The sequence below is a fragment of the Dysgonomonas sp. PF1-14 genome (genome assembly GCF_029892965.1).
Taxonomy (GTDB): Bacteria; Bacteroidota; Bacteroidia; order Bacteroidales; family Dysgonomonadaceae; genus Dysgonomonas.
The window spans coordinates 1-198,718 of the sequence record NZ_JARXWN010000008.1 but is presented as its reverse complement, the minus strand read 5'-3'; the positions used below and the strand labels follow the sequence as shown (position 1 = coordinate 198,718).

Here is a 198,718-nt window from a genome sequence, read left to right as displayed (position 1 = left end):
GACTATCCCAAAGACATATTGGGTTGTTGGAAAATGGTTGATATACGATACGAGGTAAAATCAAATTATCCTTATATAGATGCTTTAGCAGATAGTCTGAATGTGATAGACAGTAAGGAAAGTTTAGAAACAGGTGGATGGATTAAGTTTTTAGAAGGAAACATACTACAAAGTTTTAACAATAATGGTAGACAGCGTGGGCTTGATAATTATTATAGAATAGATGGAGACTCTTTTTTTGCTCAAAACTCTATTCGCGATGATGATAAGCAAACATCAAAAATGATAATCAGAAACGATACTTTATTTTTAGAAGCTAGTATTCCTGAGGCATTTGATGATTTTTTATTAGATCTAAGATTTGATATAAAGCAAGAGGCTCCAGATGATATAAAACTTGAAAAATGGATACGTTATACTACCTTTATTCGTGTACCTGATTGTGATTAATATGAAGCAGAAAATTATTATCCTATTACTATTAATTGGTTCTACATCCTGTAGTAGTCAAACAAAAGACTATCCCAAAGAAATATTGGGTTGTTGGAAAGTGATTGATACACAATATGAGATAAAATCAAATTATCCCCATATAGATGCCATTGCAGATAGTATCTATGCAATAAAAAGTAAAGAGCGATTAGAAAGAGGCGGTTGGTCTAAATTCTTAGAGGGAAATGTACAACAAAGCTTTGGAAAGGATGATAAGCAACTGGGGTTTGATAATTATTATAGAGTAGACGGAGAGACTCTCTTTGCTCAAAGCTCTATTCGCGATGATGATAAGCAAACATCAAAAATGATAATCAGAAACGATACTTTATTTTTAGAAGCTAGTATTCCAGAGGCATTTGATGATTTTTTATTAGATCTAAGATTTGATATAAAGCAAGAGGCTCCAGATGATATAAAACTTGAAAAATGGATACGTTATACTACCTTTATTCGTGTACCTGATTGTGATTAATATGAAGCAGAAAATTATTATCCTATTACTATTAATTGGTTCTACATCCTGTAGTAGTCAAACAAAAGACTATCCCAAAGACATATTGGGTTGTTGGAAAGTGATTGATACACAATATGATATAAAATCAAATTATCCCCATATAGATGCCATTGCAGATAGTATCTATGCAATAAAAAGTAAAGAGCGATTAGAAAGAGGCGGTTGGTCTAAATTCTTAGAGGGAAATGTACAACAAAGCTTTGGAAAGGATGATAAGCAACTGGGGTTTGATAATTATTATAGAGTAGACGGAGAGACTCTCTTTGCTCAAAGCTCTGTTCGCGATGATGATAAGCAAATATCAAAAATGATAATCAGAAACGATACTTTATTTTTAGAAGCTAGTATTCCAGAGGCATTTGATGATTTTTTATTAGATCTAAGATTTGATATAAAGCAAGAGGCTCCAGATGATATAAAACTTGAAAAATGGATACGTTATACTACCTTTATTCGTGTACCTGATTGTGATTAATATGAAGCAGAAAATTATTATCCTATTACTATTAATTGGTTCTACATCCTGTAGTAGTCAAACAAAAGATTATCCCAAAGACATATTGGGTTGTTGGAAAATGATTGATATACGATATGAGGTAAAATCAAATTATCCTTATATAGATGCTTTAGCAGATAGTTTGAATGCGATAGAAAGTAAGGAAAGCTTAGAGAGAGGAGGATGGTCTAAGTTTTTAGAAGGAAATATCGTACAAAGTCTTGAAGAGAACGGTAAACAACAAGGGTTTGATAATTATTACAGAATAGCTGGAGACTCTCTCTTTTTTCAAAGTTCTATCCGTGATGATGACAAACTGACATCAAAAATGATAATAAGGAATGACACCTTATTTCTAGAAGCAAGTCTTCCAAGAAAATTTAGAAGTAGAATATATGATATAAAATGGAATTTGGAAAAGGTTATTCCAGATGATATAAAACTTGAAAAAATGATCCGCTATACTACCTTTATTCGTGTACCTGATTGTGATTAATATGAAGCAGAAAATTATTATCCTATTACTATTAATTGGTTCTACATCCTGCAGTAGTCAAACAAAAGACTATCCCAAAGACATATTGGGTTGTTGGAAAATGATTGATATACGATACGAGGTAAAATCAAATTATCCTTATATAGATGCTTTAGCAGATAGTCTGAATGCGATAGACAGTAAGGAAAGTTTAGAAACAGGTGGATGGATTAAGTTTTTAGAAGGAAACATACTACAAAGTTTTAACAATAATGGTAGACAGCGTGGGCTTGATAATTATTATAAGATAGATAGAGATTCTCTTTTTGCTCAAAATTCGATACGTGATGATGATAAGAAAACATCGAAGATGGTTATAAAGGATGATACATTATATTTAGAAGCAAATGTTCCAAGAGTATTCACTAATGTCTTAGATTATTTGAAATGGGATATGCGACAAGAGATTCCATATGATGTAAATATTAAAGAATCAATGCGTTACACCATTTTCGCACGTATACCCGATTGTGATTAATATGAAGCAGAAAATTATTATCCTATTACTATTAATTGGTTCTACATCCTGCAGTAGTCAAACGAAAGATTATTCTAAAGAAATATTAGGTTGTTGGAAGATAATTGATACACAATATGAGATAAAATCAAATTATCCTCATATAGATGCCATTGCAGATAGTATCTATATGAGAATAAGAAAAGAAAATTTAGAAAGAGGAGGATGGATTAAGTTTTTAGAAGGGAATATATTACAAAGCTTTGAAGAGAACGGCAAACAAGAAGGTTTTGATAATTATTATAGAGTAGATGGAGGCTCTCTTTTTGTTCAAAACTCTATTCGAGACGATGATAAATTAATGTTAAAACTGATAATAAGAAACGACACCTTATTTATGGAAGCGAATCTTCCAGTATTATTTACAAAAACAATATATGACATAGAGTGGATTTTAGAACAAGATTTACCAGATGATATAAAACCTGAAAAAATGATACGCTATACTACCTTTATTCGCGTACCTGATTGTGATTAATATACAGAGTGAGAAGATATACAAAGCGACATGCATTTTGACCAAGTTAGTACATATATTAAAACGGTTGTAAAAAAAGGGAAAGAGGATCGGCAAAGATTTACTTATTCTCGTGGCATAGGTCTATATCCGTTAAGTAGCCAGTCAAAAAATAAGGTGTATTATAACAAGGATTTGAAAATAAACATTGAATCTATGGAGTCATACAATACTTATGAGATTGAAGTAATAGAGCCGGTCATGGAATTTGGATCAGAAATAAGAAAAGCTGAAGACTTTCATCGAAGATTGAATTATAAATACGATTGGATACACGTTGAACGAAGTAGTAATGGAAAAATAACGGATGTTGGGAATTTAAAGGAGCTTCGCACAAACTGGAATTTATTGAAGGAAAGAGTTGAGCGAGATTATGAAGGTGTTGCAGTTGATAAATATCTGAATGGAATATCAGATAGGTTCGTCCGGGATGAACATTTTAAAAGCATCTTCAGTCAATATAACGAATATGGACTATTATTCCCGGTCGTTCCGAAAAAACACAGAAATGATTGGAACATGCAACGAATAATCACTTTAGATGACAATGAGAAATCAGAGTTAGTTGAAACAATCACTTTTGTGAATGAAGACGAAGAATTTAGGATATATGATCTTAAGTTAGATCGAAATGAAACGTCATCGATAAACATAATAGAGTCGGCTGGTGAAATAGTGTTGAGTAAAAAAGATAATTTAATAGAATCTGTTGATGTTTCTGTAAAATATTTTTACGATGAAATTATAAATAATGAGTGGGTTTTTATGCTGAAAAGAGTTTAACCGAAAAAAATAGATATATGAGTTTATTTGCAGTAATAGCAGTCGTAGTGGCTCTTGTTCTGGTTGTAGTATTAATTTCTACATTGTCTGGCAATACAGATAAATCTCTCGATTCGGCTTCATCTTCGGAGCAAATGAGCGATAAAGAAAAAGAAGCACACAAAAAGGAAAAGCAGGAAAGAGAATGGGCAGCCTTAAATGAGAATGCCAAATACGTTTGTCAGGGAGGAAAGGTACAATGTCCTTTTGCCTCTCCTGATACAGCAGATATCATAGTGACATCTACAACAATAAAACTACAGGATAAACCTTGGGCAACAGTTGGAGATAAAGACGGGAAAGTAAATTTCAACTTTACAGGCCTTTGCAAACATCCCTCACATGGATCGAACAAACCACCCTGTAAGGCGGTAATCAGCTTAGGAGAATGGAAAGACTATTCGGAGACATTAATTGATAATAAGAATGCTTTGGTAGTTCGGTCAACGATCCCCTGTATGGTAAGTAGTCAGGATTTGAGAATAATAGATAGCGGGCAAACGGCGGAATTGGAAAAACTGGAGCCTACTCAAAAAAGGATCCCTAAAGTCACTGATGTATATTGGAAAGAAGATGGAAGTGATGAGAAACTGTATATTGAATATCCTGATTATCCGGTCACGATGTATATAGAAACCGAAGATTATAATCCAGATGAAATAGTAAAAGTTCGCTTTGTAAATGAAGAAGGTAGACTTTTTGCAGGCAATAAAAAAGAACTTATTGTTTCAGGAAAAGTAGGGAGTAATGGTATTGCTGTAATAAAGAATTTCGAAATTAATTATGAGGAACAACAGTTATGACTCTAAGAACAGAAGATGTAAAAAATAATAGCACTCCAGTATCTACATGGACAGGTGCACCGTTTGTCGTGGAGTTTAGGAAAGATAAGAAAAATCTAAAACCATATTTTGGATTTGATTGGGTAGATGTCGACGAAAATGAAGATATCACTGAGACTGTAAATGGCGTTTCTGTGACAAAAAAAAATCCTCATTTTGGAAAAATAATAAAACATCATGGTATAAATATATTAGATAACGGATGGAGTTCGAATTCCAGCTTCTGCGAATATAAATTGAATCCGGCTTCAAATGATTACGATGAAATAAAAGGAGATGGAAATATTGCTATTCGTCGGGCAATTTATAGTGGGGATTTCAAAATATATTCTCATAATAATGATAAATTACATACCTCTACAGGATGGGTATCTTTACCGGATGTAAATACAGATGTAAATCTATTAATGAAAATTAAAACAAAAGGTAAGATAGATAATAATAATCCTTCCCATATGTTTTTCAAAATATCACAAGGGTTAAAACTTACCATTGACGGAAAAGTATTTGATCAAAGCACAACAGCAGATGCTTTTGAGATAAAGAAGAAGGACGATGTGAAGATTAAACTAAAGTATGATGGGAACTTAGCTAAGGATGCTCTTTTGGATATAAAAATATATAATCGCCCACCTGATAATAGTAAAGAAAATCCTGTAATTATTGGAGAATTGAAAGTATATGCACAAAATAAGATAGATTATGAAGTAGTTATTTGGCCCACCTTAGATATTTCGAAATATATAAATAAAGATAAGACAAAAGAACAGGAAAGTATAGATGAGACTATAGCTGGCCTGAAATTGGATAACGGCAAATTGACTGAATTAAATGAGACCTTACAGAAAATATTTATGCAAGCCGGAATAAATATGACTGCCCAGTATGCAAACGACTACCTGCTCTATGATATTAAAAATAGTAATTATGCAAAATACAGAGATGGTAACAACGGGATAAAACATAGTGAGGGAGGTAATTTTTTTACATCTGTTTATTATGATTTTCTTAAATATGTCCAGAATATCAAAGATAGTACTGACCCTTTTAATGTCCCAAGTGTAAATGGTGTGAAAGTGAAAGATCCGTTAAACTTCCCTCATAATTTCAAAGGAACTCATCTTTTTATTGTGGACAGGAGTTGTGTACAGATGATTTACTCCGACAATAAGAACCCATTGGTAACTCAACTTCCCGGCAGTAATACAAATCAAGGATATGCTATAGTAGGGCAAACCGTTTGCTTACTTTTTAAAAATACAAAAGACGAATTTGGTATTTATGCTCACGAAATAGGGCATACATTGGGTTGCCGGCATACATTTAAAGATAGTGGATCTGACGGTGCGGAGAAGGATCTTGTCAATAAAGATAAGCAAATTGCAACTTTGAAATATTATGCAGTAGAAAACGATATAAATGAGAAGGCGAATTTTACTATCTTTTTAAGTAATAATTCGGCGGAAAAGAAAAAATATGATGATGCTATTAAAAACGAACAAAGTACTGATAGAGATGTAAGATCAAAAGCAGATAGTGATAAAAACAATGTGTATGCTACTTATTATGATAGTAAACATCTGAATGATCCGGATGTAAACAGGTATATAAGAGAAAAAAAAGAATTGTTTCAATCATTGGAAATAGTACTTTATACACAAAGTATGACTTATTCCCGTGATTATTCTACAGCAAACGTGATGGATTACGCCACATCTCAAGATGATTTTTTCAAATGGCAATGGTTAATGTTGCGAAAAATAGTACAAGACAGAAAATAAATACCATAATGAAAACAATAACATTATTATTCATATTTGCCTTTATATCTATCAGTATTTCATCCCAGACCAATATTGATTCACTGTGTAATACATATAATAAAAGGAATGAAGATCGACGTTATGCAATCAAATATGCACACTATAATTTTGATTACCGTGTTGAATATGATGAAAATACCAAAAAGAACATAAAACGTTATGGCTATCACAATGATATTTATAATGGTTGGTATTATATTGATAAGCCCGCAGCAGTAAACGAATATATAGTACCTGCAAGTATGATCGGAGTACATAATACGTCATATCAGACCGGATGGTATCAGGTACATATATACGCGATAGGGTGTTTTGATCATGGGGTTCCCTGTTGTACGTGGGAATATACTTTAAAGTGGAATAAAAAAGAAACGGACGAAGAGAAGAAAAAGCAGGCTGTAAATAAAACAGAAAGTTATACTGATGGTATAATTGATGGGCAGCAGTTATACGAACGGTTATACAATGGAAAAATAGTGGATATACTTTATATGACTACCTTCAAGATGGGAACAGGTTATTACAAGGACTTTTATCCTGATGGTAGTTTGCGAATAGAAGGCAAGCTGGTAGACGGATACAGGGAAGGAGAATGGAGGGAGTATGACAGAGAAAATGGAAAACTAAACAAGATAATTGTCACAGAGTATGAAAAAGCCCTTTTTAAAAGAGACAGAGAGTACTACTATCCATCTTCTTATACGGATGAAGAGATAAGAAAAGCTGTAGAATGGGAACGACAGCCTGCTAACTTAAAAAAGGAAAAAGAAAATCCCTATCTTGAATATGAATAAGATAAAATATATGAATCAAATATGAAGTATTACAATTAGATGTTTATGTAATTCGCCTGATATATAAAATTTAAATCTTTATGCGCCCTCAAAACCACAAAGAAATCCTTCGCGGCTACTGGAAATTCTCCGGTTATCTGGCCGCCTGCGTACTTGTCGGAGTACTTACCTATTTCTTCTACACCAAGACATCGGTAGTAGAAGTACAACGGATAGTAGAGAAAACCGAAGAGTACGACAAAATTTATGTACAGCAGATCGACCTTGCCGGCCGTATTGATACACTGTACCAGTATACTTCCATGTTCAACACCAACAAGAACGATGTCTTGTTGCAGAACTCGGTCAGCCGCCGTAAACAGGAGATCATCTCCTCGATGGAAAGCATGAATGGCAGGGATATCAGGCTCTACCAGAAGCTGATGAGTCAGGTAAATTCCTTCCTGAGCATAAAAGATTCCATCCGCACAGCAAAGATCGATGAAGAACTCGTACGCAGCGACCTGATGAAGTGCGTCGAAGACAACAAACAGACAACCCGCAAGGTGACGTTGGGAGGTATAACAGTAAGAAAATAAAGAGAATATGGAAAATATAGAGAGAAAAAAACAGACCAAGAACCAGCGCGAACGCGTTATCGGATTCGTTTATGTCAGCCTGCTGTTTGCTGTCACAACAGCCCTGTGCTGTTTCTGTCTGTTCTATTACAGTTCGGACGACAAAACTATGGCGCAGAAAGAATTTGCCATAGCCAAGATGGATCGTATCAGAGGCTTTCAGGATATGCAAAGCAACGAGATGGTCATTATCGACTCCATCTACAATAAGATAAGAGCCTTCAATCCGGGTATCAATGCCAGCTACGAAGAAAACGACATTAAGTTCTATCTGAATGACATCAAAAGCATTTACGACAAGAACAGCTATGACGGCAGATATAAAATATTCAATCAGGTATCCAGCTTCTACAGCATGTGGTTCGACGACAAAAAAGAGCTGTGGAGCAAACAGCAGAACATCGTCACTTTCAAGAAAAACCTTGAAGACTGTGAAATAGGCCTGCAAAAGAAAAAAGAAGAACTGAAAAGCACTAAATAAATTAAACTGCATATAGAAGAGAGTATGGGAAGTAAAATATTTAATCGCCGAATCTACATTGTCATAGGAGTTATTGCCGCTTGTATCGGGCTGACCTTTTTTGTCCGGTCGTGCCTCACTACAAGGGAAGTCAAAGCACTGGTTACACCTTTAGATATTGAGGCTGGAACACCCATCACATTTACCGACAGTACGAAAGGGGCAAACCATTGGCTCTGGGAATTTGGCAATGGAGACTCTTCCCCGCTGCAACAAGGAACATACACCTATCCCGAAACAGGTAAATACCAGATACGTTTGACAGTAAACGAACGCTACGAAAAGAAATTCATCGTCAATGTACGTACAAAACGTAGTGATGACACACAGAACGAGCTTATCAAAATTATTGCACCCAAATCGGGCATGCAAGAAGAATATATTGTATTTAAAGGAGAAGGCCCATCGAAAGAATGGCGTTGGGAGTTCGGCGAAACAGGAGTTGTCGATGCCCGCGAGCAGACCGCCATTTATAAATACGAGTTTCCCGGAACATACGAAGTCCTGTTATCTACAGAAGATACCAAGTACCCGATAAGGCATACCATTGTTATCGCCCCTCAATATATGGAGAACGATACCACCGATGTAGCGACACTCATAGGGAATGACATCAAGGAGAAGTTGCAGGCTATAATCAACCAGAAGCCCTTCAATACCAACTATAACTACATATTGAATAACTATCTCTGCAAAAATCCGAATGCAGTAGTTATTATAAACAATACCAAGAAAAATGACTTCTATTCCTATTGTCAGGGATTAAGACTGATCGGAAGGCGAAGAACCACGATAGAAAATGTACTCATCGATATTGATCCCGAAACCGAAGAGTGTATCCAGAAACTCATTGTTATACAGTCTGACAACGATTAACTACCACAAGAATGGATAAAATTACAACTATATATACAAAACTTCTTATAGCAGCATCTACCATAATACTTGTGTTTAGTGCCTGTGGCCCTGTAAACCGTTTTACTAAGGCTAAAAAGATACCCAGAGAGTATTCCCTCAACTATTGTGGAGGAGAGGGGATAAAAGCCCCGAAAACCGACCTGAATAAAGAGCCTTGGATTGTCTATTCCGACAGGGAAAAGAATACAACCTACAATAATCCCGGAGGCAAGGTCAAAGCCAAAGATGTAGATTATCTCGATCCATTTTTGGTCATCGGTACAAAAGGCGATCACCTGAGACTGATAAAATACACCCCTGATATACTCAAAAACGGAAAACTGGAATACAAAAGAGCCGAATATTACGGCTGGATGCACAAATCGAGGCTCCTGCTCGATCATCAGTCTGTAACAGACATTGCCAGCGGACGAAAAAATAAGATGATGGTTATCTTTACCGATACTATCCCCATCAATAATGCCGAAAAATACTTTGAGTCAGACTCTGTAAAGTTATACAAAGACCTGCGTATGGAATCTGTTGCAGGTAACGTCGAGCCATACAGCATTGTTTATCAGATGAAACAGTCCGAAAAGAAGGATATGGCTCTGATAGCAAAGAAAACAATGATCAAACCCGAAGAGGCGAAACAGGATATACTGGGCTGGATACACAGCTCCCTTTTGCAGGATATCGGTCAGGTCTTACACGTAAACATGTCCACAGTACCGGCATCGGATAAAATACTTATCAAGCAGGGAAAAGATGACTATATATACCTGTCGGAAGACATGCAGGATATGAGTGCCTTTCTGTCAGAACAATACCAGACAGCTAAATATACACCCGTCACTTCATATAGTATCAGAGACACACTTATCGCATACAGGGCACATCTGCCTATGCCCGTTTTTGACAATAGTAATAACTATATATTCAACGTCAATGGCGGACATATATCGCACAAAGGGTTCAGAGATATAGCCAGAAATCTGAAACGCATCAATATAGCCTTTGTCTTTGAAGGAAAAGAACATACCATTGCACAGTTTCCGCAGATAGTCAATGCTATTCAGAACCTGCAACAACTGTTTGAGCAGGATGAAGATCTGTATACATACCGCTTTGGTTGCGTAATGACAATAGACGATTCCAATAAACAACTATTACACCCTGTAACTATGCCATTCACGCCCGACTATTCTGAATTGGTAAATTTCCTTACCGAAAAGGCAAATAACAGGGATAAGCTTAAACAAATAAAACTTAGCCGTACATGGGCGGGGGTTTATAAGGCTGTAGATATGCTGAATAAATACAAGGATGAATCGAACCTGATTGTTGTAGTAGGAGAAACAGGTTATGCCAATGAAGATGTAGACTCTACCCTGACTAACAGGCTCGCAACAAACAATTGCCGCTTACTCGGATTTCAGGTATATGCCTCAGATGACAACGCATCAAACAACTTTGTGTTAGACATAGAAACGATGATAGACTCCTATGCCGAAACTATGAAAAAAACCAAAGGAGACGTTCTGGTATCACCCGAACAGATCAAGCATACCAGTTATTATACTGAAATAGGTGAAACGAAAAACGGGTATCGTCTCGATTTTCCGGATAACAGCATCACTCAGGGAGCTATCCTTTTTCCTCAAAAAGGTGATTATTTATCTCTGGATGTCCTTACCAATAATGTCGATACTATTGTCGGGCAGATCAAAGAAGACAATACCAGTGTTATCCGTTATATGTCGCGGGCTTTTAATACAGTGGGTAATAATCGTACACGATTTGATGAACAATTTACCCGGAAATTCGAACTGGATACAACAAGGACGCCATCCAAAAAACTGGTGGCTGGCTTTAAGAATCAGTTTCCGGCATGGAGTATGGCCTCTGAGCCTGTAATACTTTCCGATTCGGTAAACAGGCATGTAGGCTATCGCCTAATGGCATCCGAAAGTGAATTGGATGAACTGAAAGACTTCGTAGATGCTTTATCTAAAATGGAAGTGGAATATATCTATCAAGCAAGAGACGCACAACAGAAAGACAAAAAACCATGTAACTGTGAAGATGATCTGTTTGATCTGATGGCTAAATCAAAAGAAGAAATTCCCGATTACGCAAATGATACTATTCCAAAGGAAACACTCTATACCATACCAAAACCTCCGGGAGCATATGCAGACACTTATGCAGTCAGAACTTATCTGAGAGACCTGTATATGAATACGATCAAATACTGTAAACTATGTAAGCAAAAAGGAAATATACTGAATTCTATGTCGCTTGCCGAAGCGCAAAGACGAATAACAGGGAGTCCATCTGCCACCGATATGCTGAACGACATAAAAATAAAAGATCTGACCGATTACAAATTGGTTACAGATAAGATGCTGGATGACCTCATTATCTACTTCAAAAGCAAGAAGGAAGAACTTAACAAAGCCGAAAAGTTTGAATCGAACGGACAGACTTATTACTGGGTGGACAGAAAACTGTTGCCGTAAAGGACAATTAAGCAGGAAACAGATAAAAGTATGAAATGAAGAGCAAAGAAGCCATACGCAACAAGATAATCCACTATGCCAACATGGTGTGGGGGACAAAGAAATCAGGTAATTTCAATCCGCTTTTTCAGCTGATGGTAGAAGAGGTGTGCAATGAACTGTATCTGTTAGATAATAAACTTAACGATATAGATGTCACTATTCTCGAAAAGCTAGTTAAGACACTTTCTCCTTCCATGTTTGGTTATGTGCGTCCTGCACATGGTATCTTGCAGGTCAGGCCCGACACACCAGTGTACCGGTTGAGCAAGAACGCTGAGTTCAGTCTGAAAGAGTTGTCCGATAACTTGAAAAATACCGCTTTTAAGCCACCTGTATTCAGCCCCCTGACAGATACTGTTCTCCATGACGCATGTATCAGATATATGTTCTACAACCAATCGTTATGGACTGTCGATGAGCAGGGGAATAAATCACTAACAACCACAACAGAGAAAAAAGCAGTATATAATACCATTTGGTTACAACTGGAAATAGATACTGAAATAAAACAATTGGAAAACCTGTTTTTTTATATTGATTTTCCTCATCTGAACGACAACCACAATTATTATGATTTGTTATCAACGATTCGTTGGTCTTCAACAGAGCACCAGTTAAATGCAAGAAAAGGGTTTCCGGTTATAGCAGAAACTGCAAATAGTAATGCAGAAAAAGACATCCTTCATTTTTATGAGTCTCATTTTCAAACACTGACTGATATTCTTTATCCGGATGATATTGCAATAGATACTTTTCCTGCCGGATTACAGGCTGTTATACCGGAAGATATTATCATGTCTTTGCCTCATAAAAACTGGTTATCCATTACTTTTCCTCCTCACTTTGAAGAATCTGATCTGGAAAAAATGATCATAGTGTTAAATGCTTTTCCGGCTCTTAACAGGAGATACAATGAAGACAGGCAACCCCGGCAAAATCTCTCCAATATAATCTCATTACCCTCTGAAATCGGGGAGGAGTTCCTTGAAATCGAATCCGTTACCGATACAGATACCATTTTTCATCATTACGATACAGCTAAAAAGAAAGAGGGTTCTTATACTGTTACTCCCATTCATAAGAAAAGGATAGATGATATACGCATATACGACCACTTGGAACGCTTTATTGATGTTATTCAAAGTGAAAAAACAGCCTTTCCAAAAATTAATGAAGAAAAAATACTGGATGTTTTGAATCTTCTGTCTGATATACAAGATAAAGAAAATCAGCGCTTCGATCTCAACAGGATGAATGAGTATGCGGATGTTGCAAGATTGACAGTGCATCCATATGACACAACAACAACTGTTGTTACATCATACTGGACTACCTTAGCCGGACAGGTCAACGGATTGGAAAAAGGAACAGCTCTGATGGCAACTACGATTCCTGCATTAAATAAAAATAAGGCTGTTTTCCTGAGTCCGGTTACCGGAGGCCACACTTTTTATGATATAGAAAGTCTGAAAGCGATTAACCGCTTCTTCCTGACATCAAAGGGAAGAATACTGACAAAGCATGATATTGTCAGTTACTGTCAGTTGGAAATAGGTAAATATGCAGAGGATATAAATGTAAAAAAAGCAGTTAAGATCAGTCCCAAATTCAAAGAAGGGCTGATTAATGTAATGGAAATCCGGATAAGACCAAAAGAAAGATATGCAGATTATCTTAATAAAAAAGAGGTTGTTAGAGACCTCCATACAAGGCTTATCAAACGGTCTCCGAATAATTATAACTACGAAATTATTGTCACAACACCTTAAAAAAGATAACATAAACATAATGGACTTCATTAACCTAAACGAATCGGTAAAAACAGCGGTAAGGATATCCCAATCCATAGCCCGCGAGTATTATAACGCGCAGTATTCGGCTGCACACCTTCTCAAAGCGCTTATGCACAAGGAGATCGGACTGCAAGGCTTTATTCAGAGCATGGATAAGGACATCGAATACTTCGAAGAATGGGCAGAAATGCGCATCGACGAATTTCCCAAAGCAGGTGTTGTTGCCGATATACAACCCGATGATAAGATACCGTTGATATTTGAAGAAGCCGATAATGTAAGGCTGAAACTCGGGTTACTCGAAATAAATCCGATTTGCGTACTGGCTGCATTGGCAAAACCGAATGTTGGATTCTCTACTGATCAACTGAAATCCTTTCCATTACGTGAAAATGAAATATTCGACCTGTATGTAAGCGGTAAAGAAACCCGTTCGTCTATCGGTATGGCGGGTAATGCTTTTGTAACATCGGAAGAAGACGGAGCAATGCCACTGGTAAACCTACTGAAATACTGTGTTGACAAAACGGCTCTTGCTTTGGACTTTAAAATACATAACATCGTCAGCCGCGATAAGGAAACCCGCATGATGATGGAGATACTCGGTCGCCATAGTAAACCCAATGTAATGATAATTGGGGATTCCGGTGTAGGAAAAACAGCATTGGTAGATGGATTGGCATACGACATTGTAAATAAGAATGTGCCTTCATACCTCGAAGGGGCGAATATATACGAACTCGATACAGGTGCCCTGATTGCCGGAGCAACCTATAAAGGCGAGATAGAAGACCGTCTGAAAAACATTATCAAAGAGATACGCAATATCGACAATGCTATTCTTTTTATAGATGAGATACATACCCTGCTCGATCCCAAACAGGGAAATTCGGGTGCAGCCAATATACTGAAACCCGAACTATCGAAAGGTGACCTGACCGTTATCGGGGCAACAACAATCGATGAATACCGAAAATTGATAGAGCCCGATCATGCTTTTAACCGTAGGTTTGAAGTATTACAGATCAACGAGCCGGATATTGCTTCGGCAATACTTATGATGCACTCTGTACTACCTCGCTATAAAGACTTCCACAACTTAGACATATCTAAAGATGCTGTTGAAGAATGTGTACGCCTTGCTAAACGATACGATAAAGACAGGCGGCTGCCCGATTCGGCCATCGATTTGATGGACAGGACAATGTCTGCTACAAAGATGGTAAACGAAACAGCCGAGAAGGACATACACTATTTTACGACTGAACTGGCAACTATTGAAGGGGCTTTTGAGAAAACCCGCGAAGAAAAGTTAGAAGACTTGCGTTTCCTCTTTTTCTCGATGCAGAACAGGCTGAGTCCGGTACTATTGGGTATAATCACCGACGAAACGGATGTAAAAGAAATAGAAGACGATGCAAAGCTATTCGCCTATATCGACAAGGCGCTGGATACACTACGCGAGTTTGTAAAAGAGAAAATAACGACTATAGAAGTACACGAGGTCGCTGCTATTATTTCGAGTAAAACAGGCATCCCTATCGGAAAAGTACAGGCGCAGGAAAAAGAACGCCTGCTGAATATGGAAGACCTCTTGCGTCGGCGCGTAGTTGGGCAGGACGGTGCTTTAAAATCACTTGTAGATGCTATTCTCGAATCGCGCAGCGGACTGAACAAGGTAGGGCAGCCTATCGGTTCATTCTTCCTATTGGGGCCTACAGGTACAGGAAAAACAGAACTGGCAAAATCGTTAGCCGAAGTGCTGTTCAATGATGAAAAAGCTATGATACGCTTCGATATGTCGGAGTTCAAGGAAGAACATTCTGCCGCCTTACTTTACGGAGCACCTCCGGGATATGTAGGATATGAAGAGGGTGGTCTGTTGGTAAATAAAATACGACAACAACCGTATGCAGTAGTGTTATTCGATGAGATAGAAAAAGCCCACTCTTCTGTTTATGATATCTTCCTGCAAATAATGGATGAAGGAAAGCTCCACGATCGCTTAGGCAAGGAAGGTGATTTCTCCAATGCCATTGTATTGTTTACCTCCAACGTGGGTAGCGAATGGCTTACCAAGCAGTTGAATGAAGGCAAAACACCTACTACTACACAGCTGATGGAAGTGATGGGGCAGTATTTCCGTCCCGAATTTCTGGCACGTTTGTCCGAGATTGTTCCATTTTCACCTATTAATGAGACTATGTTGCTAAAAATATTCAATATACAACTTAAAGGGCTGACAGAAGCATTGAATAAACAAGGAATAGAATTGGTGATAGACGATGATACACGTAAAATGCTTGCTGAAAAAGGTTTTACCCCTAAATACGGGGCACGTCAGGTGGCAGGAACAATACGTACTTATCTGCGCCGTCCTATCTCGCGCCTTATTGTAGGCAACAAACTCAATCATGGACAGAAACTTATAGTAGGTAAAGATGAAAAGGATGAATTAACTTGGGATATTATAAAGGAGGGTAAACAATGAGAATCAGCGAACTCATAGAACAATTGCAACAGCAACAGAAATTATACGGAGATCGTGAAATAAAAGTCCGTTCCCATAAAACAGGGCAGGTATATCCGATTGATTATGTTACGCTGTGGACTAAGACCAATGAGTATTATATAGGAATAGATAATAAACTATCAAAAAAGGAATAAAAAATAATACTATTACTTAAAGTGATCATTACCCGTAAAATACAAATAAATCCGGTAGGTACCCCTGAGGAAAAGAAAGGATATTGGGATACTCTTTTTTCATGGCAGCGGAATACATTTCAACTGGCTAACCTGATCAGTTCGCACCGTTTTATCCAAGATAACCTGATAAGGATGATCTATCTGGAAGAAGGTGTCAAAAGGAAGCTGGGCGACCATGCAAAAGATGAGCTGGGTATATTCAACTGCTCTAATTTACACTCAACCGGTAAGATGTCCCAGTCTTTTACAGATTTGCCGGGTGATATAAGAGGATCGGTTAACCAGTATGTGAGCGGATATTATAATAAAGAGAAGGAGGCATATTATACAGGGGACAGGAGTTTGAGAAACTATAAGAAAACACTACCGGTACCTTTTTCTGCCAGATGTATCCGCAAACTCAGGTGGAACCCGGAAGCAAAGAATTTTGAATTTACTCTTTTCGGTATTCCTTTCAAGACCTATCTGGGAACCGATAGATCCAATAACCGCATCATGTTGGAGCGTTGCCTTGATGGAGAATATAAGATTTGCGGAAGCTCTATCCAGTTGGGAGAAAATAAAACCATGCTCCTTTTGAAGATGGAAATTCCGGCAAAGAAAATACAGCTTGATCCCGGTAATGTTACCTATGCTCTTTTAGGCATCGATAATCCGATTATTGCTATAAATGGAGGTAATAAAGAGCAAGCAGTGAAAATTATATCCTCGATAGAAAAGAAAGGCTATTATATCGGAACAAAAGAAGAATTCCTCTATCAGAAGATGCGTATTCAGGAAACCTTAAAAAAAATGTTGCAAGCAGCAAAATACAATAAAGGAGGCAGAGGCTATAAACGAAAAGTTCAGAGTATAGACCGTTTAAAGGGTAAGGAAGCGAACTATGTCAATACAAAGCTACATACTTATGCCCGGCTTCTGGTGGAGTATGCAAAAAGAAACCGATCGCATAAACTTATATTGATAAAGCAGGAAATAAGGGACTCAAATATAAATGAAGAAGAACTTGCCGTTTTAGGAAATTGGTCCCATTATGGTCTGGAAGAAAAGGTTCGGTACAAAGCAGCTTTTTATGGCATTGACATTGAAATAATTCAATAATATAAATGATGGGGTAGCTGTTTACCCTGAGCGTGAGGTATGAATGCACTCATGAAGTATCTTTAAACAGATATATACAGCAACTGGCCATCTAATTAAGTGAGATAGAGAAGAATATAACAATTATAAAAATTATACGCTATGGCAACTTCGGATTTATTAAACGAAAGACATATCACCAATGCACGGGTCTATATTGAAGGTGATGAAATCGACTTTGTATCATTAAGTTTGGAACAGTCCTTTTCGGAACACCATTCATTTAGAGTAGTCATGGATTATGATACCCTGAAACAGGATTTCATGAAGAACCCGCTGGAACAGATGAAGCTGATCGGACAGTTTCTGGATATCGATCTGATGCAGGGCGATGACAGCGGCAATGCCTATGAGTTCAGGGGAGTCATCCGCGATGTATACCACGAAGGACAGGAAGGCAAACACGGCTACCTGATACTCGAAGGCCTTAGCCCCACTATCCTTTTGGAAAGAGGCAAGCGTCTGGACATCTTCTGCAATATGAATTTGGGACAAGTCTTCGATCAGGTTACCGATAATATTATCAATAAGAAAGACCGTCTTCCCTGTGTCAATAAACCTCATTATACCGGTCAGGTAAATTTCCTGATGCAATATAAGGAAAGCGACTGGGAGTTCCTGCGCAGGCTTTCAGCCATATCCGGAGAGACATTGCTATATACAGGTATGGACTTGGTATTCGGCGAATACAAAGACTGGAGTCCGGTAGAAGTTACTTATGATAAAGAAATAACCAGCTTCCAGTTCGGCACACGCCTGCTCGCCAATAACTTTACCCGTTACCAATATTTAGCGGAACAGGATGATACCATTACACAGGATGCCCCTGCGACGATTGACAATGCCAACGAATATGTCAATACGGCAGCCGATAGCAGTAAAGAACTGACCGAGAAGCGTCCAGTCCGTACCCCGTCTTCCCTTCCTATCGGAGATATCGGGTCATTAAATGAACTGGTTGCAAGGGAGAAGTCCGTTACAGCCTCAGAGACAGTGTATGTGCGAGGCACCGCCAAGACCTGCGCTCCGAGAATAGGACGTCAACTGACAATCAATATGCCTGCCAATATGGGAGGTGCCAGTGATCTGGGTACTTACCGTATTGTAAAAGTAAAACACACCATCGACCAGAACCACAGATATAAATGCGAGTTTGAAGCAGTGCCCGCCGCTTTGAAAACAGTCCCCGCACCCGAAGTATGTCTACCTGTTGCCGATTCGATAAGAGCTACCGTTATCAGTAATGAAGACCCGCAGGGACAGGGACGTATCAGGGTAGATTTCCCGTTTGCACAGGACAGGGTGAGTGATGTCTGGCTCAGAGTAATGACTCCGAATGCAGGATCAAGCGATGTAGTACAGAAGAACAGAGGACTGGTTTTCGTTCCGGAGAAAGGCGATCAGGTGATGGTCGGCTTTGAGTTCGGCGATCCGAATCAGCCATATGTAATGGGGAGTATGTTTCATGGAAAGAATGCCGAAGGAGGCAAAGAAGACAATCATATCAAGAGTATTATTACCCGGCAAGGGCATACTATCGAGTTCGACGATGCGGAAGACACATTGGGTATCACTATCAAAGACAAGAACGGCAATTTTGTCCATATAGATACCAAAGGCAATAATATAGAGATTACAGCTCTAGAAACGATGACGCTGAATGCTAAAAATATAAATATGTATGCACGTGAGAATATCTCTGGATATGCTGGAGAGAATATAAATATGCATGCTGATCGAAATATGGGATATATTGCCGGAGAAGATTGCCAAACTTCTGCGAATAATATTTATACACAAGCTATATCGGATTCGATGCATACAGCCAAAAAGTATGATGTGATTGCTGATAAGGCACGTATCGATAGTACACAGGAAAATTTGGAGCTGGCTTCAAACAAGGAAGTGGATGTGCAGAGTGCAAAAAAAGTAAGGTTGTTTTAAATAATTAAATTATTTCTATATATACTTAAAATCATGAAAATATTGTTCCGTCCTATTGCTGAGAATAAAGATGTATGTTATAAGGTTTCGATAAAAAACAGTTCGGAAAGTTTGAAGCAAAAGGAAAGTTTATTGACTTATGAATGTATAGTTACATTAAAAAAAGAAACTTGGAATGGATATGTTGTTAATTTTCATCGTCAGAATGTATTGCTAAACAAATCTAAAAGCCAAGAAGCTATCCATGAAATACTTCTTATATCTGGTCAGGTATTATATGATTTAGATTTAGAAATTACATCAGAAGGAAAGATTTTACACATCAAGAATTGGGAGCAGTTACAAGAAAAATGGAAAGAAATTAAATTTAAGATTAGAGCTACGTATAAGGGAGAAATAGTAGAGAAAATTATTTCTCCTATGGATCAGACATTGAAAAATCAAGAAACAACAATCTCTTCGTTGAGTAAAGATCCTTTTTTCAATAGCTACCTGATAGGGATATATGGCGAATATAAAAATGGGGAAATAGTATTTGAAGGTATTCATCAATGGTTCCTACCTAAGTATAGATTATCTATAATGCAAAAAAATGAAGTGTTTGAATCCGAACTTAACGAATTTCATATAACTTCTGTTTCGAAGGTTGCCCAGAATAATATCGATATTCTTGAGAAGCAATGGAAAAAAGAAGGAGAAGATAGTAATGTTGAGGTCGATCTCAGTATCCGATATACTTTAACTCAAAATAAAACTATTAAAAAAATTTTAGTAAATAATGCATTATTCTACAATAATCACATGATAAGAAATATTGAAGTAAACATTCAACAACAAACAGCAGCAGCATATGAATGATAATACAATTACTTTAAATCAGCAGCCTAGAGCTAGGCAGATAGACAGTAACGTTAATATTCAACCACAAAATCAGAATAAAGAGAATAGTGTTGAAGAGGCTACTTCTATAGAAACTAGTAATATGTCTGGAAAATCTACACCAGAATCAGGTGCATACTTAGTCTGTAAAGGAGCTACCTGTAAATGTGAGTTTGGAAGTGCTATGTTAAAGATAGAGGTAATAAGCCAATCTAAAGCATATATAAATGATGCTTCTGCAAGGCAGAAACTTATAGCTACTATTAAAGATAATGTATTTCCTCCGCCATTTTTTGGTCAATGTACAAAAAATCCGGCAACAGGAAAGCCTTGTATGTATTCCCCGCAAGATTGGGAACTTACACCTAGTACAGAACATCCGGAAGTCAATACTCTGCTTGTATTAACAGAAAATGCATATATACAATGTCCTAAATTTCAAGGAAAAATAACAATTGTAACACATGGACAGGAAATCACGGTTGATTCTGATAGCATAGAAGAATTGGACGAATTAGAAGCTTTAGCTATAAACTGTTTATTTGAGCCTCTAGAACCCGCTGACGATATAAAGAAAGCAATAGTTGACAATATCGAATATAACGGACAAAAATCAGGGAATTCCGATTTAATGAAAGTCCGAATGAATAAGGAAATTATATTTAAGGCCAATTATCGCGGAGATAAAAGAAATATTAGTTGGCAATTATGGGAAAAAACAGAAAATCTTGATATCAATGATAAAACCTCTTTTATATATAAACAACAAGGAGAAGAATTGAAGTTGTTATTTCCAAAAGAAGGAAAATTCAGTTTGGAAGGTTTTGGGGCTTTCTTAGATGCTAGAAGTAAGGAGGATACAAGTTGTATTCTTAAATTTGAGGTAACAGATAAGAATGAAATTACACACTTGAGTAGGAGTAATGGTCAAGTATATGAGCCTGATACTCTTATTCCTTTAGTAAGAAAAAAAACATATACATTTACTATTGAGTCGTTATTTCCATTTGAAGAGGAAGAAATAGAAACATTAATTGTAACAATAAAAGATGGTAGAGGCAGTATCTTATCGAAAGGGTATTCACATACTAAAGATACAATAATTTTCACACCTGATAATGTAGCAAAATATAATATATTTATATCTCTTGGAGCAGAAGGTATTTCTAAAACATTTCAAATAGATGCACAGAATAATGAAATTACCAGTGTAAATACTCAGCCTAATGATATACGCGTTGTCAGACCTAATGAAAAGATAACATTTATTCTTAGACTTAAAGAAGATATAAATGCTGATAAAGATAATATTGCCTGGATGATAAAAAATCCTTTTGGGCTTATTACTAAATCTCCGAAAAAAGGGGTATCTATTCAGGAAAGTTTTTCAGTATTGGGAAATTACCAGATTGGGGCTGTTTTGGATGAAAATCCTGTCCAGACTTTTTTTACATGGCTACTTCCTTCGGCTTTCAAAATGCCGAATAATGCACATAATATAACTGTAAAAAACAATGCTATAACCAATTTTTCATTTGATAGGCAATATGAAAATATTACAAAATATCCTGCAAACAAAATTGAGTTGAATATTGAAACGGAAATGCCTTATAATCTGACATCAGATGGAGGATTTATAATCTTTATAAAAGATATTACACCGAAGAATGCAGATAGAAGGATGTTAATTAACAGTAAGCAAATTGTTAAACTAGAATTTGAAGATAAAAATAGTTCGAATCCGGGATTGCAGGACGCCAATGAGTGGTATGAATTTCTATCTGATCCGGCCTGGACGGGAAAAGTATTTACAAATAAGCTAAATCTCATATTTAATAAGACCGGAAAATATGAAATTTCAATCGCCTTATCGAAAAGTCCAATTGAGATTACTAAGAAAGAGATTACAATAGATGAATCGGAAATAGTTAGGTGGTGTTTCTCCGATGATGCAGGTAACAGATATAAAGAAATAGGCTGGTATCAGGATGTATATGTAGATATTGAAGCCAAAGGTTGGGAAAATAAAGAAGGGATAGTAACCCTATATTGGGAGAAGAATTATGCGATCGATCCTATAATTGATAGTGTAGATTTTGCCGGAACTACCCAGTTTAATAATGAAGGTGTTGCTAAAATACCTGTTCTGACTTCGACATGGAATGCGCTTTCCGAATTAGTCAAAACAAATACCCCAAAAGAAATAAAGTTATACTTTACTGTAAGTAAAATAGATACAATATGTAAAAACTGGAAAAAAGACTGGAAAAGAGATTTGCCGGATGGAAGCAAAACAGATACATATATTGTTGATGAAAATATCATAAAAAGTGAATTTCTGCATAAGCATGTCACAATTGTAGAAAACTCAAAAATAAAAGCTTATTTTGCAGACGGGGAGGGGGTGCTTCTAAAAAAAATCCTTAAATACGGAGACCCTATGCAAATAGTAGTGCAGCTATTGTTGAGTAAAAAAGCCGCTATGCAAAGTACCGAATACGATAACAGATATCGGATGCACATTATAGAAAATACCAAGGCTACGGCTAAAAACAAAAAGGACAGGACTCCGGATAGCTATGTTGATCATAAGCAGAAAATAAGGATGAATGTGGCATTGATCAACACATTTAACGGAGAAGGAAAATACATTCATCTAACAGATACAAATTACAGTTTATTAAGCCCTGCACTGCATAAAGGGATTCCTGGTCATCAGCCAAGATGCTTTTATTTGGTATTATATGATAGTAAACAGGTTAAGAATGGAAAGATAGAATGCGTATGCCAGTATCCGAAAAATTATAACTCAGATAAGCATAACGATATATATCTGATCGATACATTGCTGGATATAGAAGATGAAAATTCCTCCAATCAATATTATGAAGTATGGAAACAAGAAAATCCGAAAAAAACAAAATCCGATTGGAATAACTATGTTTTGGAAATTCAGAACAGAAGGTTAAACTATTTTTTACAGTTAAAACTTGCAAAGGATGCCAAGATGAATTACTCTTTCCCTGAAACAAAACCTGTGATTATTGGGGAGGGAATAGATGTAGAGAAAGAGCATAAATCAGGTCATTGTCCGAGGTGTACAGCTGCAATAAGAGGTTCTAAAAGTGAATGGAATAAAAGTAAAAATAAAGAGAATGAAGTTTGCTTGAAAGATATATTTCCTAATGCAACTGATGATATATTAAATAAAGTTGGTGATACATACACAAAATATATGAAGGATTTTGGTATGGCTACCTGTTGGCAAAAAGCCCATTTTTTTGCGCAAGCGCGGATTGAGGTCGGAACATCATTAAAACTCAAAGAGCCGGAATCAATAAATTACAGTACCCGTGAGTTGTTGGTTGGCCGCTATATTGAAGGAGTAAAAAACTGGAAAGAAGGGAATAAAGCAACAAAGGAAGGAGGTTATTATCAAGAAGGTACAAAATATAGAGACCCATTATTTTCATCTTTGCTCAAACCTGAAAATAAACACATAGCTGAAGATTATGGACGTAAAGATTTAAATAAACATTTAGATGCAGGAATACAGAAATGTAATCAGGAAAAATTAGCGAACTTTATATATGCAGATGAAAATCGCTCTAAGAATCATGGATTAGGAAACACACAGAGTGGTGATGGCTGGAGATTTAGGGGACGCGGATTGATTCAGATGACAGGTCGGGAATTATATGATAAAACATGGAAAAAAATAAAAGATAAAGAAGACGCTACAATAGATATTACAACAGATAGTGGAGTAAAGGCGCTAACAAATGAGGAGAATATGAGGTTAATTATATTAGCTTCTATGGGCGCATGGATAGTGAAGAGTGCAAACACTAAGTGTAATGGTTCTAAGGATGTAGATCAAGTAAGTAAGATAATAGGTTCAAGTGTTGACTGGGAAGGTAAAAAGAAAGCATTTGATGAAATTACCTCAAAATTGTTTAAGGTAGATGAGTGTCAATGGGGGAAAGAAGAGTATATAAGTAATGGTATATGGCATGATCCTGTAATTAATCCACAAATAAATAAATATAATTTTTCAGGAGCTGTTAGTCCCAGAAGTGCTTCTTTTGGTAATGTTAGAGTTCGAACTAATGGTACAAGAAGATTCCACACAGGAATTGATCTTTTCGCTATCCCGGAAACAACTAAAGTATATGCATGTCTGGATTGTAAATTTATTGCTTTTGGAAATTCAACAATTACACTTGAAATAATAAATACAAAAGAACTCATTGCTCAAATGAATACAGTCAAATATAAACTTCAGTTTACAGAAGAGAATGAATATACAGCAGGGATATCAACTGGAAACTTTAATGGAAAAAAAGCAGAATTTATTTTGAAAGAAACAGACAAAATATATGTTAGTTATATGCACCTATTTAAAAAGTTGTCCCAGAAAGAAATAGAAAATAAAGATGGTATAGTTAAAGCAGGTACAGTAATCGGCTATGCAGGAGTTGAAGGAAACGCAGACAAGACAAAGGCACCTCATCTTCATTTCGAGATAAAAAATATAACCAAAGATAAAAATAGGAAATATTACTTAAATCCAGCATTATTTATAAAATTACAATCATATGATAATAAAGAACAAGATGCAGCAAAAAAAATATGGAGAGATAAAGCTAATAAAAAATAACAAGAGGTATTTATTTATTTTAGTACTACTTACAGTTATTAATTTATTATTTGCTTGTAATAAAAAAACATCAAAACTAAATCAAGATTCAAATATTATGTATAGAGATTCTTTAAATGTAAAAAATATATTATTGATCCAATTAGATAATGGAACAGATTCAGACTATGGAGGTATTCAGGCTTTAGAAACATTATTTAATATAGAAGATACTTTACTCCTAAATAGTGGCTATAAAAGATCTACTGAGATAAATATGAAACAAATAATAAAAAATATATTTGGAGTATATCCTGTAGAGACAAATACAGATTATTCATATTTTCGATTATGCAATAAGTCTTTAATTGCTGAAACAGGAACTGCCGTAGATCTCATGCATACAATAGAACCATATCAATCAAGTTTTTTCTCGACATTTTATGTTAGTTACAAGCATGGTCTAATCACTTACGCCTACTTTCTCCCTGAAATGATCAATTATAAAAAGCAATTTCCTGATCTATTGGAATTAGAAAAAGAACCAATCTATTTTGAAGATGAATACGAAAAGGGAGTTATACATAAAGGAATCCATTGGAAGGACGAGTTAGATCTGGAAATACGACAAAATAATAATCGATTATTTTTGATTCACCTCAATAAATTTATATTCAATAATAGCAATGCAAGCCTGACATGGTTGATTAATAATAATATTGAATTTTTAACGTTATTGGTAACTTACTTTGGCTATGATAAAAATGGGAAATTAAATAAAGCAGTACTAAGAAATATTTTCAAGGACTATAAAATGTTTGATGGTACCACCGATTATTCTCAATTCGATGACATTTTTTTCAAAAAAGACTGCAATGAAAAACTTTCTATAAGAAATGGGCTGTTGAAAACAATTGAGGAAGAAACAAATAGTGATAACACGATGTATATATATGCTCTTACTGATTATATTTCTTATTTCTTTGGAAATCCTGAACAAAAAGGAAAATATTCTTTAGAGGAATTATCCCAAATATTTGTGAATATTGCAATAGTTGAGCAACAAATACGTACTTCTTATTTTAAACCGGCAGCACCTGAGTGGAACAATCGCTCTCACTCCTATTATATTTCACAAAAATATCCGGCTCTACTCGAAACAGCAGAAAAGTATAATTATTTCAATATTCCATTTGATGACGTGCTTGAAATGTTCCGGGGGGATAATGAACCACTTTAATATAAACGAGGTTTTCCTTATATCTAACTTTATTCCTAATTAAAAGATTGAAACGCCTATTTAATACATTAGGTGTTATAATGATTCTTGAAAAATGATCTGTCTTAATATATAAATACCTATGCGGCCTCAAAACCACAAAGAAATCCTTCGCGGCTACTGGAAGTTCTCCGGTTACTTGGGCGCCTGTGTACTCGTAGGGGTACTCACCAATTTTTTCTATACCAAAACATCGGTAGTAGAGGTACAACGGATAGTAGACAAGATCGAAGAATACGACAAAATCTATGTACAGCAGATCGACCTTGCCGGTCGTATTTATACAAAGGTCGGGGTATGATATAACTAACAGGCTCAAAGGATAATCAAGGAAATGATTTGCCAGTAGTCTATAAGACATATAAAACGAAATGCGTTATACAAGAAGATATTGTTAAAGAGCCTGAATTGATTGGAAAGAACTTACATTTGGCTATTGACTCTGGTTGCTGGTATTTTATCTTTAAATCATGTCCACCTTGGTTTCATCCCACTAAAAAAGGAAAAAACAATCAAGATGTTGAAGAAACAGATGAGGAGTTTAAAAAGAGGCAAGATGCTTTTAAATGGAAAAGAGAATATTTTGGTGAAGCTGTATCTAAAAAAATGAGCCTAAATGAAATCGCTCAATTAATGGCTGATGATGAAGAAAAATACTTCTTTCTTATTAGTAGGCTTTGCCATGGCTACGATCGTTATCAGACTGATGAGAAGCCAGTTTCACTAAATTATTCTGAACGGGTTGCAAATCTACAAAAATTGAAGGCTTGGTTCAAATATGATAAAAATATATGTGATATTTTGATTGTAAAAGAAAATGAATACTGTCCTGTATGTAATCAACAACATATGGATATCTCTAATATTGGCAATTGGATAATTAACAATTAAGATGAATAAAAAATACAACCTATTTATTTGGGGCTTATTCTTTTCCTTTATTTTTAGTTGTACTACTAAAAATTGGTATGATATAAAAGACTCTCAAGGAAATACATTTATAGGAACTTGGTTTAAATTAACAGAAATAGATGGCGAAAATGTTATATATATACCTTGTGATGCATACAACATGGAAATAAAGGTAACAAAGGACAAAAAAGAAATTTTTGTCAGATATGGAATAGAAGATATCTCATATGAAATAGACACAATACAAATTATAAATGATGAATTCATTTTTATATTAAAAAATTCGAAAGATAAGATTACTTGCCATGTACTTCAAGATAGTGCAATATGGGTTATTCCAAACAATATTAAAATACTTTGTACAAATACCCCAAATAAATATCAACATGTAAAAGAAGAAAATATGAGTGAAGTAGAAAGAATAAAGGAAGATATAGAAAAATATGCATTAGCCAACTTATATGAAAACATAGATAACTTAGGATTCAGTGGCATTACTTTAAACAAATTTAATCAGGGAATTAATCGTGTTTTTGCTATTTCAGATACTATCAATAATGTAAAAATCTCTAATCATAAATCTTATTTTGTCTATTTAATAGAGAAAGGTTGCAATCATCATGAACTTTTAAAGTCAGAGTTTGATTATACTATACCTAATATTATTTTTTCAACGACATTCTTGTTTGTATCTGATATAGAGACATTATTAATGTATATAAATGAAGATGAAAATAAAGATTTTTTATTAAAACGGTGTTTCCATAGGAATATGTATATTTTTAATGAAAGCCAGGCTAGTCTAACATGGTTAATCAATAATGATAAGGAGTTTCTAATTTCTTTATTAAAAACTTTTGGTTATGACAAAGAACCTAGGATAAATAAATTTGTTCTTCAAATTGCATATCAGAAATGTCAAGATAAAAATAATAATGTTCATTACAATTATGAAGATTGTAATGACATACTTTTTTCAAGAGATTGTAGTAATAACCTAAGAATAAATCATGGACTATTAGCTACAGTAAAAGATTTAACAACAGCAGAGGATGGTCTGTATTTGGAAATGTTATATAAATACTTAATTCACGTTGATTCAAATTCATTAAACTTAAACTTATCCGATGAAGAGAAAATCGAGATATATTGTTCTTTCGGAAGTGTAGAAATAGAACTGATAAAAAAATATCTTCATTCCCGAAATGGAGATGGTGCTCAATGGAATGCAAGAATGAATTCTTTCATATCAAGTTTATTAAATAACTATAGAGACGAATATCAGGAAATAGCAAGGAAGCATAATTATTGGAATATAACTAATTTTGATGAAATTGTACAAGTTGGAGAATGGGAATTTCCTGTAGTAAATGGTGATGAAGAATTTAAAGAACCTTTTGATTATATCAAACTAAAGTAAATGGTAGCTAGCATGCTCTTAGTGGATATATATACTGATAGAATTTAAAAAGTAGAATTATGAATAGAGGGATGAGTTTTACTTGTTATTATTATGTGTATGTGGATAGTTGTGAAGAGAATATTACCTGTATAGCTAGACACGAAAAGCGAATCGAAAAACAGTTAATTTTAAATATTATATTATGAAAAAATTATCCATCCTTTTTATTGTATTTTGTATTGTGTCCTGTTCTACAAACGAAAGCAAGTACGAGAAACTTATCAGTGATTATGTGCAGACAGACAAGCACGGTACATGGACTGATCTTGATTTCAAAATTGTAAACCTGAAAGAATTGCCGCCAATAAAAGTGTCGGACAGCATTGCCATTCTTCAGCAGGAATTTGAAGAAAATAAAGCTAAATGTCTGGAACTACAGGAATCCCATCTAAAACGATCACAGGAGAATTTGGAAAAAGAGGGAAAAGCAAAATACGGGTCGAAGGTAATAACCGATATGTATAACAAACATATCTCGGATGCCACCCGTAGGATTGATTCCGTAAAAAATCTACAATTTGTCAATAAATACGAAGGCATTTCTTCTGAGAAGGTACTCTTGCAACCCGTAGAGTGCCGGTATTCCTATGTGTTTCCTCCTTCCAATCCAAGACAGGAGAGGACGGATATATTCTATTTCCTACCCGATAATAGTAAGATACTTCGCCAAAAGCAAATAAAAAACAAATGAGGTATCTGCTCAATAATATTATACAATTATGATGTCCAATCAACTCCAGAATGTTTCTTATCCCGATAAACAGGACGAAGTCCAACTCCATCCGGCAGTAGCCGAAATGCTACCCGATTTGTTTTCGGCAAGGGACATAATCGGATTATATGTCAGGCAGCATTTCTCTGGTTGTTCAAACACCAGAGAGCAGCAAATCCATTATCTGCAATTAGGCATTGACTATATTCATTTTCTGCTGGAAACTACAGATATGGACAAAAATTATTTTGTAAACAATCCGGATTCAGTCATAAACAGGCTTCAGAATGAGATTTGTAAGATACAATCGGATCATCTTGATTTGTTGCTTCTTGACAAGCCTCTTGATTTAGAATGGATAAGTACCCGTAAGAGTTTGAAGACCCATTTGAAAAATTTCGGGATATTTACATATGGAGAACTACTTTATTTTTTATTGAATGGGGGAAGAAACAGACTTCTTCGAATGGAAGGTATAGGAATCAAAAGTATAGAAAAAATAGAAGCGCATTTATCAGAACATGGATTAATTGAGAAAAAAGAAGAAAATAATACAGTTGTATATGCCTCTGTGTACAAGCCTTTTATTGTTTATAATGATCGCTATAGTGATTAACAAACAGCAACCGATATCCCATCGGTTGCTGTCTAAAAACATGAACTAAAAAACAAACCCATTCCCCGGAGGGAATGATTCCACTACTGATTATTTTTCTTTTTACGGTCCGGATACACAAAATGCGAATTCCCGTTCTTATCGAAAACGATATGAGCATCAAAAGATTCCCCCTCTTTGTTTTTAAAGCCCTTAATAAGAGGCGACTTCCCTGTTTTGAACAACTCCGTCAATTGGTTATCCGTCAGTTTCTTTCCGCAAATCTCCCTGAAGAAAGTAAGGTTACATTTTGAATAATTGCATTTGACCACCCTGTTGTAGAAAGTAATCTTGCCGAGCCTGCACCGGGGGCATATATAGGGTGTTTCTGCCGATGTGTTTTCCGCCCTGACCACACTGATGATCTCATCGACCACCTGCCGGGTATAAACCCTTATGCCATTCATAAACGAATCCGTAAAATCCGGGCTGTTTTCGATCTTCGAGAGGGCATTTTCCCATCCCCCTGTCATTTCCACATCGGCAATCCGCATATTTTTTATCAGGTTATAAAGGCTCAGACCTTTTGAAGTCGGGACAATATTCTTTTTATCCCTTTCGATATAGCCCCGATCCGATAAGGTCTCTATGATTGCCGCCCTTGTCGCCGGAGTGCCTATTCCCGAATCCTTCATCGCCTTTTTTGATTCTTGGTCTTCCACCTCCTTTCTGCAGCTTTCCATCGCCGAGAGCAGTCCTGCATCCGTAAACAAGGCTTTCGGCTTTGTTTTCTTTTGCACAAGGTTGCAGCTTACTATCCGCAAGAAATCACCTTCAGCCAGTTCAGGCAGGACTGCTTTTTCATCCTGTGCTTCATCTTCATCAGCAAGGGCGAACAGCCCTGTCCATCCCTGCTGCGTTACCAGGCTTTGAGTTGCCCTGAATTTTATATCATCGCAGGCTATATCCACGCTCGTCACTGCTTTTCGGCAAACTCCGGCGAAAGCCTCCAGCATCCGTTTGGCAATCAGCTCATATACCTTTTTCTCATCCGCAGACAGCTTCTCCGGCTTATTTTCCGTAATGATTAGCGCATGGTGGTCTGTTATTTTTTTGTCATCTACCGAGTTCCCGCTTGTCTTTATCACAGAGTACAGGCTTGCCTGCACTTTAAATTCCGGATATTCTTTCAGGGAATCTATCAGGAAAGGTATCTTTTCAAATACATCATAGGGAATATAGCGGCTTGCAGTACGCGGATAAGATATTAATTTCGCTTCATACAGTTTCTGGGCTATAGAAAGCGTTTGCTCGGCAGTCAGTCCGTATTTTTTATTCGCTTCTTTTTGCAGGTCGGTCAAATCATGTAATAAAGGAGGCTGTACAAGCGTTTCTTTCTTTTCGACATGCTCAACTTTAGCCACAGGATAGCTTACTAAGCGTTTGTATATTTCGCTTGCCTTTTCTTCCTCGTAAAATTCTTCAACTGTACTCAAATGAAGGGTAATCCCGTCTTTTTCCAGATTGATAGCCGGCTGCCAGAAAGGTTGCGGCTTAAAATTTTTCACTTCCAGATAGCGTTTGCAGATCATAGCCAGAGTCGGAGTCTGCACCCTTCCCAACGAATTATTCCCGTCTCCCGAAGCGATACAAAGTGCCCTGCTGGCATTAATCCCCAATAACCAGTCCGCCTTGCTTCTGGCATCGGCTGCAAGGTAGAGGTTGTCATAAGCACTACCATCGCGGAGGTTTTCAAAACCTTCCTTTATGGCACTGTCTGTTAATGAACTGATCCACAGACGGGAAAACGGTTTCTTACAATTCAGGTAAGAATAAATAAAGCGGAATATGAGTTCCCCTTCGCGTCCGGCGTCCGTCGCCACGATAATACTGTCACACTTTGAAAACACATAAGCAATTGTTTCCAGTTGTTTTTTCGCAGTTCCGTCTGTCTGATACCCTTTTTTTGTTTTTGTTTTCCGGGGTATCAATTTAAAAGGATCAGGAAGGACAGGTAACTTTTCCGCATCAAAGCTTTTTATCCCGTAATCTTCTGGGTATGCCAGACTAACCAGATGCCCGTAGGCCCATGTAACCATATAACCGTTCCCTTCGATATATCCGTTTTTTTTCTTTGTAATATTCAACACCCGTGCAATATCCTGTCCTACGCTCGGTTTCTCCGTAATAATCGCAATCATAAAGGCAAAAGTTTTAGAGGTTCCCCATATATTATAAGTAACAGATAGTATTTAATATCATATTTCTCAGTTATAACAAACAGTGAATGTTATACTTAGATGGACAATAAATAGGTCTGAGACCTTAATATGGAGAACCGGATTAAAAAATCAATACAATAGAAGATTAGTTCAAAGGATCAGGAGTTATCCCGTTGATTTCCACAATGTAGGTTTCCCCCTGAAGAATAAGACGGAGAGTAGCATCCATGTCTATATCGATGCCCAACATCATCAAATGCAAGTTTACCGGATTGGTTCTTTGTCCGTTTAATAACAGCTCCAGTTCGCCGTTTGTCTCCAGCTCATCCCTATAAATACCGATTGCCTCCAGTTCATCCCAGTTAACGGCCTCCTGCGGGAACACATTTTTTTTATTTTCGTCCATAATGAGAATTATTTTTAAAGTTTACCGTTTAACCGATTTTTCTGGATTTGGATTTCTTATCTTCGGCAGGAGCCTGTTTATTGCTTGTATCGTCTGCTCCCTGCTTTATCGTAGCTTTCTTCGCCTGGTCGGGGTTCTCGCGGTAAAAACTCAATAAGTTTGTATCCTTATTCATTTTCACGAAAGTAGGCACTAAAGTACCGTCGGGAGCTTTTGCTCCTTTGATCTCCACGGCTTTACCATCCTGAATATCCGCCCTCATTTTAGCCGTTACCTTCACCCCTGATATTTCTTTGGGGATATCTACTTTCACCTCTTCGGTAAAGCCTTCAGGGGTGCGGCTGCGCTGAATATCTCCCGTTGCCGGATGCAGGCGCACAAAGCTATCGTAGGTCTCTCCGCTGGCCCTGACCTGGTCTTTGAGGAATATCGGTTTTCCTTCGGAGAGTTCCCTGCGGTCTTCGTTTGTCAAAAGAACCTGCCCGATGTAGCGCGGTATGATAATCTCCCGTTTTTCCTCCGGCGAATCCGGATTGAAGTTTGTAAACTGAAGCTTTCCGGTAGCTAAGTCCGCCGCTTTCACATAGGAATCCCTTAACTCTCCGGTTTGCTTATTAACCATGCCTTCGACAAGGATAGCCTTGCCTTCAGTCAGGTCATTCCTTTGCTGTTCATTGAGTTCTACGCCCCCGATCTTACGGATGTTCGCCAATCCTTCTTCAAAACGGTAGGATACCCTCCGTTCATTGGCATCCACCCGCAGGTAAGCATCGAATTCCTTTCCCGACCTGGCAGTCATTCCTTCTACAAAAATCTCCTTTCCGTTTCTGAGAGCTTCTTTCTCATGATCCATGAGTTTGACACCGCTCACATCATCCGGTATATAGACGCCTTTGGCCCTGATCGATGTAATCTCTTTGGTCAGCGGGTCGATACTTATAAAAGAAGGATGTTGTGCGTTACTTCTGTCGTAAAGGTCTACAACCCGTCCCAGATGTCCTGTTTCCCGCAAGTTCTTCTTATCCTCTTCACTAAATACATGCCCGAAGTAGGGTCTGTCCAGTTCCGGCTCTTTCTTAACCCCGTGTATCCTCAGGGATACAGAGCCGTCCTGTTCCTGCCGCAAGGACAATTTGGCATCGGTCGTCACATGAGCTCCTCCCTGCTGTACGGAGATCGGTATTAGCTGGTTTGTCTTACGCCCTTGTAACATCTGGTCTAACAAGCCCTTCTGTTCCAAGTATTCCCGTGTGATACCCAAATTTTTCAGTTGGTCCCAATTTATCTGGGAAGGCATAAAGCGGTTCTTCCTGTCGGTGTTGTTTTCAGGAACAGTCTCCTGGTTTTTTGAATCTTTTTCCATCAGTTCTTTTTTTATGTTACTATTAATTTGATTATTAAGCCATTTCAGGCTGTTTAAGAATGTATCGAAAGTTTTAAAAGGTATTTTATATATTCCGAAGCGTGTAGGGTCGCGTGCCTGACTGTAAAAGTTTTTCACAAAAGTGATCAGCACGTCTGAAGGGTCTGAATTATGTCCGATCTTTAAAAACTCGTTCTGCCTTTCTTTTTCGGGTGGTACGGTTTCCACTCCGTCCTTTCCGGCTTTTTTCACGACTTCTATTTTTTTCTCTTTCTTATCGCTGACAACAATCACATCATTATCTGCTGCGTCCATATTATTAGCTTTTTTACCCATTGGAATAATCAATTATTTATTTCAGACATATCGTATTTGCTTCAAATATATAAATGAAATATATTTAAACTGTTGATATTTAAACTGTTGTCGCGTTTTGTCGTAATTTGTCGTAGTGGAGGCAGTTGCGCAGGTACTGCCATTTAATTTCATCCAGCAAATTTTTGCCGTCTACCGGATGAATCTTTAAGGTCATGCCCTGTCGGGTTTTTGAGGAAATCTCCACCCTTCGGGTTGTATTTCCTTCAAAAAACCTTGATTATCCGTTATCCGGCAAGTGCCGGCTGTCTGAAATTTAAATGACAGCGTTATGGCGTATAATAAGAAAAAGCATTTGCAGGATAATATCCTTGCTATACAAACAGTTTTCAGAATAAGAGAAGAAAATCGGAAAGCATCCGAAGCAGAACGTATACTATTGAAAAAATATTCGGGATTCGGCGGCTTGAAGTGCGTACTCCGGCAGTGCGAAAGCCCCGAAGATAAGAACAGCTGGCCGCTATCGGAACAGGAACTCTATGAAGACACAAAACTGCTCTTCAGTATCCTGCGCCAATATTCTCGGACAGAAGAAGAATATAAAAAATACAGGGATAGCCTGCAAGCTTCCATCTTATCAGCATTTTATACCCCGCCCGAAGTAGCCGAAGCAATTGCAAAAGCATTAACCGGTACCGGGATAAAAGCGAATACTATCATTGAGCCCAGTGCCGGAGCCGGAGCGTTTACCGAAGCTTTTTCCGTTTTTGGGCGGCCTGTAAGTTGTTATGAAAAAGACTTGTTGACAGCCGGCATCCTCTCAGCACTACATCCCGAAGATATTGTTGTAGCGGGAGGCTTCGAGACGATAGACGAACGCTCATTGAACCATTTTGATATTGCCTGTTCCAATATTCCGTTTGGGGACTACCGGGTTTATGATCCCCTGTATGTTTCCGAAAAAGATGAAACAAAGAAACGCTGCTGTAAGGATATCCACAGCTACTTCTTTGTCAAAGCAGTCGATGCGGTACGGGAAGGAGGCCTTATCGCCTTTATCACATCGCAGGGTGTAATGGATTCACCTAAGAACGAATATCTAAGGAAATGGCTGATGGACAAGTGCCGGCTTGTATCGGCTATACGCCTTCCCGATAATCTGTTTATGGATAATGCCAACACTCAGGTACCAAGTGATTTGGTTATTCTGCAAAAAGACAGCCATAAAACAGAACGATCCACAAGGGAATACAATTTCACCGGAATCCGCCGGTTAGGGGGAGTTAATATAAATAACTACTATATGGATTTCAGCCGTGTTGTCTATACAAGCGTCAAGCAAGGCAAAGACCAATATGGGCAGCCCGCCATTAATTTTCGGTATGAAAACGGGATGAAAGCCCTTAGCGAAAAGCTATATGAGAAAATCAGGGAAGACCTTGCCCTGTATTTAGATACGGATTTGTATAATAAACACTTTGGAAACAGTATACTACCTGTAGTTCAAGCAGACAAAATACCCTTACCCGAACCGGAGAAAGAGCTTAGCTTATTCGATATTTTCGGCATATCCGAAGAAGAGCGGGGACAGATACGGCAAAAGCAACAAACCAAAGCTAAAAGCCGGGCTTTGCCTGTCAAATCAGAGGGCCCGTCCCCGGAAGGCTTACCCGCTAAGACAGTTGTTATCTGTGGTGATAGCTTTGAATCCCGCCTATACGAAGGTGTCCTGATGGACTATTATAAAAACGGGGTGCTGGTGGAAAATCGGGGACAGGTCGGAACTCTCTCCATCAAAACACAATGGAATGCCCAAAAACAGCGTGAAGATACAGTCTATACTTTTATTCCGTTAAGGCTTAACCAAGCTCAGGTAGATAAATTCAAATCTTATATCCATCTGCGTGAAACCTATTTTTTTCTGCATACAACAGAAACCATCCAGAAAAAAGAAAATCCGGAGGCCCGGCAAATGTTGAACGACAGGTACACTGAATTTACCGGAAAATACGGCGATCTGACCTGTCGGGAGAACCGCAAACTGTTGCAGCAGGATATATTCGGAGATGAGATGCAAACCCTTGAATTTTATGAGAACGGTAATAAGAAACTGGCAGGTATTTTCTACCATCCCGTATCATTCGGGGCAGACAAGACCCTTCGGGTTGATAATGCGCAGGAGGCTTTGGCCGCATCCCTGAATAAGTTCGACCGGGTCGATCCGGAATATATGTCTGCCATTTCAGGCAAAGATGAAAAAGACCTGATCCGGGAACTTGAAGGTGTCATCTATTATAATCCCTTATCCGGTGATTACGAAGTTGCCGCCCGTTTTATCGCAGGCGATGTGATTGTTAAATCGGAGCAGATAGAAGAATATATAGCTGTCCATCCCGGAGATGAGAACCTTCAGGAGTGTCATAAATCGCTGGAAGCCTTGAAAACAGCTATTCCTGAGGCTATCCCTTTTTCCGATTTGGACTTCAATTTCGGGGAAAGGTGGATTCCCGCCGCATATTACAGTGAATATGCAGGTAAACTGTTCAATACGACGGTTACGATAGAGTATATAGCCGATATAGACAATTTCCATATAGCGGCTGAAAGCGAACATACTGTCGAGATCAGGGAAAAGTACGCTGTCAAACCGGATTACAGCAATGATATAAGCGGGCTTACCATACTCAGCCATGCACTGGTCAATACCTTTCCCAAGATAACAAAGCCATCGGGACGGTATACCGCTGAAGGGAAGGAAATACGTGTTCCTGATTTGGAAGCCATACAGCAGGCCAATACCAAGATTGACGAGATACGCAGCGGATTTGCCGTCTACCTGAACGGTTTACCGGGCGAAATCAGGGACAAGCTTTCGGATTTGTATAACCGCAAGTTCAACGCACGGGTAAAACCCCGGTATGACGGCAAGTTCCAGACCTTTCCCGATTTGCAACTTACATCGTTGGGGATCGACCGTCTTTACGACAGCCAGTACGATGCTATCTGGATGCTCAAATCCAATAACGGCGGGATCATTGACCATGAGGTGGGTACAGGCAAGACTCTGACTATCTGTATTGCATCCCATGAGATGAAACGCCTGAAAATGGCGCACAAACCAATGATTATAGGATTAAAAACCAATATTTTCGCCATTGCCGAAACCTACCGGAAGGCATATCCAAACGACAAAATCCTGTATCCTACGGAGAAAGACTTTGAGCCTAAGAACCGGATGAAACTGTTTCACCGGATCAAGAACGATGACTGGGACGTTATCATCCTGACCCATGAACAATTCTTTAAGATACCCCAGTCTATGGAAATCCAGCGCGATACCCTCCAGAGGGAATTAGATTCGGTAGAAGAAAACCTGAAAGTCTATGAACGCTTAAACAAGATATCGTCATCGGCAGGTATGCTCAAGGGTTTGCAAAAGCGTCAGCAGAATCTCAAAGCCATGCTCAGTGAACTGTTTCAGAAGATGGAAGAAAGGCGGGATGACAGCATTGACTTCCGCACGATGGGTATAGATCATTTGTTTATAGATGAGAGCCATGAATTTAAAAATCTCCGCTTTGATACCCGTTATCGCTATGTGTCGGGATTAGGAGATCCGCAGGGCAGCCAGCGCGCACTGAATCTGCTGTATGCGATTAGAACCATGCAATACTTAAAAGGCAAGGATTTATGTGCTACTTTTCTGAGCGGTACTACCATCAGTAATTCACTTGTCGAATTATACCTGTTATTCAAGTACTTGCGCCCGGCAGCTATGGAAGGGCAAGGTATCCGCACATTCGATGCCTGGGCGGCGGTATATGCTAAAAAAACTTCCGATTTTGAATTTACTGTGACCAATGAGATCAAGTCCAAAGAACGTTTCCGTTATTTCAAGAACGTACCGGAGCTTGCCAATTTCTACAACGAGATAACGGACTATCGTACAGGAAAAGATATAAATCTGGAGCGCCCCGAAAATAACGTCATGTTTTACACGACCCGTTCCACTCCACAGCAGGACGAATTTCAGAAAAAATTGATTGAATTTGCAAAAACAGGAGATGGAGAGCTGATCGGCCGTCCCGGTATGACATATGATAAAAAAGATTCAGGCCGTATGCTGATTGTAACCGACCTGGCACGCAAAGCATCTTTAGACCTACGGCTGATCGATCTTAAAAAATACCACGACCATCCGGATAATAAGCTATCCCGTGCGGCAAAAAAGATAGCGGACTATTATTACCGCTTTGATAATCAGCGGGGGACACAGTTTGTCTTTTGCGACATAGGCACATACAAGCCCGATAAGCCTGATGAGTGGAGCATCTATGGAGAACTCAAGCGGAAACTGGTAGAAGATTACAAGTTGCATGCTTACGAAGTTCGCTTTATCCAGGAAGCTAAGAACATCAGACAGCGGGAAGCTATGATTGCCGCCTTTAAACAAGGTATTATCCGGGTGCTGGTAGGCCATACCAAGAGTCTGGGTACGGGAGTGGATGCTCCGGACTATGCGGTGGCCACCCATCATATCGACATCCCCTGGACTCCCAAAGACATGGAGCAACGAGGCGGACGTGGAGCCCGTAAAGGCAATAAGGTCGCCCGGCTCTACGCCGGTAATAAAGTCGATAATATCATCTATGCCTCAGAAAACAGCTTGGACACCTACAAATTCAACCTGTTGCAGAACAAGCAAACCTTTATCACACAGCTCAAGACCAATTCATTAGGCAAGCGTACCATTGACGAGGGAGCTATGGACGAAGACGGTAATATGAATTATTCAGAATATGTAGCCATCCTTTCGGGGAATACCGACCTGCTGGATAAAGTGAAGCTGGAGCGTAGGATCAGCCTCATGGAAAGTGAGCAAAAGAACTATAACAAACAATTGGAGCAGACAGGTTGGTCGTTGAAAAACAGCCGGCTGAAACTTGAACAAAAGAAAAACCGTCTGGAAGGTATTATCCGGGACTGGCAGAGAGTTGAAACGCAGCTTATAAAAGATGAAAATGGTATCAGACCGAATCCGATCCGGTTGAATAAATTTGAAGGCAATGATTCGATAGAAAAAATCGGAGAAAGACTGGTAGTCATCGCCAATGGTATGGATACTGGCGGTCAGTTCATAGAAATAGGAGCCTTGCTTGATTTTAAGATTTTAGTAATAACAGAAAGGCCGGCATTTGGAACACAGTATAACCGCTTCTGTATCGAAGGAGCCTGTAAATATACTTACAACAATGGTGATTTAGCCCGGGACCCGTTACTGGCAGCAGCCAACTTCATAAAGGCATTAGATAAAATACCGTCCCTGATACCTAAATTCGAGTCGGAGATTGCACAAATAGAAAAAGACATTCCTGTTTTGCAGGAAATAATCGACACGCCATGGAAAAGAGCTTCGGAACTAATCCGCCTGAGAACAGAACTGTCGGCCTTGGAGCGTAAAATACAGGACACACTGGCAAATATAGACAAAGAAGTAGAAGAAGAGAAACCGGAACTGATGGAGATAGAAAATGAATAAAATCCGCTTATTGGCAGGCAAGCTATTGCAGGGACTTTACGCCGTCGGCAAGGTATGCCTTGCGGCGTTTATGCGGAAATCTCCACCCTTAAGGGTCGTATTTCCACATAAAACCTTGCCGAGAGCGAATCCCTGCAAGTTTTAGAGCCTTACCAATAAACGGATTCTTACTCTGTCTGTGTGCAGGGTAAACATCCATGTATTCATTAAAAAAAGAAAACATATGAACACTATTGTAAAGCCAAAACAGCGCAGCAGGCAGAGAACGGAAATCAGGAATATATTGAATACCTGTTTCCCGAAGACAGATTTTACGATAAGTACAGAAGAAAGGGGGAATTATGAAACCCTGACAATTCATTGGACGGACGGGGCTTCATCGCAACATGTATGGAACTCTGTGAAGCATCTCAAACGTTATTCGCAGCCGGATATCCATATCTGTGGTATCACGATTGAAACAGACCGCAGGATGAGTGAAAGAGTAAAGTCGCTGATCCTTAGTGAGATGAAAATAGTCTTCAATCTGGATAAAACACCTGCCATGCCGGACTATTTTAAACCTATACATGGAACAGCCGGTGATTATGTCCGGCTTATATTCAGCATGAGAGATTTCTAACTAATAAAAATATAAGAAAGATGAAACAGGAATATTACAGGCTTAAACTAAAAAATGAAGCCATCTGCGAAAAGACAAAATATCTGATAATTAGAACTTTGAAAGACAATAACGGACGCATTATCCTTGAAAGGACAAAGGAAGAAGAGGCTGATGACGATTATCCGTTGATAGCGATCCTTCCGGGACGCAAAGACGTGTATAGTATCTGTGTAACCGATGTATATATAGATGAAAACGAAACTATCTATGCAGACGGTATCGACGATGATACCGGTTATCGTAAAGAAGGCTTTATAATCGAAGAAAATCAGTATTCCGATATCCTGTATTTTATCGGCTATGTTCTGGATTGGTTTGACGATATGGATGAAAAAAATGTACTGAATTCACTGAACTCTTCCATTATGGAATTGGCATGTAATCTGGCGGAAAAAGAAATGGTCGATACTTACGGCAAGCTGCCGGAAGATTTTGCCGATTCTAAAGAAGAATGTTACACCGAGGAATATCAGAATATATTCAATCCGCTTTACGATAAATACTACAATAAGCTTTCAGAATTGGCTGATTTTAAACTCAGAGCCTTATGAAAAAAGAAGAAATAGAATTAGGGATGGTTTTTACCTTCGTAGATCATCCGGAAATAGAATATGTTGTTATCGGAATATACCCGGATAATGTTTCATTAGAAAGAATTACCCAGAGAAGCGAGGGAAGTAACCGTCATGGCTGCGGGTACGGATGGTTTACATACGAATCGACTAGCTACATCCGTAAAATGGGTAGTAAGGAATTAAACAGATATCAGACCCGTGATCCTTTATGCAGTCTTGAAAAAGGTATTTACAGGACAAAAAAGGATATAGTAAATATCGATTTCAAAACACTGGCGGAAGATGGGGAAGTTATCAGCATTTCCGGAGTAGAATGCGAGAAGTCGTCCTGTGACAATAACTATTGTCTGGAAATTACTTTCAGGCGTTTTGGCTTTGCAGAAGATTTTACAGCAACATTCTACCAGAAAAGCAAGATGGGATGTATCCATCTCTTCTGGAATATTTTTAAAAAAGTAAATATAAATGCATAAAATACAATTGAACTATGGTAATAAAATGTGAAGAAAGATATCAAGAGGCAATGGCTTATGCCAAGAAGACAACCGATAAGACTTTGCAAAACTGTCTTGACAGGTTGAAACAATATGAAATGAATGCCGATTGTGAGGTATATCTGTATAAGGACTTTGCGCCACTATCTTTTTATTTTGAGTTGAAGGATAATGCAGGAAAACGCATCATGAACGGAGGGCTGTTGTTTCATGGCAACCCGGATGAATCTTTCGCTGTTCAAATGATACAGGAAATAGGCTGGCAGATACATACCTGATTGATAATTGTTTAATTTGGATAAATGGTATTTTATGAGAAAAATAAGGATCAATTATATCGGCAGGATCAAAGAAGTCCCGCTCATCTCTTCCAAAAGAGATGGTCGGGAAAGAATTATTGTGATAAAAGGCTTATTTGAAGGTAAACCGGAGCATAAGACAAGCAGTACTCTGCCGGTTAAGGAGAACGAAAAATTTGAAAACGGGGAATTTGCCCGGGTAAAAGGTGGGTTATTCAAGGTGCAGAAAATAGTCAGTGTAAAAATGAAAAAAATCACAATTCCCTTATGGAAAGCCAATTTATTCATATCCCTATTCAATGGAGATGGAGGAGACGGTTTTGAGAAAGATGAGATAGAAGAAGCTATCCTGTTTATTGAAGAAAATAAGCTGTGTTCATTAACGGAAATCTCAGAACCCGCTGATAATGAAATAACCTGTAAATTCAGAATAAGATGAATAAAGAACAGAACCATGCCTTAGAAAAAGAAGTCCAGGCTATCCGCGATTTTACCAAAGAGTACCTGCAATGGATACAGCAATGGCAGGAAGACCATCCGTTCAATCCGGCGGATACAAGCGTATATGAGATTATTTTCAAACAGGACAATGAAGAAATGGTGCGGTGCTTGCAGAAAAAGTATCAGCTAAGCGATGAAACTGTATCGTTGTTTTTGGGATAAAAATTACATAACATATAATGAGATAATAATAACTGCCTGGAGAGATCCGGGCTTTTTCTTTTATAAAATCAGAAAACGATGGAAAAAAACATTTACAAGGAAAACGGCTATAAAGACCGGAACGATTATTTAAAGTCTTTATCAGAGGATTATAGCACAGACAGGCACATTATAAACTCTATGGCTGAAGTATTGAGTGAAAACGAAGATTTTGACGGATTGATTTGTGCATTGGAAGATTTTCCGATGCTGTAAGTGTAAGGTATTCAGTAATAAATTTTAAAACATTCAAATTATGTCAACAGATAATATTTTTATATACGTGATGCCGGTTTGTGATTTCTCCAGTGAAGAGTCAGAAACCTTGTCTTTAGAGCAATTAGATGAATTGACAAGACAGGATAAGATAGTAAAATACCGTCTTGAAAATTTTATAATAGCCATCAATGATGAATTCTGTGATTGCCTGACAGAAAGCTGGGTAGCATTGAGGACTGCTAATGATATGAATTCATTAAGCATAAGAATATGAAAGTAATATGTACCCAGTGTGGGGGAGAGGATGTAACCTGTGAAGCATGGGTTAACCCGAATAAGAACAATATGGATAAAGCTCTGGACCATTTTTCAGATGAAAGTTTCTATTATGGCTATTGTACAGACTGCCATAGTTCTACTGTGCTTAGTGATTGTGAAGAAGTGATACAGGCTGTAGATTATTTGTCCGGAAGCTACAAAGAGGCTACCGGAAAAAAACCTGCAAGCGCCAGATGTGAGATTACTTACCGGGATGAGAATAACCAGTACGGCGAATGCCTGATAGGACTGAATGGGCAATCAAAAGATAAGGAAGGTTTGTTGTGTTGTGTAGATGGTATCGATGGATTGAAGAAACTCTGTTTGCCGGAAAGCAATAAGGACTTTATAGTCACATGGATTATCGAAATGGGATCTTAATATTAAAATTTCATGGAAAAACTAATACTCAGGACATTGTCCATTGAAATAACCCGTAAATGCAATATGCTGTGTAGTCATTGTATGCGGGGAGATGCACAGAACCTCGATATCCGCCATAGCAACATCAGGAATGTACTGAAACATATCCGATGTATCGGACATTTCAATATAACCGGTGGCGAGCCTTCCCTGAATATTAAGGCAATCAGGTATATACTGAAGCAGGTGGAACTCTTTGAAATTGAAGTCTATGAATTTTATATTGTAACCAATGGTTCCAAAAGTTCTTTATCCGATGAGTTTATCGCCATATGCTCAAAGCTCTATGATTACCAGCAGAAGAAAAATATGTCCGGAAATTTCCGTATGCTGGAGATGAGTGATGACTGCTTCCATGATAACAGGTTTCATGCTGAAATCATTGAAAAATTGAGTTGCTACCCCTTTTTCGGATTAAGAGGGCAGGCAGACTATATCTTTCTCTTTAAGGAAGGTCGAAGTTGTTCCGGAAATCAAAATCACATACATCCCTTAACCCTTAACGAAGGAAATCATTTAGAAGGAAACGTATATCTGAATGCTGAAGGGATGATACTCAGCAATGGCGATTTAAGTTATCAGAGGCAAACCGGAAATGAATTATGTCATTGCTGTTGTTTTTGGAGTTATGTGAAATACCATGTGAAAAAATATTAGATAGAAAAACAGTTATGGCGACATTTCCCAATAGTTTGTACGAAACTCCCGACGAATGGCTCCGGGAGTTTTTTGATAAAGTGGACTTGGTCCGGATTTATAAGAAAACAGTCGAAACCCTACATTACAGGGAGTTAAATCCTGATTGGGAAAGACCCGTTGTTATGTATGGAATCCGTAAAACTCACCATAAATGCATCAAGAAACAAGAGATAGCCGTTATTATAGACCTGATGCCTTGGCAGGACAGGGCGAGAATGGCTGAAACCCATTGGTACAAAATAATCTATAAACGTCCGGCCACAGATTTGGAATGGGACGAAATGAAGCTCAAAAAACCGACCCGACGATACTGGATCTGGTCTTATTTTATAGAAAAAGGCTGGAGTATCGATAAAATCGTATCGCATATCGTGCAGGATGACGGTGATGAATACCATGTAGATACGACACAACTGATCAAGGCGTTTGAAAACTATTATGGACGTAGGATACGGATTTACAGGCGGGAGATTGCTTTGCAATTAGACCTGTTTTAATAACCCCCTATGGCAGATACTTATTATATCTCTTCGTTAAGTCACGGTAAAGACTCGCTTTGTATGACCCTGATGTTGATTGAAAAGCACTATCCGTTGGATGAAGTGGTATTTTTTAATACAGGAATGGAATTCAAAGCCTTGTATGAGATGCGGGATAAAGTATTACCTATTCTGAAAGCTGAAGGAATCAAATATACAGAACTGCATCCAGATAAACCGTTTTTATACTCCATGCTTGAAAAGCCTGTCAAAAAACGGGGGACAAATATTATCCATCAATACGGTTATTCCTGGTGTGGTGGCCCCTGTCGGTGGGGTACGAGTGAAAAGCTGCGTGTATTACGAAAATACATAGCGGATTCCTATTTCTATGTTGGCTTGGCTGTGGACGAGCCTTACCGTTTCAATAAAGAATGGCATCCCAACCGTATTTTACCCTTGGCAGAATGGGGTATAACCGAAGAGCAGGCATTAACTTACTGCTATGAAAAAGGCTTTGACTGGCGGGAAGAAGGGATAGCTCTGTATTCCATTTTAGACAGGGTTAGTTGTTGGAACTGCGGGAATAAAAACCTGAAAGAATTATATAATATATACCGATATCTACCCGGCTACTGGGAACAACTTAAAGAACTACAGACTAAGACAAACCGTCCTTTTCGGCGCAAAAGCGGAGAAACTATCTTTGATCTGGAAGTGAGATTCCAAGAAAAAAGTTCACTTGAGAAAGCGAACTTTTAATATATAGGATCCTTTAAGGGAATAACTCTATCCGGATTAACCGATCTTAAAACTTTTTGAAGGTTTAAAAGCCGGCACTACATGGGCATTATGTAAAGCTTTACATAATGCCCATTATGCAATGTAAATTATTATGTAAAGCAATAAAGTTAACCAGCTGATATTAAACATAAAACCATTTGTTTTCTATACATAAAGCATTAAGCTTTATTACAAATCTGTAATGCTTAAGCAAACCTTTTATTATAACCTTTCGATTTTAATTTCCACAAATTATCTTTTATATCTGATTGGGCAATAAATATTCCAATCAGGATTATGGTTCATGAACTTCCCAATGAATTTCAAGAGTAAGTCATGTTTCTTGAATTAACAGATAAACATACGGTTTATGTTAAATAATATCTTTACATATTGCAATTTAACCTAATTAATGTATTTTTATTTCAATAAAAAATTAGAGTCCGCTTGTCTTTATAAACATTACCTTGTGGAAGCAAATATAAATTAAAAAACATTTATTTTTTTGTTAAAATCATATGGAAATTATTCATTCAAATTATCTATAAGAGGGAATCAAGTAAAACAGGTAATAACTAATACTTAAAAACGCTTATTCAACACTAAAAACTAACTATCTATGAAAACAATCCTTTTGATGCTGCTGTCAGCATTTATGGGTGTACTGTCTTTATACGGGCAGTTGAACACCCTGCATAACCATTACCGCCCAGGTGATGTGTTAATAAAACAACAGGTTGAATTTGTCAATCCCGGAAAAACCGGAGTGAATCAGGTATGGGACTTTAGTAAGTTGAAGACCATTAATGAAGAATATACACTGACTTATGATTTGCCACCGCTGGAAGGTGATTCAGTGTATATCTTAGGTGATATCCGCTATAACAAGAAAAATGTATCGGACAATGAGCTGATAGTAGGTACAGAGCATAATACCATGTACTATTATCACCTATCCAATGATTCTTTATTACAGACAGGGCATGAAAACCCATCTGTTAAACTGGAATACTCTTCACCTATGGTTCTGATACAATTCCCATTGAACTATGGACAAACAGTTTCATCTGAATATAAATCCGAAGGTTTATATTCAGGAACAATAGATATTCAATCCGAAGGAACAATAACTACCACTGCGGATGCTTATGGTAAGATTATTCTTCCTTCTGGAGACACCCTTAGTCCTGTACTCAGGGTAAAGACAGAACAAACAATATTAGATATCCCTAACAAATATTCCTATAATATTGATTCGATAAACTATAAGGGGAAATTACTTGAAACCTGCCGCTGGTACAGTAAAGGATATCGTTATCCTGTATTTGAGACGGTCAGGAATCTCAATATAGCTGATAGCACGACAATCTTCTCCACTGCCTTTTTCTATCCTCCACAGGACCACCTGTATCTGGATACTGATCCGGAGAATCAGGCCTTACTGGATGAGCTTTGGAAAGAGACTGAAGATAATCAAAACAATACAACAGATGCAAACAATCAAGATGGCAAGACAGTCACACTGGAAGATATCATGACCTGCAGGATTTATCCGAACCCTGTTGTCTCACATATGAATCTGGAGTATGAGTTGAAAGAAGATGCAAAGGTTAGTTTCGAGCTTTATTCAATGGAGGGATTACCTATAAGAAAGCTACAGCCTAAATCAAGAACTAAGGGGATATATAATGAAACGATCGACTGCTCAAATCTGCAATCGAGAAATTATGTACTTAGGATTACAGCAAATGACACTTTTGTAAATGAAATTATAATTAAAAAATAAAATCTATATATTATGAGAAAAATTATATACTTAACAATCATCTTATTGTTTCATGTCTTATCACTCTTAAAAGCACAAGACTTTAGTGGCGACATTAGAAACAGCACACTATGGGATCCCCTTCCGGATATGCAATACGGATCGACAAAAGACTTTATGCCAGTATCCCCACGGGCTGCCAGCTTAGGAATATTCGGGCAAATACCAGTGGGTAACTATACCGGAACAGCAGAAATAAGTATACCATTATACGAAATAAAACATAAGGATTTATCAGTACCAATATCTGTTAGTTATCATGCCTCCGGGGTTAAACCTGATTTATTCCCCGGACCTGTCGGTTTAGGCTGGTCTTTACAATGTGGAGGAGTTATAACAAGAGTAATAAAAGGTTCTCCCGACTACGGGGCAGGGCCAGAGGATGAAACCAACGGGGAACACCTAGCCCAAATGCCCGATCCAAGAATAAATGATGACTGGAGCAGTGACAGAACACTGAAAGAATATGTTTATTATCATGATTATTTATTGGAGGGCACAAGCGACCCTGATGAATTTTATTTCAACTTTAACGGACATGTAGGGCGATTTTATGTTGACCATACCGGCGCATTCCGAGTTCAGTCAGATAAAGGAGAAACATTTCGTATTACCCAGATTAGTAAGCCTAGTGGTTTTAGTGGAAAATTTAAAGAATTGCCACAGACTGTCAAAGGAGCAATGCGCATAGAAAATAAAACTATTCTTGTTGGAGGTTGGCCTCCTTTCCCTATAGTAGTGCAAGACACAACATATTATGATCCCGATTCTGAAATAATTTATAATCCGAACATAAATATCCCTTTAATGATAACAGGGTTTGAACTAACAGATACAAAAGGAATAAAATATAAATTTGGAGGTTCTTTTAACTCCATTGAATTTTCAAGAAACGGACTCAGGGAATTTCAGGATATTGATGACGGTAATATGATCAAATATATACAACCTACATCGTGGTATTTAGTTTCTATTGAGTCTCCGAATGGATATAAAATCGAATTTTCTTATGAACAGGAAACATATATCACGCAAGTCCGTTTTACCGATTATGTCATTAGTCGCTATACTATCTATAACGTACAAACAGGAGCAGTGGGAGCATCGAAGGATAGAAGTCCCAGCCTTAGCGTAAATACAGTTGATGGAACAAAGGCTACCCTAATCAATGGTTGCTATCTGAAAGAAGTAACTTTTCCGTCAGGCAAAGTAAAATTTAAAAATTCTATTGCATCCGAACAACTTATCTACGAAGATTATTCTCCATTCCATCCTATGAGTCCAACTCAGGGATCCAGAGCTTACATAGATTCTAAATATTTTCAATCAATGAATAATCATTATAATAGTTTTTACAATTATCCTGATGTGAAATTTGCAAATACAAAAAAACTGCTTAACGGTACAACAGATACTAACTGGGAAACTGCAAGAAACAGATTTCTTCCGCATAAGGTGGATGCTTTTGAGGTATACAACAATAATAGTGGCGAATGGATAAAAAAAGTTGATTTTTCTTATACTACCAATCGTTTACAAAGAATGAAACTGACTGATATTAAAATACGGGGAAAAGCTTATAGTGGATTACAAACCTATTCGTTCCAATACAATCCCTTATATACAGATTTTTATTTAAGTCAATCCACAGATTATTATGGTTTTCAAAACAATGGTTCTTTTTATTTACCAGATGATAATCCTAGTGGTGTTTTTTATCAAGAAATTCAGAATGATTGCACTCTCTTTTATCAGATGAAAAAGCCAAGTACGGCACATTACATGAATGATATGCTGGTAAAAGTGATATATCCCACAAAAGGATATACTCAACTTGAATATGAGCCTCATGATTATGGAGCGGAATACAAGACATGGCCATTTAGAGTAGAAAATAATCCGAATGGGAACATAAATACCGGAGGACCTCGCATAAAGAAATTATCAAATTATGATTTTAATGGAACTAAACTGACAGAAAAAATATATCATTACAAAAAAAACTATTTAAACGGAGGAACTGCCTCAAGTGGTATCTTGGCCTATACACCTAAATATCATGAAAAATATGAGGACGTGGCTATTATAAAAAGATATTTGAGTTCCGGCAGGGAATTAGTTTCAGATAGTGCATTTGTACATTATTTTTTACGATGCACTTCCAATCCTATATATCCGCTTATGTCTACTAGAGGGAATCATGTAACCTATAGCGAAGTGACAGTTGAAGAACCCGGCAATGGCTTTAAAGTATATAAATATAAAAATTACGATAACGGTTATCACGATAATGATCTCATTCATGCTGTATCCAGAGATTTAAGACAATTAGAAATCAGGGATACTCCACTAATAAAACTTTGGGAAGATGATGAAGGAATAAGTATGAAACTGGAAAGGGGGCAACCCTTATCGGAAGAAATATTTGATTCAAATAAAAATCCGAAAAGTAAAACTGAATATTTTTATAATGATGATCCCAATAGGTTTGAACAGAATGTGCGTTACATGAAGCTTAGCCGTAATAATATCGATCTGGCAGAAAGTTTAAGATCATACCGCATAGTTGCAGGATTGCATTATACATATTTTCCTTATCTCAAGAAAAAAAAAGAAACTCTTTATTTAGATAAAACAGTAGAGAAAACACAGGATTTTACTTATGATGAAGACTATCGGCTGATCCGGTCTGTAACTTCAACCGATAGTGAAAATAACAGTATTAAATCGACCGTTTCCTATCCACATGATTTGTCAAGTTCTAATGGCGCATATGAAATAATGAAAATTAACAATATGATTAATTATCCTGTTGAACAGAATTATTTCAGATCAAATGAATTTATATCTAAAGTAAATTACAGTTTTTCTGAAAATTTATTGATAGACGGCATGATAGCACCATTTCCTCATCAGAAAAAAGTTAAGTATGCAGGAACTGACGAATATACCGAATCAACCATTACTAAATATGACACATTTGGCAATCCGGTAAATATTATAGGGAAAGACAATAACTCAACCTGTATTCTTTGGGGATATAAGGGGCAATACCCTATAGCTGAAATAAAGAACATAAGCTATGAGCAATTGAAATCGGTCATCGGTGAATCTCTCATCAATTCCATTGCAGGAGAAGATGATCCTTATATGTGGTATCCATATAGTATTATGGAATTGAGAACCGATGCGAGGCTTAAAGATGCACTGATAAGCACTTATACTTACGAACCTTTAGTAGGGGTGAAAACAATGACAGACCCACGTGGAATAACCACCTACTACGATTATGACGGATTAGGTCGTCTCAAAGAAACTTACATTATGGAAGACGGTAAAAAAAAATCTGTTCAGTCTTATGAATATCATTATCAGAATCACTAAAAAAGAATAGCTATGAAAAAATATATATTATTTATTCTACTAATAATATGCAATTGCGGCATCGTTTTGTCGCAGGAAGTGTCCGAGCCCGAAGAGCCGGTGCCTGGAGGACCCGGAGGGCCGGTAGGGCCCGAACCATCCGAGCCGAATATGATAACTCATAATTGGGGTTTGCTTACCGCCTATTCTGCATTTCAACAGAGTTTATATACAGAATGTATGTTCATATATAATGATTATACTTCTTTCGAAGATGCAATAGATTTTGAAGTAGACGGTGTTATCGAACTGAATTTTACTTTTACCAACCAGTCGGAATATGACTGTTTATTAACATTATCTAAAATGACAGGCGATATTGGCAGTTCGGTTATAAAGAACTATTCACTGATAAAAGGGACCGAAAAAACTGAATATATAGTTTTAGATGCGGGAAAATATCAAATAAGACCTGCTACTCCCTGTGGATATAAAGGAATCGATATCGAAGAAGAAGTAACACCTTTATCCCTAACAACATTTAATGACGAAGAATACGTAGGGCCTGACAATCTCGGACGCAAAGGCCCGTATACTGTCAGAATTCAGACACAAAAAAATGTTACATTCAATTTTTCCGGTGGCCGGAATTATATCAATACCCGTACATATACCAATGAAACAGGAATTGATTTTATCGACCAGATACAATATTTCGATGGGCTTGGCCGCCTCTCGCAAACCGTGCAGAGAGGTATTACACCTAACAAAGGAGACCTGATAAGTTTGCAAGAATACGATTCCTATGGCAGGCAATCGAATACATGGCTGCCAGCACTATCGGCACAAAACGGAGCTTTTGTTGATGAACCGGAAGTGAAGAATGCAGCCATCCAGCTCAATAACGACCAGAAACCTTATGCAAAATCTATATACGAAAATTCGCCGCTGAACCGTGTTACTGCTCAGTTCGGTCCCGGGGCTGACTGGCACAATGCGGGAAATGCCGTAAGGACAGGATACCTGACCAACGACAACACAAAAGACAGCCTGAAATGCATCCTATATAAAGTAAACGGTACAGGAACAGTCACTTCGCTGGTAAATGCAGGGTATTACGCAAATTCAACTCTACTGGTAACAAGGGTAACAGACGAAGAAGGACATCTTGCATACGAATTTAAAGACAAACTGGGGCAAGTACTGCTTACCCGCACTGTAGCAGAAGAAGGCTATCTGGATACCTATTATGTATACGACAAAGCCGGGAACCTGTGTTATGTATTACCTCCGCTGGCAGCCGGCACAGCCCAGACGGGCGACAATTCAGATGCCTTATTGAGATATGCCTACCTCTACAAATATGATAATCTGCACCGTTGCATAGCCAAACGGATTCCCGGCAGCGAATGGATATATTATGTATACGACAGGGCCGATAACCTTATATTCACACAGGACGGCGAACAGCGCAAAGACGGCAAAAACGAATGGTCGTTTGCCATACCCGATGCACATGGACGGATCGCATTGACGGGTATCTGTAAAAATACGATTAACTATGCCGTTAATCCATTAGACAATGCGATTGTGAGAGCGTTGTGGGCAAATGCCACAAATACATACAAAGGATATAACATCACGGGTATAAGCCTTACCAATCCGCAGGTATTGACTGTGAATTATTATGATAATTACGAATTTCTGGGTAAAAATTCCATACCTGACAATAACGATAGCCGATTCACAGGGCAGGACGGATATGGTGACCGCTATACCGGCAGTAATAAAGGATTGCTCACAGGTACATTAACCGCCCAATTGGGCGGGCAGGCAAATAGTCCGCTACTCTATACGGTAATGTATTATGATAGCCGGGGACGTATGGTACAGGCCAAAGCAAACAATCACCTGAACGGGACTGATTGGGAGTATGTCGCCTATAATTTCACGAATCAACCACTCAAACGAATGAACGTACATAAAGCACAGGGCAAGCCCGACCAGACGGAAACGTATGAATATAACTACGACCATGCGGGCAGGCTGCTGTCGACACAGCACAGCCTGAACAACAATACCCCGGTAATACTGGCAAGAAACAGCTATAACGAACTGGGACAACTAAGCGGTATCAACAGGGGTGGATCTGGCTTAATAACAGGAGGAGATGATGGTGACATAGGGGTAGATGACGACGGTACAGCAATAGAAGGGCCTGAAGTACCTACAGAAACCGCGACCAATATTCCCACCAACTATGCCTATAACGTTCGCTCGTGGACTACTGCTATCACAGGAGAATACTTCTCACAAAACCTGCAACACAGTCCCGGAGGAAACATTACCCGTATGGATTGGACTACCGATGGGCAAAACCGCAGCTACGATTTTGAGTACGACCGCCTGTCGCGCCTGAAAAAAGCAAACTATACAGGTATAGGCAACGAACAGTATGGTACTCAATATACGTACGATAAGCATGGTAATATTATGACACTAAAACGTAGCGGGAAAACGGATTCCTCCTATGGGCTTGTAGATAATCTTAAAATGAATTATACAGGAAACCAACTGACGAAAGTAACCGATACGGGAGTAAATGTAAATCTTACCTCATCGGCCGACTTTAAAAATCATGCCGGAGTAAACGGTTTGTATACCTATAACAAAAACGGGGCAATGGACAAAGATACTCACAAAGGAATATTGGGAATCTCATATAATTCATTAAATTTACCACAGGAACTAACCGTAAAAACCGGCAGGACAAGCGGTAAAGTTTACTATACCTACTCGGCAGGAGGAATAAAGCTAAGGACAAAGCATCTGGCTGCAAGCAATCCGGCTTATACTCCTATGCATGGCACAACAGCGCAGGATGCCAGCCTTGACCTGCTGAAAGAAACCGACTATATCGGCAATAAGATATATGAAAATGGCTCTTTGAAAATGATTGTGATAGACGGAGGTTATATACAAGACGGGCAATATTATTTCTATCTGACCGATCACTTAGGTAATAACCGTGTGGTAGTAGACAAGAATGGTACAGTAATACAGAAAAACCATTATTATCCATTCGGGATGGCTTTTGCCGAAACACTGAAAGCAGAGCAAGGTTTACAGCCGTATAAATACAATGGAAAAGAACTCGACCAGATGCATGAACTGAACCTTATCGATTATTCGGCAAGGTATATGGAGCCTGCTACGGGCAGGTTTACCACTGTCGATCCGCTGGCGGAGAAGTATTATTCAATATCTCCTTATGCTTATGTGGCTAATAATCCGTTGAAATTTATTGATCCGACAGGGATGTGGATATATGTTTATCATGGTGGACAGTCCTATAAATATGAAGATGGTCAATTATATCAATATGAAAAAGGCAAATATAATGAATATACAGTATTACCTGGCAGTGTCTTAGAAGGGATATTAAATGGTTTGAATGATTTATTTTCCAATTCAAGAACAGGAGCATGGTTAGTTAATTACTTTTCTAATGATAAAAGAGATATTTCTATTAAGAGTTTATCACGTATAGAAGCCCAAAATATGAAATTGGATTATAAAAATCAGATTGATATGACAAATAATATTATTTATTTAAAGGATGATTTATCAGGAAGTGAGATCCCTACAGAAAATGGTATTCAAATGAGCCCTTTTTGGTTAGATATTGGTCACGAGTTAGGGCATGGCGTAGACTTATCAATAAGAGGGCTTTCTAAGGCTATGGAACCTTGGAAAATGATAGGGGATGATGGCCGACAAATACCTAATACAGAAACCATATCCACTCATTATGAGAATTTTATTCGAGCAGAAGCAAATTTGCCACTTAGAACTCACTATGATAAGACTAAAATTGGAGGTGGCTATATTATTGTACCATATGCTCCGTCTTGGATTCTCGACTCCTCTGGCAAAGGGCGTTATTCTGGGGTGCAATATCGGCAAAAATTAAATATTACAATACCAGAGTATATAAAACCTCGAGTTTCACCAATAAAACTAAAATAGATATTTTATGAAATATATCATATTTTTCTTTACCTGTATTCTGTTAATCAGTTGCTCTGATCAACAGAAAATTATTAATGACAATAATTTAAAAAGAAAATTACAGATTAAAACCTATTTTACAAATGAAGAACCAAATAATGATTTTGTAATTCGTTGTAGATTATTGCTTCTTGAGAATCTGGATTTATTAGATTTTAATGCTGATACATTAATTTTTTATGAAAGAGTTTTTATTTCAGAATCGTTAGGCTTTGATTGTAGTGTATATAATTCTCAAAGCAAGAAATATTATTGTTTTGAGAATGGTAGCGGTAATTTTGATAAGAATGACCGTATAAGTAATAGAGACAAATCTTTTTTAGATAAGCCTTTAATTATCAATAATCTTTATGAAGTTAATATTCCTTCCAGTTTTAAATGTTTAATTGATTATTCAAGAAAAGGAAATATTGAAAAATTGCAAGAAAAAGATGAATCGGGATTTACAACATCAAAAAGTATAAAACTTATCTTAGCCATTAAGAATAATAAAACATATTTTATAGAATCTTATAAAAATATTGGTATGCCTGATGAGTGTAGATCGAGTTAATTCTTTTTGATTTTTACCACAGGTACTGGTAATCAACAGCCCGGCCGTAAAGGCTAAAAATTACTATACCTACTCGGCTTCAGGCGTGAAGCTGAGAACCGAGCAACGCTACGACCCGACTATGCTGACCGCTCCCATTACAGAAACAACACCCTCTAACGATGGGTTAAGTGATTACAAGACCACCGACTATGTCGGTAACATTGTTTACGAAAAAATAAAAAGCGGCCTGAATGTAACCAATAAAACAAGGATATTTGTAGACGGAGGCTATATAGAGGATGGAGAATATTATTTCTATCTGGGAGATCATTTAGGTAATAATCGTGCTGTAGTTAAAAAAGACGGTACGATAATACAGACGAACCATTATTATCCGTTTGGAATGGCCTTTGCCGAAACACCGAAAGCGGAACAGGGAATACAGCCGTATAAGTACAATGCAAAGGAACTCGACCAGATGCATGGGCTGAACATGTATGATTACTTTGCCCGTTATACTATGCCTGAACTGGGTAATCGGTTTATTATGGTTGATCCGTTGGCGGAGAAGTATTATAGTTGGAGTCCGTATCATTATGGAGGGAATAATCCAATTGTAAATATCGATCCTTTCGGCATGGATTATTGGAGTACGAATAATAAGGATTTAATAACGGCTTTTCTGAATGCTGTAGGTAGTGGACAAGAGTTATTTGATTTTTCCGGTTGGGAGCATATGACCGATAATGAATTCTTATCGCGGCTGACTTACGATGATGAAAGTGGACAATTTTACATGACCAGCGTAGAGATAGTCAATGGAGTAGTGACTATGACAGCAGGAAGTATTTTCGATGCCAATATAAAACCGGCTATTGGGTTAAGTGGTTTAGGTTATCCGGGGGCGTTTGTGTATAGTTATAGTTCAGGAAAAGGGGGATTATACAACAAAGGTTATAATGCTTCTCAATTTGGCGAAATTTCTGCATTTGCAATTGAATTTATGGCTCCTTTTGATCCAAATCGTTATTATGACGGTGTTAATAATTGGAATGTGAATATTTCGGGACGACTTGTTGGTATAGATAATGTATCACTTGCGAAAAAAGGAGGTGGCGGTAAGGCGACAGCACGAGCATTCAAAAGTCTTATTCAGCAAGCTACAGATCTAAGCCATAGAATAAGAAAAAATTCAGTAAAAATGAAGACTTCGAATGTTATTTATCATTATGACCTTAGAGGACCTGCTCACAAAGGTGTGCCAACTCCACATGTTCAAAGGTCCCTTCCCAATGTAGACTCAAATGGCGTCCTTCATTGGAATAAAGACTCAAAATGGGTACGATCTATGACACAACAAGACATTAGAATGTTAAGAAAATACAATGGATTTTAAAATATAAAATATGAAACTTAAATGGTGTGATAAAGATTTTGAACAAATGGGATGGCATGATAGTGCACTTTATTCAATATCATTTCCTTTTGATGATTTATCGCTTAAATTTGATATAGATTACATTATGGAATGGAAATTAATGGAAGATCCTTTACTTTCTAAATTTTACATCTGTCCATGTTCTCTTGTTTTTAAAGATGTTTTGAATTTAAGGATTAATATGGATTTTGAAAATAATACGAGTATCTACATATCTGAAATTGAAAGAAAAAATCCAACTTTATCTCCGAATAAAAAAAGCACTATATGGAATTATATAATAATTACAGATCAAGGAGATATAAGCTTTACATCGACTGGGTTTGAGCAGAGAGCAATAAAAACTCCTATTTGGAATGATGGATATGCTCTCAAACGATAAAATGAGATATAATTTCTGAAGGGTTGCATCTACAGATACTGAAAAATCATCCTGTCACGTTGCATATTTGGCAGGATGGTGGTAATGTATCAGATTAGGGGATGGTTGTATAACTGACTTATAATCATTGAAATATTCAAAAATGAGTAATAATAAAGACGGCCTAAGAACCGTTTTTATTATTTGGGTATCATTAAAGTCGAAATAAACGAGCTAATATTCTGAAAGATTAACTCTCATGTGTCAAATTAGGGGTTAAATGATTTGTAGGTATGGTAAAACATAACAAGCAAAAAGGAGTATAAAAGCTGAAGTCAGGTTTGTCTATTTTTAGTTAAATTTACCTCTGGAGCTTGCCGTAAAATATTAATGTATGACTCTTCACGAAGTATATTATATATTATAATTTACTATATAAACCCACGGTAAAATATCGTTTCATTAAACCTCTTAGTCTATACAGGCTACTATTGAAGTAATAGTTAATTTAGTATCCCCGGTTTAATACGGGAAATAAGATGTAAAACTAAAAACCACTATTACATGAAGAAAATCCAAAATTTCAACAGGCTGATATCAGATGCAGCTCATTATCTTGAAACTAAATTATTATTATCCACAGGGACAATAGAAGTTTATCGAAGGCACTGGAGACGCTTAAGAGAATACATGCATTTATATAATGTTGACACTTTTGAGCAGGATATTTATGATAAACTGCTTATCCACTATTATGGTGCCCGCCATATGGATGAATTGACAAAAGGAGAACGAAGTTTCTTTAAGGCCTTACATGTAATACAGGAATTCCATGAAACGAATTGTATTACAAAACAAATACTGTTAAGACATCGGACTAAACGTGAATTATATGGTCCTCTTGGAGAACTAATACTTCAATATTTATTATATCAACAGAATGAAGCAAGGGTCTCATATGGTTATATCAGTAATCAAAAATGTTATCTTTATATATTCTTTCAATACTGCGAAGCTAATAATGTAACCTCTATAAAGGATATTGATTTAATATTCCTTCTCCAATTCATCAAAAAGCCTAATTCACATAAAAGGCATCAAACAGAGTGGCTTCTACAATCTCTTAGATGTTTCTGCAAATATCTATACACTCATCATTATATCAATACCGATATAGCATCTAAATTACCAAAATACAAACGTATTATCCAACCTAAATTACCGTCTATTTATTCAAGCCAGGAGATAGATACCCTTCTTTCTTCAATAAAGCGTAATACAGGTTTAGGTAAAAGGGATTATGCCATTATCCTGATATTGGTAAGATTAGGACTGCGTGCATCGGATATAGCAAATCTTAAGTTTGAAAATCTTCATTGGGACACATCCACAATAGAATTAGAACAATGTAAAACAGGGAGACATATTCAGTTACCATTATTACCAGATATTGGTAATGCCATTATTGATTACTTGCGTCATGGGCGTCCTGTATCAGATGAACCCTATGTTTTCCTGAAAGCAGTTCCCCCATTTGAGAGATTTGCCAATGGACATGCCATCTCACATATAGCGCAACATAACTTTCTAAGATCTGGAATCAATATAGGAAATAGAAAATATGGCTCTCATGCATTACGGCATAGTTTAAGTTCCAGACTGTTAGAGAGAAATACGGTTTTATCTGTTATTTCAGAAGTACTGGGACATAAAAATTCTGATTCTACACGCTATTATTTGCGGATTGATATTAAATCCATGCAAAACTGTATGCTGGATGTTCCTGCTATACCTTCAACATTCTATAACCAGAAAGGAGGAACGTTTTATGAGGCACTTTAATAGTATTTATGGGACTCACATTGTTGGCTTTATCTCAATGAAGCGAACCTTGGGCTTTAAATACGGTAAAGAAGAGATAATCCTTTCATTATTTGACAAATTAGCTTTCGATCGGAATGAATCGGAGCCCGGAATTACAAAAGCATTAACCGAGGCTTGGTGCAAAAAGAAAGAAAACGAAACAGAATCATACAGATATAGCCGGATTTGTCTGTTATGTCAATTCTCTTCTTATATGAATGATCTGGGGTATTCTTCATATGTGCCAAAACAAATACCATTTCCCCAAAACACATTCATCCCATACATATATTCACCTAAAGAGATACATGCGATTTTCGATGCGGCTGACCATTTGGCTCTAAGACTGACTTTTCTGAACTCAACCATATTCAGTATTCCTACATTATTGAGATTACTATATGGAACAGGGCTACGTATTAGCGAGGCTCTGGCTCTCAAAGAACAAGATGTTAATCTGGAGGGAAATTATCTATGCGTCAGAGATAGTAAAAACGGTAAAGAACGGGTTATTCCTTTTTCAGGCACATTGTCGCTGGTACTCAAGGACTACCTGTTCTATAAAAATCAACTTCCTGTTAAACCGAATCAATCAAATAGTTTTTTTGTCAAATTAAACGGAGAAGCCGTCAAATATACATCTTGTTTAGGACGTTGGTTTAATATGTGCCTTGACGAAGCAGGGATTACTTATACAGATAGATCTCGAAAACCACGCATACATGATCTCAGGCATACTTTTGCGTGCCATTCTCTAATGCAGATGGCTGATTCGGGAATAGATATTTATGTTTCACTTCCAATATTATCTACCTATCTGGGACATCAGTCTTTGAATGCTACGAACCATTATGTAAGACTGACATCTATGATTTATCCCGAACTACAGAAAGATATTGATATGACTTGTTTAAACGTATTTCCTCAATAGATATGCAACCAACAGATTTTGCTAAATATGTATCTGCATTTTTGACCAGATACTTACCCGATGAGAAAGGATCAGGTAAAAATACTATATCCTCTTACAGGGATACTTTTGTTTTATTATTAAATTTTCTACGGAATGAAAAACAGATGAGAATAGAAAAACTAACAATTAATAAAATCTCAAAAGAGGTTGTTGTTGAGTTTCTTGACTGGCTACAAGTGACTCGTAAGTGTAATAACTCAACAAGGAATAACCGGCTTGCTGCCATACACTCTTTCTATAAGTTCCTGCAATATGAAAATATTGATTCCATCTTTGAGTCACAGCGTATATTATCGATAAGATGTAAGAAAGAAGAACATAAGAGCATTAACTATTTATCCGTTGACGGTATCAAGCTATTATTACAGCAGCCTGATACAACTACGATCCAAGGTCGCAGAGATTTGGCTCTTTTATCACTTATGTATGATGCAGGAGCACGGGTTCAGGAGATAATAGATTTAACACCATCCATGCTCCAATTACATAATCCTCCTACTATAAGAATAGTCGGAAAAGGAAATAAAATGAGGATTGTACCTATGCTGGATGCTCAGATAAAACATTTGCGTATTTATATGAAAGAGTCGGGAATGGATTCTCCTGCAATAAGCATGTATCCTCTATTTCATAATGTATGGAGAGAAAAACTCACTCGTGCCGGAATAAATTACATCTTACAAAAATATGCAGCACAGGCAAGATTAATAGATGATAGATTGATACCTGAAAAGATCAGTTGTCACACAATGAGACATTCAAAAGCGATGCACTTACTCCAGGCCGGGGTTAATATTGTATATATCCGGGATATTTTAGGGCATGTATCTGTAAAGACTACGGAAGTTTACGCTAGAGCAGATTCAAAACAAAAACGAAGGGCTATAGAAAGTGCGTATGTTGATATTAGTCCGGCTGAGAAGCCCATCTGGGAAAGTAATACAGATATACTAAAGTGGCTTAAGGCATTTTGAAATAATTATTTATGTAAAGTTGACAGAGTGTATCTTGTTAATCTTCAACAAATAGTGCTAGTCAGCTTTACATAATAATTTACATTGCATAATGGGCAGGTATAATAATTGTTGTATTCTTGGATATATTACGTGCTGTCTTTTCTGCCCTTTCCTTAATAATAAAACTACCGAAACCTCTTAAATATACATTTTTACCTTTTTCTAAAGATAGTTTTACTTCTTCCATAAATGATTCAACAATTTTGAGGACAGATACTCTGTCTATCCCTGTGTTCTGGGCAATCTGTGCCACTAAATCTGCTTTAGTCATAGTCTGATTATAAATTATTTGTTACCTTGCAAAGGCATTTATTATTTCCTTACCTGATAAATAATGCACAGGCACAAATTATTAAAAGCACTTATAAATGGGACAAGACTTATACTATAGGGTACCGGCTGAACAGCGAGAGCAATCCATGGAAGAAGTAAGACGTACAAGAACTTTTCGTTATTTCATCGAGGAAAGGCCATATGAAGACCAGCAAAGTCTTTTTAAAGAAATAGACAATATTCTGGAAAACGGAATACCATTCGAAGAATATATTCTTACGGGAATGAAGTATAGCAGTATGGTCGGAGAAACCGATTACAGGAAAGTTGCGGTTTTTTGTTTTGCAGAGACAATGAATGAGGTCATCTTAAGAAACAGGGAAAGGACAAAAAGTTTGCAACAGAGTCCTCATTTTATAGAAACTTACAATGATGTATTCAGCCAGATAACGGATTATTTGGAAAATAGACGAACCGATTTTCCAAAAGAAGCCTTACGTTGCCTATTCCTACTGACAGACGAAGACTTAGACCCTCATAGGCAGGGATTAACGGCAACACGTTTGATTATCGAAAGTTATGCATTTTGTTCTTCAGAAGAACAAAGGGAAGAAATTGAAAGGTTGGTAAAAGAATGCATGATGGAGTAAGAAACATTTATACTAAAAATAGAACAATATATGGAATTACACTTTCATAATGATGAATATATAACTCCTCCGGGAACTTTAACTCAAAATTTATCGCATCCATTTTTGGAAGCAGGAAATGGAATAGAACTATCATTATTCTATGATCATAGATATGCTTTCTTCTTTTGGAATAAATGGACTAGGCGTATACTAACGAAAGAACCAAAATCAAACCCACCTTGTCTTGTATCAGTTGACTGGCATCAAGACTTAGCTTGGCCGACAAAAGGACAAAAGAAATGGCTTGATGTATTGGATATTTCTTCCAACAAAGATGTTTCTTTATATGCATGGGCTAATCTGTCTCATATAAATGATGAACAAATTGTAGCTGCTGCATACTTAAATTTAATTGGAAACATTTATGTTCATTGCAGACAAGGCTCTGATCATAGATGGGAAGATCAGTCATATATCGATAAATATGGTAATGAACACATAATAAAAAGGTTTAAGGATTACGATGAATTAGAAAACTATTTGTTAAAATCATCTGAAAGTAAAGTCTATTTTGACATCGACCTTGATTATTTTACAATAAACAATCCTCTAAATGCTGTAGGTAAGAATTTTAGCTATATGCCAAAAAAAGAGATAATTGAAATGCTAAAAATTGAGCGTCCTCTAATTTCTTGGATATTCCAGCGATTGCAAGGATTTACAATTGCTATAGAACCAGAACATACTGGAGGTCTGCTCAAGGCTAATAAAATATTGGAAATTATTGATAGACTATATTTTAAACCTTCTCTTTTTTCAAATTATGCTTGGCAATGGGAAAAACATACTAATTGGAAACATTCGAAAGGTTGAATCAATTAGTTCTTTATGTAAGAGCTAACGATATATTTTTCAAATGTATAGTCTTATCTTTAATCACTACATTTTCTCGTGTAATGTGTAAAAAATGGGACTCGATCTTACAGACACTCAAAATAAGTTTCAGCTAATCTGACAACATTTTTCTCTTTCAAACGCCCTCTAAGGGCTTTTGGGGAGGGGATTTGAAAGAAAAAAATGTATTTTGAGGTTGAATTTCATCTGACAGTAGAAATTGTATGATCGAGTATCAACTTTAGCATGTAATGCTATAATAATCTAATAATTTTTTAATATCGTCAGATATAGGCTCTTCTGTTTTGAAAATATTAGTTGATATAATTTCCTTAGCCAATTCTCTTTCTTCTATGGATAGATTGTAAAAAGCTTCTCTCCATTTCTCTGTAAATCCATTTTCTCTAAAGAATTTGCGATATAAAATAAATGGCTCAGGCATATATAATAATTCCGTAAAGACCTCCTCATTTTCGCCAAAAGCTTCGATAAAGAAGCTTTTACCTCTTCCAACCTTTCCTTTTGTTGCGTTTAATATCGTTTGAATTGCACGAATAAATTTTCTATTCCAATTCCTCCCCAGATAATTTCTATTAGCATAAAACAAATTATCGCTTATAGGGTGGTATTTCATAGGGAATGAATAAATATTAACATTCAATTCTTCACATAAATCGACATTTAGCTTCAATCTTTGATATAACTCTATTGGTGTATCTTTGAAATTGTATAGCAAATAATTTGAAAAATGTTTTATATCGTGCTTTGCGGCACAGTTTATGGCTGATAAATACTTGTTTTGGTCTTTAATACTATCAAATGCAATTCTCATTGGACGTATTGCTATTTGGCTTAACAGAGCCATATTTGTATCATTAATAAGCCTGGCATCTAACCCTTGATTAAAGTCAATAAATCTCTGCTTAGGTTTCTTCCTATTATGAAATTCGTCATAATAGCTATGAATATGAGGATATATTTCTAGTATTTTAGATTTTGTGATTATTGCTATATTCTCAACATCATATTTATTGAGAATAGTCATAAATTCATCTTTCTTTCGGCCTTGAAGTCTTTTAAATAATCCTGTCAATATCTCTTTCGATTTTTGAATATAAGCCTTGTCATTTATGGCAAGCCTTAAATTTCTAACAGCTAAATCCAACTGATTCGGTTCAAGATATTTCGCTCCTGAATAAAATCCTAGATTTTTAATTTCTTCAACTATATCAGTTAAGGAGTCTGAGGCTAGAACATTATTGTCTAAAAGTAATAGATTCTGCTGTCTTCCAAATAGGCGATTGGTGTGTTCTATTTTTTCTTTTAAGGATATATAATTATTAAAAGTTGGCTCTAAAGTAGGGACAGCGCAAAAAGGACATTTTCTTATACAGCCTCGCGTCATATATCCATAATATGCGCTACTTTTAGAGTATTTATAGTCAATTTCGTCAAGTATAGAATAGTCTAAAGACATTTCATCTATAATAAAATCATTATCCTTATCTAGAATATGTTTTTTATTCATCAATCCTTTCCAAGAATTAACTCCAGTCTCTTCTTTGATTTCATTATGCAAAATTGTAGACATAACTCCACCTATCCATAATTCAGAGGGAGTCTTAACTAAATCTTTGGCGAATTTTATTGTTTCAATTGTCACATCCCAATAGAATGTAAATAGCGTTGTTATACAAATTCTATCCCATATAGGATTCTTTATATACTCTTTTTTCCAATAGTAGTCTTTGTATTTGCAAAGAACACTTTTTTCATCTTTCTCAAGACCCTCTAAATGAGTTTTTCTTCTTGTTTTTATATAATTCCAAATTCTATCGTATTGAAAATTCCAATCTTTTTCGGGTCTTATCAATGATAAATCAGCAATACATAGTTGAGTAGCTTGCTTTATTATAAATTCTTTCATGCTTCCTTTATAAAAGGTTACATGGTCTCCAATCTGGCGATGATAAGTTGCGAGTTTCATCAATCCAATTGGAGGATATTTATTTTTATAGTTCGGTTCTAATAATAAGACATTTCTTTTTATTGCCATAACTGCGAATATGTTCTTGATTGACAAAAATGCTCTACAGGTTGAGTCTTGATATCTATATGTTCAATGTCTTCACAGGATATAATAGAAAATTCATCATTTTCGATTGTAATTCTTTTTTCAGCACAAAGATTAGCTACATCTTGATACCATATTGTTTCGCCTCCTGCACAGGATTCCGAAACAGTACCAATAACTGAGAAATGCAATAATCCTTGATCCCCTAATCCCTTATAGTAAATTGTAGGCAAAAAATGAGGCACTAGATTATAGACTCTAAAAAATGATTTTAAAGTATGTATAACAAACAACTGAACAATTTTTTGATTTTGCTCTTCTTTGGGTAATGCCTTGTATTTATTCAATAACTCCTTGATTTGAGCATCAGACTGCTTTGTTGGATTAATAAAATCATCTAATTCCCCACCTTTATAACTAGAATGAACAGTCAAAAAAAGTACAAATTTGCTAGATACAGGAGCTAGTTTATGTTGTATTTGCAATAATTCTTTGACTGCATTAAATTTATATGCTTTCTGAATATTCCCACCTTTGTCTAAAAATTCGATAGGAGAAGTTATATTGTTACAAAAGTCCAGATTATAAACAGTTACGATATCCTTTAATTCAAATGGAATAACCGTATCTGGAGAATTATCATATCCTCGAAGAACAACTTCTTCAATGTATCCATCATAGACAATAAAGTTTTCCAGTTGCATTTGCCGCTCATACGCTAAAAGCTTTTCATGTAAGCGCATAACATCTTCCCGTTCTTGCAGAACATCTGATTGTATCCCGTATTTTCTACACTGAAAAGCAATTACTATTTTCAAATGCTCAATCCAAGCTTCGATATCTTCGGCTTCTGGAGATGGTAACCCTAAGTAAACAAGCTTATTACCTGTTTTTCTTTCTAATAGATTGAGTAAAGGTTTATCCCACTTATTTCTAATTAAAACCTTAGCATCTGTGTTAAAGGACTTTGCCATAATATTAATCTTCTTGTCTTTGGTATTCTTTTAATAGATCATTTAGCAATTCATAATAATTTTGTTTATTTTCTGCCAATGCTTGAATAAACATTTCATCTATTATAGAAAATAGCCTCTCTTGATTATTGTCAATATTAAGCTCTAAATCGACAAGCAAATTAATTAGAGATTCATAATTTTTATTTTGAGGAAGAGGAGATAGCTCTATGTTAGATAAGTTTCGAGCAATATCAACCGTTGTGACTTTATTTGAAGTTTTTGCATTCTTTTTCCTCTTTCCTGTATTGGCAATCTTTATATTGTCTCTAATTATCTTATCAATATCTTCCGCTTGCTTTAATAATGCTTTTGCGGAGTCAAAAGTCCCTTCTTTTAATCTTTTTGTTTTTATTCTGTCGAATAAAGTTTTTATTACGCCTTTGATTTCAACATTATTCATCAATAATAAAGATGAATTTTGTTGGTTTTGGCTAACTTCAAGATTTAATTTTTTTATTTTTTCAGCCATCTCAGCTAATACCTCATCAGCCTTTTCATCATTTTGAAATTTTTCAGCTATTTCGTCATACTGTTTAGCAACTTCTGTCAAAGAATTATAAAATGATGTTCTCAGTGCTGAGTATTCAATATCATTTCTGGAAGCATTAGGTAAAATATCAGTATTAACAATTATAATTTCTCCTATATATCTATCAAAGAAAGTATTTGCTCTAGGGAAATAATTTACTATACTTTCCCTTTTTCCTATAGCAAATCCTTGTTTGCGTATCAGAAAGCCTCTTAAATCCTTATTAATTATTTTTTTTCGGTCAGAACTCAAGCAGCCCCATGCTACACCAAAAAAAGCCGTACCCTGTTTTAATTCTCTAAATTCGGGAGATTGTGGATTTCCTGCTTTATCGAAGTCACTATTTTTATATGGTTTATAAAGAGATTCAAGTTGAGAATTGATTTGTAAATCAAGATCAATCAATTCAAATTTAGAGTTATGTTCCTCACAGATTTTTGTTATCTTATCCTCAATCAATTTACCCCATTTGAAATTAACATGGTCAAAGCGAAGAGGAACTACATCTCTAAGATATTGAGCGACTTCTTTAAATTCCGATATTTCATTATAAAAATACGGGCTAATACCAACCAATTCAACCCTAGTTCCCTGAACAGGAAAATCAGATGAACTTAAGTCTCCGTCCTCTGATAAAGATACAAAGTTTTGCAGCAATGTCTGTAAATCCATTAATTGCTCACTTGTTATTTCGCCTTTTAATCTAAGCTCTTTTTGCTTTAGTAAAACATCTTTCATCCCTTGAAAATCCATTTCAAGGCGATTTGGTATACCTAGACTTCCTCTACTAAAAATTACTAACCTTTCACACAAATGAAAAGCACTATATATACCAATTCCCATAAATCCAACATTCTTTGTCGGATTTTTATCTGAGACTCCAATCCGCACAGCTTTTCTTAATACATCATGATTCATCCCGATTCCATTATCCTGAATTGTAACAGAATCCTGACGGATTTTCAATATGATTTTTTTGGACTTTGCATCAACTCCATTTTGAATATATTCTCGGAGAGTATCCTTCGGGTCTGGATACATCCCTTTTGTTAAAATGGATATAACCTCAGCACCAATATCAAATTTACTCAGCTTCATATTGCTAAATATTATATTACTAATAACGTATCTATCTTATAACCAGTTTAACAAGATATATCTTGATTTGTTTTATCCTATAGATAAATTATTATTGAGCAAATATATTAAAAAACATCTACAAAAGGCTATTTATATTAAAGTTTAATGTTCCGATGATGAGGCTATATTGTAAATATAACTTCTTATTATCATGAAAATAATAGCATATTTCTTACCTGTTAAATATGTTTATTATCTCTGACCACTTATACAACACCTTCTCGCCGATTTTAATAAACGGTATCTTCCCCGTATTCCTCCATTCCTGAAGAGTACGGGGCGAAATACAGAGAAGTTTACAAACTTCTTTGCTTGTCAGCAGTCTATTATCGTTCGAAGCCTTATTTTTAAGAGCCAACTGAATGTTATCGAGCATTTTACCCAGAGCCGAGAAGAAAGATATAACCTCTTCTGATTTTCCGTTAAGTATATCCATTGCTGTTATTTCTTTATTTGTGATTGTTCTATCAGATTTTCGATATCCGATTGCTTGTAATAGCACTTATGCCCTATCTGTGAGTAAGATAAAGTCCCATTATCCCTGTAAGATTGGAGTGTCCGCTTCGATATATTGAGCATTTCACAGACTTGCCCATTACTGAGCCATTCCATTTTCTGATTGTTATTACAGAGTATTTCGACTTGCTTTACAAAATCCTCGAACCGGTTTTTCATCAACTCATATGTTTTCTTTTCAATCGCGATTATCTCCATATCTATTTCCATCTTTTCTTAAAAATGCCATTATCCATATCATCCATTCGTTGGTTTAGTCTGGCTTTCATCTCATCCAGATATAAAGTCCTGCTATCGGTACGCCTCCTGATAGCTCGGAATACATCGTAACAATCCTGAATGGGAATGGAGAATATCTCGCTAAGATGGCGGACAGCTTCCTGAATATCTATATCTCCGTCATTGAATCGTTTTGTTTCAAGTATTCCATATGCCAGTTCCACCAAATCACTTTTCGAGCCAGACCAATACAGGGGAGTATCAGGTTTATCCCCGGATATGGTTTTGAATATACGATTCAATTCTCCAACAAGCCTATTTATCTTTTCAAATTGAGCCTTGTCTATTGTTATTGTATTCTGTTTCATGTGCGTATAAATTTTGACAGGTTTCCTGTGTTGGAGCTGTTATTGTTATTATCCATTTCCGAATCTATTTCAGCCAACCTCAATATATTACCGGCTATTGCTTCCGCTCCATTAACCTGACTGATAAACTGTTCATACAGATTAGTCCCGTGTACTCTTTGTAGTATTTCAGGAATCTGTTTTTCTTCCTTTTCCGGCATGGGTTTTCCCTGCAAGGTTTTTGCCAACAATTCAAATTCATCCATCGTAAAAGACTGGTCTTTACTTTGAACAATATCAGTCTTATCATATTGTGTATCCAGTATAATTTCATCCTCCGAACTGATTGGTCCTGTATAACCGGAGAGAGGGTTTTCTTCCTTCTCCAAATCGATGCTGTGAATAGGAATATTATTCTCTTCTACATCGACTGTAATCTTTCTGGTTTGTTCAGCCTGCCTTTGTTTTTGTTTGAGTTCTTCTTCTTTTAAGTTGAATTTTGATTTACCGATAATATCCGGAATATTTTTCGTTTCATCTTTTCGGATATCCATTGACTGGTTATCCGGCTTACCTTGTTCTTTCCGCTGGTATTTTTTATCAAACCAGTCCTTAAACTCATTCCACAGATTCAATCCTGCCATAAATAGACAGGCTATGGTTAGTGCAATTATTCCTATCGTTTTCATAATTCTATAGTCTGAATTATCTCTTCGACCAATAAATCAAGATTACTCCCTTTCAAGAGAGGTCTATCCGGTGGGAATATGGTAGACAGGAACAGATAGTCGTTCCCTTCAATGGATTGCTCCCTGTCATAGCGCACGCTTTTGGGTATTTTGGTTTGCAGGATAGTGATGCCTAAGCTCAATATGGCGTTCTCATAGTAATCGAATAATTCCTGTTTTTCCCGTCCTGTAACCATATTCCAAAAGGGATATATGCCTTTCAGCTTCGTGTTTCCCTGATTGACGGTCAGCATCTCATTGGTAGATATCATGAAGGGCAGTGTACTCTCCATATTGATGCGGGAGGTGGTTATGGGAACAAACAGGTAATCCATTGCAAAGTAGGTCTGCACAACGCTTTCGTTATTTACTGTTCCCGGCAGGTCGAACAATACGATGTCGTATTTCTGTTCTTCCGCCGATAAAAATTCTATTGCCTGATGTAGTCCCGTTTCAGGCTGTGCGGGAACTATCGGGTAAGTCGGTTTACCTAATTTGGAAAAGAATACTTCCGCTTTATTCCCATAGAACGGATTACGCCCTATTTGTTCAGCTTCCCGGCCACGCATCTTGTAAATACTCCATTGCGGATAATCGCAATCGATAACCGCTACATCGTATCCTTTCACATAATGCAGGTAACCGGCGACAAGTGTCGTGAACACGGACTTGCCGGCTCCGCCTTTCTGGGTACAAATTGAAATGTACAAAGGCTGTTTGTTTGAATGTGTTGAATTCATAATCTTTTAATTTTTAATTTATTGTTACTGTATCTTGTTTTTTCATTTTTAGTTTTTCATTCTTCGTTTCACTTGATTGGTTTCCTAATATTTTCTTCAAAAATGCGGTTTATCTCATCACCATAAAGTTCGATATGATGTTTGACGATATTATCCACCAGACCGCTGACACTTAAGCGTTCGAAGCGTATAGAGCGAACAAGAGTTTGCAACACTTCGTAATTCTCTTTGTCGATATACAAGCCCTGACGGTTACTTAATTCGTTCCGGGCAAGGAATACCGTTTCATAATCGATAGTAGCCGTCTGCCCTTTCCTGCGTTTTATTGATTCTTTTGTTTTGGGCTCACTGGTATCAACCTTTGTTTCTGATTCGTTTGAATTTTCGTCTTCTTGTTCTGTGTCTTGCATGCTTATAGGCAGATGTGCAGGTAGGCTTGTAGTATTACCTGCAACAGCGATGTTGCGGATAAAGGCATTGGGGTTTATCTTCGCTTCCTCTTTTGAGCCTGCATCTATGGATATACCCTGTCCTTCACTTTTGCTCTTATTCTTTTCTTTATCCATATATGATTGGTTTTAATCGATTATTCGTATTGTCATTTATCCTTTTCTCAACATAAGCAAATCGGCTCATCCGAAGCATTGCCGTTTTGCAATTCTCCTGCAAATAAAAACAGAAAATCAATCCCTTTTTCGAAGTGTCATCACATGGCTTTTGCTGTCGTTAATCGTCTTTATTGACTTTGATTAATAGTGAGTTATTCCATGTAATTTTGTATAAGAGAATAGCAAAATAGCTATGGAATATCTAAAGAAAAGATATTCAATAACGAAAACACCCGAAGTGTTCCGGATACCGATTCCCGATTATTAATGAGTAACCGTTCCGGTTCCTGTCAATGTCCGCCCGTACAGGCGGATTTTATTAGCGTCAGCTAATAGCAAGAAGTGTTTTTGTCAGCAGAAAATTCCATTTTCCCTGCTTTCCAAAAACATTTCTTGCCCAAACCCGCTGTTTGGAGAAAGCTCTCCCAAGTCGAACTTTAGAGTAAACCAATAATAAAATGAATATGGAACATATTACAACCGGGGAGCAGGCTCCCAAAAGAAAAAGAGGAAGACCTAAGAAAGACGATATTCTGAAATATCGCTATATGATTCGCTTAACCGATAAAGAAAATGAGAGGTTTCTCTCCATGTTTCAGCAATCGGGGCAGAAAAGCAAGTCGAAATTTATTGCCGATTGTGTATTGAACCACAGGCTAAAAGTTATTGAAGTCAATAAATCAGCTATTGATTTTGTAATACAGCTGACACAATTCTTTGCCCAATTCCGCGTAATAAAGAATAATTATAACCAACTTTTTGTCGCTTTGATAAGGAATTCAGGAGAAGACAAGGCCCGATTTATGATGAAAATTTTGGATAAATCAACACTCGAATTTATACAAACCATGAAAGATTTTGAAAAAATGGCAACCAAACTCAGAGAACAAATATCCGATTTTTAATTTTTAGTTTTTAATTCTTCATTAGATCAGATGCTTGCTAAAATAAGTTCGGGTAAATCAATTTACGGAGTATTGGCATACAACAAAATCAAGATGGATGATAATACCGCCAAAGTATTATACCGCCAAAAGATGTTCGATTCGCTGGACGGGAGATTCTCTGTCCGGGATTGCATGGATTCGTTTGCGCCTTATCTGGCAATGAACAACAAAACCGAAAAGGTGGTCTTTCATGCATCGCTTAATCCCGACCCCAAGGATAAGCTCTCTGATGAGCAGCTATCAAAAATCGCCCAACGCTATATGGAGAAATTAGGATATGGTAATCAGCCTTATATAGTAATTAAACATTCCGATATCCAAAGGGAGCATTTGCATATTATTTCTTTGCGAATAGATGAAACTGGAAAAAAGATTAACGACAGTTACGAAGTGACTCGTTCCATGAAGATATGTAAAGAGCTGGAGCAGGAATTTAATCTTATCCCTCTAAAGAAAGGGCAACGGGAAAGTGAAGCTCCGACAAAGAAGATAGATTATAAAGCGGGAGATTTAAAACATCAGGTTGGGAATGTTACTAAATCCATTATGGCTAATTATCATTTCCAGTCGTTCGGGGAATACCGTACTTTGTTGGAACAGTTCAATGTAACGGCAGAAGAGGTTAAGGGAGAATACAGAGGTAAACCGTATAAGGGGTTGGTTTATTCGGTATTGGATGAGAATGGAGAAAAGGTATCTAAGCCTTTCAAATCTTCTTTATTCGGAAAGTCAGTAAATACTGAGGCTTTGCAAAAGCATTTTGACAAATCGAAAACGGTTATTGACAAATCCAATGTCAGAGAACGGCTGAAACCGATTATTGGCAAAGCCATGAAACAACCTAACATAGATATAAACAGCTTCAAACAATTTTTATTACAACAAGGTATCGGTTGCGTATTCAGACAGAATGAACAAGGGCGGATTTACGGAGCGACCTTCATCGACTATCAAAATCGAACGATACTGAACGGTTCGCGCTTAGGTAAAGAATTTTCGGCCAATGTTTTTAACGGCCTGCTGAATAATCCTTCTGAAAGGAACATTCAACCAACGGCAGTTGGAAAATCTTCAACAGAAACGAATCGCCCCGGCCGATTGTCGGAATCCTCCGGAGTTCCGTCATCCGCCGAAAGCGACAGCTTTAATGCAGGCCTCAGCCTGTTTGAACAACACGGTACAGACTACGAAGCGGAAAACTTTGTCCGTGAAAAAGAAAGGGAGGATTCGATCAGAAAAAAGAAAAATAAGAAAAGAGGAAGAGGAATGTAATTTCTTGCTGAAAGAAAATCTTTCCCCTCTACCAAAACCCTTCGTGGTTTTTGTGAAAGGGCATTTGTTAAAGGGGAAAAATTTTGTTGTTGATTGGGGTTGCTTATACTTCATCTTCCGATACGGGCTTGTCCCATCGGACAGACGAAGTGTTTCCGTATTTCCGGACAAACTCACGGATATCGCCGGCTTTATAGTATACACGTTCCTCTATTTTGAAGTAGGGTAGTATCTTTTTGTCCCGGTAACGTTGAAGTGTTCGCTTAGACACCTTGAAAAGAAAGCACAAGTCTTGATTATCCAATATTTTCTCATTATCATCCAAAATATCCGAAGTGTTCAACATGGTTCTCACATCCTGCCCGATTTCCGACAGCTTGGAGTTAAGTTTTTCCATCCATTTGATAAAGTCTTCATTGTCTAAATACATAACATTTACTTTTTTGAAATTAATGAATCTAATTAATTCCAATCGATTGGCAGAACAAAGGTCGGACAATGAAAGACAACAAAATAGGGGAGTAGCACACCTACTTCCCTATAAATAACTCATAATAAACTGATAATCATTGGGTAAATTAAGGGTTTAATTTTGAAAAATCAGTTTGTAAATTGTAGCCTTGTTCAATACTTTTTTGAATGATAGCTATTTTTAGACGATCTAGAAAATTGGTTATTTTTTGAGGTTTCCGTTTTATAACAGCTTCTTCTTTCTTATAGATATCCCCAAGAGTGATATTGAATGTTTTTTCAAATAGACGAGTAATATCAATCAAATGTAATTCCTTATTATCGACACGTAGGAGTCCATTTATAAGGTAATAAAATCCGCAAGCTAGTTCCATGATGTCGATAAGTTTTATTTCTTCAGAGTTAACATAAATTGGAGATTTCCATTCAGATTCAATATTGATGAAGAACTTTGGGTGTTCCATTTGTCGATAAAGTAGTTCTAACTCTTTTTCAACTAAGCTAATCAACTTATCAAGGAATACAATTTTAAGTTTATTGTTTTCAGTTGGAAGAGATTCTTCAAAAGCCTTGATTGTTGCAAATTCTATCTGAGCTGTATTTAATTTACGGATTATTTTCTTGTTATCATTACTCTCATTTAGATAAGTGAATAGTTCTTCTACAAATTCTAAATAGGCAGAGGTCATATCTTCTACAATAGCCTTGTTTATCTGATAAGGATGCTTTAAGAGCTTATAGATTTGCCTTTCTGTTAATTCCCATGTTGGCATGACTATAATGAATTAAAATTATTAATGCATAGTAGAGAATAATCTACATCTCTCATAAAATATTTTATGTGAAATTATGATTAATTACAACACAAATAGTTATAGGTTCGCAAATCACTTGTTTATATAGGACTTTAATGCCTCTACGTACTCTTCAAAAGCATCTATCCCTTTTTGTGTAATTTTACAGATTGTACGAGGTCTTTTATCTTTAAAAGTTTTGGTTACTTTGATATATCCAGCCTTATTAAGTTTGTCTACCTGTACACTCATGTTTCCTCCCGAAGCCTTTGTTTGTTCCATGATGTACATAAAATCAGCCTCTTGAATAGAAATTAAGAGTGACATAATTGCTAAACGCAATTCTGAATGTAATAGTGGATTTAGTCCTTTAAACATGAGAAGAAGTAGACTTTTTAAATATATGTCCGGGTATGATGATGGAAAGAATAAATGTAGCTGCAAAAATCGGTATTTGGCTAACCATATCAGGAATAAACAGCAAAATGTGTGCTGCAATAATTCCTGTTATTCCTCCCCATATAATAGGCTTATAGTTAATAAGAGCACCAACTATAACTATCATCATACTTATAAGTAACTGTTCTATAAATAAAATTGGGAAGTCTACAATTATTGTTGATAATGCAGTTGTAGTACAAACGAGAGCAAACAAAATTGTAATATTGAAAATGCTTTTATCTATATAGGACGTAATTTTAGTTTTATCTTTCGAGTGAAGATATAAAGTTGTAGGTATACAGATTAAAGGAATAAGTAACCATAATAAGGAAGACCAAGAGATATAACTATTTTTTTTTAGAAACCAAACAAGAAAAGATATTATTACAGTAGTATATCCCCAAATCAACAAGGTATTGCAATTAATTTTCGCCCTCAAATTAGTTCGAGCATTCTTTATCATCTCTGTAATTATTATAAGGCTCTCCTTTTCATCTAACTTCTTATCTTCCATAATTATTCTATTTGATTTACAAATATAACTATTTTATATTATAATATTTTTCATGTATGTAATATAAACTATTCTCCTAATTGAATCACTTCTTTTCCTGTCTGAATAACTTTCTCATCATGACTTGCAATAACAAAGCTTAAGCCTTCTTTCTCATTCAGGTCTTTCATCAAATGAACTATATTCCATGCGTTCTTTCTATCTAAATTAGCTGTTGGTTCATCTGCAAAAATAATTTTCGGATGACGAGCTATTGCACGAGCAATAGCTACTCGTTGCTGTTCCCCTCCTGACATTTCGTAAGGCCGCTTATTAATCTTATCTCTTAGTCCGACTAATGTAAGAGCCTCCTCTGCCATAGTATATCTCTCTTTTTCTCTGTATTTAAAAAGTGTGAGAGGTAGTTCTACATTTTCTAAAGCACTTAATACTGGGATAAGATTAAAAGATTGAAATATAAAACCAAAATTTTCTTTTCGAAGTCTGGTTAGTTCTTTCTTTTTTTCAAAGTTTATAATTTGTCCATCCAAAATATAAATTCCACTATCTGGCCGGTCTAATGTAGCTAATATATTCAGAAGAGAAGATTTACCTGAACCTGATGGACCGGCTAATACTGTAAAGCAGTTCCTTTCAAAGTTCCAAGAAAAATCAGTTAGCACCTGATTCTTAACCTTACCATTTGTATAACTTTTTTCAATGTTATTTAATTTTATAATTGAATCCATGTTAAAAAAAATTAAAAAAAACAACTTACTAGTAATGAGGTTTGAATATTATGTATTGATAAAGAGTTATTATAAAACATACTTGTCAGCTCAAACTGAAAATTATTTAGAGACAATATTCCCACAGGGGATATCGCCAACTGATTTGAAGTAATATCGTAGAATGATCTTAGATTAATTGACCATCTTGAATAAGTTTCTTTATATTCAACATTCCCAAACAAAGTATGTTTACCCACGCTTAAAGGGTCGAATAGTTCTATATTAGAAGGCAGGTGTTTTTTATAAAGCTTAACATCACTTTTACTCAAATAATCTTCACGAAAATGATATTCCCCACTAAATGACAGGTTCGAATTAAAAATTATTGATGTGCCCAGTACAAACTCACTCCTAAATCTTTTGCTTCTATTTTGAGGAGTGATAAGTGTTCCAATATCACTAAGTGCAAAACTTTTTGTATAGTTTCTCAAAACCCCTTCACAATAAGCTGTAAAAAGATTTCCTCCATATGATATATCATAACCAAATTGTTGATATTTGCCATATTCTACAAATGAAAGGCTTGCATCTACCCGTTCCTTCGAATACTCATATCGCAAGGCCGCTTTAAAATTCTTCCCTTCTTTCTCCGGAAAAAGATAAAAACTTAAAGTATTCCGTCCAAACAGGTATGAATAATTAAGCATAAATAATCCCTCTAAACGGCTTTGAGTTCTAATAGGATCTTTTTGAATAAAAAAGTTTGTCGGATTCCATATCATTCCTGTTCCCCAATCAAGTCTTTTTTTTCCAAAAATGAAAAAATGTTTTCCTTCAAGTTCAAATTGAGTGTACAATTCCTGAAATGAGAAGTCTGTTGAGTCTTTATCAAAATTGTAATTCTTAATATTTGCTTCAACTTGCAATTTAGTATCTAATTTACCCCATGTGTTTTTGAATCCTAATATTGGATATAATTGAGATAAAGAAGAAAACTCCTCTAAATTCATCCAATTATCAGAGTTTACCTCTGAGTTACTATCAATAGCATTGTACTCTCCTTTTGTTTCAAGAATAATTTGATAATTAAAAATCGATTCTTGAGTATGTAATAGCTCTATATTACATAATATAGTATTTTCCAAAATTTCAAATGTAAATCTTTATAATACCAAACGTTCACAAGCTATCCTAACATTTGGAATTATAGTTTACGTTTGGAATTATAACTAATTTTTCGCCTTGTGAAATTCAATAATCATATTATATATTTGTGGTAAATTGAGTATATTTTAAACTTTTTACTGCACTGTAGAGAGGGTATATTGTATTGTCTTTTGTATAGTAAAAGCCCCAGTTAAGGGGCTTTTTTCATTCCTTCAGGAATCTATACAACATCATATCTGTATATTTTGCATCCTTATTGAGTGTCACATTTTGAGTATTCAAAACCGATCGAGCAAAAGGATTACAAAACTTCTTATTATCATCCAGCCACTCACACAGTTCAACTAGGGAGCTCTTGTTAGATGTAAAGAAAATATAGTTCGTATCAACCAGAACATTCAGTACATCAAGATAGTCTCTAAGTTTCCAATATTTATCAGAGTTGTATGTACTAGTATCAGTGGAAAGATATGGGGGATCCACAACAAATACAACACCTGGAACATCTTTATATTGTCTATAAAGTTCTTTGTAGTCCATTCTTACCACATCCAATCCATCTAAATACTCATCAGGATCGAAATCATAGGCTGAAGCTTTTACCCGATTATAAAAATGCTCTTTGCTGAACTCCTCCAATGTAAGTGCATATTTAGCAGAAAATAACAAAGAGGCGGATAAGGTTATATAGTCAACATATCCTTGTTTGTCCTCAAGCTGCACACGATCTAATATCTTAGATTTTGCATTGCCATCTACCTTTATATCTTTCGGTTCATCAATTAGTATAGAACGAATATCAGCCAGTAATCGGTTTGTTTTATCAATATTATGCAATCGCTGGCTGTAATTGTCGTAATCATTATAAACAACCTTTGCTTCAGGTACAACACTTTTTGCAATATGCGCCAACAGACCTGAACCACCAAATAAGTCAACTATTACTTTTATTTCTTGTTTGGCATTCAGTTCTGACAATGCTAAAGCATAACCGCCTGCAAATCTTCTTTTTTGCCCCTGAAATGGAAGAGGGGCGGTTTTAAACATTTTCTTTAAATTCATTTTAAATACACTTTAAACTTTTAATTATTACTTTTGTAGCTCTCAGGCATAAAAAGAGGTGCATGCACACCAAGAGCAAGGACATAGTGAGTCCCTGTCGTGGTGTGTATGCACCTTTATCATTTAAGCCATGCCTGAGAAACTGGCTTTTGTGGAGGCGGGGATTTTTTATTTAAGAGATAATAGTGGAATTATTTTCTATCTCTCAATTTCATAAAAGGAATCTCGATATACTTATACATCAATATTGAGCAAAGTATAGTCAATATCCAAAATAACGAATAGTTTATCACAACCGATAATTTATAATCTCCAACATAACTTATTATATTCAACCTGTTTATAAAAGAGTAGGTGATGACAGAGAGATTTAATAAATACATTGAGTATGATATAAGACTAATTTTTGTTATAGCATTATTAAATAATTTACTCTTTGTTTCCTTCATATTTGAGAAAAAAGGAAGTGTAATAAATATTAGTAAAGAATTTAGAGCAAATGCAATATTGCAATTAAAATAGCTCCCTCTTTCTATAAATCCGAATAAGACTAAATACCTAATCACAAAAAAGGAAATTAACCCTATCATCATATATTTAAAATGATTTAATTTCAACCATTTATCTTTATAATAATAGTTCAAGTATGCACCTAATACCCCAAAGGAAATACTATCGAGCCTTGTGTTTACAGAATCTTTAAAATAATCAGCCCAATCCCTTATGTCTTGTGGATTGTATATAATATATTTAATATGCCTGATAACAAACATTCCTATAATAGTCAATCCTATATATAACAAAATAGATTTTTTAAAATTTAATCGAAATATAAAATGAATTGATAATGTTAAAATTGGCATTAATAAGTAAAACCATTCTTCAACCGTTAAACTCCATGATTCGCCAAAAAAGAATAGATGCTCTTTTGTATTTATATTTTGCAAAAAGAAAAAATAACGCCAAGTTTTTTCTATGGGGAAATTGGGATTTGAAAATTTACATATTACAATCAACAAGATCAGAGTAAACAAATAAGCAGGTAAAGTCCTTAACCACCTTCTTTTCCAAAAATTCAAAACTAAAGATTTAGAAAAATCATTATTATTAAACTGTTTTATAAAAATATTCCCAATAAGATAACCTGAAAGAACAAAAAAGATAAGTACGCCATCAAAATAGAACAATTTGCTTAAGTCTTGTAATATTTTAGGCAGTTGTAATTCAGCATGGCAAATTAAAACAAATAATATTGCCATAGCCCTTAACAAATCAAGTCCGAATATACGACTTTGATTAATTTCTATTTTAAAAGGGTTGTTCATTGTAAAATTTTCACAAAGATAATAAAAGATATATTTAGTAATTATATGTGATAGGTTTAATAATAGTCCCAGTAATGCCATCACTTGCATATACAGGCTGCACAAGCTCACTGACGCCAAGACCTTTGAACGCATTGTTTAGCTTATAGCCTACGATCATATTCCCGTCTTTGAAATTGGAAGCAAACCAAAAGCCCTCGCCCGCAGATACTACATTAATTTCTTTTACTATTTCCCAAGTATCGCCGTCATCTTTTGTTACCCATACAGAGCAATAGAGGTTAGATGTAGCGCTCGGATCAGTCTTGAATCCGGCATATATCCATCCGGTCAAATCTGAACGGCGCAAGAAGAATACATTGGAATAATAGCCTACATTAAGAGACACTTCAAGGGTATTATCATCAGAAGTTCTGTAAATTACACCGATCGGAGAATGATCTGTACCAAAAAATCTATATTTTCCAGATGATATAATTGCTGTCATCTGCCTACGCATAGAATCTATACAGGGTGAAAAAGTAGCACCCCTGTCAGTCGATTTAAAATTTTGCGAGACTGAATATGTATCACCCAAAGAAACATATAAAGTATCAGTCAGTTTATCCACATATAAAGCATGGATATGTTTCAAAGGAGACCAGCTCCTTAACTTTGTAAATGTGTTACCTCCATCGGTAGACTTGTATAAGTCTGTATTATTTACACCCAAAGAATAAACCCCTGCATATATATTACCCTTGCTATCTTCATCAATTCCCCATATACTTTGCCTGCTCGCTAACTGGATAACTTTAGTCACAGTAGTTCCATCATATCTGTACAGACCGTAATTAGATGCATCAGTATTTTCTGAATAACTATTCATCGGGCTAAAGAATACTGATCCTGATGAATGACACCATAAACAACGCCAGTCGGATACAGAGTTAATCTCTAATAAAATAGTTTCTATTCCGTCAAGTCCGTACTTCACAATCTTATTACCTATTGCTGCGATTATCATATTGTCAGGCAGTATAGCAGCATTAGTTATATCTTTTCTTAACTCGTAATTATATATTTTAGGGTTGTACGATAGATTTATCAAATAATCAGGTAAGTTTACACTTCCTATAAGAACCTTTTTTGCATCGACAAATACCTCTTTTTTTACATTATTTATAAATACGTCATTAATAGGTTTTCTGTTATATAAAATTTTAGATGCGGGAACACCTGAGTAAGAATTTCCCTCTATATCCTCATTTATATAACAATAAGCAGTATCAAGCCACTCATTCATAACAGTAAATCGCATATAGCTGTAATCTCCTGTAATATCTATTATACGATTATCTTGTGAGGGATTGTCATCCAATGCCGCCAAAAAAGTAATAAGTGTTTTATTACTATCATAAAAAGCCACTACTCTATCGCTATTAAAAAAGACTTTATCTCCTTTGGCTATTGGTATGTAATTTGATATTGAAGCAGACAGGTGATCTGCTTCCAAACCTGTTGCTCCATTAAGAGCTTTATTCGGAGTTATACCATTTTTATTAAATTGATTTTCACCACTTGGTTCTACATCATTATTATTTATTTCATTCAGATAGCAATAAGTAGAATCAAGCCACTCATTCATGATAGTAAATCGCATATAGCTGTAATCTCCTGTAATATCTATTATGCGATCATCTTGTGATGGAGTATCATCTAAAGCCTTTAAATAAGTTATGAGATTTTTATTAGCGTCATAAAATGCAATAACACGATCACTGTTAAAATATATTTTATCCCCTTTAGTAATAGGGATGTAATTTGATATTGATGTAGTATTTAGAGTTACTTCTAAACCACTACTTCCACTTAATGCCTTATTAGGTGTGATATTATCTATATCAAATTGATTGGTTGGACTAGGTACACCTGCTATTTCTTCTATATAGTCTAAATCGATTGTTGTTATTTCTCTAGCCCATTTTAACGGGTCATTCCATTGTGCTAATGATACTCCTAAATATGTATCAGTTACTTTTCTGCCGTCTTTTAGCTGATAAATAACTTTTTGCCCTAACCCTCGCAAATGAACCGGCACAGCATCACGGGCATCTTGTTCATCTTCGTAATTGTATTCATCTTTAAGTTGAGATACGTTTACTATTGTCTTAACTTTTACATAATCAGCCAAATCTATCTCCTGTTGTGTCGGGATCTCACCGGTATTCATCCATGCCCCGCCATTTGCGTACACTTTATATACGGTGCCCGGATATGGTGAACCTACCCATGCAAAGAAGTCTTTTTTGTTCTTGACTTGTGGATATGCAGCCAGTAACTCAGTAAGGCTTGAATGATAGCCTTTAAAATTAGTTGTAGCATTAGCCAGTTCCTCTTTACTAGCCTTATTATCTAGTGCATCATTCAGCCCCAAAACCTGTTGTATTGGTAAACGCTCCGATTTATGCCAGAAGGATTTCCATGTTTCCTGAAACTCTCTCTCACTGGGAGTATAATTCGTCCGGAATATTCTTAATATATCTATCAAACTAATCATAATCTATCTTACTTTTATTATATATGCTATTACAAAATAAGGAGGTCTAATATCTATAGGTTTCCCTTCACCGGTCTGTTCTGTAATAGAATTATCATCATAGTATACCGTATATGAGCCTGTAGGATCACCCGTTCCCCGCCAGTTATTCGCATCATACCGCGCCCCTCTGAATTTATGCCCATGAGGAGGTAATTGTTCTACAGATGGTGTTATTTCAACGGCACCACCTTTATTCCCGATACTTTTATAATCTTCATTTTGATTGTTATGGCCGACAACGAATCTATCTCTCATATCGGGTATCTTGAATCCTGTATTACCTTCAATTCCATATATCCCATCTAAAGCCTCATATAATTCAGGATATTCATTATTTAGAAGTACCCTTCCATCACAAAGTATATAATCAGCTGGTATTTTAGATTCTTTGCCAGCCCACATTTTTACCATACCCGGAGCGTCACCTGTTATGGCATCAAGTCTTTCTTCTAACTCCTGATTGGTTACGATCCTCTTCATACCTTCCCATTTAAGCTTACCATCATTCGCAAAGGTTGCATATCTACTGACATAAGCTTCAGGATATTCTATTATTTCGCCTGTTTCCTCTTCATCATGTATCGTCTCCCTTGTTTCGATAATCACAATATAATCTTGTTTCTGACCGCCTTTAAATTCTACTAATTCCCCACTTATGACCATCTGACCATCTGAGACAACGCCTCCGACTTCATTGCATCCCTCCAGTATATAATCACCTCCTCCAAGTCTGGCGAGCTTGTAGACCTGATGTATCATTTTCTGTATAAAGTCCATGCCATCGGAATCCATCGGGAAATCATCCTTCGCTATTATATTTACCTTATTCATAAGTAGTAATTTATTTTATTATATATCGTTTAGATGCTAATTTACTTTGATTAACTAGATTCATCATCTTATTCTCCTCCTCTTCAGATAGATTATATCCCGCTGGTAGAATAACCTCAAAATCTATATTATGAGAACGTAACAACCCGCGAACACTCCAGTAATAGGGCTTATATTGCTCAGAGCCTCTCTTTGATAATCGCACCGGTTTCTTTTTATTTCGTTTGTGAAGCAAGTAATAATCATAATTGATGGCAGCGTTCCGGATCCGGATCCTTCTTTCCAACGGATCGAAGTTATCATTCAATAAGCCTTGCATATAACACACCTGAGAGTAAGTATTGAAATCGATACCGGTTCTTAGCGTGTCGAACTGTGCATGGATCTCATTCAGTGGAGCTGTTATTGCCTTTATGATAGAGATTACCATATCTATCCGGTAATTATTCGTCAGTAGCTGCATCGCATACTGGGTATAATTGACATCATAATATTTACTATTCATAAGGCTTAAAATTTAGCTTCAGGTTTGTATCTTTTATAGTGTAATACCCAGCATGAGCCTTTTCCATTCCATCTATCTTCCTGAAGTCCGTATATACACCATACCGTGATGCCGCACTTTTCAATTCCGGAAATTTCACACCGGTGACAGCTTGCACCGAATCGATCAGGCTGGCATTGACATACATTCCATTGAATTGCAGATTATGTATATAATGTTTGGTTGCATTCTGGACTGGAGTATCATCGGATCCATCCAGCCGTTTACCATATTTATCAAGGATAAGCGGATCATAATATACATCCATCTCAATGGCGATCTCATCCGCCTGATCATTGATGATAATCAGATTTACGCCGGCATCGCTCACCTGAGTCATGTAGAAAGTAAAAGCTTCCAGCTGGGTAGCAGATAGAGGTTGCTTATTTTCGGTTGTCCCGGTGGCAATCTTCAGGTAAAGGATGCTTTTATTTCTTCCCGGTACAGCAGCAGCGAATTTTACAATTCGGGATTTCTCTATTTCTTCCTGAGTCAAACCTGAATTATCATAAGAATCACTATCTCCGTTCAACTGGTAGCCGAACTGAAAAAGCCCTGCCATAGTAGCATACCAGTTAGGAGTATGGGCTTTCTTTTCTCCCAGCAATTTATCCACATCGATCTTATGCTGGTTGAAATTCTGCATATTCAGAAGCATATTGGAAGCAATGTCGTAAAACAGGATCTGCTCCAGCGAAGCTTCTGAGAACTGCTCATTGAAGGTTTTACCCTCCTCAAGTCCATATTTGGCAATCACCACCGGATCGGAAATAAATCGTTCCGTTATTTTATTATATATATCTTCCAATGTCATTTTATTGTAAAATTTTGCCCGATTGTCATATATCCTATACCTGTCAATTGTACATCGATCACTTTTTTAGATGCTGATGCCGGTATCGCTTTTTGTACTGCCAGCTGATCCACAACCTTATTATTGATTATGCCGGATTTGTCTAATTCCTGCCCAGCCGTCAATATGCCCGTTACACTCTGATTGTTTTTCACGGCAATATCAAAGCTGGACTCAACCGACCCGCTAACCTGTACTGCAATATCAGCCAATGATTGATTATCGTTTACCTTAGTCTTCATAACCTCCCTGAATTATAAGTTTACCATTGTTATCAAAACCACATGAACGAACTTTTTGCCCATCCATGCGAAGATTAATGCGAACCTCACGAAGTAACTCTGAAGGCGATTCATCATCGAGATAAGAAGCGATTCCAACACCCAAAAGAGGCGAGTTCTTTATTTCTCCTTTTTCAGCCAGGAGGATTGTATTCTGATTCTGTGAAGTCACATCTCCGATAACCAAGCCGTCAGTTATTTTGCCCTGAGCATCCCGTGTAACTTCAATGAGCAGATTACCATCATCACCTATCAATATACCTTTATTCTTATTTGCCATCAGTGTTTTACTTTTTCGTTTTCGTAATCTTCACGTTTGAATTCCTGAGCTGTCTGGGCTGTCATGGTTGTAGCCGATGCCGTTCCCGTTTGAGCCACTGCTGATCCTGTTGTAGCAACCGGGTGTGTATGGCTGTTGTATTGCTGAATCAGGGTATTTACTGTTTTAACCAGGGCATTCAGTTTATTTATTTGCTCCTGTATCTTAATTAACCCTCCATATTCGCCCCCATCGATCACGACACGATCCACTGCTGAAAACATCGATATAAACAGTTCATCACTTTTCCCTATCCGAGTAACAATCACCGTGGATCCTGTCACCGGTGTAATGATAATCCCATCAGTTCCGGACTCAATGGCTGCACGTTTGCGAACCTCCAAATATTGAGTACCGGCTAAATCTTTCACATCCACATAATCCTTATCAGGATAGTTGTTCTCGACAACAGCTATGAAAGAACTGTCATCTTGTTTACCCAGTGCCCGGATGCCATTCAATATATCTTGTTCGTATTGGCTCATAACTTCAGTGTGAAATCAACAGTTCTACGACCGCCATTGCGATCTGCTTTTGTTTTGACCTTTGTGATGTAATAGGTTCCCTTTCGCTCATCGTATCGTGGATCCTGTAATTCTCCTTTCATGCCCGGCTTCACAAATGGTTGTAAAAATGTTGTAATTTTGCCTTCATACCCTGAGTACTTATACTTTTGTATTTCTTCTTTTGCCAGTTTCTCCAGTTCGCTTTTGCTGGATACATTGTAAAAGAATAGAGTTCTCAGGCTTCCTTTAGGATCACCCACTTCAGCTTCTATTTTGGTATTATCCGGTTTGATCCATACGGCTTTTATCTTCAGGCTTACATCTTCAGCATTCCGATATTTCAGATCATTATCCTTAATCGTATTCCAGCCCAGTCTATATTTTACAGTTCCCTTATCAGGTACATAAGCTAAACCGGCATAGAGCAAAGAGCCATCAAAAAAGATTGTCATTCCGTATTTATCCTTAACCATCTGCAAAGCCTCCAGCTTTGTCATATTCGCAGGAATCACAAACTTTGTGAAACTCACATCCGGAATCTCATCACTCAGCTCGATGGGCGTGTCCTTAATAATATACTGGATCACTTCCTTCATATTGGTTTGCTTCCAGGTTTTGGTTTCGCAGGGACTTCGCAAAAGGAACTCAAAGCCTTCGCATTCTATTTCGCAGGGGCTTGTGAAGTTCACACGGGATATATAACCGGTGAATTCTGTCTCCAACCGGTTGTCATATCCCAGCTTAACAATAATCTTATCTCCTCTATTGAACTGCTTTGCGGATTGAACCGATCCACCACTTTTTGTCCCTTTGGCTTGTAGTCGAGCTGAAGCCGGGATCCGGATCACACACGAAGAATTTATTTTGAACATATCCAGTTCAATCTCCACAGAGTTCCAACTTGTAAAAGTGATCTTTCGACCATCAGCCCTCACAATTTCAAAGTGTCCTGTCAATCGTACATACATATCACTCAATAATTAAGGAGAATGTATTATCGCTAATCAAGTCCATTTCAAAAGCCTGTATATGCTTCATTCCTTTGATTTCGGTAAATCGAAGGCGTTTGATCACCACCTTCTCATCATCTTCAATCAGGAGCGAAGTCCTGGCATTCTCAATACCCAAAGCAGTACCCATCTTTCGAAGTTGTCCCAGTTCGTACACCATCTCATCCGGATAATCCAAGTCCGTGGAAACAATCAAGCCTTTTACATTCATATCCCAGTCGCTCAATGATATCTCTTCTTTGAAACTTCCCTGGCGGTTAACCATTATCTCTTCTTTGATAATAGTAGTTCCTACCATGGACGAAACTGTATTTTGAAGTAAGAGCCGGCTTCCATCAGGACGAATCAACCAGATAGGCAAGAACATCTCATTGCCGTTTGCATTATTGGCATAGAAGGGAACGCTGTGCATGTTATATTCTCGGCGTTCCCCGGTTGTGTTGAATTCGTACTCTTCAGATGTCTTCGATTTTTTGAACAACGCATTCTCAACCTTATTCTGTAAGGAAAACAGGAACGGAGGAGCCGTATATCCAAAAACGCTTTTGAATATCTCCATTAAATCATGTTCCCTAAAGTGATACTGTTGTTCCATTATTCTAAAGCTATCCTGTTTGCACTATTCAATATTTTAGCCAATGCCTGCATGACTATTTCTGTTATCTCGTCTGTTCCTTCAGACATTGTTACCGGATTGATGGTTATAGAGCCTATCATTTCTTTGTTTACCTGAACATTGATATTGGTAGGTCTTGAACCACCACCGGCAATATTCTTTATGGTGTCTGTTGGAGTGGTACCACCGCCACCGGCTCCAGCGAGTCCGGGCGTTCCCGAACCTGATGATCCTAACGATCCGAAAAAGCTATCAGCATCGATACCACCTGAATTAAGACCTTTCTCGTAACCTTCTTTCCAAGCCCCGGCTACTTTAGGAGCATTGTTTTTGGCTACATCGATCATGCCGGTTGCTGTATTCTTGTAGGCGTTGATGGTTTGTGTAGCCCCTTCTTTGATACCATCCCAGTCAGCAGAAAATACAGCTTTGATGATTTTACCCAAACCGGAAAACATCTCAGTCAGTCCGTTGATATAGACCATTACGCCCTCTTTCACAAACTGAACCAACGCTTTGAAAGTTTCCCATACACCGTGTACAATACCTCTGAACCAATCGAACTTATTATAACAATACACAATAGCAGCTACTAAAGCAGCTATGCCGGCAATAACCAACCCGATAGGATTCAATGCCATAGTTCCATTCAAGATCGCCTGGGCAATCGTCCACAACTTAATCGCACCGACAATAAGCTTGAATGCGAGTACCGCCCCTAATCCAACAGCTGTGAGTTGCAGGATCATATCAGCATTGCGACCAAGCCAGTCAACCATCGGCATCAGGAAGTCGATCAGCTGATTTGCATAAGGCAATAATTTCAAACCGATCTCGGCTCCTGTTTGCTTCAGGGTTCCTGTCAGTGTTGCAAACTTCCCACTGGTAGTCTGGCTCATCTTTTCCATCATTCCAAAGAACTGTCCGCCCTCGCTAGTGGCGTGTATTAAAGCATCTTCTACCATCTTGATAGATATGTTACCTTTCGATAGCTGATCCTCAAAGTATGCCATGCTTTTGCCTGTCATTTTCACCATTTCAGCAAGTGGATTAAATCCGGCATTGATAAACTGGATCTTATCATTCCCTTGCATTTTTCCGAGGCTGGATACCTGGGACATTACCAAAGCCAGTGAATTCATCTTGTTTTGGTCTCCCATGGCTACATCACCCAGCATCTTGAGTCGAGGCAATATTTTTTCTGCTGAAGTACCAAAAGCAAGCATCATTTTGGCATTCTCTATCAATCCTTCAGATTCGAAAGGTGTTGCATTAGCGAACTTATTGATACCATCGAGCATAACCTTTGCTTTCTCCGAACTTCCAAGCAATACCTCAAAAGCAATAGTTGATTTTTCCAGGCTTGTAGCCAGTGACAAAATAGTTTGAACACCTTTGAATGCTCCGACTGTGGCAATAATCCCCTTAAATTGCCCCAGCAAGGAACTTGCACTGCCATTGGCTTCCTGCATCCGTTGCATAAAAGTAGCAGGAGGTAAATTATTCAATCGCTCCAGCTCCCTTTGCATATTCCGGATCGCTACATTATACCGACCGATATGCCTTTCATCGAATGCCCTGGATCTACGCTCTTGTAGATATCGCAAAGCGTTCTGCATGCGTTCGATGGTTCCGGTTGAGCGTTGCTGAGTATTATTGATCTGCTGGATCTGCCTGTTCACCGTATTAGCGTTCCTGCTCGCCTGAGCAAAAACGGGTGATAGCATATCCCTGGCTCTCAATAAATATTCTACAACGTTGTTCATTACTTACTTGCTTCTTGTTCCTTTTTCCGGACGTGCTCCAGCTGTTTTATTTTATATGCCCACTCCCTGTCTGATAGATGCGAAACAGAATATCCCAGGTAGTATTCCATTTGGGTGGTTAATAAGCCTACCCAGTTGCTTTCTACATTTCGTTCTGCTTCGCTTAGAAGTTTTTTAGTTCAGCCTCCTCATACTCTACCAGCTCACCGGCTTTCATACAGGCACCCGTCCAAAGTTTATTGTTTGAGCGAATCTCCTCCGAGCCACCAAGCCAGCAATGAACCAGTACGGCTTCACCCTGCTTGTACATTTTGCCCAGGCTCATTTCTATTTTAGCCTGCTCCAGTGAATCGTTGGAAGGAGTCATAGAGAACGACATCTGAGAAAGTGCATAGCTTACCACATTGCGATCCGGGCGTTTGACATAGGCAATATGCCCACCGACAATGATTCCTACTACTCCCAAACATTTGGGATCCTTTTTCCAAGTATCAATCTGAGCCTGTTCGACTTCTCCGATTAGTTTTGCTTTTTCTTCTGCCATAGCTTTTAATTATTAAAAGGGTTTGTTGTATCGTATTCGATTTTCTTTACAAAAAGAGGGGTTGTGATCTCCATAAAGGTTTTACCCTGCTCCATTGCTTTTTCTATCTCTTTGAAATAGATTCCGGAACATACATCTACGATGATACGTCCTTCTCCATGTATAGGGATATAAGAGTGTACAATGGTTATAGGCGGTAACCTGAACGGATCCTTTTTAGGCGATGATGAAATAATTGCCTCCAGCTCATTCTGAAGCATCGTTATTTCACTTTCATTGGCTTTGTTCCCAAAACCGACATCTACATACTCATCCCCTTCAGCATAGATGCCCTCAATCTCACGGGATTTTTTGTATTTGAATCCCCGTATCCCGGTAACGAACCGACCACCCATGTAGCATCTGTATTCAGACCAACTGTATGCCATCTGTTTTAATTTTATAGTTAATTACTCATTCTTGAAACCAAGAACCACACGAATAGCACTCAGATAACCTTTTGGCGTAATATCCAGGTATATCTTTTGTGCATTACCGGCAAGCACATCGATAGAGGTATCGATAGTAGCCACGAAATTGGATATTTCGCCGTCCATGGCATTGTTTACCTGATCCTCTATTTTTTTCTTGAGATAAGCGGCTACTGAAGGATGAAGTGTCCCGTCATCGTTCACTTCCACATCATCATCCAAGTCCTCTACATAAGTATTGTAAGCTATCTTTGTAGCTTTGTCAATGGTTCGGATCCGGGCGATGATATTCAAGTCATCAGTAGCTGATGTTGCTGTAAAATCCCCATTGAAAAAGAATCCGGACTTATTCGGAAACTTCCTGAAGATGATAAAGCGTTTGTCGTGGATCGTACCCAGATCTTCCCGGTCTTCATCAACCAGGATGCCATCGCTCAGATATCCGAAGTCGATAGGAAGAGCTCCATTTTTGACACGGGATATTTTGCGTTGCACCGGTATGGCTGCTATACGACCGAGAACCAAGCCCACTGATGCCGATCCATCCGTTTGTGTTGAGCATAGGGCAATAGCATTGCGGTATTTGCTTTCTGTCTTCAGGTCTCTCAGGGCATCGGCATCCCCTTCAAATTTGCGACCTTCAATAACTGTAACAAAAGGCATGATCTTTTTTTGAAAGGCATCTGCTAGTACCTGAGCCTTTGTCATAGCTAAATACACCTCGCTATCCAAGCCGTCTAACACTTCACCAGCATCGGTGCCGGTTGTCAGCCCCAGGGCGACAATCTCACCACCGGCTTTATTCAAAAGAACTTTAGCCGGGCAAATGGGTTTGTCTGTATTAACCAGGTCTGAAAGTTTTGCAGCCTGTTCAGCCATCAGTATCCAAAGTTTCTTCCCGGTACCGGCTACTGCATAAAACTCAGAGATGTGCCTGTATGCAGCAGCATTATCACCTTCAGGTTCGATGCCATATTTTTTAGCACCATCCGTACTGTATATGGCATAGGCTTTATTTAATTCAAGTTTATCCTGAACAGCAGCACCCGAAAGAACAATACCACATGTATTGTCGTTTGTCTCAGCAACCAGTCCTAAACCGTCCCGGACTAATTCTATTTCTATATCAGGTAATCCCATTTTATCTAAAAGTTTAATTTTGTACTATCTTTTATCATCATAACTATATATTGCAGTAATACTCAGATAGGTAATAGAAAGGTCTGAGACCTTATTTTTTATAGTGCTCCAGGGAACACTCATTTTCACGCTTGTAGTTTTCAGCATAGTCCTTTCGGCTAAACCAGTAACCCTTAACAGGGCATCGCCAGATTTCTTTCAGGCTTTGAGCTTTCATCAGCTCATCAGCCTTTTCTTTGAATTTGGCTTTATCACCTCCAGTTACTTCTTTGATAGCATCTACCAAATTTTTTGCCTGATCCAACTCTTGGTTTTTATCTTCAGGAGTTTCATCATCCGAATCTATATTGTCCTCCGAACCATCTGCGAAGATGAAATAAGGCTTAACGAGTTCCACTATCTCCTCATCTGTTTTACCGGCGAGAAGCTCGAACATTTCTTTTTCATCCATATCATCCTTGAATGATCCTTTGCCTTCGTAGGCAATTCGCAACACCTCAGTTATACGAATCATCTCAGCCTTTTGCTCAGCAGTGGGCTCTACAACCACTGGAACTTCAATGGCTCCACTTTGCGAACCTTCAGCCGGTTTTCCATCACCTGGAGTTACTTCTACTTTCTCAGGCTTTTTCTCTACTGGATCCTTTCCGGGTTTTACAGTAGTTTCTTTATTACTTTTATTATCAGTTGCCATATATTGAACTTTTTGAATGTTAATATTATCGCTATTGCTATCAGGAGGCGAAATCCCCATATTTGAAACAACTGCGAACGTGTGAGCCTGTTGACTTCAATCGTTTGTTGCTGATTCAGTTTTGTTACAAGTGCCGTGCTATCCGATTTATAGCGATACACCTCTTTTGTTAATTGTTCAATCAAGAGATTGAGACTGTCACAGTTCGCAGTAAATTCTATTCCTTTATCCGTTTTCTTGATGGTTCCTGTTGCATTTCCATCTTTGGCTTGGTAGCTGGCACCAACAGGCAGATCGATTATTTCTTTCTCACTGAGCGTTACTATCGCTGTCGTCTGAGGAGTCGTCACCACTTTCACTTCCTTCTCTATTCGTTGAATCTCTTGGTCGGTAAGCCGGCGGTCGGTTAGAGTTTCCTTTTCGATCACCTCCTTCTGACTTTTGCAACTCGATCCGAATAGGGCAAGCATCAAGAGTACGACACTTATACATTTTGTTAATTGCATTTTTTAGAACTTTTAATTGTTGACTAATAGAAGCATTTTCTTCCTGGAGCAATTCCATATTTTTGAGCAATGGCTGAACTACATTTTTATCCAGGACTTGCAGTGACTTCTCCAGTACATCGACCTCTATTTGCTTGGTATCGACCTTTTGTTTCTTTCGGTTAGGAAGCCACCCTAAAAAAGCCCCAAGGATAAGCATCACCGCTTCAGATATGTATTGCTCCATGATCATTTACTTTCCTGTTATCTTATTTTGAAGCTTGAATCCGGCTTCAACATCTACAAATTGAGCTCTTTGCCCATTTTCAACCCTTGACATCTCAGCAACAATCAACTTATATAGAACACCATCCTGAGCAGTCAATACATGATCCGGTGAAATGCCGGAATATTTTGATACTGCATTGATGTATGCAATTGTGTCGTTATTGTCTTCAGGAGGAGCCCAGGCTGTTATTATCTTTCTTATAGTATTTCTACCATATTTTGAGAGATAAGTACCCAGCGTTACAAAAGCTGCTCTATATCCATATGCCATGGATTCGAATTGTTTAAAAGCTTTATCCCTGGATGGGATAATCTCACCTTGAAACTTATCGCTATTAATCCTGATGTTTAATGGATTGTTATTTCTTAAACCTCTTGACATGTTGTTAAAATTTATATCCTTTTGAATTATTTGTTATTTCCGGTTCTGGCTTATCAATAATCGTATTGTTATTTACCTTACCACTATCTAGTGTGGTTGTAAAGTCAACCCGGAACATTATAAACCTGGCACCATATTGTGGCCGGTATTCTGTTTGGCGAACCAAAGGAGTGAGACCGGGAACCGCGAACCCTTCGAATGTTTGAAATACATCATCCATGTAATCCAGTAGTTCAATCGTTTCATTTTCCAGTTCAGCAGTATCGAAGCTGTCTGTTACCATATCCATGTATAGATACATGCTGATTATAACATCTCCTTTTTGCTGATGCTCCAGTAAATTACTGAAACGCACATCTCCAATCTCGATAAATAAAGCCGGCAAGGGTATGGGATAGTTCTCCCTGGGCTTACTCATTTGCCCTTTTTGCAAATCCCGGAACTGGAGGTAAGGCATTCCAACGATTGCCTGGTCTCTCAGTGGTTTATATATCTTGCTTCGCTTCATTTCCTTTGTCTAAATAAACCGGGGTGCTATGGCTCACCCCAGTCTAAAAACCAAACTAAAATCAATATTTATGCTTTACTCATATACAGCAGGGCTGAATAGCGTTGATCCTTCATTTGATGATCCGCTTTGAATCGATGTTGAAAACCGAATTCTTCAGCACGTCCTGATGTATTTTGATTCTTCACTTTTCTGAACATTTCAAACAAACCACCGGCATGGAAGACCATTTCTTTGACAAATACGAAACCGCATGGAACCACATCATCGGTGATAATAGTACCCTGAGCTGCTTTCTCTTTAGCGACCAAATCGTATCCTATACCGAGATTTTGCAGTGATTTATGTATTTTGAATCCGTAATACTCGACAATAAGAGGTTTGATGACACCGTTCAATGGCACACGCTCCAATTGACCACTAAGCACTTTATTGTTGTTGACCAAATCCCACCACATATCAGAAGGCAATACCAGGTTACGACCATCTTGAGGAAATTCTTCTTTGTCACAGGCACGAGCCAAAGCCACAATATCATCAAGCGTCAGGACTTTAAAGCCATCACGTGCAACAGCGGTTGTACTCGGAGCTGTTATTCCTGTTGTACCCATTACTATACATTTACGCTGAGCCTTGAGTGGTGAAAAAGCATAGGCAGCATCAGCGATTTCTTGTTTTATTATCGAATTCGCTGATTTACGGGTATAGAATTGTATTTTATCAAACGGCAAAGCATGTAGATAGATATTTCTAAGCTTGTAGTTCTGGCTGTCATACACATCCAAAGAAACCTTATGTGTATCTTCATTCGGTTCAACACTATCGATATCAGTCGTTCTGTTTTTATATACAGCAGGATCTTCTCCTCCTTCAGGAAATACCAGCGTCTGACCATCCACTACAAAGGAACTTAAATCTTCAGCCTCACTCAGCCAGGTATCAATTGCCTGATACTCTTCCTTGAGTGATCGCAGGAAAACGATTTGCTGAGTATCCAGCACAACAGGAGGTGCAGCTATCAACATACCAGCAGCTCCAGCAGGTTCCCCGAACATTGCCACAACACATGCCACCAAAAACACCAGGCATGCAAAAATTTTAAATAGTTGTTTCATTTTAATTCTTATTTGTTTTATTCTTTTTAATCGCTTCGCAAGGCTATTCGCAGGCTTCGCAAGCGTTTTTCTTCTTATTTCTTATATGAGTGTCCCTTCAGGTGTACATGATGCCTGAAAATCGGCTACAAGCTTTTTGTGTTTGTCCGGCTCATTCTTTTCCATGAGAGCCAAAGCTTGTGGATCTTTGGTAAAGTACTCATAGTATCCCCAGCCGGCACGTTCGCCCTGAGCTCCTGCATTTGCCGGATCACCTCCGTTTGTAAGTCCCTGCATAAAAGTCTGGAGTCCATCCTTACCGGCTTTTGCTTCGAGTACCTTCTTAGTTCCTTCGTAATCCGATGTTGCAGCACCCTTGAAAATTACCTTTTCGCCTTCTGTTATTGCACCACGGTCAAAATGAAGTTTTACCAAAGCTTCAGCAAGCGTTTCGGCACTATCACCGGTTGGTTCAGTTTTGGGAACCTGACGGGCATTCAACATTTCGCTGGTAGATTGATAGTCCACTAAAGCCAGTTTTTTGAGAGACTCGACTTCACCATCGGCAACCACGCCACGATTCTTATGGATCGTAACCAGGTTTTCAGCATTCAATTTGCGTTGAGCTTCCAGTTCCTGGTTCAATTGCTCAACAGTTTTTTCTTCTTTTGCCATTTCTCTGTTTTGAGTTAATAAATTCAACTTATATTCTTTGCCTTCAGGAGTGGAAAGCTTCACGGCGTTTGCTTGACCAGGAATGGTAACACAGCTGATCTCCAATAATTCACTTTTTACAAGTGTCGAAAATTTTTGTCCTGGTAATAAAAATTTAGGCTCATCGCTTTCTTCTACCGGGATAACATTGAGGCTCACAGCACTCATATACCCATCCTTATACTTCCAGTACAGTTTTACAGCCTCTTCATCGTTTTTGTCAAATTCTACTGTACCCTTTAACTCTTGACCTTCAACACGAAGGTTCTTCCATTTACCGACCGGGATCATACTGGTGAAGTGCTGTACACAACACACAGGATTCTTTAAAAACCCGGCTAGGTCTATACCGGCTACAAGCAAACGCCAGCCATAGCGGTTCACAGACTCATCGGTGATCGTAAAGTCGATCTCTAAAACTTCAGGTAATGTCCTTTTATTCTCAGCCATTTCGCACTTGTTTTTTGAGCAAAGTAAAGGGGCTGAAAGTTGTCTATCAAATCACTTTTTAATGATTAGGATAAACCGACTAATAATTAATAAATATCTATTAATCATTAAAATACAATTTGCTTGAGGCGTGTACAATTCAAACCTTTGCAGATATAAATAAGAGCAAATATGGCACGATGGACTAAAGAAATAAGGGAGCGTAAAATTTCGCATGCGAAGCAATTGTACTGTAAAGGTTTCGATTCTCAGACGATTGCCGATATCATAGAAGATGTACAACCATCGACTATCGATGAGTGGATCCGCGTCTATGAATTTGACAAAAGCAAACAGAGTCAGATGATAGCCCTGTCTGAAATCAGGGGTTCCATATTGGAAAGTTATGCAGCCTTATTAGATGGTCAGACACCAAAGATCACACCCGATCAGGCTGCAAAGTATGCAACTGCTTTTGAGAAGTTTTCGTCAAAAAAACAAGTCCTTACCTATATGCACGAAGCTTATGAGATGCTTTGCGAAGAGTATATGAAGGATATTCAGAAAGCAGAAAAGAAAAAAGACAAAGAAACATTACTGGGTAATCTGCGAGTTACACGCTCAGTAATGGAAAAGGTTTTAACTCGCTTAACTAATGAAGTAATAGGGCATGAGTAAACTGAAAAGAATTTTACAAGTATTCAGGATCCAGTTGATGAAACGCAAAGCCAATAAACTAGCAAAAAAATCAAAAGTTCAACACTTTATCATCATGTGGCGTGGTAAACCTGAAATACTAAGCAAAGATGGCTTTACTCTGATGAGACAAAAAGGAGTATTCCCATTGTCATTCACAGCCACTGAGCTAAAAAAGATTGCAATTTATCAAACCGGCAAATGACAAAGAAAGAGTATAAGGAATTGTTGGAAAGGTTTAAGGTTCGCTCAGAGTATATCAATAAAGCTACCATAGATAACATTATTGAAGAAACGCCTGAAGAGCAGGAAGAGCGTATTGAGATGCTTCTTAAACCTGAGAACTATGGACTCATGTTCAATCACTACTTTGGGACGGGTACACCTCTTCCCATGGCTGATAGTGATTGTGCCTGGTACCATAAGTCTATCTACAATGATTTATACCACAACGATTTTATTACGCTGTTCAATATCATTTTTAGAGGAGGAGCAAAATCGACTCATGCAAATATGGGTTATCCTTTTGCCCTGAAGCAATCCGAAATAGCGAAATTCTTCTTAACAGTCGGGGCAAATGAAGTCCGGGCTGCGATGTTATTGCAAGACCTTCAGGTACAATTTGAATGCAACAATCTTATTGTTAAAGATTTTGGTATGCAGAAAGGCTATGGAGGTTGGGCTGATGGTCAATTCGAGACCACCGACCGCTGTACATTTATGGCTTTGGGTATCGATCAGCCTTTCCGGGGATTGCGTTTAAACGGGGTTCGCCTGGAGTATGCTTCTATTGATGATATAGAAGACAAGAAAAAAGCAATGAACCCACGGCTGGTTCAGGAATACACGGAAAAAGTCACCGGCGATATTCAGGGAGCATTCTCCAAGCGTTCGGAACGCACGATCATTAACAATAACTACATGGTCGAAAAAGGCTTCATTCAGAGTTTGGCATTAAAAAAAGGCATCGATCTGCGAAAGATAGATACCAAACAAAATACAATCCGGAAAGATAAATTTACATCCCTGTACCTGGTCAACCTGACAGATAAATATTACGATCAGATCAATGACAAAAATACGGACACATGGGAACCATCCTGGAAAGAAAGATACACTCATGAAGATTGCCTGAGAAAAAAGGAGCAATACGAACATGACAAAGAAACACTGAGCGGTGAACACTACAATACTCCCATCAATGTCGGTAAGCGAATCAAGAAGCACATGATCCGGATGGTCGAGCCTAAAACGTTCGACAAATATGTAGTGATTATTGGTAACTGGGACTTTGCTTATTCCGATGCTGCCTGTTACAAGGCAATGGCAGTACTGGGTGTAAATGGTTTGCAAATGACTTGTATAGATATCTTTTGCCGGCAAACGGCTGATATAGACACGGCACTGGAGTATCATTATACCAGGGCAAACGAAATAGTAAAGACAAACAGTTCTACTATGTTCTACTATGATGCCAGTGTCGCTCAGGAGTCAATCTATGAACCGGTACTATACCGGGCTGCACGAAAGTATAAATCTTTTTGTGTACCCATGGCTCAAAAGAGCAGCGTGGATAAGTATATAAAAATCGATACGACACTGGTCAGTGTATTGATCACTGGGTTATTGACATTCAGCAAAGAGCTGGAGCAGAATCCGGATTGGGAGGAGGCAAAGGCTCAGATGCTCAACTTCGAAAAAGGAGGCAAATATCCGGTCGATTTCCCTGATGCTTTGGCTGATGCAATTCTCAAAGCTCAGGAATATTTAAATGGAGAAAGTGGAGAAGATGATTCTACATCATCAGCTCCAGTATTTGGTGAACGTAAAAGAGGAGGTTATTAAAATGGCATTTTTAACAAAAGAGGAACTAAAGACAGTTTCCGATATCAACATAGTCAATAAAATTACAGCCCTGGATGATGAAATAGTCAATGAGATCATAGAAGAGAGTATTGCAGTTATGCAAAGTTACCTGAGCCGGTTCTATGATGCCAATGCAATATTTTCGGCTGAAGGAGCTGAGCGAAATAAGCATATTGTAAAGAAGCTGAAGGATATCGTTATTTATGAGATATACGAACGCCACACTCGTGAAACGAATGCTGTAGCCGAGCGAAGATATAATATAGCCATGCACTGGCTGGAGAAAATCAACACCGGCGAACAGGGCGATGGCACACTACCAACAAAGCCGGACGAACCGGACGAAAACAATAATACCGGTACCACCGGTGACACACGCTATGGAGGAGGAACAAAGTATGGATCCATCTATTAACAAAGGGTATGAGCAGAAGAAAATATTATAACAGGACAAATACACCTACTCAAAGAAAATCACTGGTACTGGCTGGAGATAAGAGAAAATCAAATCGATTCGGCAAGCAACCTGATATTGTAGATACACGGGGCTCTTCTAAGATGGAAATCGATTATTTTCATTTTTATGAGTCTTTATATAGAAAGGAAGTAACCGACTGGCAAAAAGCCCGGATCATGCGTTACGATCCGTTCAACCCTATTACATATCCTATCCAGCAACTATATAAAGATTCGATGCTGGATAATCATTTACAGGGAGCCATAGAGAACCGTATATTACGTGTCACCAACAAAGAAGCAGTATTGAAGGATCCTGAAGGAGTAATCGATACAAAACGCTCTCTTTTTGTTCAGAAACGTTGGTTCAGGCACGTTACCCGTAAAGCCATGGAGTCTAAATTCTATGGGTATAGTATGTGCTTTATCAATAATTTCACAGCCGGATCCATTAACAAAATAATAGATATACCTCGTGAGAATGTTATCCCTGAAAAGGGGCTGATTCTCAAAGAGGCTCACAACCCTTCAGGAGAAGCTATTCCATACGTTGCTTTTCCTAATTTCTTGATATATATTCAGCTTCTCCCTGAAGCGGTTGGAATCTTGGAGCGTGTGGCTCCCATGACAATATATAAACGACATTCATGGGCTTCATGGGATGAGTTTGAACAAATATTCGGGGTGCCGATCCGGATTGCCCGGACAATGATTAACTCCGAAAAACATAAGAATGAATTACAAAGCTGGTTGGAAACAATGGGAACTGCCAGCTATGGTATATTTGATAAACAAGTGGATATTGAGATCAAAGAGAATCAGAAGTCCGATTCTTTCAATGTCTTTCTGCAAAAAATCAATGTGATCAACCGGGAAATGTCTAAAGGTATCGTAGGGCAAACTATGACGATGGACGATGGTAGTTCTCAATCACAGGCTGAAGTACACCAGCAAACCTACCAGGAGATAACGGATGCCGACATCATGGACTTTCAGGACTGGGCGACCGATGACTTTCTCCCGGTGATGCGTAACCTAGGATATGATATCCCGGACGGTTATTATCTGGAGCTTCAGGAAAAGGCAGTTATCAAACCGAAAGACAAAATTAAGATCGATGCTGAACTGCTTCGTGCCGGATATAATCTCAAACCAAAATATATTGAGGATACATATGATGTAGAACTGGACGAAGATAATCCAAAGAGCGAAGTTCGTCAGGATCCGGCAAACGAGTCACTCAGTTTTTTCGATTAAGCCCTGGCATCGATACCGGGGCTATTCCGTTTCATCAACAGATACACAAGCTGTATTATCAATCCGGTTGCTGTGATTTCGATCACTCTTATAAACTGGATGGGGATGCAGATATACCGGTAATAGATTTTAACCGGCTACTAAAGAAAGCTCTCAATAATATATATCACAAGCGTGGAGGCGTTGGTGATATCGATCCGTATTTGTTTGAACTGAATAATACACCCCTGCAAAAAGGTATAGATAAAACGTTCAGTAGTGCCGGCATTGAATTTGGCAAACGAAACAAGGTATTTATTGAGCAGTTCAAACACAATACAGCCATATTCGCAGCATTCAAAACCCACAAGCAGGGTGAAGAGCTCGCTCGGATGATGCTGGATGAGAATGGAAATCAACGCACTTTCAGCCAATTCAGGAAAGCAGTAAAACCCATCATCGGGGAATATAACCAGCGGTACCTGAAGACTGAGTACGATACCTTTGTCCGTTCGGCTCGCATGGCTACCAATTGGAAAAAATTCGAGGAAAGGAAGCATATATTTCCGAATCTCGAATTTATGCAAAGCCGTGCCAGGGATAAACGCCCGGAACACATGAAGTGGGTGGGGATCATATTACCCATGGATCATCCCTGGTGGCAAACTCATACACCTCCGATATCCTGGGGTTGTCAATGTTGGATCAGACAGACAAGAGCTGCTGTAAAATATCCGGACGGCTTGTTCGATGAGTCGGACGATACTCCTGAAGTATTCCAAAATAATCCGGGTGTTACAGCTGAGCCGGTTGCTATCGATAAGCATCCTTATTCTACTGAAAGCAATCTCACACGTAATCAGATACAGAACTTTGTGCAGCAACATGATACCAGTACGATGGAGTATGTTCGCCAGGAGTCTGTTGGGGCTCAGGGCGGTTATTTGGATATCCATACACTGGCTGATAAGAAGCCGGTAAATAAAACCATTGGTGAGACGCTGGCTAATTTAGGACATAAGGTAAGGCTCATTCCTGAAGTGGATCCTAAACAAAAAAAGCTTCGCGAGCTGCTTATACCTGATGGCGTGAAACCGAATAAGAATCCGGATGCGATGATCGGAGGTAAAATATTCGAGTTTAAAACGCTCGACAAGAATACTTATAATGCCGTTAGCCAGGAGTTAAGGAGTGCCGGAGCTCAGGCTGATCATGTACTGTTGAATATATCGGGTTATATGGACGACAATATTATCAACCGGGCAATTCGTGGGCGTGTGAAGATTAAGAAGAATATTCGCGAAGTGTGGGTTATAAAGGATGGTTATGTTGTAAAATATGACAGGGATTATATCCTGGGCAAAGACTTTGGTAAAAAGTCAAAAGCCCTGCGTTGAAACAACACAAGGCTTTTGAGGTGGTTCAAGTGTTACTGACGCAACCGAGAACCTGATACAAATATAAGTCCTTCTGATTGATTTACAAACTAAATAGAGTTAAAAATGGATGGAGAAGAATTTGCAGAACTATTGAACCGGAACGCTCAGGAGATTCAGGACTTCATCGACAATACTTTTCCTTACCTGGCTGGTGATATCGCTGTCAATCATTTTCTTGAAAACTTTGATAAGGAGGGTTTTGTGGATGATGGCTTACAGCCCTGGGATGATGTAAAACGCCGGGATGAAGACAGCCCATGGTACGGCTTTGCCCCTCAGAACAAAGACCGTTTCTCATCAACACGTGCCGAGGATCCTATCCTAAAAGATACCAATGAGCTGAGAGATGCAACCGACTATGAACCCCGTGGCAATGGTGAAGTAGCAATTATCAATGATAAGGAATATGCCCAGGTACATAATGAGGGTGGAACGGCTTATATTTTTGGTAAGACTCCTTTCGAGATGAAAAAACGACAATTTATAGGGCACTCAGCAGAACTGGACGAGAAAGAGCTGGAGATGCTTACCGATGAGCTGGATCAGATTATTGGAGAAAAATAGAGGGTGTGTCAAAAGTCCTTTCTTGTGGGCTTTGTCATCCTGAACGGATGTGAAGGATCTCTCACAGATACTTGTAGAGATGTTTCATTATCGTTCAACATGACAAAAGAGGGTAAGATCTTACTTTTGACACACCCTCATGTTGTTTATAATTTGAACTTACGAAGTGTTTTATGCTCAGGAACTGCAAATGGGCGTTCCCGATCTCTTATATGCTCAATTACACCATTTTCATCAGGCAACCCCCATTTACGCTTTTTATTTATTTCTAGTTTTATATAACAGCCTCGATATAAATCATAGGCTGACAATCCAAAATGAGAAGCACTATCAAGTAGAAGCATGAGACAATCTACATACTCCATTCTTACTTTATCCCAATTTTCATCACTAGGATCGCCATTGCCTACCTCTTCTAAAATATCAATAAGTTCTGAGACTTCCTTTGTTAAGTGGTGAGTAATAGGTAAAGCCCGCTGATGGTCAAATACGCCATCACTAAACTGTTTATCAGACCATTCTCTGATAGCATTCATTAAGCCTTGTATGTCTAAATTTCTCATAATTTTTATCTTTTATTTTTACCAACAGAACCCGGTCTCACCATCCCATACCAGATGCAGAATATATTTATATATTTCCTCCCAGCTGGGTAGCCCCCCGATTTGCCTGTCATCTATATATACATCCGCAAACACTTTGCGTGTGGAACCTCCATACTGAGCTTTATTTTTCGGCTCATGGTCATTTACTCTATCGAAAGGAATATCAAATTCTTTTAGCCAGTTTATTGCTTCAGTCAGATGGTCACCCTCTCTGCAAGTCCATAATATTAAATAATGCCCTTCCTGTTTTAGTTTTTGCATATACTCAACAGCTCCAGGTCTGACTTCTCCAATATTCGGATATTTTCCAGTGTGGAGGGTTCCATCAAAATCAACAGCAATAATCATAGTCCAATTAGTTTAGTTATCCAGGAAAGAAATCGAAGAGTCCCATATATCAGCAAAGTCCAAAACCCAAAGGCAAGGACAATGATACCTATCCAAGTAAAGAACACATCCCATTTGACAATCGACTCATTTGCTTTCATAGGGGTTAATCTTCAATATGTTTTTTATTCTTTAGCAACTCAGTCATTCTCCTGTCACGAGCTGCTTTTGTTTCAAATTCCTCGAATTTTCGCCAGGCATAAGGATGCTCCAATGTCAGGCACTTAATAATTGGTTTCGGCTCATTTTGCCTGCGAAAAATAGTAAAGCCGGTATCCAGCACTTTCTTTTGATCTGTTTGATTCATAATTATTCTTCTGTTAGATCAGTATCACAATCATCAACACCAAATATCTCATTGATAATAGGCTCCAATACATCGTTATTGCAATCACAATCAAGCATCAATGCAATACATTCATCATAAGAAAACCCCATTGCTTTAATTACACCAGGAAGTAATTGTTTGGCTTCGCCATAGAAAGCAAATTCTGTTATTGCTAGCCAAACTCCACTATCTAAAGACTTCTTTTTTTCTAACTCAAGTTCTTGTTTATGTTTTAGATTACTCCAATATACACCATGCTCAAAAGCATTATGCAAAACAAGTTCTAGCTTGGTTATATCTAAGTCTTTTTCGTTCGATTTATTATACAGCTCAGTCAATTGGTCGATACTTTTTGTACGAGCCTCTTCTTTAGCCATTGATAGTAAGGCTTTATCCTCTTCACGCAACATTATACCCTCCTTTCATTCTTTATCTTCGCATACCACGAAGTCGGTTGTCAACTTGGTACAGGTTATTTTCAATACAAGATCTTTGCGATCAAGCCCTGATACCTTTATATTTTTTCTTATGTAAGCATCACATTGTTTTTTTATCTTATCGATGCTACAATCATCCCCTTTAGGGATAAATACACCCTCCATATATCCTTTACTATTTGTCCCAGGATATGAGATAACTACTTTTACTTTATACATGGTCAAATAAGGTTGGTTGTTTCTTTGTCGATTGAGGAGTAAACAGTTGCTTTTCTACTGGTTTATCCAAATATCTACTGATAGAGTGTACACGTCCATCTTTGAAATACATTTTTACATCTGAAGCGTGAATAAGATCCTTACCACTAGCCGGGCTTCCTTTCGATGATCCAAAATCAACCATAACAATGGTCAATTGTCTTTTTGCGAAGCGTTCGCGAAGTTCCTTGAGCTGGGCAATAGTGAAGCTCATATACTTTACAGAATCGATTACAATCAGTTTGCAGTAGGTTCGCTGGATATGATCGCACATCTCCTCAAAGCTATAACAGTCAGCTATCCACAAACGCTTTGCATTAATATCGAAGTTATTCACTCGATCCTGGATAGTTTTATTTGCACCCTCCTCATGGGAGTTGTAGAAGCCTTTGCCAAAGACATTAGCAAAATATTCCGCAAACTTGAGAGCAAACACTGACTTCCCGGATCCACTTTCACCATACATGATAACCATCAGAATCCGCTCAGGTATCCCCATCAGTTCGGCATAGTATGGATCCAGCTCCAAAGACTGATACTTTTTCTTTTTCAAAGCATCAATACTGAAAATTCTCTTTTTTGCCATAGATTAATATTTAATTGATTTAGTTGGTTTTGTTCCTATGCCGGGAATCGAACCCGGCTGTGAACCATTATAGGATATCAGAATAGAGTTAATTGTCTATCATCCGGTGTATCTGACTTTTTGGTATATTTTCCGTAGCTTTCATTGATAATCATATTGATCGTGCTGGAACCAAGCCCCCACTTGAGAATTATTTTTTCTTCAATCACTTCGTACCGGTAACCTTCGTTATATAGTTTCTCGAAGTATTTGCGAATCTCATTATTGCGGTTTATCTTGCCTTGCCTAACACGATCATCTTTAATCTTTTTAGGCATACGGTTTACTTTTTATGTTAATCTTTCCATTTCAATACTATTGAGATTCTGTTGGATAGCTCGTTATAACCCATATCCTTAATCTCTTTGCCCCAGTGTCTCAAGCAGTACTCCTTTATTTTAGCATAGTGGGGATAAACTTTCCCTTTGTACACATGCTTAAACTGATCATACTTGCTATCTCTGAATGCGAACCACAACCGCCATCGCATCCGTGTCATTGCTTCGTTTTTTAGTTGTGCCGATCTTTCATTACTTATTGTTGCTCCCATAATTACAATACTTCAAATTCTTCAACTGTGATATTCGATAAATTGATCCCCATGCGTTCAGCACGTTTAAAGGCTTTGTCCGGCTCTTCGTAGTTCCACCAGCGTTCACATGCCAGTTTGATAACAGCTTTGTTTGTAATGCCCCTATCTACGCAGAAGCTGGCTATATCCTCCGTGCTGATATTGTCTATTCTGAAAATGGATATACGGCGAGCAAATGTGGTGTATTGGTTACTATTCTCTTTGGTAGGGTACCAACGATAAGCATAGCCACTAGCCGATTGGTATGTTTTAAACTCAAGCCCGGCAATTTTACCTATCTTATTGATCACATCAGTAATACCGGCTATAACGATACTCAAAAGTCCTTCAGTAGCGGTTCGCAGATTCTTAAACTCCTTATAAAATGAGTTCTTTGCTACTTCGCTCTCATCGATGATCACTTGAGGGTTCATATCTGCTTTTTCTTCTACCATCAGGATAATCTGATCGAGAAGGAACGAAGTAGAGAAGCGTTTGCGGTTCTTATCCAGTTTGATGCCCATTTCAGTAGCCATACGGAATAAAAAGCGGTTCCATGTCATTTCTTTGCGGTCAATCTTGATATACCAGCAGCATTCGTTCTCTTCTGCGAATTTGCGAAGCACTGTACTTTTGCCCACACCGGTGTTACCGACTATCAAACGCATATCGCTCATTGTTTTACCGGCTTGAGCAATGTTCCATATCTTATTCTTTTGGCGTGTAGATACCAGGTTATCTTCACCCATGTAGTCCTTTAGCGAATCATAGATCACATTCAGAAGCTTATCGCTGAATGCTTTCTTATCTCTCAATAGTTCCGAGATGGTTCCTTCAGAACGCCCAGTAATGCGAGCGATCTCCGATGACTTCAAATTCTTTTTATCCATGAGAGTTTTAAGGCGGTCTCTCAATCCGGATTGCTTTTCTGAAATAGTTACTTTTACCATAATATTTATTGATTTAGTTTGATTCTGATTATCTCACCAGTATCAGGATCCACAAGTTCCTTATAGATTTCTTCCTGATATGCCGGTATATCATTTGCTTTGGCTGATATCTCCTCCTCAAGCAGTTCAGATTTGTCATATCTACCTGTATATGGTCTGTGTTTGCCTGTTAGCATTTCTTCTCCCAGCTCTACAATAGCCTCATAGTCCGGATGCTTTTCGATATACTGGAGTATGCCGGTATTATGATCTTTGGCTGATTGTTCTACTCTGTATTGGAGTGCTATGTAGTTATCCAGCAATTCTTTTTCTTCTTTGGTCTCAGCTATATAAGCTGTACGTTCTTTCAAAGTCCATACTCCGAGATATCTGTTTTCATGGTCAAACACCGGTGCCGGTTCGCCTCCGTTCAGGATATATATGCTCAGGCGGTTTGTAGTTTGTGCATCCATGGGAACATGAGAGAATATCCTTTCTGCAACAGCTCTTTCTTCACTGGTTTTAATCGGAGGAAAGTAAGTATAGCTCTCATTGCTATGCTGTATATCCAAGCCGGCAATGGTCAATTTCTTTTTGTGTAGGGTTCCACATAGCTGGCAAAGCTGTATATAGCTCAATTTAGGCACATAGCTTTCTTTCTCTTCCCATAGTTCATACGGGGTTTTGTTGCATTCTTTGCCCTCCAGCTGCTCAATAACACGTTCATTCCATAGCTTGAGCCCTTTATCCTTTATCCAGTCCATAACAATGGATGCACTGCGAGCATTTTGTTTACCTTGATTCTCTCTTCTTTCCGATGCTCTTGAATTCAGGTGCAATGCTGTACGATTCATTCCACTAAACCCTTTCAGGAAGCGTGTAATATCATTGTCACACATATTAAATATGCTCTCAATAGTTTTTGCACGGGCATTACCCACGATGGAAGGATATAGTTTAATATCATTCTCACCACACCAGGCTTGCAGTTCCTGCCATGCCGGTCCCCGGTCACATTGTATCATTGCCGGTTTATATCCGGTTTCACGAATACCCATCAGGATCGCTTCTTTAAGTGCCACGAAGGGCTCACGAACTCCGATCAGGGAAGTAGCACCCACCATGCGAAGCGTACCGACATCTGCTATTTTTATAGCATATACATGCTGTCTGACTTTACTGCCATATTTCACATTCTCATTGTGAGCCGTACCATCGATCACCCATACATGGTTTTTCTTCTCAGGTAGCATACGTGAAATACTTGGTACCGACTCGGCACGATAAGTAATAGCATCGGTTTTGGCTTGTTTATGCTGGTTCTTCAGTGGTCTGAGTATTTGGTAGAGCCTTCCTTCTGTTGGAGGATCGAACGTTCCGTTCTCATTCAGCCACCAGCCGTTACGTTTGCCCCATGTGATCCATTTCTTATATACCTGAGCCACGCTCATATTGGTACCATTGATTTGGAAAAACTCAGCTATCTTTTGTTGCTCAGGAGTTATTTTTGCTCTGTTGCTGTTATTTTGTCGCTTGATCTGAATAATATCGACCGGTTCCATTTCGGATCGCATTTGCTTCAATATATCATCAAACCACTTATTAAAGCGGGTTTCTGATGTCGGTATCTTTATCTCCAGCTCTATATCTGTGATGGCTGTCAGTAGATTCATCCTAAAGCTTCGTATCAGTCGTTCACAACGCTTCGTATCGGCTTCGCTGGCTTCTATTTTATTCACAAAATCAGCAATCCATTGTACCAGGGCACACTGTTTGCTATATCCTTTCACACTATCGGAGTGCAACCCGGCATCGAGATAAGCCCAGGTATATACACTATAATGGGAATTCATATAGGTCTCAATGGCTGATCGGATAAACGGCTCATTGATTTGCAGGGTTTCTGCTGTGAATTCTATTGCAGTAGGAACACAATCCATCCCGGAATCATCCATCGACTGTAATAGTTGTGAATATTCTCCTGATAGTTTGGTGAATGTTCGTTTTACTTTCTCACGAGATACATCTGTTAAGCTATCTATATAGACCCACTTCGCTCCATCATTATCATATTCTTCAAACCGTCCTTTACTCTTCTGATTTCGATATGAAGCTTCAGTAAAAACCCTATTAAGCAACAAAGCATCTTTGTTGACTAATAAGCGTCCTGATGTATGTAATTGAAATGCTCCCATAATTGTATCTTTCTATTTTTGAACCCTATCGGGGTAACGATCCCCGATATGCTCCATGCTAGGGTATTAAGTCTAAACTTTTCAGTTTGATATTGGTGTAAGAGACACTCACACAGTTCTTAGTCACTGAAGGAGGCAAACAGGCAAATAGCATCTCGTTGATCTCGTCACTGTCATTCTCATCAATCTTATCGACATGGATGGTTCGCTCCTCATGGTTCACTTCAGTAGCTTTTGTTACCAGTTCGCTATATTCGTTAAAGTCCAGGCTGATCTCTTTGGATATAGGTACCTCAGTCTCCACTACAACATTGAATGTCAATTCGAATCTTTGCATCTATCAGAAGTTTGAGAGGTTAAGTGATATCGGTTCCCATTTGCCGGATGTCTCATTCCGTTGATATACCTCAATACGCATCTTTGAATCAACCGGGCGAAAGCTTTCTTTAAATAATCGGATCGCTTCTCTCCAGCGTGGATCATCGAACTCATTCTCCTGGCTGTATAGCGATTGTATGCGAGAATATTCCAGGTTACCTTCTTTGTTTCGTTCAAGAAGAGCAGAAACAACGTTATACATTTTGATATCTCTTTTTTTGACAAAATCTGTCAGGAACTCACGGAGCAAACCTTCTGCTTTCTCAGCACGTTCGTCCCAGGCACATATAGTGCTGTATCTGTACACGATTTTATGTTTACCATCTTTGCTAACCCGATGAAAGCCTCCTTTTGAAGTAGATTTGATTTCGCCATAAGTATTTAGCTTATCTCGCATATTTGATAGTTTGGTTGTGGTACTATCAAAAAACACTCTCATTAAGCCATTCAATTCTAAAGCGTCCTTAACGATATCCGATGTAGTATCATTGATATACTTCTCATACTCTTCACGTTCTTTGCGAGCCTGCTCTTTAGCTTCTTTTTGTTTGTGATACAGCATAGCCTGAAGCTCCTCTGCTGTGTATTGATCTAATGCTTTGTCCATAATACAGTTTTATTTATTGGTTATTTTTCTTGTAATAATTTATTAATATATGATCTCTCAGCTGTGCAATTCCTTTAGCCAAACTCCCTAGCTTATCCAAAGCTTCTTTAACCTCTTCAGGGTTACTCAGGTCATTATGTAACCTGATGGACTTATTACAGTCATGAATAGTAAGCTTCATTGCGTTGTCTTCTTCTATTTTTGCATGATAACAAGCCATGCTTCTATGACTATCAGGAAGAAGAAATTCTTTCTTATTGTAGCTCATTATATTGCTCGTATTAATTTGGTTACTTCTTTCTCTTCCAGCTTGCAAGGGCTTCCACAGAAATGCTTTTTTACCGGATGACATGGGATAAACATATATTTGTCCTCGCTCATTCCATAGTAGTACATATGAGCTGTCTTTTGACCATCCGAACAGAGATACACCTGTTCCATTCTTAAATCTTTTGCATTCATAGCCTTAATAGTTTTTTATAAATTCTTTACACTGTTCGATTGTCTGACATTCTATTTCTACATCTCTAAAACTCTTCGGTTGCTCTAGCTCAGAGGGGGTGTACAAATTGTATTGCTGATTTTCAGCATCCCATTCACAGAGCCAATTTTTGTATTTAAAATTTTTCATATCAGTACCGATTTTAGTTCGTCTTGTAGTAAATAGTATTTATCAACTATTCCTCTTACATATTCAGGCATGGTTCTCTTACCATCCAGCATAGCATTGATCATTCTTAAAGAATAAGGCTCTTTACCATTCTCAACCCGTATAGGATTGATTAACGCGGCGATTCTCCCGGCATCTCCATGTTGTTTTTTGTCTGAATAATCTCCTTTTTCCATATTAATTCCTATTTTTGTTCTTGATATGGTACAAATATATATTCAAAAATTGAATATCGCAAGATAAATATTCATTATTTGAATAATTAACATTCAAAAATTGAATAATGTTGTTATACGATAAATTAAAGCAAGCTAGATTGCTATTGAATCTTACACAAAAGGATATCCATGAATCAACTGGATTATCCCAAAGAGATATAAGTCAGCTTGAGAATGGAGAAAAGAAATTTATACACACAGCTTATATTCAATTTTTGAATAAGAGAAGTATTCCTTTAGATGCGTTATATGATGAAAGCGTTAGTGTTGATGAATTCATTTCATCATGTAGAGGATTATCGAATAGAGAAGTATTAGATATTTCTGAGAAAGGCAAAAGCAATATAATACCTATTGACTTTGCTGGGGATATTGATACAGTTGAAATACCTATTGTAGATATATATGCAGCAGCTGGACATGGAGCTGTAAACTCCGATCATATAGAGCAGCTTGGTGTAATTAAACTTCCTGCCAATATGGTAAAGCGGGGTACTAATTATTGTGTAAGGATTAAAGGATCTTCTATGGCTCCAACTATTCAGGATAGTGATTATGTAATAGTAAGGTTACTAGAGCCATCAGAATGGCAAAGTATGCCAGATCAGCATGTCTATTTGGTAGTGGACAGGGAGGGTACAGCATATTTAAAACGTGTAAAGAATAGATTTGAAAAGGGTTTTATTGTTTGCACATCCGATAGCATAGAAAAATCTCTTTATCCAAATTTCAACTTAGATACTGATGAAGTATTCAATATATTCCATGCAGAATGGCATTTCTCAGCTAAAATGCAAAACATCAATGAAACATATTACAGCCGGTTGCAGTTATTAGAAGATGATATGGCTGATATGAAAGAATACATAAAGCGAATAAAATAGATTTTTTCCATTTTTGATAATATATGCTATTATATTTGCATAATCATTTTTTAATATGCAATTATGAAAGTATTTGTTCTCATACAGCAAAAGCCTCTAAAAGTAAAAACTTATACCTCTCTCACGGCATTATATGAAGCTAATAAAGATGTACTAGAGGTAAGTAAATCAAAACTGGATAAGTACCCGTTTGACCAGTTCGATTATGTCAATCACAAAATTGTGATATCAAAAACAACAGCTTTAACCACTGGTGATGTAAGAAATATGCAAAAAGAGCAATAAATTAAAGATTTAACACTATATTTGCAGCGGTGTATTCGATATAGGATTTTGGTATCCGTAGCAATGGCGAAATGTTAAAGTTTCGCCATTTGAAATTTTTAACAATGTAACCACGGTTACAATATTGGTTACAAAAAGTGTAACCGATGCGGTTACATCTAATAGTAATTCGGTTACAATTCGCAAACACTTCACAACAAAAAGAGAGACCAGTTCTCACAAGCCTCTCTCATGCGTTCTCTATTCATTCAGTCATTACAGGTTACCAGCGAGCCGTTCTTCGCGTATTTCGCATCCTTTCCAGTCATTCCGAGTCATTCTCCAGTCATTCCAGTAATAAATTTGCGAGCCGATTATAGTCGTGTTCCAGGTTTATCGCTGTCAGTGTGTCTGTTAGCTGTTACCACTCACAATATTTTGCCGTCCTTTGGTACTATACCCCTTAATAGAGAGGAAAATGATATATATACTACGTATTTTCATTTACTATCTTCTTAGTGAACCAAGTGTAAAATATTCAGTAGGTTTTGCATTTCTTTTTTTTATATTAGTATAATATAATTTAGTTTCAGTATTCTTTTGAAGCTCCTCTTTTATTAAGATTGTTGAGGGGATGTAAGCACCATCTATCTTTATAATATTCTCATATATCATTGTTTTTATTAATTTGTTTGAAAGACTATACATTTCTTGACTAATTGGAACTTTTCTTTTTGTATCATATTGTAATATTACTTTATTATATGCAACCTCAAGATTTTTAGCTTTCAGTTCAAGTTGTACAATATCATTCTCTTTATCAATAGAATTTACGACTTCGTAGTCATTTTTAAAGCAGAGTCGCATTAAATCGGCATTTGAAGCATCACTCCCCATAAATGATTGTTTAAACGGTAGTTTTATTACTTTACTTGTGCGAGGAAGATACATCCAAAGGCTAGAATTATCATTAAGCATTCTTCTGCCTTTTTCCGAAGCAGGAGCTGTAAACTCCATACGCATTTTATTAGCAGATCGATAAAATTCCATATCATAGTACCTTATTACTCTATTATCTTTAATCATTTCCATCTTCATTGACGCATATTCCATATAGATTGATTCATCTAAGTCTGACAAATAGTCGGTAGTCAACATATTTGCTTTCGTTTGATTAGTTAATAAGCAAAGAAAAGCAGTGAGTAATATTAAAAATTTCGTGTTCATATTATTTTAATTATTAAGTAATTCAATTATTTTTTTCTTGTTAATTGTAAGTAATGACAGGATCGTTGCTAAAAGAGGATAAATTACAGCTACTGTAAATACTATATATATATGCTTAAATGTTAGTTCAGGATTGACTATTGTTGAGCCAAAGGCAAAGGAGGCAGACTCTCCTAAATAAATACCCTTATTTAGTTTTATAAGAAATACAGCAAGTAGTACAATAATAAGCCCCAAGAAAAAAAATATGCAACTAATATATATTGATTCATATAAAAATATTTGTTTTACTGATTTCTTTTTAAAACCAAAAGATAGCAATGATCCAATTTCTCGATAGCGTTCATTAATATTTTCTGTTTGCATTGACCATATACCAATAAATGAAATCAATATTAGAAAAAATACTATTGACAGCATTCCATATCTGTTAAAAGTGGATAATGCTTTTGCCATTCCCAGATGATCTAAGTAAGAAGAAATTTTTATCCCATTATATTCGACTTCATTATCTATCTCAAAATTTTGACAGCCCAATTGGTTTAGTAAATCAACTTTTATCTCTTTTACTTTATCTAAAGAATTGACATTAATAAATATTTTTGAAGGTAAATTGCAATTATATAGAAACTCAGCATCACTATAATTTGCATAAACAGAAAACTTATTTAGCTGAGAAGTATAATGAAAGATTCCTTTAATCATAAACTCGTCCAAATTTATTGATCCATCTATTGTTTGAACCATTAGATTACAGAAATCGCCAGTCTTAACTTCTAAAGTGTTCGCAATAGCATTACTAACTATTATACCTTTACTGTTTACAATATCAGTCTCTCCCTCAACTATTTCCAGCATCTCTCCAATGAGAGGTAATTCCTCCTCTGTCATACCTACTATTTGTATTGCTTGTGAGTTATCATTGAAATATATATTTGAGTTTGAAATATAGATGCGTGGAAAATAACTTACAATAAAATTATTATTATCGAGTGTTGTATAGATATTTACCAATAGTTCGTTTCCTTGAGATTCATTTTCATAGCTTGCAGTTTTTTTATCTATAGCAATAGATAATGCTCCGGTTTCAAACTTAATGTTTCGTGAAACAATTTGAGATTCAATTCCCTGTGATACAGACAAAACCAGTAACAGTACAAAAACGGATAACGTTATTCCTAATCCATTCAGCAAAGTTGATTTTATATTTCTACTTACATTACGTATAGCTAATTTTATAAATAATCCCATAATCGTTATCTTTTATTAATTAGTAAAATAGGATTCACTTTGTGGATACGAATAATGCTTATAAAAACAGCAAATAATGTCGTCATAACGAATAAAACTAATATATAGATAATGTCTTTTATATATATTATTGGTTTTAAGTATTCTGTCATTAGTGCAGATTGCATATCTTTAGAGCCAATGTATATGCCTGAATCAGCTATACTGCCAATCAGAAATTCGATAAAACTATATCCGACAAGAACAGATATGACAGTGATTAAAACATATTCGGCAGCTATCATAAGACCAATTTGTACCCATGTGAATCCAAATGCTAATAGTGTTCCGAATTCTTTCTTTCTTGAATTTATTATAAGAGTAGTCAAGTTGATAAGAATGAGTAAACTGAATACAATAAATATAACTTGAGTGAAGTATCCTCCACCTTTCCAAACTTGTACTATTTTATAAAATAAAGGTATTGTTTGCTCCCAACTTACTGCATGTATTTCTGATGACACATCGTTTACTTCTTTTTTTACTTTTTTAATAGTTTCTATTGGTATATCTTTATTATCAGTAGAATTAACTATTAGCTCAAGGTAAGTTTCATCTTCTAACTGGACAAGTTCTTTACCAAATGTATATGGAATAAAAGCATTATAGTTTAAAAATATAGCAATTCCGTTCTCTTCAAATATTCCTGAAACAATTGCAATTTCGTCACTCATATAATCATTTATATTATTTGCAAGTAACAAGATAGAATCGCCTACATTGCATTTTATCTCATCTGATGTAGTCTCACTTATTAATATACTTTTTCCATTATTAGGCATTGTGCCCTCTTTAAGTCTCAAAAGACTTTTGATTCGTTTGAAGTGATCGTCCTCGAGGGCATGGATATTCACATATGATGTTTCATCGAAATATGATACAAGTGAACCAAGTCGAATACGTTTATTTAGAACAAGACTCTCTTTGTTTCTTATATTATTCAAGACTTGATCTGACAATGTAAATGGATTTTGCTCTTTCATTTGAGACTCTAAAATATTTATTTTAGAATCCTTGGCACTATAAATTGTCAATTGTCCTGATATCGCCTGATTAATGCCTTCTTTTAATTTAGATTGCAAACCATTATTCATGGAAATATTACTCAAGATTATTGTAGAAGAAATGGCTATACATAAAATTGTAAAAATAGATTGTTTCTTCTTTCTTGTTATATTTCTTATAATATATTTAATATATTCTTTGTTCATATTCTGCTAATTATAACTTTTGAGATTGTGTTTTTAATAGGTTAATTAAATTGTATATTTACAAACATAATATATTTTATTTTATAAACTATATATTTATGTGAAATATTTTATATTATTTATGAATACATTGTTTTTTTGCAGTAATTATTGAGATGTAATAGTCTATTAACAAGTAAGATATAGCAGTCTATGAGAGTAATATATATTATTAAAATACGGTTCTAAAGGTCAAATGTAAATCTTTTAAGTCACATCCATCTATAAAAAAATGGAATGTACTAAAATATCACACATTTTTATGTATGTTTGTATTAGAGTTATTTGATACAATGGAAAAACAAAGCAGACCAAAGAGTTTCGCTCGTTTCTAAATCGTTACCCATTGTTTGTTTTCTTCTCTTTAATTATCTGTTATTCAACGGATAATTTTTAAATATTCTATTGCTACACTGGGCTTTCTTATGCGGAAATGACTCAGTTACGAAAAGACGACATTCAGGTTACATTCGATAATAGAAAATGGATTTTTATTAAGAGGAAAAAAACGAAGCAAATGTCGCATATTCCTCTTTTACCTATTCCTTTGGAACTTATTGAGAAGTATCAAAAAAACAGGCAGGATGCATTCCTATTTCCAATCCACACAAATCAAAAGACTAATGAATATCTGAAGGAGATCGATGAAATTTGCAATATAAATAAGCGAATAACATTCCATACAGCCCGGCATTCGTTCGCCACTTTAGCCTTGAGTCATGGGGTGAGCATCGAGTCTATTTCGGGAGTTTTAGGGCATACAAATATAAAAACGACACAAATTTACGCTCAGATTACTAAACAGAAAATAGGCCGAGAGATGACAGCCTTCGAGAATAGTCTGGATACTTCAAACAAACATGCAAACCGTATGAAAAAAGGATATACCATTTACATGCAGTTATTGGATACAGCCCGTAAAATGAGAGAAGATGATTTCTCAACAGAGCAAATTGTCTACTATACAGGACTATCTGCAGAAGAAGTAGCTATGTAAACAAAAAAGAGCTGCATAAACAATTTATACAGCTCTCTTCTCTAGTTTTAAGAATGGCAATTTACTCTTTCCAAGCTTTCTCATAATTTGAAGACAATAGATTTTCGATGTCAGACTCCTTGTATAAAACCTTGCCGCCAAATTGGATGAAGGGCAATAAACCTTCAGTCCTGTAAGTGTGTAAAGTCCGACGGCTGAGATTTAGTCTTTTAGATAACTGATCATCTGTCAGGTATCGTTCACCTTTAAAAAGTGGTCTGTTCCCTTCGAATGCTTTTTCGGCCCTCCCTTTCACATTTTCTATCTTAGAAAACAGATCAGCAATCCTCTTGTCACCTTTAGATACAATTTTCATTTTCTGCTATTTTTGTTCATTTTTCCTGCATTTAGAACCTTTTCCACATCACAGGGTTTATAAAAAATCTTATGATTAATCTGCGAGAAGCCAATCTTACCTTCGTCCCGGTAAGTTTGGAGGGTTCTGGGCTGAATGTTCAGGATATTGCACACATCCTTCCCATCTAACCATTGACTCATGCTTTTATCATCCAACCGGTCGCATAATGAATTAAACCGGTCTACTACACTCTCAATATAGCTTAGTAGCTCTTCGAATGTTTTTCTTTCAATGGGTATTATTTCCATGATAATGATATTTTAGTTTATAATTTATCACGAAAATATCTACTATTTTCATGAAAACAATAGATTACCAAGCAGTTGTCGTTGATTGTCGCGTTTTGTCGTAATTTGTCGTAGTTGGCCAAAGAAATAGGTTAGTTCAGCTTTAGAGCCGTAGCTATTTATGATCACTTATTTGTGGTGCAAATCGCAATGTGCTTAAGTATTTAATATACAGCGTTATATGATAAACAAATGTCTACTTGTGGTGCAAGTGTGTTTTTTTAACGAAAAAAGTCAGCACCGTAAAGTGCTGACTTCCAGGTAGCGAGACCGAGAATTGAACTCGGGACCTCATGATTATGAATCATGCGCTCTAACCATCTGAGCTATCTCGCCAAAGTATTTTTGACTTGTGGGGCAAATTTGTGGGGCAAGTAAATTTTCCCTAATTTTCACACATTGTAACAATCTGAATAAAAGAACGTTATGGCTATGGATTTCGCACAAAGCTCACGTTTATGAATCATGCGCTCTAACCATCTGAGCTATCCCGCCATCATTTTAGCGAGTGCAAAAATAGAAGATTATTTTTTATAAAACAAGCCTCTGCGGCGAAAATAATTAAAATATTTGTCCAAAATAGCGGAATAGCCTCATATACAATCCGAAAATCACTAATAAAATTTAAGATTGACATCTTTCCGTATAATAATGCCCTTAACATTTATCTTTTTACTACTTTTGTACTCAATTTCAGTAATAACCGATGCTACGAATAAAACGGCTATATACATTCATTATACAGACATTCCTCCCTGTCTTCGTAATGACATTTGCGATATGTTTATTTATCGTACTCATGCAGTTTATATGGCGTTATGTAGAAGACTTCGTAGGAAAAGGACTGGATAACCTCGTATTAGCAGAATTATTCCTGTATGCTGCACTATCCCTTGTGCCGATGGCTCTTCCATTATCCTTGCTGCTGGCATCCCTTATGGCATTTGGTAACTTGGGTGAACGTATGGAGCTGCTTGCTATCAAAGCAGCCGGAGTGTCGTTGCTCAAAGCAATGAGCCCGCTGATCATACTTGTAGCATGTATTGCCATCGGAGGATTCTTCTATCAGAACGAAGCAATGCCGCGTATACAGGTTAAGTTCAGATCGTTGCTGCTGTCTATCAAACAAAAATCCCCAGAACTCGATATCCCCGAAGGCTCTTTCTATAGCGGTATTCCCAACTATAGCCTCTATGTAAAAGAGAAAGATAAAAAGACCAAGATGCTCAGGGATGTTATGATATACGACACATCCAAAGGCTTCGACAATATGGCCGTTATTGTCTGCGACTCGGCAGCCATGACGGGGTCGGAAGACAAAACCTTCGTGTTGCTTAATCTCTATAACGGGCAGCAATTCTCAAACTTTCGTCAGGCTGACCTGAGCAATACCCGTTCGCGCAACAATACCAAGTTTGTACCATACAGTCGTGAGAACTTTAAGGAAAAAGAAGTAATCATATCTGTCAATACCGGCTTCGACCGCATGGACGAATCGAATCTGGAAGGAACCCAGATATCTAAAAATATTGCTCAGCTGAGCCGTTCTATAGACTCTATGTCTTACCGTCTCGACAGTATTAACATCAAAGACCGTCAGATAATAGGTAAGCATACCTATCTCACATACCGTTCTGCTCGGGAAAATCAGATTCCGGCAACAACGGGAGGACAGACACCACCGCCTGTAGAAGAAAAGAAAGCAGAAGCAAAAGCATCTGTAACCCCGATAGACTACGACTCATTGTTAAGCTCATTCAGCAGAGACGAAATGATGCAATACCTGAGCTCGGCTTCGAACGATGCAGAAAACAGTAAGTATAACATAATAGAACGGACACAAAAAAAGAACCTGCAAAAGAATATCCGTTTCCACATGATAGAACGGCATCAGAAATTCACACTGTCGTTTGCCTGCCTCATATTCTTCTTTATAGGTGCACCTTTGGGTGCCATTATCCGTAAAGGAGGACTGGGAATGCCCGTAGTAGTATCCGTTTGTTTGTTTATCATATATTATATAATAAACAATATAGGCTACAAGATGGCACGCGACGGAGTATGGGAAGTATGGCAGGGAATGTGGCTCAGTTCGGCAGTGCTGTTCCCGCTGGGCGTATTCCTTACCTATAAGGCAATGAACGATTCCACGCTGTTCAATCCGGAGGCATACTCTAAGTTTTTCAGAAAGATACTGTTTATCAAATCGCCGGCGAAGATCAGCGATGAAGATCGTAATGCTATTGTCAGCCGGATACCCGATGTTTCCACATTCGCTATAGAACCCGAAACAATGGCCGGATTACAGGCAATGGACAGCGATAAACTACGCGATATAATCCAAAACTATTCAAACTATGGTTACGGCAAAGACATACAACTTGCATCACTGAGCATACTCAAAAGTCGCGGAGCCGAAATCAACGATATAATAGACAAGCAGGACAAGCGGTATATCGATGCTGCCGAGTCTTACTACAATGCAAGCTCGCGACTGACCATTGCCGCATACATACTGTTTATTATCCTGTTTGCAACCAAGCTGATCGGTATAGCCGCCATACTTATATATATACCGTTCTACGTACGTTCGATGATGTATTACAGTACATTCTATAAAGATATAAAGAGCAAATCCAGATGGTATCACATTATTATAGGAATATTATCATTTACCATCTATCCGCTTGTGTACTTCTTTGTAAAGAAGGAGATGGCAAAAGACAAAAAAGAACTTGAAATTATAACATTCTCATAAATAGGAAGGAAATCTATTATGGACAAAATAAAGCTCGATTCAGTAGAAGAAGCTATAGAGGAAATCAGAAAGGGAAACTTTGTAATAGTTGTAGACGACGAAGACCGCGAAAATGAAGGCGACCTCATTATTGCAGCAGAAGCCATTACCCCCGAAAAGATAAACTTTATGGAGACACATGCCAGAGGACTGGTATGTGCACCGCTTACGGCCGAACGATGCGAAGAACTCGATCTGCCGATGATGGTTACCCACAATACCGCTACGCATTCCACGCCCTTTACAGTATCTATCGACCTGCTGAAGAACGGAGTTACCACAGGTATCTCGGCATACGATCGTGCGCAAACCATATTGGCACTAACCAAGAAAGATACCAAACCCGAAGACTTTGGCCGCCCCGGACACATCTTCCCGCTAAAGGCAAAAGATAAAGGAGTACTCAGCCGCGTAGGGCATACCGAAGCCGCCGTCGATCTGGCGCGTCTGGCAGGAATGTATCCGGCAGGAGTACTGATAGAGATAAAGAAAGAAGACGGAGAAATGGCACGCCTGCCCGAACTCAAAGAGATGGCCGACAAATTCGATCTGAAACTGATTTCAGTCGCAGACCTCATCCGTTATCGCTTAGAGCGTGAATCGCTTATCGAAAAAGGAGCAGAGGTAAAGATGCCGACAGCATACGGCGATTTTCGCCTGATCCCGTTTCGTCAGAAGTCGACAGGGCTCGACCATGTAGCGCTGATAAAAGGCACATGGGAAAAAGACGAACCGATATTGGTCAGGGTGCATTCATCGTGTGTCACAGGTGATATATTCGGGTCGTACCGATGCGAGTGTGGCGAACAGCTGCACAAGTCGATGCAGATGATACAGAAAGAAGGAAAAGGAGTTATCGTGTACCTCAATCAGGAAGGACGCGGTATTGGGCTGATGGCTAAAATGGAAGCCTACAAGCTACAGGAAGAAGGATTCGATACAGTAGATGCAAATCTGCATCTGGGCTATCGTGCCGACGAGCGCGACTATGGAGTGGGAGCCGCTATATTGCGCGATCTGCAAGTCTCTAAAATGCGCCTGTTGACAAACAATCCGGTGAAACGGAGAGGACTGGAATCGTTCGGACTGACTGTTGTAGATAATGTGCCGATCGAAATAACACCTAATAAATATAACGAGTTCTATATGCACACCAAGAAAGAGCGTATGGGACACGATTTGCATAATGTGGATTAATCTTCAGATGTTTAACTTATAACTATGAACTATGTCACAAGTATCAAAACGTATAGCAAGTCTTGCGGAATCAGAGACTCTGGCTATGTCGCAAAAGAGTAATGAGCTGAAAGCTCAGGGGATTGATGTGATCAATCTGAGTGTAGGAGAACCCGATTTCTTCACGCCCGATCACATAAAAGCCGCTGCACAAAAGGCCATTGACAGCAACTTTTCGTTCTATACCCCGGTGCCGGGTTATATGTCGTTGCGTCAGGCTATCAGCAGGAAGCTGAAAAACGAGAACGGACTCGACTACAAGCCGGAACAGATCATCTGTTCGGGAGGAGCCAAGCAATCGGTTTGCAATGCACTGTTGGCAGTAGTCGATAAGGACGATGAAGTCATTATTCCTGCGCCATGCTGGGTGAGCTATATAGAAATGGTGAAACTGGCAGAGGGTAGGAGTGTGGTTATACATACCGATATCGAGCAGGACTTTAAGATTACGCCCGCTCAGCTCGAAGCTGTCATTACACCTAAAACCAGAGCTATTATACTCTGTGCTCCGTCCAATCCTACCGGAAGCGTATATTCCAAAGCAGAACTTGAAGGCATAGCCAACGTATTGGCTAAGTATCCTAATATCATTATCATAGCCGATGAAATATACGAGCATATCAACTATATAGGAAAACATGAAAGTATAGCCCAGTTTGCAAACGTACACGACCGCGTTGTTATCATCAACGGCGTGTCTAAGGCGTATGCCATGACCGGTTGGCGTTTGGGATGGATGGCTGCACCGCAGTGGATAGCATCGGCCTGTAACAAGTTGCAGGGGCAATATACCTCAGCCGCATCTTCTATAGCACAGAAAGCTGCCGAAGCCGCCTATCTGGGCGATCAGCAATGTATAGAAGATATGCGTAAGGCTTTCCAGCGCCGCCGCGACCTGATCGTGAAATTGGCATCCGAAATAGAAGGATTCAAAGTAAACAAGCCCGAAGGAGCATTTTATCTGTTCCCCGAGTGCAGTTATTACTTTGGCAAATCATACAATGGCAGGACGATAAACTCGTCGGCCGACCTGGCAATGTTCTTGCTCGAAGAAGGGCACGTTGCCTGTGTAGGCGGTCTGGCTTTTGAAGCACCCGACTACATTCGCTTTTCTTATGCTACCTCCGACGAAAATATAGTAGAGGCAATGAGAAGAGTAAAAGAAACACTGGGTAAGTTGAAGTAAATACTTTTATCTTCCCCGACACAGGCTATATTGCGGGATAGCCGAGACATAACACTAACCGGCTATCCCTTATTATTTGCAGAAGACAAGACCGTAGAAGACAAGACATGCGGACACTATAGGACAAACTGCAGAAGACAAACGAAAAATCTAAAGCTGTAATAATAGCACCCCTTATTGAGCCCGGAACATAAGGTAGCGCTTATTTCATAGCGTATTGGTAATCCCTTTCAGGATAAGGATTTGTTATACAGATAAGACAGCTTTACAAAGACTATATTATGCCTATATCAGAATATCTGAGCAACAAGCTGCGCTTGTTATCATTTCTGTTAATAATTATGGTGATCGTGATCCATAATTATTTCGGGATATTATCCCCTCATGGCTCATGGCCATATATTATGAAAACCGTAATATCCAAAGGATTATGTTATGTAGCTAATCCCTTGTTCTTTATGATTTCGGGGTTCTTTTTCTTTCGCAAGAAAGAAGAGTTCAACCCTCAGGGATATAGTACGATGTTGCGGAAAAAGGTACGCACATTACTTATCCCTTATTTGTTAATATCGGCTTTGGTTATAACGGTCTATGCAGCCTTTAACATATCTCAATTTTCGAATGCGGGGGAAGTACTTTGGGTATGGCTTGCCGAACCCATTCCGTTCCATCTGTGGTTTCTCCGCTACCTGATGTTGCTGTGTCTGCTATCGCCATTGGTTTGCTACTTGGTAAAGAACGGGAAATTCCTGTATATTGCTGTTCTGCTACTGGCGTGGTTGCTGTTGTACCATAAGATAGACTGGCCGCTTATCAGTCTTACCTTCTTCTCTGTCGGTGCGTTTATTGCTATGCATGATATCCGTATACCATACTACAACGGCAACCGGATTCTACTTGCCGCATCCACCTTTCTGTGGGTATTTTTTGCCTATGTGGCATGTATCGTATTGGAAGAACACGAATTTGCCATGTCTGTTGTACGGAATCTGTCTATTGTTTGCGGGCTGGTGTCGGTGTGGTTGCTTTACGACTGCTTCTATAAATATATCGACTGGTTTGCGCGGTCGTCCATTATCACCTATTCATTCTTTATCTATCTTATGCACAAGCCGTTGATGCTTTATGTAAATAAGGCTGTAATGAGAACAATGGCTCTGTTTACCAAGGCTGAATACGCTGTGATCAACGGACAGGTTTCTTATCTGCTGACACCTCTTATTACGGTCGTAATCTGTGCTGTGACAGGTATATTCCTGAACCGCTATCTGACACCTGTTTACAAAGTGGTAACCGGAGGCAGGTAATTGTCTTAGACCTTACTATTGACTATTATCTCTCTTCTTTGCTGGTCTTTCGGGCGCCCAAACAGGTCGAGTATCCGTATCTGTTCCGCGATGGTAGGCACTTTGATCTGTAGTCCGTCGATGCCGAAACAGGTGTACTCCTGTACTTCTATTTTTTTCCATGCACCTTCGCTGCACAGGTAAAGGTCTCCCATTACCTCTATGTCCATCAGTGAAAAGCTGTAGCGGGCAAAGTCTGATCTGAAGAGGTGCGACTCTTTCATCTGCGGGTTGGTTACCATCTTTTCATCCCAGAGTTGTTTCAGTCTTTGTGCATCTGCTGTTGAGCTCAGTATGTCTATATCCCCTGTGTCGCCTATCTCTATTCCACTCAGGATGGCAGCCGAAGCCCCGATAATGAAGAAGTCGTCCTGCAAGGTGAGTAATGCAGGTATGGCTTCGGTAAGTGTGTCCTGTATTTTAGTCCTCCTCATCTGTTATATAAACAGCATTAGCAGTAGTTGCGTAAATACGATGCGGGTAAACATCGACACCGGATATACGGTCGCATAGGCCACAGACGGCTCGTCATCGTCTATTATAGAATCTACATAGTTCAGTGCCATAGGGTTTGCCATACTTCCGCAGAGCATACCCACATTTTTAGAATATTCCAGATGGAACACTTTCATAGCTATCAGCGCTACGATCAGCACAGGCACTACGGTGAGTATAAAGCCGAAAGCTATCCATATAAGTCCTTCGGTCTGGAACACCGTTTCGAAGAAATGCTCGCCGGCTCCTATACCCAGACATGCCAGATAGACCGTAAGGCCAAACTCGCGCATCAGCAGATTGGCACTCTGCGTAGTATATGTAGTGATGTGGAAGCGCGGGCCGAATGCGCCCATCAGTATTCCCACAATAATAGGCCCTCCGGCAATACCTAGTTTCACAGGAAAAGTCATTCCAGGAAAGGGTAGGGGCAACGCTCCCAATATCAGCCCCAGAGCGATACCGAGAAAGATGGCTATCAGGTTCGGTTTGTCGAGGCGTTTTATCTCATCACCTATTATCTTCGCTACGTTGTCTATCGACGCCTTTTCGCCCACAACGGTCAGGCGGTCGCCTATTTGCAACGACAGGTCAGGCGATGCCAGCAGGTCTATACCTGCACGATTTACACGCGTAATGTTTATGCCATAATTATTGCGCAGCTTCAGTGTTCCCAGCTTTACGCCGTTTACCTTACTGTTGGTCACTATCAGGCGGCGCGATACCAGTTGGCTGTTATCTATATGGTTCCAGTCTATGTCTTCCTTGTTCCAGTCTACATTTTCCTGCTCGCCGAACAATACCTTGATGTGCTCTACATCCGACTTTTTGGATATGATCAGCAAATGGTCGTTGTGGCGAAGGATGCTTTCCGAAGTGGGTATCGTCACTACCCCGTCGTGCCAGATGCGAGAGATAACGAAATGCTTCGATGTGAGCTGCATAATGTCGCGTATGCTTTTGCCTTCCACAGCCGGATTGGTGATGTGGAACTCGCCCACATGCATATTGTTGTCCTTCTTCTCGTGTGACTTGGTAAGGGTGTCTTTCGGTACAAAGAACTTCCTTAGAAATATGATAGCCAGTATAACGCCTATTACCCCCAGCGGATAAGCTACGGCAGTGGCAAGCGCCATATCGGCAACAGCTTTCATGTCTCCACCCGTTATCTGTTTCAGAGCCTGTTGTGCAGCACCCAGCGCAGGTGTATTGGTTGTAGCTCCGCACAATATACCGACCATGTTAGGCAGGGATATATTGCTCGCATAGCTTAGTATAACGGTGAGTATCAGTCCGATAAAGATAACGCCCAGTGCCATCATGTTCAGTTGCAATCCGCCTTTCTTTAGCGAAGAGAAGAAGCCCGGCCCTACCTGTAGCCCCAGTGCATATACAAAGAGTATCAGCCCGAAGTTCTGGGCGAAGGATAGCATGTCCCTGTTGATATCGAGGTTGATGTGCCCGAAGAGAATCCCTACGAAGAATACAAAGGTGATTCCGAGCGATATGTTAAACAGTTTCAGCTTACCCAGCAGTATCCCGATAGCTGAAACAATGGATATAATTATAATCGTCTGAACCGATGAGGGTTCGAGTATGGTTTCCGTTAACCAATCCATAATGCTTTTACCTTATAAACGGGGGACAAAGGTAAGACAATTATTACACTAAATACACATCAATATGTTTCATCATTTGGCTCTCTTAGTTATTTTAACTAAAACCTTACAAAGCTTACGCATTTTGCACTGTTTTCCGCTATTTTTTGTTGATTACAATCACCAATCGCTATTGGTTGCTGTATAGATAAAACTGTTTATAAAAAGTACGTCTTATTATTTTATATATATTTGCTATAGTATATACACAGAGAGGTATATAACACATACTTTATGGAATATAGATTATTGTTTTGGGCATATATTGAAAAAGAATTAATGATCTCTATACAGACGGAATCGAAAGAGAGTATCGATAATCTCGGGCTAATATTGAAGGATTTATTGTTGACGACAATTTACTATGGAACAGCAAGGTACGTTCGGGCAGATGAATATGAGTTTGAGATAATAAAACAATTTTAATAGAATGCGCGTCTTAGCGTAACCCTCGCTGGCGTGAACATCTTATAAAACAATCTGTCTTTTTGCTATGCGACACACAGACTGGAGGTCTGCGGGAGCAAGGTATTAATATTATTTGTTTTTATTTTGTATCTCAAAAACATGAGTGGAATTATATTCTTTTAAAGAGAAAGTAAATGTTTCGTTATTTAATGTTTTAAATTCTAAATATACGAATCCATAAAAATGGGAAAAAAACGTTTTCAAATAAGTTTTCCCGTATTTTGTTATTCCAATAGCCTCTATTTCAAAACATTCTATATTCTTTTGTTCTTGAGGTAAATAGTAATTTACAATTCTTGTTACTCGGTAATGATTTTTTACCGTAGTTGGGTATTTTTGCTTTCTCTTTATTGCTTTGTAATAGTGATTATTTGTATTTTGTCCTATTCCTTCTAATTCCCAGCTCCATTCTATTCCTATTTTTAATGGAAACTCGACGAGAGGGAAAGGACAAAATTCCAAAATTGTGTATTCTTGAAAACGTGGAGGATGTAGAAATATTTTTTCTGAATTTTCCTTTACACCTGTTTCTTGGGTAACTAAATTATTATTTTTGTATTCACCCCTTTTCCATTCAATAGCCCAAGAATCATTAATAATTGTCTTTTGCTTTGAATTACCTGTATATATATTCCATTGCTTACCAGAACTATTAAGGAACAGTTCACTTCTCGTAGTATCATTTCCATTGACATACAATATATTGAAAGCAATATTTATATTACCTCCTTTTCTATAATATATTTGAGATTTAACATTGTCACATATTAATATCAATATAATAAATATGATACAGGTCGTTATTTTAGAAATGGAAATACAATTATTGCTCATAAATATAGTGTCTTTCTATCTTCTCCACTTTTAAGTGAAGACAACTCAAATACAGATTATTACTTCCTCAATGTAAAGAAAAATTCCAATCCGCCACCGGCACGGTTTTTTACCTGTATTTCTCCTTTGTGGAACAGTACTGCATTTTTGACGATGGATAGCCCCAGTCCCGAACCGCCTGTGGTGCGTGTGCGTCCTTCGTTCACTCGGTAGAAGCGTTCGAACAGGCGTGGCAGGTATTGCTCGTCCACCCCTTTTCCGGTATCGCAGTACGAGAAGTACACATAGTCCTCATCTTCCATATAGTTGGTAATGTTCACATTGATGTGTTGCCCCCCGTAGCTGATGGAGTTATCGAGCATATTGCGGAAGATGGAGTATAGCAGCGTATAATTTCCGTCTATTGTTAGCTCTTCATCCACTTTCACATTCAGCTTTATGTCATTCTCTTGCAGCTTGTCCGTCAGGTCTATCCTCACATCGTTTATCAGCTGCCACAGGTTGACGCTCTCCTTTGTAAACTGCGACGGGGCTTCCTCTATTTTGCTTATCAGGCTCACATCTTCTATCAGTGTAGACAGTCTGATGGTCTGCTGATACGCTCTGTCGATAAATTGTGCCCGCTTGTCGTCAGGTAGTTCTTGTGTGTTCAGCGTTTCCAGATATCCGCGCAGGCTGGTAACAGGAGTGCGCAGTTCGTGCGCTATGTTGTTTGTCATTTCCTGTTTCAGCAGGCGGGTTTTTTCCGTTTTGGTTATGTCTTTTATTGTGATTTCAAAACTGCTGTCTTCGAATACGATAGTTTGTATGGAGAATGTTTTACCGTTCTTCTTTATCTGATAATTATGGTAATGCTCACCGCTCTTGCGATGGTTGATAAATTCTATCACCGGATCGAATACCTCTTCCTTGATGATAGCCTCGAGGTTGAAGACCGGCTGATCGACTATGAAGTTGAAATACTGGAAGAAATTGGTATTGGCATAAATCTTCCTTATATCTTTGTCGAAAATACAAATACCCTCCTGCGAATAGTGGAAATGCTGTATCAGTTTTTCGCGTTCCACTTCTATTTCGTGCTTGCTTTTCTCTTTCTGTTTCAGTATGTCTACAAGCTGGCTGCCTATCTCGCCCAGTTCGTCGTCGGGGAAATCTATTTTTTCGGTCAGCGGCTTATCGTCCTTTATCTTTGTCGTCAGGTTCTTCAACTGCGAAATAGAACTGCCGAACCGTCCCGCTACATAGTTGAGCAATAGTAATACGACTATAAACATGGCTATGACAATGTACACGAAGAAATTGTCGGCTTTCATCATACCCTTTGTCTGTATGTTGTAAGGCAGAGCTACACGTACAAAGTAGTCTTTATAGTTTTTGGCATAATAAAGGTATTCCTGCTGTGTGGATGCCGACATACGTATATTCGTACCCTTTCCCTGAAACGAAGCATTACGTATTTCGGGGCGTTCGAGGTGGTTGTCGAGCTTGCTGATGTCGTCCACATCTTTGTCGAACAGTACTTTACCCTGCTCGTCTATCATGGTGATGCGTATATCCATCGGCATGGCATTGGCAAGCACCATTATCTGCGACATGCTGCTGTCTGTCAGATGGTTCTGCCCGGCATAGGAATGTATCATCTCGGCGTAACTGTCGAGCCTGTCCTGCAAGGCAAGCGTACGCTGATTCTTTTCTTCTTTCTGCTCGAATATGATGATACATACCGCAAACAGGGCAAATATGATGAAGAAGTATGTGAATATCCGTTGTTTATAGGTCAGTTTCATAAAATATAATTTTAGATTGATGAACCTCTATTTTTTTTATTGTTATAATTGCCACGCCTTTTAAGGCGTGGGTACGAATATCTAAAAAAAGACTTTAGTCAAAAGCGGAGTTTGGCTAAAGCCATTCTTATATTGTTACTTGTATCCTCCACTTAAAAGTGGAGGCAATTTTTACTGAAAAACTCGATAAGCCTGTACTTAGTTTGCAGGACTATTAAATGTATATCCGTATCCGGTGCGATTGATAATATAGTCGCCATAGTCACCGATCTTTTTCCTTAGTCGGGCAATGTGCACATCTACAGTTCTTTCGAGTACAATGCCATCGTCTTTCCATGCTTTATCCAATATGTCGGAGCGCGAAAATATACGTCCTGCGTTCTGCACCAGCAGCACCAGTATGTTGAACTCCGTTTTGGTAAGCTCCACCGGTTTACCGTTTACCGTAACGGTTTTGGTATCGAAGTCGATAATAAGGTCTTTTATTGTGAGCTTGTTATCCGGTGCGGTCTTCGACTGCCCTCCGGTACGTTTGAGTATGCTCCTTACGCGTGCTACTACTTCCTTTATCGAAAACGGCTTGGATATATAATCGTCACCACCTATGGAAAAGCCTGTGAGCATATCGTTTTCGGTATCTTTGGCTGTGAGGAAAATAATAGGGATATTGTTGCCCTCTTTCCTTAGCTGATCGGCAAACTTAAAGCCCGAAATACCTGCCATCATCACATCCAGCAGTATCAGCCTGTGCTTCGGCTGCAATATCTTAGCTGCCTGTTCCGATGATTCGGCGAGGTCTATTTCGTACCCTTCGTTTTGCAGGTTGAACTGTAATATCTCGCGGATATCCGGTTCATCGTCCACTATCAGTATAGATACATCTTTATTGTTTGTTTCCATGTCTTATGTCTTTTCCTTCGGTTAGGTATATGGCTGCTTCGGCAATGTTAGTGGCACTGTCGCCAATACGTTCGAGGTTGTGCGAAATGGAGTTTACATTTATCATGTTCTGTATCTCCGTTTTGCTCAACTTGTTATCGGCAAATGTCTCCTGTAAAGATAAACTTATTTGATGATATAATTCGTCTACTTTGTCATCTTCTTTTATCACCTGATAGGCTGTATGGCTGTCTTCGTTAGAAAATGAGAAAATGCAGTTGCGCAGCATTTCACTCGTGTACTGTACCATCTTGTGTATCATTTTGTTTATCGTCTCAAAATGCGGTGCAGACAGATCGGTCTTTTTCAGGAAATGGATAATGTTGAGCAACATATCGCCTATACGCTCCAGATTGGTGGTAATGTCCTGATAGGTAATGATCTTACGCAGGTCGGCAGCTATGGGATTGAACTGAAAGATAGTGAATACCACTTCTTCGCGCACCTTTATCTCGAGCCTGTCCATGATTATCTCATTCGATTCGGCCTCTTCGTAGAGCGATTCGATTGTATTGTCGTCCAGCAGCTTGGTGGTTATCTGCATCTGTATCATTGCGGTTTTCGACAATAGTTCGAAATCGTGAAGCAGAAGTTCAAGCTGTTTGTTTTTTATATTTGAAGTCATGTTTTTTAATTATGAATTATGAATTATGAATTGTTTGTCCTTAGTCTCCCAAAGGGAGAATGAGCCTCCCCTATGGGGAGGTTGGAGGGGCCGTTAACTGAATACCCCTGTCAAATAATCCTCTGTACGCTTATCTTTCGGCTTGGTAAACATCTGTTTCGTTGTGCCGTATTCCACAAGTTCGCCCAGATACATGAACATCGAATTGTCCGAAAGTCGGGCAGCTTGCGACATATTGTGCGTAACGATTACTATCGTATAATCCTTTTTCAGTTCGAAGATCAGTTCTTCCACTCTGCCTGTCGATATAGGGTCGAGTGCCGAAGTAGGTTCGTCCATCAGCAGCAGTTCGGGTTTCAGTGCCAGTGCACGCGCGATGCACAGGCGTTGTTGTTGTCCTCCCGATAGGAATGTACCTTTCTTTGTCATCGAATCTTTTACCTCATCCCACAGGGCAACGCTACGGAGGCTGTTTTCCACTATTTCGTCCCTTTCCTGCCTGCTCAGCTTCACATTGTTGAGCTTATATCCGGCAATCACATTGTCGTAAATACTCATAGTAGGGAAGGGGTTTGGCCGTTGAAATACCATTCCTGCCAGCCGGCGTACCTTCATTGGGTTCATATCGAATATATTCTGCCCTTTCAGCAGTATTTCGCCTGTAGTCACTATGTCGGGATAGAGTTCGTGCATGCGGTTGATCGCCCGCAGCAGCGTACTCTTGCCACAACCCGAAGGTCCCATCACAGCAGTTACCGTATTGGGATTGATAATCGCGCTAACGTTGTTCACTGCGTTTTTACCCGGAGTGTACGATACCGAAACGTTTTTCAGTTCCAGAATATGCTGTTCGTTCAAATTTACTGTATTTTCCATTTTTTTGCTATACTTTTTGCGAAAAGATTGATACCCAATACGAATAGCAGAAGCAGTAGTGATGAAGACCACACCAGATCTGCGAGGTTAGGGTCGTTATAGAACTCCCATATCAGCAGCGAGATGGCGCTGGTAGGGTTGGTTGCATCCCAGTTTACCGTTGCTGCGCCCAGAGCCGTAACCAGTAGCGGGGCTGTTTCGCCCATCACACGCGATACGGCGAGCAACGATCCTGTAAACAATCCGCTGAAAGCCGATGGGAGCAATATTTTCAATACCACTGTAGTGTATGATCCGCCGAGTGCCAGACCTGCTTCTTTGAGCGAAGCGGGCAGCATCTTTATACTTTCTTCGGTAGAGCGTATAATCATCGGCAGCATCATTATCGCCAATGCCACACTACCTGCCAGTGCCGAATAGCCCGACATGGGTATTACCACCCAAATGTAGACTACTACCCCGATAACGATGGACGGTATGCCCTGCAACAGATCGCTGAGGCTGCGTACAAGGCTTGCTGTCTTTTTCTTCGGATTCTCGGCTAGATATATCCCTGTCATTATCCCCACTGGTATGGCTATAACGATGGCTATGGCCAGTATGAGCAGTGTTCCCGTAATACCGTTGAGTATACCACCGGGTATAGGGCTATCGCTGATGCGTGCCAGCATGGCTTCCATAGAGGTAGGTGCAACTTCGGTAAACAGGCTCAGATTGAATTGCTTGTAACCTTTTTTTACCAGTTCCCACAGTATGAGGAAAAGCGGTATCATGGTAACGGCAGATAAAGCGCATACTCCGAAGAAGAATATCCTGCTCTTGGCAAGGCGATATGCCACCCCCTCCGAACCTCTCCCAAAAGGGGAGACTGGGTTCTTCCTGCCGGAAGAAGTTGGAGAATTATTAATTATTTTCATTCTTTGTTTAGTAATAATCTCTTTGTCATTGTGGCTTTGCCGACTCCCCTCCATTTGGAGGGGGTGGGGGAGGTGAACATTTTCATAATGTACTTGGCTACAAAATTGATCCCCGCTGTAATAAGGAACAACAGCAACCCGATAGCCATCAGCGAGCTTAGCTTCAATCCGCTGGCTTCGCCAAACTGGTTGGCTATGATACTCGCCATAGAGTTTCCTGTGTCGGCAAGGCTTGTCGGTATGTTATTCGTGTTTCCTATCAGCATAGTTACAGCCATAGTTTCACCCAGTGCGCGCCCGAATGCAAGTACATAGGCTGCAAATATTCCCGATCCGGCCACAGGCAGATTTACGGAGGTGATTACTTCCAGCCGGGTAGCCCCCAGACTGTATGCTCCTTCCTTGAGGTCGTTGGGAACCATAGCGATGAACTCGGTACTGAGCGACGATGCGTATGGTATGATCATAATAGCCAATACGATAGACGACAGCAGTACGCCAAAACCCTGATCGCTGACACCCATGTCGATAAGAATCGGGCGCAGGGTATAAAACCCCCACAACCCGTAAACTATGGATGGTATGCCTGCCAGCAGGTCGACTACCGAACTTACTATGGTCGATATTTTCTTGTTTCGGAAATATTCACCGTTGAACAGTGCAACCGATAATGAGAATGGAATACAAAACAGCAGGGCGAGTATAGAAGTCAGCATTGTGCCCGCTATGAACGGCAATGCTCCGTATTCGTCGTTGCGCGAATCCCACTCGGTAGATGTTATAAAATTCAGTATTCCGAACTCTGAGAATGCCCCGATACTCTTGCTTACCAGCCCGTATATGATTCCTGCGGTGAGCAGGATGATAAGGCAGGCAGCGATGAATAATACCGATTTGAATATTTTATCCCGAAGCCCCTCCAAACCTCCCCGAGGGGAGGCTTTTGTAAGAGTATCTGTTTTTGTATTTATCATTTGTTTTTCTTGCTTCAAAAGTCCCCCTCCGGGGGATTAGGGGGCTACTATTGTTTGACTGTCATACGTCATGGATTCAATGATTGCTTTTGTTTTTTCTACAGCAACGGCAGGAAGTGGTGCATAATGTGTCTTGGTAGCAGTCTCCTGTCCTACATTGCTGATTATGAAGTTCAACAGGCCTTTCAGTGCCTGTGCCTGAGCTTCTGTACGGTTGTTATAATTTTGTTCCTTGTATGCAATGATCCATGTAAATGTGCTGATCGGGTAAGCTTCGGGGTTCGGCGAATTGGTGATTACCACGCGTGTATCAGCTGGTATGTCTACATTTGCCGAAGCAGAAATGCTGTTGGCGTCTGCTGCTACGAAGTTGCCTGCGCTGTTTTGCAATAGTGCCGATGACATATCCAGAGCAAGGGCGTACTCTGATCCGATGTATCCTATTGCACCTTCTGTTTCGGCAATGATGCCTGCTACTCCCGGATTACCTTTTGCTGCGATTCCCTCAGGGAATTTAAGTGACTTGCCTTCACCGATTTCCACTTTCCATACTTCATTTACTTTCGACATGTATTCCGAGAATACCGATGTAGTACCGCTACCGTCCGAACGGTAGACTGGAGTTATCTTTTTATCGGGGAATGTTATTGTCGGGTTCAGTTCTTTCAGGCGTGCATCGTTCCAGTTGGTTATTTTACCCCTGTATATGTCCGATATCAGTTCGGCGGTCAGTTTCAGGTCGTTTACGCCTGTCAGGTTGTACGATAGCACCACGCCGCCCAGTGCGGTAGGGATGTGTATTACATCTGCACCCATTTCCTGCAATTCTTTGTCTGATAGGAATACATCTGTTGCGCCGAAGTCTACCGTTTTGTCTTTCAGACTGCGGATGCCGCCGCCACTGCCGATGGCTCCGTAGGTAACGTTGCTGTTTGTCTTGGCATATTCTTTAAATACTATATTGTAGAACGGTGCGGGGAATGTGGCTCCTGCTCCCGAAAGTGACGCTTCTTTTTTTCCACACGAGCTTAATGCTACGATAAGTGCTGCTGCTGCGAATAATACTGTTTTCTTCATTTCCTTATGCTTTTTAATTTTGATGCAATATTATTGTGATATTATAACAAACAGACTAAGGATATGTTACGAAACGGTTAAGAATTAAAAGATAATTGTTTTCTTTGTACAGAAACAAACTCTAAAAACTATATCAGATGTATAAGTTGCTAATATTTATACTGTTAATCCCTCTCAACTCATTGTTTGGTCAGGACGGAAAAGAAATTCAATCCAAGTATCCGAAATATGTAGGGGATATCGAATTTGATGAAAAAACTGACAGGAAAGATTTTGAACTCAACTTGGAGAAACGCATTTATCAGTATTTTAATCACTTCGACAACGGCTTGGAGTATGAAGGGGAAAAACTGGCAATAGAAAAAGAATTTGCAGCTAAATACAAACCGGAAAAGATTGAGAACGAAACAGGGCTTATCAGAATCAATTTTGTAGTAAACTATAAAGGTGAAACCGACAGGTTTCGTTTAATTGCGATGGATGAAAATTATAACGAAAAAGTTTTTCCACAGTCGGTTACATCTCAGCTTATGGATATAACAAAAGGTCTGAAAGGTTGGAAAATACAACGAAGTAAAGATGCTGAGGTAGATTATTATCAATATTTGATCTTTAAAATACAGGATGGACAACTGATAGAGATACTGCCATGAAAAATATTATATACATACTTCTGATTTTCCCGTTTTGTCTGTCTGCACAGCCAAACTGTAATGCCTATCTGTTCGATGGCGATACCTTACAATACAAAGCCTGTATAGAAGCGGAAAAAGCAAATGGATATTATCAGTTTCAGCGAGAATTTCAAGAAATATTCGACAATGCGATCGACATCTGTCCGCATTTTGCCTATGCGTACAGAAGTAAATCGGTCGCATATCTCAAGAGCGGTGATTTCGTAACATGGAAGAAGTTGATAGACAAAGCAGTGGAGCACGATGCAGAGGAGAATCTGGGGTACAGGGGATGGTGTCGATTTCAGTTTTTTCGTGATTATAAGGGTGCAATTCAAGACATTGAAAAACTCGAAAGCTTAGTGAAATACGATATCGGTAGCTCCGTTAATGGACACTATCATTTGCATATAGCAAGAGGAATCTGTTACAGTGCAATCAACCAGAAGCAAAAGGCAATAGAAGTGTTTAATAATCAACTGAATGCAAAGGGTTATTCGGCAGGATTATATGACTATTATCAGTTGGGGGTAACTTATTACGAAGTGGGAGACTATGAAAATGCGTTGAAAGCGTTTGAAAAACAGAGCGAAGTAAATGAACTGGCAGATAATGCTTATTATAAGTGTAAGATTTACAAGATATCGGATAATAAGGATGAATACCGAAGATATAAAGAGCAGGCGTTGAAACTGCTTGCCGAGAACAAAAGAATGTTCGATCCTTATACGCATCATTACAATAATGTATATTCAGAGATGATTATTAATGAATAATTGTTTTATTATTATGAAACACAGGATTCTTATATTATTGCTTATTCTTTCCGGTATTGTTTCGCTGGCTATAAGCTGTGATGGAGTTGCGAAGGTTAATAGGACCGGATTCTATGTAGAAAACAGATTGGATAAGGATGTTTATCTGGTTCCCAGTTTTAATTATCCGGATACAACATTATTTTTCACAGCGAATAGAGATTCCATATTGGCAAACAATATAATAGTACCATTCTCTAAATCGGGGATGCAATACAAGATTTCACTGAAAGACAGTCCTCACGATTTCAAATTCGAAGATACTATCCTGATATTCATTTTCGATAAAGAGTTATTTATTGCTAATGATTTTCAGATGTATGTCGGTGGAAATAATTATCTGAGAAGGTATAAATATTCTGTATACGATGTTGTACAACGTGATTTTAAACTTATAATAGAATAATTTAGTATGAAATCTTATATTGTATATCTGATAATCTGTACTCTTCTGTCAGTTTTTTATTCCTGTCGGGACGAACGCAATCCCGAAGAAGAACGAACAAAATGGATTGGTTTCTATAATGATAATAAGGCGGACTATGCCCGGTTTGTTGATTTTCTGACAAAGAATGAAGACCGTTTTGAAAAGACAAATAGCATGACGATACTGTATTCTAATAGGGGAGAACATGATACTATTACAGATGCTTTGAAGTTGCAGTTACAGGAGTTTGATGATTTGAAGCTATTCCATCGGATTTATTACTTTGACAATTATATAGAGTTTACAGTAAATTTTCAATGCTTTTCGCATATAGATAAAGAATATAAAGATCTCTATATTTATTCATATAATGGCTTACTGCCAGCTTCGTATGCGAATTATCCCCATAAGGAGAAAATAGATAAGTATTGGTGGTATGTAGTATATCAAGGTGCTTTCTTTTGATAAGGGATATTCATTGTCTGTCTTTTAGTTGCCTCCACTTTTAAGTGGGGGGAGATAAAGGAAAATAAAGAAAAAGGCTTTAGCCAAATTGTTTTGGATTAAAGCCTTTCTATATATAGCAGTTGTTTTCTACAGGTTAAACTCCACATTAACAAACAAATACTGTTCCGACCGTCCTCTGTCGGGATTGATATTGCGGAAGTTCGGCGCTATCTTCAGCTGTTTTAGCGGAGTAAATTCCACGCCTAGCATCATCAGTTGCCCATCGCCACTGTTCCACGCAGATGTGAAACCGGCCGGAGCAGACGAATCGGTGAGGTCGTAGCGGGCAAATGTGCGCCACTTCTGAGCCAGCTTTGCCGATGTGTAGAACGAATACCCAAAATAATCTTTCTTCTCTATAAAGCCCTTGTTGTAGATGCGGTTGTACTCAGCACCCAGCGAAATCCTCTTATTCTGATAGCCTGCAAACACCGACAGAGTGTACTGGTCTTTGTATCCGGCTTCGGTAATACCTTCGGGCAGGGCATCGTACTGGTTTTCGTCCTTGTTGTATATGTCTGCATACACACGAAATGTAGTATTTTCGATAGGGTGCAGGCTTATCCCTGCCGCATAGCGCATATTGTTGTCCTTCCTTATTCTTTTATTGCCCTCACCATTGGTAATGCTGAGATCGGCAGACACATACCTGTTGAAATCGTATTGTGCCGTTACCCCCAGATCGACACTCGGTGCCATCTTGTTCAGGTCTTGAAACGATTTCATCACATAGCGGTGCATCCAGTAATCTTCCTGTGTGCTGAACTGCATCAGCCCCGTCAGCCCGGCATTGATAGTTAAACCCTTGTCACTCCATCGTACAAAAGCATTACGCAGATATACTTCCAGTCCGTCAGACGATGTTTTTCCCGCTGCACCGTCTATCACCAGTTGTGCCTGTAAGGTGCGGGTGATCTTATAGTTATAACCCAGTAAAGCTCTGGTAATATCGAATCCCGATTCGTTGTTGACGTGACCGAATCCGGCGCTGTAATCCATAAAACTGCGGGCGATGATTTTTCCCGATGGCTTGAAGGCGATGGAATCCTGAGCATAAGACGTTGATCCCATTAAGGTTACGATGCAGATAAAAGTGATAAGTCGTTTCATTCGGTGTTTTAAAAAATATACGGCAAAGTAAAGCTTAAAGATTTAAAAACAGAAACGTTGTATCGTTAAGTTTAGGTTAAGAAGCTGCTACGATGAATGTAATAAGTAAATTTATGCGCATTAGTTGCCACGACTTTTAAGTCGTGGATAATTAGTAGAATCGGTAGTGACTTTAGTCGAAGTTGTTTGGCTAAAGCCTTTCGTCAGCATTACTTTATCTCCTCCACTTAAAAGTGGAGGCAATTAATACGCAGGCAGCAAAACATATAATTTCAAATGCTGATTGGCATAATTTATATAAAATTAAAATGGTTTCTTAAACCGAAAGCGTATTTTTGCTAACTCATACTATTAGTCCGTACACATGAATGTTCTGAAAAACTATGCGTTCACCCTGCTATTGCTCTGTGGAATCCTCATCGGAGGCGTCTGCGGCATTGTATTCGGTGAAGAAGCATCAGTCGTAAAGCCTGTGGGCGACATCTTCCTCAATATGATGTTTGTCCTTATCGTACCCCTCGTATTCTTTAGCGTATCGTCATCGGTCTGCAACATGAAGCAGTCCAATATGGTGGGTCGGGTGATAGGCAACATTATATTCGCATTTCTGCTTATGGCAGTCGTAGCAGCAGTTGTAGCCTATCTGTTTACGTTGCTCTACAATCCGCTCGGAGACGTAGACCGTTCGCAGGTGATGCGCGAATTGCCTCAGCAACCTGTAAGGCTGCTCACTTCGGCAGAGATATTTGTTAATACATTCACTGTGTCCGATTTTCAGTTGCTGTTTACTAAATCAAACTTGCTGCCCCTTATCATATTTTCGGTATTCTTCGGACTGGCAACAGCTTTTTCGGGGGAGAAAGCTAAGCCTGTAGCCGATCTGCTGAATGCGGCTACCAATGTGATCATAAAAATGATGGGCATCATCATGATGGCTGCACCTATAGGACTTGGCTGTTACTTTGCCGATACGGTGGGTAAGCTGGGCGGGCAGATACTTAGCGGATACATGCACGTATTCATCCTTTATCTGCTGCTTACGGTCTTTAGCTTTGTGGTGCTCAATTCGCTGTATGTATTCTTGGCAGGAGGGAAAAAGGGTTTTATCGCCTTCTGGAAAAATATGGCTACCCCTTCGCTTATGGCTATTGCCACATCGTCGAGTGCAGCCTGTATTCCGGTTAATATAGAAGCATCTAAACGCATGGGCGTGCCTGCAAACATTGCCGAAACGGTAATCCCTCTGGGGACGAACATACACAAAGACGGTTCGGTAATGGCCGGTATCATCAAAGTTATATTCCTGTTTTCCATATTCGGGCACGAACTCACCGGCTCGTCCAATGTATTTATGATCATTGGCGTTGCCCTGTTGGTAGGTGCAGTGATGGGTGCTATTCCAAGTGGGGGGATGACGGGCGAATTGCTTATCTGCTCCGTTTTCGGATTCTCTCCGCAGTTAGCAGGTACGCTTATGATTATCAGCACCATTGTCGATATTCCGGCAACGTTGCTCAACTCTACGGGCAATGTAGTATCGGCGGTACTGGTTACACGATTGACGGAGGGTAAGGATTGGATACATAAACATCTGATATCGGATAAAACATGATTGTAGCGGTAACAATATTACAGATAATTATCTTTGCCGGATGGATCATAGGTACTATCTGGCTTTACTTCGATTGTCGTAAAAAAGTTGAATTGCTTACCGAGAAATATAATTTCAACTTCCCTTTCAGATGTAAAACCTGCTCAACAGAAAAAGAATATACCTTCAGGGAGTTTCTCAAAATAATAGCCAAACCCCGTAACGAAGTATCGGGCGGAGCGTCATTTTCCATTCCGTTGGGTTCTTTGTCGGCGAGCCGTACTATTTATAAAGAATACCGATTTCTTTGTCCGCAATGCAATCAGAAGCGGTGGCAGATAATGCTGCTCGACAAGATGGAAGCGGATAAGAAGAAGAGTGGAATGGACAAAGAGCATAAAAAGATTATGATTACTTTTATTGCTAAAGCATTTGCCTTAGGTATATTTGCAGTGATCGGAATGACAATACTGATGACAATAACAGATAAAATAACAGCATTATAAGGATCTGTTTATTGTAAGCGCATTAATTGCCACGACTTTTAAGTCGTGGGTAATTGGCAGGATAGGTGTTGACTTTAGTCGAAGCTGTTTTGGCTAAAGCCCCTTACTGATATCACTTAATCTCCTCCACTTTTAACTGGGGGCAATTAATTTGTAAATAATAAATAGAATATAATTCTATTAAATATAAACTCTAGTTTCTAATATAGATAATTTATAATGAAATCATTAACGAGCATTTTACTCACAATATTTCTTCTATTCACAAGCTATACCCATAGCCAGACATCATTAATAACCGACCTGAATAAATTATATGAAATGACCGACCGTCAGTTTACCGACTTGCGTCACCGCCCTGCACCCGTAATAGGTGTATCGGCTGCGCGCGGCAGCAATGGCGGAACTATCGTTTCGGGTACTTATATACAGGCTATACTCAAGGCAGGAGGTACTCCGGTGGTTATCCCCGTAATGACGGACGGAACGGTGCTTCGCGACATCGTAAAGAATATAGATGCACTGGTGATGGTGGGCGGCGATGATGTGAATCCCTCGTTCTATAAAGAGAAAGCGATACCGAAAGTAAATGAAATAGATTCGGTGCGTGACATTTACGACCTTGTGTTGCTCAAGCTGGCTACCGATCGCAACATACCCGTATTGGGCATTTGCAGGGGCGAACAGCTTATAAATGTAGCCTTTGGCGGTACGCTCTATCAGGATATTCCTTTGCAGGTGAAGACCAGTAACATCAAGCACAAGCAGACCGAATCGCGCGAGTTGGGAACGCATACCATCTCTATCGAAAAAGATTCGAAACTGGCTTCGATACTTGGTGTCAGCAAATACAAAATCAACTCGTACCATCATCAGACAGTAAGGAAAGTAGCTCCCGGATTTCGTGCGGTGGCAAAGTCGCCCGATGGCATCATCGAGGCGATAGAAGCTTACCCCGACCGTTCGATACTGGGCGTACAGTGGCATCCCGAAAGCCATGTGGCGGCAGGCGATACTACTATGCTGAAGCTCTTTAAGTTTATAGTAGGCGAAGCAGAAACTTTCCGTAAGGCAAAGGAATTGCACAAACAAATGCTTTCGGTCGATACCCATTGCGATACACCGCTGGAATTTAAAAAGTCAGGCTTTGATATCGGCAAACGTGAAAGCAACCAGGTAAATATTCCGAAAATGGAAGAAGGTATGCTCGATGCTATTTTCTTTGCGGCTTATACTGCGCAAGGCGCTCGCGATGCTGCTTCTTCACAGAAAACTGTGGACAAGATAGAAGGACTGATAAAAGGCATACATGCCCAAGTGGAGAATAATAAAGATATTTGCGGTATAGCCTATACTCCTGACGACCTCATCCGCCTGAAACAGGAAGGAAAGAAGGCCATCTTTATAGGTATAGAGAACGGATACGGCATAGGAAAAGACATTGCGAACATTGCCCGTTTCAAAAAAATGGGCGTGAACTATATCACATTGTGCCATACCAAAGACAACGACATTTGCGATACTTCGAGTGCCAACACACACGAATGGAACGGGTTGAGTCCTTATGGCAAAAAGGTAATTGCCGAAATGAACCGTCTCGGTGTAATGATAGATGTGTCGCACGCAGGTGAAAAGACATTCTGGGATGTGATAGAACTGTCTGCCCAACCGATCATTGCTTCGCATTCGTCGGTGCAGGCACTGTGTTATCACGACCGTAACCTCACCGACAAGCAGATGCAGGCAATAGCCAAAAACGGCGGTGTAGTGCAGATTTGCCTTGTAGACCTTTTCATCAATAAAAACCGCGCCAAGGCCAGCCTGACAGATGCCATTGGGCATATCGACCATGCTGTACGCGTGGCAGGTATCGACCATGTAGGTATCGCTTCCGATTTCGACGGGGGTGGGGGACTGATCGGTTGCACCGGCAGCAACGATATGATAAATATCACTATGAAACTTATCGAACGCGGATATTCGGACGAAGATATAACCAAACTGTGGGGAGGTAACTTTCTGCGGGTGATGGATACAGTGCAGAAAGCAGCGCAGGAATGATTATTTTAGGTGATAATTTCCCATAGTTCCGTATTTTGAGTATATTTACTCCATAATATGGACGGAAAAGACAGAGTTCTGTTCATCACAAACTATAAAGAGATTATGAGAAATATATTTATAATATCCTTAATTATCAGTGTGTTTATGTGCTGCTCGTCGCGGCCTAATTACTTTTCTAACTATTACACCGGACAATATACGGGGCTCGATACGCTTATAGATATACAAGGCTACTATGTGAGCCCTTTTTGCGATTCGTCGGCATATTATATGGTGATGTTTTACAACAACGGGCTGCTACTGAACGCGAGGACATCCGACCCCGACAATAAATATTTTGTGGAGTGTTTCAACGGGCAACATGAAGACGAAAACTTTGAATGGGGCTGTTACGAGATACACGGCGATACGATCAAAACACAGACCTGTCTCGACTATGGGCCTGTGTACGGCGCATATACCATCTTCCGCGATTATCTGATCGGAGCCGACAACAAGCTGCAACAGATATCGGACTATTTGCTCGATGATGTGAAAAAGCAATACCTCAACAAGTGGAAATACGGTAAATCGCAGTTCTGCCAGCCGAGCTCTTTCCATCCGTTAGCTTCCAAGCGCGATTCGTCAGACTGCGAGTTGTTGAAAAAGAAATGGTTTTATAAGAAAGATAAGATATAGGTTTAGATTTTAGATAATGCTGTATTCCAAACTCTCCATCGGCAAAGATTTCTAAAAACTTTGCTTGTGAATATAAGTAACTGTTTAAATTTGACCGAAAATATTTCATATAGCTGTTTCAGATTATTCTTTGGCTCTTATTTTTATTCTTTCTTCTCTATTTTCTACTTTCCACTCTTGGTTTAGCTTGCTAAACCTACGAATAAAAAGAAAAAAATATATTTGAAATAATACAAAATAAGAGTGCCAATCAAATTTAAACAGTTACTTAAACTTCGGGCGGAAAGTATAGTCTATATTTGTAAAGGGAACAGCCCCTCTTAATCTGCCCGAGGGGGAGAAACAGGGACAAAAAACTACGATTATGAATAGCATACTATCCTATATCCGTTCTAAATCCCCTGCAACAAAAAGATCAATTATATCCCTGACCAGCCATCTACCTGCGTCATTTCGTCCTGTACACGTAATATATCTGTTACAGCTACTTTCGGTTCTATTTTTATCGCTTTTATTGCATCCACTAACATTTCGTTATTTAGAGTTGATGGGCTAGTAATGGCAGGTAATTCGCCACCTGCCTCAAAGTGTTTTCTGAATGGCGGTTCATAGCTTTGCCACGGTTTGGAAAAGAAGCCGTTAAGGTCATTGGGCTTTAGCTCCCTGCGCTGTGAATTAATATAGCGTACTAGTCCCAGATTCTTGGATGTAGATTCGCGATTCACGACATACTCGCCCCCTTCTACTTCTATATTTGTTCCCTCTATACGCATACCACCCTGTGAGTGGCGTTTGCCATTGAGTAAACCTCCATCTTCGAGTTTTGCAAGCTGCTTACTCATTACCGCTACCTGAATGGCACCCGCAGCTCCTACCAAAGCTGCCATAATAGGCCCTATGATAGGTCCTAACGACCATGCTTTAGTCACTCCCAATGCTGTATTGGAAACGCCTTGAATAATCTGCTGGGAGATCTCAGATTTCTTCGTCTGTTTCTCTTTCTTGGCTACTTCTTTTTCTGACTTTTCTTTTTCTTTAGCCAGTTGTGATTCCTGCTGTGCCAGTTGCTTGTTCTTAGCCATCTCGTGATCTATCTGCTCCTGCAAGATCAGGGAACGGCCTCCGCGTGCATTTTTGGCTTGTTCTTCCAGTTCATTTAAGCGGCTGCTACTCTCTTCGCGCTGTTCTACTACTTCATCATACTTTTCGGTGATGGCATCATATTTTTCTTTGGCTTCTTCTAATTCGTTGGAAAGGATGGAATTCATTCCGCTAAAAATGGCGTTGACTCCTGTCATGATAGCATCTACGTGCTTTTGCAGGGTTTCGTGTATTCCTTTCCATTTATCCTCGAATGATACTGCTGTGTTGTCGGTGCTTTCTAAAATGGCTTCATTGGTCGATTGGGTGGCATTGGCAAAGGCTGCCATCGATTGTTGCGCCTCACTCAGAAGTTCGTCTTTACGGTCATTAAACGATTCGGTACTCAACAGGCTTTTTTGTTGAAAAAATTCTTGTTCGTTGAGTTCGAGGTTGCTTTGTTCTCTTTGCTGTCTGAGTTTTCGTTCTGCTTCAGCATTTCCCAATTCCTCCATTTGTTGTTGGAAGAGTTGCTCATTTTGGATACTATCATTTAGAAGATTATCATAATTGTTTTTTAGATCTTCTTTAAAATTTTCCGGACTATTATCTTTCTTTTTAGGCGTATTATTGATATCACGGAATTGACCTCCAATACGGGTTCCTCCTCTTTCTTTGTCGAAATAGAAAATTGGTAATTCTTGAACAGGTGACAAAGCAGGAGCTTCCTGATATTGTTTGTTTTTAGAAAAATCATTCACTTCAGAAACAACATCGTGAAATTTACTTGCATTATCTATTAATGTACTCCCCATTAATTCACTGTTTTTCACAGCGATGTCTAAAAGCATCTCATAACCACCTTTCAATAGTGTTTTTGTGTATTTTCTAAGTACAGTATCAAAGTATTCCAGTTTACTTGCATCCTTACTTTCAACTTCAAATTTATATTGAAGGTCTTTAACTAAGGCATTAAGAGCCGGATCAGAAGTATTCTCTTCAATATCTGCTAATATCTTCTTTAAATCAGCCAAACCCTGCTCTATATCTGTTCCATAAACGTCTGCTATTTTCTGTACACCTTCCATATACGCATTTTCACTTTCCTTTTGCCATCCACTATTTGTCATTATATTTTTTATCCAAAAAGTAAACTCAGATCTGGCATTAGCATAATTATCCTGATGTTCAAAGAATTCCGATCTGGCATCTGCTTTTAAATCCGATATATTTTTTTGTGCATCAAAGACAGCTTGTGTCAGTTCCCGATGTACACCGTCTAAAGAGGCAATATATTCTTCCATCTTCTTAATATATTCCTCATCCCCTTCTTTTCTTTTATCTTCCGAGTAATACATTTGCCCTGTCATAGAAGACGGAATTGTGGGTGTTCCTTTGCCTATTCCTTTAAAAGGCTCTACTATTGCAGCTTTAAGGACACCGGCTTCTCTTGCAGCAGCGTTTAGCACGAGGTTAACCAGTCCATCAACATCACCAAGAGCTTTCATTTTTTTATCTGCTTCGTAGAGACGTTTTTCTTTGCCTTCTTTTTTTTCTTCTATACTATATTCAAGAGTATTGTTCAGTTCTGATATGTCAGGAAGAACCTTCCTGATAAATTTGTCAGTATTAGTACAAGAAGCCTTTACTTGATCAGTATAAGCGTTGAAGTTTTTAATAGAATCTGCCAGTACTTTAGAATCTATTATTGGTAATTGATTAAAAACATTTTCCAGATTGGAAATATCATCTCTTAGTTTCTTCGGATTTGTCAGTATTTGAGTCTTATCGTTTACTTTGATATTGACCGTTAAATCTCTTTCTTTTCTCATAATTGTTTTATTATTATAATTTATAAAATATCTTTGTCTTTACTATCTAACTTTTTAGTTGAAAAAAGGTATGGAAAAACACTGGTTTACTCAGTTTGCTTTGAGGTGGCTTTATGGTTTAATATTTTGCTACCCCCCAGAAAAACCTCATAAAGCAATTATAGCCTTAGCATATATTTATACTATTTTTTGCATAGTTGGATTAATTTTTGTCGCTTATATTATGTGTACTTACGAGTAGTTTTATCATATAGATAAAGTTGTCTGAATTTCATCAAGGCTGGTTTTTTATTAACTTTGCTTTTTAATTGAAAAATAAATGAAAGCACTAAGATTCATAATTTATCTATCCTTGATTTTTGTATTCCTTAATTGTCAAAACATTAAAAAGGATGAAAATTTCCGATACGAATTTGAATATAACTCGTTAGTGAATGGCGATAATGTTGAAAATGTTCAGGTTGTTGATGTGATGGTAGCAAATAATATCAATCGTGCTTATACTTATGAGCTAAATATGTCGGACATTATTCAGATGAAGACCGAGATTTTTCCTGACAATTTTAATAAGTTTTACAATACAAGATATGAGAATGTTGATAACAAAATCATAATAACAAAACGATTGATAACCAGTCGGAAAAATGAGTCGGGAAAGACTGATATTGAAAATTCTATTATAATGTATGAGTCTGTTTCTGACTTTCAAGGAGATCGTTGGCTGGAAGTTACTTATTATGGGGAAGACCATTTTTATGATAATGATTCTACATATATCTATTACAAAAAAGATGAGATAAAAAAACATAAGAAGGGCAATGGGAGAACTGTAGATACAACAATACTTTTTGATGAAAGGGGTAACAAAATAAAAGAAGAGATAAACAGCAACAGAGATGGGCTGACTACCATCTCATATGAGTACGACAGTCTTAATCTTATGGTAAAGATGCACATCGTTAAGCCCAATAATAAGCCCACTACTTTTACTTATGTGTACGAATCAGATGAAAATAACAACTGGATAGAACAGAAAATGATGGACGAAACAGGCACTTATATATTGGGTTTTGTAAAGCGTATTATTACCTATAAAGATTAACTACTCTTCCAAGAATCCGTATTTTAAAGAATAATCCTCTGCCTGTGAAAAGATACGGTATGTAAAAACGGGAATCAGAATAACAGCCGGAATCAGAATAGCCGATGCACAAAAGACATACCCCAGTATGGCTACCCCCCCTATATAATCATGTTTCTTCATTACAATACATTGTATTCCCATAATAAACTGGAAGAAGAGACTGACGAAAATATATACAAGAACAATACTAGCTGCAAGGTCTGCATCTGCATCCGAAACAACACTTTCAACTAAGCCCATACTGTTGTAACTATCAACGTATGTTGCATTTATGAAAATATAGTATATAAAAGTAACGAAAGAAAGCAGTACGCATAATATGATACAAATCATACAAATACGAGACAATCTGAATTTACTAAAGTTTCTGATGTATACGTAAAAACAATACATATTAATTAAAAGGACTATTACAGTAGTTACAGACAGAACACGAAGAATGTATGTCAGTATGCCGGATGGAAAATAATAACTATATTTTGAAGACATAAAATAGGTGATACCAAAACCCAAAACGAGAAATAGGAATATAAGGGGAACTATCTTTGCTAATCGAAAATTCTGTTTTTTCAGTTTCGGCCTGATTATGTCAATGTCGAGATCGTAGCTTTCCATAAATTTTATTTCACCACCAAAGATATACAATTAATATATCCTGCCCATAAAAATCACAATTACAATTTTTCATCTGTCCTTCAGACACAAATCTCCGAAATGAAAGTTTGGAACTCATAGCTGCTTTCCCACTCCCCCAATCCAAATATTAAAATGTCACATAACATACAATAATTACGCTCTTGCACCGCTTTTTTAAGCTTTAAATTTCCTATATTTGATGTCGGTTAAAACAAAATAGAATGAAACATATATTTCTTTATCCGATACTCATCACCCTGTTTCTGTCATCATGTGCTAAACAACAATACGTTATATCGTCCATACAGGGCGAGTACATTACCGTAGGGCAGGCTGCGCATCCCGACCCGAAGATGGTGGCGCTGGTAGACAGCTACAAAAAGCAACTCGACGATAAGATGAACCGCGTGATCGGATATGCCGAACAATATATGGATAAAGACCGCCCCGAAGGACTTCTCAACAATTTTACATCGGACGTACTGCTGCACCTCGATAAGAAATATACACAAGGACAGGACATCGATCTCAGCTTTGTGAATATCGGCGGACTGCGCGCACCCATTGCCGACGGTGACATTACGGTAGGCGATGTGTTCAGTACCTATCCGTTCGAGAATGCACTGGTAGTTGTTCGCCTTAAAGGCAAGTACCTCAACGAAATATTCGAATCGTATGCACGCCTGCCCGGAGGCATTTCGTCAACCGGACGCCTGCTGATAAAGAATAAAAAGCTGATAGACGCCAAAGTGAACGGACAGCCTGTAGATGCGAATAAGATATATACCATCGTTACGCTCGACTATCTGGCCGAAGGAAACGATGGCATGGACGCGCTGAAAAAAGCCGAGTCGGTGACACAGACCGGAGCCACCCTCCGCGACTATATCTTAGACTATATCGCAGCCGAAACGGCCAAAGGCAACAAGATAAAAGCCCAACTGGACGGACGTATCGCCGAACAATAAAAATCAGATAAAAAACGAATAAGCAAATGAGCCGGAAATATATATATATCCTTTTACTCGCGGGGCTTTCTTCTACAGCCTTCGCACAGAAGAAACTGACCATATTGCATACCAACGATACCCACAGCCGCATAGAAGCCATGCCCATGTCGGACAAATACAATCCCGGACAGGGTGGCGTGGTCAACCGCAAGGCTATAATAGACAGCGTAAGGGCTGTGGATAAGAACGTGCTGCTGGTAGATATCGGCGACTTTGTGCAGGGTACGCCATACTTCAATGTGTTTAAGGGCAGGGCAGAGGCTGGTATGATGGACAAGATGAAGTACGATGTAGGCACTATCGGCAACCATGAGTTCGACTATGGACTGGACACTATGAAAATGATATTCAGCCTGCTCGATTATCCTATCGTGTGCTGCAACTACGATTTCTCAAAGACGGTGCTTGCCGGTAAGGTGAAACCATACGTCACACTGAAAAAGGGCGGAGTAAAAATCGGCATTATAGGCATAGGTGTGAAACCCGACGGACTGATACAAAAAGACAAATATGAAGGAATGGAATTTCTGCCCGTTGTGGAAACCGTAAACCAATATGCAGCCCATCTCCGCAAGAAAGAGAAGTGTGACATTGTTATCTGCCTGTCTCATATCGGCTACACTTCCGACAAGGAGCTTGCCGATAAATCGCACAATGTAGACGTGATACTCGGCGGACATTCGCATACATTCATGAAGCAACCCGAGATCCGTAAAAATCCGGAAGGAAAAGATGTCTATGTTTATCAGGCAGGCAGAAACGGAGTTGTGATAGGAAAAACAGAAATAGAGTTAACCAAAAAGAAGAAATAGAAATTAAGTAGTAAATTGCTTCCACTTTTAAGTGGAGGAACAAAGGGTACAAGGAAGCTTTATCCAAAAAGGATTTGACTAAAGTCTTTTAATTGAACAAATAGATAACCTCCAGCTAAAGCAGGAGGCAATTGAAAAAGGATAAATATAATATTTATGCCATATGTAAAAGTCTATATCCACTGTGTATGGAGTACAAAAAACAGGATTCAGATGCTCCAAACAGCAGATGTTAGGAATAAGCTATGGCAGCATATAATTGAGAATTCAAGGAATAAAGGTATTTTTATTGATACAGTCTCGGGCTATTCAGATCATTGTCATTGTATAATATCATTAAGTACAGATCAGTCTATTCAGAAGGTTATTCAATTAATAAAAGGAGAATCTTCATATTGGATAAATAAGAATAGATTGACAGAGCAAAAGTTCGAATGGCAAGATGAGTATTTTGCACTGTCTGTTTCGGAATCAATGATTGAAAAAGTGAGAGGATATATAATGAAGCAAGAAGAGCATCACAGGAAAAAAACATTCCAGGAAGAATTCGATGAGTTTATAGCAAAATATAAATTTTAGTTAATTGCCTCCACTTTTAAGTGGAGGAACAGAGAGTAAAATAGAAGGGCTTTAGCCAAATAAGAAATAGAAACATAAAAACTAATACTATGAATAGTTTGAAAATCCGGTTAATCGTTATGAACTTCTTCCAGTTCTTCGTTTGGGGAGCATGGATGATTACAATCGGCAATTATTGGTTCAGCACAAAGCACTGGCAGAGCGAAGATTTCGGTATCATATTCTCCACTATGGGTATCGCTTCCATCTTTATGCCTACGCTGTGCGGTATCATTGCCGACCGTTGGATAAATACCGAGCGCCTGTACGGAATACTGCATATACTGTGCGGACTCACCTTCCTGTCGTTGCCGATGGTAGACAATCCTACGACATTCTTCTGGGTGATACTGCTCGCCATGATTTTCTATATGCCTACACTGGCCTTGTCCAACTCTATAGCATATAGCGTACTCAACAGTAATAATCTGGATACAGTAAAGCACTTCCCGCCTATCAGGGTGTGGGGAACCGTCGGTTTCATTGCTGCCATGTGGCTCACCAATCTGACGGATAATAAAGCTTCCGAGAACCAATTCTATATAGCCGGTATCACAGCCATTGTGCTCGGACTGTATGCTTTCTCCCTACCTAAATCGCCACCTCAGAATACGGCGAGCAAAGGCAAGTCGCTTACACAGTTGCTCGGACTCGATGCTTTCAAGTTGTTCAAAGACTATAAGATGGCGCTGTTCTTCCTGTTCAGTATGTTGCTTGGGGCAGCTTTGCAGCTTACCAATGCCTATGGCGATACTTTCCTTGACGATTTCAAATACACTTATCCCGACTCATTTGTAGTTCGTTATTCTACTATCATATTGTCTATATCGCAGGTATCCGAAACCCTGTTCATTCTGGCAATACCGTTTTTCCTGCGCCGCTTTGGTATAAAGACAGTGATGTTGATAAGTATGCTGGCATGGGTGCTTCGTTTCGGGCTGTTTGCCTTTGGCAATCCGGAAGGCGGCTTGTGGATGATTATCCTGTCGTGTATCGTTTACGGCATGGCATTCGACTTCTTCAATATTTCCGGCTCGCTGTTTGTCGAAAAATCGACAGATTCGAAGATCCGCTCATCGGCACAGGGCTTGTTTATGATGATGACAAACGGTTTTGGTGCTGTATTGGGTAGTTGGACTAGCGGAATGCTTATCGGTCGTTTCTTTACCGCAGCCGATGGTATGAAAGACTGGCAGTCCATTTGGCTCTGCTTCGCGGCTTATGCGTTGGTAGTGGCTGTTTTGTTCGCTATCTTCTTCAAGTATAAGTATGTGCCTGAGGAGGAGAAGTGAAATTATTTATTAATCAAATGGAATAAACATATGGGTGAAGAAGTGGGAGTTATTCTTTTGGACAAACCTGACCTTTTTAAATGGTTGGAAATATTAGAAAAAGAGAGAGAGGCTCTAACTCAGAATCAAGGTTCATCGGAAGATTATTTTACAATAAAAATAGAAAACTTGAAAATATCCGATACTAAGCATTCTTTTATTGTCCTTATTGCATGTCTGGTTGAATATATCCATCAGTTAGGTTATAAGACTAAATTAGTTTTTGATGATTATGATTTTTATAAGTTAATAATTGATACTATAAAATTAGATCAATATTATAGGTTCGGAAATAAAAATTACATTGAGGCAGAGGACGATACAATCCTGAATTTGTGGAAAATAATAAAAGAAGAGAGTATCGAATATGTAAATAACGCTACTTCTTATCTCAATAGAGAATATTTTGAGGATTATGACCTGACAACGCTTAAAATAGTATTGGATGAATTGTTCTGTAATGTAGCTGATCATTCCAGATGTGAAGCAATTGCATTTATTTATTTAGAATATAGTCCAGATTCAAAAATAATAAGTTGTGCAGTATGTGATTTTGGTTTAGGTATTCCAAAAACTTTAAGGAATGCTTATCCGGGGAAATATACTACTGATGTAGATGCGTTGAATGATGCTATCAAGCTGGGTATTACAGCACGATCTACAGTTCAGAACAGAGGATTCGGATTAGATAATATTTTGTCGAATATAACAACTGATGATAAGTTAAGAATTATTAGTAATAGAGCAAGTTTAACATGCTGTGATAGTAAGGATAATATAAATTCAATACCTTTGCACTTTAATTTTACAGGATCATTAATTTATTTTGAAATTCATACAGATTCTTTCCCTTTAAGAGAATTTGATGAAGGAGATGTAACATTAGAATATTAGAAATAGTATGATTGTAATTAGTTTATACGGTTTATTATTAGATTCAGATTATAGAGAAAGTGGTAAAGCTGTCTTAAATAAGGCTGTTGAGGCTATTGATGAAAATGAACTTGTTGTAATAGATATGGATAAGGTGGATTCTGTTCCCACTATTTTTATGAATGCCAGCTTTGGACCTCTTATAGATAAATATGGTGTTGATAGAATTAAAAAGTCATTACGTTTCAGAAATGTACTGAAATCTCAGGTAGAAAGAATATCTAAATACTTTTCAGATTATCAAAAGATAATAGACTTAAGCAATATATAAAATCAAACTGAATTATATTTTTAGAATATAACTATCGAAAAGATTATCAGTAAGATATAAATAAGATCAGTATTTAGATAGTGTTAAAATATATGAAATAATACAATAAGGGGCTATGAATAGGATTAGCAAAATTTATAAAAAATATGTTTTATAATATGTTTTTTTATTTGGCGAGGTTCCATAATTGTAGTTCCTTTGTATCGATAACCAAACAATCTTTATTTACCTTAAAGCCTAATACCTAATTAACTCACACATAAGAGGAAGTTTCTGTTCAGAAGCTTCCTCTTATGTCGTTTATAGCTTTTGGAATTTCACAGCCGTCCAGTTATCTTTTTCGGTATTGTAACAGAACGATAATCCGTTCTGAGAGCACACTTCCGTTATGGCAGGTATGTCTTCTACATAGAAGCCGCTCATATACAGATACCCGCCCTTGTTGAGCACAGCCGTATATGCAGGTATATCGTTGAGCAATATATTGCGGTTTATATTAGCCAGTACAATATGGTATGTCTCATTTCCCAGCAATTCAGCCCCGCCAATCTTCACTTCTACATTGTTTATATTGTTTATCCTCAGGTTTTCCATCGCATTGTCGTAAGCCCACTGATCTATGTCGATAGCCATGATAGGATCGGCACCTCGCATCGATGCCAGTATAGCCAGTATGGCCGTTCCAGTACCCATGTCGAGTACCGATCTGCCATTAAAATCATCTTTCAGTATTTCCCTTATCATCAGCTCGGTAGTTTGGTGATGACCTGTGCCGAAAGCCATTTTCGGATCTATGAATATATTGTAGTCGTACGTTGCCGGTACTTTGTGAAATGTACTCTGTATAATGCACTTATCGTCTATAATCAGTGGCTGAAAATAGTTCTTTTCCCATTCCTCGTTCCAGTTCTGGTCTTCTATAACTTTGTATGTATAGATAATTTCGGCTTCGACAGGAAAATCGCTTAACAGGGCATCCAGTTTGGCAGCATCGAACAAACTGCTTTGAATATATGCCGTAGTACCGAACTCGTCTTCCACGAAGCTTTCGAATCCGATTTCGGCTATAGTTGCCGACAATACGCTGTTAACGATCTCATCGTTAGGAGTGCAGATAAATTTTACTTCAATATAGCTCATAATATATATAATGTTTTCTGCAAAAGTACATATTTATTTAGATATGCTATTTTAATATATCTAATATCTGTGCAATAAATATTTTAACATAAAGAGGCAGGATTGTTAACTTATTTTTACTTCATGGGCTGTGTTTTGTTAAAACATATAAGGTGATTAAAAGCGAATAAGGAAATCCGATTGCCGTACTTTTATATATCTTTGCCATATAATTGATATAGACTTTATGCAAGAGCAAAATCATAAGGATGGTGATAAGGCGGGTGTATTGAAGATCAACTTCATACTGCCGTTCAAGCCGCGCCGCCCTGCCGGAGGATTCAGGGTAATGTATGAGTATGCTAACCGGTTGGCTCAGAAAGGCTATAAAGTACACCTTACCTTTCCTATAGAAACTCCTTATATGAAATATCGCCTGCCATACGTGGTGAGGCTGATCTTGTCAAAACTGGAAGGATTCAAGCGCGATAAGTGGTTCGAATTCGAGCCGTCCATTACCATGTCGTATGTGCCGCAGGTGAAAGACAAATATGTGGTAGATGCCGATGTGGTGATTGCCACATGGTGGTCTACTGTACTGGAAATGGGAAAGCTAAGCAACAGTAAGGGCAAAAAGCTGAACCTGATACAGGGCTTTGAAAACTGGGAAGGCAATGAAGATCTCCTGTACGAATCGTACAATATGCAGAATACTGTAAATGTAGTGGTGGCCTCTTATCTGAAAAGTATAGTGAGGGAGCATACCGATAATCGTATCGAACTGATCGAAAACGGTATAGACAATACAGTGTATTATACAAAATACAGAATAGAAGACCGCAATCCGGCTACTGTGGGCATGACATATTCTATACAGGAGATAAAAGGATCGAAATACGGGCTTGAGGCATTGATGCTGGTAAAAGAAGAAGTGCCGGAACTACAGGTCGAGATTTTCGGCATATCGCCCAGCCCCGAAGGGCTGCCCGGCTGGATCAGATATTACCGCAGCCCCGAGAATCTCCGTAAGGTGTACAACCGTAATGCTATCTTTATTTCCAACAGTTTCACCGAAGGCTTCGGGTTGGTATCGGTAGAGTCTATGTTCTGTGGCTGTGCATTAGTGTGTACCGACATAGAGGGGCATCAGGAATATGCCTTCGACGGAAAGACCGCCTTGCTGGTAGATGTAAGAAACTCCCGCCAGATGGCTGATAAGATTATTTTCCTCATACGGAACAACGATTACAGAATAAATCTGGCACGTAGCGGAAACAAATATGTACAACGTTTCAGATGGGAAAATGCTATCGAGAAAATGGAGAAAGTGATAAGAAGTCTTTGACGAACAATCGGGTTATGTTTTATTAACAGAATAGTTCACTTTTGCGATGAACCATTTCTAAAATACAGTTGTTAATATTATGTGTTTTTCATAGTATTAGATTTTAAGGTTAACAATAAAGATTGGTTGTCGTGATGACAACCTTTTCTTTTAAACAGTTACTAAAGGTTACACGTAAGGAAATCAGACATATTATATCCTCTACAAATACTGCTATTTCTCTTGTTATCAATAATATCTATCTCTCATTGTGTAAAAAAAGTCATAATAGTTACACCTTTTCCCAAAACTTCCCCGTAAATTAGCCGTTAATAGTATCTATTTAATGCTCACTAAATTTTATTAACCATGAAGATACACGAATATCAAGCTAAAAATCTGTTCTCGTCTTATGGTATCCCTGTCGAAAAATATGTGCTGTGCAACGTTGCCGCTGAGGCAGCAAAAGCCTATGACGACATGGCGATGGAACGGGTAGTAGTAAAAGCACAGGTGCTTACCGGAGGTCGCGGTAAAGCCGGAGGAGTAAAACTAGCAAAGAATAGGGAAGACGTAGCCCGACATGCCGAAACCATTCTGGGCATGGCCATTAAAGAATTTCCCGTAACGAAAGTAATCGTCAGCGAAGCCGTCAATATTGGCTCAGAGTATTATGTGAGCTATGTAATAGACCGCAATACCAAATCGGTGATACTGATGATGAGTGCCGAAGGAGGTATGGATATAGAAGAAGTAGCCGAGAAGACACCCGAAAAGATCTTCAAATTTCCGATAGATCCGCTCATCGGGATACCCGACTATCTGGCGCGCAAGTTTGCCTTCGAACTCTTCAAAGACGCAGCACAGGTAAATCAGATGGCTGCCATTCTGCAAAAGCTCTACAAACTGTTTGTAGACAAAGATGCCTCGCTTGCCGAGATCAATCCGCTGGTACTGACCAACGAAGGTAACCTCATCGCCATAGATGCCAAGATGACCTTCGACGACAATGCCCTCTATCGCCAACCTCAGATACACGCATTGTTTGAACCCACCGAAGCCGAAAAAACAGAAGCTTATGCCAAAGAAAAAGGATTCAGCTTTGTACACCTCGATGGCGAGATAGGCTGCATGGTAAACGGCGCAGGGCTGGCAATGGCTACTATGGACATGATAAAATTATATGGTGGCACACCTGCCAATTTCCTCGATATAGGCGGTAGCTCTAACCCCAACAAGGTAATAGATGCTATGACGCTTTTGCTCAAAGACCCGAAAGTAAAAGTAGTGTTGATCAATATATTCGGCGGCATAACCCGTTGCGACGATGTGGCTTCGGGTTTGCTCACCGCCTTCGAACAACTGAAGACCGATATGCCTGTGGTGGTACGCCTTACAGGTACGAATGAAAAGGAAGGGCGTGAAATGCTGAAAGGAACACATTTTCGCGTAGCTGAGACTATGGGAGAAGCAGTGCGTATGGCAGTTACGGCCCCCTAATCCCCCAAGGGGGATTTTAGGTTTATCTTGTAATTTGTTTAACAATTAAAATACTCTCTCATACAAAACCTCCCCTTGGGGAGGCATGGAGGGGCTAAATATAATATCATGAGCATACTAATAAACGAATCCACACGACTTATAGTACAGGGAATCACCGGACGCGACGGCGGTTTCCATACACAGAAAATGAAAGCATACGGCACCAACGTAGTAGGTGGCACGTCACCCGGTAAGGGCGGCACCGAAGTGCTTGGCATACCCGTATTCAATACCGTTTACGAAGCCGTAGAAAAGACACAGGCAAATACCTCCATCATATTCGTTCCCGCACGCTTTGCCGCAGATGCTATCAAGGAAGCTGCCGATGCAGGTATCGGGCTGATTATCTGTATTTCGGAAGGGATGCCTACACTCGATGTGATCGACGCATACCGCTTCGTGCAGATGAAAGGCGCCATGCTGATAGGCCCTAACTGTCCCGGACTGATGTCGCCCGGAAAAAGCCTTGTTGGTATTCTGCCCGCACAGATATTCAAGCAGGGAAATATCGGCGTTATCAGCCGTAGCGGTACACTCACATACGAGGTGGTCTATCATCTGACTGCCAACGGAATGGGGCAATCATCCGCCATCGGCATGGGCGGCGATCCTGTAGTGGGGCTGTATTTCCGCGAATTGCTGGAAATGCTGCAAAACGATCCAGAGACAGAAGCCATCGTTATGATAGGCGAGATAGGGGGTAATGCCGAAGAACAGGCTGCCGAATATGTGAAGAATCATGTAACCAAGCCCGTTGTAGGATTTATTGCCGGACAGGCAGCGCCTCCCGGAAAGCAAATGGGACACGCAGGAGCTATTATTTCGGGTGGTGGAGGCACAGCTGCCGAGAAGATCGCCGCTATGGAAGCCGCAGGCATAAAAGTGGCGAAAGAGCCGTCTGAAATACCGGCAATGCTGAAAGCTGCAATGAAATAATGAAGTAGTTCGATTAAGATATATATTCGATTAGATACAACTACTGATCCATGCAATAACAAACAAGGGAGCGCAATAGCACTCCCTTGTTTGTTTTATGTTAGCTAATTTACATTATTGCAGTATGCAGATCTTTTGTTTTTTTCTTCTTGTTTTCATAAAACAGCTTACGCTCGCGCCGGATAAGTATTTCCATTATTGTTGCTGCCAGACAGTACAGCAGGAAGGGAACGACCAGAAAGTAAGGTGCATGTTCGCCTAAGTTGAAATTACCGATCGAGATAATAAGCAGATATGCTAAAAATGCAATATATGATATCCGGTATATAGTCCTATATTTTTTATATATTTCCATTGTGCCTGATATTAAAATGTTAGAAACTACAAGAATATAAATTCTTTCATTGTGGTCAGATGTGCAGTTCTTTCATACGCAAGCCTTTCTTTAGTAGTATTTGATTCATAAACATAATTCTTAAATTTATGATTTCCAAATTTTTACCAAATCTTAAGGATTGATTCTGCTCATCCCTGTCCTATTCCCGCTCTTCGTACACAAATTTCACCTCAGAGGGCTTCACTTTATAGGTGCGGGCACACTCGCGGCGAAAGGCTTCGATATCGGCTACCTCAATATTTACCTTCAGCTTGGAGATTCCTGTTATTCTGATCTCTTTTACAATATACATAAACCTGTTTTTTTTTAAGATACCTATCTTACTTCTTTATACTTATTCACCAGTTTCTGATTGCTGCGCAGGTCTTTCAGTATCTTAGATACAATGCGCTGTATGCTGTGTGCCTGTATGTGTGTTATCTCAGCCAGCGTATGGTAATTTACAGCGGGCTTGAGGCTGATGTACATCTTGAACAGTTCGAATTCGTGCCTGTCGTAGTAGCGGTGCACGTAATCGAATACTTCGTTTTCGAGCATCAACTGCTGGCGCTCGCGCTCGTGCGGATTGCCATGATGGGCTTCCAGATTGGCAAACGGCGGCATCGACACATAGCGGTCTTCAGCTATTTTGTTCTGTATGTAGTTTGTATAATACGATCGGTAGTAGTAAGCTTTATAATCTTTGATAGATAATCCTGCATACAGTATCTTTTCATATATTCGTATGTATGTCTCATTGAATACATCTTCGTTGTAGGCTTCCTTATATACCAGATAATTGATAATTTCCTGCATGCCCTCTTCAAACCAGTCGTTGAATTGCTGTGCCATTTTGCGATGAGCAGGCTTCGGTTCGGGCATATTGCCTTTTCCGCGTTTCAGATACTTTTTCCCTTTGTTGTTTCCATTGCTGTTTCCCAGTCTCATATTTTTTTTGTTTTTTTAAATGATTTATGTCAGCCCCTTAAATCCCCCAAGGGGGACTTTAAAGTAAACCGCGAAAATTACTTTTTTTTACTCTCTCTGAGTTCCTCCCCAAGGGGAGGTTAGGTGGGGCTATTATCCCCTCAGGCTTTCTCCCTCAAACAACACACGCTGTGTTGTCGATTTAATGCGGTCGAGCACCCGGTCGCCGTATCGTTTTCTGACTTCTCCCACTGTAAGGTTTGTAGATACTATCAGTAGTTTGTTTTGCTTTTCGGCGGCATCTATTACTTCGGCAAAGGCCTGACGGCGGTTGCCATACACATTGCTCACTTCCTCCGTACCGACATCGTCTATGCAGATAATGTGGCGGGTAAGCACATAGTCGATCCGGCTGTTCATCTCGTTGGTGTCGAATACCGACACTACCCTCTGGCAATAGCCGAGTAGTATGGCAGGCAGTACATAGCGGCAAAGAAGGCTTTTGCCACGCCCGCAGTTCCCGAAAAGGAACAAGCCCCTGCCTTTATTATCAGTCAGCCAGCCTGCAATGTGGGCATATTCGGGCAGCCACTTCATCTCACGTCCTTCCTGCGACAAGAAGTAGTTGAGACCCGCCTGTAAGACTGCCTCAGCATCGGGTATGGCTATCTTTATTTTAGGCTCGGGCAGCATAATTTTGTGGCTGCGCATATCAGCGGCTATAGATTCAAAAGTTTTCATACGATTTGCTGTTGTCGTGATCTGCCGAGTTATGTTTCGATGCCGGTTGCTTCTTTTCCCACACACGCACTGCCGCACGCCAGTCGCGCATTTTGTTGCGGCCTATCATCCAGCCTTTCGACTGGTAGAAATCGAAGAAAACTCCGGCATCTATACCGTTTTGCCTCTCGTTGCAGTAAATGGATATTTCTTCAACGGTAGGCGTATTCAAAATTTCTTTTTCCTTTTTTTCTTCCTTCTTGTCTTGTTTTGTATTGTCTTTAGTATAGGTACAGGGTAGCGTGTAGTCCAGTGTGTACGACACTGTATCGGTCAGTGTAGCACTATGTGTATCTTTTACTGTATCCTGCAAGATACACAACAAGGTGTATTGGGCAGGACGGGTCTTTGCCGTACCTTCTTTAAATTTGATAAGCCCCAGTTGCTGAAGCCTGTTGCGGCGGCTGGTAAAGGCATTTCGGTTTATACCCAAAATAGCGCATATTATCTCTGTGGATTGATTGAAAGGATTTTTCCAGTTGAGCCGGTTGCATCTGTGCACCAGATAGTTATACAAGTCGTGCTCGTGTACCGAAATAATGCCTTGTTCTCTCAATTCCCATGCGCTGTTTATAATATCTATATAGGTCATATTTGTTTTTGCTTTACAACACACAGACCGGAATTGAGTCGCATCTGCTCCTCGAATGTTGTTTCTGTGTGAGCGAGCTATAGTTGCGGACGAAAGATATTTCGCCCCTGCAATTATAACTCATAATTACAATTCATCCCATCTGTCGGCAAGTACATGATGCGCCTGACAACCCGATTCCTTGCCATTGCGGTTGTAGTCGTTGAGGATAGCCCGCAGGCGCGACGTAAATACGGCGGTATCTTCGTAAAGTAAGTCCCAGTCGCTGTCGAGCACTTCGGATATGCGGAGGTTGACTACATCCATGTATGTATCGAATTGTGCACAGATACGCATATCGTCTATCACATCATCGAAGTCTGCCACATCTCCTCTGTCCGAATCGTAAAGGTGTGCGGCAACCATGTCTATTATCTTTCCCATTTGTTTTTCGTTGCAATAGCAGTCAATCTTTAATGCGCCCATATTTTTCTGATTTTTAATAATTTAGTTACTGAATATTTCTTATGTTTACCTATAGATAATTTTCTTTGAAAATCATAAAAAATGATTTATATTTGTTATCACTGATTTAGTATCAGGAGAATTAATATAGTTCAAATTTAGACTATTTCGCTGAATAATAAAAATATTTGAACTATATAATTCATATTTGAACCATATTTAGAATGGATATAAATTAGATATTACCGCAAAGCAATACAGATAAGCGAATATGTATAAATATGCTTCACAAGCAATAAATAGTAAATATGTAATAAACTGTATTATAGCAATATAGCCTACGTAAAACAAAACATTTTATTTTTCTGTACCACTATTCTATTTCTATATTATTGCATTGTATTGAGTAATAAGGGGATTTGTTTTTTAAGAGGTATTATGAAATATTGCCCTTTTTTATGGTTCAATAATTAACCAATGAAAAAAGTGCGGTAAAGAATATTATATTATGAATATAGAAGATTTCAGAAATTATTGTCTCTCGATAAAAGGCGCAACCGAAAGCTGTCCGTTTCTGGACAAGAACATATTGGTGCTGAAAGTAATGGATAAGATGTTTACCTATATAAACCTCGTACCCAAAGACGGGCAATTCAGAGCCAGCATGAAATGCGATCCGGAGAAAGCTAACGAGTTGCGCGAACGTTATCAGGGTATTACGCATGGCGATCATACGAAGTCAAGCAATTGGAATGCTGTATATCTGAAGAGTGATGTACCCGACAGCCTTATCAAAGAACTGATATTGCATTCGCTGGAAGAGGTTATTAATAAACTGCCAAAAAAACGGCGTGAAGAGTACAAAAGTTTGCAGAAATAAAGAATAAGCCTTTCGATAATCAAAAACAGTTACTAAAACTTTAGATATACTGGCAGCAATTTGTAAGATCAACAAGAATAATATATAAATATTTAGTAATTTTAGACCTGAGATGTAAAACAATAAGGGATAAGAGGTATACCTTTAGAAACACAAGAATGAAACTAGCAAAAAATAAACTGAACAGAGATTTTATAGCGATTCTCTACCAACACTATCCTCAACTGAAGGATTTGGCAAATTTTCTTATTGACGTCCTCGATATGGGCAAGGAATCGGTTTACCGGAGGTTGAGAAACGAGGTCGCATTTTCTTTCGACGAAATAGCTGCCATCGCACTGGCGCTGAATGTATCGCTGGACAAGTTTATCGGCAGCAATACTAACAGGGTTTATCTGGAAATGCAGATGCATGAGATAAAAGAGCACGAAGAGCTATATGTCGAAATAATAAGCAGCAATATACGGTCGATACAAAAAATGTCTGACCAGAATGCATTAGGAGTATATTCTGCCCTCAACAGGCTTCCGTTCGGATACACGCTGGCAGGCAAGAAATATGCTAAGTTTTACTATTACAAGTGGCTGTATCACACCCTGAAGGGAGCGATGAAGACCAATTTCAGCGATTTTATACTTCCGGCATCGATACAAAATATTCAGGAAGAATTTATAAAAGTGAGCAACAGCACCAAGTGCGAGATGAGTATAATTTTCGATGAAAATATTTTCCTTTATTCGATCAGAGAATTTAACTATTTCCGCAAAAGAGGGCTGATAAACGATGAAGATACGCAACAAATACAGGCAGAGTTGAACCGGATAGTGGAAGCAATGGAATATTCTACACGAACAGGAGAAAACGGGCTCGGAGCAAATATACGCATATATCTGTCGCTTGTGGATGTAGAGCCTAACGTCTCATATGTCAGCTATCCCGAGCCGGAATTGTGCACGTTCAATATATGGTCGCCTGCGGGAGATATAGTGACAACGACAAATCCTGAGTTTTGCCGCCGCCAAAAGGAGTGGCTAGACTCGATGGCCCGATATACCACGCTGATTACCCAGTGCAACGAAAAGGAACAGATAGAATTTTTCAACAAGCAACGCGAGTATATCGCAAATATGACGAATAATTTATAAAGCAGGGTATGTCATTTGTCAGAGTATCAATTGCCACGACTTGAAAGTGGAGGCAATAAAATATACTGATAATAAGCCACACCTCAGCCGAAAGCGGCACATTAGTCCTTCAACCATTTTTTTACTACAGCCGGATTGCCTACTGCCACACAGTTGGCAGGGATATCTTTGGTGACTACGCTGCCTGCGCCTATCACCGTATTGTCACCGATGGTGACGCCGGGCATAATGTTTACTCCTGCACCTATCCACACATTGTTGCCGATGGTTATAGGATAGGCGTATTCGAGCCCTTTGATGCGCTGTTCTACATCGAGCGGATGACCGGCAGTGTATATGCCTACATTGGGTGCGATGAATGCGTTGTCGCCGATGCGTACTTTTGCCCCGTCGAGGATTACAAGGTTTACATTCGAATAGAAATTTTCTCCTATTTCTATATTATAACCATAGTCGCAATGGAAAGGCGGAGTGATGATATAATTTTCGCCTGTCTTGCCCAACAACGTTTTCAGCAGGCGGTTGCGATCATCTTTGCGGCGCGGGTGCAGGCGGTTGTATTCGTAGAGTATATCATCTGCTTTTGCACGGTCTTCGAGTATTTCCTCATCATAGTTGGCATCGTACAACAGCCCTTTGGCTGCTTTCTCTTTTTCGGTCATATTCTTTTTGTTTAGATTTCATTTGTGCTAAGATAAGGATATAATTATAAATTATGAGTTATGCGAAACACCGTTTCTATATACTCTTGTCTTCAAATACTGATTCACATGAGTTTGAATTATGAACTCGAAACAATGTGGGAGCGTAATGCTTTCGCCTACAGATTATAGAAACGGGCAGACACACAGGTCAGCTCCTACAGCAGGACTAATAACATTCGTAACTCATAATTTATAATTGGCTCTGCCGATTGCTTCGCAATTCATAATTATATCTATTATCTTTGACGTAAACTTCATAACTGACCGAAAAATGATTGAAATAGCACAAATAACCCACGTAGATGAAGATGTAACCGAAGCTTTTGCCCGCCTTATGCCTCAGCTGGCACCCGACGGCAAAGTACCGGACAGGGAATATCTGCAAAAAATAGCCGGTACGGAAAACACATATCTGTTTGCGGCTTACACGCCCGATATTGCGGGTACGTTGACGCTGATAGTCACTTACATACCTACAGGTGCAAAAGCATGGATAGAAGATGTAGTGGTAGACAGCAATGCACGCGGGCAGAATATAGGGGAAAGACTGGTGCGCCATGCCATAGCTTTTGCCGGAAGCATGGGCGTAACGAGCATAAACCTGACATCGAGCCCCGAGCGTGTGGCTGCCAACAGGCTTTATCAGAAGATAGGCTTTGTACGGCGCGAAACGAATGTGTACAGGCTAACAATCAGTTAACTTCCTTCACCAGCAGTTCTTCGTTAGCTATACGCGCTACAAAGTAAGGGTTCGTACGGTTTCGGTGCTTCATAATGATGATAAAGGGCTTGTCGAAGACGAGGTTTTTGGGTTTTTGTTCTTCAAAAGAGAGCACAGCAGATACTGATTTAACCTCAACAGATGCATAACTCTCCACAGCAGCACCCGATTCATTCAGCACAAACTTGGTAGTTTGACGGGCAGTTACAACATTGTACTCCTGTACTACTACTTTAAAATTCTGCCCTTCTATATTGCCGTAATTAGTCTCCAGATTGAAACTGATAACGGGTATAGACAGTTTGTCCATACTTGTTATAAAATGCTTCCAGATATTCACAGTGTCTTGCCTGCCTGTTTTTATCAGCAAATTTATCTGAGAATAAGCATCGGACAGAGATTGTATGCTGTCGATACCTTTGGCAAGGATTATTTCATGCCCTTCTTCCTTGGGGCGCAGCGATATCACAAAAAGGCTGTCACTCCGGTAATGAAGCATGCTGATGTTTTTTGCCACATCTTCCTGATAATCATACATACCGAAAGCCCTCACCTGTGAATCGCCGAATAGCAACGGCTTCTCCGCTTTTTGAAATTCTGTGCCGAAAAACAGGGACTTCTTGAAAGAGGCGCTAGTTGCTATCTTATCTTCTTCTACCTCCACTGTCGTCTTGTATTCTCCCTTGTCCAGTGCTTCCAGAAATGATGTGGAGGTATTCAGCACATCAAAGTCCGATAGCGAGTCGGCAGTGTATTCTATCGGTTGTCCCGTTACTTTCCGCACTTCGTCCCAAGCAAAAAGCAAGGTAGGTGTATATATAACATTCTCATTCGCACCAACAGGGCTTTCCAATGCAGGCACAAATACGGTCTGTTCCATATCGCCCAGATTGGTAAGCAGCGAGTAGTTTTCCATGCTGTTGCGATCGCTACAGGCAGCCAGTATACAGATAATAAAAAGCAGTGGTGATTTTTTCATCGTGTAGAGAGCTAAAGTTCAGGTATCAAATGTAAAGCAAAAATTTATCTTCCACAAATATGGTATTTTGATTAATTATGCGAATCAGTATTTGAGATTGTATTGAATAAACGTTCTATTAAATACAACAACAGACTTACTTATCCTATAAAACATTATCTTTACAGTTTGCTTAATATTAGAAACTATGCTGAAAAAAGATACTCTTGATTTCCTTGTAGCATTGCAGGGTAACAACAACCGCGAATGGTTTACCGAAAACAAAAAATGGTATGAACGTGCCCGTGCAGATTTCGAAATACTCGTGGGGCAACTCATTCAGTCCATCGCCATGTTCGATTCGGAAATAGGACTGCTCAATCCGAAGAAATGTATGTTCCGCATATACAGAGACACCCGCTTTGCTGCGGATAAAACACCTTACAAGACCAATTTTGGTGCCGTATTCCGCCCGCATATCGCAGGCAGGCTATCGGGCTACTACCTGCACCTGTCACCCGAAGAGATATTTATCTCATACGGACAATATATGCTAATGCCCGACCAGTTGAAGAAGATGCGGCGCGGTATCTACAATGATTTTGAGATGCTCGAAGAGATTATAAAAGAGAAAAAATTCAAGAAAGAAATAGGTGATCTCTACCGCGATGAGGATATGTTGCAACGTGTGCCCAATGGGTTCGACAAAAATCATCCTGCTGCCGAATACCTGAAATTAAAACACTTTTATGCACTGAAACCTGTCACCCAAGAGCAGCTGTTCAGCGACGATTTTGTTGCTTTCGCAACCGATATGTACAAGATAATGCAACCGTTGGGAAGGTTTCTCGATGATATATTGGAGGAAGATATATAAATTGAATGCTTTTCTGTAATAGATTTAGAGCCTGTTTAAATTTTATTCGTTTAGGTTTTCAGAACTATTTTTGGAATGATTTTTTCTTATCTGAAGCGCGAATAGCGAGCTATTCAAGCTGAAGAAAGAATAAAAAAATAAAGCACGAACTTCACAGCCCGTGCTTTGCAAACTAACACTTTAATAAAAACAACACATAGTATTATTCCAAGATTATCTTATTATTCTTTTACACAGCGCACAGAATTAGCTTGCGCTTTCAGCGCGCGCCTGTCTCTCAGGTTTATTTCGTGTACACCGAAAAACAGACAATAAGCATTCGTGGAATTGTCTGTTATTTCACTCGTCCAGTAATATCCTACTTTACCACTTATCTTAGAATTACCACTGGTTGCCTCCCTGAATCCGGCTGAAGGGTAAAAACCGTTGTCGTAGCCGTCTTTATCCCAGTTGAGGCCGCCTTCTTCCACTGCGCGGTACTTTAAGTCTTCCGACAGCCCGCTCCACACACTTCGGTTTTTTGGTACACGCCATCCTCTCGGGCAGGGGTCTACTATGCCCTTTTCTCCTCCTCTATCCCAGAAGTTGATATTACTGTTCGCCCAGTTACCGTTAGCAGTATAATAGGTCATCGGATTTTCAACAGAGTTTGGCCTGTTGTCCCCAGACGGAGCTGCTATTTTTTCAAGTGAGACTTCATTGTTTTCTATATCGTATAATTTTCGTTCCACATCGTTCACTTCTAGGCTGGAAGTTCCCGGGAACGGATCTTTACGCCCCCACTGGTAGTTCATCCCTCCGGTAAGTATATTGTTTTTTCCGGTGTATAAGGCACCCAAATTACGATCCATAAACGTAACGCCGTTGTGCTCTCTGTAAGCACCCTCTTCTTCCGGATCATAGTTTGTTATCCATATATGCCAGCTCCATTTTACAACACCATTTATGAGTATGCCTACTACGGCATTGCCATCCACATCGTAAGTCTCTATCTTCACCTTAGAGTCCTTCCCTTTGTCTCCGCCATATAGCTCTACGCTTTTTATCAGGTTTTGTTTACTCTGCCACAGCAATTTTGTCGTCAGTTTTCCTACCAGATCGCTTTCTTCCGGATCGAGCACCTGCTTCCATGTCGCATATCCCTTCATCACAGGTATAATCAGAGGGTGTCCCTGTTGCAGCAGATAAGAGTTAGGCAGTGTCAGGTTCAGAGGGTCGTCTATGTTTGAGTTGTACAACCCGTCATCGGGTGTCTGGGGGGGATCGGGTTCTGTCACATTGGTAGAGATAACGTTTACCCATCGTTCGCCGTCCCAGAAATAAATACCGGGAACTATATCGGGAGGTAGCACTACTACATTATATACCATCGTACCCACGCTTTCACGTTTGTAGTTCTGGTACTCATTATCGGCAGGATCGACAAAGGGTTCTAATGTATATATGTCTTTGAGAGCTACACGAGGCAGTATAAAGCCTCCGGTGGTACTGGTAATATTATCTTCATCGGATTCCTGATCTTTGAGTTGGAGCAGTCCGGTCTTGCTGGGAGCAGCTCCCATACCTATTGTGACCTGAGAGATGAGTGGAGTTGAGTAAAAAATCGCAATTAAAAAATATACCAGAACGAATAAGATTTTTCTTGTTAATGTTCTCATTTTGTTTGTCTTTGTTGTCTTGTGTAATTAACTGTTTACTCGCTTTTTTATTAAAAATTATTAGTTACGAGAGTGATTCATCGAATGAACTATGCAAAGTTAATACTGACTATGTAAAATTGTCTACATTGTGACAATTTATTTAGATTTATTACTATACGTATAAACTTTATAACATTTTAAAAGTGTTTTTCACATAGATATTCGCTATATATCAATTCTAAATAGTATATTTATGAGAAATTTTACAAACTGTACGAGTAATGTATAGCCACAAACTATACATGATGAATCAATACACAATAATAAATGGATAAAAAATTAACACAAAAAGATAGAATTTTAGAGTTTCTGGAAAGTCTGGCTATATCGAAAAACAAATTTTATACTCAAACCGGTATTGCCAACGGCACTTTGGATAAAAAAAGCGGGATAACCGGCGATACTATCGTGAAAATTCATAACGCATATCCCGACCTGAGCCTGGAATGGCTTATAACAGGTGAAGGAGAAATGTTAAAATCTTCGTCATTCAACATTTACAGCGATCTGGGATCGATACGCGACCAGTATGCAGCTGTGGCAAATGTAGATCCGGCAACAATCAACGACGATCGCCTGATCAGAATGGAATCTCCTCTCGAGTTTATTCCTATCTTCACCTATAAAGAGTTACATCACTGCGAGGGCTATCTGTCTATTCCGAAACTGAATACATGCGACGGATCGGGCTATGTGAAAACTGACAGTATGTACCCACTGATAAAGCCGGGAGATATTGTGTGCTACAAAACGGCAAATAATACAAAGCATATACATTGGGGCGAAATGTACATTTTGTATGTAATAATAGACGGGGAAGAGTACCTGACAATTAAAAATCTGGAACGGTCTCAGCTAGGTGATGACTATGTATGCCTCACAGGGCAGAATCCGAAATATCATCCGAAAGACATTCCTGCTGCAAACATACAGTGGAAAGCGCTGATTAAGGCACATGTAAGCTACAACTCGATTATGTGATTTTCATGCGATGAATCTACTCACACAGGCAGCGTTAGCGATATAAAATAGAATACGGGAGGCTAATCTTCATTAAAGCCTCCCGCATTATTATATTATTATCCGGATATTTTAGCTATTGAAATGGTACAGGAAGATAACTGTTTCTTCCAGTGCATTTTTAGGGCTGTCTTTTATCTCCAACACCACTTTCAGCTCAGCTTTGGCTATGCCTCTGAGATTAACGAGCGAAGCCAGTTTCACCCTCAGGCGTACTTCGCTGTCGACTACTACCGGCTGGTTGAATTTTAGCTTTTCGATACCGTAGTTTATCAGCATTTTTATATTATTCACTTCTATAATCTGATCCCAGAGGTATGGCAGTACCGATACCATCAGATAACCATGTGCAATGGTGTTTTTAAATGGGCTTTCTACCTTTGCACGCTCCGGGTCGGTATGTATCCATTGATAGTCGAGAGTGGCTTCTGCAAATAAATTGATACGTTCTTGTGTGATTTTCAGATAATCAGACGTTCCTAATTCCTGACCTACGCATTTTTCAAAATCTTCGTAGGAATTAATAATAAGCTTGCTCATAAAAAAGTTAATTAACAAATCCTAGTGTAAATATATTCATATTAGCTGATATAACAAAATAAACAAGTGAGTATTGGGATGCACAGCTAGTTTTTTCACGAAAAATTAACGGGAATGTGAATTATTATTAAAAATTTATTAAAAAACATTTATTCTATCTAGTTTACTCTTTTTTGAAGACATTAATTTTGTTTTATTAAGTACTTTTGTTCGCTGAAATTAAAAAGTCCAGATTTATAAACAATTAGGTTGATACAAACATTTATTTAATACTTGATTATGAATAAGAAAATCTTTTACTTAGTGCTGTCAATCATGTCTTTAGGCTTTTTTACAGCCTGTGACGACAAGCCACTAAACTCTGAAGCGGAGATGAAGTTTATAGCATTTGACACACCATCTGTGATAGGGCTTCCTAAGATGGAAGGTACAAATGTTACTTTCTATGTAGCTTATAGTACTACAGACGAAGAATTAAAGGAAATGGTTCCCACAATTATACTATCCACAGGAGCTACTGTATCTCCCGAATCGGGCAGTAAAGTAGATTTTACAGGAGGTACTGTGAAGTTTACTGTGACATCACAAGACTGGATGCACTCTACAGAATACAATGTAACGTACAAAAGAGCTGCAAACCCTGATGCAGAAATTCTGGGAATGAGTTTCTCCGACGAGGTCGTAGTAACACAGCCGGAAATAGATGGTACGGATATAACTTTCTATGTAGATTTCTATGCTACTGACGAGCAGCTGAAAGAACTTACACCTGATATTACCGTTTCGCCACAGGCTACAGTTACGCCTGCATCGGGCAGCAAAGTAGACTTCTCGGGTGGTGCTGTTAAATTTACAGTGAATGCGGGAGATGGAAAAGGCAAGACCGAATACAACGTTATATGTAAAAAGGCACCAAGCCCTGAAACTTCAATATCGAGCTTCAGCGTATCGGGGGCAGCTGTAGTAATAGATGCTGTAATGGACGGATCTAATATCTATTTCTATGTAGATCCGAATGCAACAGCAGCACAACTTAAAGATATAATCCCTATTATCACACTATCGGAAAATGCTACTGTATCTCCAGCATCGGGTACTAAGGTAGACTTTAGCGGCGGCACAGTTAAATTCACAGTTACAGCCGAAGATGGTGTTACTAAGACTGAGTATGATGTGACAGCAAGAAAAGCTACAATTGCAAAATATGGATTTGAAAACTGGTCACTGTCCGGAGATTCTCAAGCATTAAAATATCAAATAACTGAAGGATGGGCAAGCTCTAATGATGCTGTGAAGCTTATAAAATTGCTTTCAGGTATGACTGGTTATACAGGTGGCTATCCAATAAACCCTACAGAAGATAAGCGATCGGGAAATTATGCAGCAGAAATATATTCTTTAGACACTAAAGGGAAAATGCTTTTCGGAAATCAGATTCCTAAAGTTACTGCAGGGACAATGTTTCTTGGGAGCTTCATTACAAATTCGACAGATCATTTGGCCAGTACTAAATTCGGCATTTTGTTTGACAAGAAGCCTTTGAAAGTTAGAGGATATTATAAATACAAAGCCGGCACTGAATTTTATAACAATCTGGAACTTGATACTACAGGGAAAAAAGATGGAATGTCTGTCTCAGCTGTACTTTATGAAGTAGAGAATGATACAGATATACTTACAGGACATGATATCTATACCTCTGAAAAGATTGTAGCAAAAGCTATCATGACCAATGATGAAGAAAAAAATGAGTTTTCTCCTTTCGAAATAACACTTGATTATAGTGGAAAAACCTATGATTCTTCAAAGAAATACAAATTCACTGTTATTTTCTCATCCAGCAAAGATGGAATAAAATATGATGGAGCCATTGGAAGCAGACTCGTTATCGATGATGTAGAAATTATCTCCGAATAATAAACAGCACAATCCAACATACCAAAAAACCGCAGGCAATCCGCCTGCGGTTTTTTCTTTCTATAAACTTTTCTCTTTCATCGACTGTTAACTATAAAGAAACCGTTAATACAGTACACAATGGATAGACGCGAAGAACTGGAAAATGAAATAGAGCTTGTAAGAAAGCGGATAGAAGACGCTCCGGCAGATACTCCGAAAGAGATACTGGAGCTGTACGATAAAGAGCTTGACAGTTTATCTTTCGAACTCAACAATCTGTACGATGACGATGAGATTGAGTTTCCGAGCTAGTCTTGGTTGAAACAATCTTTTGCTTTTATACAAAAAAGGGAGAACCGTAAGTCCTCCCCTGTATCTTTATTCGTCGTCTAATACTTTTATCCATTTCAGGAATTTAGTGTTCTTCTCCTCATTATTCAGCAACCATGTTTCAGCCTCAGGCGAAAACTCTCCGCTTATATAATAGCAAAACGCCTCTACATTCCCCGAATCGTACAATCGGCTAAAGAAAGGTATGTAAAACTTCCACCACAAACTATTCTTAGTGTCGAGGCTCTTACCATCAGCTTTACGGTTTTCCAACGATTCTTTCAGTGAACTAAACAATGTTTCCGTATTTTTTACAAACAATTGCATTTCGGTCTTATCCTTATTTATCTCAGTAGTATTGGCAGCTATCATCAAAGGCAAAATCATCTCTGTAGTGGAAAATTCTGACTTAAAGCTGTTCGGATCGAGACTGATTGTAATCTTATTTTCCCCTGTTTTGGACACATTCCCGTTAAGCAATTGCTGCAAAAGGCCATAAACATCCATTGCCCTGCTGCCTCGTGGTTCGAGCATCAGAAAATAATAAAAACTCAACAAAGGCTGTATCTTGTTATTCATATTGGCTTCCGAATAGCCTGTATATAAATGACTGCTCCCGTGAAATGGATTCAGGCCGATCCCTTTCTCAAAAATCGGAACGGCTTTCGGATATTCTTTCATGCCATAGTACACAAGCGCCCAGTTGAAGTACAGGAGATAGTGCGGACTGAATTTTTTTTCAGCCTTTTCGAATACTTTCAGTGCATCCTTCGGCTTACCCAGATAGTTAAGGCACGAACCTTTGTTCATATAAGCCGCCATTGCCTTGTCACCGCCTACCTTTATGGCTTTGTCTGAGTATTTTATGGCATTGTTGTAATCTTTGGTATGCATATATGTCATTGCTATCTCATAATTGACAAGATATGAATCGGGAGCAATGTCCAACGCTTTCTTATACATACCTATCGCCCGCTCATAGTCGCCTGCATCGTGGTAGAGGATACCTTCTTTGATGAGGTCTGTAACTTCCTGTGAATCCTGAGCCTGTAAAGAAAATGCAGACAACAAGAATAATAAAAGGAATAACTGTTTCATAGTGTCAGAAGATTAAAGTTTACAATAGACAACACAAGGTACAAAATATATCTAAATATATTATATATGGTGAATCTGAAATTGAATTAGAGCCTGTTTAAATTTTATTCGTTTAGGTTTTCAGCACTATTTTTGGAATGATTTTTTCTTATCTGAAATGCGAATAGCGGGCTATTCAAGCTGAAGAAAGGGGAAAATCGGACAAAAAGAGACTGAAAATGAACGAAAAAAGAACGATAACAAAATGTTTTGGTAAAATTTAAACAGGCTCTTAAGTTATGTGTTCATCTGCCGGTGCGGGCGTCTTGATACGTATCTTATCCAAAGAGCAAGTCGTCCTTTTGCAGCACAACACACAGACCGGAATTGAGCTGTATCCGCTGAACGCTGCCAAATATTTCGCTCTTAATGTTTTGTAAATACGACTGCTTTTTGTAGTTTTGTACACGAATATTATACCTACTTCGATGTAATCAGCGACATTCTTTCCACATAGGGCTTTATTTTCAGCTTGCCGACATGCGCAGGCAGAGAGAAAATTATATACATTATTTTCCGATCCACAGCCCTGCAAATCAAACCTTAGTTTACTTACATCTTAATTTTTTTACTATTATGTCGATAATAGCAAAACAACTTGCATATATGCACCCTGATAAGGAGTCATTATTCTCAGATATAAGCTTTTCGGTCGCACAGGGAGAGAAAGTCGCATTAGTAGGCGACAATGGGGTTGGCAAATCTACACTGCTACAGATCACTGCTAATGTTCTTACGCCTTCGTCGGGTGAAATAGTTTTCCCGTCACCACCCTATTATATTCCACAGCATTTCGGTCAATACAGTCATTTTACAGTATCTCAGGCTTTGCAGATAGATGCTAAACTGAGTGCTTTGCGGGCTATACTGGCAGGCGATGCTGCGCCCGAAAACTTTACTGCACTAGACGATGACTGGACGATAGAAGAGCGTGCCACTGCTGCATTGTCTTCGTGGGGATTGGACTATATAACGCCCGATCACAGCCTGTCGACACTGAGTGGCGGAGAGAAGACACGCGTATTCCTTGCCGGAATAGCCATTCACGACCCTGACATCGTATTGATGGATGAGCCTACAAACCACCTCGATCACTTCAGCCGGAAAAAGCTGTACGACCTTATCCGTACATCGCGTGCCACAGTGATAGTTGTAAGCCACGACAGGACGTTGCTCAGTCAGCTATCGTCCATTTACGAAATGAGCCGCAGCGGTATGGCATATTATGCGGGCAATTACGAGTTTTACAAAGAGCAGAAGGAACTGGAAATAGAAGCTTTGCAGGGAAGGCTCGAAGATAAGGAAAAGGAGCTGCGACTGGCACGTAAGGTAGCACGCGAGACCGCCGAACGTAAACAGAAGCACGAAGCAAGAGGCAAGAAGCTGAATCAGAAGAAGGGAATCGGTAAAATGGCTATGGACACTAAGCAGGATATGGCCGAGAAAAGCGGCTCGAAACTGAAAGAAGTACATGCCGACAAGATGAAATCTATAGCCGACAATATAGCTGAATTACAAGCAACTCTGCCCGACCTGAAGTCTATGAAGACCGACTTTAATACATCGGGGCTGCATACAGGGAAGATACTGGTCACAGCGAAAGGAATTGATTATTCGTATGGCGAATCGCCATTATGGCAAACACCGTTAGATTTTCAGATAAAAAGCGGTGAGCGAATTGTGATAAGAGGGGGTAACGGATCGGGAAAAACCACTCTGCTACAACTGATTACAGGTAAGCTGAATCCTGTGCAGGGTGAATTGATAAGAAGTGAATTTTCGTATGTCTACCTCGATCAGGAATATTCGATGATAAACGACGAACTGACTGTGTTGCAACAGATGGAACAGTTTGCCGCAGGGATGCAGGATCACGGAATAAAGACGATACTCAACCGTTTCCTTTTTCCTTACGACACATGGGATAAGCCTTGCCGCGTACTTAGCGGCGGCGAAAAGATGAAGCTATCGCTATGCTGCCTGATGGTAAGTGCCAATACGCCCGACATGTTCATACTGGACGAACCGACCAATAATATCGACATACGAAACATAGAGATACTGACAGCTACAGTCCGCGATTATAAAGGTACGGTATTGGTTGTTTCGCACGATGAATATTTTATAGGGCAGATAGGAACGGATTATTCAATAGAGTTGTAGGGGGAGTTGCTGCTTCAGAGCTATATACATTTGCATTCAACGTATTGGTACCATTGCTATACACATCGTTACCAAAATACACACTTTGCGCAGCAGTCTCACAGTTGATAGCTGCTAAAGCCAAAATTGACATAAAAACAAATGAGATTCTTTTCATAATAGATTGTAATTTAGTTATTAATGCAAATCAGGGATTGAAATTATATATTTGTTTATTTTCTACTGTGCGCAATCACAGATTGCTTGCATTCCTTTTGGCCTAAGCCGCAAAAGGAATCAAAAAGTCTTTAGCGCCACGCTTTATAGGACGACCCGTTAAAGGGTTTAAAGGCTAAACCAAGAGTGGAAAGTAGAAAATAGAGAAGAAAGAATAAAAATAAGATCCGAAGAATAATCAGAAACAGTTATATGAAATATTTTCGGTCAAATTTAAACAGGCTCTAAATACTGATAGATCAAAAATCGAAAACAAGAGAGGCTGCAAAACTTGCAGCCTCTCTTCTCAGTAATATAACAGATATATAAATCTAATTATTTAGCTTGTTCCAACTGTAATGTTACAGTCGGTTGATCGCATACCTCTTTCGGCCCGAAATACTGGATAGGACCCGGATAGATAAACTCCGTACCGATAGCCCAAGCTTCGCGGTTTGCCTGTAGGTATTTGAATGGTGCACCATCGAGCTTAACCAAAGCTTTCTGTATCACCGGTTTCATTTCGCCATGACGGCGTTCCATGTTCATCATCATCGTTACCGGAACACCTCCTGCAATCCACTGGTCAGACGAAGCAGTAGTATTACGTACCGATGACATATACCCTGTCTTGCCTGCACCGATAAGCGCAGCAGCAGTGTAGCCCAACGAGTAGCAATAGTCTGCATCGTAGTTAGACGGAGCAGCACAACGTCCTTCATATCCGAAGAAGTGTACCTGCGATGCAAATTTTCCTTTATATTGTCCTGCTGCTTTCATTTCGTCAAGCTTGTTACCCACCATTTCAGCAAGCAGTTTTTCGGTTTCGATAAGTGACACCTGTACATTGCCGTGAGGGTCACGATCCAGTGTCAACTGACGAGCAACGCCCGAAGGAAGGCTGGCATATACTTTCGAGTTTTCAGCCGACAGATTTTTCTTTATATAATCCAATTGATCTTCTTTCGGTACAGCGTTGAATTCTTCCTGATGATGAGCCAGAAATTCGTTCAGTTCCGAAATCAGGACTTTCATTGCCGGAATAAATTCGATCAATCCTTCCGGAATAAGTACAGTACCATAATTATCACCATTGTCGGCACGTCTCGAAACAGCTTTTGCTATATCTGTTACAATATCGTCGAGCGATAGTTTTTTAGCTTCTACCTCTTCCGAGATGATACAGATATTCGGTTGTACCTGTAGGGCACACTCAAGGGCGATGTGAGAAGCCGAGCGTCCCATCAGTTTGATGAAGTGCCAGTATTTACGGGCTGAGTTACAGTCGCGTTGGATATTACCGATAACTTCGGCATATACCTTACACGCTGTATCGAACCCGAATGATGTCTCTATCATTTCGTTTTTCAGGTCACCGTCTATCGTTTTAGGGCAACCGATAACCTGTACACCTGCGTTTATAGACTGATAGTATTCAGCCAATACACACGCATTTGTATTAGAGTCGTCACCGCCGATAATTACAAGCGCTTTGATATCGAGCTGTTTCAATATCTGAAGCCCTTTGTCAAACTGTTCTTTAGTTTCCAGTTTTGTGCGTCCCGAGCCGATAATATCAAAACCGCCGGTATTGCGGTATTCATCTATAATATCGGATGTCAGTTCTTTATAATCGTGGTCGATCAGCCCGCCGGGTCCCATAAGGAAACCAAACAGACGGCTGTCTTTGTGCATGTCTTTTATTCCGTCGAAGAGGCCTGCTATTACATTGTGTCCGCCGGGAGCTTGTCCGCCCGATAAGATAACACCTACGTTTATAGCCGGATAGTCAGCTCTCTGCGAAGCTTCAACAAATTTCAGTGTCGGCATACCGTATGTATTCGGAAAAAGTTTCTTCACTTCTTCCTGATCGGCCACAGACTGTGTAGCGGCACCTTCTTCAACTTTCACAAAACCATACAATGCTTTAGGCATCTTAGGTTTATAAGCAGCTCTTGCAATTTGTAATGCGCTCTTTTTCATTTTATTTTCCTGATTTATATATAGTTATAATATTATTCCTCAAAAGGCATGCAAATTTCGTCATTTTTTTTGATATATAAAAAACTAACAGTATATATCTTCCTTTTTTTACACATTTTCTTCTCTTATTCAATCACAGTCATTTCACTTTCATGCTTTTACTTACGCTTTTCTTTTATATAATTTCTTATCCTTTCTTTTTGAACAATATAGGCGTAACTTAAAATATCATTTTGATACATAAATGGCAATCTTAAACCGAATAAAGGGTGGACACTATCCAATTTAAGGATAATTAACCTGAGATTGCTTACATTTTGTCATTAAAAATTTTAAAATCGCCATTTTCCATCGTACATTTGCAGTATCAAAAATAAAACTTAAAAAAATACGATCATGAAGGCTAAATTTTTCTTTTCTCTACTTGCTGTACTTTTCTTATCTACAGCCACTTATGCCAATACACCGGAAACGATAGTATTGAGCAATATCGAACAGACCGAAGAAGGCTGCGTAAAAGAGTTTTTGTATTGCGACAAAAACACAAATGCACCTCTGAACAAGACAACCTACCGCTACGATGCCGAAGGCCGCATAATGGACAAGGCCACATATAAATGGGATAGCGTAAAAGGCTGGACTGGCATTCAGAAATATGCATATGAATACGACGCGAACAATCTGCCTGTACCATCTATTGTAAAGTGGAATAAAAAGGCTAACAACTGGGATAATACAGGAAAATAAAGTATCCGAAGTATCCGATAAAAGCACAACTGAGAGGGAATGTTCCGAAAAGGAGCATTCCTTTCTTTTTTTTGCAAAAAACAGTTAAAATAACATTTATCTTGTACTTTAAAGAATAAAGATGCTTAATTAGTAACAATGTATTCCTTACATTTGCAGACATTTTAAGAATTGCCTATGAAATCCAGATTATTATTCATCATCAGCATCATTGTACTTGGAGCTACTTCGTGCATTAAGGATGAGCCTCTTAACAGAGAAACCGACATTGAGTCTTTCATTATAAAAGACAATAGTTATGTAGACACAGATATCAGAAACAAAGAAGTATTCGTGTACGTAACCGATGAGATCAACATGGCATCAGTCGCCCCCGAAATTGAAGTAACCGAAGGCGCAACCATATCACCCGAATCGGGAAGCACTCAGGACTTCTCTAAAGGATCGATAACATATACCGTAGTATCTCAGGACGGAAACTACTCTAAAGACTATGCTGTAACTGTCGTCAGACTGTCTTCTTTGAATCTTGTTTTCGATTTTGAAAACTGGAAAAAAACAGAAGAATATTACGACTTACAGGTAAAGACTGAAGAAGAAATCCTTGTAAAACTATGGGATTCGGGCAATCCGGGCATTGCATTCGTTAACAAAGGAAAAGACTTCCCGACTGCACCTACCACAGATTCGCACACAGGTACTTATGCCGCTAAACTGGAAACACTGAAGGGCAATGTAAGCATCGGTAATATAAAGATACCTATTTTCAGCGGATCATTGTTTTATGGCAGCTTCTCGCTGAAAGAAGGGATTGCCGAACCGCGCAAATGCCTCAGATTGGGGCGCATACACCCCGAAAAAGCAGGAATGCCTCTTACATTTACCGGATATTACAAATATAAGGTAGGTAAACCATACATCTACTTGGACGATAACAATAATGAGCAAAGCACAAACGATATTATTGACGAATTTTCTATCTATTCCGTATTGTACAAAGTTCCTAAAGGACAGGCATACAAGGTGTTTCTGGATGGGATAACCATCATGGATTCGGAAATGATAGTTGCACGTGCCGACTGGAAACCCGAGACTGCAAGCCAGACAGATACCCCAGCCGATAAGGGCTTTACCAAGTTTACCATCCCATTCAAATATAAACCGGGTGAAGAAGTATTAAATTATGCTGCTTTCGACTACAAACTGGTCATTATGTTTGCATCCAGTAAAGACGGTAACGAATACAAAGGCGGTGTAGGCAGTACGCTGATAGTAGACGATGTAGAAGTTATTTGCGATAAATAAGAATAATTAAAAAAGAAATATGAAAAATAAAATATTCATTATACTGGCAGCGTTCTTCGTACTGAGTACAGGCCTGAAAGCAGACGACAATCCCGAGAAGAAAAAAACGCTGGAATGGTACTTCAATCTGGGGCTCAGCATGGGAGGATCGATGCCTGTGCCACTGCCTGCCGAAGTAAGGAAAATAGACAGTTACAATCCTAAAATAAATCCGCGCATAGGGGTAAATACCATATACAACCTCAACAGTAAATGGGGAATATCGTCCGAACTATCATTGGGAATAAAAGGTATGCGTGTGACAGACCACGTCAAATATATGAAAACCAAAGTGCTGGTATCGGAAAAAGGCAGCCAGGAACAACGACAGGTAGATGGCTACTTTGTTGGTAAAAACATGACCAATGTAAACCTGCAATACCTTTCCCTATCGGTTTCGGGCGTGTACAACTTTAACGAAAAATGGGAAGTAAGAGCCGGTATATATGCAGCCAGTATTCTGAAATCGAAATTTACAGGAAATGTATCCGACGGTTACCTCAGAGACGGCGAGCCTAACGGACCTATCGTTACCATAGAGGCCGACAATCCGGCAACGTTCGACTTCAGCGACAATATGCGCGATTTCGATGCAGGATTTACCTTTATGGGTAAATACAAGATAAATGAACGTCTGGGTGTTTTTGTAGGATTCGACTGGGGACTGACCGATATTTTCTACAGAGACCAGAACCCGATACAATTTAAAATGCAGAACCTGTACGGATCGTTCGGCGTTTCTTACAGAATCAAATAATTCACTTTACATACAAACATGACACATATTACGACAGTTCTTTTCGATTTTGACGGTGTTGTTGCCAATACCGAACCTCAGTATGATGCTTTCTTCGACAAAGTAGGCGAAAAATATAATCTTGGTTTTAAAAGCTTTGCCGCTATGGTAAAGGGTGTTACTATGCCCAACATCATAGACAAATATTTGAAACATCTGCCAAAAGAAGAACTGGATACAATCATCAAAGATACCGAAGAATTTGAACGGAATATGCAATATCCTCCTGTAGATGGCGCTCTCGAATTTATACAATATCTGAAAGAGAACGGTTACAATATAGGCTTGGTTACCAGTTCGCAGGACTTCAAGATGAAGATAGCACTGGAGAAAATGAAACTTACAGGAGCTTTCGATACCGAAGTTACAGCCAACCGCATCACCGAAGGTAAGCCAAACCCGATGTGCTATCTGCTGGCAGCAAAAGACCTGAACGTATCGCCTGACGAATGTGCTGTATTCGAAGATTCGTTTTTCGGCATACAGGCAGGACTAGATGCAGGCATGCGTGTTATCGGATTATCGACAACCAACAGCGAAGCCGATCTGAAAAAAGTGATTGACAGGGTGATTCCCGACTTCGCCGATATGCGCAAAGTAGTGGGATTACTGAACTAAAGCTCTAATTGTCCGTTTCTGATCTTATACACAGCTATATGAGTATAAAATTGAAAGACAAACTATCTGTTCTGAAAATCAATCTGGTAATAGATTGTGCCGATGCAGGCATTCTGGCTGACTTCTACAACAAGCTTCTGGGCTGGGAATGGACACATCCGCGTGCTAACGGCTGGGCGGCTATCACTTCGCCGAACGGTACGGTAATTGCATTTCAGGAAATAGAAGACTATCAGCCACCCATATGGCCGCACCAAAAAGGGAAACAGGGGCAAATGCTTCATCTCGATATATATGTCGAAGATCTGGAAGAGGCTGTCCAATTTGCCGTAGAATGTGGGGCAAAGGTAGCCGATGAACAATATTTCAGAACATCGAGAACAATGATAGATCCTGCGGGACATCCGTTTTGCTTAGACACTGACGAATCGGAATAAATATTATAGATATCTGTAGGGGCGAATAAACATTCGCCCGATGTGTTTTATTTCGGGCGAAAGATATTTCGCCCCTACAGCATTGAACACGACAATAAATATTATGTATTACTTAGAGCCTGTTTAAATTTTACCAAAACATTTTGTTATCGTTCATTTTTCGTTCATTTTCAGTCTCTTTTTGTCCGATTTTCCCCTTTCTTCAGCTTGAATAGCCCGCTATTCGCGCTTCAGATAAGAAAAAATCATTCCAAAAATAGTTCTGAAAACCTAAACGAATAAAATTTAAACAGGCTCTAAGTTGCCTCCACTTTTAAGTGGAGGAGATAAAGAGAAATAAGAAAAAGGCTTTAGCCAAATTGATTTAGACTAAAGTCTTTTTTAAGATGGATACAATTCCACGCCTCAAAAGGCGTGGCAACTACCGAATCAACTATCGGTTCACACGATATATCAAAGAATGTAAGCCGGACGTAAAAACAAAAGCTTACATTTTTTGTTTAGTAAAGACATAGAAAGGACTAAGATAATGGCTGACAAAAAATTATATATAAAAAACATGGTGTGTAACCGTTGTATAATGGTTGTCAGGTCGGAACTCGAAAAACTGGGCATAGAACCCCTTTCGGTAGAACTGGGCGAAGTAACCCTTTCCGAAAATCTCACACCACAACAAAAAGAACAGCTTGGCGGAACATTGGAATCGCTTGGTTTCTCACTGATAGATGACAAAAAAGCGCGGCTGATAGAACAGGTTAAAAACCTGATCATAGAACTCGTACATTACAATAACAACAACCTCAAAATAAATCTGTCCGACTACATTAGCGAAAAGCTTCACCACGATTACAACTATATCAGCAACCTGTTTTCGGAAGTGGAAGGCACTACCATCGAGAAATATTTCATTGCCCAGAAAATAGAGAAGGTAAAAGAACTGCTTGTCTACGATGAGCTTACGCTCAATGAGATCGCATTCAACCTCAACTACTCGAGTGTGGCACACCTCAGCGCGCAGTTCAAGAAAGTGACCGGACTGACCCCGAGCCACTTCAAACAAATAAAAAGCAATAAACGCAAACCGCTCGACGAGGTGTAAATCTCATAAACTTTTCGGAAAATAATGTAACAAATCAGGGAACATTTGTTACGATCTTTGTATTATAAATATTACAATAATACAAATTATGAAAACCGATAATATAACAAAGAAAACATTTCCCGTACTGCAACTATCGTGTGCATCGTGCGCTATCAGTGCCGAAAGCATCGTCAAAGGGCTCAACGGTGTAGACAATGCGTCAGTCAATTTTGCCACAGCCACCCTTGCAGTAGAGTACGACCCGAAGGTGATCAGTCCCGAAGATATGCGCGCCGCCATTCAGGATGGTGGCTACGACCTGCTCATAGAAGAAGATAAAAATGTAGCGGGTGATATGCTTGAAGAAATACACGAAAAGAAATACAACAGCCTCAAGCAGAGAACCATCTGGGCGGTCGTACTATCCCTGCCTGTGGTTATTATCGGCATGTTCTTTATGGACATACCGTATGCCAACGAAATAATGTGGGCATTGTCTACCCCCGTCATTTTCTGGCTGGGTAAGGACTTTTTCGTCAATGCATGGAAACAGGCAAAGCACCGTTCGGCAAACATGGATACCCTTGTGGCGCTGAGTACGAGCACAGCATATTTGTTCAGCGTGTTCAATACCCTGTTTCCCGATTTCTGGATGCAGCGCGGAATCCATCCGCACGTATATTTTGAAGCTGCCAGCGTGATCATCGCCTTTATATTATTAGGTCGCCTGATGGAAGAGAAAGCCAAAGGTAATACCTCATCTGCCATAAAGAAGCTGATAGGCCTGCAACCTAAAACAGTGACAATCATAGACGCCGCCGGAGATTATAAGGAAATAGCGATAGAAAACGTAAACATAGGCGATACAATACTGGTAAAACCCGGTGAAAAAATCGCTGTGGACGGACGCGTTACCGAAGGCAATTCGTATGTAAATGAAAGCATGCTGAGCGGCGAACCCGTACCTGTGCTGAAAGAGGAGAATGAAAAGGTATTTGCCGGAACGATCAATCAGAAAGGCAGTTTCAGATTCAAGGCTGAGAAAGTGGGTTCGGATACAATGCTCGCACAGATCATAAAGACCGTACAAGATGCTCAGGGCAGCAAAGCTCCGGTGCAAAAACTGGTAGATAAGATCGCAGGGATATTTGTTCCTGTAGTCATTGCTATTGCTGTTATTTCATTTGTCGTATGGCTCATATTCGGCGGTAACAACGGGTTTACACAAGGGCTGCTGGCTCTGGTAACAGTGCTTATTATCGCCTGTCCTTGTGCTTTGGGACTTGCAACACCTACTGCCATCATGGTAGGTGTAGGTAAAGGCGCTGAAAAAGGAATACTGATAAAAGATGCTGAGAGCCTCGAACTGGCAAAGAAAGTGAACGCTGTGGTACTGGACAAGACAGGCACTATTACCGAAGGTAAACCGGTGGTTACAAACATTCTGTGGGCTGATGGTAACGATAGCCGGAAAGATATATTTTACAGTATCGAAAAACAATCGGAACACCCTTTGGCTGAGGCTGTAATACGCTATTTTGAGGGAGCATCTGCCTTACCTGTTTCTGCCTTCGAAAGCATAACAGGAAAAGGCGCAAGCGGTGTGGTAGACGGCGAAAAGTATTTTGCGGGCAATCGTAAGTTACTAAGCGAAAACAATATAGGCATAGACAATAAACTTTTACAAGAAGCTGAAAAACTTAGCGGTGAAGCTAAAACTGTAATCTGGTTTGCCGACAGCCGACAGGCGATAGCTGTAGTTGCCATTGCCGATGAAATAAAGGATACGTCCGTAACGGCAATCCGTCAATTGCAGAAAGCAGGTATAGAAGTGTATATGCTCACAGGCGACAATGAAGCCACTGCAAAAGAAATAGCGACCAAAACGGGCATCGGGCATTACAAAGCGGAAGTATTGCCTCAGCAGAAAGCCGAATTTGTAAAACAACTGCAAGCCGAAGGCAAAACCGTAGCAATGGTAGGTGACGGCATCAACGACAGTACGGCTCTGGCACAGGCAGACCTGAGCATAGCAATGGGAAAAGGCAGCGACATAGCGATGGATGTAGCCAAAATGACGATCATTTCTTCCGATCTGACAAAGATACCCGAAGCGATAAAGCTGTCGAAACAAACGGTAACGACCATCAGGCAAAATCTGTTCTGGGCATTTATATACAATCTCATAGGCATTCCTATTGCGGCAGGCATCCTTTATCCTGTCAGTGGCTTTCTGCTCAATCCGATGATTGCCGGGGCAGCAATGGCGCTGAGCAGTGTAAGTGTAGTCAGCAACAGCCTGAGGTTGAAATGGAAGAAGTGAAAGTGCCCCCTCAATCCCCCAAGGGGGACTTTAAAACAAAGACACGAAATTCATAATTATAATACTCTCTCTGTATCCCTCCCCATTGGGGAGGCTAGGAGGGGCAAAAAAAGAAGAATATGAAAACATTTACATTTAAAACAAATATCAATTGTGGTGGTTGCATAGCCAAAGTAACCCCGTTTATGGACGCTGTCGAAGGTATCTCCAGCTGGAATGTAGACACTACAAACAAGAACAAGATACTGACTGTGGTATCGGACGGCATTACCGAAAGCAAAATAATAGAAACTGTAAAAGAAGCAGGGTTCAATATAGAAAGTGTGAGTGAATAAATTTTGTTTTGGGGATATTAGAGCCTGTTTAAATTTGACCGAAAATATTTCATGGGACTGTTTCCGATTCTTCTTTAGTTCTTATTTTTCTTCTTTCTTCTCTATTTTCTACTTTCCACTCTTGGTTTAGCCCGCTTGCGGAGCTAATGCACAGAGTCGCATGCGCGACAAGGCGAATAATCGTCACTCAATCGTGCGTCCGCCCGCGCCGTTAGCTTTATGGACGGGGCACCCGTAGGGTGAGAAAGGCGTGAAACAAAAACGTGTTTGAGCTTAACTGTTGATTGGAACAATACAAAGTTGTGAGCGAGTTTTTTTGTTTAGCCTTTGAGCCCTCTAACGGGTCGTCCTATGAAGCGTGGCGCTAAAGACTTTTTGATTCCTTTTGGGGCTTAGGCCAAAAGTAATGCAAGCAATCTGTGATTGCGCGCAGTAGAAAATAATTGAACGTTTATTTGATATAACATCAAATACTGATTCGCATTACTTATTATCAAGTGTGTTAGTTGCCACGAATTTTAAGTGGATAATTGACAAATAGGAATCGACTTTAGTCAAAGCTATTTTGGATAAAGCCTTTTTGTTAGCCATCTCTTTATCCTCCAGCAAAAGCAGGAGGCAACTAAAATGCAGATATTGAACGATTATATTCCTATTTGGAACAAGCACTAATAAATATCGGCAACAACAGTAGGATTGATACAATTCTCACTATATTTACCGATTATTTCAACACGCAGAAATGTATTCGAACAAAACAAAGAAAATAGTAGCGATACACGACTTATCAGGAATAGGGCGCGTGTCGCTTTCTGTGGTAATGCCGATACTCACTACTATGGGCTTTCAGGTAAACCCGTTGCCGACAGCCATATTGTCGAACCATACCCAATATCCTTACTTTTCGTTTCTCGATCTGACAGACGAAATATCAAAGATCATAGCCGAATGGAAAAAACTCGGAATAGAATTCGATGCTTTTTATTCGGGTTATCTGGGTTCACCCAGACAGGTAAGCATTATAAAAAAATTTATACAGGATTTCCGCAAGGAAGACAATCTGGTAGTGATAGATCCCGTATTGGGCGACAATGGCAAGCTCTATTCCGGCTTCGATATGGAAATAGTAGAAGAAATGCGCCGCCTGATAACGGTTGCAGATGTTATCAGCCCAAATCTCACCGAATTGTTCTACATGCTGGATATACCATACAAAACGGAAAATACGGATGAGGAACTGAAAGAATATCTACTGCAATTATCGGCAAAAGGCCCGCAGATAGTTATTATTACCAATGTACCTGTATTGAACGACCCGCACAAGACATCCGTCTATGCTTACAACCGGTACGGGAACCGTTTCTGGAAGATTACCTGCCCCTACCTTCCGGCTCATTATCCGGGCATGGGTGACACCTTTACCAGTGTGGCTACCGGCGCACTCATGCAAGGCGATAGCCTGCCTATGGCACTAGACAGGGCTGCACAGTTCTGCTATCAGGGCATCAGGGCTACATTCGGATACGAATCTGATCCACGAGAAGGCATCCTGCTCGAAAAGGTATTGCAAAACCTCAACATCCCGATACAGGTGACAAGTTACGAATCGATATAACCGAGCAGGATTAATTATGCCTATCAGTAGTTGAGATCGTATTAAATAATTGTTCAATTTGTATAACCTCAATTGTAAAAAATGGGACTCGATCTTACAGACACTCAAAATAAGTTTCAGCTAATCTGACAACATTTTTCTCTTTCAAACGCCCTCTAAGGGCTTTTGGGGAGGGGATTTGAAAGAAAAAAATGTATTTTGAGGTTGAATTTCATCTGACAGTAGAAATTGTATGATCGAGTATCAACTTTAGCACCTCAATCTTAGTCTGGAGTTAATAGATTTAGCTCATGACTAACGCGCACTCCTGTGCTTGTTTTTACTTTTGCATCGCCCAAAAGTAAACAAAAGTCTAGTGCTTCGCTCCTCAGCGACCTGTCAACGGTTTGACGGCTGAAGGGGACAAACGGGCTATCGCCCCATCCCCTTCTACGCCACCTGCACCGGACAGGTGCCCGCTTGCGGAGCTAATGCACAGAGTCGCACGCGCCGACAAGGCAGGCTAATCGTCACTCAATCGAGCGTCAGCACGCGCCATTAGCTTTATGGACGGGGCACCCGTAGGGTGAGAAAGGCGTAAAACAAAAAACGTGTTTGAGCTTAACCGTTGATTGGAACAATACAAAGTTGTGAGCGAGTTTTTTTGTTTAGCCTTTAAGCCCTATAACGGGTCGTCCTATGAAGCGTGGCGCTAAAGACTTTTTGATTCCTTTTGCGGCTTCGGGCAAAAGGAATACAAGCAATCTGTGATTGCGCGTAGTAGAAAACTTTTGAGGTTGTGGATAATTGGCAGAATAGCTATCGACTTTTGTCGAAGCTGTTTTTACTAAAGTCTTTCGCCTACATCCCTTTCTCTCCTCCACTTAAAAGTGGAGGCAACTAATACACTAACAACAAAACGCTGACAACTCTATTGAATATAAACTCTATTGCGTGATAGAATATTTATTTTCGGCATAGAATATTGATTGTCTTATGATTTGCGCTGAGAATGCAAATTGCAAGTGTTTTTTTTTGCTTTAGAGCTTGTTATTATAATAAAAATATCTATATTTGCACCGCGATTGAAAACATGGTGATTGTAGCTCAGTTGGTTAGAGCGTCGGATTGTGGTTCCGAAGGTCGCGGGTTCGAGACCCGTCTTTCACCCAAAAGAAAAAGAAGCTGTTATTCAACAGCTTCTTTTTTTGTTTTATAACATATATAACTTTTACGATTCCAGATTTTTCTGTTTGGTCACATCGCGCATAAATACATTATATTCGTCGCTGCCCGATGATTCTTCGTATAGCTTAAGATCGAAGAACGGAACCACACTGATAAAGTGATTCACTACCTCTGAAAGTATGACTTCATATTCGGCCCACACAGTAGTAGTAGTAAACGTGTACAACTCGATAGGCAAGCCCTGAGATGTAGGTGAAAGTTGCCGCACCAACAGCGTAAGTTCGTTGCTGATTTTCGGATGCTGGCGCAAATAATAGGTACCATATTGCAGAAACAGGTCGCTATTCGTTATCCGGTGTACATTCAGCGGTATGGAGCTGTCCGTACCCTTGTTCAGCGTTGCATACTCCTGCTCTTTGGCTGTGATATATTCTCTCAGTCCGTCTACTTTCTTGTATTTTTCCAATTCCTCATCGCTAAGGAAACGCACTGTATCATATTTGATATTCAAGGCACGCTTGAAACGCCGTCCGCCGTACTCTTTCATTCCTCTCCAGTTTTGGAACGAGTCCGAAATAAGCGCGTAAGTCGGTATTGTTGTTATCGTTTTATCGAAATTACGGATTTTCACAGTCGTGAGGTTTATCTCTTCCACATCGCCGTCCGCTCCATACTTATTCATAGTTATCCAGTCCCCTATCTGCACCATATTGTTGGCACTGACCTGAATACTGCCCACAAAGCCTTTGATAGAATCCTGAAAGACGAGCATCATAATAGCTGAGGCCGCACCCATAGCTGCAAAGAATGCCGTAGCTGATTTACCTGTGAGTATAGAGTAAATAACAACCGCCCCGAATATAAAGAAGATAATATAGATTACCTGAATGTAACTCTTCATCGGCTTGTTGTGAAACGCTGGTCGTTCCTGCAACACATCGGCAAGCGATTTGATGAGAGACATTATAGTCCATATCACCATAAAGACCATATATATATCGGTCAGCTTTGTAAGCGGGCTTATCCATCCCTGAAAGTCGTGAAAGACAACCGGTATAGCACTCCTTACAAAAGAATATGGTACTACCAACGCCAGATAATAGGGTAGCTTATTATTGATGGCATACTTGAAAAAGGAAAGGTTCGTTACTTTGTTGACTTTTCTACATATAAATGTCAACAAATATTTTGTCAGCAATTGCAGTACATATACAATTACTACCACTAAAGCTATAAGGATAAACAGCTTGGTATATTCGATCAGATGCTCGGGAACACCCATTCCCGAAAGAAATTCCTGCATCCACTTCGATACCGTAGCCGTTATAGGGTCAATCTCGACCTGTGTTTTTTGTTCATTCATAATTTACTTTTCAATTTTATTAGTCGTTTTACATACGTTTCGCTCCTGTAATCGCCGGTTGGCGATATTCGGCATAACTTGAAATAAATTCAGTTCTGCTCTCGCTACTTAAAAATGTTCTTTAATTTCTCCTATTCTTAACAATGACTTGCTTTTGTCGAAAAAACAGTCTAATGTATCATTCATATTAAATACACGATAACTATTATCATAAGCCCATGTACCTTTCACGTAGACTTTGCATAAATATTCTTCATCGGGCTTCTCTCTTTTGTCTTCCGGTATTTTTTCATACGACAGTGCTTTGAGATACTCTATTTTGGTAACCGTACCGTTATCCTGATCGCGGTATCGGAAATGGCTTTTTACGGCATCCCCCATTCTTTCCAGATCGTAGCTTTGCGAAGTACAGGCTGAAAAAGTAATGCAGAAAACAGCGATTATTAATAAATAACACTTCTTCATACTCCTTTAGTAATTGTTTAAATTAGACCAAAAAATATTCATATAACTGTTTTTTGTTGTTCTTTGGCTCTTATTTTTATTCTTTCTTCTCTATTTTCTACTTTTCACTCTTGGTTTAGCCCGCTAAACCTGCGAATAAAAAGAAAAAAATATATTTGAAATAATACAAAATAAGAGTGCCAATCAGATTTAAACAGTTACTTAGTTTTTATTTTTTCAAAATTAACAAATATCGGATGCCTTTACAAATACTTATCTGTATTAAAGTAAAACAGTTCCTAAAAATAATTAAAGAAATACAGCCAATTATATGATAACAACAGCATATTTTTATACCTTAGCATTAGAGTTTATATTCGATAGAATTATATACACTTTATTGTCAGCGCATTAGTTGCCTCCACTTTTAAGTCGTGGCAACTAGCACGCCCTAAATACTGTTATTGTACATAAAATGTATTATGTATGCTACCAATAAATAATAGAAAGCATGAGCAGGAAAGGTACTGAAAAATTCTCATGGAAGACCCGTTCCAAATCAGCATTATATGCCCTCAACGGGATGAAAATACTCTTTAAGGAGGAGCACAATTCGCGCATCCACACCGGTATCACCATTGTGGTGATCATTGCCGGCTTTCTGCTGAATATATCGGCAACCGAATGGATGATAATAGCTATACTGGTAGCTCTTGTATTCGGATTGGAAATTATGAACTCGGCTGTTGAAAACCTCTGCGACCACGTAACACCCGAAAAAAACGAGATGATACGAAAGGTCAAAGACCTGGCTGCCGCAGCAGTTTTTTTTGCATCTGTAATATCTGTTATATGTGGAGCAATTATTTTTTTACCCAAATTGTGTGATTTATTTTAACGAATAGAGACTAATATATCAGATGCGGTACGAATTGCACGAAAATCGCCATCTGCAACATTGAATAAAAGCTCGGAAACTATAACGGCATCACTATCTGTAGATGCTTAAAAAACAATATATACCGGAAATTCTTACCGGAAAAAGAAACAAAGATGTATATGGGTTGTTTAACCTATACTGTTTAAACAATCACATAAAATCAAATTAAAACATGAAAAAGCTAATTTACTTACTTGTTCTTCCCTTATTAATTATTTCTTGTGGAACAGACAAACCACTGGAACTGAATGTAATGACATTCAATATCCGCCTCGACCATGCAGGCGACAGCCTCAACAACTGGCAATACCGCAAAGACATTGCGGCACAATTGGTAAAAGACAACAATATAGATGTACTAGGCACACAGGAAGTGCTCGTAAATCAGCTAAACGACCTGAAAGAACGCCTGCCCGAATATAACGCCATCGGTGTAGGCCGCGAAGACGGTAAAGACGGAGGAGAATTCAGTGCCCTGTTTTACAAAAAAGATAAATTTACGGAAGTAAAATCGGGAACTTTCTGGTTGAGCGAAACACCCGAAGTAGCCGGTTCGAAGGGCTGGGATGCTTCGTACATACGTGTAGCCACTTGGGCTATACTGAAAGAAAATACAACAGGCAAAGAAGTGTTTGCCATAAATACGCATCTGGACAATGACGGGCTCACCGCACGCAAAGAAGGCGGAAACCTGCTGATGAAAAGAGCGATGGAACTGGGCAAAGGAATGCCGATTGTGCTTACTGGCGACTTCAATGATACACCCGATTCGGAAACAATAAAGAATATAACCGATCAGTCGAAAGCTGATCATTTGTTCGACAGTAAAACCATTGCCACCAAAACAGGCGGTACAGACTGGACATTCCACGACTTCGGACGACTGCCCGAAAACGAACGTGTGCTGCTGGATTACATATTTGTGAGCAAACAGATAAAGGTAACTGATTATGAAGTATTGCCCGACTTGCTGAACGGAGTCTTCTTCTCCGATCATAAGGCTGTGATGGCAAAGGTTGTGATAGACTGATTATATCTTCTATACAAATAGGATGATAAGATATTATTTTTCAAGTATATTAGTTGCCACGACTTTTAAGTCGTGGATAATGTAACCGGATAGAAAGCGACTTGAGTCGAAACGGTTTTGGCTAAAGCCTTTCGCTATATCATGCTTCTATCCTCCAGCTAAAGCTGGAGGCAATTAAAACACAAATAATAAGATACATATATTTTTATATGCACTATACACCGAGAAGATTACATTTGACTATAGTTTTAACAAAACACTAAAAACATGAGGAAATCATTGACATTATTAGCTCTGATCGTCTTGGCCGGAATGGTTAAGGCTCAGATGCCACAGCCTCTTCCTGTAGACCCGCAGGTGAGGTTTGGCAAGTTGGAAAACGGCCTGACTTATTATATCAGGCACAATGCTTATCCCGAAAAGAGAGCCGATTTCTACATCGCCCAGAAGGTGGGTTCGATGCAGGAAGAAGACAGCCAGGCAGGATTAGCACACTTTCTTGAACACATGGCCTTTAACGGAACAAAGAATTTTCCGGGAAAGAAAACTATGCTCAACTACCTGGAATCTATCGGTGTTAAGTTCGGTGCGAATGTGAATGCATATACATCTTTTGACGAAACAGTGTACAATCTTTCCAATGTGCCTGTCGTACGCCAACCTATCATCGACTCGTGCCTGCTTGTATTGCATGACTGGTCAGGATTTATTGCCCTGAAAGATGAGCAGATAGACGAAGAACGCCTTGTGATAAAAGAAGAATGGCGTACCCGCAACGGAGCCAGCATACGCATCTGGGAAAAGCAGTTGCCTGTTATCTTCAAAGATAGCAAGTACGCCGATCGTATGCCTATCGGTAAGATGGAAGTAGTAGAAAACTTTTCTTATCAAACGCTGAAAGATTATTATCACAAATGGTACAGACCCGATCTGCAAGCCATAATAGTAGTGGGCGACATAGATGTGGATAAGGTAGAAGCACAAATAAAAACAATGTTTGCCGACATACCGAAACCTGTGAATGCAGCAGAAAGAGTCTATCACCCTGTGCCCGACAACGACGAGCCTATTGTATCTGTGGTTACCGATCCGGAAGAAGTGAATACCCGCGTCACTCTTTACCTGAAGCATGAAGTGTTGCCTGAACAACTGAAAAGCACACAGGCAGAGCTGATTACCGGTATAGTAAAAAATATGGCATCGACAATGCTTTCAGACCGTCTGAAAGAAATTTCGCAACAGGCTGATGCTCCGTTTGCCGCATCGCTGGCGTATGACGGTCATTTCTTCGTAGCCAAAACAAAGGATGCATGGACTACTATTGCCCTCAGCAAAGAAGGTAAGATAAACGAGACGCTAGCTGTTATCGCAAGAGAGAACGAACGTGTAAAAAAATTCGGTTTTACCGATGCGGAAGTGGAAAGAGTGAAAGCAAATATGTTGCAACAATACGAGAACATGTACAACAACCGCAACAAGGAACTTAACGGACGTTATGTACAGGAGTATGTACGCAGCTTTGCCGACAGCGAAGGAATACCGGGAATAGAATATGAATATAACTTCCTGAAACAGATGGCGCCGATGATTAGTGCCCAAATGGTAAATGGCATGGTGCAGCAGTTGATCAAAGACAAAAATGTGATAATCACCGTTACTGGCCCTGAAAAAGAGGGTATAAAATATCCGACTACCGATGAATTGCTGGCTACATTCAAGGCTGCCGCAAGCGAAGACATCACTGCCTATGTGGAAGAGGTATCGAACGAGCCGCTTATCACTCAACTGCCTAAGGCGGGAACTGTAGTAAAAACAGAAACCGATGCCAAACTGGGTACTACACTATGGACACTGTCTAACGGCATGAAAGTAGCTATAAAGAAAACAGACTATAAAGACGATGAAATAATGATGTCTGCGGTAGCATACGGCGGTACGTCTATCGTAGCCGACAACGACATTTACAATGCCTCTATGGCGAGCATGGTTCCATACGTTGGAGGAATCGGTAATTTCAGCTCTACCAACTTAAAGAAAGCACTTGCCGGCAAATCGGCAGGCGTGAATGCCAGTATATCCGATAATACACAAGGATTTAACGGAAGATCTAACATAAAAGACCTGGAAACGTTACTACAGCTTACATACCTCTATTTCACCGCTCCGCGCAAAGACGAAGGTGCATACACTACATTGATGGATCTGATTAAGAATCAGCTAAAAAATCTGAGTACAGAGCCGTCATTCATAATGAGTGTGAACACTACCAAAGCACAGTATGGCGACAATCCGCGCAAACAGGAAATGACATTGGAAGATGCCGAGAAGCTCAATTATGACCGCATATTAGAAATATACAAGGAAGTGTATGCTAATCCGGGAGCATTTACATTCACTTTTGTAGGAACTGTAGACGAAGCCACATTGAAACCACTGGTAGAGCAATATCTGGCTTCGCTGCCTGCGGGCAATAAGGACGCTACATACAAAAAAATGAGTGATGACCTTCGCAAAGGCAAGTTCGAAAACATTTTCGAGCAGGAAATGAAAACTCCTAAAACATCGGTATTCGAATTGTATAGCGGCACACTGAAACGCGATCAGAAGAATCAGATATGCCTGTCGGCTCTGAAACAGATACTCGACATCGTATATGTACGTACAGTACGCGAAGAAGCCGGTGGTACTTATGGTGTAGGCGTAGGATCGAGCATCAGCCGCATACCGGAAGGACAAACCAAGCTGTATATGAGCTTCGACACCGATCCTGAAAGGGTTAAAACCATCTCTCCTATCATCGACCGCGAAGTGAAAAAGATAGCTGAGAATGGCCCTGAGGACGAAGACTTCCTGAAAGTGAAAGAATATATGATGAAGAAATTCCAGGAGGACGAAAAGACTAACGGTTACTGGCTCAGCATCGTAGGTGCTAATTACTTCTACGGTGAAGACAATCACTCCAACTACATGTCGATAGTGAGCGCCCTTACCAAAGACGACATCAAAGCTGTTACCAAAGCATTGGTTTCTCAAGATAACTTTATCGAAGTTATTATGAATCCGAAGAAGTAACAGATAAGGAAATATATAGCGAAAAAGCCTCAGGATAGTGTATTTCTGAGGCTTTTTTTCTGTTTTTAAGGATACGCTTTGCTGTCCGCATATTAGTCGTTAGATTAAGTTATATGTTCAATTTGTATAACCTCAATCTTAGTCTGGAGTTAATAGATTTAGCTAATGACTAACGCGCACTCCCGTGCTTGTTTTTACTTTTTGACTCGCCTTCGCTTCGTCGATCGTTGATTCATTGCCAAAAAGTAAACAAAAGTCTAGTGCTTCGCTCCTCAGCGACCTGTCAACGGCTTGCCGACTGAAGGGGACAAACGGGCTATCGCCCCATCCCCTTCTACGCCGCCTGCACCGGACAGGTACCCGCTTGCGGAGCTAATGCACAGAGTCGCGACGCACTGTCAAGACAGGGTTATCGTCTCCCAATCGTGCTTCAGCCCGCGCCTTTGAGCCCTCTAACGGGTCGTCCTATGAAGCGGGGCGCTAAAGACTTTTTGATTCCTTTTGGGGCTTAGGCCAAAAGGAATACAAGCAATCTGTGATTGCGCGCAGAAAGAAATTGAACATATAATCTCAACTTCTGATTTGCATTGATAATATATAGTTGCTGATAGGGCCTAAATGAGCGAAATATACATAATGTAAACCATAAAAAACAATCGTATTCACAAAATTTAGGAGAAAAATGTTTTTCATTAACACGAAAAGCTTGTACTTTTGCAGTACCAAAACGTATATATTATATATGATATATGCGAACGAGCGAATAAATGGAGGGGGTATCCGAAGAAAGGGATATTCCTTTTTTTGTGCGCCTACTCCAAAGATTTTAATAGTTGGAATATGAATGAAAGAATCAAAGGAGGCTTATTAGTCTTTATCGGAGCAGCAAGCTTCGGATTATTATCTACAATCGTAAAATTTGCATACGCCGAAGGCTACACTCTGGGAGAGATCACCGGTACGCAGTCGTTCTCGGGAATGGCAATACTATGGTTACTCTACCTCATCACTTCAAAGTTCAGAAAAGAAAATAAAGAAGAACCTGAAAAAGCTGCAACAACCGGATCTCCTGTGAAAACCAAATGGTGGAAAGTATTACTTGCAGGTACATTTACCGGACTGGTGGGAATTTTCTACTATCAGTGTGTAAAGCTGCTGCCTGCTTCGGTCGCCATCATACTACTGATGCAATACCTGTGGATAAGCATGCTGATAGAAGCTATCGTATTCAAGAAGAAGCCAAGCCGCAAACAGTTGTTGCTGTTGGTGGTTGTACTTGCCGGTACATTACTGGCAGGCGGGCTGTTCAGTGATGTTATCGTCCTCAATCTGAAGGGTATCGTGTTCGGGTTGCTGGCTGCTGCCTGTTATGCCATCTTCCTGATGACAAGCGGACGCATAGGCAACGACCTGCCTGTACTGAAAAAGAGTGCGCTGATGATCACCGGTTCGTGTATGCTTACATGGATTATTTTCCCACCCCTCTTTTTCTTCAATGGGGTATATTTCGGTGGATTGTATGCGTGGGGGCTGATTCTGGCTCTGCTGGGTACTGTACTGCCTCCGTTCCTGTTCTCGGTGGGTATTCCGCGTGTGGGGGTTTCTATTGCGGCTATTCTGAGCGCTGCCGAGCTGCCAGTGGCTACACTTTCTTCGGCATTCGTACTGCACGAATCGGTAGATGCTATCCGCTGGGTGGGGGTGGTGCTTATCCTGCTGGCGATAGTGGCTACGAATGTGAAATCGAAAGAGGCGAAAGAGATAGCATAGAACAAATTGCATCAATAGTGCTTATATCCATAACCCCTAATCTTTATAATTAAGGATAGAAAGCAACTGTAATAAAAAACGAATGTCCGGACAAACGCTATTGTCCGGACATTTCTTGAAAAAAACGCGAGATGTATTCGGCATATTGAGGAACGCTTATGATTCGGGTTCTGTTTCTACTCCGTATGTCTCAGAAACTATTACTCTTGCGGTAGCTTCCTCGCCTTTGGCTACTTTGATATATCCGTTTTCTACCTTATCTCCTGCATCTATAATACCGTCAACGTTAATATCTATGATCATCAGTGAGCCCAGAGCTATGTTATCCAGAGCAGTTCCTGTTTTATATTCAGGAGCTTCATCTATTTGTTTCTGTGTTGTAAACAAACCTGAGATCAGATAATCGTCGCGCAACGGAGCTTTTCCTTCTTTGTCGATAGTGTAGAAAAGGCTGTCGGCATAATAGTGTTCAAGCATTGCTTTTCCTTCTTCGTCAGTGGTGACAGAACCAATCTGAACGAATTCTTCATTGTTGTATCTGAAGAAATTGATAACTGCACCTTTCGATACAGCCTTTTCGTCAGCACCTTCAGCCCATTTTTCATTGATTTCGTACACAAGGAAATTTGATGTCTGTTTTTCCATTTCTACTACAGGCAGTACATTGTCTACCAGATAGATGAGGTTGTCTCCGGCTTTTGTAGGCGTGCCTGTTTCCATCAATACATCATTGATGTACAATTTGCCGTCTTTGCTGGTTATAACCAGTGGCTTACCAGTAATATTCTCTATTACGAGCGAGTCGGCAGCAAAATCTGTAAGGTCGTAAGTTCCTTTTACAATGTGGCGGGTAATGTTGTCCTTGCTTATAGCCTCATCTTCCACTTCTTCAGCCGCTTTTTTCCCTTCGGCTGGTGTATCTTTCACTGCAAATACGGTAATATTACCTTCACCTACATTTATGCCTTCTACATTATCGGAAAGCACCTCTGTAAAGCCTGATACACCGTCCATTTTCCCGAGGGCTTCGGCAACAGCTTTCAGTTGGGTGTTGTCTGTTGGCGGCGGTGTAGGACCATCATCATCGCTACACGATAGTGTTGAGAAACCAAGTGCCAATGCTACAATACTTAGATAGAAAATCTTTTTCATAATTAAACATTTTATTAATAAAAATTCAACAATAAATATTATTATCTTGATTAATACTAAGATCGTTTACGGATATTTCTTCAGAAACTCCATTCCCCGCAATGCTTAATGTGTCTGGATGTCGCCATAGGTTAATAGGTTATGGCACTTTATTTCATTTTTGTGCAATGATAATTATAACGTGAAACGGGCATTATGCACAAAACATAGCCATTCTTGCTCTAAGTTGAATAAGTCTGACAGTATAATTGATGATTTCAGGGCTGAAAAAGCTGTATGATTAAATGGATTTTAACATATTATAATGTTTTTCACTGTGATAAATATTTTACATAGTAACTTTATTTACATTGTTTTGAATACAGATTTATCACCTGTGATGTTAAATGATTTAACTTCGTTGCGAATAAATTTGTTTTTTGATATTGAATTACATATATTTGTTTTGCCAGAGAGTTTATATTGTGCCTGGAATATATACAAAGACAAGAGTTCAACTACAAATAATTCAGAATAAACTACGGACAACAGCACTTCATGCTATTGATCTGCCTTTTATCTGTCAGTAATTTAGCTAATAGAGTGAAAGATATAATCGATTGATAATTTGTTTTCAACCGAACCACTCTTTATTAACTACACTGACCTCCGGAGTTTTCATTCCGGGGGTTTATTTTTCGATAAAGAAGAAAAAACTATCTCAAAAATAGTTCTAAAAATTTGAGCGAATCAAATTTAAACAGTTACTAAATAAAATAGCAAAAGAGACTGCCCTTCTTGTTTTTGGGACAGTCTCATTTTTGAATGTTACTTATTTATTAGTTTCTTCAGCCTGTTTAGAGCCAGCCAGCCTATAAGCATGAGCAAGAGTATCCTGCCACACCATATCTGAAATGCCTGAAATGAGGTAAGGCGATTTGTCTCCTTCTCTACCTCTACAGGGTAGGGCACTTGTATAGAATCGGTTCTGAAAATAGAATCTCGTATCAGCTTGTCGCGATACAGATACTTATACTTTTCGAGCCATATGGTATCTCCTTTCATCTTTATCAGCACCGAATCGTACAGATGTACCGAATCGCGCTGTATTTTATCTCTGTATTCAGTTTTTACACTTTCTACAGGGACATAAACCATAGTAGGTTTGCATCCGGCAAAGATGAACAGGAAAGTGACTACGGCAACAAAGAGGAGAGTGGTTATATGCTTTTTGTTCTGTCTGTTCATAGTCTGAATTCTTTTTTTACATCGAAGCAGGGACATGCCTTTGCTGCAAACTCATTGTGCCCATGCACAGTTGCTTTCGGGTATTTGATCTGTAGACCGGACACCAGTCGTGTCAATGCTTCATTTTGTTTATCGGTACGGGTATCTTTCGGACGTCCGTTTTCGTCGAGCCCTCCTATATAGCATATTCCTACCGATGTGGCATTGTGTCCCAAGCAGTGTGCACCGAGCAAAGATTCGTTTCTGCCCTTGTGTACACTGCCATCGAGATAAACGACATGGTGATAGCCAATTTTGGCAAAGCCTCTTGCTTTGTGCCATCGGTCGATATCCTCCACTGTAAAATGCTGCCCCTCTTTGGTGGCCGAACAGTGGATAATAATTTTATCTATTCGTCTCATCCTCTGTTTCTTTTTTATCGGTTAATTGATTCTTTAAGGTTTCTGCGATTCCTTTTATCAGGTCGTCCCGGTTATCCAGTATTGCCGACAGATCTTGTAGGCTTTTGTTCAGTTTCTTTTTGTCTTTATCATTTGCCTTCTCCAGTATTGATTTGGCTTCTATAAAGATCAGGAATCCGGCGGCAATAAAGGTTACATAGGGCTGCGGATAGAAAAACATACCGATGCAGTCGAACATAAAGGCAAAGAGCATCATGGCATAATACATGACTATCTTAGTCACTGTCCGGCGGAGTCCGTACGAGGTACGGGCTTCGTTGCGTTCTTTGGCTTTGCGGTATCCGCTTATGAGGTCGATAACGATAGCCACTGCCACAAACAGCCACATAATGGCTATTATGGCGAGTTTTATGCGCAGGTCGGCATAATCTCCTGTAAGCAATGAGTGTATAAATAGTGTCATAATAGTAATATTTTAATTGTTATAACTGCTGCAACAGACATGCCGCCTGCTATGGTGGCAGCAGCATCGTACCAGTCAAATCTTGTTTTCCTCACATATTTATCGTATAACTCCTTCCCGAATCCTGCAATAACAGGAAGGAATAACAGCCATATCCATATATACGCGAACTGAGCCAGCAGCAAGCCACTGCAAAAATGCAGCAGCTTGTCTTTAGGTATGGCATTGTCGATTTTTGTTTGTAAATCCATATTATTACGCTGTTAAACTTGCTTTTTCATTATCAGTCAGTATGCGGTCGAATACAGCGAGATATAAAATACCCTCGTTGTTCAAGTCCTGATCTATGT

General features: G+C 38.9%; 202 protein-coding genes and 2 tRNA genes. 108 read left to right on the top strand and 96 right to left on the bottom strand.

Annotated features, from left to right (window positions below; translation table 11 throughout):
- The 27 genes from M2448_RS11745 to M2448_RS11615 all read left to right on the top strand — a co-directional run.
- Window positions 1-450 (top strand): hypothetical protein (locus M2448_RS11745; protein ID WP_280647796.1); only part of this gene is annotated, 450 nt, incomplete at its 5' end.
- A 1-nt stretch (window position 451) separates the two neighbouring features.
- On the top strand, window positions 452-967 hold the full coding sequence (locus M2448_RS11740) for a hypothetical protein (protein WP_280647795.1): 516 nt from the start codon (window positions 452-454) through the stop codon (window positions 965-967).
- A gap of 1 nt (window position 968) precedes the next feature.
- A complete protein-coding gene (locus M2448_RS11735; protein ID WP_280647794.1) occupies window positions 969-1,484 on the top strand; it encodes a hypothetical protein in 516 nt (171 codons plus the stop codon).
- A 1-nt stretch (window position 1,485) separates the two neighbouring features.
- On the top strand, window positions 1,486-2,001 hold the full coding sequence (locus M2448_RS11730) for a hypothetical protein (RefSeq protein WP_280647793.1): 516 nt from the start codon (window positions 1,486-1,488) through the stop codon (window positions 1,999-2,001).
- 1 nt (window position 2,002) lies between these two features.
- Window positions 2,003-2,518, top strand: a complete 516-nt coding sequence (locus M2448_RS11725; protein ID WP_280648052.1) for a hypothetical protein — start codon at window positions 2,003-2,005, stop codon at window positions 2,516-2,518.
- A 1-nt stretch (window position 2,519) separates the two neighbouring features.
- A complete protein-coding gene (locus M2448_RS11720; RefSeq protein ID WP_280647791.1) occupies window positions 2,520-3,035 on the top strand; it encodes a hypothetical protein in 516 nt (171 codons plus the stop codon).
- A gap of 195 nt (window positions 3,036-3,230) precedes the next feature.
- Window positions 3,231-3,857 carry a hypothetical protein gene (locus M2448_RS11715; RefSeq protein ID WP_280647790.1) on the top strand — a complete coding sequence of 209 codons (627 nt, stop codon included), beginning with the start codon at window positions 3,231-3,233 and terminating at the stop codon, window positions 3,855-3,857.
- A 17-nt stretch (window positions 3,858-3,874) separates the two neighbouring features.
- Window positions 3,875-4,699, top strand: coding sequence for a DUF4280 domain-containing protein (locus M2448_RS11710; RefSeq protein WP_280647789.1), 825 nt, complete (start codon window positions 3,875-3,877; stop codon window positions 4,697-4,699).
- Complete coding sequence (locus M2448_RS11705) at window positions 4,696-6,519, top strand: M12 family metallo-peptidase (protein WP_280647788.1); 1,824 nt, start codon at window positions 4,696-4,698, stop codon at window positions 6,517-6,519. The genes M2448_RS11710 and M2448_RS11705 overlap by 4 nt, the downstream gene beginning before the upstream one ends.
- Window positions 6,520-6,527: 8 nt before the next feature.
- Window positions 6,528-7,355 carry a hypothetical protein gene (locus M2448_RS11700; RefSeq protein ID WP_280647787.1) on the top strand — a complete coding sequence of 276 codons (828 nt, stop codon included), beginning with the start codon at window positions 6,528-6,530 and terminating at the stop codon, window positions 7,353-7,355.
- A gap of 80 nt (window positions 7,356-7,435) precedes the next feature.
- Window positions 7,436-7,933 carry a type VI secretion system TssO gene (gene tssO / locus M2448_RS11695; protein WP_280647786.1) on the top strand — a complete coding sequence of 166 codons (498 nt, stop codon included), beginning with the start codon at window positions 7,436-7,438 and terminating at the stop codon, window positions 7,931-7,933.
- Window positions 7,934-7,940: 7 nt separating this feature from the next.
- Window positions 7,941-8,453 carry a type VI secretion system transmembrane protein TssO gene (locus M2448_RS11690; protein ID WP_280647785.1) on the top strand — a complete coding sequence of 171 codons (513 nt, stop codon included), beginning with the start codon at window positions 7,941-7,943 and terminating at the stop codon, window positions 8,451-8,453.
- A 24-nt stretch (window positions 8,454-8,477) separates the two neighbouring features.
- A complete protein-coding gene (locus tag M2448_RS11685; RefSeq protein WP_280647784.1) occupies window positions 8,478-9,368 on the top strand; it encodes a PKD domain-containing protein in 891 nt (296 codons plus the stop codon).
- Window positions 9,369-9,379: 11 nt separating this feature from the next.
- Window positions 9,380-11,911: a type VI secretion system protein TssR domain-containing protein gene (gene tssR, locus M2448_RS11680; protein ID WP_280647783.1), complete on the top strand. Its 2,532-nt coding sequence runs from the start codon at window positions 9,380-9,382 to the stop codon at window positions 11,909-11,911.
- Window positions 11,912-11,946: 35 nt separating this feature from the next.
- Window positions 11,947-13,722: a hypothetical protein gene (locus M2448_RS11675; RefSeq protein ID WP_280647782.1), complete on the top strand. Its 1,776-nt coding sequence runs from the start codon at window positions 11,947-11,949 to the stop codon at window positions 13,720-13,722.
- A 19-nt stretch (window positions 13,723-13,741) separates the two neighbouring features.
- Window positions 13,742-16,237 (top strand): ATP-dependent Clp protease ATP-binding subunit, encoded by a 2,496-nt coding sequence (locus M2448_RS11670; RefSeq protein ID WP_280647781.1) that lies wholly within the window; start codon window positions 13,742-13,744, stop codon window positions 16,235-16,237.
- Entirely contained in the window at window positions 16,234-16,413 is a 180-nt protein-coding gene (locus tag M2448_RS11665) for a hypothetical protein (protein ID WP_280647780.1), read from the top strand. The genes M2448_RS11670 and M2448_RS11665 overlap by 4 nt, the downstream gene beginning before the upstream one ends.
- Before the next feature lie 21 nt (window positions 16,414-16,434).
- Window positions 16,435-17,556, top strand: coding sequence for a hypothetical protein (locus M2448_RS11660; protein WP_280647779.1), 1,122 nt, complete (start codon window positions 16,435-16,437; stop codon window positions 17,554-17,556).
- A gap of 141 nt (window positions 17,557-17,697) precedes the next feature.
- On the top strand, window positions 17,698-19,539 hold the full coding sequence (locus tag M2448_RS11655; protein WP_280647778.1) for a phage baseplate assembly protein V: 1,842 nt from the start codon (window positions 17,698-17,700) through the stop codon (window positions 19,537-19,539).
- 33 nt (window positions 19,540-19,572) lie between these two features.
- The gene (locus M2448_RS11650) at window positions 19,573-20,397 is read left to right on the top strand and encodes a hypothetical protein (RefSeq protein ID WP_280647777.1); all 825 of its coding nucleotides are present in this window, start codon (window positions 19,573-19,575) and stop codon (window positions 20,395-20,397) included.
- A complete protein-coding gene (locus tag M2448_RS11645) occupies window positions 20,390-25,078 on the top strand; it encodes a PAAR-like protein (RefSeq protein WP_280647776.1) in 4,689 nt (1,562 codons plus the stop codon). Before M2448_RS11650 ends, M2448_RS11645 begins: the two co-directional genes overlap by 8 nt.
- Window positions 25,017-26,297: a hypothetical protein gene (locus M2448_RS11640; protein ID WP_280647775.1), complete on the top strand. Its 1,281-nt coding sequence runs from the start codon at window positions 25,017-25,019 to the stop codon at window positions 26,295-26,297. Before M2448_RS11645 ends, M2448_RS11640 begins: the two co-directional genes overlap by 62 nt.
- Window positions 26,298-26,418: 121 nt before the next feature.
- Entirely contained in the window at window positions 26,419-26,637 is a 219-nt protein-coding gene (locus M2448_RS11635) for a hypothetical protein (protein ID WP_280647774.1), read from the top strand.
- Between the two features lie 38 nt (window positions 26,638-26,675).
- Window positions 26,676-27,227 (top strand): hypothetical protein, encoded by a 552-nt coding sequence (locus M2448_RS11630; RefSeq protein ID WP_280647773.1) that lies wholly within the window; start codon window positions 26,676-26,678, stop codon window positions 27,225-27,227.
- 1 nt (window position 27,228) lies between these two features.
- Entirely contained in the window at window positions 27,229-28,668 is a 1,440-nt protein-coding gene (locus tag M2448_RS11625; RefSeq protein ID WP_280647772.1) for a hypothetical protein, read from the top strand.
- 184 nt (window positions 28,669-28,852) lie between these two features.
- Window positions 28,853-29,401, top strand: a complete 549-nt coding sequence (locus tag M2448_RS11620; RefSeq protein ID WP_280647771.1) for a hypothetical protein — start codon at window positions 28,853-28,855, stop codon at window positions 29,399-29,401.
- 28 nt (window positions 29,402-29,429) lie between these two features.
- Window positions 29,430-30,038, top strand: a complete 609-nt coding sequence (locus M2448_RS11615) for a hypothetical protein (protein WP_280647770.1) — start codon at window positions 29,430-29,432, stop codon at window positions 30,036-30,038.
- An 83-nt stretch (window positions 30,039-30,121) separates the two neighbouring features.
- Here M2448_RS11615 and M2448_RS11610 read toward each other — a convergent pair whose 3' ends face one another.
- The 3 genes from M2448_RS11610 to M2448_RS11600 all read right to left on the bottom strand — a co-directional run bounded on the left by M2448_RS11610 (window position 30,122) and on the right by M2448_RS11600 (window position 34,323).
- Window positions 30,122-32,218 (bottom strand): type IA DNA topoisomerase, encoded by a 2,097-nt coding sequence (locus tag M2448_RS11610; protein WP_280647769.1) that lies wholly within the window; start codon window positions 32,216-32,218, stop codon window positions 30,122-30,124.
- Between the two features lie 166 nt (window positions 32,219-32,384).
- Complete coding sequence (locus M2448_RS11605) at window positions 32,385-32,645, bottom strand: DUF4099 domain-containing protein (RefSeq protein ID WP_280647768.1); 261 nt, start codon at window positions 32,643-32,645, stop codon at window positions 32,385-32,387.
- 28 nt (window positions 32,646-32,673) lie between these two features.
- Entirely contained in the window at window positions 32,674-34,323 is a 1,650-nt protein-coding gene (locus tag M2448_RS11600) for a DUF3945 domain-containing protein (RefSeq protein WP_280647767.1), read from the bottom strand.
- Between the two features lie 331 nt (window positions 34,324-34,654).
- Between M2448_RS11600 and M2448_RS11595 the strand changes: the two genes are divergently transcribed.
- From M2448_RS11595 to M2448_RS11490, 22 genes are all read left to right on the top strand, one after another.
- On the top strand, window positions 34,655-39,862 hold the full coding sequence (locus M2448_RS11595) for an N-6 DNA methylase (protein ID WP_280647766.1): 5,208 nt from the start codon (window positions 34,655-34,657) through the stop codon (window positions 39,860-39,862).
- A gap of 223 nt (window positions 39,863-40,085) precedes the next feature.
- Complete coding sequence (locus tag M2448_RS11590; protein WP_280647765.1) at window positions 40,086-40,484, top strand: hypothetical protein; 399 nt, start codon at window positions 40,086-40,088, stop codon at window positions 40,482-40,484.
- Window positions 40,485-40,504: 20 nt separating this feature from the next.
- A complete protein-coding gene (locus M2448_RS11585) occupies window positions 40,505-41,077 on the top strand; it encodes a hypothetical protein (RefSeq protein WP_280697139.1) in 573 nt (190 codons plus the stop codon).
- Window positions 41,074-41,574 (top strand): hypothetical protein, encoded by a 501-nt coding sequence (locus tag M2448_RS11580; protein ID WP_280648006.1) that lies wholly within the window; start codon window positions 41,074-41,076, stop codon window positions 41,572-41,574. Before M2448_RS11585 ends, M2448_RS11580 begins: the two co-directional genes overlap by 4 nt.
- A 14-nt stretch (window positions 41,575-41,588) precedes the next feature.
- Window positions 41,589-41,873 (top strand): DUF4120 family protein, encoded by a 285-nt coding sequence (locus M2448_RS11575; protein WP_280648007.1) that lies wholly within the window; start codon window positions 41,589-41,591, stop codon window positions 41,871-41,873.
- 34 nt (window positions 41,874-41,907) lie between these two features.
- Window positions 41,908-42,333: a hypothetical protein gene (locus M2448_RS11570; RefSeq protein WP_280697136.1), complete on the top strand. Its 426-nt coding sequence runs from the start codon at window positions 41,908-41,910 to the stop codon at window positions 42,331-42,333.
- Complete coding sequence (locus M2448_RS11565) at window positions 42,330-42,557, top strand: hypothetical protein (protein ID WP_280697134.1); 228 nt, start codon at window positions 42,330-42,332, stop codon at window positions 42,555-42,557. Before M2448_RS11570 ends, M2448_RS11565 begins: the two co-directional genes overlap by 4 nt.
- Before the next feature lie 78 nt (window positions 42,558-42,635).
- Window positions 42,636-42,812 (top strand): hypothetical protein, encoded by a 177-nt coding sequence (locus M2448_RS11560; RefSeq protein WP_280646784.1) that lies wholly within the window; start codon window positions 42,636-42,638, stop codon window positions 42,810-42,812.
- A gap of 40 nt (window positions 42,813-42,852) precedes the next feature.
- A complete protein-coding gene (locus M2448_RS11555; protein ID WP_280646785.1) occupies window positions 42,853-43,089 on the top strand; it encodes a hypothetical protein in 237 nt (78 codons plus the stop codon).
- On the top strand, window positions 43,086-43,514 hold the full coding sequence (locus M2448_RS11550) for a hypothetical protein (RefSeq protein ID WP_280697132.1): 429 nt from the start codon (window positions 43,086-43,088) through the stop codon (window positions 43,512-43,514). The genes M2448_RS11555 and M2448_RS11550 overlap by 4 nt, the downstream gene beginning before the upstream one ends.
- A 12-nt stretch (window positions 43,515-43,526) precedes the next feature.
- Window positions 43,527-44,213 (top strand): radical SAM protein, encoded by a 687-nt coding sequence (locus M2448_RS11545; RefSeq protein WP_280646787.1) that lies wholly within the window; start codon window positions 43,527-43,529, stop codon window positions 44,211-44,213.
- A gap of 14 nt (window positions 44,214-44,227) precedes the next feature.
- A complete protein-coding gene (locus M2448_RS11540) occupies window positions 44,228-44,752 on the top strand; it encodes a hypothetical protein (protein ID WP_280648035.1) in 525 nt (174 codons plus the stop codon).
- Between the two features lie 9 nt (window positions 44,753-44,761).
- Window positions 44,762-45,496 (top strand): phosphoadenosine phosphosulfate reductase family protein, encoded by a 735-nt coding sequence (locus M2448_RS11535; RefSeq protein ID WP_280646789.1) that lies wholly within the window; start codon window positions 44,762-44,764, stop codon window positions 45,494-45,496.
- 640 nt (window positions 45,497-46,136) lie between these two features.
- A complete protein-coding gene (locus tag M2448_RS11530; RefSeq protein WP_280646790.1) occupies window positions 46,137-47,303 on the top strand; it encodes a T9SS type A sorting domain-containing protein in 1,167 nt (388 codons plus the stop codon).
- 12 nt (window positions 47,304-47,315) lie between these two features.
- On the top strand, window positions 47,316-50,726 hold the full coding sequence (locus M2448_RS11525; protein ID WP_280646791.1) for a hypothetical protein: 3,411 nt from the start codon (window positions 47,316-47,318) through the stop codon (window positions 50,724-50,726).
- Window positions 50,727-50,738: 12 nt separating this feature from the next.
- The gene (locus M2448_RS11520) at window positions 50,739-54,734 is read left to right on the top strand and encodes a DUF6443 domain-containing protein (RefSeq protein ID WP_280646792.1); all 3,996 of its coding nucleotides are present in this window, start codon (window positions 50,739-50,741) and stop codon (window positions 54,732-54,734) included.
- 7 nt (window positions 54,735-54,741) lie between these two features.
- The gene (locus tag M2448_RS11515; RefSeq protein ID WP_280646793.1) at window positions 54,742-55,329 is read left to right on the top strand and encodes a hypothetical protein; all 588 of its coding nucleotides are present in this window, start codon (window positions 54,742-54,744) and stop codon (window positions 55,327-55,329) included.
- 85 nt (window positions 55,330-55,414) lie between these two features.
- Complete coding sequence (locus M2448_RS11510) at window positions 55,415-56,707, top strand: RHS repeat-associated core domain-containing protein (RefSeq protein ID WP_280646794.1); 1,293 nt, start codon at window positions 55,415-55,417, stop codon at window positions 56,705-56,707.
- Window positions 56,708-56,717: 10 nt separating this feature from the next.
- Entirely contained in the window at window positions 56,718-57,131 is a 414-nt protein-coding gene (locus M2448_RS11505; protein ID WP_280646795.1) for a hypothetical protein, read from the top strand.
- A 543-nt stretch (window positions 57,132-57,674) separates the two neighbouring features.
- On the top strand, window positions 57,675-58,952 hold the full coding sequence (locus M2448_RS11500; protein WP_280646796.1) for a site-specific integrase: 1,278 nt from the start codon (window positions 57,675-57,677) through the stop codon (window positions 58,950-58,952).
- 37 nt (window positions 58,953-58,989) lie between these two features.
- Window positions 58,990-59,904, top strand: coding sequence for a tyrosine-type recombinase/integrase (locus M2448_RS11495; protein ID WP_280646797.1), 915 nt, complete (start codon window positions 58,990-58,992; stop codon window positions 59,902-59,904).
- Window positions 59,905-59,906: 2 nt separating this feature from the next.
- A complete protein-coding gene (locus M2448_RS11490; protein ID WP_280646798.1) occupies window positions 59,907-60,920 on the top strand; it encodes a site-specific integrase in 1,014 nt (337 codons plus the stop codon).
- A 79-nt stretch (window positions 60,921-60,999) separates the two neighbouring features.
- On the opposite strand, the gene M2448_RS11485 is transcribed toward M2448_RS11490, so the two are convergent.
- Window positions 61,000-61,248: an HU family DNA-binding protein gene (locus M2448_RS11485; protein ID WP_280646946.1), complete on the bottom strand. Its 249-nt coding sequence runs from the start codon at window positions 61,246-61,248 to the stop codon at window positions 61,000-61,002.
- Between the two features lie 82 nt (window positions 61,249-61,330).
- On the opposite strand from M2448_RS11485, the gene M2448_RS11480 reads away from it, so the two are divergent.
- Window positions 61,331-61,885: a hypothetical protein gene (locus tag M2448_RS11480; protein ID WP_280646799.1), complete on the top strand. Its 555-nt coding sequence runs from the start codon at window positions 61,331-61,333 to the stop codon at window positions 61,883-61,885.
- 30 nt (window positions 61,886-61,915) lie between these two features.
- Window positions 61,916-62,740 carry a hypothetical protein gene (locus M2448_RS11475; RefSeq protein WP_280646800.1) on the top strand — a complete coding sequence of 275 codons (825 nt, stop codon included), beginning with the start codon at window positions 61,916-61,918 and terminating at the stop codon, window positions 62,738-62,740.
- 262 nt (window positions 62,741-63,002) lie between these two features.
- Here M2448_RS11475 and M2448_RS11470 read toward each other — a convergent pair whose 3' ends face one another.
- From M2448_RS11470 to M2448_RS11430, 9 genes are all read right to left on the bottom strand, one after another.
- Window positions 63,003-64,817 carry a hypothetical protein gene (locus tag M2448_RS11470; protein WP_280646801.1) on the bottom strand — a complete coding sequence of 605 codons (1,815 nt, stop codon included), beginning with the start codon at window positions 64,815-64,817 and terminating at the stop codon, window positions 63,003-63,005.
- On the bottom strand, window positions 64,808-65,809 hold the full coding sequence (locus M2448_RS11465; protein ID WP_280646802.1) for a hypothetical protein: 1,002 nt from the start codon (window positions 65,807-65,809) through the stop codon (window positions 64,808-64,810). Before M2448_RS11465 ends, M2448_RS11470 begins: the two co-directional genes overlap by 10 nt.
- Window positions 65,810-65,813: 4 nt before the next feature.
- Window positions 65,814-67,478, bottom strand: coding sequence for an ATP-binding protein (locus M2448_RS11460; RefSeq protein WP_280646803.1), 1,665 nt, complete (start codon window positions 67,476-67,478; stop codon window positions 65,814-65,816).
- 214 nt (window positions 67,479-67,692) lie between these two features.
- Window positions 67,693-67,956, bottom strand: a complete 264-nt coding sequence (locus tag M2448_RS11455; protein ID WP_280646804.1) for a helix-turn-helix domain-containing protein — start codon at window positions 67,954-67,956, stop codon at window positions 67,693-67,695.
- A 5-nt stretch (window positions 67,957-67,961) separates the two neighbouring features.
- On the bottom strand, window positions 67,962-68,234 hold the full coding sequence (locus M2448_RS11450; protein WP_280646947.1) for a helix-turn-helix domain-containing protein: 273 nt from the start codon (window positions 68,232-68,234) through the stop codon (window positions 67,962-67,964).
- Window positions 68,235-68,236: 2 nt separating this feature from the next.
- Window positions 68,237-68,623, bottom strand: coding sequence for an RteC domain-containing protein (locus M2448_RS11445; RefSeq protein WP_280646805.1), 387 nt, complete (start codon window positions 68,621-68,623; stop codon window positions 68,237-68,239).
- Entirely contained in the window at window positions 68,620-69,291 is a 672-nt protein-coding gene (locus M2448_RS11440; protein WP_280646806.1) for a hypothetical protein, read from the bottom strand. The genes M2448_RS11445 and M2448_RS11440 overlap by 4 nt, the downstream gene beginning before the upstream one ends.
- Entirely contained in the window at window positions 69,288-70,070 is a 783-nt protein-coding gene (locus tag M2448_RS11435) for a ParA family protein (RefSeq protein ID WP_280646807.1), read from the bottom strand. The genes M2448_RS11440 and M2448_RS11435 overlap by 4 nt, the downstream gene beginning before the upstream one ends.
- 68 nt (window positions 70,071-70,138) lie before the next feature.
- Window positions 70,139-70,636, bottom strand: a complete 498-nt coding sequence (locus M2448_RS11430) for a DUF3408 domain-containing protein (RefSeq protein WP_280646808.1) — start codon at window positions 70,634-70,636, stop codon at window positions 70,139-70,141.
- 506 nt (window positions 70,637-71,142) lie between these two features.
- Here M2448_RS11430 and M2448_RS11425 point away from each other — a divergent pair.
- Both M2448_RS11425 and mobB read left to right on the top strand, forming a co-directional pair.
- A complete protein-coding gene (locus M2448_RS11425; RefSeq protein WP_280646809.1) occupies window positions 71,143-71,583 on the top strand; it encodes a MobA protein in 441 nt (146 codons plus the stop codon).
- Between the two features lie 30 nt (window positions 71,584-71,613).
- Complete coding sequence (gene mobB, locus M2448_RS11420; protein WP_280646810.1) at window positions 71,614-72,897, top strand: conjugal transfer protein MobB; 1,284 nt, start codon at window positions 71,614-71,616, stop codon at window positions 72,895-72,897.
- Between the two features lie 103 nt (window positions 72,898-73,000).
- Here the strand turns inward: mobB and M2448_RS11415 are convergent, their stop codons facing one another.
- From M2448_RS11415 to M2448_RS11285, 27 genes are all read right to left on the bottom strand, one after another.
- Complete coding sequence (locus M2448_RS11415) at window positions 73,001-73,327, bottom strand: helix-turn-helix domain-containing protein (protein WP_280646811.1); 327 nt, start codon at window positions 73,325-73,327, stop codon at window positions 73,001-73,003.
- A gap of 148 nt (window positions 73,328-73,475) precedes the next feature.
- Entirely contained in the window at window positions 73,476-74,141 is a 666-nt protein-coding gene (locus tag M2448_RS11410; RefSeq protein WP_280646812.1) for an RteC domain-containing protein, read from the bottom strand.
- A 114-nt stretch (window positions 74,142-74,255) separates the two neighbouring features.
- Window positions 74,256-74,540, bottom strand: a complete 285-nt coding sequence (locus M2448_RS11405) for a transcriptional regulator (protein ID WP_280646813.1) — start codon at window positions 74,538-74,540, stop codon at window positions 74,256-74,258.
- Complete coding sequence (locus M2448_RS11400; protein ID WP_280646814.1) at window positions 74,533-75,117, bottom strand: hypothetical protein; 585 nt, start codon at window positions 75,115-75,117, stop codon at window positions 74,533-74,535. Before M2448_RS11400 ends, M2448_RS11405 begins: the two co-directional genes overlap by 8 nt.
- A 68-nt stretch (window positions 75,118-75,185) precedes the next feature.
- Window positions 75,186-75,845: an ABC transporter ATP-binding protein gene (locus tag M2448_RS11395; RefSeq protein ID WP_280646815.1), complete on the bottom strand. Its 660-nt coding sequence runs from the start codon at window positions 75,843-75,845 to the stop codon at window positions 75,186-75,188.
- Window positions 75,846-75,856: 11 nt separating this feature from the next.
- Window positions 75,857-76,972, bottom strand: coding sequence for a hypothetical protein (locus M2448_RS11390; protein WP_280646816.1), 1,116 nt, complete (start codon window positions 76,970-76,972; stop codon window positions 75,857-75,859).
- 226 nt (window positions 76,973-77,198) lie between these two features.
- Window positions 77,199-78,056 carry a DNA adenine methylase gene (locus M2448_RS11385; RefSeq protein WP_280646817.1) on the bottom strand — a complete coding sequence of 286 codons (858 nt, stop codon included), beginning with the start codon at window positions 78,054-78,056 and terminating at the stop codon, window positions 77,199-77,201.
- Window positions 78,057-78,247: 191 nt separating this feature from the next.
- Window positions 78,248-79,381 carry an acyltransferase gene (locus M2448_RS11380; RefSeq protein WP_280646818.1) on the bottom strand — a complete coding sequence of 378 codons (1,134 nt, stop codon included), beginning with the start codon at window positions 79,379-79,381 and terminating at the stop codon, window positions 78,248-78,250.
- Between the two features lie 34 nt (window positions 79,382-79,415).
- Complete coding sequence (locus tag M2448_RS11375) at window positions 79,416-81,920, bottom strand: hypothetical protein (RefSeq protein WP_280646819.1); 2,505 nt, start codon at window positions 81,918-81,920, stop codon at window positions 79,416-79,418.
- Window positions 81,921-81,923: 3 nt separating this feature from the next.
- Complete coding sequence (locus M2448_RS11370) at window positions 81,924-82,793, bottom strand: tail fiber protein (protein ID WP_280646820.1); 870 nt, start codon at window positions 82,791-82,793, stop codon at window positions 81,924-81,926.
- A 10-nt stretch (window positions 82,794-82,803) separates the two neighbouring features.
- Complete coding sequence (locus tag M2448_RS11365; RefSeq protein WP_280646821.1) at window positions 82,804-83,298, bottom strand: hypothetical protein; 495 nt, start codon at window positions 83,296-83,298, stop codon at window positions 82,804-82,806.
- The gene (locus M2448_RS11360) at window positions 83,291-84,151 is read right to left on the bottom strand and encodes a hypothetical protein (RefSeq protein ID WP_280646822.1); all 861 of its coding nucleotides are present in this window, start codon (window positions 84,149-84,151) and stop codon (window positions 83,291-83,293) included. Before M2448_RS11360 ends, M2448_RS11365 begins: the two co-directional genes overlap by 8 nt.
- Window positions 84,148-84,432: a hypothetical protein gene (locus M2448_RS11355; protein WP_280646823.1), complete on the bottom strand. Its 285-nt coding sequence runs from the start codon at window positions 84,430-84,432 to the stop codon at window positions 84,148-84,150. Before M2448_RS11355 ends, M2448_RS11360 begins: the two co-directional genes overlap by 4 nt.
- The gene (locus M2448_RS11350; RefSeq protein WP_280646824.1) at window positions 84,422-84,751 is read right to left on the bottom strand and encodes a hypothetical protein; all 330 of its coding nucleotides are present in this window, start codon (window positions 84,749-84,751) and stop codon (window positions 84,422-84,424) included. Before M2448_RS11350 ends, M2448_RS11355 begins: the two co-directional genes overlap by 11 nt.
- Entirely contained in the window at window positions 84,751-85,275 is a 525-nt protein-coding gene (locus tag M2448_RS11345) for a hypothetical protein (RefSeq protein WP_280646825.1), read from the bottom strand. The genes M2448_RS11350 and M2448_RS11345 overlap by 1 nt, the downstream gene beginning before the upstream one ends.
- On the bottom strand, window positions 85,272-86,264 hold the full coding sequence (locus M2448_RS11340; RefSeq protein WP_280646826.1) for a hypothetical protein: 993 nt from the start codon (window positions 86,262-86,264) through the stop codon (window positions 85,272-85,274). The genes M2448_RS11345 and M2448_RS11340 overlap by 4 nt, the downstream gene beginning before the upstream one ends.
- Window position 86,265: 1 nt before the next feature.
- Window positions 86,266-86,901 carry a DUF6046 domain-containing protein gene (locus M2448_RS11335; protein WP_280646827.1) on the bottom strand — a complete coding sequence of 212 codons (636 nt, stop codon included), beginning with the start codon at window positions 86,899-86,901 and terminating at the stop codon, window positions 86,266-86,268.
- On the bottom strand, window positions 86,901-88,688 hold the full coding sequence (locus tag M2448_RS11330) for a tape measure protein (protein WP_280646828.1): 1,788 nt from the start codon (window positions 88,686-88,688) through the stop codon (window positions 86,901-86,903). The genes M2448_RS11335 and M2448_RS11330 overlap by 1 nt, the downstream gene beginning before the upstream one ends.
- Window positions 88,689-88,851: 163 nt before the next feature.
- Window positions 88,852-89,154: a hypothetical protein gene (locus tag M2448_RS11325; RefSeq protein ID WP_280646829.1), complete on the bottom strand. Its 303-nt coding sequence runs from the start codon at window positions 89,152-89,154 to the stop codon at window positions 88,852-88,854.
- Window positions 89,155-89,237: 83 nt separating this feature from the next.
- Entirely contained in the window at window positions 89,238-89,660 is a 423-nt protein-coding gene (locus M2448_RS11320; protein WP_280646830.1) for a hypothetical protein, read from the bottom strand.
- Between the two features lie 21 nt (window positions 89,661-89,681).
- Window positions 89,682-90,842 carry a DUF2586 family protein gene (locus M2448_RS11315; protein ID WP_280646831.1) on the bottom strand — a complete coding sequence of 387 codons (1,161 nt, stop codon included), beginning with the start codon at window positions 90,840-90,842 and terminating at the stop codon, window positions 89,682-89,684.
- Window positions 90,843-90,933: 91 nt separating this feature from the next.
- Complete coding sequence (locus M2448_RS11310; RefSeq protein ID WP_280646832.1) at window positions 90,934-91,536, bottom strand: hypothetical protein; 603 nt, start codon at window positions 91,534-91,536, stop codon at window positions 90,934-90,936.
- Entirely contained in the window at window positions 91,497-92,042 is a 546-nt protein-coding gene (locus tag M2448_RS11305; protein WP_280646833.1) for a hypothetical protein, read from the bottom strand. The genes M2448_RS11310 and M2448_RS11305 overlap by 40 nt, the downstream gene beginning before the upstream one ends.
- A 232-nt stretch (window positions 92,043-92,274) precedes the next feature.
- Window positions 92,275-92,691, bottom strand: coding sequence for a structural protein P5 (locus M2448_RS11300; RefSeq protein WP_280646834.1), 417 nt, complete (start codon window positions 92,689-92,691; stop codon window positions 92,275-92,277).
- A gap of 4 nt (window positions 92,692-92,695) precedes the next feature.
- Window positions 92,696-93,199: a hypothetical protein gene (locus tag M2448_RS11295; RefSeq protein ID WP_280646835.1), complete on the bottom strand. Its 504-nt coding sequence runs from the start codon at window positions 93,197-93,199 to the stop codon at window positions 92,696-92,698.
- Between the two features lie 68 nt (window positions 93,200-93,267).
- Window positions 93,268-94,314: a hypothetical protein gene (locus M2448_RS11290; protein WP_280646836.1), complete on the bottom strand. Its 1,047-nt coding sequence runs from the start codon at window positions 94,312-94,314 to the stop codon at window positions 93,268-93,270.
- Between the two features lie 81 nt (window positions 94,315-94,395).
- Entirely contained in the window at window positions 94,396-95,457 is a 1,062-nt protein-coding gene (locus tag M2448_RS11285; RefSeq protein WP_280646837.1) for an HK97 family phage prohead protease, read from the bottom strand.
- Between the two features lie 171 nt (window positions 95,458-95,628).
- Between M2448_RS11285 and M2448_RS11280 the strand changes: the two genes are divergently transcribed.
- The 7 genes from M2448_RS11280 (at window position 95,629) to M2448_RS11250 (ending at window position 101,693) form a co-directional block, all read left to right on the top strand.
- Window positions 95,629-96,114, top strand: a complete 486-nt coding sequence (locus M2448_RS11280) for a hypothetical protein (RefSeq protein WP_280646838.1) — start codon at window positions 95,629-95,631, stop codon at window positions 96,112-96,114.
- Window positions 96,107-96,337: a hypothetical protein gene (locus M2448_RS11275; protein ID WP_280646839.1), complete on the top strand. Its 231-nt coding sequence runs from the start codon at window positions 96,107-96,109 to the stop codon at window positions 96,335-96,337. The genes M2448_RS11280 and M2448_RS11275 overlap by 8 nt, the downstream gene beginning before the upstream one ends.
- Window positions 96,334-97,977 carry a hypothetical protein gene (locus tag M2448_RS11270; RefSeq protein WP_280646840.1) on the top strand — a complete coding sequence of 548 codons (1,644 nt, stop codon included), beginning with the start codon at window positions 96,334-96,336 and terminating at the stop codon, window positions 97,975-97,977. Before M2448_RS11275 ends, M2448_RS11270 begins: the two co-directional genes overlap by 4 nt.
- A 1-nt stretch (window position 97,978) precedes the next feature.
- Window positions 97,979-98,413 carry a phage protein Gp36 family protein gene (locus M2448_RS11265; protein WP_280646841.1) on the top strand — a complete coding sequence of 145 codons (435 nt, stop codon included), beginning with the start codon at window positions 97,979-97,981 and terminating at the stop codon, window positions 98,411-98,413.
- A gap of 8 nt (window positions 98,414-98,421) precedes the next feature.
- Complete coding sequence (locus M2448_RS11260) at window positions 98,422-99,711, top strand: DUF935 family protein (RefSeq protein WP_280646842.1); 1,290 nt, start codon at window positions 98,422-98,424, stop codon at window positions 99,709-99,711.
- 203 nt (window positions 99,712-99,914) lie between these two features.
- The gene (locus tag M2448_RS11255) at window positions 99,915-101,087 is read left to right on the top strand and encodes a phage minor head protein (RefSeq protein WP_280646843.1); all 1,173 of its coding nucleotides are present in this window, start codon (window positions 99,915-99,917) and stop codon (window positions 101,085-101,087) included.
- A gap of 105 nt (window positions 101,088-101,192) precedes the next feature.
- Complete coding sequence (locus M2448_RS11250; protein ID WP_280646844.1) at window positions 101,193-101,693, top strand: virion morphogenesis protein; 501 nt, start codon at window positions 101,193-101,195, stop codon at window positions 101,691-101,693.
- A 146-nt stretch (window positions 101,694-101,839) separates the two neighbouring features.
- On the opposite strand, the gene M2448_RS11245 is transcribed toward M2448_RS11250, so the two are convergent.
- From M2448_RS11245 to M2448_RS11170, 16 genes are all read right to left on the bottom strand, one after another.
- Complete coding sequence (locus M2448_RS11245) at window positions 101,840-102,256, bottom strand: dATP/dGTP pyrophosphohydrolase domain-containing protein (protein WP_280646845.1); 417 nt, start codon at window positions 102,254-102,256, stop codon at window positions 101,840-101,842.
- Window positions 102,257-102,274: 18 nt separating this feature from the next.
- The gene (locus M2448_RS11240; protein ID WP_280646846.1) at window positions 102,275-102,646 is read right to left on the bottom strand and encodes a hypothetical protein; all 372 of its coding nucleotides are present in this window, start codon (window positions 102,644-102,646) and stop codon (window positions 102,275-102,277) included.
- 145 nt (window positions 102,647-102,791) lie between these two features.
- Complete coding sequence (locus M2448_RS11235) at window positions 102,792-102,992, bottom strand: hypothetical protein (protein ID WP_280646847.1); 201 nt, start codon at window positions 102,990-102,992, stop codon at window positions 102,792-102,794.
- Between the two features lie 2 nt (window positions 102,993-102,994).
- Window positions 102,995-103,390: a hypothetical protein gene (locus M2448_RS11230; RefSeq protein ID WP_280697128.1), complete on the bottom strand. Its 396-nt coding sequence runs from the start codon at window positions 103,388-103,390 to the stop codon at window positions 102,995-102,997.
- Window positions 103,391-103,435: 45 nt separating this feature from the next.
- The gene (locus M2448_RS11225) at window positions 103,436-103,669 is read right to left on the bottom strand and encodes a hypothetical protein (RefSeq protein WP_280646849.1); all 234 of its coding nucleotides are present in this window, start codon (window positions 103,667-103,669) and stop codon (window positions 103,436-103,438) included.
- Complete coding sequence (locus M2448_RS11220) at window positions 103,662-104,294, bottom strand: hypothetical protein (RefSeq protein ID WP_280646850.1); 633 nt, start codon at window positions 104,292-104,294, stop codon at window positions 103,662-103,664. Before M2448_RS11220 ends, M2448_RS11225 begins: the two co-directional genes overlap by 8 nt.
- Window positions 104,295-104,371: 77 nt before the next feature.
- Entirely contained in the window at window positions 104,372-104,611 is a 240-nt protein-coding gene (locus tag M2448_RS11215) for a hypothetical protein (RefSeq protein WP_280646851.1), read from the bottom strand.
- A gap of 17 nt (window positions 104,612-104,628) precedes the next feature.
- Window positions 104,629-104,883 (bottom strand): hypothetical protein, encoded by a 255-nt coding sequence (locus tag M2448_RS11210; RefSeq protein WP_280646852.1) that lies wholly within the window; start codon window positions 104,881-104,883, stop codon window positions 104,629-104,631.
- A gap of 2 nt (window positions 104,884-104,885) precedes the next feature.
- Window positions 104,886-105,854: an AAA family ATPase gene (locus tag M2448_RS11205; RefSeq protein WP_280646853.1), complete on the bottom strand. Its 969-nt coding sequence runs from the start codon at window positions 105,852-105,854 to the stop codon at window positions 104,886-104,888.
- 5 nt (window positions 105,855-105,859) lie between these two features.
- Window positions 105,860-108,028: a transposase family protein gene (locus tag M2448_RS11200; RefSeq protein WP_280646854.1), complete on the bottom strand. Its 2,169-nt coding sequence runs from the start codon at window positions 108,026-108,028 to the stop codon at window positions 105,860-105,862.
- Window positions 108,029-108,086: 58 nt separating this feature from the next.
- Window positions 108,087-108,365 carry a hypothetical protein gene (locus M2448_RS11195; RefSeq protein WP_280646855.1) on the bottom strand — a complete coding sequence of 93 codons (279 nt, stop codon included), beginning with the start codon at window positions 108,363-108,365 and terminating at the stop codon, window positions 108,087-108,089.
- A gap of 3 nt (window positions 108,366-108,368) precedes the next feature.
- The gene (locus M2448_RS11190) at window positions 108,369-109,013 is read right to left on the bottom strand and encodes a DUF3164 family protein (protein WP_280646856.1); all 645 of its coding nucleotides are present in this window, start codon (window positions 109,011-109,013) and stop codon (window positions 108,369-108,371) included.
- Between the two features lie 13 nt (window positions 109,014-109,026).
- Window positions 109,027-109,281: a hypothetical protein gene (locus tag M2448_RS11185; RefSeq protein ID WP_280646857.1), complete on the bottom strand. Its 255-nt coding sequence runs from the start codon at window positions 109,279-109,281 to the stop codon at window positions 109,027-109,029.
- Window positions 109,281-109,475, bottom strand: a complete 195-nt coding sequence (locus tag M2448_RS11180) for a hypothetical protein (protein WP_280646858.1) — start codon at window positions 109,473-109,475, stop codon at window positions 109,281-109,283. The genes M2448_RS11185 and M2448_RS11180 overlap by 1 nt, the downstream gene beginning before the upstream one ends.
- Window positions 109,476-109,479: 4 nt before the next feature.
- Entirely contained in the window at window positions 109,480-109,644 is a 165-nt protein-coding gene (locus tag M2448_RS11175) for a hypothetical protein (protein WP_280646859.1), read from the bottom strand.
- A complete protein-coding gene (locus M2448_RS11170) occupies window positions 109,641-109,859 on the bottom strand; it encodes a hypothetical protein (protein ID WP_280646860.1) in 219 nt (72 codons plus the stop codon). Before M2448_RS11170 ends, M2448_RS11175 begins: the two co-directional genes overlap by 4 nt.
- A gap of 107 nt (window positions 109,860-109,966) precedes the next feature.
- On the opposite strand from M2448_RS11170, the gene M2448_RS11165 reads away from it, so the two are divergent.
- Together M2448_RS11165 and M2448_RS11160 are read left to right on the top strand one after the other, a co-directional pair.
- The gene (locus M2448_RS11165) at window positions 109,967-110,785 is read left to right on the top strand and encodes an XRE family transcriptional regulator (protein WP_280646861.1); all 819 of its coding nucleotides are present in this window, start codon (window positions 109,967-109,969) and stop codon (window positions 110,783-110,785) included.
- 63 nt (window positions 110,786-110,848) lie between these two features.
- Window positions 110,849-111,070, top strand: a complete 222-nt coding sequence (locus M2448_RS11160) for a hypothetical protein (protein WP_280646862.1) — start codon at window positions 110,849-110,851, stop codon at window positions 111,068-111,070.
- 486 nt (window positions 111,071-111,556) lie between these two features.
- Here M2448_RS11160 and M2448_RS11155 read toward each other — a convergent pair whose 3' ends face one another.
- From M2448_RS11155 to M2448_RS11145, 3 genes are read right to left on the bottom strand one after another with little or no spacing between them, the layout of a single operon-like run.
- A complete protein-coding gene (locus tag M2448_RS11155; RefSeq protein WP_280646863.1) occupies window positions 111,557-112,276 on the bottom strand; it encodes an outer membrane lipoprotein-sorting protein in 720 nt (239 codons plus the stop codon).
- A gap of 6 nt (window positions 112,277-112,282) precedes the next feature.
- Window positions 112,283-113,527, bottom strand: a complete 1,245-nt coding sequence (locus M2448_RS11150; RefSeq protein WP_280646864.1) for an FtsX-like permease family protein — start codon at window positions 113,525-113,527, stop codon at window positions 112,283-112,285.
- 5 nt (window positions 113,528-113,532) lie between these two features.
- Window positions 113,533-114,777: an ABC transporter permease gene (locus M2448_RS11145; RefSeq protein WP_280646865.1), complete on the bottom strand. Its 1,245-nt coding sequence runs from the start codon at window positions 114,775-114,777 to the stop codon at window positions 113,533-113,535.
- Between the two features lie 436 nt (window positions 114,778-115,213).
- Here M2448_RS11145 and M2448_RS11140 point away from each other — a divergent pair, with 436 nt between their 5' ends.
- Window positions 115,214-115,813, top strand: coding sequence for a site-specific integrase (locus M2448_RS11140; RefSeq protein WP_280646948.1), 600 nt, complete (start codon window positions 115,214-115,216; stop codon window positions 115,811-115,813).
- Window positions 115,814-115,874: 61 nt separating this feature from the next.
- Here M2448_RS11140 and M2448_RS11135 read toward each other — a convergent pair whose 3' ends face one another.
- From M2448_RS11135 to M2448_RS11125, 3 genes are all read right to left on the bottom strand, one after another.
- Window positions 115,875-116,168, bottom strand: a complete 294-nt coding sequence (locus M2448_RS11135; RefSeq protein ID WP_280646866.1) for a helix-turn-helix domain-containing protein — start codon at window positions 116,166-116,168, stop codon at window positions 115,875-115,877.
- On the bottom strand, window positions 116,165-116,458 hold the full coding sequence (locus M2448_RS11130; RefSeq protein ID WP_280646867.1) for a helix-turn-helix domain-containing protein: 294 nt from the start codon (window positions 116,456-116,458) through the stop codon (window positions 116,165-116,167). Before M2448_RS11130 ends, M2448_RS11135 begins: the two co-directional genes overlap by 4 nt.
- Before the next feature lie 301 nt (window positions 116,459-116,759).
- Window positions 116,760-116,833 (bottom strand) — tRNA-Met (locus M2448_RS11125).
- Window positions 116,834-117,203: 370 nt separating this feature from the next.
- Here M2448_RS11125 and M2448_RS11120 point away from each other — a divergent pair.
- From M2448_RS11120 to M2448_RS11105, 4 genes are all read left to right on the top strand, one after another.
- Window positions 117,204-119,255: an LptF/LptG family permease gene (locus M2448_RS11120; protein ID WP_280646868.1), complete on the top strand. Its 2,052-nt coding sequence runs from the start codon at window positions 117,204-117,206 to the stop codon at window positions 119,253-119,255.
- A gap of 18 nt (window positions 119,256-119,273) precedes the next feature.
- Entirely contained in the window at window positions 119,274-120,491 is a 1,218-nt protein-coding gene (locus M2448_RS11115; RefSeq protein ID WP_280646869.1) for a bifunctional 3,4-dihydroxy-2-butanone-4-phosphate synthase/GTP cyclohydrolase II, read from the top strand.
- A 31-nt stretch (window positions 120,492-120,522) separates the two neighbouring features.
- On the top strand, window positions 120,523-121,716 hold the full coding sequence (locus tag M2448_RS11110) for a pyridoxal phosphate-dependent aminotransferase (RefSeq protein WP_280646870.1): 1,194 nt from the start codon (window positions 120,523-120,525) through the stop codon (window positions 121,714-121,716).
- A 281-nt stretch (window positions 121,717-121,997) separates the two neighbouring features.
- On the top strand, window positions 121,998-123,023 hold the full coding sequence (locus M2448_RS11105; protein ID WP_280646871.1) for an acyltransferase family protein: 1,026 nt from the start codon (window positions 121,998-122,000) through the stop codon (window positions 123,021-123,023).
- Window positions 123,024-123,028: 5 nt separating this feature from the next.
- Here the strand turns inward: M2448_RS11105 and M2448_RS11100 are convergent, their stop codons facing one another.
- Window positions 123,029-123,496, bottom strand: coding sequence for a hypothetical protein (locus M2448_RS11100; protein WP_280646872.1), 468 nt, complete (start codon window positions 123,494-123,496; stop codon window positions 123,029-123,031).
- 3 nt (window positions 123,497-123,499) lie between these two features.
- A complete protein-coding gene (locus tag M2448_RS11095) occupies window positions 123,500-125,176 on the bottom strand; it encodes a putative transporter (RefSeq protein WP_280646873.1) in 1,677 nt (558 codons plus the stop codon).
- A gap of 273 nt (window positions 125,177-125,449) precedes the next feature.
- Here M2448_RS11095 and M2448_RS11090 point away from each other — a divergent pair, with 273 nt between their 5' ends.
- The gene (locus tag M2448_RS11090; RefSeq protein WP_280646874.1) at window positions 125,450-125,641 is read left to right on the top strand and encodes a hypothetical protein; all 192 of its coding nucleotides are present in this window, start codon (window positions 125,450-125,452) and stop codon (window positions 125,639-125,641) included.
- Between the two features lie 111 nt (window positions 125,642-125,752).
- Here the strand turns inward: M2448_RS11090 and M2448_RS11085 are convergent, their stop codons facing one another.
- From M2448_RS11085 to pstS, 8 genes are all read right to left on the bottom strand, one after another.
- Window positions 125,753-126,517 (bottom strand): hypothetical protein, encoded by a 765-nt coding sequence (locus M2448_RS11085; protein WP_280646875.1) that lies wholly within the window; start codon window positions 126,515-126,517, stop codon window positions 125,753-125,755.
- A 59-nt stretch (window positions 126,518-126,576) separates the two neighbouring features.
- Window positions 126,577-128,304, bottom strand: a complete 1,728-nt coding sequence (locus M2448_RS11080; RefSeq protein WP_280646876.1) for an ATP-binding protein — start codon at window positions 128,302-128,304, stop codon at window positions 126,577-126,579.
- Window positions 128,305-128,502: 198 nt separating this feature from the next.
- Window positions 128,503-129,204 (bottom strand): response regulator transcription factor, encoded by a 702-nt coding sequence (locus M2448_RS11075; protein ID WP_280646877.1) that lies wholly within the window; start codon window positions 129,202-129,204, stop codon window positions 128,503-128,505.
- Window positions 129,188-129,868, bottom strand: coding sequence for a phosphate signaling complex protein PhoU (phoU, locus tag M2448_RS11070; protein ID WP_280646878.1), 681 nt, complete (start codon window positions 129,866-129,868; stop codon window positions 129,188-129,190). Before phoU ends, M2448_RS11075 begins: the two co-directional genes overlap by 17 nt.
- A gap of 93 nt (window positions 129,869-129,961) precedes the next feature.
- Complete coding sequence (gene pstB / locus M2448_RS11065; RefSeq protein WP_280646879.1) at window positions 129,962-130,744, bottom strand: phosphate ABC transporter ATP-binding protein PstB; 783 nt, start codon at window positions 130,742-130,744, stop codon at window positions 129,962-129,964.
- Window positions 130,729-131,661 (bottom strand): phosphate ABC transporter permease PstA, encoded by a 933-nt coding sequence (gene pstA / locus M2448_RS11060; RefSeq protein WP_280646880.1) that lies wholly within the window; start codon window positions 131,659-131,661, stop codon window positions 130,729-130,731. The genes pstB and pstA overlap by 16 nt, the downstream gene beginning before the upstream one ends.
- The gene (gene pstC, locus M2448_RS11055; RefSeq protein ID WP_280646881.1) at window positions 131,658-132,635 is read right to left on the bottom strand and encodes a phosphate ABC transporter permease subunit PstC; all 978 of its coding nucleotides are present in this window, start codon (window positions 132,633-132,635) and stop codon (window positions 131,658-131,660) included. The genes pstA and pstC overlap by 4 nt, the downstream gene beginning before the upstream one ends.
- A gap of 36 nt (window positions 132,636-132,671) precedes the next feature.
- Window positions 132,672-133,712, bottom strand: a complete 1,041-nt coding sequence (gene pstS, locus M2448_RS11050) for a phosphate ABC transporter substrate-binding protein PstS (RefSeq protein ID WP_280646882.1) — start codon at window positions 133,710-133,712, stop codon at window positions 132,672-132,674.
- Window positions 133,713-133,849: 137 nt separating this feature from the next.
- On the opposite strand from pstS, the gene M2448_RS11045 reads away from it, so the two are divergent.
- Genes M2448_RS11045 through M2448_RS11030 form a run of 4 tightly spaced genes read left to right on the top strand, consistent with a single transcriptional unit; the run spans window position 133,850 to window position 136,093 of the window.
- Window positions 133,850-134,365 (top strand): hypothetical protein, encoded by a 516-nt coding sequence (locus tag M2448_RS11045; RefSeq protein ID WP_280646883.1) that lies wholly within the window; start codon window positions 133,850-133,852, stop codon window positions 134,363-134,365.
- The gene (locus M2448_RS11040) at window positions 134,362-135,162 is read left to right on the top strand and encodes a tetratricopeptide repeat protein (protein ID WP_280646884.1); all 801 of its coding nucleotides are present in this window, start codon (window positions 134,362-134,364) and stop codon (window positions 135,160-135,162) included. Before M2448_RS11045 ends, M2448_RS11040 begins: the two co-directional genes overlap by 4 nt.
- A 13-nt stretch (window positions 135,163-135,175) precedes the next feature.
- Window positions 135,176-135,607: a hypothetical protein gene (locus M2448_RS11035; protein WP_280646885.1), complete on the top strand. Its 432-nt coding sequence runs from the start codon at window positions 135,176-135,178 to the stop codon at window positions 135,605-135,607.
- A 6-nt stretch (window positions 135,608-135,613) separates the two neighbouring features.
- Window positions 135,614-136,093 (top strand): hypothetical protein, encoded by a 480-nt coding sequence (locus tag M2448_RS11030; RefSeq protein WP_280646886.1) that lies wholly within the window; start codon window positions 135,614-135,616, stop codon window positions 136,091-136,093.
- A gap of 129 nt (window positions 136,094-136,222) precedes the next feature.
- On the opposite strand, the gene M2448_RS11025 is transcribed toward M2448_RS11030, so the two are convergent.
- Window positions 136,223-137,245, bottom strand: a complete 1,023-nt coding sequence (locus M2448_RS11025; protein WP_280646887.1) for a hypothetical protein — start codon at window positions 137,243-137,245, stop codon at window positions 136,223-136,225.
- Window positions 137,246-137,609: 364 nt separating this feature from the next.
- Here M2448_RS11025 and M2448_RS11020 point away from each other — a divergent pair, with 364 nt between their 5' ends.
- The 4 genes from M2448_RS11020 (at window position 137,610) to M2448_RS11005 (ending at window position 142,084) form a co-directional block, all read left to right on the top strand.
- The gene (locus M2448_RS11020) at window positions 137,610-138,857 is read left to right on the top strand and encodes a dicarboxylate/amino acid:cation symporter (protein ID WP_280646888.1); all 1,248 of its coding nucleotides are present in this window, start codon (window positions 137,610-137,612) and stop codon (window positions 138,855-138,857) included.
- The gene (locus M2448_RS11015; protein ID WP_280646889.1) at window positions 138,854-139,342 is read left to right on the top strand and encodes a hypothetical protein; all 489 of its coding nucleotides are present in this window, start codon (window positions 138,854-138,856) and stop codon (window positions 139,340-139,342) included. Before M2448_RS11020 ends, M2448_RS11015 begins: the two co-directional genes overlap by 4 nt.
- A gap of 219 nt (window positions 139,343-139,561) precedes the next feature.
- The gene (locus M2448_RS11010) at window positions 139,562-141,403 is read left to right on the top strand and encodes a gamma-glutamyl-gamma-aminobutyrate hydrolase family protein (RefSeq protein WP_280646890.1); all 1,842 of its coding nucleotides are present in this window, start codon (window positions 139,562-139,564) and stop codon (window positions 141,401-141,403) included.
- Between the two features lie 105 nt (window positions 141,404-141,508).
- A complete protein-coding gene (locus M2448_RS11005) occupies window positions 141,509-142,084 on the top strand; it encodes a hypothetical protein (protein WP_280646891.1) in 576 nt (191 codons plus the stop codon).
- 419 nt (window positions 142,085-142,503) lie between these two features.
- On the opposite strand, the gene M2448_RS11000 is transcribed toward M2448_RS11005, so the two are convergent.
- Window positions 142,504-144,996, bottom strand: a complete 2,493-nt coding sequence (locus M2448_RS11000) for a hypothetical protein (RefSeq protein ID WP_280646892.1) — start codon at window positions 144,994-144,996, stop codon at window positions 142,504-142,506.
- A 319-nt stretch (window positions 144,997-145,315) separates the two neighbouring features.
- Between M2448_RS11000 and M2448_RS10995 the strand changes: the two genes are divergently transcribed.
- Complete coding sequence (locus M2448_RS10995) at window positions 145,316-146,098, top strand: hypothetical protein (protein WP_280646893.1); 783 nt, start codon at window positions 145,316-145,318, stop codon at window positions 146,096-146,098.
- On the opposite strand, the gene M2448_RS10990 is transcribed toward M2448_RS10995, so the two are convergent.
- Complete coding sequence (locus tag M2448_RS10990) at window positions 146,099-146,380, bottom strand: hypothetical protein (RefSeq protein WP_280646894.1); 282 nt, start codon at window positions 146,378-146,380, stop codon at window positions 146,099-146,101.
- Window positions 146,381-146,997: 617 nt separating this feature from the next.
- Here M2448_RS10990 and M2448_RS10985 point away from each other — a divergent pair.
- The 6 genes from M2448_RS10985 (at window position 146,998) to M2448_RS10960 (ending at window position 151,751) form a co-directional block, all read left to right on the top strand.
- Window positions 146,998-147,744: a 5'-nucleotidase C-terminal domain-containing protein gene (locus M2448_RS10985; protein WP_280646895.1), complete on the top strand. Its 747-nt coding sequence runs from the start codon at window positions 146,998-147,000 to the stop codon at window positions 147,742-147,744.
- A gap of 26 nt (window positions 147,745-147,770) precedes the next feature.
- The gene (locus tag M2448_RS10980) at window positions 147,771-148,598 is read left to right on the top strand and encodes a metallophosphoesterase (RefSeq protein ID WP_280646896.1); all 828 of its coding nucleotides are present in this window, start codon (window positions 147,771-147,773) and stop codon (window positions 148,596-148,598) included.
- A gap of 156 nt (window positions 148,599-148,754) precedes the next feature.
- Window positions 148,755-149,177 (top strand): IS200/IS605 family transposase, encoded by a 423-nt coding sequence (tnpA, locus tag M2448_RS10975; protein ID WP_280646897.1) that lies wholly within the window; start codon window positions 148,755-148,757, stop codon window positions 149,175-149,177.
- Window positions 149,178-149,266: 89 nt separating this feature from the next.
- A complete protein-coding gene (locus tag M2448_RS10970; RefSeq protein WP_280646898.1) occupies window positions 149,267-150,508 on the top strand; it encodes a nucleoside permease in 1,242 nt (413 codons plus the stop codon).
- Window positions 150,509-150,538: 30 nt separating this feature from the next.
- On the top strand, window positions 150,539-151,441 hold the full coding sequence (locus M2448_RS10965) for a hypothetical protein (RefSeq protein ID WP_280646899.1): 903 nt from the start codon (window positions 150,539-150,541) through the stop codon (window positions 151,439-151,441).
- A gap of 7 nt (window positions 151,442-151,448) precedes the next feature.
- Entirely contained in the window at window positions 151,449-151,751 is a 303-nt protein-coding gene (locus M2448_RS10960) for an STAS-like domain-containing protein (protein WP_280646900.1), read from the top strand.
- A gap of 300 nt (window positions 151,752-152,051) precedes the next feature.
- On the opposite strand, the gene prmA is transcribed toward M2448_RS10960, so the two are convergent.
- Complete coding sequence (prmA, locus tag M2448_RS10955) at window positions 152,052-152,891, bottom strand: 50S ribosomal protein L11 methyltransferase (RefSeq protein ID WP_280646901.1); 840 nt, start codon at window positions 152,889-152,891, stop codon at window positions 152,052-152,054.
- A 226-nt stretch (window positions 152,892-153,117) separates the two neighbouring features.
- Here prmA and M2448_RS10950 point away from each other — a divergent pair, with 226 nt between their 5' ends.
- The 3 genes from M2448_RS10950 (at window position 153,118) to sucD (ending at window position 156,672) form a co-directional block, all read left to right on the top strand.
- A complete protein-coding gene (locus M2448_RS10950) occupies window positions 153,118-154,215 on the top strand; it encodes a glycosyltransferase family 4 protein (RefSeq protein WP_280646902.1) in 1,098 nt (365 codons plus the stop codon).
- Window positions 154,216-154,563: 348 nt separating this feature from the next.
- Window positions 154,564-155,694 carry an ADP-forming succinate--CoA ligase subunit beta gene (sucC, locus tag M2448_RS10945; protein WP_280646903.1) on the top strand — a complete coding sequence of 377 codons (1,131 nt, stop codon included), beginning with the start codon at window positions 154,564-154,566 and terminating at the stop codon, window positions 155,692-155,694.
- Between the two features lie 108 nt (window positions 155,695-155,802).
- Window positions 155,803-156,672, top strand: a complete 870-nt coding sequence (gene sucD, locus M2448_RS10940) for a succinate--CoA ligase subunit alpha (protein WP_280646904.1) — start codon at window positions 155,803-155,805, stop codon at window positions 156,670-156,672.
- A 109-nt stretch (window positions 156,673-156,781) separates the two neighbouring features.
- Here sucD and M2448_RS10935 read toward each other — a convergent pair whose 3' ends face one another.
- From M2448_RS10935 to M2448_RS10910, 6 genes are all read right to left on the bottom strand, one after another.
- A complete protein-coding gene (locus M2448_RS10935) occupies window positions 156,782-157,027 on the bottom strand; it encodes a hypothetical protein (protein WP_280646905.1) in 246 nt (81 codons plus the stop codon).
- A gap of 181 nt (window positions 157,028-157,208) precedes the next feature.
- Entirely contained in the window at window positions 157,209-157,361 is a 153-nt protein-coding gene (locus M2448_RS10930) for a hypothetical protein (protein WP_280646906.1), read from the bottom strand.
- A gap of 23 nt (window positions 157,362-157,384) precedes the next feature.
- Window positions 157,385-157,996, bottom strand: a complete 612-nt coding sequence (locus M2448_RS10925) for a hypothetical protein (protein WP_280646907.1) — start codon at window positions 157,994-157,996, stop codon at window positions 157,385-157,387.
- A gap of 132 nt (window positions 157,997-158,128) precedes the next feature.
- On the bottom strand, window positions 158,129-158,716 hold the full coding sequence (locus M2448_RS10920) for a hypothetical protein (protein WP_280646908.1): 588 nt from the start codon (window positions 158,714-158,716) through the stop codon (window positions 158,129-158,131).
- Window positions 158,703-159,347 (bottom strand): hypothetical protein, encoded by a 645-nt coding sequence (locus M2448_RS10915; RefSeq protein ID WP_280646909.1) that lies wholly within the window; start codon window positions 159,345-159,347, stop codon window positions 158,703-158,705. The genes M2448_RS10920 and M2448_RS10915 overlap by 14 nt, the downstream gene beginning before the upstream one ends.
- Before the next feature lie 126 nt (window positions 159,348-159,473).
- A complete protein-coding gene (locus M2448_RS10910) occupies window positions 159,474-159,812 on the bottom strand; it encodes a hypothetical protein (RefSeq protein ID WP_280646910.1) in 339 nt (112 codons plus the stop codon).
- A 487-nt stretch (window positions 159,813-160,299) separates the two neighbouring features.
- On the opposite strand from M2448_RS10910, the gene M2448_RS10905 reads away from it, so the two are divergent.
- Both M2448_RS10905 and M2448_RS10900 read left to right on the top strand, forming a co-directional pair.
- Window positions 160,300-160,671, top strand: coding sequence for an MmcQ/YjbR family DNA-binding protein (locus M2448_RS10905; RefSeq protein ID WP_280646911.1), 372 nt, complete (start codon window positions 160,300-160,302; stop codon window positions 160,669-160,671).
- Between the two features lie 158 nt (window positions 160,672-160,829).
- Window positions 160,830-161,816, top strand: coding sequence for a hypothetical protein (locus M2448_RS10900; RefSeq protein ID WP_280646912.1), 987 nt, complete (start codon window positions 160,830-160,832; stop codon window positions 161,814-161,816).
- 101 nt (window positions 161,817-161,917) lie between these two features.
- On the opposite strand, the gene M2448_RS10895 is transcribed toward M2448_RS10900, so the two are convergent.
- The gene (locus tag M2448_RS10895; protein WP_280646913.1) at window positions 161,918-162,478 is read right to left on the bottom strand and encodes a sugar O-acetyltransferase; all 561 of its coding nucleotides are present in this window, start codon (window positions 162,476-162,478) and stop codon (window positions 161,918-161,920) included.
- 313 nt (window positions 162,479-162,791) lie between these two features.
- On the opposite strand from M2448_RS10895, the gene M2448_RS10890 reads away from it, so the two are divergent.
- Window positions 162,792-163,220: a GNAT family N-acetyltransferase gene (locus tag M2448_RS10890; protein ID WP_280646914.1), complete on the top strand. Its 429-nt coding sequence runs from the start codon at window positions 162,792-162,794 to the stop codon at window positions 163,218-163,220.
- Here M2448_RS10890 and M2448_RS10885 read toward each other — a convergent pair.
- Window positions 163,213-164,220 carry a hypothetical protein gene (locus M2448_RS10885; protein ID WP_280646915.1) on the bottom strand — a complete coding sequence of 336 codons (1,008 nt, stop codon included), beginning with the start codon at window positions 164,218-164,220 and terminating at the stop codon, window positions 163,213-163,215. The two genes, M2448_RS10890 and M2448_RS10885, sit on opposite strands and share 8 nt — an antisense overlap.
- 187 nt (window positions 164,221-164,407) lie before the next feature.
- Here M2448_RS10885 and M2448_RS10880 point away from each other — a divergent pair, with 187 nt between their 5' ends.
- Window positions 164,408-165,076 carry a DUF2461 domain-containing protein gene (locus tag M2448_RS10880; protein WP_280646916.1) on the top strand — a complete coding sequence of 223 codons (669 nt, stop codon included), beginning with the start codon at window positions 164,408-164,410 and terminating at the stop codon, window positions 165,074-165,076.
- Between the two features lie 221 nt (window positions 165,077-165,297).
- Here M2448_RS10880 and M2448_RS10875 read toward each other — a convergent pair whose 3' ends face one another.
- Window positions 165,298-166,734, bottom strand: a complete 1,437-nt coding sequence (locus M2448_RS10875) for an FISUMP domain-containing protein (RefSeq protein WP_280646917.1) — start codon at window positions 166,732-166,734, stop codon at window positions 165,298-165,300.
- Between the two features lie 309 nt (window positions 166,735-167,043).
- Between M2448_RS10875 and M2448_RS10870 the strand changes: the two genes are divergently transcribed.
- Window positions 167,044-167,757: a LexA family transcriptional regulator gene (locus M2448_RS10870; RefSeq protein ID WP_280646918.1), complete on the top strand. Its 714-nt coding sequence runs from the start codon at window positions 167,044-167,046 to the stop codon at window positions 167,755-167,757.
- 111 nt (window positions 167,758-167,868) lie between these two features.
- Here the strand turns inward: M2448_RS10870 and M2448_RS10865 are convergent, their stop codons facing one another.
- Window positions 167,869-168,336, bottom strand: a complete 468-nt coding sequence (locus tag M2448_RS10865; protein ID WP_280646919.1) for a MaoC family dehydratase — start codon at window positions 168,334-168,336, stop codon at window positions 167,869-167,871.
- A gap of 279 nt (window positions 168,337-168,615) precedes the next feature.
- On the opposite strand from M2448_RS10865, the gene M2448_RS10860 reads away from it, so the two are divergent.
- Together M2448_RS10860 and M2448_RS10855 are read left to right on the top strand one after the other, a co-directional pair.
- Window positions 168,616-170,253 (top strand): PCMD domain-containing protein, encoded by a 1,638-nt coding sequence (locus tag M2448_RS10860; RefSeq protein ID WP_280646920.1) that lies wholly within the window; start codon window positions 168,616-168,618, stop codon window positions 170,251-170,253.
- A gap of 120 nt (window positions 170,254-170,373) precedes the next feature.
- Window positions 170,374-170,547 (top strand): hypothetical protein, encoded by a 174-nt coding sequence (locus M2448_RS10855; RefSeq protein ID WP_280646921.1) that lies wholly within the window; start codon window positions 170,374-170,376, stop codon window positions 170,545-170,547.
- Window positions 170,548-170,613: 66 nt separating this feature from the next.
- Here M2448_RS10855 and M2448_RS10850 read toward each other — a convergent pair whose 3' ends face one another.
- Entirely contained in the window at window positions 170,614-171,663 is a 1,050-nt protein-coding gene (locus M2448_RS10850) for a tetratricopeptide repeat protein (protein WP_280646922.1), read from the bottom strand.
- A 615-nt stretch (window positions 171,664-172,278) separates the two neighbouring features.
- On the opposite strand from M2448_RS10850, the gene abc-f reads away from it, so the two are divergent.
- Window positions 172,279-173,865, top strand: coding sequence for a ribosomal protection-like ABC-F family protein (gene abc-f / locus M2448_RS10845; RefSeq protein WP_280646923.1), 1,587 nt, complete (start codon window positions 172,279-172,281; stop codon window positions 173,863-173,865).
- Here the strand turns inward: abc-f and M2448_RS10840 are convergent.
- On the bottom strand, window positions 173,825-174,022 hold the full coding sequence (locus M2448_RS10840; protein ID WP_280646924.1) for a hypothetical protein: 198 nt from the start codon (window positions 174,020-174,022) through the stop codon (window positions 173,825-173,827). The two genes, abc-f and M2448_RS10840, sit on opposite strands and share 41 nt — an antisense overlap.
- Window positions 174,023-174,396: 374 nt before the next feature.
- Window positions 174,397-176,043 (bottom strand): diphosphate--fructose-6-phosphate 1-phosphotransferase, encoded by a 1,647-nt coding sequence (locus M2448_RS10835; RefSeq protein WP_280646925.1) that lies wholly within the window; start codon window positions 176,041-176,043, stop codon window positions 174,397-174,399.
- Between the two features lie 396 nt (window positions 176,044-176,439).
- Between M2448_RS10835 and M2448_RS10830 the strand changes: the two genes are divergently transcribed.
- From M2448_RS10830 to M2448_RS10785, 10 genes are all read left to right on the top strand, one after another.
- Complete coding sequence (locus M2448_RS10830; protein ID WP_280646926.1) at window positions 176,440-176,790, top strand: DUF3836 domain-containing protein; 351 nt, start codon at window positions 176,440-176,442, stop codon at window positions 176,788-176,790.
- A 177-nt stretch (window positions 176,791-176,967) separates the two neighbouring features.
- Entirely contained in the window at window positions 176,968-178,095 is a 1,128-nt protein-coding gene (locus M2448_RS10825; protein ID WP_280646927.1) for a PCMD domain-containing protein, read from the top strand.
- 19 nt (window positions 178,096-178,114) lie between these two features.
- Window positions 178,115-178,891: a porin family protein gene (locus M2448_RS10820; RefSeq protein ID WP_280646928.1), complete on the top strand. Its 777-nt coding sequence runs from the start codon at window positions 178,115-178,117 to the stop codon at window positions 178,889-178,891.
- Window positions 178,892-178,909: 18 nt separating this feature from the next.
- Complete coding sequence (locus M2448_RS10815; protein ID WP_280646929.1) at window positions 178,910-179,548, top strand: HAD family phosphatase; 639 nt, start codon at window positions 178,910-178,912, stop codon at window positions 179,546-179,548.
- Window positions 179,549-179,586: 38 nt separating this feature from the next.
- Window positions 179,587-179,985: a VOC family protein gene (locus M2448_RS10810; protein WP_280646930.1), complete on the top strand. Its 399-nt coding sequence runs from the start codon at window positions 179,587-179,589 to the stop codon at window positions 179,983-179,985.
- A 529-nt stretch (window positions 179,986-180,514) separates the two neighbouring features.
- The gene (locus M2448_RS10805; protein ID WP_280646931.1) at window positions 180,515-181,084 is read left to right on the top strand and encodes an AraC family transcriptional regulator; all 570 of its coding nucleotides are present in this window, start codon (window positions 180,515-180,517) and stop codon (window positions 181,082-181,084) included.
- An 88-nt stretch (window positions 181,085-181,172) separates the two neighbouring features.
- The gene (locus M2448_RS10800; RefSeq protein ID WP_280646932.1) at window positions 181,173-183,389 is read left to right on the top strand and encodes a heavy metal translocating P-type ATPase; all 2,217 of its coding nucleotides are present in this window, start codon (window positions 181,173-181,175) and stop codon (window positions 183,387-183,389) included.
- Window positions 183,390-183,508: 119 nt separating this feature from the next.
- A complete protein-coding gene (locus tag M2448_RS10795) occupies window positions 183,509-183,724 on the top strand; it encodes a heavy-metal-associated domain-containing protein (protein WP_280646933.1) in 216 nt (71 codons plus the stop codon).
- A gap of 742 nt (window positions 183,725-184,466) precedes the next feature.
- A complete protein-coding gene (locus tag M2448_RS10790; RefSeq protein WP_280646934.1) occupies window positions 184,467-185,339 on the top strand; it encodes a pyridoxamine kinase in 873 nt (290 codons plus the stop codon).
- A gap of 1,074 nt (window positions 185,340-186,413) precedes the next feature.
- Window positions 186,414-186,489 (top strand) — tRNA-His (locus M2448_RS10785).
- A gap of 60 nt (window positions 186,490-186,549) precedes the next feature.
- Here the strand turns inward: M2448_RS10785 and M2448_RS10780 are convergent.
- Entirely contained in the window at window positions 186,550-187,869 is a 1,320-nt protein-coding gene (locus tag M2448_RS10780; protein WP_280646935.1) for a mechanosensitive ion channel domain-containing protein, read from the bottom strand.
- Window positions 187,870-187,977: 108 nt separating this feature from the next.
- Complete coding sequence (locus M2448_RS10775; RefSeq protein ID WP_280646936.1) at window positions 187,978-188,334, bottom strand: hypothetical protein; 357 nt, start codon at window positions 188,332-188,334, stop codon at window positions 187,978-187,980.
- Between the two features lie 490 nt (window positions 188,335-188,824).
- Here M2448_RS10775 and M2448_RS10770 point away from each other — a divergent pair, with 490 nt between their 5' ends.
- The 4 genes from M2448_RS10770 to M2448_RS10755 all read left to right on the top strand — a co-directional run bounded on the left by M2448_RS10770 (window position 188,825) and on the right by M2448_RS10755 (window position 195,125).
- A complete protein-coding gene (locus tag M2448_RS10770) occupies window positions 188,825-189,211 on the top strand; it encodes a diacylglycerol kinase family protein (protein ID WP_280646937.1) in 387 nt (128 codons plus the stop codon).
- A 214-nt stretch (window positions 189,212-189,425) separates the two neighbouring features.
- Window positions 189,426-190,283, top strand: coding sequence for an endonuclease/exonuclease/phosphatase family protein (locus tag M2448_RS10765; protein WP_280646938.1), 858 nt, complete (start codon window positions 189,426-189,428; stop codon window positions 190,281-190,283).
- A 267-nt stretch (window positions 190,284-190,550) separates the two neighbouring features.
- Window positions 190,551-193,355 carry a M16 family metallopeptidase gene (locus M2448_RS10760; protein ID WP_280646939.1) on the top strand — a complete coding sequence of 935 codons (2,805 nt, stop codon included), beginning with the start codon at window positions 190,551-190,553 and terminating at the stop codon, window positions 193,353-193,355.
- A gap of 840 nt (window positions 193,356-194,195) precedes the next feature.
- The gene (locus M2448_RS10755; RefSeq protein ID WP_280646940.1) at window positions 194,196-195,125 is read left to right on the top strand and encodes a DMT family transporter; all 930 of its coding nucleotides are present in this window, start codon (window positions 194,196-194,198) and stop codon (window positions 195,123-195,125) included.
- Window positions 195,126-195,281: 156 nt separating this feature from the next.
- On the opposite strand, the gene M2448_RS10750 is transcribed toward M2448_RS10755, so the two are convergent.
- The 5 genes from M2448_RS10750 to M2448_RS10730 all read right to left on the bottom strand — a co-directional run bounded on the left by M2448_RS10750 (window position 195,282) and on the right by M2448_RS10730 (window position 198,619).
- Window positions 195,282-196,277: a fasciclin domain-containing protein gene (locus M2448_RS10750; protein ID WP_280646941.1), complete on the bottom strand. Its 996-nt coding sequence runs from the start codon at window positions 196,275-196,277 to the stop codon at window positions 195,282-195,284.
- Between the two features lie 807 nt (window positions 196,278-197,084).
- Window positions 197,085-197,504, bottom strand: a complete 420-nt coding sequence (locus M2448_RS10745) for a hypothetical protein (protein ID WP_280646942.1) — start codon at window positions 197,502-197,504, stop codon at window positions 197,085-197,087.
- Complete coding sequence (locus M2448_RS10740; RefSeq protein ID WP_280646943.1) at window positions 197,501-197,905, bottom strand: N-acetylmuramoyl-L-alanine amidase; 405 nt, start codon at window positions 197,903-197,905, stop codon at window positions 197,501-197,503. Before M2448_RS10740 ends, M2448_RS10745 begins: the two co-directional genes overlap by 4 nt.
- On the bottom strand, window positions 197,889-198,368 hold the full coding sequence (locus tag M2448_RS10735; RefSeq protein ID WP_280646944.1) for a phage holin family protein: 480 nt from the start codon (window positions 198,366-198,368) through the stop codon (window positions 197,889-197,891). Before M2448_RS10735 ends, M2448_RS10740 begins: the two co-directional genes overlap by 17 nt.
- A complete protein-coding gene (locus tag M2448_RS10730; RefSeq protein ID WP_280646945.1) occupies window positions 198,365-198,619 on the bottom strand; it encodes a hypothetical protein in 255 nt (84 codons plus the stop codon). Before M2448_RS10730 ends, M2448_RS10735 begins: the two co-directional genes overlap by 4 nt.
- Between the last annotated feature and the right edge of the window lie 99 nt (window positions 198,620-198,718).

Coding starts and splice junctions, on each gene's coding strand:
- M2448_RS11085 (WP_280646875.1), bottom strand. CDS start 126,517: ATGAGCAATAATTGTATTTCCATTTCTAAAATAACGACCTGTATCATA.
- M2448_RS10885 (WP_280646915.1), bottom strand. CDS start 164,220: ATGAAAAAATCACCACTGCTTTTTATTATCTGTATACTGGCTGCCTGT.
- M2448_RS11460 (WP_280646803.1), bottom strand. CDS start 67,478: ATGAAGCTGAGTAAATTTGATATTGGTGCTGAGGTTATATCCATTTTA.
- M2448_RS11150 (WP_280646864.1), bottom strand. CDS start 113,527: ATGGGATTATTTATAAAATTAGCTATACGTAATGTAAGTAGAAATATA.
- M2448_RS10740 (WP_280646943.1), bottom strand. CDS start 197,905: ATGAGACGAATAGATAAAATTATTATCCACTGTTCGGCCACCAAAGAG.
- M2448_RS11565 (WP_280697134.1), top strand. CDS start 42,330: ATGAATAAAGAACAGAACCATGCCTTAGAAAAAGAAGTCCAGGCTATC.
- M2448_RS10880 (WP_280646916.1), top strand. CDS start 164,408: ATGCTGAAAAAAGATACTCTTGATTTCCTTGTAGCATTGCAGGGTAAC.
- M2448_RS11425 (WP_280646809.1), top strand. CDS start 71,143: ATGGAACATATTACAACCGGGGAGCAGGCTCCCAAAAGAAAAAGAGGA.
- M2448_RS10990 (WP_280646894.1), bottom strand. CDS start 146,380: ATGGGCTTAGTTGAAAGTGTTGTTTCGGATGCAGATGCAGACCTTGCA.
- M2448_RS11350 (WP_280646824.1), bottom strand. CDS start 84,751: ATGGCAAATAAGAATAAAGGTATATTGATAGGTGATGATGGTAATCTG.
- M2448_RS10780 (WP_280646935.1), bottom strand. CDS start 187,869: ATGAATGAACAAAAAACACAGGTCGAGATTGACCCTATAACGGCTACG.
- M2448_RS11000 (WP_280646892.1), bottom strand. CDS start 144,996: ATGAGAAAAGAAAGAGATTTAACGGTCAATATCAAAGTAAACGATAAG.
- M2448_RS10995 (WP_280646893.1), top strand. CDS start 145,316: ATGAAAGCACTAAGATTCATAATTTATCTATCCTTGATTTTTGTATTC.
- M2448_RS10825 (WP_280646927.1), top strand. CDS start 176,968: ATGAAATCCAGATTATTATTCATCATCAGCATCATTGTACTTGGAGCT.
- M2448_RS10795 (WP_280646933.1), top strand. CDS start 183,509: ATGAAAACATTTACATTTAAAACAAATATCAATTGTGGTGGTTGCATA.
- M2448_RS11090 (WP_280646874.1), top strand. CDS start 125,450: ATGGAATATAGATTATTGTTTTGGGCATATATTGAAAAAGAATTAATG.
- M2448_RS10760 (WP_280646939.1), top strand. CDS start 190,551: ATGAGGAAATCATTGACATTATTAGCTCTGATCGTCTTGGCCGGAATG.
- M2448_RS11465 (WP_280646802.1), bottom strand. CDS start 65,809: ATGGCAAAGTCCTTTAACACAGATGCTAAGGTTTTAATTAGAAATAAG.
- M2448_RS10835 (WP_280646925.1), bottom strand. CDS start 176,043: ATGAAAAAGAGCGCATTACAAATTGCAAGAGCTGCTTATAAACCTAAG.
- M2448_RS11040 (WP_280646884.1), top strand. CDS start 134,362: ATGAAAAATATTATATACATACTTCTGATTTTCCCGTTTTGTCTGTCT.
- M2448_RS11585 (WP_280697139.1), top strand. CDS start 40,505: ATGAAACAGGAATATTACAGGCTTAAACTAAAAAATGAAGCCATCTGC.
- M2448_RS11030 (WP_280646886.1), top strand. CDS start 135,614: ATGAAATCTTATATTGTATATCTGATAATCTGTACTCTTCTGTCAGTT.
- M2448_RS11635 (WP_280647774.1), top strand. CDS start 26,419: ATGCGGCCTCAAAACCACAAAGAAATCCTTCGCGGCTACTGGAAGTTC.
- M2448_RS11435 (WP_280646807.1), bottom strand. CDS start 70,070: ATGAATTCAACACATTCAAACAAACAGCCTTTGTACATTTCAATTTGT.
- M2448_RS11725 (WP_280648052.1), top strand. CDS start 2,003: ATGAAGCAGAAAATTATTATCCTATTACTATTAATTGGTTCTACATCC.
- M2448_RS10820 (WP_280646928.1), top strand. CDS start 178,115: ATGAAAAATAAAATATTCATTATACTGGCAGCGTTCTTCGTACTGAGT.
- M2448_RS10830 (WP_280646926.1), top strand. CDS start 176,440: ATGAAGGCTAAATTTTTCTTTTCTCTACTTGCTGTACTTTTCTTATCT.
- M2448_RS11240 (WP_280646846.1), bottom strand. CDS start 102,646: ATGATTATTGCTGTTGATTTTGATGGAACCCTCCACACTGGAAAATAT.
- M2448_RS10870 (WP_280646918.1), top strand. CDS start 167,044: ATGGATAAAAAATTAACACAAAAAGATAGAATTTTAGAGTTTCTGGAA.
- M2448_RS11075 (WP_280646877.1), bottom strand. CDS start 129,204: ATGGAAACAAACAATAAAGATGTATCTATACTGATAGTGGACGATGAA.
- M2448_RS11710 (WP_280647789.1), top strand. CDS start 3,875: ATGAGTTTATTTGCAGTAATAGCAGTCGTAGTGGCTCTTGTTCTGGTT.
- M2448_RS11145 (WP_280646865.1), bottom strand. CDS start 114,777: ATGAACAAAGAATATATTAAATATATTATAAGAAATATAACAAGAAAG.
- M2448_RS11215 (WP_280646851.1), bottom strand. CDS start 104,611: ATGCCTAAAAAGATTAAAGATGATCGTGTTAGGCAAGGCAAGATAAAC.
- M2448_RS10950 (WP_280646902.1), top strand. CDS start 153,118: ATGCAAGAGCAAAATCATAAGGATGGTGATAAGGCGGGTGTATTGAAG.
- M2448_RS10790 (WP_280646934.1), top strand. CDS start 184,467: ATGTATTCGAACAAAACAAAGAAAATAGTAGCGATACACGACTTATCA.
- M2448_RS11005 (WP_280646891.1), top strand. CDS start 141,509: ATGAGAAATATATTTATAATATCCTTAATTATCAGTGTGTTTATGTGC.
- M2448_RS11615 (WP_280647770.1), top strand. CDS start 29,430: ATGATGTCCAATCAACTCCAGAATGTTTCTTATCCCGATAAACAGGAC.
- M2448_RS10930 (WP_280646906.1), bottom strand. CDS start 157,361: ATGTATATTGTAAAAGAGATCAGAATAACAGGAATCTCCAAGCTGAAG.
- M2448_RS11315 (WP_280646831.1), bottom strand. CDS start 90,842: ATGGGATTACCTGATATAGAAATAGAATTAGTCCGGGACGGTTTAGGA.
- M2448_RS11260 (WP_280646842.1), top strand. CDS start 98,422: ATGAGCAGAAGAAAATATTATAACAGGACAAATACACCTACTCAAAGA.
- tssR (WP_280647783.1), top strand. CDS start 9,380: ATGGATAAAATTACAACTATATATACAAAACTTCTTATAGCAGCATCT.
- M2448_RS10855 (WP_280646921.1), top strand. CDS start 170,374: ATGGATAGACGCGAAGAACTGGAAAATGAAATAGAGCTTGTAAGAAAG.
- M2448_RS10910 (WP_280646910.1), bottom strand. CDS start 159,812: ATGGGCGCATTAAAGATTGACTGCTATTGCAACGAAAAACAAATGGGA.
- M2448_RS11015 (WP_280646889.1), top strand. CDS start 138,854: ATGATTGTAGCGGTAACAATATTACAGATAATTATCTTTGCCGGATGG.
- M2448_RS11370 (WP_280646820.1), bottom strand. CDS start 82,793: ATGAATAAGGTAAATATAATAGCGAAGGATGATTTCCCGATGGATTCC.
- M2448_RS11285 (WP_280646837.1), bottom strand. CDS start 95,457: ATGGCTGAGAATAAAAGGACATTACCTGAAGTTTTAGAGATCGACTTT.
- M2448_RS11280 (WP_280646838.1), top strand. CDS start 95,629: ATGGCACGATGGACTAAAGAAATAAGGGAGCGTAAAATTTCGCATGCG.
- M2448_RS11025 (WP_280646887.1), bottom strand. CDS start 137,245: ATGAAACGACTTATCACTTTTATCTGCATCGTAACCTTAATGGGATCA.
- M2448_RS11375 (WP_280646819.1), bottom strand. CDS start 81,920: ATGATTAGTTTGATAGATATATTAAGAATATTCCGGACGAATTATACT.
- M2448_RS11525 (WP_280646791.1), top strand. CDS start 47,316: ATGAGAAAAATTATATACTTAACAATCATCTTATTGTTTCATGTCTTA.
- M2448_RS11245 (WP_280646845.1), bottom strand. CDS start 102,256: ATGAGAAATTTAGACATACAAGGCTTAATGAATGCTATCAGAGAATGG.
- M2448_RS11345 (WP_280646825.1), bottom strand. CDS start 85,275: ATGAGCCAATACGAACAAGATATATTGAATGGCATCCGGGCACTGGGT.
- M2448_RS11190 (WP_280646856.1), bottom strand. CDS start 109,013: ATGGACAAAGCATTAGATCAATACACAGCAGAGGAGCTTCAGGCTATG.
- M2448_RS11360 (WP_280646822.1), bottom strand. CDS start 84,151: ATGACATTGGAAGATATATATAATAAAATAACGGAACGATTTATTTCC.
- M2448_RS10920 (WP_280646908.1), bottom strand. CDS start 158,716: ATGAAAACTTTTGAATCTATAGCCGCTGATATGCGCAGCCACAAAATT.
- M2448_RS11580 (WP_280648006.1), top strand. CDS start 41,074: ATGAAAAAAGAAGAAATAGAATTAGGGATGGTTTTTACCTTCGTAGAT.
- M2448_RS10970 (WP_280646898.1), top strand. CDS start 149,267: ATGAATAGTTTGAAAATCCGGTTAATCGTTATGAACTTCTTCCAGTTC.
- M2448_RS11445 (WP_280646805.1), bottom strand. CDS start 68,623: ATGAAACAGAATACAATAACAATAGACAAGGCTCAATTTGAAAAGATA.
- M2448_RS10770 (WP_280646937.1), top strand. CDS start 188,825: ATGAGCAGGAAAGGTACTGAAAAATTCTCATGGAAGACCCGTTCCAAA.
- M2448_RS11045 (WP_280646883.1), top strand. CDS start 133,850: ATGTATAAGTTGCTAATATTTATACTGTTAATCCCTCTCAACTCATTG.
- M2448_RS11480 (WP_280646799.1), top strand. CDS start 61,331: ATGGGACAAGACTTATACTATAGGGTACCGGCTGAACAGCGAGAGCAA.
- pstC (WP_280646881.1), bottom strand. CDS start 132,635: ATGATAAATACAAAAACAGATACTCTTACAAAAGCCTCCCCTCGGGGA.
- M2448_RS10890 (WP_280646914.1), top strand. CDS start 162,792: ATGATTGAAATAGCACAAATAACCCACGTAGATGAAGATGTAACCGAA.
- M2448_RS11495 (WP_280646797.1), top strand. CDS start 58,990: ATGAAGCGAACCTTGGGCTTTAAATACGGTAAAGAAGAGATAATCCTT.
- M2448_RS11155 (WP_280646863.1), bottom strand. CDS start 112,276: ATGAACACGAAATTTTTAATATTACTCACTGCTTTTCTTTGCTTATTA.
- M2448_RS11620 (WP_280647771.1), top strand. CDS start 28,853: ATGAAAAAATTATCCATCCTTTTTATTGTATTTTGTATTGTGTCCTGT.
- prmA (WP_280646901.1), bottom strand. CDS start 152,891: ATGAGCTATATTGAAGTAAAATTTATCTGCACTCCTAACGATGAGATC.
- M2448_RS10805 (WP_280646931.1), top strand. CDS start 180,515: ATGGCTGACAAAAAATTATATATAAAAAACATGGTGTGTAACCGTTGT.
- M2448_RS10875 (WP_280646917.1), bottom strand. CDS start 166,734: ATGAGAACATTAACAAGAAAAATCTTATTCGTTCTGGTATATTTTTTA.
- M2448_RS11670 (WP_280647781.1), top strand. CDS start 13,742: ATGGACTTCATTAACCTAAACGAATCGGTAAAAACAGCGGTAAGGATA.
- M2448_RS11165 (WP_280646861.1), top strand. CDS start 109,967: ATGTTGTTATACGATAAATTAAAGCAAGCTAGATTGCTATTGAATCTT.
- M2448_RS10915 (WP_280646909.1), bottom strand. CDS start 159,347: ATGACCTATATAGATATTATAAACAGCGCATGGGAATTGAGAGAACAA.
- M2448_RS11440 (WP_280646806.1), bottom strand. CDS start 69,291: ATGAAAACGATAGGAATAATTGCACTAACCATAGCCTGTCTATTTATG.
- M2448_RS11645 (WP_280647776.1), top strand. CDS start 20,390: ATGAATGATAATACAATTACTTTAAATCAGCAGCCTAGAGCTAGGCAG.
- M2448_RS11700 (WP_280647787.1), top strand. CDS start 6,528: ATGAAAACAATAACATTATTATTCATATTTGCCTTTATATCTATCAGT.
- M2448_RS11305 (WP_280646833.1), bottom strand. CDS start 92,042: ATGCAATTAACAAAATGTATAAGTGTCGTACTCTTGATGCTTGCCCTA.
- pstA (WP_280646880.1), bottom strand. CDS start 131,661: ATGAAAATAATTAATAATTCTCCAACTTCTTCCGGCAGGAAGAACCCA.
- M2448_RS11170 (WP_280646860.1), bottom strand. CDS start 109,859: ATGGAAAAAGGAGATTATTCAGACAAAAAACAACATGGAGATGCCGGG.
- pstB (WP_280646879.1), bottom strand. CDS start 130,744: ATGGAAAATACAGTAAATTTGAACGAACAGCATATTCTGGAACTGAAA.
- M2448_RS11590 (WP_280647765.1), top strand. CDS start 40,086: ATGAACACTATTGTAAAGCCAAAACAGCGCAGCAGGCAGAGAACGGAA.
- M2448_RS10905 (WP_280646911.1), top strand. CDS start 160,300: ATGAATATAGAAGATTTCAGAAATTATTGTCTCTCGATAAAAGGCGCA.
- M2448_RS11105 (WP_280646871.1), top strand. CDS start 121,998: ATGCCTATATCAGAATATCTGAGCAACAAGCTGCGCTTGTTATCATTT.
- M2448_RS10865 (WP_280646919.1), bottom strand. CDS start 168,336: ATGAGCAAGCTTATTATTAATTCCTACGAAGATTTTGAAAAATGCGTA.
- M2448_RS11555 (WP_280646785.1), top strand. CDS start 42,853: ATGTCAACAGATAATATTTTTATATACGTGATGCCGGTTTGTGATTTC.
- M2448_RS11300 (WP_280646834.1), bottom strand. CDS start 92,691: ATGTCAAGAGGTTTAAGAAATAACAATCCATTAAACATCAGGATTAAT.
- pstS (WP_280646882.1), bottom strand. CDS start 133,712: ATGAAGAAAACAGTATTATTCGCAGCAGCAGCACTTATCGTAGCATTA.
- M2448_RS10895 (WP_280646913.1), bottom strand. CDS start 162,478: ATGACCGAAAAAGAGAAAGCAGCCAAAGGGCTGTTGTACGATGCCAAC.
- M2448_RS11625 (WP_280647772.1), top strand. CDS start 27,229: ATGAATAAAAAATACAACCTATTTATTTGGGGCTTATTCTTTTCCTTT.
- M2448_RS11470 (WP_280646801.1), bottom strand. CDS start 64,817: ATGGCAATAAAAAGAAATGTCTTATTATTAGAACCGAACTATAAAAAT.
- mobB (WP_280646810.1), top strand. CDS start 71,614: ATGCTTGCTAAAATAAGTTCGGGTAAATCAATTTACGGAGTATTGGCA.
- M2448_RS11430 (WP_280646808.1), bottom strand. CDS start 70,636: ATGGATAAAGAAAAGAATAAGAGCAAAAGTGAAGGACAGGGTATATCC.
- M2448_RS11535 (WP_280646789.1), top strand. CDS start 44,762: ATGGCAGATACTTATTATATCTCTTCGTTAAGTCACGGTAAAGACTCG.
- M2448_RS11405 (WP_280646813.1), bottom strand. CDS start 74,540: ATGTTTAAAGGACTAAATCCACTATTACATTCAGAATTGCGTTTAGCA.
- M2448_RS11690 (WP_280647785.1), top strand. CDS start 7,941: ATGGAAAATATAGAGAGAAAAAAACAGACCAAGAACCAGCGCGAACGC.
- M2448_RS11210 (WP_280646852.1), bottom strand. CDS start 104,883: ATGGGAGCAACAATAAGTAATGAAAGATCGGCACAACTAAAAAACGAA.
- M2448_RS10900 (WP_280646912.1), top strand. CDS start 160,830: ATGAAACTAGCAAAAAATAAACTGAACAGAGATTTTATAGCGATTCTC.
- M2448_RS11715 (WP_280647790.1), top strand. CDS start 3,231: ATGGAGTCATACAATACTTATGAGATTGAAGTAATAGAGCCGGTCATG.
- M2448_RS11740 (WP_280647795.1), top strand. CDS start 452: ATGAAGCAGAAAATTATTATCCTATTACTATTAATTGGTTCTACATCC.
- M2448_RS11415 (WP_280646811.1), bottom strand. CDS start 73,327: ATGTATTTAGACAATGAAGACTTTATCAAATGGATGGAAAAACTTAAC.
- M2448_RS11570 (WP_280697136.1), top strand. CDS start 41,908: ATGAGAAAAATAAGGATCAATTATATCGGCAGGATCAAAGAAGTCCCG.
- M2448_RS11365 (WP_280646821.1), bottom strand. CDS start 83,298: ATGAATAGTAAATATTATGATGTCAATTATACCCAGTATGCGATGCAG.
- M2448_RS11475 (WP_280646800.1), top strand. CDS start 61,916: ATGGAATTACACTTTCATAATGATGAATATATAACTCCTCCGGGAACT.
- M2448_RS11400 (WP_280646814.1), bottom strand. CDS start 75,117: ATGGAAGATAAGAAGTTAGATGAAAAGGAGAGCCTTATAATAATTACA.
- M2448_RS10815 (WP_280646929.1), top strand. CDS start 178,910: ATGACACATATTACGACAGTTCTTTTCGATTTTGACGGTGTTGTTGCC.
- tssO (WP_280647786.1), top strand. CDS start 7,436: ATGCGCCCTCAAAACCACAAAGAAATCCTTCGCGGCTACTGGAAATTC.
- M2448_RS11100 (WP_280646872.1), bottom strand. CDS start 123,496: ATGAGGAGGACTAAAATACAGGACACACTTACCGAAGCCATACCTGCA.
- M2448_RS11195 (WP_280646855.1), bottom strand. CDS start 108,365: ATGCAAAGATTCGAATTGACATTCAATGTTGTAGTGGAGACTGAGGTA.
- M2448_RS11540 (WP_280648035.1), top strand. CDS start 44,228: ATGGCGACATTTCCCAATAGTTTGTACGAAACTCCCGACGAATGGCTC.
- M2448_RS11730 (WP_280647793.1), top strand. CDS start 1,486: ATGAAGCAGAAAATTATTATCCTATTACTATTAATTGGTTCTACATCC.
- M2448_RS10745 (WP_280646942.1), bottom strand. CDS start 197,504: ATGAACAGACAGAACAAAAAGCATATAACCACTCTCCTCTTTGTTGCC.
- M2448_RS11020 (WP_280646888.1), top strand. CDS start 137,610: ATGAATGTTCTGAAAAACTATGCGTTCACCCTGCTATTGCTCTGTGGA.
- M2448_RS10965 (WP_280646899.1), top strand. CDS start 150,539: ATGGGTGAAGAAGTGGGAGTTATTCTTTTGGACAAACCTGACCTTTTT.
- M2448_RS11380 (WP_280646818.1), bottom strand. CDS start 79,381: ATGAACAACCCTTTTAAAATAGAAATTAATCAAAGTCGTATATTCGGA.
- M2448_RS11330 (WP_280646828.1), bottom strand. CDS start 88,688: ATGAACAACGTTGTAGAATATTTATTGAGAGCCAGGGATATGCTATCA.
- M2448_RS11235 (WP_280646847.1), bottom strand. CDS start 102,992: ATGAATCAAACAGATCAAAAGAAAGTGCTGGATACCGGCTTTACTATT.
- M2448_RS11735 (WP_280647794.1), top strand. CDS start 969: ATGAAGCAGAAAATTATTATCCTATTACTATTAATTGGTTCTACATCC.
- M2448_RS11035 (WP_280646885.1), top strand. CDS start 135,176: ATGAAACACAGGATTCTTATATTATTGCTTATTCTTTCCGGTATTGTT.
- M2448_RS11545 (WP_280646787.1), top strand. CDS start 43,527: ATGGAAAAACTAATACTCAGGACATTGTCCATTGAAATAACCCGTAAA.
- M2448_RS10935 (WP_280646905.1), bottom strand. CDS start 157,027: ATGGAAATATATAAAAAATATAGGACTATATACCGGATATCATATATT.
- M2448_RS11135 (WP_280646866.1), bottom strand. CDS start 116,168: ATGAAAATTGTATCTAAAGGTGACAAGAGGATTGCTGATCTGTTTTCT.
- M2448_RS11605 (WP_280647768.1), bottom strand. CDS start 32,645: ATGGACGAAAATAAAAAAAATGTGTTCCCGCAGGAGGCCGTTAACTGG.
- M2448_RS11080 (WP_280646876.1), bottom strand. CDS start 128,304: ATGAAACTGACCTATAAACAACGGATATTCACATACTTCTTCATCATA.
- M2448_RS10860 (WP_280646920.1), top strand. CDS start 168,616: ATGAATAAGAAAATCTTTTACTTAGTGCTGTCAATCATGTCTTTAGGC.
- M2448_RS11160 (WP_280646862.1), top strand. CDS start 110,849: ATGAAAGTATTTGTTCTCATACAGCAAAAGCCTCTAAAAGTAAAAACT.
- M2448_RS11335 (WP_280646827.1), bottom strand. CDS start 86,901: ATGGAACAACAGTATCACTTTAGGGAACATGATTTAATGGAGATATTC.
- tnpA (WP_280646897.1), top strand. CDS start 148,755: ATGCCATATGTAAAAGTCTATATCCACTGTGTATGGAGTACAAAAAAC.
- M2448_RS10800 (WP_280646932.1), top strand. CDS start 181,173: ATGAAAACCGATAATATAACAAAGAAAACATTTCCCGTACTGCAACTA.
- M2448_RS11175 (WP_280646859.1), bottom strand. CDS start 109,644: ATGAAAAATTTTAAATACAAAAATTGGCTCTGTGAATGGGATGCTGAA.
- M2448_RS11685 (WP_280647784.1), top strand. CDS start 8,478: ATGGGAAGTAAAATATTTAATCGCCGAATCTACATTGTCATAGGAGTT.
- M2448_RS10775 (WP_280646936.1), bottom strand. CDS start 188,334: ATGAAGAAGTGTTATTTATTAATAATCGCTGTTTTCTGCATTACTTTT.
- M2448_RS11275 (WP_280646839.1), top strand. CDS start 96,107: ATGAGTAAACTGAAAAGAATTTTACAAGTATTCAGGATCCAGTTGATG.
- M2448_RS11205 (WP_280646853.1), bottom strand. CDS start 105,854: ATGGTAAAAGTAACTATTTCAGAAAAGCAATCCGGATTGAGAGACCGC.
- abc-f (WP_280646923.1), top strand. CDS start 172,279: ATGTCGATAATAGCAAAACAACTTGCATATATGCACCCTGATAAGGAG.
- sucC (WP_280646903.1), top strand. CDS start 154,564: ATGAAGATACACGAATATCAAGCTAAAAATCTGTTCTCGTCTTATGGT.
- M2448_RS11655 (WP_280647778.1), top strand. CDS start 17,698: ATGGCAACTTCGGATTTATTAAACGAAAGACATATCACCAATGCACGG.
- M2448_RS11665 (WP_280647780.1), top strand. CDS start 16,234: ATGAGAATCAGCGAACTCATAGAACAATTGCAACAGCAACAGAAATTA.
- M2448_RS11610 (WP_280647769.1), bottom strand. CDS start 32,218: ATGATTGCGATTATTACGGAGAAACCGAGCGTAGGACAGGATATTGCA.
- M2448_RS10755 (WP_280646940.1), top strand. CDS start 194,196: ATGAATGAAAGAATCAAAGGAGGCTTATTAGTCTTTATCGGAGCAGCA.
- phoU (WP_280646878.1), bottom strand. CDS start 129,868: ATGACTTCAAATATAAAAAACAAACAGCTTGAACTTCTGCTTCACGAT.
- M2448_RS10985 (WP_280646895.1), top strand. CDS start 146,998: ATGAAACATATATTTCTTTATCCGATACTCATCACCCTGTTTCTGTCA.
- M2448_RS11320 (WP_280646830.1), bottom strand. CDS start 89,660: ATGGCATACAGTTGGTCTGAATACAGATGCTACATGGGTGGTCGGTTC.
- M2448_RS11705 (WP_280647788.1), top strand. CDS start 4,696: ATGACTCTAAGAACAGAAGATGTAAAAAATAATAGCACTCCAGTATCT.
- M2448_RS11200 (WP_280646854.1), bottom strand. CDS start 108,028: ATGGGAGCATTTCAATTACATACATCAGGACGCTTATTAGTCAACAAA.
- M2448_RS11095 (WP_280646873.1), bottom strand. CDS start 125,176: ATGGATTGGTTAACGGAAACCATACTCGAACCCTCATCGGTTCAGACG.
- M2448_RS11250 (WP_280646844.1), top strand. CDS start 101,193: ATGGATGGAGAAGAATTTGCAGAACTATTGAACCGGAACGCTCAGGAG.
- M2448_RS11355 (WP_280646823.1), bottom strand. CDS start 84,432: ATGAAGACTAAGGTAAACGATAATCAATCATTGGCTGATATTGCAGTA.
- M2448_RS11395 (WP_280646815.1), bottom strand. CDS start 75,845: ATGGATTCAATTATAAAATTAAATAACATTGAAAAAAGTTATACAAAT.
- M2448_RS11230 (WP_280697128.1), bottom strand. CDS start 103,390: ATGGCTAAAGAAGAGGCTCGTACAAAAAGTATCGACCAATTGACTGAG.
- M2448_RS10810 (WP_280646930.1), top strand. CDS start 179,587: ATGAGTATAAAATTGAAAGACAAACTATCTGTTCTGAAAATCAATCTG.
- M2448_RS11110 (WP_280646870.1), top strand. CDS start 120,523: ATGTCACAAGTATCAAAACGTATAGCAAGTCTTGCGGAATCAGAGACT.
- M2448_RS11185 (WP_280646857.1), bottom strand. CDS start 109,281: ATGAGCTACAATAAGAAAGAATTTCTTCTTCCTGATAGTCATAGAAGC.
- M2448_RS11410 (WP_280646812.1), bottom strand. CDS start 74,141: ATGCCAACATGGGAATTAACAGAAAGGCAAATCTATAAGCTCTTAAAG.
- M2448_RS10750 (WP_280646941.1), bottom strand. CDS start 196,277: ATGAAAAAGATTTTCTATCTAAGTATTGTAGCATTGGCACTTGGTTTC.
- M2448_RS10840 (WP_280646924.1), bottom strand. CDS start 174,022: ATGAAAAGAATCTCATTTGTTTTTATGTCAATTTTGGCTTTAGCAGCT.
- M2448_RS11180 (WP_280646858.1), bottom strand. CDS start 109,475: ATGAATGCAAAAGATTTAAGAATGGAACAGGTGTATCTCTGTTCGGAT.
- sucD (WP_280646904.1), top strand. CDS start 155,803: ATGAGCATACTAATAAACGAATCCACACGACTTATAGTACAGGGAATC.
- M2448_RS11640 (WP_280647775.1), top strand. CDS start 25,017: ATGATAATAAAGAACAAGATGCAGCAAAAAAAATATGGAGAGATAAAG.
- M2448_RS10960 (WP_280646900.1), top strand. CDS start 151,449: ATGATTGTAATTAGTTTATACGGTTTATTATTAGATTCAGATTATAGA.
- M2448_RS11290 (WP_280646836.1), bottom strand. CDS start 94,314: ATGAAACAACTATTTAAAATTTTTGCATGCCTGGTGTTTTTGGTGGCA.
- M2448_RS11455 (WP_280646804.1), bottom strand. CDS start 67,956: ATGGATATACTTAACGGAAAATCAGAAGAGGTTATATCTTTCTTCTCG.
- M2448_RS11340 (WP_280646826.1), bottom strand. CDS start 86,264: ATGTATGTACGATTGACAGGACACTTTGAAATTGTGAGGGCTGATGGT.
- M2448_RS11385 (WP_280646817.1), bottom strand. CDS start 78,056: ATGAATTTAAAGAAAATGTTTAAAACCGCCCCTCTTCCATTTCAGGGG.
- M2448_RS11310 (WP_280646832.1), bottom strand. CDS start 91,536: ATGGCAACTGATAATAAAAGTAATAAAGAAACTACTGTAAAACCCGGA.
- M2448_RS11505 (WP_280646795.1), top strand. CDS start 56,718: ATGAAACTTAAATGGTGTGATAAAGATTTTGAACAAATGGGATGGCAT.
- M2448_RS11270 (WP_280646840.1), top strand. CDS start 96,334: ATGACAAAGAAAGAGTATAAGGAATTGTTGGAAAGGTTTAAGGTTCGC.
- M2448_RS11450 (WP_280646947.1), bottom strand. CDS start 68,234: ATGGAGATAATCGCGATTGAAAAGAAAACATATGAGTTGATGAAAAAC.
- M2448_RS11600 (WP_280647767.1), bottom strand. CDS start 34,323: ATGGACGCAGCAGATAATGATGTGATTGTTGTCAGCGATAAGAAAGAG.
- M2448_RS11675 (WP_280647782.1), top strand. CDS start 11,947: ATGAAGAGCAAAGAAGCCATACGCAACAAGATAATCCACTATGCCAAC.
- M2448_RS10730 (WP_280646945.1), bottom strand. CDS start 198,619: ATGGATTTACAAACAAAAATCGACAATGCCATACCTAAAGACAAGCTG.
- M2448_RS11265 (WP_280646841.1), top strand. CDS start 97,979: ATGGCATTTTTAACAAAAGAGGAACTAAAGACAGTTTCCGATATCAAC.
- M2448_RS11010 (WP_280646890.1), top strand. CDS start 139,562: ATGAAATCATTAACGAGCATTTTACTCACAATATTTCTTCTATTCACA.
- M2448_RS10850 (WP_280646922.1), bottom strand. CDS start 171,663: ATGAAACAGTTATTCCTTTTATTATTCTTGTTGTCTGCATTTTCTTTA.
- M2448_RS11225 (WP_280646849.1), bottom strand. CDS start 103,669: ATGTATAAAGTAAAAGTAGTTATCTCATATCCTGGGACAAATAGTAAA.
- M2448_RS10765 (WP_280646938.1), top strand. CDS start 189,426: ATGAAAAAGCTAATTTACTTACTTGTTCTTCCCTTATTAATTATTTCT.
- M2448_RS11515 (WP_280646793.1), top strand. CDS start 54,742: ATGAAATATATCATATTTTTCTTTACCTGTATTCTGTTAATCAGTTGC.
- M2448_RS11650 (WP_280647777.1), top strand. CDS start 19,573: ATGAAAATATTGTTCCGTCCTATTGCTGAGAATAAAGATGTATGTTAT.
- M2448_RS10925 (WP_280646907.1), bottom strand. CDS start 157,996: ATGAGACTGGGAAACAGCAATGGAAACAACAAAGGGAAAAAGTATCTG.
- M2448_RS11530 (WP_280646790.1), top strand. CDS start 46,137: ATGAAAACAATCCTTTTGATGCTGCTGTCAGCATTTATGGGTGTACTG.
- M2448_RS11220 (WP_280646850.1), bottom strand. CDS start 104,294: ATGGCAAAAAAGAGAATTTTCAGTATTGATGCTTTGAAAAAGAAAAAG.
- M2448_RS11720 (WP_280647791.1), top strand. CDS start 2,520: ATGAAGCAGAAAATTATTATCCTATTACTATTAATTGGTTCTACATCC.
- M2448_RS11120 (WP_280646868.1), top strand. CDS start 117,204: ATGCTACGAATAAAACGGCTATATACATTCATTATACAGACATTCCTC.
- M2448_RS11595 (WP_280647766.1), top strand. CDS start 34,655: ATGGCGTATAATAAGAAAAAGCATTTGCAGGATAATATCCTTGCTATA.
- M2448_RS10980 (WP_280646896.1), top strand. CDS start 147,771: ATGAGCCGGAAATATATATATATCCTTTTACTCGCGGGGCTTTCTTCT.
- M2448_RS11500 (WP_280646796.1), top strand. CDS start 57,675: ATGAAGAAAATCCAAAATTTCAACAGGCTGATATCAGATGCAGCTCAT.
- M2448_RS11490 (WP_280646798.1), top strand. CDS start 59,907: ATGCAACCAACAGATTTTGCTAAATATGTATCTGCATTTTTGACCAGA.
- M2448_RS11295 (WP_280646835.1), bottom strand. CDS start 93,199: ATGAAGCGAAGCAAGATATATAAACCACTGAGAGACCAGGCAATCGTT.
- M2448_RS11575 (WP_280648007.1), top strand. CDS start 41,589: ATGGTAATAAAATGTGAAGAAAGATATCAAGAGGCAATGGCTTATGCC.
- M2448_RS11550 (WP_280697132.1), top strand. CDS start 43,086: ATGAAAGTAATATGTACCCAGTGTGGGGGAGAGGATGTAACCTGTGAA.
- M2448_RS11560 (WP_280646784.1), top strand. CDS start 42,636: ATGGAAAAAAACATTTACAAGGAAAACGGCTATAAAGACCGGAACGAT.
- M2448_RS10735 (WP_280646944.1), bottom strand. CDS start 198,368: ATGACACTATTTATACACTCATTGCTTACAGGAGATTATGCCGACCTG.
- M2448_RS11115 (WP_280646869.1), top strand. CDS start 119,274: ATGGACAAAATAAAGCTCGATTCAGTAGAAGAAGCTATAGAGGAAATC.
- M2448_RS11130 (WP_280646867.1), bottom strand. CDS start 116,458: ATGGAAATAATACCCATTGAAAGAAAAACATTCGAAGAGCTACTAAGC.
- M2448_RS11520 (WP_280646792.1), top strand. CDS start 50,739: ATGAAAAAATATATATTATTTATTCTACTAATAATATGCAATTGCGGC.